The organism is Pseudomonas sp. 4CAES_32.4, assembly GCF_058136335.1.
Window position 1 is genome coordinate 3368516 of sequence record NZ_CM176882.1, and the last position, 230686, is coordinate 3599201.

The 230686-nt window shown below is 59.1% G+C and carries 201 protein-coding genes, 3 tRNA genes, 1 pseudogene and 2 riboswitches (2 of these 207 cut by a window edge); of the genes and pseudogenes, 110 read left to right on the plus strand and 95 right to left on the minus strand.

Annotated features, from left to right (window positions below):
• The 4 genes in view from AC3Y64_RS14965 to AC3Y64_RS14980 are tightly spaced (at most 60 nt apart) and all read left to right on the plus strand, a layout consistent with a single transcriptional unit that may run on beyond the window.
• Nucleotides 1-392, plus strand: the 3' portion of a protein-coding gene (locus AC3Y64_RS14965; RefSeq protein WP_158955032.1) for a sugar phosphate isomerase/epimerase family protein. 391 nt of this gene lie to the left of the window's left edge; only the last 392 of its 783 coding nucleotides appear in the window; the start codon falls outside the window, past its left edge; the stop codon is at nucleotides 390-392.
• Nucleotides 385-1428, plus strand: a complete 1044-nt coding sequence (locus AC3Y64_RS14970) for a sugar kinase (RefSeq protein ID WP_489984268.1) — start codon at nucleotides 385-387, stop codon at nucleotides 1426-1428. The genes AC3Y64_RS14965 and AC3Y64_RS14970 overlap by 8 nt, the downstream gene beginning before the upstream one ends.
• Before the next feature lie 60 nt (nucleotides 1429-1488).
• A complete protein-coding gene (locus AC3Y64_RS14975) occupies nucleotides 1489-2787 on the plus strand; it encodes an MFS transporter (RefSeq protein WP_158955030.1) in 1299 nt (432 codons plus the stop codon).
• A 13-nt stretch (nucleotides 2788-2800) separates the two neighbouring features.
• Complete coding sequence (locus AC3Y64_RS14980) at nucleotides 2801-3778, plus strand: 2-hydroxyacid dehydrogenase (protein ID WP_489984269.1); 978 nt, start codon at nucleotides 2801-2803, stop codon at nucleotides 3776-3778.
• 464 nt (nucleotides 3779-4242) lie between these two features.
• Here AC3Y64_RS14980 and AC3Y64_RS14985 read toward each other — a convergent pair whose 3' ends face one another.
• From AC3Y64_RS14985 to AC3Y64_RS15005, 5 genes are all read right to left on the minus strand, one after another.
• The gene (locus AC3Y64_RS14985; protein WP_489984270.1) at nucleotides 4243-5190 is read right to left on the minus strand and encodes an IS110 family RNA-guided transposase; all 948 of its coding nucleotides are present in this window, start codon (nucleotides 5188-5190) and stop codon (nucleotides 4243-4245) included.
• A gap of 250 nt (nucleotides 5191-5440) precedes the next feature.
• A complete protein-coding gene (locus tag AC3Y64_RS14990; protein ID WP_489984271.1) occupies nucleotides 5441-6628 on the minus strand; it encodes a pyridoxal phosphate-dependent aminotransferase in 1188 nt (395 codons plus the stop codon).
• Nucleotides 6629-6669: 41 nt separating this feature from the next.
• Nucleotides 6670-8295, minus strand: coding sequence for a methyl-accepting chemotaxis protein (locus AC3Y64_RS14995; protein WP_489984272.1), 1626 nt, complete (start codon nucleotides 8293-8295; stop codon nucleotides 6670-6672).
• A gap of 287 nt (nucleotides 8296-8582) precedes the next feature.
• Entirely contained in the window at nucleotides 8583-9722 is a 1140-nt protein-coding gene (locus AC3Y64_RS15000) for a glycerate kinase (RefSeq protein WP_489984273.1), read from the minus strand.
• A gap of 246 nt (nucleotides 9723-9968) precedes the next feature.
• Nucleotides 9969-11090, minus strand: coding sequence for a sugar diacid recognition domain-containing protein (locus tag AC3Y64_RS15005; protein WP_489984274.1), 1122 nt, complete (start codon nucleotides 11088-11090; stop codon nucleotides 9969-9971).
• A gap of 171 nt (nucleotides 11091-11261) precedes the next feature.
• Here AC3Y64_RS15005 and AC3Y64_RS15010 point away from each other — a divergent pair, with 171 nt between their 5' ends.
• From AC3Y64_RS15010 to rarD, 4 genes are all read left to right on the plus strand, one after another.
• Nucleotides 11262-12572, plus strand: a complete 1311-nt coding sequence (locus AC3Y64_RS15010; protein WP_158955018.1) for an MFS transporter — start codon at nucleotides 11262-11264, stop codon at nucleotides 12570-12572.
• A 178-nt stretch (nucleotides 12573-12750) separates the two neighbouring features.
• Nucleotides 12751-13764, plus strand: a complete 1014-nt coding sequence (locus tag AC3Y64_RS15015; protein WP_489984275.1) for an aldo/keto reductase — start codon at nucleotides 12751-12753, stop codon at nucleotides 13762-13764.
• A gap of 107 nt (nucleotides 13765-13871) precedes the next feature.
• On the plus strand, nucleotides 13872-15992 hold the full coding sequence (locus tag AC3Y64_RS15020; protein WP_489984276.1) for an acyltransferase family protein: 2121 nt from the start codon (nucleotides 13872-13874) through the stop codon (nucleotides 15990-15992).
• Between the two features lie 154 nt (nucleotides 15993-16146).
• Entirely contained in the window at nucleotides 16147-17028 is an 882-nt protein-coding gene (gene rarD / locus AC3Y64_RS15025; RefSeq protein WP_489984277.1) for an EamA family transporter RarD, read from the plus strand.
• 131 nt (nucleotides 17029-17159) lie between these two features.
• Here the strand turns inward: rarD and hppD are convergent, their stop codons facing one another.
• The gene (hppD, locus tag AC3Y64_RS15030; protein WP_489984278.1) at nucleotides 17160-18236 is read right to left on the minus strand and encodes a 4-hydroxyphenylpyruvate dioxygenase; all 1077 of its coding nucleotides are present in this window, start codon (nucleotides 18234-18236) and stop codon (nucleotides 17160-17162) included.
• A 245-nt stretch (nucleotides 18237-18481) separates the two neighbouring features.
• Nucleotides 18482-19429, minus strand: a complete 948-nt coding sequence (locus AC3Y64_RS15035) for a DMT family transporter (protein ID WP_489984279.1) — start codon at nucleotides 19427-19429, stop codon at nucleotides 18482-18484.
• Nucleotides 19430-19506: 77 nt separating this feature from the next.
• Here AC3Y64_RS15035 and AC3Y64_RS15040 point away from each other — a divergent pair, with 77 nt between their 5' ends.
• The 3 genes from AC3Y64_RS15040 to AC3Y64_RS15050 all read left to right on the plus strand — a co-directional run bounded on the left by AC3Y64_RS15040 (nucleotide 19507) and on the right by AC3Y64_RS15050 (nucleotide 22629).
• A complete protein-coding gene (locus tag AC3Y64_RS15040; RefSeq protein ID WP_489984280.1) occupies nucleotides 19507-20379 on the plus strand; it encodes a LysR family transcriptional regulator in 873 nt (290 codons plus the stop codon).
• 114 nt (nucleotides 20380-20493) lie between these two features.
• A complete protein-coding gene (locus AC3Y64_RS15045; RefSeq protein ID WP_489984281.1) occupies nucleotides 20494-22029 on the plus strand; it encodes an EAL domain-containing protein in 1536 nt (511 codons plus the stop codon).
• Between the two features lie 234 nt (nucleotides 22030-22263).
• Nucleotides 22264-22629 carry a histone-like nucleoid-structuring protein, MvaT/MvaU family gene (locus AC3Y64_RS15050; protein WP_489984282.1) on the plus strand — a complete coding sequence of 122 codons (366 nt, stop codon included), beginning with the start codon at nucleotides 22264-22266 and terminating at the stop codon, nucleotides 22627-22629.
• A gap of 223 nt (nucleotides 22630-22852) precedes the next feature.
• On the opposite strand, the gene AC3Y64_RS15055 is transcribed toward AC3Y64_RS15050, so the two are convergent.
• Nucleotides 22853-23371 carry a DUF4946 domain-containing protein gene (locus tag AC3Y64_RS15055; protein WP_489987972.1) on the minus strand — a complete coding sequence of 173 codons (519 nt, stop codon included), beginning with the start codon at nucleotides 23369-23371 and terminating at the stop codon, nucleotides 22853-22855.
• 139 nt (nucleotides 23372-23510) lie between these two features.
• Here AC3Y64_RS15055 and gloA point away from each other — a divergent pair, with 139 nt between their 5' ends.
• Nucleotides 23511-24032 carry a lactoylglutathione lyase gene (gloA, locus tag AC3Y64_RS15060; protein ID WP_158958696.1) on the plus strand — a complete coding sequence of 174 codons (522 nt, stop codon included), beginning with the start codon at nucleotides 23511-23513 and terminating at the stop codon, nucleotides 24030-24032.
• A gap of 124 nt (nucleotides 24033-24156) precedes the next feature.
• On the opposite strand, the gene ahpF is transcribed toward gloA, so the two are convergent.
• The 3 genes from ahpF to AC3Y64_RS15075 all read right to left on the minus strand — a co-directional run bounded on the left by ahpF (nucleotide 24157) and on the right by AC3Y64_RS15075 (nucleotide 27483).
• On the minus strand, nucleotides 24157-25719 hold the full coding sequence (gene ahpF, locus AC3Y64_RS15065; protein ID WP_489984283.1) for an alkyl hydroperoxide reductase subunit F: 1563 nt from the start codon (nucleotides 25717-25719) through the stop codon (nucleotides 24157-24159).
• 124 nt (nucleotides 25720-25843) lie between these two features.
• Nucleotides 25844-26407 (minus strand): alkyl hydroperoxide reductase subunit C, encoded by a 564-nt coding sequence (ahpC, locus tag AC3Y64_RS15070; protein ID WP_007912224.1) that lies wholly within the window; start codon nucleotides 26405-26407, stop codon nucleotides 25844-25846.
• 137 nt (nucleotides 26408-26544) lie between these two features.
• On the minus strand, nucleotides 26545-27483 hold the full coding sequence (locus tag AC3Y64_RS15075) for a site-specific integrase (RefSeq protein WP_489984284.1): 939 nt from the start codon (nucleotides 27481-27483) through the stop codon (nucleotides 26545-26547).
• A gap of 177 nt (nucleotides 27484-27660) precedes the next feature.
• Here AC3Y64_RS15075 and AC3Y64_RS15080 point away from each other — a divergent pair, with 177 nt between their 5' ends.
• Entirely contained in the window at nucleotides 27661-28677 is a 1017-nt protein-coding gene (locus tag AC3Y64_RS15080; protein ID WP_489984285.1) for a DNA-binding protein, read from the plus strand.
• Here AC3Y64_RS15080 and gorA read toward each other — a convergent pair.
• The 3 genes from gorA to galU form a co-directional block, all read right to left on the minus strand.
• Complete coding sequence (gorA, locus tag AC3Y64_RS15085) at nucleotides 28674-30032, minus strand: glutathione-disulfide reductase (protein ID WP_489984286.1); 1359 nt, start codon at nucleotides 30030-30032, stop codon at nucleotides 28674-28676. The two genes, AC3Y64_RS15080 and gorA, sit on opposite strands and share 4 nt — an antisense overlap.
• A 106-nt stretch (nucleotides 30033-30138) precedes the next feature.
• A complete protein-coding gene (locus AC3Y64_RS15090) occupies nucleotides 30139-31668 on the minus strand; it encodes an MFS transporter (RefSeq protein ID WP_489984287.1) in 1530 nt (509 codons plus the stop codon).
• 292 nt (nucleotides 31669-31960) lie between these two features.
• Complete coding sequence (gene galU, locus AC3Y64_RS15095) at nucleotides 31961-32800, minus strand: UTP--glucose-1-phosphate uridylyltransferase GalU (RefSeq protein ID WP_053120371.1); 840 nt, start codon at nucleotides 32798-32800, stop codon at nucleotides 31961-31963.
• Nucleotides 32801-33058: 258 nt separating this feature from the next.
• Here galU and AC3Y64_RS15100 point away from each other — a divergent pair, with 258 nt between their 5' ends.
• Nucleotides 33059-33244 carry a hypothetical protein gene (locus AC3Y64_RS15100; protein ID WP_129394027.1) on the plus strand — a complete coding sequence of 62 codons (186 nt, stop codon included), beginning with the start codon at nucleotides 33059-33061 and terminating at the stop codon, nucleotides 33242-33244.
• Nucleotides 33245-33391: 147 nt separating this feature from the next.
• Entirely contained in the window at nucleotides 33392-33673 is a 282-nt protein-coding gene (locus AC3Y64_RS15105; protein WP_489987973.1) for a hypothetical protein, read from the plus strand.
• A gap of 3 nt (nucleotides 33674-33676) precedes the next feature.
• On the opposite strand, the gene AC3Y64_RS15110 is transcribed toward AC3Y64_RS15105, so the two are convergent.
• Both AC3Y64_RS15110 and AC3Y64_RS15115 read right to left on the minus strand, forming a co-directional pair.
• Nucleotides 33677-33907, minus strand: a complete 231-nt coding sequence (locus AC3Y64_RS15110; protein WP_008082673.1) for a hypothetical protein — start codon at nucleotides 33905-33907, stop codon at nucleotides 33677-33679.
• A 71-nt stretch (nucleotides 33908-33978) separates the two neighbouring features.
• On the minus strand, nucleotides 33979-34335 hold the full coding sequence (locus tag AC3Y64_RS15115; protein ID WP_489984288.1) for a hypothetical protein: 357 nt from the start codon (nucleotides 34333-34335) through the stop codon (nucleotides 33979-33981).
• 210 nt (nucleotides 34336-34545) lie between these two features.
• On the opposite strand from AC3Y64_RS15115, the gene AC3Y64_RS15120 reads away from it, so the two are divergent.
• From AC3Y64_RS15120 to ada, 5 genes are all read left to right on the plus strand, one after another.
• Nucleotides 34546-34848, plus strand: a complete 303-nt coding sequence (locus tag AC3Y64_RS15120) for a DUF1883 domain-containing protein (protein ID WP_007912251.1) — start codon at nucleotides 34546-34548, stop codon at nucleotides 34846-34848.
• A 28-nt stretch (nucleotides 34849-34876) separates the two neighbouring features.
• The gene (locus AC3Y64_RS15125; protein WP_489984289.1) at nucleotides 34877-35050 is read left to right on the plus strand and encodes a hypothetical protein; all 174 of its coding nucleotides are present in this window, start codon (nucleotides 34877-34879) and stop codon (nucleotides 35048-35050) included.
• A gap of 85 nt (nucleotides 35051-35135) precedes the next feature.
• Entirely contained in the window at nucleotides 35136-35213 is a 78-nt protein-coding gene (locus AC3Y64_RS15130; protein WP_489987974.1) for a 2OG-Fe(II) oxygenase, read from the plus strand.
• A 5-nt stretch (nucleotides 35214-35218) separates the two neighbouring features.
• Nucleotides 35219-35884 carry a DNA oxidative demethylase AlkB gene (gene alkB / locus AC3Y64_RS15135; RefSeq protein ID WP_489987975.1) on the plus strand — a complete coding sequence of 222 codons (666 nt, stop codon included), beginning with the start codon at nucleotides 35219-35221 and terminating at the stop codon, nucleotides 35882-35884.
• An 87-nt stretch (nucleotides 35885-35971) separates the two neighbouring features.
• Entirely contained in the window at nucleotides 35972-37039 is a 1068-nt protein-coding gene (ada, locus tag AC3Y64_RS15140) for a bifunctional DNA-binding transcriptional regulator/O6-methylguanine-DNA methyltransferase Ada (protein WP_489984290.1), read from the plus strand.
• Nucleotides 37040-37110: 71 nt separating this feature from the next.
• On the opposite strand, the gene acuI is transcribed toward ada, so the two are convergent.
• Nucleotides 37111-38094: an acrylyl-CoA reductase (NADPH) gene (gene acuI, locus AC3Y64_RS15145; RefSeq protein WP_489984291.1), complete on the minus strand. Its 984-nt coding sequence runs from the start codon at nucleotides 38092-38094 to the stop codon at nucleotides 37111-37113.
• 187 nt (nucleotides 38095-38281) lie between these two features.
• Here acuI and AC3Y64_RS15150 point away from each other — a divergent pair, with 187 nt between their 5' ends.
• The 10 genes from AC3Y64_RS15150 (at nucleotide 38282) to AC3Y64_RS15195 (ending at nucleotide 48534) form a co-directional block, all read left to right on the plus strand.
• A complete protein-coding gene (locus AC3Y64_RS15150; RefSeq protein WP_489984292.1) occupies nucleotides 38282-40732 on the plus strand; it encodes an autotransporter in 2451 nt (816 codons plus the stop codon).
• Between the two features lie 108 nt (nucleotides 40733-40840).
• Nucleotides 40841-41905, plus strand: coding sequence for an NAD(P)H-dependent flavin oxidoreductase (locus AC3Y64_RS15155; RefSeq protein WP_489984293.1), 1065 nt, complete (start codon nucleotides 40841-40843; stop codon nucleotides 41903-41905).
• 168 nt (nucleotides 41906-42073) lie between these two features.
• Nucleotides 42074-42841, plus strand: coding sequence for a molybdate ABC transporter substrate-binding protein (gene modA / locus AC3Y64_RS15160; RefSeq protein ID WP_489984294.1), 768 nt, complete (start codon nucleotides 42074-42076; stop codon nucleotides 42839-42841).
• Nucleotide 42842: 1 nt separating this feature from the next.
• Nucleotides 42843-43523: a molybdate ABC transporter permease subunit gene (gene modB / locus AC3Y64_RS15165; protein ID WP_489984295.1), complete on the plus strand. Its 681-nt coding sequence runs from the start codon at nucleotides 42843-42845 to the stop codon at nucleotides 43521-43523.
• Nucleotides 43524-43526: 3 nt separating this feature from the next.
• Nucleotides 43527-44606, plus strand: coding sequence for a molybdenum ABC transporter ATP-binding protein (gene modC / locus AC3Y64_RS15170; RefSeq protein WP_489984296.1), 1080 nt, complete (start codon nucleotides 43527-43529; stop codon nucleotides 44604-44606).
• A gap of 72 nt (nucleotides 44607-44678) precedes the next feature.
• Nucleotides 44679-45716 carry a DNA topoisomerase IB gene (locus AC3Y64_RS15175; protein ID WP_489984297.1) on the plus strand — a complete coding sequence of 346 codons (1038 nt, stop codon included), beginning with the start codon at nucleotides 44679-44681 and terminating at the stop codon, nucleotides 45714-45716.
• Nucleotides 45717-45861: 145 nt separating this feature from the next.
• On the plus strand, nucleotides 45862-47499 hold the full coding sequence (locus tag AC3Y64_RS15180; RefSeq protein WP_489984298.1) for an ABC-F family ATP-binding cassette domain-containing protein: 1638 nt from the start codon (nucleotides 45862-45864) through the stop codon (nucleotides 47497-47499).
• A gap of 71 nt (nucleotides 47500-47570) precedes the next feature.
• Nucleotides 47571-47801 (plus strand): hypothetical protein, encoded by a 231-nt coding sequence (locus AC3Y64_RS15185; RefSeq protein ID WP_489984299.1) that lies wholly within the window; start codon nucleotides 47571-47573, stop codon nucleotides 47799-47801.
• Nucleotides 47802-47919: 118 nt separating this feature from the next.
• On the plus strand, nucleotides 47920-48150 hold the full coding sequence (locus AC3Y64_RS15190; RefSeq protein WP_489984300.1) for a hypothetical protein: 231 nt from the start codon (nucleotides 47920-47922) through the stop codon (nucleotides 48148-48150).
• 99 nt (nucleotides 48151-48249) lie between these two features.
• Nucleotides 48250-48534, plus strand: coding sequence for a hypothetical protein (locus tag AC3Y64_RS15195; RefSeq protein WP_489984301.1), 285 nt, complete (start codon nucleotides 48250-48252; stop codon nucleotides 48532-48534).
• Nucleotides 48535-48655: 121 nt separating this feature from the next.
• On the opposite strand, the gene AC3Y64_RS15200 is transcribed toward AC3Y64_RS15195, so the two are convergent.
• From AC3Y64_RS15200 to AC3Y64_RS15230, 7 genes are all read right to left on the minus strand, one after another.
• Nucleotides 48656-48742: transfer RNA gene (locus tag AC3Y64_RS15200), tRNA-Leu, on the minus strand.
• A gap of 197 nt (nucleotides 48743-48939) precedes the next feature.
• Nucleotides 48940-49013 (minus strand) — tRNA-Cys (locus AC3Y64_RS15205).
• A gap of 47 nt (nucleotides 49014-49060) precedes the next feature.
• Nucleotides 49061-49136 (minus strand) — tRNA-Gly (locus tag AC3Y64_RS15210).
• A gap of 60 nt (nucleotides 49137-49196) precedes the next feature.
• Nucleotides 49197-49757, minus strand: a complete 561-nt coding sequence (gene pgsA, locus AC3Y64_RS15215; RefSeq protein ID WP_150651269.1) for a CDP-diacylglycerol--glycerol-3-phosphate 3-phosphatidyltransferase — start codon at nucleotides 49755-49757, stop codon at nucleotides 49197-49199.
• 32 nt (nucleotides 49758-49789) lie between these two features.
• Nucleotides 49790-51613 carry an excinuclease ABC subunit UvrC gene (gene uvrC, locus AC3Y64_RS15220; protein ID WP_489984302.1) on the minus strand — a complete coding sequence of 608 codons (1824 nt, stop codon included), beginning with the start codon at nucleotides 51611-51613 and terminating at the stop codon, nucleotides 49790-49792.
• A 2-nt stretch (nucleotides 51614-51615) separates the two neighbouring features.
• Nucleotides 51616-52257 (minus strand): response regulator transcription factor GacA, encoded by a 642-nt coding sequence (gene gacA, locus AC3Y64_RS15225; protein WP_024012761.1) that lies wholly within the window; start codon nucleotides 52255-52257, stop codon nucleotides 51616-51618.
• A 127-nt stretch (nucleotides 52258-52384) separates the two neighbouring features.
• Entirely contained in the window at nucleotides 52385-52828 is a 444-nt protein-coding gene (locus AC3Y64_RS15230; protein WP_489984303.1) for a GNAT family N-acetyltransferase, read from the minus strand.
• A 634-nt stretch (nucleotides 52829-53462) separates the two neighbouring features.
• Between AC3Y64_RS15230 and AC3Y64_RS15235 the strand changes: the two genes are divergently transcribed.
• Nucleotides 53463-54539, plus strand: a complete 1077-nt coding sequence (locus AC3Y64_RS15235) for a 3-deoxy-7-phosphoheptulonate synthase (RefSeq protein ID WP_489984304.1) — start codon at nucleotides 53463-53465, stop codon at nucleotides 54537-54539.
• Nucleotides 54540-54596: 57 nt separating this feature from the next.
• Here the strand turns inward: AC3Y64_RS15235 and AC3Y64_RS15240 are convergent, their stop codons facing one another.
• Nucleotides 54597-55676 carry a hypothetical protein gene (locus AC3Y64_RS15240; RefSeq protein WP_489984305.1) on the minus strand — a complete coding sequence of 360 codons (1080 nt, stop codon included), beginning with the start codon at nucleotides 55674-55676 and terminating at the stop codon, nucleotides 54597-54599.
• 335 nt (nucleotides 55677-56011) lie between these two features.
• Here AC3Y64_RS15240 and AC3Y64_RS15245 point away from each other — a divergent pair, with 335 nt between their 5' ends.
• The 10 genes from AC3Y64_RS15245 to AC3Y64_RS15290 all read left to right on the plus strand — a co-directional run bounded on the left by AC3Y64_RS15245 (nucleotide 56012) and on the right by AC3Y64_RS15290 (nucleotide 69065).
• A complete protein-coding gene (locus tag AC3Y64_RS15245; protein WP_489987976.1) occupies nucleotides 56012-56881 on the plus strand; it encodes an esterase/lipase family protein in 870 nt (289 codons plus the stop codon).
• Between the two features lie 97 nt (nucleotides 56882-56978).
• The gene (locus AC3Y64_RS15250) at nucleotides 56979-57260 is read left to right on the plus strand and encodes a peptidylprolyl isomerase (RefSeq protein WP_007912303.1); all 282 of its coding nucleotides are present in this window, start codon (nucleotides 56979-56981) and stop codon (nucleotides 57258-57260) included.
• Nucleotides 57261-57393: 133 nt separating this feature from the next.
• On the plus strand, nucleotides 57394-59262 hold the full coding sequence (locus AC3Y64_RS15255) for an extracellular solute-binding protein (protein WP_489984306.1): 1869 nt from the start codon (nucleotides 57394-57396) through the stop codon (nucleotides 59260-59262).
• The gene (locus tag AC3Y64_RS15260) at nucleotides 59262-60323 is read left to right on the plus strand and encodes a microcin C ABC transporter permease YejB (RefSeq protein WP_016984328.1); all 1062 of its coding nucleotides are present in this window, start codon (nucleotides 59262-59264) and stop codon (nucleotides 60321-60323) included. Before AC3Y64_RS15255 ends, AC3Y64_RS15260 begins: the two co-directional genes overlap by 1 nt.
• A complete protein-coding gene (locus AC3Y64_RS15265; protein WP_489984307.1) occupies nucleotides 60323-61345 on the plus strand; it encodes an ABC transporter permease in 1023 nt (340 codons plus the stop codon). Before AC3Y64_RS15260 ends, AC3Y64_RS15265 begins: the two co-directional genes overlap by 1 nt.
• A 9-nt stretch (nucleotides 61346-61354) precedes the next feature.
• Nucleotides 61355-62929, plus strand: coding sequence for an ABC transporter ATP-binding protein (locus AC3Y64_RS15270; RefSeq protein WP_489984308.1), 1575 nt, complete (start codon nucleotides 61355-61357; stop codon nucleotides 62927-62929).
• 153 nt (nucleotides 62930-63082) lie between these two features.
• The gene (locus tag AC3Y64_RS15275; protein WP_489984309.1) at nucleotides 63083-64489 is read left to right on the plus strand and encodes a sigma-54 interaction domain-containing protein; all 1407 of its coding nucleotides are present in this window, start codon (nucleotides 63083-63085) and stop codon (nucleotides 64487-64489) included.
• A 288-nt stretch (nucleotides 64490-64777) separates the two neighbouring features.
• Entirely contained in the window at nucleotides 64778-66169 is a 1392-nt protein-coding gene (locus tag AC3Y64_RS15280; RefSeq protein ID WP_489984310.1) for a GntP family permease, read from the plus strand.
• Between the two features lie 7 nt (nucleotides 66170-66176).
• Nucleotides 66177-66950 carry a 3-hydroxybutyrate dehydrogenase gene (gene hbdH, locus AC3Y64_RS15285; RefSeq protein ID WP_489984311.1) on the plus strand — a complete coding sequence of 258 codons (774 nt, stop codon included), beginning with the start codon at nucleotides 66177-66179 and terminating at the stop codon, nucleotides 66948-66950.
• 159 nt (nucleotides 66951-67109) lie between these two features.
• Entirely contained in the window at nucleotides 67110-69065 is a 1956-nt protein-coding gene (locus AC3Y64_RS15290) for an acetoacetate--CoA ligase (RefSeq protein WP_489984312.1), read from the plus strand.
• Between the two features lie 38 nt (nucleotides 69066-69103).
• Here AC3Y64_RS15290 and AC3Y64_RS15295 read toward each other — a convergent pair whose 3' ends face one another.
• Both AC3Y64_RS15295 and AC3Y64_RS15300 read right to left on the minus strand, forming a co-directional pair.
• Nucleotides 69104-72865 carry a hypothetical protein gene (locus AC3Y64_RS15295; RefSeq protein ID WP_489984313.1) on the minus strand — a complete coding sequence of 1254 codons (3762 nt, stop codon included), beginning with the start codon at nucleotides 72863-72865 and terminating at the stop codon, nucleotides 69104-69106.
• Between the two features lie 134 nt (nucleotides 72866-72999).
• Nucleotides 73000-74109 (minus strand): PilT/PilU family type 4a pilus ATPase, encoded by a 1110-nt coding sequence (locus tag AC3Y64_RS15300; protein WP_489984314.1) that lies wholly within the window; start codon nucleotides 74107-74109, stop codon nucleotides 73000-73002.
• A 131-nt stretch (nucleotides 74110-74240) separates the two neighbouring features.
• Here AC3Y64_RS15300 and AC3Y64_RS15305 point away from each other — a divergent pair, with 131 nt between their 5' ends.
• Complete coding sequence (locus AC3Y64_RS15305; protein WP_489984315.1) at nucleotides 74241-76778, plus strand: PAS domain-containing hybrid sensor histidine kinase/response regulator; 2538 nt, start codon at nucleotides 74241-74243, stop codon at nucleotides 76776-76778.
• A 52-nt stretch (nucleotides 76779-76830) separates the two neighbouring features.
• Nucleotides 76831-77106, plus strand: a complete 276-nt coding sequence (locus AC3Y64_RS15310; RefSeq protein WP_007912322.1) for a peptidylprolyl isomerase — start codon at nucleotides 76831-76833, stop codon at nucleotides 77104-77106.
• A 121-nt stretch (nucleotides 77107-77227) separates the two neighbouring features.
• On the opposite strand, the gene kdgK is transcribed toward AC3Y64_RS15310, so the two are convergent.
• The 10 genes from kdgK to AC3Y64_RS15360 all read right to left on the minus strand — a co-directional run bounded on the left by kdgK (nucleotide 77228) and on the right by AC3Y64_RS15360 (nucleotide 84821).
• Nucleotides 77228-78163 (minus strand): 2-dehydro-3-deoxygluconokinase, encoded by a 936-nt coding sequence (gene kdgK, locus AC3Y64_RS15315; protein ID WP_489984316.1) that lies wholly within the window; start codon nucleotides 78161-78163, stop codon nucleotides 77228-77230.
• Between the two features lie 227 nt (nucleotides 78164-78390).
• Nucleotides 78391-79605: an amino acid deaminase gene (locus tag AC3Y64_RS15320; RefSeq protein WP_489984317.1), complete on the minus strand. Its 1215-nt coding sequence runs from the start codon at nucleotides 79603-79605 to the stop codon at nucleotides 78391-78393.
• Nucleotides 79606-79644: 39 nt separating this feature from the next.
• Nucleotides 79645-80409, minus strand: coding sequence for an IclR family transcriptional regulator (locus AC3Y64_RS15325; protein WP_489987977.1), 765 nt, complete (start codon nucleotides 80407-80409; stop codon nucleotides 79645-79647).
• A gap of 156 nt (nucleotides 80410-80565) precedes the next feature.
• On the minus strand, nucleotides 80566-80955 hold the full coding sequence (locus AC3Y64_RS15330; protein ID WP_007912330.1) for a RidA family protein: 390 nt from the start codon (nucleotides 80953-80955) through the stop codon (nucleotides 80566-80568).
• Nucleotides 80956-80985: 30 nt separating this feature from the next.
• Nucleotides 80986-81783 carry an amino acid ABC transporter ATP-binding protein gene (locus AC3Y64_RS15335; protein ID WP_489984318.1) on the minus strand — a complete coding sequence of 266 codons (798 nt, stop codon included), beginning with the start codon at nucleotides 81781-81783 and terminating at the stop codon, nucleotides 80986-80988.
• Nucleotides 81780-82442 carry an amino acid ABC transporter permease gene (locus tag AC3Y64_RS15340; protein WP_008078016.1) on the minus strand — a complete coding sequence of 221 codons (663 nt, stop codon included), beginning with the start codon at nucleotides 82440-82442 and terminating at the stop codon, nucleotides 81780-81782. The genes AC3Y64_RS15335 and AC3Y64_RS15340 overlap by 4 nt, the downstream gene beginning before the upstream one ends.
• Before the next feature lie 9 nt (nucleotides 82443-82451).
• Nucleotides 82452-83114, minus strand: a complete 663-nt coding sequence (locus AC3Y64_RS15345; protein ID WP_003225455.1) for an amino acid ABC transporter permease — start codon at nucleotides 83112-83114, stop codon at nucleotides 82452-82454.
• Nucleotides 83115-83166: 52 nt separating this feature from the next.
• Nucleotides 83167-84015: a transporter substrate-binding protein gene (locus AC3Y64_RS15350; protein WP_489984319.1), complete on the minus strand. Its 849-nt coding sequence runs from the start codon at nucleotides 84013-84015 to the stop codon at nucleotides 83167-83169.
• A 286-nt stretch (nucleotides 84016-84301) separates the two neighbouring features.
• Nucleotides 84302-84583: a type II toxin-antitoxin system RelE family toxin gene (locus tag AC3Y64_RS15355; protein ID WP_489984320.1), complete on the minus strand. Its 282-nt coding sequence runs from the start codon at nucleotides 84581-84583 to the stop codon at nucleotides 84302-84304.
• A complete protein-coding gene (locus AC3Y64_RS15360) occupies nucleotides 84573-84821 on the minus strand; it encodes a type II toxin-antitoxin system Phd/YefM family antitoxin (RefSeq protein ID WP_489984321.1) in 249 nt (82 codons plus the stop codon). Before AC3Y64_RS15360 ends, AC3Y64_RS15355 begins: the two co-directional genes overlap by 11 nt.
• 248 nt (nucleotides 84822-85069) lie before the next feature.
• On the opposite strand from AC3Y64_RS15360, the gene AC3Y64_RS15365 reads away from it, so the two are divergent.
• The 6 genes from AC3Y64_RS15365 (at nucleotide 85070) to AC3Y64_RS15390 (ending at nucleotide 94097) form a co-directional block, all read left to right on the plus strand.
• Nucleotides 85070-85501: a thioredoxin family protein gene (locus AC3Y64_RS15365; protein ID WP_489984322.1), complete on the plus strand. Its 432-nt coding sequence runs from the start codon at nucleotides 85070-85072 to the stop codon at nucleotides 85499-85501.
• Nucleotides 85502-85675: 174 nt separating this feature from the next.
• A complete protein-coding gene (wecB, locus tag AC3Y64_RS15370) occupies nucleotides 85676-86830 on the plus strand; it encodes a non-hydrolyzing UDP-N-acetylglucosamine 2-epimerase (protein ID WP_489984323.1) in 1155 nt (384 codons plus the stop codon).
• Nucleotides 86827-89001, plus strand: a complete 2175-nt coding sequence (nfrB, locus tag AC3Y64_RS15375) for a cyclic di-3',5'-guanylate-activated glycosyltransferase NfrB (RefSeq protein ID WP_489984324.1) — start codon at nucleotides 86827-86829, stop codon at nucleotides 88999-89001. The genes wecB and nfrB overlap by 4 nt, the downstream gene beginning before the upstream one ends.
• A complete protein-coding gene (locus tag AC3Y64_RS15380) occupies nucleotides 88998-92159 on the plus strand; it encodes an NfrA family protein (protein WP_489984325.1) in 3162 nt (1053 codons plus the stop codon). The genes nfrB and AC3Y64_RS15380 overlap by 4 nt, the downstream gene beginning before the upstream one ends.
• Nucleotides 92159-93037, plus strand: coding sequence for a DUF4434 family protein (locus AC3Y64_RS15385; RefSeq protein WP_489984326.1), 879 nt, complete (start codon nucleotides 92159-92161; stop codon nucleotides 93035-93037). The genes AC3Y64_RS15380 and AC3Y64_RS15385 overlap by 1 nt, the downstream gene beginning before the upstream one ends.
• Complete coding sequence (locus tag AC3Y64_RS15390) at nucleotides 93021-94097, plus strand: GGDEF domain-containing protein (protein WP_489984327.1); 1077 nt, start codon at nucleotides 93021-93023, stop codon at nucleotides 94095-94097. The genes AC3Y64_RS15385 and AC3Y64_RS15390 overlap by 17 nt, the downstream gene beginning before the upstream one ends.
• 129 nt (nucleotides 94098-94226) lie before the next feature.
• Here AC3Y64_RS15390 and AC3Y64_RS15395 read toward each other — a convergent pair whose 3' ends face one another.
• From AC3Y64_RS15395 to cobW, 5 genes are all read right to left on the minus strand, one after another.
• Nucleotides 94227-95786 carry a TerC family protein gene (locus tag AC3Y64_RS15395; RefSeq protein WP_489984328.1) on the minus strand — a complete coding sequence of 520 codons (1560 nt, stop codon included), beginning with the start codon at nucleotides 95784-95786 and terminating at the stop codon, nucleotides 94227-94229.
• 398 nt (nucleotides 95787-96184) lie between these two features.
• Nucleotides 96185-96787: a VWA domain-containing protein gene (locus AC3Y64_RS15400; RefSeq protein ID WP_489987978.1), complete on the minus strand. Its 603-nt coding sequence runs from the start codon at nucleotides 96785-96787 to the stop codon at nucleotides 96185-96187.
• A 53-nt stretch (nucleotides 96788-96840) separates the two neighbouring features.
• A complete protein-coding gene (locus tag AC3Y64_RS15405) occupies nucleotides 96841-97851 on the minus strand; it encodes a magnesium chelatase ATPase subunit I (protein WP_489987979.1) in 1011 nt (336 codons plus the stop codon).
• Between the two features lie 56 nt (nucleotides 97852-97907).
• Nucleotides 97908-101756, minus strand: coding sequence for a cobaltochelatase subunit CobN (gene cobN / locus AC3Y64_RS15410; protein ID WP_489984329.1), 3849 nt, complete (start codon nucleotides 101754-101756; stop codon nucleotides 97908-97910).
• 3 nt (nucleotides 101757-101759) lie between these two features.
• Nucleotides 101760-102833, minus strand: coding sequence for a cobalamin biosynthesis protein CobW (gene cobW, locus AC3Y64_RS15415; protein WP_122590808.1), 1074 nt, complete (start codon nucleotides 102831-102833; stop codon nucleotides 101760-101762).
• A 99-nt stretch (nucleotides 102834-102932) separates the two neighbouring features.
• Nucleotides 102933-103143: riboswitch (cobalamin riboswitch) on the minus strand.
• A 215-nt stretch (nucleotides 103144-103358) separates the two neighbouring features.
• A riboswitch (cobalamin riboswitch) is annotated at nucleotides 103359-103580 on the plus strand.
• A 123-nt stretch (nucleotides 103581-103703) separates the two neighbouring features.
• On the opposite strand from cobW, the gene AC3Y64_RS15420 reads away from it, so the two are divergent.
• The 4 genes from AC3Y64_RS15420 (at nucleotide 103704) to cobM (ending at nucleotide 105852) form a co-directional block, all read left to right on the plus strand.
• Complete coding sequence (locus AC3Y64_RS15420) at nucleotides 103704-103901, plus strand: CbtB domain-containing protein (protein ID WP_093430890.1); 198 nt, start codon at nucleotides 103704-103706, stop codon at nucleotides 103899-103901.
• A gap of 11 nt (nucleotides 103902-103912) precedes the next feature.
• Entirely contained in the window at nucleotides 103913-104614 is a 702-nt protein-coding gene (locus AC3Y64_RS15425) for a CbtA family protein (RefSeq protein WP_489984330.1), read from the plus strand.
• Nucleotides 104611-105024, plus strand: a complete 414-nt coding sequence (locus AC3Y64_RS15430) for a cobalamin biosynthesis protein (RefSeq protein ID WP_489984331.1) — start codon at nucleotides 104611-104613, stop codon at nucleotides 105022-105024. The genes AC3Y64_RS15425 and AC3Y64_RS15430 overlap by 4 nt, the downstream gene beginning before the upstream one ends.
• Nucleotides 105025-105105: 81 nt before the next feature.
• The gene (gene cobM / locus AC3Y64_RS15435) at nucleotides 105106-105852 is read left to right on the plus strand and encodes a precorrin-4 C(11)-methyltransferase (RefSeq protein WP_489984332.1); all 747 of its coding nucleotides are present in this window, start codon (nucleotides 105106-105108) and stop codon (nucleotides 105850-105852) included.
• A gap of 162 nt (nucleotides 105853-106014) precedes the next feature.
• Here the strand turns inward: cobM and nfuA are convergent, their stop codons facing one another.
• Complete coding sequence (gene nfuA, locus AC3Y64_RS15440; RefSeq protein ID WP_007912592.1) at nucleotides 106015-106599, minus strand: Fe-S biogenesis protein NfuA; 585 nt, start codon at nucleotides 106597-106599, stop codon at nucleotides 106015-106017.
• Between the two features lie 253 nt (nucleotides 106600-106852).
• Nucleotides 106853-107269, minus strand: coding sequence for a hypothetical protein (locus AC3Y64_RS15445; RefSeq protein ID WP_489984333.1), 417 nt, complete (start codon nucleotides 107267-107269; stop codon nucleotides 106853-106855).
• Nucleotides 107270-107437: 168 nt separating this feature from the next.
• On the opposite strand from AC3Y64_RS15445, the gene AC3Y64_RS15450 reads away from it, so the two are divergent.
• Nucleotides 107438-110914, plus strand: coding sequence for a membrane-targeted effector domain-containing toxin (locus AC3Y64_RS15450; RefSeq protein ID WP_489984334.1), 3477 nt, complete (start codon nucleotides 107438-107440; stop codon nucleotides 110912-110914).
• 21 nt (nucleotides 110915-110935) lie between these two features.
• On the opposite strand, the gene AC3Y64_RS15455 is transcribed toward AC3Y64_RS15450, so the two are convergent.
• On the minus strand, nucleotides 110936-113218 hold the full coding sequence (locus AC3Y64_RS15455) for a fatty acid cis/trans isomerase (RefSeq protein WP_489984335.1): 2283 nt from the start codon (nucleotides 113216-113218) through the stop codon (nucleotides 110936-110938).
• Between the two features lie 156 nt (nucleotides 113219-113374).
• On the opposite strand from AC3Y64_RS15455, the gene metH reads away from it, so the two are divergent.
• Both metH and AC3Y64_RS15465 read left to right on the plus strand, forming a co-directional pair.
• Nucleotides 113375-117085 (plus strand): methionine synthase, encoded by a 3711-nt coding sequence (gene metH / locus AC3Y64_RS15460; RefSeq protein WP_489984336.1) that lies wholly within the window; start codon nucleotides 113375-113377, stop codon nucleotides 117083-117085.
• A gap of 270 nt (nucleotides 117086-117355) precedes the next feature.
• Nucleotides 117356-117574, plus strand: a complete 219-nt coding sequence (locus tag AC3Y64_RS15465) for a DUF2970 domain-containing protein (RefSeq protein WP_042559414.1) — start codon at nucleotides 117356-117358, stop codon at nucleotides 117572-117574.
• A gap of 6 nt (nucleotides 117575-117580) precedes the next feature.
• Here AC3Y64_RS15465 and AC3Y64_RS15470 read toward each other — a convergent pair whose 3' ends face one another.
• Complete coding sequence (locus AC3Y64_RS15470; RefSeq protein WP_489984337.1) at nucleotides 117581-118654, minus strand: ABC transporter substrate-binding protein; 1074 nt, start codon at nucleotides 118652-118654, stop codon at nucleotides 117581-117583.
• Between the two features lie 524 nt (nucleotides 118655-119178).
• Between AC3Y64_RS15470 and AC3Y64_RS15475 the strand changes: the two genes are divergently transcribed.
• Both AC3Y64_RS15475 and AC3Y64_RS15480 read left to right on the plus strand, forming a co-directional pair.
• Nucleotides 119179-120837 carry a nitrite/sulfite reductase gene (locus AC3Y64_RS15475; RefSeq protein ID WP_489984338.1) on the plus strand — a complete coding sequence of 553 codons (1659 nt, stop codon included), beginning with the start codon at nucleotides 119179-119181 and terminating at the stop codon, nucleotides 120835-120837.
• Complete coding sequence (locus AC3Y64_RS15480) at nucleotides 120821-121315, plus strand: DUF934 domain-containing protein (RefSeq protein WP_489984339.1); 495 nt, start codon at nucleotides 120821-120823, stop codon at nucleotides 121313-121315. The genes AC3Y64_RS15475 and AC3Y64_RS15480 overlap by 17 nt, the downstream gene beginning before the upstream one ends.
• A 3-nt stretch (nucleotides 121316-121318) precedes the next feature.
• On the opposite strand, the gene AC3Y64_RS15485 is transcribed toward AC3Y64_RS15480, so the two are convergent.
• Nucleotides 121319-125143 carry a leucine-rich repeat domain-containing protein gene (locus AC3Y64_RS15485; RefSeq protein ID WP_489984340.1) on the minus strand — a complete coding sequence of 1275 codons (3825 nt, stop codon included), beginning with the start codon at nucleotides 125141-125143 and terminating at the stop codon, nucleotides 121319-121321.
• Nucleotides 125144-125320: 177 nt separating this feature from the next.
• Nucleotides 125321-126352: a protease SohB gene (gene sohB / locus AC3Y64_RS15490; protein WP_489984341.1), complete on the minus strand. Its 1032-nt coding sequence runs from the start codon at nucleotides 126350-126352 to the stop codon at nucleotides 125321-125323.
• Between the two features lie 204 nt (nucleotides 126353-126556).
• Here sohB and AC3Y64_RS15495 point away from each other — a divergent pair, with 204 nt between their 5' ends.
• Nucleotides 126557-127267: a histidine phosphatase family protein gene (locus AC3Y64_RS15495; RefSeq protein ID WP_489984342.1), complete on the plus strand. Its 711-nt coding sequence runs from the start codon at nucleotides 126557-126559 to the stop codon at nucleotides 127265-127267.
• 64 nt (nucleotides 127268-127331) lie between these two features.
• A complete protein-coding gene (locus tag AC3Y64_RS15500) occupies nucleotides 127332-127649 on the plus strand; it encodes an SCP2 sterol-binding domain-containing protein (RefSeq protein WP_042610331.1) in 318 nt (105 codons plus the stop codon).
• Nucleotides 127650-127731: 82 nt separating this feature from the next.
• On the opposite strand, the gene AC3Y64_RS15505 is transcribed toward AC3Y64_RS15500, so the two are convergent.
• Both AC3Y64_RS15505 and AC3Y64_RS15510 read right to left on the minus strand, forming a co-directional pair.
• Nucleotides 127732-128235 (minus strand): RES family NAD+ phosphorylase, encoded by a 504-nt coding sequence (locus AC3Y64_RS15505; protein ID WP_489984343.1) that lies wholly within the window; start codon nucleotides 128233-128235, stop codon nucleotides 127732-127734.
• Nucleotides 128232-129035, minus strand: a complete 804-nt coding sequence (locus AC3Y64_RS15510) for an antitoxin Xre/MbcA/ParS toxin-binding domain-containing protein (protein WP_489984344.1) — start codon at nucleotides 129033-129035, stop codon at nucleotides 128232-128234. Before AC3Y64_RS15510 ends, AC3Y64_RS15505 begins: the two co-directional genes overlap by 4 nt.
• Before the next feature lie 81 nt (nucleotides 129036-129116).
• Here AC3Y64_RS15510 and AC3Y64_RS15515 point away from each other — a divergent pair, with 81 nt between their 5' ends.
• The 4 genes from AC3Y64_RS15515 to AC3Y64_RS15530 all read left to right on the plus strand — a co-directional run bounded on the left by AC3Y64_RS15515 (nucleotide 129117) and on the right by AC3Y64_RS15530 (nucleotide 134462).
• Nucleotides 129117-130835 (plus strand): hydrogenase maturation protein, encoded by a 1719-nt coding sequence (locus AC3Y64_RS15515; protein ID WP_489984345.1) that lies wholly within the window; start codon nucleotides 129117-129119, stop codon nucleotides 130833-130835.
• 432 nt (nucleotides 130836-131267) lie between these two features.
• Nucleotides 131268-132131 carry a LysR family transcriptional regulator gene (locus AC3Y64_RS15520; protein WP_489984346.1) on the plus strand — a complete coding sequence of 288 codons (864 nt, stop codon included), beginning with the start codon at nucleotides 131268-131270 and terminating at the stop codon, nucleotides 132129-132131.
• A gap of 112 nt (nucleotides 132132-132243) precedes the next feature.
• Nucleotides 132244-133389 carry a sterol desaturase/SRPBCC family protein gene (locus AC3Y64_RS15525; protein WP_489984347.1) on the plus strand — a complete coding sequence of 382 codons (1146 nt, stop codon included), beginning with the start codon at nucleotides 132244-132246 and terminating at the stop codon, nucleotides 133387-133389.
• Between the two features lie 56 nt (nucleotides 133390-133445).
• The gene (locus tag AC3Y64_RS15530; protein WP_489987980.1) at nucleotides 133446-134462 is read left to right on the plus strand and encodes an SMP-30/gluconolactonase/LRE family protein; all 1017 of its coding nucleotides are present in this window, start codon (nucleotides 133446-133448) and stop codon (nucleotides 134460-134462) included.
• A gap of 133 nt (nucleotides 134463-134595) precedes the next feature.
• Here AC3Y64_RS15530 and AC3Y64_RS15535 read toward each other — a convergent pair whose 3' ends face one another.
• Together AC3Y64_RS15535 and AC3Y64_RS15540 are read right to left on the minus strand one after the other, a co-directional pair.
• On the minus strand, nucleotides 134596-134760 hold the full coding sequence (locus AC3Y64_RS15535) for a hypothetical protein (protein WP_489984348.1): 165 nt from the start codon (nucleotides 134758-134760) through the stop codon (nucleotides 134596-134598).
• Nucleotides 134761-134869: 109 nt separating this feature from the next.
• Nucleotides 134870-135112, minus strand: a complete 243-nt coding sequence (locus tag AC3Y64_RS15540; protein WP_158956589.1) for an HP1242/YdcH family protein — start codon at nucleotides 135110-135112, stop codon at nucleotides 134870-134872.
• Between the two features lie 204 nt (nucleotides 135113-135316).
• Here AC3Y64_RS15540 and AC3Y64_RS15545 point away from each other — a divergent pair, with 204 nt between their 5' ends.
• Nucleotides 135317-135838 (plus strand): DUF4142 domain-containing protein, encoded by a 522-nt coding sequence (locus tag AC3Y64_RS15545; RefSeq protein ID WP_489984349.1) that lies wholly within the window; start codon nucleotides 135317-135319, stop codon nucleotides 135836-135838.
• A gap of 59 nt (nucleotides 135839-135897) precedes the next feature.
• On the opposite strand, the gene AC3Y64_RS15550 is transcribed toward AC3Y64_RS15545, so the two are convergent.
• Nucleotides 135898-136167, minus strand: coding sequence for a hypothetical protein (locus AC3Y64_RS15550; RefSeq protein ID WP_489984350.1), 270 nt, complete (start codon nucleotides 136165-136167; stop codon nucleotides 135898-135900).
• Between the two features lie 249 nt (nucleotides 136168-136416).
• Between AC3Y64_RS15550 and AC3Y64_RS15555 the strand changes: the two genes are divergently transcribed.
• The 6 genes from AC3Y64_RS15555 to AC3Y64_RS15580 are packed head-to-tail and all read left to right on the plus strand — an operon-like array spanning nucleotide 136417 to nucleotide 141843.
• A complete protein-coding gene (locus AC3Y64_RS15555) occupies nucleotides 136417-137268 on the plus strand; it encodes an STAS domain-containing protein (RefSeq protein ID WP_489984351.1) in 852 nt (283 codons plus the stop codon).
• Between the two features lie 3 nt (nucleotides 137269-137271).
• Nucleotides 137272-137634: an STAS domain-containing protein gene (locus AC3Y64_RS15560; protein ID WP_034155679.1), complete on the plus strand. Its 363-nt coding sequence runs from the start codon at nucleotides 137272-137274 to the stop codon at nucleotides 137632-137634.
• Nucleotides 137631-138035: an anti-sigma regulatory factor gene (locus AC3Y64_RS15565; protein ID WP_008084828.1), complete on the plus strand. Its 405-nt coding sequence runs from the start codon at nucleotides 137631-137633 to the stop codon at nucleotides 138033-138035. The genes AC3Y64_RS15560 and AC3Y64_RS15565 overlap by 4 nt, the downstream gene beginning before the upstream one ends.
• A complete protein-coding gene (locus AC3Y64_RS15570) occupies nucleotides 138032-139042 on the plus strand; it encodes an ATP-binding protein (protein WP_489987981.1) in 1011 nt (336 codons plus the stop codon). Before AC3Y64_RS15565 ends, AC3Y64_RS15570 begins: the two co-directional genes overlap by 4 nt.
• Nucleotides 139035-139910 carry a sensor histidine kinase gene (locus tag AC3Y64_RS15575; RefSeq protein WP_489984352.1) on the plus strand — a complete coding sequence of 292 codons (876 nt, stop codon included), beginning with the start codon at nucleotides 139035-139037 and terminating at the stop codon, nucleotides 139908-139910. Before AC3Y64_RS15570 ends, AC3Y64_RS15575 begins: the two co-directional genes overlap by 8 nt.
• Nucleotides 139900-141843 carry a response regulator gene (locus AC3Y64_RS15580; RefSeq protein ID WP_489984353.1) on the plus strand — a complete coding sequence of 648 codons (1944 nt, stop codon included), beginning with the start codon at nucleotides 139900-139902 and terminating at the stop codon, nucleotides 141841-141843. The genes AC3Y64_RS15575 and AC3Y64_RS15580 overlap by 11 nt, the downstream gene beginning before the upstream one ends.
• Nucleotides 141844-143411: 1568 nt before the next feature.
• Here the strand turns inward: AC3Y64_RS15580 and AC3Y64_RS15585 are convergent.
• The 3 genes from AC3Y64_RS15585 to AC3Y64_RS15595 form a co-directional block, all read right to left on the minus strand.
• The gene (locus AC3Y64_RS15585) at nucleotides 143412-146045 is read right to left on the minus strand and encodes an excinuclease ABC subunit UvrA (protein ID WP_489984354.1); all 2634 of its coding nucleotides are present in this window, start codon (nucleotides 146043-146045) and stop codon (nucleotides 143412-143414) included.
• Between the two features lie 22 nt (nucleotides 146046-146067).
• Nucleotides 146068-148179 carry a hybrid sensor histidine kinase/response regulator gene (locus tag AC3Y64_RS15590; RefSeq protein ID WP_489984355.1) on the minus strand — a complete coding sequence of 704 codons (2112 nt, stop codon included), beginning with the start codon at nucleotides 148177-148179 and terminating at the stop codon, nucleotides 146068-146070.
• A gap of 133 nt (nucleotides 148180-148312) precedes the next feature.
• A complete protein-coding gene (locus tag AC3Y64_RS15595) occupies nucleotides 148313-149002 on the minus strand; it encodes a GntR family transcriptional regulator (RefSeq protein ID WP_038368903.1) in 690 nt (229 codons plus the stop codon).
• A 140-nt stretch (nucleotides 149003-149142) separates the two neighbouring features.
• Between AC3Y64_RS15595 and AC3Y64_RS15600 the strand changes: the two genes are divergently transcribed.
• The 8 genes and pseudogenes from AC3Y64_RS15600 (at nucleotide 149143) to AC3Y64_RS15635 (ending at nucleotide 156779) form a co-directional block, all read left to right on the plus strand.
• The gene (locus tag AC3Y64_RS15600) at nucleotides 149143-150228 is read left to right on the plus strand and encodes an ABC transporter ATP-binding protein (RefSeq protein WP_489984356.1); all 1086 of its coding nucleotides are present in this window, start codon (nucleotides 149143-149145) and stop codon (nucleotides 150226-150228) included.
• A 1-nt stretch (nucleotide 150229) separates the two neighbouring features.
• Nucleotides 150230-151147 carry an ABC transporter permease gene (locus AC3Y64_RS15605; RefSeq protein WP_489984357.1) on the plus strand — a complete coding sequence of 306 codons (918 nt, stop codon included), beginning with the start codon at nucleotides 150230-150232 and terminating at the stop codon, nucleotides 151145-151147.
• On the plus strand, nucleotides 151144-151932 hold the full coding sequence (locus tag AC3Y64_RS15610; RefSeq protein WP_158957233.1) for an ABC transporter permease: 789 nt from the start codon (nucleotides 151144-151146) through the stop codon (nucleotides 151930-151932). The genes AC3Y64_RS15605 and AC3Y64_RS15610 overlap by 4 nt, the downstream gene beginning before the upstream one ends.
• A 15-nt stretch (nucleotides 151933-151947) precedes the next feature.
• Nucleotides 151948-153000, plus strand: a complete 1053-nt coding sequence (locus tag AC3Y64_RS15615; protein ID WP_489984358.1) for an extracellular solute-binding protein — start codon at nucleotides 151948-151950, stop codon at nucleotides 152998-153000.
• A 103-nt stretch (nucleotides 153001-153103) separates the two neighbouring features.
• Nucleotides 153104-153253, plus strand: a pseudogene (locus AC3Y64_RS15620) (extracellular solute-binding protein); the annotation flags it as partial.
• Between the two features lie 171 nt (nucleotides 153254-153424).
• Entirely contained in the window at nucleotides 153425-154621 is a 1197-nt protein-coding gene (locus AC3Y64_RS15625; protein ID WP_489984359.1) for an amidohydrolase family protein, read from the plus strand.
• On the plus strand, nucleotides 154618-156105 hold the full coding sequence (locus AC3Y64_RS15630) for an amidohydrolase family protein (RefSeq protein WP_489984360.1): 1488 nt from the start codon (nucleotides 154618-154620) through the stop codon (nucleotides 156103-156105). Before AC3Y64_RS15625 ends, AC3Y64_RS15630 begins: the two co-directional genes overlap by 4 nt.
• Before the next feature lie 11 nt (nucleotides 156106-156116).
• Nucleotides 156117-156779 carry a flavin reductase family protein gene (locus AC3Y64_RS15635; RefSeq protein ID WP_064387694.1) on the plus strand — a complete coding sequence of 221 codons (663 nt, stop codon included), beginning with the start codon at nucleotides 156117-156119 and terminating at the stop codon, nucleotides 156777-156779.
• A 194-nt stretch (nucleotides 156780-156973) separates the two neighbouring features.
• On the opposite strand, the gene AC3Y64_RS15640 is transcribed toward AC3Y64_RS15635, so the two are convergent.
• The 8 genes from AC3Y64_RS15640 to AC3Y64_RS15675 form a co-directional block, all read right to left on the minus strand.
• A complete protein-coding gene (locus AC3Y64_RS15640; RefSeq protein WP_064387695.1) occupies nucleotides 156974-157633 on the minus strand; it encodes a DUF799 domain-containing protein in 660 nt (219 codons plus the stop codon).
• On the minus strand, nucleotides 157630-157998 hold the full coding sequence (locus AC3Y64_RS15645) for a DUF4810 domain-containing protein (RefSeq protein WP_064387696.1): 369 nt from the start codon (nucleotides 157996-157998) through the stop codon (nucleotides 157630-157632). Before AC3Y64_RS15645 ends, AC3Y64_RS15640 begins: the two co-directional genes overlap by 4 nt.
• Nucleotides 157999-158026: 28 nt before the next feature.
• Complete coding sequence (locus tag AC3Y64_RS15650; RefSeq protein ID WP_161806640.1) at nucleotides 158027-158713, minus strand: CsgG/HfaB family protein; 687 nt, start codon at nucleotides 158711-158713, stop codon at nucleotides 158027-158029.
• Nucleotides 158714-158986: 273 nt separating this feature from the next.
• On the minus strand, nucleotides 158987-162085 hold the full coding sequence (locus AC3Y64_RS15655) for an error-prone DNA polymerase (RefSeq protein ID WP_489984361.1): 3099 nt from the start codon (nucleotides 162083-162085) through the stop codon (nucleotides 158987-158989).
• A complete protein-coding gene (locus AC3Y64_RS15660) occupies nucleotides 162061-163476 on the minus strand; it encodes a Y-family DNA polymerase (protein ID WP_489984362.1) in 1416 nt (471 codons plus the stop codon). Before AC3Y64_RS15660 ends, AC3Y64_RS15655 begins: the two co-directional genes overlap by 25 nt.
• A gap of 7 nt (nucleotides 163477-163483) precedes the next feature.
• Nucleotides 163484-164101: a translesion DNA synthesis-associated protein ImuA gene (imuA, locus tag AC3Y64_RS15665; RefSeq protein ID WP_489984363.1), complete on the minus strand. Its 618-nt coding sequence runs from the start codon at nucleotides 164099-164101 to the stop codon at nucleotides 163484-163486.
• A complete protein-coding gene (gene lexA / locus AC3Y64_RS15670) occupies nucleotides 164101-164718 on the minus strand; it encodes a transcriptional repressor LexA (protein WP_489984364.1) in 618 nt (205 codons plus the stop codon). The genes imuA and lexA overlap by 1 nt, the downstream gene beginning before the upstream one ends.
• Nucleotides 164719-164892: 174 nt before the next feature.
• A complete protein-coding gene (locus AC3Y64_RS15675; RefSeq protein ID WP_489984365.1) occupies nucleotides 164893-165810 on the minus strand; it encodes a LysR family transcriptional regulator in 918 nt (305 codons plus the stop codon).
• A 103-nt stretch (nucleotides 165811-165913) separates the two neighbouring features.
• Here AC3Y64_RS15675 and AC3Y64_RS15680 point away from each other — a divergent pair, with 103 nt between their 5' ends.
• The 3 genes from AC3Y64_RS15680 to AC3Y64_RS15690 all read left to right on the plus strand — a co-directional run bounded on the left by AC3Y64_RS15680 (nucleotide 165914) and on the right by AC3Y64_RS15690 (nucleotide 168918).
• Nucleotides 165914-167656: an amidohydrolase gene (locus AC3Y64_RS15680; protein ID WP_489984366.1), complete on the plus strand. Its 1743-nt coding sequence runs from the start codon at nucleotides 165914-165916 to the stop codon at nucleotides 167654-167656.
• Nucleotides 167657-167814: 158 nt separating this feature from the next.
• Nucleotides 167815-168552 (plus strand): TorF family putative porin, encoded by a 738-nt coding sequence (locus AC3Y64_RS15685; RefSeq protein WP_489984367.1) that lies wholly within the window; start codon nucleotides 167815-167817, stop codon nucleotides 168550-168552.
• Nucleotides 168553-168699: 147 nt separating this feature from the next.
• Nucleotides 168700-168918 (plus strand): hypothetical protein, encoded by a 219-nt coding sequence (locus AC3Y64_RS15690; RefSeq protein ID WP_489984368.1) that lies wholly within the window; start codon nucleotides 168700-168702, stop codon nucleotides 168916-168918.
• Between the two features lie 53 nt (nucleotides 168919-168971).
• Here the strand turns inward: AC3Y64_RS15690 and AC3Y64_RS15695 are convergent, their stop codons facing one another.
• The gene (locus AC3Y64_RS15695; RefSeq protein ID WP_489984369.1) at nucleotides 168972-169688 is read right to left on the minus strand and encodes a DUF72 domain-containing protein; all 717 of its coding nucleotides are present in this window, start codon (nucleotides 169686-169688) and stop codon (nucleotides 168972-168974) included.
• Nucleotides 169689-169692: 4 nt separating this feature from the next.
• A complete protein-coding gene (locus AC3Y64_RS15700) occupies nucleotides 169693-171483 on the minus strand; it encodes a thiamine pyrophosphate-requiring protein (RefSeq protein WP_489984370.1) in 1791 nt (596 codons plus the stop codon).
• Nucleotides 171484-171723: 240 nt separating this feature from the next.
• On the opposite strand from AC3Y64_RS15700, the gene AC3Y64_RS15705 reads away from it, so the two are divergent.
• On the plus strand, nucleotides 171724-172230 hold the full coding sequence (locus AC3Y64_RS15705; protein ID WP_489984371.1) for a cupin: 507 nt from the start codon (nucleotides 171724-171726) through the stop codon (nucleotides 172228-172230).
• A gap of 3 nt (nucleotides 172231-172233) precedes the next feature.
• Here AC3Y64_RS15705 and AC3Y64_RS15710 read toward each other — a convergent pair whose 3' ends face one another.
• Nucleotides 172234-172506: a DUF2798 domain-containing protein gene (locus tag AC3Y64_RS15710; RefSeq protein WP_489984372.1), complete on the minus strand. Its 273-nt coding sequence runs from the start codon at nucleotides 172504-172506 to the stop codon at nucleotides 172234-172236.
• A gap of 126 nt (nucleotides 172507-172632) precedes the next feature.
• Between AC3Y64_RS15710 and AC3Y64_RS15715 the strand changes: the two genes are divergently transcribed.
• From AC3Y64_RS15715 to AC3Y64_RS15735, 5 genes are all read left to right on the plus strand, one after another.
• Complete coding sequence (locus AC3Y64_RS15715; protein ID WP_489984373.1) at nucleotides 172633-173550, plus strand: LysR family transcriptional regulator; 918 nt, start codon at nucleotides 172633-172635, stop codon at nucleotides 173548-173550.
• Between the two features lie 72 nt (nucleotides 173551-173622).
• Nucleotides 173623-174075, plus strand: coding sequence for a hypothetical protein (locus AC3Y64_RS15720; RefSeq protein WP_158957262.1), 453 nt, complete (start codon nucleotides 173623-173625; stop codon nucleotides 174073-174075).
• Nucleotides 174076-174147: 72 nt separating this feature from the next.
• Nucleotides 174148-174987 (plus strand): glutathione-dependent disulfide-bond oxidoreductase, encoded by an 840-nt coding sequence (yghU, locus tag AC3Y64_RS15725; RefSeq protein WP_489984374.1) that lies wholly within the window; start codon nucleotides 174148-174150, stop codon nucleotides 174985-174987.
• A gap of 303 nt (nucleotides 174988-175290) precedes the next feature.
• On the plus strand, nucleotides 175291-177444 hold the full coding sequence (locus tag AC3Y64_RS15730; RefSeq protein WP_489984375.1) for a TonB-dependent siderophore receptor: 2154 nt from the start codon (nucleotides 175291-175293) through the stop codon (nucleotides 177442-177444).
• Nucleotides 177445-177587: 143 nt separating this feature from the next.
• Complete coding sequence (locus AC3Y64_RS15735; RefSeq protein WP_489984376.1) at nucleotides 177588-178781, plus strand: GAF domain-containing sensor histidine kinase; 1194 nt, start codon at nucleotides 177588-177590, stop codon at nucleotides 178779-178781.
• A 536-nt stretch (nucleotides 178782-179317) separates the two neighbouring features.
• Here AC3Y64_RS15735 and AC3Y64_RS15740 read toward each other — a convergent pair.
• Nucleotides 179318-179659 (minus strand): hypothetical protein, encoded by a 342-nt coding sequence (locus tag AC3Y64_RS15740; protein ID WP_489984377.1) that lies wholly within the window; start codon nucleotides 179657-179659, stop codon nucleotides 179318-179320.
• Between the two features lie 85 nt (nucleotides 179660-179744).
• Complete coding sequence (locus AC3Y64_RS15745; protein WP_489984378.1) at nucleotides 179745-180389, minus strand: ATPase; 645 nt, start codon at nucleotides 180387-180389, stop codon at nucleotides 179745-179747.
• A 169-nt stretch (nucleotides 180390-180558) separates the two neighbouring features.
• Between AC3Y64_RS15745 and AC3Y64_RS15750 the strand changes: the two genes are divergently transcribed.
• From AC3Y64_RS15750 to AC3Y64_RS15760, 3 genes are all read left to right on the plus strand, one after another.
• Nucleotides 180559-180807 (plus strand): hypothetical protein, encoded by a 249-nt coding sequence (locus tag AC3Y64_RS15750; protein ID WP_489984379.1) that lies wholly within the window; start codon nucleotides 180559-180561, stop codon nucleotides 180805-180807.
• Nucleotides 180808-180939: 132 nt separating this feature from the next.
• A complete protein-coding gene (locus tag AC3Y64_RS15755; RefSeq protein ID WP_489984380.1) occupies nucleotides 180940-182097 on the plus strand; it encodes a GGDEF domain-containing protein in 1158 nt (385 codons plus the stop codon).
• 8 nt (nucleotides 182098-182105) lie between these two features.
• Complete coding sequence (locus tag AC3Y64_RS15760) at nucleotides 182106-182600, plus strand: PaaI family thioesterase (RefSeq protein ID WP_489984381.1); 495 nt, start codon at nucleotides 182106-182108, stop codon at nucleotides 182598-182600.
• Between the two features lie 26 nt (nucleotides 182601-182626).
• On the opposite strand, the gene AC3Y64_RS15765 is transcribed toward AC3Y64_RS15760, so the two are convergent.
• From AC3Y64_RS15765 to AC3Y64_RS15775, 3 genes are all read right to left on the minus strand, one after another.
• A complete protein-coding gene (locus AC3Y64_RS15765) occupies nucleotides 182627-183067 on the minus strand; it encodes a hypothetical protein (RefSeq protein ID WP_489984382.1) in 441 nt (146 codons plus the stop codon).
• Nucleotides 183068-183348: 281 nt separating this feature from the next.
• Nucleotides 183349-183807 (minus strand): REP-associated tyrosine transposase, encoded by a 459-nt coding sequence (locus tag AC3Y64_RS15770; protein ID WP_489984383.1) that lies wholly within the window; start codon nucleotides 183805-183807, stop codon nucleotides 183349-183351.
• A gap of 357 nt (nucleotides 183808-184164) precedes the next feature.
• Nucleotides 184165-186360: an OsmC domain/YcaO domain-containing protein gene (locus AC3Y64_RS15775; RefSeq protein ID WP_489984384.1), complete on the minus strand. Its 2196-nt coding sequence runs from the start codon at nucleotides 186358-186360 to the stop codon at nucleotides 184165-184167.
• A gap of 334 nt (nucleotides 186361-186694) precedes the next feature.
• Here AC3Y64_RS15775 and AC3Y64_RS15780 point away from each other — a divergent pair, with 334 nt between their 5' ends.
• Entirely contained in the window at nucleotides 186695-189307 is a 2613-nt protein-coding gene (locus AC3Y64_RS15780) for a bifunctional diguanylate cyclase/phosphodiesterase (RefSeq protein WP_489984385.1), read from the plus strand.
• 6 nt (nucleotides 189308-189313) lie between these two features.
• On the opposite strand, the gene cydB is transcribed toward AC3Y64_RS15780, so the two are convergent.
• The 9 genes from cydB to AC3Y64_RS15825 all read right to left on the minus strand — a co-directional run bounded on the left by cydB (nucleotide 189314) and on the right by AC3Y64_RS15825 (nucleotide 195731).
• Nucleotides 189314-190315: a cytochrome d ubiquinol oxidase subunit II gene (cydB, locus tag AC3Y64_RS15785; protein WP_489984386.1), complete on the minus strand. Its 1002-nt coding sequence runs from the start codon at nucleotides 190313-190315 to the stop codon at nucleotides 189314-189316.
• A gap of 12 nt (nucleotides 190316-190327) precedes the next feature.
• Nucleotides 190328-191704: a cytochrome ubiquinol oxidase subunit I gene (locus AC3Y64_RS15790; protein ID WP_489984387.1), complete on the minus strand. Its 1377-nt coding sequence runs from the start codon at nucleotides 191702-191704 to the stop codon at nucleotides 190328-190330.
• 12 nt (nucleotides 191705-191716) lie between these two features.
• Entirely contained in the window at nucleotides 191717-191929 is a 213-nt protein-coding gene (locus tag AC3Y64_RS15795) for a hypothetical protein (RefSeq protein ID WP_489984388.1), read from the minus strand.
• Nucleotides 191930-192021: 92 nt separating this feature from the next.
• Nucleotides 192022-192498: an HhH-GDP family DNA glycosylase gene (locus tag AC3Y64_RS15800; protein WP_489984389.1), complete on the minus strand. Its 477-nt coding sequence runs from the start codon at nucleotides 192496-192498 to the stop codon at nucleotides 192022-192024.
• 29 nt (nucleotides 192499-192527) lie between these two features.
• On the minus strand, nucleotides 192528-193457 hold the full coding sequence (locus tag AC3Y64_RS15805; RefSeq protein ID WP_489984390.1) for a ZIP family metal transporter: 930 nt from the start codon (nucleotides 193455-193457) through the stop codon (nucleotides 192528-192530).
• Between the two features lie 9 nt (nucleotides 193458-193466).
• Complete coding sequence (locus AC3Y64_RS15810) at nucleotides 193467-193727, minus strand: hypothetical protein (protein ID WP_489987982.1); 261 nt, start codon at nucleotides 193725-193727, stop codon at nucleotides 193467-193469.
• Between the two features lie 131 nt (nucleotides 193728-193858).
• Nucleotides 193859-194668 carry a DUF3618 domain-containing protein gene (locus AC3Y64_RS15815; RefSeq protein ID WP_489984391.1) on the minus strand — a complete coding sequence of 270 codons (810 nt, stop codon included), beginning with the start codon at nucleotides 194666-194668 and terminating at the stop codon, nucleotides 193859-193861.
• On the minus strand, nucleotides 194665-195093 hold the full coding sequence (locus AC3Y64_RS15820; RefSeq protein WP_446829809.1) for a phage holin family protein: 429 nt from the start codon (nucleotides 195091-195093) through the stop codon (nucleotides 194665-194667). Before AC3Y64_RS15820 ends, AC3Y64_RS15815 begins: the two co-directional genes overlap by 4 nt.
• A complete protein-coding gene (locus tag AC3Y64_RS15825; protein ID WP_489984392.1) occupies nucleotides 195093-195731 on the minus strand; it encodes a hypothetical protein in 639 nt (212 codons plus the stop codon). Before AC3Y64_RS15825 ends, AC3Y64_RS15820 begins: the two co-directional genes overlap by 1 nt.
• A 264-nt stretch (nucleotides 195732-195995) precedes the next feature.
• Between AC3Y64_RS15825 and AC3Y64_RS15830 the strand changes: the two genes are divergently transcribed.
• Together AC3Y64_RS15830 and AC3Y64_RS15835 are read left to right on the plus strand one after the other, a co-directional pair.
• The gene (locus AC3Y64_RS15830) at nucleotides 195996-196349 is read left to right on the plus strand and encodes a low affinity iron permease family protein (protein ID WP_158956551.1); all 354 of its coding nucleotides are present in this window, start codon (nucleotides 195996-195998) and stop codon (nucleotides 196347-196349) included.
• 17 nt (nucleotides 196350-196366) lie between these two features.
• Nucleotides 196367-196699, plus strand: coding sequence for a hypothetical protein (locus AC3Y64_RS15835; protein ID WP_489984393.1), 333 nt, complete (start codon nucleotides 196367-196369; stop codon nucleotides 196697-196699).
• Nucleotides 196700-197990: 1291 nt separating this feature from the next.
• Here AC3Y64_RS15835 and ppk2 read toward each other — a convergent pair.
• Nucleotides 197991-198806: a polyphosphate kinase 2 gene (gene ppk2 / locus AC3Y64_RS15840; RefSeq protein ID WP_489984394.1), complete on the minus strand. Its 816-nt coding sequence runs from the start codon at nucleotides 198804-198806 to the stop codon at nucleotides 197991-197993.
• 173 nt (nucleotides 198807-198979) lie between these two features.
• Between ppk2 and AC3Y64_RS15845 the strand changes: the two genes are divergently transcribed.
• Nucleotides 198980-201106 carry a TonB-dependent receptor family protein gene (locus AC3Y64_RS15845; RefSeq protein ID WP_489984395.1) on the plus strand — a complete coding sequence of 709 codons (2127 nt, stop codon included), beginning with the start codon at nucleotides 198980-198982 and terminating at the stop codon, nucleotides 201104-201106.
• Nucleotides 201107-201750: 644 nt separating this feature from the next.
• Entirely contained in the window at nucleotides 201751-202659 is a 909-nt protein-coding gene (gene sseB / locus AC3Y64_RS15850) for an enhanced serine sensitivity protein SseB (protein ID WP_489984396.1), read from the plus strand.
• Between the two features lie 59 nt (nucleotides 202660-202718).
• Here the strand turns inward: sseB and AC3Y64_RS15855 are convergent, their stop codons facing one another.
• Both AC3Y64_RS15855 and AC3Y64_RS15860 read right to left on the minus strand, forming a co-directional pair.
• Entirely contained in the window at nucleotides 202719-203588 is an 870-nt protein-coding gene (locus tag AC3Y64_RS15855) for a hypothetical protein (RefSeq protein ID WP_489984397.1), read from the minus strand.
• On the minus strand, nucleotides 203581-203994 hold the full coding sequence (locus tag AC3Y64_RS15860; protein ID WP_489984398.1) for a hypothetical protein: 414 nt from the start codon (nucleotides 203992-203994) through the stop codon (nucleotides 203581-203583). The genes AC3Y64_RS15855 and AC3Y64_RS15860 overlap by 8 nt, the downstream gene beginning before the upstream one ends.
• Nucleotides 203995-204312: 318 nt before the next feature.
• Between AC3Y64_RS15860 and AC3Y64_RS15865 the strand changes: the two genes are divergently transcribed.
• From AC3Y64_RS15865 to AC3Y64_RS15875, 3 genes are all read left to right on the plus strand, one after another.
• Nucleotides 204313-205368, plus strand: a complete 1056-nt coding sequence (locus AC3Y64_RS15865; protein WP_489984399.1) for an alpha/beta hydrolase family protein — start codon at nucleotides 204313-204315, stop codon at nucleotides 205366-205368.
• 161 nt (nucleotides 205369-205529) lie between these two features.
• On the plus strand, nucleotides 205530-205751 hold the full coding sequence (locus AC3Y64_RS15870) for a hypothetical protein (RefSeq protein ID WP_158956542.1): 222 nt from the start codon (nucleotides 205530-205532) through the stop codon (nucleotides 205749-205751).
• Nucleotides 205752-205789: 38 nt separating this feature from the next.
• A complete protein-coding gene (locus AC3Y64_RS15875) occupies nucleotides 205790-206263 on the plus strand; it encodes a DUF2059 domain-containing protein (RefSeq protein ID WP_489984400.1) in 474 nt (157 codons plus the stop codon).
• Between the two features lie 1011 nt (nucleotides 206264-207274).
• Here the strand turns inward: AC3Y64_RS15875 and AC3Y64_RS15880 are convergent.
• Nucleotides 207275-208492: an MFS transporter gene (locus AC3Y64_RS15880; RefSeq protein WP_489984401.1), complete on the minus strand. Its 1218-nt coding sequence runs from the start codon at nucleotides 208490-208492 to the stop codon at nucleotides 207275-207277.
• A 131-nt stretch (nucleotides 208493-208623) separates the two neighbouring features.
• Between AC3Y64_RS15880 and AC3Y64_RS15885 the strand changes: the two genes are divergently transcribed.
• Complete coding sequence (locus tag AC3Y64_RS15885; protein ID WP_489984402.1) at nucleotides 208624-209259, plus strand: TetR/AcrR family transcriptional regulator; 636 nt, start codon at nucleotides 208624-208626, stop codon at nucleotides 209257-209259.
• A gap of 32 nt (nucleotides 209260-209291) precedes the next feature.
• Here AC3Y64_RS15885 and AC3Y64_RS15890 read toward each other — a convergent pair whose 3' ends face one another.
• A complete protein-coding gene (locus tag AC3Y64_RS15890; protein WP_489984403.1) occupies nucleotides 209292-209657 on the minus strand; it encodes an avidin-fold protein in 366 nt (121 codons plus the stop codon).
• 396 nt (nucleotides 209658-210053) lie between these two features.
• On the opposite strand from AC3Y64_RS15890, the gene AC3Y64_RS15895 reads away from it, so the two are divergent.
• The 5 genes from AC3Y64_RS15895 to AC3Y64_RS15915 all read left to right on the plus strand — a co-directional run bounded on the left by AC3Y64_RS15895 (nucleotide 210054) and on the right by AC3Y64_RS15915 (nucleotide 215489).
• Nucleotides 210054-211115, plus strand: a complete 1062-nt coding sequence (locus tag AC3Y64_RS15895; RefSeq protein WP_489984404.1) for a fimbrial protein — start codon at nucleotides 210054-210056, stop codon at nucleotides 211113-211115.
• 281 nt (nucleotides 211116-211396) lie between these two features.
• On the plus strand, nucleotides 211397-211945 hold the full coding sequence (locus tag AC3Y64_RS15900; protein ID WP_093433268.1) for a fimbrial protein: 549 nt from the start codon (nucleotides 211397-211399) through the stop codon (nucleotides 211943-211945).
• Between the two features lie 92 nt (nucleotides 211946-212037).
• On the plus strand, nucleotides 212038-212778 hold the full coding sequence (locus AC3Y64_RS15905; RefSeq protein ID WP_489984405.1) for a fimbrial biogenesis chaperone: 741 nt from the start codon (nucleotides 212038-212040) through the stop codon (nucleotides 212776-212778).
• 75 nt (nucleotides 212779-212853) lie between these two features.
• On the plus strand, nucleotides 212854-215358 hold the full coding sequence (locus AC3Y64_RS15910; RefSeq protein WP_489984406.1) for a fimbria/pilus outer membrane usher protein: 2505 nt from the start codon (nucleotides 212854-212856) through the stop codon (nucleotides 215356-215358).
• On the plus strand, nucleotides 215349-215489 hold the full coding sequence (locus tag AC3Y64_RS15915; RefSeq protein ID WP_489984407.1) for a hypothetical protein: 141 nt from the start codon (nucleotides 215349-215351) through the stop codon (nucleotides 215487-215489). The genes AC3Y64_RS15910 and AC3Y64_RS15915 overlap by 10 nt, the downstream gene beginning before the upstream one ends.
• A gap of 59 nt (nucleotides 215490-215548) precedes the next feature.
• Here the strand turns inward: AC3Y64_RS15915 and AC3Y64_RS15920 are convergent, their stop codons facing one another.
• The 7 genes from AC3Y64_RS15920 to AC3Y64_RS15950 all read right to left on the minus strand — a co-directional run bounded on the left by AC3Y64_RS15920 (nucleotide 215549) and on the right by AC3Y64_RS15950 (nucleotide 222201).
• Entirely contained in the window at nucleotides 215549-215914 is a 366-nt protein-coding gene (locus AC3Y64_RS15920; RefSeq protein ID WP_283436280.1) for a DUF6124 family protein, read from the minus strand.
• Nucleotides 215915-216100: 186 nt separating this feature from the next.
• Nucleotides 216101-216466: a DUF6124 family protein gene (locus AC3Y64_RS15925; protein WP_489984408.1), complete on the minus strand. Its 366-nt coding sequence runs from the start codon at nucleotides 216464-216466 to the stop codon at nucleotides 216101-216103.
• A 511-nt stretch (nucleotides 216467-216977) separates the two neighbouring features.
• A complete protein-coding gene (locus tag AC3Y64_RS15930; RefSeq protein ID WP_489984409.1) occupies nucleotides 216978-217829 on the minus strand; it encodes a hypothetical protein in 852 nt (283 codons plus the stop codon).
• A 128-nt stretch (nucleotides 217830-217957) separates the two neighbouring features.
• On the minus strand, nucleotides 217958-218821 hold the full coding sequence (locus AC3Y64_RS15935; RefSeq protein ID WP_489984410.1) for a hypothetical protein: 864 nt from the start codon (nucleotides 218819-218821) through the stop codon (nucleotides 217958-217960).
• A gap of 75 nt (nucleotides 218822-218896) precedes the next feature.
• Nucleotides 218897-219586: a Pycsar phage resistance system uridylate cyclase PycC gene (gene pycC, locus AC3Y64_RS15940; protein ID WP_489984411.1), complete on the minus strand. Its 690-nt coding sequence runs from the start codon at nucleotides 219584-219586 to the stop codon at nucleotides 218897-218899.
• 9 nt (nucleotides 219587-219595) lie between these two features.
• A complete protein-coding gene (locus tag AC3Y64_RS15945) occupies nucleotides 219596-220507 on the minus strand; it encodes a TIR domain-containing protein (protein WP_489984412.1) in 912 nt (303 codons plus the stop codon).
• A gap of 605 nt (nucleotides 220508-221112) precedes the next feature.
• A complete protein-coding gene (locus tag AC3Y64_RS15950; protein WP_489984413.1) occupies nucleotides 221113-222201 on the minus strand; it encodes an SDR family oxidoreductase in 1089 nt (362 codons plus the stop codon).
• 105 nt (nucleotides 222202-222306) lie between these two features.
• Between AC3Y64_RS15950 and AC3Y64_RS15955 the strand changes: the two genes are divergently transcribed.
• Nucleotides 222307-223230, plus strand: a complete 924-nt coding sequence (locus AC3Y64_RS15955) for a LysR family transcriptional regulator (RefSeq protein WP_141128574.1) — start codon at nucleotides 222307-222309, stop codon at nucleotides 223228-223230.
• A 166-nt stretch (nucleotides 223231-223396) separates the two neighbouring features.
• Here the strand turns inward: AC3Y64_RS15955 and AC3Y64_RS15960 are convergent, their stop codons facing one another.
• A complete protein-coding gene (locus tag AC3Y64_RS15960) occupies nucleotides 223397-224200 on the minus strand; it encodes a 2OG-Fe(II) oxygenase (RefSeq protein ID WP_489984414.1) in 804 nt (267 codons plus the stop codon).
• A gap of 265 nt (nucleotides 224201-224465) precedes the next feature.
• Here AC3Y64_RS15960 and AC3Y64_RS15965 point away from each other — a divergent pair, with 265 nt between their 5' ends.
• The 3 genes from AC3Y64_RS15965 (at nucleotide 224466) to AC3Y64_RS15975 (ending at nucleotide 226602) form a co-directional block, all read left to right on the plus strand.
• On the plus strand, nucleotides 224466-225437 hold the full coding sequence (locus AC3Y64_RS15965; protein ID WP_489984415.1) for an AraC family transcriptional regulator: 972 nt from the start codon (nucleotides 224466-224468) through the stop codon (nucleotides 225435-225437).
• Nucleotides 225438-225475: 38 nt separating this feature from the next.
• Entirely contained in the window at nucleotides 225476-225664 is a 189-nt protein-coding gene (locus AC3Y64_RS15970; RefSeq protein ID WP_489984416.1) for a hypothetical protein, read from the plus strand.
• A gap of 575 nt (nucleotides 225665-226239) precedes the next feature.
• On the plus strand, nucleotides 226240-226602 hold the full coding sequence (locus AC3Y64_RS15975; RefSeq protein WP_489984417.1) for a hypothetical protein: 363 nt from the start codon (nucleotides 226240-226242) through the stop codon (nucleotides 226600-226602).
• 305 nt (nucleotides 226603-226907) lie between these two features.
• On the opposite strand, the gene AC3Y64_RS15980 is transcribed toward AC3Y64_RS15975, so the two are convergent.
• Nucleotides 226908-228827 (minus strand): tyrosine-protein phosphatase, encoded by a 1920-nt coding sequence (locus tag AC3Y64_RS15980; protein ID WP_489984418.1) that lies wholly within the window; start codon nucleotides 228825-228827, stop codon nucleotides 226908-226910.
• Between the two features lie 1150 nt (nucleotides 228828-229977).
• Here AC3Y64_RS15980 and AC3Y64_RS15985 point away from each other — a divergent pair.
• On the plus strand, nucleotides 229978-230686 hold the beginning of the coding sequence (locus AC3Y64_RS15985; protein ID WP_489984419.1) for an EAL domain-containing protein. Its footprint extends 869 nt past the window's final position; 709 of the gene's 1578 nt are visible here — the first part of the coding sequence; the start codon lies at nucleotides 229978-229980; its stop codon lies beyond the right edge, outside the window.

Consider the following 230686-nt stretch of genomic DNA (forward strand, 5'->3'; position numbering starts at 1 on the left):
ACCAGACCTTGCACGGCGGACGCATCGAACCCTTCCAGCGCTTCTTTGCCGCCGTCGAACAGCACAATCTGCCGATCAAAATGACCTTCGACATCGGCAACTGGCAGTGGCAGGACCAGTCCGCCGCCAGCGCCGCGCGCCTGCTCGGCCGGCACGTCGGCTATGTGCATTGCAAAGCTGTGGCCCGGCGCGCCGACGGCAAATTGGTCGCGGTGCCGCCGGCCGTTAGCGACCTGCACCTGTGGGAACAACTCCTGCGGCACATGGCCCAAGGCGTTATGCGCGCCGCTGAATACCCGTTGCAGGGCGATGATCTGGTGCAGTTGACCACCGAGCATGTCGCCGCCCTCGCCCGCCTCGGCCAATCCCGTCTGGAGCCTGCCCATGTCTGAGATCGATATTCTTTCGTTCGGCGAAACCATGGCGATGCTGGTCGCGGAGCAGACCGGTGATCTGGCCGCCGTAGAGCAGTTTCACAAACGTATCGCCGGCGCCGACAGCAACGTCGCAATCGGGCTGTCGCGGTTGGGTTTCAACGTCGCGTGGCTGAGCCGCGTTGGCGATGATTCGCTCGGGCGCTTCGTGGTGCAGACACTGGCCAAGGAAGGGCTGGATTGCCGCCATGTCGCCGTCGATAAAGATCATCCGACCGGGTTCCAGTTCAAGTCGCGCAGCGACGATGGCAGCGATCCGCAAGTCGAGTATTTCCGGCGCGGCTCGGCGGCCAGTCATCTGTCTGCGCAGTCGATCAACGCCAACCTGCTGAGCGCGCGACACTTACACGCCACCGGTATTCCGCCCGCGTTGTCGGCCTCAGCACGGGAGATGTCTTTCGAACTGATGACGCGCATGCGGGACGCCGGTCGCAGCGTCTCGTTCGACCCTAACCTGCGCCCGAGCCTATGGGCCAGTGAGCGCGAGATGATCCGCGAGATCAATCGCCTCGCCGCCCTCGCCCACTGGGTTTTGCCGGGATTAAGCGAAGGCCGCTTGCTCACCGGGTTTGAAGACCCGGCGGACATTGCAGCGTTTTATCTCGATCAAGGCGCTGAGGCGGTGGCGATCAAACTCGGGCCGGAGGGCGCCTACTACCGGACTCATCAGGCTCAGGGTTTCGTCGCCGGGGTGCCGGTGGCCAAAGTGGTCGACACGGTCGGTGCCGGCGATGGCTTCGCCGTCGGGATGATCAGCGCGTTGCTCGAACACCAGAGTTTTGCCGAGGCGGTGCAGCGGGCGAACTGGATTGGCAGTCGTGCGGTGCAGAGTCGCGGGGATATGGAAGGCCTACCCACCCGCCTGAAATTATCGGTTGAATTTGAAACCGCCTTCGCTGGCAAGCCAGCTCCCACAGGGTTTGGTGGTGCGCACACAACCTTTGACACACCCACGACACCTGTGGGAGCGGGCTTGCCAGCGATGAGGCCCTGACAAGCGCTAGAAAAATTTGAACCTGCTGCGACAAAAACAACAAGCTCAGGAGCAACACCCATGAAAACCGCAACCCTCGCCACCCGCCGCTGGTGGTACATCATGCCGATTGTGTTCATCACTTACAGCCTGGCGTATCTCGATCGTGCCAACTACGGCTTCGCCGCCGCCTCGGGCATGGCCGCCGACCTGATGATCACCCCGGGCCTGTCTTCGCTGCTCGGCGCATTGTTCTTTCTCGGTTACTTTTTCTTCCAGGTGCCGGGGGCGATTTACGCGCAAAAACACAGCGTGAAAAAACTGATTTTCGTCAGCCTGATTCTCTGGGGCGGGCTCGCCACGTTGACCGGTGTGGTCTCCAACGCTTACTGGCTGATCGTCATTCGCTTCATGCTCGGCGTCGTCGAAGCGGCGGTCATGCCGGCAATGCTGGTCTATCTCTGCCATTGGTTCACCCGTGCCGAACGCTCGCGCGCCAACACCTTTCTGATCCTCGGCAACCCGGTGACCATGCTGTGGATGTCGGTGGTCTCGGGGTATCTGGTGCAGCATTTCAGCTGGCGCTGGATGTTCATCATCGAAGGCCTGCCGGCGGTGCTGTGGGCGTTTATCTGGTGGCGTCTGGCCGATGACCGTCCGGCTCAGGCCAAGTGGCTCAATGAGCAGGAAAAGCAGGATCTGGAAAGCGCCCTCGCCGCCGAACAGGTCGGCATCAAAGCGGTGAAGAACTACGCCGAAGCGTTCCGGTCACCGAAGGTGATCATTCTCGCACTGCAGTTTTTCTGCTGGAGCATTGGTGTTTACGGCTTCGTGCTGTGGCTGCCGTCGATCCTCAAGGCCGGCGCACAAATGGACATGATCGAGGCTGGTTGGCTGTCGGCGCTGCCGTATCTGGCGGCGGTGATCGGCATGCTCGCAGTGTCGTGGGGCTCGGACAAGCTGCAGAAGCGCAAACGCTTTGTCTGGCCGCCGCTGCTGATCGCCTCGATTGCCTTCTATGGTTCGTACGCGCTGGGCGCTGAACATTTCTGGTGGTCGTACACGCTGTTGGTGATTGCCGGCGCCTGCATGTACGCACCTTACGGGCCGTTTTTCGCGATTGTTCCGGAGATTCTGCCGGCCAACGTGGCCGGCGGCGCGATGGCGCTGATCAACAGCATGGGCGCGCTCGGTTCGTTTGGCGGCTCGTATCTGGTCGGCTACCTGAACAGTTCCACCGGTTCGCCTGGTGCTTCGTACCTGTTGATGAGCGGCGCGTTGCTGCTGTCGGTGGTGCTTACCATTTTCCTCAAGCCCGGCGCCAGTGATCGCGTCGTCGCCAAAGCCGTCGCTACGCGTGCCGTGCCGGCGCATTCCTGAAGAGACTTTTGCCATGAAAAAACACGTCGTGTTGTACAAGAAACTGTCGCCAGCGCTGATGGCGCGCCTACAGGAACAGTATGAGGTCACGCTGATCGAAAGCCTCGACGCCGACGGCCTGATGCAACTGCGTGATGCCCTGCCCCGCGCCCACGGGTTGCTCGGTGCCAGCCTGAAACTGGATGCCGCGCTGCTCGATCTGGCGCCGCAGCTTGAAGCCATTGCCAGCGTCTCGGTCGGCGTCGACAACTACGACATCGATTACGTGACCCGGCGCAATATACTCCTGACCAACACGCCGGATGTGCTCACCGAAACCACCGCTGACACCGGTTTCGCCCTGATCCTCGCCGCCGCCCGGCGTGTGGTCGAATTGGCGAACATGGTGCGTAGCGGTCAATGGAGCCGCAACATCGGCCCGGCGCATTTCGGCACCGATGTGCATGGCAAGACGCTGGGGATCATCGGCATGGGGCGCATCGGCGAGGCGTTGGCGCAGCGTGGCCATTTCGGTTTTGGCATGCCGGTGCTCTATCACAGTCAGTCGCGCAAACCGGCGGTCGAGGCGCGGTTCGATGCGCAATATCGCAGCCTTGAGGATCTGCTTCAGCAGGCCGATTTCATTTGCCTGACCTTGCCGCTGACCGCGCAGACTGAAAGTTTGATTGGCGCTGAGCAATTTGCGCTGATGCGGGCGGAGAGCATCTTTATCAATATCTCGCGAGGCAAGGTTGTCGATGAGGCGGCGATGATTGATGCGCTGCGTCATCAACGGATTCGTGCGGCCGGGCTGGATGTGTTTGAGCGTGAGCCGTTGAGTCATGATTCGCCGTTGTTGCAGTTGAACAACGTCGTGGCGACGCCGCACATGGGCTCCGCGACGCATGAGACGCGCGAAGCAATGGCGCGCTGTGCGGTGGAAAACTTGTTGGCTGCGTTAAAGGGAGAGAAGCCGGCGAATGTGGTGAATCCATCGGCTTGGCAGGGCTGAGATCTTCAGTGCCTGTTCTGGCCCAATCGCTAGCAGGGCTAGCTCCCACAGTGGTTTGCGGGTGGACACAAATCTTATGCCCACCTCAAATCGCTGTTGGCTAGCAAGGCTGAGATCTTCAGCGCCTGTTCTGGCCCCATCGCTAGCAGGGCTAGCTCCCACAGTGGTTTGCGGGTGGACACAAATCTTATGCCCACCTCAAATCACTGTTGACTAGCAGGACTGAGATCTTCAGTGCCTGTTCTGGCCCCATCGCTAGCAGGGCTAGCTCCCACAGTTTTTTTGGGGTGGACACCTATCTGAAGTCCGCCTCAAATTACTGTTGGATAGCAGGGCTGAGATCTTCAGCGCCTGTTCTGGCCCCATCGCTAGCAGGGCTAGCTCCCACATTGATTTGAGGTGAACATAAGATTTGTGTCCACCCGGAAACCCCTGTGGGAGATTCTATGGTTGAGGGGAAGCCCTCAACCGGCCTTCGGTTGATATTCGCTTTGCGCCTTCAGCAGCGCGAAGACCACCCGAGCAAGCTTTCGAGCCAGTATCACCAAAGCCTGCGTCGTACTGAATCCACGGGCTCTCTGCTCTTCGTAGAAGCCTTTCCAAGCTGACGTACGACAGGCCGACATTGCTGCGTTATGCAGCAGTCGCCGAGCTTCCGGATCTCCGCGTTTGGTCAGGCTTCGGCGACCATCCTTTTGCCCAGACTGCGATACCCGCAAATCCATCCCCAGAAAGGCGATGAACGCATCTGCGTTTCTGAAGTCACCCCGCTGAAACGCCGCGATTAAGCGGGCTCCCGTCAAGAAACCGATACCTTCAACTTTTGTGCAACGCTTCAGTTGGGTGAGCAAACCGGCCTCTTCCAACTGGTCTTTGATCATCTTTTCCACCAGCGTTTCAAGCCTCTGCATTGAGGCTACTTGCTTAGCAAAAGCGCTTTTGAGCAACGGTTCATTCGCCCAGCTTTGCACCAGACCAACTCGAGCCTGGACCAACGCCGCACGGCGGCGGAACAAGCTCAAGAGGCGACGGTATAACGGCGATGGCGGAATCCATGGCTGAAGTTCTTCGTACTCATTTTTTAGATAACGAGCGAGCAGTTTGGCGTCCAACGCATCGGTTTTGGCCCGGACGTTCGCCCCTTTGCGGTAATGACTTAGCTCGAAGCCACCGACCATGTAAATCGTGCACCCGGCTTCATGGGCCAGATCGGCGAACGCCAAGTGATAGATATTGGTTGACTCAATGGCGAGATCAACCGGTGCAGGCAGGGCTTTGAGCCACTTCTTGATGGCTGCTTTGTCATTGGAAATAGTCTCGAGCAGATCCAGTTCGGCCTGATAGATGACCAACTCTTTCTTGGCGACATCCACGCCCACGATTGGCTTGGAAACAGAAACCGACATTGCCATTGAACACCCCCCCGAGATATGGTTTTGAGTACTTGAAGGGATCACCCAGGGGCGCAGGCTTGTTCCTATCGTCGGTCGGGCCAGATGCATTCTTTATCGGCGCTTGGGTGAAAGGAGGAGGGGCGAAATCTCCCACGGTTCTGTACTGGGTCAACAGTCAGAAGCTAGCCTTGTCCCTTCTCCTCCCTTCAAGTACCAGCATACAAGCTAGCCCTGCTAGCGATGAGGCCGGTACAGGCAACGCCAAACATCAGGCACTGCGCGCCTGTAAAAGCTGCGCCGCACAGAGAGCAATCCGCGAACAGGCATCCGCCAGTTTCACCCGATCCACCACCAGACCTATACGAATGTGCCCCGCCGCACTCGGCCCGAACGCCTCTCCCGCCAACACTGAAACCCCATATCCCTCCAGCAGCCGCTCGGCAAATGCCTGGGCGCCGAGCCCGGTCTGGCGCACATCGACCATCACGAACATGCCACCATCGGGACGGATCGGGTAGAGCCCCGGACACCCTTGCAAACGCTCGCACACCAGATCCCGACGCAGGCGATATTCCTCGCGCATCTGCGTCACTTCTGGCAGGTCCGACTTCAGCGCAACCTCCGCCGCTTTCTGCACAAAGTCCGGCAAACCAAAGAGCATGCTCAAGGACAGATTGACCAAATGCTCGGCCAAGGATTTCGGCCCGATCATCCAGCCGATGCGCCATCCGGTCATGGCGTGGGATTTCGACAGGCTGTTGATCGTCGCCGTGCGTTCAGCCATGCCCGGCAAACTCGCCGGGCTGACGTGTTGACCTTCATACAGCAGTTCGCTGTAGACCTCGTCGCTGATCAGCCACAAATCATGCCGCACGCACAGCGCCGCCAGTTCCTGCCAGATCAACAGCGACAGGCTGGCGCCAGAAGGGTTGTTCGGACTGTTGAGCAACAGGGCGCGGGTCTTCGGCGTGATGCGCGCCGCGACGTCCGCCGGGTCGACGCGAAAACCGTTCTCCGGCCGCACCGGCACCGGCACCACCGTCGCGCCGCAGGCACCGAACACGCCTTCATAGGTGACGTACATCGGCTCGGCGACGATCACCTCATCGCCCGGATCGAGCAGGCACTGCGCGACCGAATATACGGCGCATTGCGCGCCGGGCATGACGATCACATGGTCGGCATCGACCACCTGACCGCTGTGGCGCCGATGGCGCTCGGCAATCAATTTGCGCAGCGCCACGCGACCACGGACTTCGGAGTAATGCGTGTCGCCCGCCAACAGACTGTCGATGGCACCGTGAATGATCGGCAGCGGCGTATCGAAATCCGGATCGCCCACACTCAACAACAGAACATCAACCCCCTCGGCGCGCAGCTCCAGCGCTCGATCGTGAATCTGCCAGGCAGCGGCTCCTTCCCCGGCGATTCGTTGGGTCAAGGCTGAATAGCGCATGTACGTCTCCTGATGGCGCGGTCTCCAGCCTTCACCCTATCTCAAATCACAAAACGCGCCACCATCGCATTCAAATCTACTGCCAGTCGTGACAGTTCGTGGGTCGCGGCGCTGGTCTGGTTGGCCCCGGCGGCCGATTGCGTGGCCAGATCGCGGATGTTGACCAGGTTGCGGTCGACTTCCCGCGAGACTTGCGCCTGCTCTTCCGAAGCACTGGCGATGACCAGGTTGCGCTCGTTGATCTGGTGGATCGACTGGGTGATTTGCTCCAGCGCAACGCCAGCCGCACGGGCCATTTCCAGGGTGGACTGGGTGCGCTGGTTGCTCTGCTGCATCGACGAAACCGCTTCGCCGGTGCCGTTCTGAATGCCGGCGACCATTTTTTCGATTTCCTGGGTCGATTGCGCGGTGCGATGGGCCAAGGCACGCACCTCGTCTGCCACCACGGCGAAACCACGACCGGCTTCACCGGCGCGCGCGGCTTCAATCGCGGCGTTGAGTGCGAGCAGATTGGTTTGCTCGGCGATGGCGCGGATCACGTCGAGAACCTTGCCGATGTCGCGTCCCTGTGTAGCCAGGCCTTCGATCATTTGCGCGGTGTTCTGCACGTCATGGGTCATGGTCTGGATCGCGTCGACGGTTTTCACCACTTGATCGCGACCTTCGCGCGCGGCGTGGGTCGATTGGTTCGACGCTTCGGAGGTCGACACCGCATTGCGGGCGACTTCTTCGACGGCAGCGGTCATCTCGTTGACGGCGGTGGCGGCTTGCTCGATCTCGTTGTTCTGCTGCTGCAAGCCACGGGACGCTTCTTCGGTCACGGCGCTGAGTTCTTCGGCAGCCGCGCCCAGTTGCGTGGCGGACCCGGCGATCTGCTCGATGGTTTTGCGCAGGTTGGTCTGCATCGCGGCCAAGGCTTCCAGCAGGCGCGCCGGCTCGTCGTTACCATCGATTTCGATGACCTTGGTCAGGTTGCCCTCGGCAATGGTGCGCGCAGCGGCGACTGCGCGGTTCAATGGCGTGACGATGCTGCGGGTCAACAACCAGGCCAGCAGCACGGTGGCCAGCGCGGCAATAATGGCGACGAGGACGATGCCGAAGATCGCACTGTCGTACTTTTCACCGGCCTGCATCGAGGCGGCTTTTGCCCCGGCGGCGTTGATCGCAATCAGCTTGTTGAGCTGCTCGCCCATTTGGTCGGTGCCATCCTTGATCCGCGTGTTGATCAGGCTGCGCAGCTCATCGATTTTGTCCTGACGTGACAGCTCCATCATCTGGTTCTGTGCTTGCAGGTAGTTGTCCAGCGTGCTGGCGAACGTCTGATACAACGCACGTTCTTCCGCGCCCGCCGGCAGTGCGGCGTAACTGGCCTGGGCACTGCGAACCTTGTCGACCAGCGCGGCAATGCGGGTCTGGGCTTCCTGCAAACCTGAAGGTTCACGGTTGACCAACACGCGGAACGACAGGATGCGCAGACGCAGGACGTTTTCCGTCACCACAGCGAGATGTGTGACGCTGGGCAGTTGCGTCGACTCCATGTCGATCGAAGCCTGGCGGATGATCGACATGCGGTTGACGGCGAATACGCCGAGGACGACTACCAGCAAGGCGATGAAGGCAAAACCGAGGAAAGCACGGGGCGCGATATTCAGGTTACGCAAGGACATAGTTGGACTCTCGGAAGATAAAAACTACGAGCGTCCATGCCGTTATCACTGGCCCGCTAAGGGCTTCGGTCCGGCGTCACTGTTTTGGGGGTGTGGTGTGCGCGCCTGTTAGCTGTATCGGCCAGGCTTTAGGAAGATTGCGGGTCAAGCGCAACTATTTTTCAGGGTGTTACAAGGATGAAACACTATGATTCCAATCTTCATGTAGGAGCCCGAAGGCTGCGATCTTTGGATCTTGCTATAAAAAACAAAAGATCGCAGCCTTCGGCAATTCCTACAGAGGCGGGTCAGTTTTTGCTGGCGAGTTGCCAAACCCGGGCGATGTCCGTGGCGCGTTCACGCAGCAAGCGCGGTGCTTCGGCGCAGGCTTGCTCCAGGGTCATCGGGCCGCTGGTCACCGCGAAAGCCGCGTCGATGCCGTGGTTGTAGAGTTCCTGATAACCCTCGCCCAAGGTGCCCGCTATCACGATCACTGGCACGTTGTGCTGCTTGGCGATGCGCGCCACACCGAACGGGGTTTTGCCGCGCAAGGTCTGGGCATCGAAGCGGCCCTCGCCGGTGATCACCAGATCCGCGCCTTTAACGGCTTCAGCAAGGCCGACCAGTTCGGCGACCACTTCTACCCCAGCCTTGAATTGCGCGCCGAGAAATGCCTTGGCGGCAAACCCCAAACCACCCGCTGCACCGCAGCCCGGCTCATCGCGCACATCTTTGTCCAGCGCCTCGGCGCACAGGTCGGCAAAGTGCCCCAGCGCCTGATCGAGTTGCTGCACCTGCGCCGGCGAGGCGCCTTTTTGCGGGCCGAAAATTGCTGAGGCGCCGTGGGGGCCGCACAACGGATTGTTCACATCGGCGGCGATATCGAAACGCACCTGCGCCAGACGCGGATCCAGTTCGCTGACATCCAGCCGCGCCAGTTGCGCCAACGCCAAACCGCCCGGTACCAGCGTCTGATTTTGCGCATCGAGCAATTTCACACCAAGGGCCTGCATCGCGCCGGCGCCGCCATCGTTGGTCGCACTGCCGCCAATCGCCAGAATCACCCGTTGCGCGCCGGCATCCAGCGCCGCACGAATCAGTTCGCCGGTGCCAAACGTGCTGGTGATACAGGCATCGCGCTGCCCCGTTGGCACCAATTGCAAGCCGCTGGCTTCAGCCATTTCGATGATCGCAGTGTGGTTGTGCGGCAACCAGCCCCACGCGGCGTCTACCGGCGCGCCAAGCGGGCCGCGCACGCGGGTGCGGCGCAGTTCACCTTCGCAGGCGGCGAGAATCGACTCGACCGTGCCTTCACCGCCGTCAGCCATTGGGCATTTGACCAGCGTGGCTTGCGGCCAGACTTGCGCCAGACCCAAAGCAATGGCCTCGGCAACGCCTTGGGCACTCAGGCTGTCCTTGAACGAATCGGGGGCGATGACGATCTTCATGCGAGTTCTCCAGTTCCAATGCTCCTCATGCTGCCAGTCGGCTTGCGCATTGACGCCGGTCCGCTGCACAAGCGGCGTGGGCGTTTATTGTTCATTTTCACAAAAGACAGAGGAATGGGTGGCGGCAGTGATGCCGCCATCGCTGGCAAGCCAGCTCCCACAGTTTCTGAGGTGTTCACAAGTTCTGTGTTTAGCATAAACCCCTGTGGGAGCTGGCTTGCCAGCGATGGCGCTCTCAAGAACACCTCAGGCTGATGGCTCAGTCTGCGGCAGCAACTGCACCCCCAGATACAGCGCCAACATCCCATCCAGCCGCAACGGATCAACCCCGCTCAGCTCGGCAATCCGCTCCATCCGATAGCGCAGACTGTTGCGATGGATGCCCAACGCGTCCGCACACGCCTGACTCTGCCCGTCGTGTTCGCACCAACTGCGCAACGTCGCCAGCAACTGACCGTTGCCGTCCTTGGCGATCACCTTGCGCAGCGGCTTGAGCAATTCATCCAGCGCATCATCATTGCGATGGCGCCACAGCATTACCGGCAAGCGATAGCGGTTGAGCGTCAGCAAGCGTGAATGCGGCAAGACTTCGCGGCCATACGCGAGCAAATCGCCGACCCGCCGATAACAGCGACGCAATCCCGCCAAGCCATCCGCCTGGCCACCCACGGCAATGCGCAAAATGTTCCAGCCCAGACCGTCGAGTTTTTCCAGCAGCCGATCATGCTCGACGTTGTGACTCGCCGGCCGACACCACAGCAGTGACGACTTGGCCGAACTCACGCACCAACTGTCTGGATAGCGCGAGGTCAGCCAGGCACTCAGTGCGTCGACGGTTTGTCCCGGTCCATGCTCCAGGCCCAGCTCGAACAGGTACGGCACCCGCGTCAGTTGCGGCTTGAGCCCTAGTTGCTGCGCTTCATCAATCAGTCGTGGCGAATCTCCGGCCTCGCTCAACAGCAATGCCAGCAGATCGTCGCAGCGCTGGCGGCGCCATTGCTGCTCGGCCTGCTGATTGCGTTGGCCGACGAGCATTTCGGCGGTCATGCGCACCAGTTCAGCGTAAGTGCGCAGCTGTTCCGGCTCGCCGGTGATGCCGAGTACACCGATCAGGCGTTGATCGAGCAGCAGCGGCAGGTTGATCCCCGGTTGCACGCCTTTCAAATGCACGGCGGTCTGCGCATCGATTTCCACCACGCGACCGTTGGCCAGCACCAGTTGCGCACCTTCGTGACGGGTGTTGATGCGCTCCGGTTCGCCGCTGCCGAGGATCAGACCCTGGCTGTCCATGACGTTGACGTTGTAGGGCAAAATGGCCATGGCCCGGTCGACGATGTCCTGGGCGAGGTCGTGATCGAGTTCAAACATAACGGCGGCAATCCTTATTTTCTGGCGCTGGCAGTTGTTCACGCGCACAGGGTCTGGCGGCAAACCCTGTGCTCAGGCACAAAGACAATCCTGCCAAGGTTGGCCGAGACTCTCAGGGCGATCAACGTTACCCTTTGCATCGCAAAAAATCATAATAAAGAGAGAGCCGCTATGTCGCACAGCGCCGCAGCTACCCAGACCATCGACGACGATAAAAATGCCGTTTATAAACGCGTCACCCTGCGTTTAATTCCCTTCATCTTCATCTGCTACTTGTTCAACTACCTCGACCGGGTCAACGTTGGATTCGCCAAACTGCAGATGCTCGACGCGTTGAAATTCAGCGAAACCGTATACGGCCTCGGTGCCGGCATCTTCTTCATCGGTTACGTGCTGTGTGGCGTACCGAGCAACCTGGCGTTGACCAAGTTCGGTCCGCGGCGCTGGATTGCGCTGATGATGATCACTTGGGGCACGCTGTCGACCTGCCTGTTGTTCGTCACCACCCCAACCGAGTTCTACACCCTGCGCCTGTTTACCGGTGCGGCCGAAGCCGGGTTCTTCCCGGGCGTCGTGCTGTATCTCTCGCAGTGGTTCCCGACCTTCCGCCGTGGCCGGATCATGGCGTTGTTCATGTCGGCAATCCCGGTTTCGGGCCTGCTGGGCAGCCCGTTTTCCGGCTGGATCCTCAACCACTTCGCCGCAGGGCAAGGTGGTTTGGCGGGTTGGCAGTGGATGTTCCTGCTGCAGGGTATTCCGACCGTCATCCTCGGCGCCCTCGCCTACTTCCTGCTGAGCGACAGCTTCGCCAATGCCAAATGGCTGACGCCCCACGAGCGCGCGGTGCTTGAAGCGGATCAGGCCGAAGACCTGGCGAACAAGCCGAAAACCACGTCCGATTCGTTGATTGCCGTGTTCAAGAACCCGGCAATCTGGGCGTTCGGCCTGATCTACTTCTGCATCCAGAGTGGCGTGTACGCGATCAACTTCTGGCTGCCGTCGATCATCAAGAACCTTGGCTTCAGCGATAACCTGGTGATCGGCTGGCTCAGTGCGATTCCGTATCTGCTGGCGGCGGTGTTCATGCTGGTCGTCGGTCGCTCGGCGGATCTGCGCAAAGAACGCCGCTGGCACTTGGTGGTGCCGATGCTGATGGGCGCGATCGGCCTGGTCATCGCGGTGAATTTCGCGGCCAATCCGGCGATCGCGATTCTCGGTCTGACCATTGCGACCATGGGCGCGCTGACCGGCCTGCCGATGTTCTGGCCGGTTCCGACCGCCATGTTGAGTGCCGGCGCTGCAGCCGGTGGTCTGGCGTTGATCAACTCGATGGGGCAGATGGCCGGTTTCCTCAGCCCGTACCTGGTCGGTTGGGTCAAGGACAGCACCGGTTCGACCGATGCGGCGCTGTATCTGCTAGCGGGTGTGATTGTCGCTGGTAGTCTGCTGGCGCTGCGGATGACGCGGACGTTGCGGGCTTAATAACAAGAGCAGGATCAAAAGATCGCAGCCTTTGGCAGCTCCTATCTTGGAATATGTTCCTTGTAGGAGCTGCCGCAGGCTGCGATCTTTTTGCGTTTAAATGCCGCAACAATTCACTTTGCGCCCTGTTACGCATCTGTTATTTGTTGAGGTTTTCCACCGACAAAAGGATTTCGGCATGAGCTATCGCACACTGGGGCATTCGGGTTTGCAGGTGTCCACCCTCACCCTCGGCACGATGATGTTTGGCGAGCAGACCAGCGCTGAGGATTCGTTGCGCATCATCGACAAGGCCTGGGATCAGGGCATCAATTTCATCGACACCGCCGATGTCTACACCCAGGGACGCTCCGAAGAGATCGTCGGCGAAGCGATTGCCCGCCATCGACATGAGTGGGTGCTGGCCACCAAGGTCGGTTTCGGCCCGGTGGACGGCGTACCGAACCGCAGCGGCTTGAGCCGCAAGCATATTTTCAATGGTCTGGAAGCCAGCCTCACTCGGCTCGGCACCGACTACCTCGACATTTATTACCTGCACCGCGAAGACCACAACACGCCGCTGGAAGTGACGGTGTCGGCGATTGGCGATCTGATTCGCCAAGGCAAGATTCGCTATTGGGGCCTGTCGAACTATCGCGGCTGGCGGATTGCCGAGGTGATTCGTATCGCCGATCAACTTGGCGTTGATCGACCGGTGATCAGCCAGCCGCTGTACAACATCGTCAACCGTCAGGCGGAAGCCGAGCAGATTACGGCGGCGCAGACCTACGGCCTCGGCGTGGTGCCTTACAGCCCACTGGCGCGCGGCGTACTCAGCGGCAAGTACGCGCCGGACGTCACACCGGACGCCAACAGCCGCGCCGGCCGTCAGGACAAACGCATCCTGGAAACCGAATGGCGCGTGGAGTCATTGCGCATTGCCCAGCAGATTCATCAGTACACCGAACAACGCGGCGTGGGCATGGTTGAATTTGCGATTGCCTGGGTGTTGAACAACAGCGCGGTGACGTCGGCGATTGTCGGGCCGCGCACAGAAGAACAGTGGGATGCGTACACCAAGGCGCAAACGGTGAAGATCACGGTGGAGGATGAGGCATTCATCGACTCGCTGGTCACGCCGGGGCACTCGTCGACGCCGGGGTTCAACGATGTCAGTCACTTTGTGTCAGGTCGCACGCCGCGTCAGGTTTAAGATTTTCCCTCTGTATCAACAGCCGATACAATCGGCTGTTTTTCATGGAATTGATCGCGATCAAATGGAATCTGATTGATCGCACTGACACGGCCCGGGATACATCAATGTTCAACCGCCCCATCGAATCTGCGCGAAAACCACTGCGCGCGTTGCTGTTTAAACTGTTCAGCACTAAAAACAGCCCGGGCATACAGGCGGTGCCAGGGACGACTGCAACGTCCGGTATCGGCAAACCCTCACTTGAATACCGCGCCGATATCGACGGCCTTCGTGCCATCGCGGTGCTGCTGGTGTTGGTTTTTCACGGCGGACTGTCGCTGTTCCCGGCCGGCTTCATCGGGGTCGACATCTTTTTCGTCATCTCCGGATACCTGACCACCTCGATCATCCTCAAGTCGCTGGATAACGGTACGTTCAGTTTCTCCGGCTTTTACACTCGGCGGATCTGGCGCTTGCAACCGGCGGTCATTGCCTTGCTCATCGTCACCCTGGCGATGACCACGCTGCTGTACTTGCCAAGTGACTACATCGATTTTCTCAAAAGCGAAAAGTACACCTCGCTGCTCATCTCCAATCAATACTTCGCCAAAGCGACAACAGGTTACGCCACGCCGGATGCGGCCAACTTGCCGCTGCTGCACACCTGGTCGCTGGCCATCGAGTGGCAGTGGTATCTGCTCTTGCCTCTGGGGCTCTGGCTGCTCCACCGCTATGTCGCGAAAAAAATCTTCAAGGCGACCGTCCTCGCTCTGACCTTGGCTGCGATGGCCGTGGCGCTATATTTGTCGTACGCGCATCCCGAGCAAAACTACTACTTCTTCACCGCACGTATTTTTGAGTTGATGATCGGCTCCTGCGCCGTGATCTTCAGCACCGAGACATTCCGGCTCAATCGCCTGAGCGCATCGCTGATCGGCGCACTGTCACTGGCGACGATCGCCTACTGCGCGACCCGCAACGACATCCTCTCAGGCTTTCCGAGCTATCACGCTTTTGCGGTGTGCCTTGCGACCGCGGCCCTGCTGTTTCGCGGGATCGGCGATGTCAGCGTCACGGCGAAAGTGCTGGCGTTCAAACCTCTGGTGTTTATAGGCACGCTCTCGTATTCCATTTACTTGTGGCACTGGCCGATCCTCGCGGTGATGAACGACTTGGGCATCGCGTTGACCCCGCCCGTGACGATCTTCTACTTCGTCGCCAGCTTCGTAATCGGTTACCTGTCCTTTGTCCTGATCGAAAACAGATTCCGAAAAACCCGGGCCAGCTTTGCCAAAACCCTGGTAGTGCTGATGATCGTGCCCGCAATCGCCCTGTCGATCCTGCACGCGGCTGGCCAGAAACACGAGGGCTGGCCGGGCCGCTTCGGCTCTGAGACCCGTCAACTGTTCGACCGCTTGAACGCGTCGGTTCCAACCGCCAGAGAAAAGTGCCTGGGCGTCAGCGACGGCGCCGATCCAGACTGCCTGTTCGGCGCCGTAAAAGCCGCGCCACAGGTGTTTCTGATGGGGGACTCCTATTCGAATCAGTACTGGGGGTTCGTCGACACGCTGGCGAAGGATGCCGACCTTTCAGTGCTCGCGCAGGCGTACCCGGCATGCCTGGCGCTGCCCGACCTCTATTTATACAACTGGTATAAATATAAAAACGCGCTGTATAAAAAGTGCCACGATGCCGCTCAGCGCTACTACGAGATCATCAGGAATAACGCCTTCCAGTACGTGATTATCGGACACTTCTGGGAGGGTTATATGTCCGATGCGATCGTCACCGGACTGGATGACCCGCGCAGCATCGAACTGTCGCGCCAACGCATGGCCGTGGCGATTCGCCAAGCGTTGGACACCATCGTGACCAACGGCGCAACGCCCGTTCTTCTGAAAAGCACCCTGCCCATGCCACCGGGCATTAATGAATGCCTGTTGAAACAGATCAAATTGCGCGGGCTGTTCGGCAGCGCAGAGCAAAGTCGTGGCTGCGCCTTGGCGCCATTGTCTGGCACACAAGACCCGGAACTGGAAAAGCTCTTCAGTGAACTGCAGGCTGAATACCCAAGCCTGATCATAGTCGATCCGAAGAGCGTGCAATGCGAGGGCCAATCCTGCATGACCACCGTCGATGGATTGCCGGTTTACCGCGACATTGGCCATATCACCGATCACGCGTCGTACCGGTTCGGCGAGATGTACATTCAGCGCTTTGGCAACCCACTGATCAAACCTCACTGACTACACTCCTTCGGGCGCTACCGGAATCTCGATCCACGGCAGCGCCTTCATTCGTGAGGACGGGATGTTGTAAATATTGAGCATCCGGCCAATATTCAGCACAAAAACCACGTATCCTTCGCGCCCCGTTTGATCACCCACCCGCGAGGACAGTTTGTCTAAAGGTATCGCTTTATCGGTTTCGGCCTCGGTGCTGTTTGCCGTCATGTATTACTACACCTCGCTGCTCACCCCACTGAGCGGCGTGGAAATTTTCGGCTGGCGCATGCTGTTGACGGTGCCGTGCATGACCGTGTTCATGTTGGTCTCTGGCGAGTGGCGACGAGTGCTGGAGCTGGTTCAGCTGATGGCCGCGAAGCCGAAATTGATCGCCGGCCTGGTCGTTTCTTCCGCCCTGCTCGGTGTGCAGCTGTGGCTGTTCATGTGGGCACCGCTCAATGGATATAGCCTCGATGTGTCGCTCGGCTACTTCCTGCTGCCGCTGGCCATGGTGCTGACCGGACGGATCGCCTACGGCGAAAGCCTGTCGTACCTGCAAAAAATCGCAGTGTTCTTCGCTACGTTGGGTGTGTTGAATGAGCTGTATCAGGTTGGCGGATTTTCCTGGGCGACACTGGTGGTCGTGGTTGGCTATCCGCTGTACTTCGTCCTGCGCAAATACCTGAAGACCGATCACCTCGGCGGGCTTTGGGTTGATATGACGCTGATGCTGCCGGTGGCGTATTGGTTCGTGCGTGGGGGTGAGCAAGGTTTTGGCGTGTTCGATCAATACCCGGGGTTGATGTGGCTGATCCCGTTACTGGGTTTGATCAGTGCCTCGGCGCTGGTGGTGTATATCATTGCCAGCCGTTTACTGCCGTTCAGCCTGTTTGGTTTGTTGAGTTACGTTGAACCGGTGTTACTGCTGGGCGTGGCGCTGCTGCTCGGCGAGAGCATCAAGTCTGGCGAATGGCTGACGTATATTCCGATCTGGATGGCGGTGGTGGTGCTGATCTTCGAAGGTTTTAAACATCTGATGCGACAGCGTCGCCCTTAAAAGCAAAAGATCGCAGCCTTCGGCAGCTCCTACAGGGAAAATGCATTCCACATGTAGGAGCTGCCGAAGGCTGCGATCTTTTGATCTTGAATGAAGCCCGACCGGCTTGAACGGGCCGGGCTTTTTACTGGTTACTCAGTGGCAAGCACGCCACGACGTACCTGGTCACGCTCGATCGATTCGAACAAGGCCTTGAAGTTGCCCTCGCCGAAACCATCGTCACCCTTGCGCTGGATGAACTCGAAGAACACCGGGCCCATCAGGGTTTCCGAGAAGATCTGCAGCAGCAGACGCTTGTCACCCTGCTCCGACGCGCCATCGAGCAGAATGCCGCGCGATTGCAGTTGATCGACCGGCTCGCCATGGTTCGGCAGGCGCCCTTCGAGCATTTCGTAATAGGTATCCGGCGGCGCGGTCATGAAGCGCATGCCGATCTTCTTCAACTGATCCCAGGTCTTGATCAGGTCGTCGGTGAGGAACGCTACGTGCTGGATGCCTTCACCGTTGAACTGCATCAGGAACTCTTCGATCTGCCCGGCACCCTTTGACGACTCTTCGTTGAGCGGGATGCGGATCATGCCGTCCGGCGCGGTCATCGCTTTCGAGGTCAGGCCGGTGTATTCGCCCTTGATGTCGAAGTAGCGGATTTCACGGAAGTTGAACAGCTTCTCGTAGAAGTTCGCCCAGTAGGCCATGCGACCGCGATAGACGTTGTGCGTCAGGTGGTCGATGATCTTCAGGCCCGCACCGACCGGGTTGCGATCAACGCCTTCGAGAAACACGAAGTCGATGTCATAGATCGAGCTGCCTTCACCGAAACGGTCGATCAGGTACAGCGGCGCGCCGCCAATACCTTTGATCGCTGGCAGGTTCAGTTCCATCGGACCGGTTTCGATGTGGATCGGCTGAGCGCCAAGTTCCAGTGCGCGGTTGTAGGCTTTTTGCGAATCCTTGACGCGGAACGCCATGCCGCAAACCGACGGGCCGTGTTCGGCCGCGAAGTACGAAGCGACGCTGTTGGGTTCGTTGTTGAGGATCAGATTGATCGCGCCCTGACGGTACAGGTGCACGTTCTTGGAACGGTGGGTGGCGACTTTGGTGAAGCCCATGATCTCGAAGATCGGCTCCAGGGTGCCCGGCACTGGCGAGGCGAGCTCGATGAATTCAAAGCCCATCAGGCCCATTGGGTTTTCGTATAAATCTGTCATGGTGACGCCTCATCATTTCTTATCAATTAACCTGGGTTATTTGTCAGTCATGTGAGGTCGGTGGGTGGCGCGCAGGAGATGCCGCGCACACTGCGGGCAAGGAAGTCACCGTAGATCAGTTGAAACCCGAATATCTTCATTGTCGACCCAAGGCTTTTGCGGGCGAGGCTTCTGCTGCCAGAAGACGATTATTATTGTATGCGTAAACCGATTCTACACAGCGTAAATAGGCTTGTCTGCCCTCTCTATAAAATCCGCTTTTTTCTGACCGGTGCAAGGGGTTTGTTGCACAGGTAAATGCCCGCAAGGATCAGCGCACCGCCCAGGCACATGGCCGGGGTTAGCTGCTCGCCGAGCAGCAACGCACCGAGAATCACGGCGGTCAGCGGGTTGAGCGCGATAAACACCCCGGAACGCGTCGCACCGATCTTGCGGATACCGTCGTAGTAGCCGATGTAGGCCAAGGCCGAGCCAAGGACCCCGAGGTAGGTCAGGCTCAGCCATTGCCGAGCGTCAAGTTTCAGCAGTGCCGGCCAGTTCAACTCACCCCGCACGAGTGCCAGCGCGCAGAGCATCAAGGTGCCGAGCAGAATCGAATAGGTCACGGTTTGCAGCGGACCCAGTGTCTGGTTGAGGCTGCGGGAAAACAATGAATAAACACCCCAGCCCAGCACACAACCGAAAATCAACAGATCACCGATCCAGGCATCCGCTGTCGTGGCGAGCAATTGTGGATTGCGACTGACAATCACCAGACCGGCTCCAGCGATGCAGATCGCGATACCCATCACTTTCAACCGGCTCAAACGCTCCTTGAACAGCATCCATGACGCCAACCCGATGACTGCCGGATTCAACGCGACAATCAACGAGGCTCGCGACGCGTTGATGTAATTCAACCCATAAAAGAAGCACAGGTTGTAAAAGAAAATTCCGAAAAACCCCAGAAGCGTCAGTTGCAGCCATTGCCGTGGCGTCGGTCGCGCCAATGGAATCCGCGCCACACATAGAAAGCCAAGCAATGCAGCGCTGGCCAGCAGAAAGCGCAGGCTGGCGGCGAACAGTGGACTCAAGCCACCGGCCAGGTAGCGCCCGGCGACAAACGTCCCGCCCCAGATCATGGTGACAGCTGCCAGCGTCAGGTAAACCGTCAGGCCCGAGGTGGTTGTAGAGGATTGCTCGAATTGCCGCATGATGCTCCCGACGAAGAGGCTTGAGGATGACGTATCATTCACTTCATTCAACCTCATCGTAAAATGAGCAAACACTCATGACCCTGACCCAATTGGAAATTTTCTCGCGGGTAGCCGAGCTACGCGGTTTCACCCTCGCGGCCCACCGTCTGGGCATCTCCCAATCCGCCGTCTCTCACGCGATGAAGTCTCTCGAACAAGAACTCGGCGTTGAGCTGCTGCGCCGGCACCAGTCGCAAGTCGAACTCAGCGACATTGGTGAACAGTTGCTCCTGCGGGCGCGGGCGATGCTCGGCCTCGCCAACACCTTGCGTCAGGAAGCGACCGATGCTCGCGGAATGAAAAGCGGCACGTTGCGCATCGGCTCGTTCGGTCCGACGTCATCGATCAAGTTGTTGCCGGCGATTCTTGAGCCCTTTCGCCGGGCGCATCCGGGCATCGAAGTGCACATCGATGAAGGCCCGGACCGGCAAGTCTTGCAATGGCTGGAAGAGCGACGCATTGACGTCGGTTTCGTGGTGTTGCCCGAGGAGCGTTTCGACACGTTTGCCTTGAGTGAAGACCAAATGGTCGCCCTGCTCCCCCTCGGCCATCACTTGGCGGCGAGTCCGGCGGTAACCCTGAGGGATCTGTGCAGCGATCCGTTTGTGCTGACCGAGGCCGGTTCATCGGAATTGGTGTCGCGGTTGTTCATCGCTGCGCGCCTGCAACCGAACATCCGTTTCCGCTGCTCGCAACTGCTCAGCACCCTCGCCACGGTGGCGCGTGGCGAGGCGATCACGATTGTGGCTGAAGGCTCATTGCCCGATGAGGCGAATCCGCAATACATCAAAAAGCCGCTATCGCCCGCCGTGCAGCGTCAGGTCGGGCTCGCCGTTCTTGATCAGCGCCAGGCCTCCCCGGCGACACGCGCCTTTATCGAACTGGCCACGCGAATCCAGCGGCCGTGAGCGGCGCAAGCGGCATCTGCCAACTATCCTCGCTCTGACACAAACCTATTTCAACGGCACGCCGCTGCCCGGCCTGCGTTCAAAAGCCTCACCCCATCGCGACAGGATGCGCCCATGCCGTTGACCGTCAGACCCCGCCGCAAGCGCAGCACCCGCATCGCCGTCACCCTGTTGAGTGGTCTGCTGCCAGTATTGCTGGGCAGCGTGATCCTTTACATGCAAGCCGAACGCACCCTTGAGCAGAGCGCACGGCACACTGCCGATGAGGCCTTGCGCCAGTTCGAATTAATGCTCGACAACACTGCGCAAGCGGCGCGGGAATTGTTGCCGCTGGCCGGTACAACCTGCGAAGAGGTCAAACTGGCACTGCGCGAACAAGTGACGCGCCGGCCCTTCGTGCGCTCGACCAATCTGGTGTGGGACAACAACCTCTATTGCAGCTCGCTGTTCGGCGACTTCAAAGAAGCCGTCAACGAGGGGGATTATCACGAAGGCAAGTTGTGGCTTATGAACGGCAACCCGGTGACGCCCAATACCGCGCTGCTGGTGTATCGCCTCAGTGACGGTCGCGGCGGCGCGCTGACCACGCTAGATGGCTACCACTTGAGTAACATTTTGCGCTTGATCGGCCGAGAGACCCTGCTGCTACTGCAAGTGGGCGACAACTGGCTATCGGCCGACGGTAAAGTTCACCAAGGCGCCCTGCCGCCGCTGCCCGTCGCGCAAACCACGCTGGTTTCCCCTGATCATGCATTCAGCGTTTCAGCCGGTTTCCCTCAAGGGGAAACCTGGCGCTACATGGCTGACGAGTACCCACCGTTGTTCAGTCTGCTGATATTTTTTGGCGCGGTCTCGGGCGCCATCGGCCATGTCCTGCAGAAACGCTCGACCTCGCCCAGCCATGAAATGCTGCGTGCGCTCGACGCTGGAGAATTCATTCCCTATTTCCAGCCGGTGGTGCATGGCGACAGCAAGAAATGGTCGGGCGCCGAAGTATTGATGCGCTGGAACCATCCCAAGGAAGGATTGGTACGCCCGGATCTGTTTATTCCGTTTGCCGAACATTCGGGGCTGATCGTGCCAATGACTCGCGCACTGATGCAGCAGACGGCCGCCCTCTTGGGCCCACAATCAGCGTTGTTGGTGCAGCCGTTTCGTATCAGCATCAATATTACGGCGAGCCATTGCAGGGATCTGGAACTGGTCAAAGACTGCCGCGAATTTCTCGCGGCCTTCACCCCCGAGAGCATCAGCCTCGTCCTGGAACTGACCGAACGGGAACTGATCGAGCCCACCGATATTACCCGTCAGCTGTTCGAACAGTTGCATGCCCTGGGCGTGAGGATCGCGATCGACGACTTCGGTACCGGTCACTCGAGCCTGGCGTACTTGCGCAAATTCAACGTCGACTTTCTCAAGATCGACCAGAGTTTCGTCTCCATGATCGGCATCGACGCCCTGTCGCGACATATTCTGGACACGATCATCGAACTCTCGGCGAAGCTCGATCTGGGTATTGTTGCCGAAGGTGTCGAAACACAGGAACAGGCCGATTACCTGACCGCTCATCATGTTAACTTCCTGCAAGGCTATCTGTTCGGCAAGCCCATGCCGGCTGCCGAATTTCTCCGCGCATTAAGTCATGATTAACTAATCAGGTTTATGCCGGCCATGCCGACGAATCGCACCAAATTGATTCAAAAGACCACTGTTGTTACATGAAGACAACATCAGGATTTACTCTTGGCGCATTAACTACTACAATTTTTTCAACCTGAGCAAAACTGGCAGGTGAGCCATTTATCACCGAGTCGCTTCAAGGCTCTTGGCTTATAGCTTTGTTTGCGGTTGGTATCAGCCAAACACACTATTGGAGTAAAGATATTGTCCAGACTCGCTGAATTTCGTGCAGCTGAAAAGGCCCTTCAGGAACAGCTCAAGCAGCTGGAATCGCTGAAGAACGATGCCGGGCTCAAGAAAGAAATCGAATTCGAAGAAAAGCTCCAGGGGCTGATGAAAACCTATGGCAAAGGCCTGAAAGACATCGTTGCCATTCTCGATCCGAACCCGGCCAAGTCGGCCCTGCAAGTGTCTGCGGCTCCAAAGACCCGTCGCGCTCGCGTGGTCAAGGTTTACCAGAACCCTCACACCGGCGAACTGATTGAAACCAAAGGCGGCAACCACCGCGGGCTGAAAGCCTGGAAGGAACAATACGGTGCTGGCACTGTTGATTCCTGGTTGCGCGGTTAACTTTTTAACGGCCACAAAAAAGCCCTGCACTCGCAGGGCTTTTTTGTTGACAATATCTAACAAATGAAATGAATTTCATCGAACAAGTTGCGACAACCGTGTAACGTCCTTGAAGCAGATAGCTAAACATTTTGCTGCCCAATGTTGCAGCAGAAGCCCAATGTTAAACTTTGTGCTTAATCCCTTCGAGTATCTAATCTCGACCGCGTTTAGATCCGACGAATTAAAGTTTCAGGCTGTTTCTCACCTCGACTATTTCGTCTGCGCTCGCCTTATAAATCTCCGCCTGACCGGCGTACGAAAGAACATAAGCCTTATCCGCTTCGACCGCCGCGACCAGCGTTTGTGATAACACGTGCCGACCGTTTTCGGTGATCGTGCAAGTCGATTCCAGCGCAGGCAAAGAGCCGAGCGTCGCCGGGTGGACTTTGTTGCAGACACTTTGGTAGCCGCCCTGGAAGAAATCCTTCTGGATCGATTTACGCATTTCCAGCAGCACGCCTTGCAAGTTGACCTGATGCCCTGCCTCGACCTGAGTCATGGTCAACTCCATGACCATCACCTGATTGCCATCGGCATCATTCTTGACCGCCCGTTGACGGGACACCTGCGGTGACGCGTCCGGGAGCGCCTCGACCTCCCAGCCTGCCGGCCAGGTGATGCTCGGCTCACCCGCAACCACCGGGGCTACGATCAGAGACAAGCCAAAAAAAACAAACAGGGATTTAAACAGTCGGATCATGACCGGGCGCACTCGAAGATTGAACGACAAAGTCTGAGCCCCGCTCGCGCACAGGGCAAGCCTGCCCTTTCATTTGGCGATGCCGGCAGGCATGCGTATCATTGCGCCCATTCACTCGCCCATAGCTATTGGAGGGCCCATGAGCCTGCAAGAACTGAACACTTTCCCCGGCGTCACTGCCACGCCAGACAGCGCAACCCGCAACTTCGTCTTCAACCACACCATGCTGCGTGTAAAAGACATCACCAAGTCTTTGGATTTCTACACCCGCGTGCTGGGTTTTTCTCTGGTTGAAAAGCGCGACTTCGCGGAAGCCGAGTTCAGCCTGTACTTCCTCGCCCTGGTCGACAAATCCCAGATCCCGGCGGATGCGGCTGCGCGGACCGAGTGGATGAAGTCGATCCCAGGCATCCTGGAGTTGACGCACAACCACGGCACCGAAAACGATGCTGACTTTGCCTACCACAACGGCAACACCGATCCGCGTGGTTTTGGCCACATCTGCATCTCGGTGCCGGACATCGTTGCCGCATGCGCGCGTTTTGAAGAGCTGGGCTGCGACTTTCAGAAGCGCCTGACCGATGGCCGCATGAAAAGTCTGGCGTTCATCAAGGATCCGGACGGTTACTGGGTCGAGATCATCCAGCCAGCGCCGCTGTAAAAAGATCGCAGGCTTCGCCAGCTCCTACACAATCTCTGTAGGAGCTGCCGCAGGCTGCGATCTTTTGTGTCAGGCATAAAAAACCCGTGATTGCTCACGGGTTTTTTCATTTCTGCCAAGACGTTTAAGCCGGAGCGGACGTGCGAATCAAGTGATCAAACGCGCTCAGAGAAGCTTTAGCGCCCTCGCCCACCGCAATCACGATCTGCTTGTACGGCACAGTGGTCACGTCACCGGCAGCGAAGATGCCCGGAATCGACGTTTCACCACGGTTATCGACAATGATCTCGCCACGTGGCGACAGCTCGATGGTGCCCTTCAGCCAGTCAGTGTTCGGCAACAAACCAATCTGCACAAAGATCCCTTCCAGCTCGACAGTGCGCAGCTCATCAGTGTTGCGATCCTTGTAGCGCAGGCCGTTGACCTTCTCGCCGTTACCGGTGACTTCAGTGGTTTGCGCACTGGTGATCACGGTGACGTTCGGCAAGCTGTGCAATTTGCGCTGCAATACAGCGTCGGCGCGCAGTTGTACGTCGAACTCCAGCAGCGTGACGTGGGACACAATACCGGCCAGGTCGATAGCCGCTTCAACGCCGGAGTTACCGCCGCCGATCACCGCCACGCGCTTGCCTTTGAACAGCGGGCCATCGCAGTGCGGGCAGTACGCCACGCCTTTGTTGCGATATTCCTGCTCGCCCGGCACGTTCATTTCACGCCAGCGCGCACCGGTCGCCAGGATCACGCTCTTGGCTTTGAGGGTTGCACCGCTGGCGAAGTGGACTTCGTGCAGCTCGCCGTTTTTGCCAGGAATCAGCTTGTCGGCGCGCTGCAGGTTCATGATATCGACGTCGTACTGTTTGACGTGTTCTTCCAGCGCTGTGGCCAGTTTCGGCCCTTCGGTTTCCTGTACGGAAATGAAGTTCTCGATGGCCATGGTGTCCAGCACCTGGCCGCCGAAACGTTCAGCGGCAACACCGGTGCGGATGCCTTTACGGGCGGCATAGATCGCCGCCGAAGCACCGGCGGGGCCACCGCCGACAACCAATACGTCAAAGGCTTCTTTCGCGCTGATTTTCTCGGCCTGACGCTCAATGGCGCCGGTGTCGAGTCTGGCGAGAATCTCTTCCAGACCCATGCGGCCCTGACCGAAGTTTTCACCGTTGAGGTAGATACTCGGCACCGCCATGATCTTGCGATCGTTGACTTCATCCTGGAACAACGCGCCGTCGATGGCGACATGGCGAATGTTCGGGTTGAGCACGGCCATCAGGTTCAGCGCCTGGACCACGTCCGGGCAGTTCTGGCAGGACAGCGAAAAGTAAGTCTCGAAGCTGAACTCACCTTTGAGCGAGCGAATCTGCTCGATCACTTCAACACTGGCTTTCGATGGGTGACCGCCGACTTGCAGCAAGGCCAGTACCAGCGAGGTGAACTCGTGGCCCATCGGGATCCCGGCGAAACGCAGACTGATGTCAGCGCCTGGGCGGTTGATCGAGAACGATGGTTTGCGGGCATCGTCACCGCTGTCGATCAGGGTAATTTGGCTCGAAAGACTGGCAACGTCTTTCAGCAGTTCCAGCATTTCACGGGATTTCGCACCGTCGTCGAGGGAAGCAACGATCTCGATCGGCTGGGTGACCCGTTCCAGGTACGATTTCAACTGGGCTTTAAGATTGGCGTCCAACATACGGGCGATTTCCTTTATTTGAGGCGAAAAAAAGCCCGAGCGAATCTCGCCCGGGCATTTTTATTGGGCGGTGCAGCGTACTTAAGTAGGTGCGGCGTACCGCCCTGAGTTGCGTGTCACAGACTTAGATCTTGCCGACCAGGTCCAGGGACGGTGCCAGAGTGGCCTCGCCTTCTTTCCACTTGGCTGGGCAAACTTCGCCTGGGTGAGCAGCAACGTACTGAGCAGCCTTGATTTTGCGCAGCAGCTCGGAAGCGTCACGGCCAACGCCGCCATCGTTCAGTTCAACGATTTTGATCTGGCCTTCAGGGTTGATCACGAAGGTGCCACGGTCAGCCAGGCCAACTTCTTCGATCAGCACGTCGAAGTTGCGGGAGATGGCGTGGGTCGGGTCGCCGATCATGGTGTATTCGATTTTGCCGATGGCTGGCGAAGTGTTGTGCCAGGCAGCGTGGGCAAAGTGGGTGTCGGTGGAAACGCTGTAGATCTCTACGCCCAATTTCTGGAAGGCAGCGTAGTTGTCAGCCAGGTCTTCCAGCTCGGTTGGGCAAACGAAGGTGAAGTCGGCTGGGTAGAAGAACACGACCGACCACTTGCCTTTCAGGTCAGCGTCCGAGACTTGAACGAAGTCGCCGTTTTTGAACGCGGTAGCTTTGAACGGTTTTACTTGGCTGTTGATGATAGGCATTGATGACTCTCCGTCAGGGGTTGTGAATTCGATGGGTGAATCCTACCCACTCACTTGACGGATGGCTCATTGGCAAACCTCATACTCCTGATTTGTTTTCGCTATTAGTCGACTGTATTAATAGAAGAAAACGATCTCTACGACGAAGCCGGGTTATCCATAATCCGAGCCATCCCCTGGAATGGGCTGGCTTCAACATAGCGCATGGCGGACTTCATGTCCTTCCAGCCGACGTAGCTCATCAGCGATTTCAGATCCCAGCCACTTTGATGCGCCCACGTGGCAAAGCCGCGACGCAGGGAGTGGCTGGTGTAGTTTTCGGCGGCAATCCCGGCGCGCTGCAAGGCCTGACGCAATAACGGGATGATGCTGTTGGCGTGCAAACCGTCTTCATTCAGATTGCCCCAGCGGTCGATGCTGCGGAAAACCGGACCACGTACCAGTGCCGCTTCGGTGATCCAGTCGATATAGGCCTGCACCGGGCAAAGCTTGAGTAATGCCGGAGCTTGATAGGTCTGCCCGAGATTCTCCCGATCGCCCTTACTGCGCGGCAGATACAAGGTGATGCCTTTGCCGGCCTGCGCCTGCACGTGCTCGATTTGCAAGCGACACAGCTCATCGCTGCGGAAGCCGCGCCAGAATCCCAACAGGATCAGTGCTCGGTCGCGAAAAGCCTTGAGCATCAACGGACGATCCTGCTGCTCTCGCGCGGCTTGCGCTTCTTGCCCCAGCCAATCGATGACGCGCTGCAGATCCTGCAACTGCAACGGCTCAGCTTGTTTCTCCTGCGCCGGGTGCAATGCGCGGATCCCTTTGAACACTTTGCGCACCACCGGCGACTTGGTTGGATCGGCAAAGCCCTGACTGTTGTGCCACTGCGCCAGAGCCGACAGGCGCAGCTTCAACGTATTGATCGACAGCTCGCCGGCGTGAGCCACCAGATACCGCGCGACGCTGTCAGCCGTGGCCGGCAAGAACCCGCCCCACTTCACTTCGAAATGTTCAATGGCCGCGCGATAGCTACGGCGGGTGTTGTCACGGGTGGCGGCTTGCAGATAGCGATCCAGATCGCTCATGGGCTGTTTTCTCGCTGGCGTACTGATTCAAGGGTACAGATATGCATTTTGCCGCCTGACACTGGGTAATACCAGTATATCCCGCGTCTTAAATTTCTAAGATTTACCTTTATTTTTAGAATGGTACACTGCGTATCTTAGTGGCATGTACCACAGTACGAAACCGTAGGAGTTCACATGGCCCGTGGCGGCATTACCAAAGCACTGGTGCAAATCGCGCGCACCGCGATTCTGGCTCGCGGCGAACACCCAAGCATCGATGCAGTACGCATCGAAATGGGCAACACTGGCTCGAAAACCACGATCCATCGTTATTTGAAAGAGCTGGACGACGGCGCCCAGCCCATTGAAGCCTCGGCCGAGCCTATCGATGATGAGTTGACCGCCCTCGTCTCTCGCCTCGCCCAGCGCCTGAAAGAACAGGCGCAAGAGCCCATCGAACAGGCTCGCGAGCAGTTCGAAGAACAGCGTGAGGCTCTGGAATCAGAGTTGAAGCAAGTTCGTCAGGCACTGGAAAAAATCGAGCACGAACACAGCATTCAAGGTGCCGCACTGGAGCGCGAATCCGAGGCACTGAACAACACCCGCTCGATGCTGCAGACCGAACAAACCCGTAACGCCGGGCTGAACCAGGCATTGGCCGACTTCGAGTTGCGCCTGCAGGACAAGGACGAGCAGATCCGCTCACTGGAAGAAAAGCATCTGCACGCGCGCGATGCGCTGGAGCACTACCGCAACGCCACTCGAGAACAGCGCGAGCAGGAACAGAGTCGCCACGAAACTCAGATGCAACAGGTTCAGGCCGAACTGCGTCAGGCGCAGCAAAGTGCATTGGTGCGTCAGGACGAGATCACTCAATTGCACCGTGACAACGAGCGCCTCCTGACCGAAAACCGTGGCACTCAGCGCGAGCTGAGCCTGACGCAGGATCAGCTCAAGCAAAGCAATCAGCGTCAGGATCAATTGCTGGAGCAAGCGACCCGCGTCGACAGCGAGCGCACCCTCCTCCAGGAACGTCTGCGCGTGGCCACGCTGGAAAGCCAGACACTCAAACAGAGCGTCGAGGAGCAAACGCTGCTCAACCAGTCACTGGAAAAGGAATTGAGCAAGACTCAAGCGAGTCTGGAAGAAAGCCAGCGCCTGGCGACCACCGTTGCGGCGGCGCCAGACACAGGCAAACCGAAGGACGTTTAAGCGCCGACCGGTGTACGCATGGTGACAAACTCTTCGGCGGCCGTCGGGTGCACCCCGATCGTGTCGTCGAAGTCGCGCTTAGTCGCACCAGCCTTCAGCGCGATTGCCAGACCCTGGACGATTTCGCCGGCATCCGGGCCAACCATGTGGCAGCCGAGGACTTTGTCGGTCTTTCCGTCGACCACCAGCTTCATCAGGGTTTTCTCCTGACATTCAGTCAGCGTCAGCTTCATCGGGCGGAAGCGGCTTTCGAAGACCACTACATCGTGGCCAGCCTCGCGCGCTTCCTCTTCGGTCAAACCGACCGTGCCGATGTTCGGCAGGCTGAACACCGCCGTCGGGATCATTTTGTAATCCACCGGACGGTACTGCTCAGGCTTGAACAGACGTCGCGCCACCGCCATGCCTTCCGCCAACGCCACAGGCGTCAGCTGTACACGACCAATGACATCGCCCAGCGCCAGAATCGATGGCTCGCTGGTCTGGTATTGCTCGTCGACTTTGATAAAGCCTTTGTCGGTGAGCTGCACATCGGTGTTCTCCAGCCCCAGATTGTCGAGCATCGGACGCCGGCCGGTCGCATAGAAAATGCAATCCGCTTCCAGCTCACGACCGTCCTTCAGGGTGGCCTTCAGGCTGTCGTCAGCCTGCTTGTCGATACGCGCGATGTCGGCATTGAATTGCAGATCCAGACCACGCTTGGTCAACTCTTCCTGCAAATGCTTGCGTACCGAACCATCGAAACCGCGCAGGAACAGATCACCGCGATACAGCAGCGTGGTGTTGGCACCGAGACCGTGGAAGATCCCGGCGAACTCGACCGCGATGTAACCGCCGCCAACCACCAGCACACGCTTTGGCAGTTCTTTAAGGAAAAACGCTTCGTTGGAACCGATCGCATGCTCGCGCCCCGGAATCTCCGGAATCTGCGGCCAGCCACCGGTGGCGATCAGAATGTTTTTCGCGGTGTAGCGCTCGCCATTCACTTCAACTTCATGCGGGCCAACGATCTTCGCGTGCGCCTCATGCAAGGTCACGCCGCTGTTGACCAGCAGGTTGCGATAAATGCCGTTGAGGCGGTTGATCTCGCGATCCTTGTTGGCGATCAGCGTCGCCCAATCGAAATTCGCCTCACCCAGACTCCAGCCGAAACCGGATGCCTGCTCAAAGTCTTCGGCGAAATGCGCGCCGTACACCAACAGCTTCTTCGGCACGCAGCCAACGTTGACGCAGGTTCCACCCAGATAACGGCTTTCCGCCACCGCCACTTTCGCGCCAAACCCCGCTGCAAAACGCGCAGCGCGCACACCGCCGGAACCGGCACCAATCACATAAAGGTCAAAATCGTAGGCCATGTCTATCTCCTCGGCAGGGGATCAGCATACCTGCAGATGCTCATTGAGCAAGCCTCTGCCGTTATGCCGATGACCAATGCCGAGGGTTTGAGCAGCAAGCTCTTGATCAGTGACATTCTGCGGACTGAGCCTTTGGTAACCGCAGGGTACACCAGGCCATCAAAACCGCTATGAACGCCAAACCGAAAGCGACCCACGATACCAATGCAATTCCGCCTTCAAATGCACTTCCCGCCTGCTGCATTAACTGTTGCGCTTGATCCCCCGCCAACCCCGTCGCCACATGATGGGCGCCAGCCAGCGTTTCACTTGCCAGCATCGTCTGGGCATCGCTCAAAAACGCTGGGAGCTGCAAGTCTGCGCGATAGTGAGCCGTAACCAGGCCGCCAAGCAGGGTCGTCCCTAAAACGACGCCTACCTCATAAGCTGTTTCACTGATAGCGGAAGCTGCACCGGCCTTAGCTGGGGGCGCCGCCGACAAAATCACGTCATTGGAAACCGTAGCGATCGCGCCCACTCCGATATTCAGCAACGCGAACGCCGCAACCAATACCGCAAGACTACTGCCCACGCTGGCCACGAGTAAAAACGCAACAGCGGCGAAGGCCACCAGAATCGGTATCAGCACATGCACAGGCATACGCTGAGCGACCGGGACGACCGCCATTCCAACCACAATCGCCATGATTTGACCCGGCACCAACGCAAGGCTTGCACTCAAAGGCGACATCTGCAGGACAATCTGCAAAAACTGAGTGGTGAAGAAAACAAAACCGACGAGGAACGCAAGACTCATCAAATTGATCAGAACAGACCCGCTAAAAGTCCCGTTGCGGAACAGAGTCATATCCATCAACGGCACAGGAAGACGTAACTGGCGGCGGACAAACATCCAGCCTGCCAATACACCGACCAGAAAGGCCCCCAGTACGACCCCGTCAACACCTTCACTGGCGGCATGCTTGATGCCGTAAACGATGCCACCCAAGGCGGCCATCGACTGAAGAATGCTGATCGGATCCAACGGCCCAGATGCATCACGCTCCGACTCAGGAAGCAATAGCGGACCCAACACCAACAGCGGAATCAGAACGGGTACCGCCAAAAGAAAAATCGCGCCCCAATCAAAGAACTGCAGCAACACTCCGCCCACCAAAGGCCCCAGAGCCGAACCGACGGTCAATGTCGTGGCCCAGATCGCGACAGCCAGCCTGCGCTCCTCTCGATCCTCAAACACCGAACGTATCAATGCCAATGTGGAAGGCATCAGCATCGCCCCGAAAATCCCCATGCAGGCACGCCCGATAATCAACTGCAAGGCCGTCTCGGAATAAGCGGTCAGCACCGATACCACAGCAAATCCGAGCGAGCCGATAAGCAGCAACTTGCGGTGCCCGACCCGATCTCCCAGACTTCCCATGGACACCAGCAGTCCGGCGAGCACCAACGAGTAGGCGTCGATCATCCACAGCTGTTGACTGGCACTCGGGCGCAAAGCTTCGGCGATTTTGGGTAATGCGAAACCCAGTACGGTGTTATCAACGGTCACCAGTAATACTGGCAACATCAACACGCCCAAACCAAGCCAACGCTTGGACTTCGCTTTGCTAACGGTGACCTCATGAACAAGCGGCACTGGCAAATTCCTTATGTTGAAATCTTGATTCCGCAGAACTGAACGAGCAGTCGCAAAAGATCTACCTGCGCTCATCCATGGCGAGGATCCTGGAGTTCAACAGCGAACAGCCGCACTGACAATTATTCATTTGTTTCTTATTACTACCTGGAGTTGTCCTCCAAATTTCGACGCCTTACGCTTGGAAGCGCATCTTTTTCCGGCGCAAAAAAACGCCCCGAACCAGTCGGGGCGTTTTTGATCTTCACACGAATGACACGGTGCAAAGTCTCTACAAACCAATCAAGCGCTCTTAGTAAGCCTTGCCAGTCTTGTAGAAGTTCTCGAAGCAGAAGTTGGTTGCTTCGATGTAGCCTTCAGCACCACCGCAGTCGAAACGCTTGCCTTTGAACTTGTAGGCCATGACGCAGCCGTTCTGGGCTTGTTTCATCAGGGCGTCGGTGATCTGGATTTCGCCGCCCTTGCCTGGCTCGGTCTGTTCGATCAGGTCGAAGATGTCCGGAGTCAGGATGTAACGACCGATGATCGCCAGGTTCGATGGCGCGTCTTCCGGCTTTGGCTTCTCAACCATGCTGTGAACGCGGTAGATGTCGTCACGGATCATCTCGCCAGCGATCACGCCGTATTTGCTGGTTTCCTGCGGATCAACTTCCTGGATGGCAATGATCGAGCAGCGGAACTGCTTGTACAGCTTGACCATCTGGGTCAGAACGCCGTCGCCGTCAAGGTTGACGCACAGGTCGTCCGCCAGTACCACGGCGAACGGTTCGTCACCGATCAGCGGGCGACCGGTCAGGATCGCGTGACCCAAGCCTTTCATTTCGGTCTGACGGGTGTAGGAGAACGAGCACTCGTCGAGCAGTTTGCGGATACCGACCAGGTATTTCTCTTTGTCGGTGCCTTTGATCTGGTTTTCCAGCTCGTAGCTGATGTCGAAGTGGTCTTCCAGAGCGCGCTTGCCACGACCGGTAACGATGGAGATTTCCGTCAGGCCAGCGTCCAGAGCTTCTTCAACGCCGTACTGGATCAGTGGCTTGTTTACCACCGGCAGCATTTCTTTGGGCATGGCTTTAGTCGCTGGCAGGAAGCGAGTACCGTAACCGGCTGCTGGGAACAAGCATTTCTTGATCATATAAGTCCTTGAAAGGGCTGTGTGTACGAGTTTCGGCGCAGTCTAATCAGGCGGCGTGCACCTTACAATGCCCCGCACTGGCTAACCGATGCCATCATAGAGAAATATTCTCGCCGATAGTTCCATCCGCCTTTTTGCGTGGCTCGATCAGCGTAGCTCAAAGACGTCGACAAACTGCACCACCATACGCTCATCGCCCCCCAATGCGAGCAATTGCCGGTATCATGGCAACTTTGAACCAGCGAACGAGACAGATAGATGGCTGCGGTAAAAATCGTCAACGGGTATGTGATCGACAAGAAGGACGGCAAGTGGACGCTGACCACTACCAACGGCGAGCACATCGCCGGTCCATTCGACAGCGAGCAAATGGCGACGGATGTGGCATCGGTATTCACAGACACGCCCGCATCGTCGAAGCGTCGCGGCAAAGATCAGGACTGATCTATTGCAACACGCCCCAGCCCTGCCATTGCGCAGGGCTTTTTTGTACTTGCGTGCAAACAAGTGGCCAATCGCTATAACCTTTTCATCGCGCCGCTGTCAGAGCGTCTAGCCCCTAACCAGCAGAAGACGACACACACCATGAACATGAACAAATTGCTGCCCCTGATTGCGGTAATGACGCTGAGCGGCTGTGCGACCTCAGAAACCACCTACCTGAATAACGGCGAACAAGGCCTGAGCATCGACTGCTCCGGCGAAGCCAATTCCTGGGCCACCTGCTACGAAAAAGCCGATGCATCCTGTGCCGGCACTGGCTATCGCATCGTCGGTACGGACGGCACGCCCCAGCCCAAGGAAAGCGATAAAACCCTGGGCGTCGACGTTGGCAACTACAAGAACCGCAGCGTCGTGGTGGTCTGCAAATAGGCCTTACATGTGGATCTCGGCGAACTTGATGCCCAGACCGCGTACCACTTCGATCAGATCGTCCAAGCGGTTGAACGACTCGACTTCGTCGTTATCGTCCACCAGAAAATAACTGCGTCCGGCGCTCTTCTTGAAAAACACGATCCATTCGCCCGGATTGGCCGGATTCTGAATCACATGGGTGGCCGAGATCAGGCCCTCTACGTGGCGTTCCCTTACTTGCTCTCGCTTCATCGCGACTCCAGAAATGAAAATGCCGTCACAGCATGACTGTGACGGCATCGGTGCTGACAGCGAACAGTCTATCAGCCGGAAATACACGCCGTGGCGGCCTTCTGCACATCCTTGGGGCGGACCGGGACATTGGACATGCGCTCGTGCAGCTTGATGCTGCTGCCGCCGGAACGGTCTTCAATATCAAACACCGCCGCAGGACCGGAGGACAGTTTGCCTGGAACGATCACGCGAACCCCGTCCTTCTGTGGCTGTACCTGCAACGCGCCACGGCTGTCGGCAAGCTGATCGGTCAGGCACTGAGCATACTCATGGGGCTTCTTGCCGGAGATTACATTCATGGTCGGCAACGTTTCGTTGATTTCCGAAACATTTGCGCAGCCACCCATCACCAGAACCAACGGCAGACACACCACACCCCACTTCATACAAAACCTCCGTTAAAGACCGTCCGACAGCACAAATGCTGTTTTTCTCCGGGGCCTTCTGCATTTAACCCGCATCCAATCGCGAATATCTGTTCAAAATTGTCAAACCAATGCCCGACGGCGAGATAATAACCCGTGCGGGCTGATAAACTGCGCCAATCGACAAGCTATCGTTTTGATTTTGTAGAAAAAGCCCTTCTGGAGGCGCCCATGAAATTTATTCACCAGCGCGAGCACCTCAACGAAGACGACATCGTCGTCATCCAATGCTCGCAAATGTGCAACATCCGTTTGATGAACGACGCCAACTTCCGCAGCTTCAAGAATGGCGGTCGCCACACCTATCACGGTGGCGCGTTCGATACCTTCCCGGCCCGCATTACCGCGCCGAGCACCGGTTTCTGGAACATCACCATCGACACCGTCAACCGCCGCGCGATCAGCGTGACGCGCAAGCCGACACTGACGCACTCGATCAAGATCATCCGCCGGTCCAGCACCAAACTCAGCTGAGACTCTTGGCACATTCAGACAGGAAAGCATGACCGTGGCCCAAACGACCAAATACGTCATCAAGTACAAGCTCAATGGTGAACGCCGCTTCGAGTTCGCTCAACTGGTGAACGGCAGCGAAGAAGAAGCCAAGGCTGAGTTGGACAAGCTGCACGACCAGACCGATGTCATCAGTGATATCGCCGTCAGCAAAGCCCTGTAAGGCATCGCTGAAGTTTGACCCCAAAACCTGCGATCACTTGAGCGCCCTGTATCCGCAGGCCGAACCGTTTCGTTCGCAGGTCATCATGGCCCGTCACGATGTCAGTCGCCTGCGCAGTGGAAATCGGCATACCCTAGGCATCATCTTCCACGATGCGTCATGACTGCCATGCAACCAAACCCTTTTGACCTGTTCGCCGAACACGAACCCCAACAACAGCCCCGTCGCGAGCAGATTGGTGAGCAATCGTGGCTGCTGCGCGGTTTTGCGCTGGGTGTGATCGATCAACTGCTGCCAGCGCTGGACACAATCCTTGCCGAAGCGCCCTTGCGCCACATGGTCACTCCGGGCGGCTTCAGCATGTCGGTGGGCACCAGCAGTTGCGGTGAACTCGGCTGGATCACTGATCGCAGCGGCTACCGTTATTCCAGCGTCGATCCGCTCAGTGGATTACCGTGGCCGCGAATGCCTTCAGTGTTTGCCGAACTCGCACATGCGGCGGCCGAGGCCGCTGGGTTTGCTGCATTCGACGCCGATTCCTGCCTGATCAACCGCTATATTCCCGGCGCCAAGATGTCATTGCATCAGGATAAAGACGAAAACGCCTACAGCGCGCCGATCGTTTCGCTGTCACTGGGCTTGCCGGCGATGTTTCTGTTCGGCGGCTTCAAGCGTGGCGACAAACAACAGAAGATACCGTTACTGCACGGCGATATGGTGGTCTGGGGCGGCGTTGATCGCTTGCGTTTTCACGGTGTGCTGCCGATCAAGCAAGGTCGGCATCTGCACTTGGGCGAGCAACGAATCAATCTGACGTTCCGCGTTGCCGGGTAACCCGCAAAAAGTTTGACCGCAAGGCACGGAGTGTTGCGATCATCGACGCTGGTTAACCTGAATCAAACAGGTCAACGGATCACCCTCATGAAAACGCTTTCGCCCCCTCTCACTGCCGAAAACGATCCACGCTGGGCGGCTGTCGTTGCACGCGATCCGCGAGCGGATGGTCAGTTCGTTTATGCGGTTAAAACCACTGGCATTTACTGTCGGCCAAGCAGTCTGGCGCGTTTGCCAAAACCGCAGAACGTCGAATTTTTCGACACTGCCGAGCAGGCCGAAGCGGCTGGCTATCGGGCGAGCAAGCGGGCCAGCAAGGATCAGAGCGACGTTGCGGCACAGCATGCCGCCACCGTAGCGACCGCGTGCCAGCAGATTGCATCCGCCGAAACGTTGCCAACGCTCAATGCGCTGGCCGAAACCGCGGGGCTCAGCCCGTTCCATTTTCATCGGGTCTTCAAAGCAGCGACGGGATTGACGCCCAAGGGTTACGCAGCCGCACACCGTTCGCGCAAAGTGCGTGAACGTCTCGCCGATGGCGGCTCCGTGACAGATGCGTTGTACGACGCAGGTTTCAATTCCAACAGCCGGTTTTACGAAGCGGCGGATCAGCTGCTGGGCATGAAGCCCGGCGACTACCGGTCTGCCGGGCAGAACAAAGACATTCGTTTCGCCGTCGGCCAATGCTCGCTGGGCGCGATCCTGGTTGCCCAAAGCGAACGTGGCGTTTGCGCGATTTTGTTGGGTGACGACCCACATCAACTGGTGTGTGATCTGCAGGACCAGTTTCGCAAGGCGAATCTGATTGGCGCCGACAGCGGCTTCGAACAACTGATCGCCGAAGTCGTGGGTTTTGTCGAAGCGCCGGCCATCGGCTTGGATCTGCCGCTGGATGTCAGAGGCACGGCGTTTCAGGAGCGCGTGTGGCAGGCGTTGCGCGAAATCCCGGCAGGCAGCACCGCCAGTTACGCCGAGATTGCCCAGCGCATTGGCGCACCGACTTCAATGCGCGCAGTGGCGCAAGCCTGTGGAGCTAACCGCCTGGCAGTGGCCATCCCTTGCCACCGCGTGGTCCGCAGTGACGGCAATCTCTCGGGCTATCGCTGGGGTGTCGAGCGCAAACGTCAATTGCTTGAGCGCGAAACCCAGCCTTGATATCGCGACTGACTCGGGACCGGTATAGGCCTCGAATTCAGTGGCGTATCGATTGGCGTGCGCCCGTTGCTTCAGCGATTGACATCAACCACAACCCTGCCACGCAGCTTTCCGGCGAGTAGTTCTGGCGCGGCATCGATAGCTTCGCTCAGCGCGATTTCGTGGCTGATCAAGTCCAGCAACGAAAAATCCAGATCCTGGGCCAAACGCTCCCAGGCCTCCAAACGGCGAGCCTTGGGCTGGGTCACACTGTTAATGCCCGCCAGAGTTACACCGCGCAAAATGAACGGCGCCACCGAAGCCGGGAAATCCATGCCTTGCGCCAGACCGCACGCGGCGACAGTGCCTTCGGCGCGGGTGCTGGCGCAGGCATTGGCCAACGTGTGACTTCCGACCGAGTCGATAACACCTGCCCAACGTTCCTTGGCCAACGGTTTACCGGGCTCGGACAAGGTTGCGCGATCAATGATTTCGCTGGCACCCAACTGCTTCAGATACTCGTGCTCAGCCACCCGCCCCGTTGACGCCACCACCCGATAGCCAAGCTTGCTGAGCAGTGCGATGGCAAAACTGCCGACGCCGCCATTGGCGCCGGTCACCAGTATTTCCCCTTGCTGCGGCGTCACGCCGTTACGTTCCAACGCCAGGATGCACAGCATTGCCGTGTAACCCGCGGTACCGACGGCCATGGCTTGGGCTGCGGTAAAAGCCTTGGGCAAAGGGATCAGCCAGTCGCCATTGAGTCGCGCTTTCTGCGCCAGACCGCCCCAATGGTTTTCGCCAACGCCCCACCCATTGAGCACCACCTGATCGCCCACTTTATAGTCAGGGTGCGCGCTGGTTTCGACCGTCCCGGCCAGATCGATGCCTGGCACCATCGGAAACTTGCGCACCACCGGGCTGCTGCCGGTGATGGCCAAGCCGTCCTTGAAATTCAAGGTGCTGTAGGCAACGCGCACCGTCACGTCACCTTCGGGCAACTGATCGTCGTTGAGTGGCTGCTCGCTGGCGCGGTAACCGCTGTCGTCTTTGTTGATCACAATGGCGTTGAACATGATGGTCTCCAGTGACAGGTTTCAGAATCTCGTGCCCTGAAATACCACATCGCAACACATTGCCACACTCGACTTTCCGCCAAACCGTGAATCGGCCGGGTATTTCCATGGCGGGCGACTATGCTTTTTCGACGGCCGTGCTTTCGCGATTATTTCCTCAGAAATTGGCCTGTCGATGGAGCTGACGATGTCTTACCCGCGTGCGTTTTTGCTGATGTTGATGCTGTGCCTGATGACCGTCGGAAATGCCCGGGCGGCGACTCCGGCGAAGGCTGCCGATGCCGCGCCAAGCGAGCCGACGTGGCCTCAGGTGATCACCAGCGGCAAAGCCAAATTGACGGTGTATCAACCGCAACTCGACAGTTGGGACGGCTATACCCTCAATGCTCGCGCGGCCGTCGAAGCGACTGGCGCCGATGGCAAAGCGACCTACGGGATTGTGCAATTCAGTGCGCACACGCTGGTCGACAAAGCCACACGCTGGGTGGCCCTCGACCAATACAAAATCATCAAGGCTGACTTCCCGGCAGATGCCAGTCAGTCCGCAACCTGGCTGGCGGCGCTGCAGAAAGACGCCGAGAGCCGCAAGAAAACCATTTCTCTGGATCAGCTGGAAGCGGCGGTAGGTGTGCTCTCGGCGGAGCAAAAGGCCGAGAGCGCGCCACTGGAAAACACACCGCCAACGATCATCAGCTCGGATGTTCCGGCGCTACTGGTGTACATCGATGGCGATGCGGCTTACCGCCCCGTCGAAGGCACGGAGTTGCAACGAGTCATTAACACACGCCCGTTGCTGCTCAAGGACGGGCAAGGCAAGCATTACCTGCACGTCTTCGATGGCTGGATGAGCGCCGAGCAGTTGAACGGTGACTACACCCTAGTGGCGTCTCCGCCGGCCGATCTGGAGAAAGCCAAACAGGCGGCGATCAAGAGTCGCCAGGTGGATCTGCTGACCGGTCAGAGCGACCCGAAAGACAAAATTCCCAGCCTGGCCAAGCCACCACAGCCGAAGATTTTCGTCGCCACGACACCCACGGAATTGCTGGTCACCGACGGCGCGCCGCAATGGCTGCCCATTCAGGGCACGAGCCTGTTGTATGTGAGCAACACCACCGGACATATCTTCAAGGAAATCGGTGACCAGAACAGTTACGTGCTGATTTCCGGACGCTGGTTTCGCGCCAGCGACATGCACGGTCCATGGACCTTCACCCCGGCAGACAAGCTGCCGGCCGACTTTACCAATATCCCCGACGATAGCCCGAAAGAAAACGTCAAAGCTTCTGTCGCCGGCACACCGCAAGCCAAAGAAGCCGCCATCGCTGCGACGATTCCACAGACCTCGGCGATCAAGAAAAGCGCAGTGACAATGACGGCACCGCAGTTCGACGGCGAACCGCAACTCAAAGCCATCAACAGCACGCCACTGCAATACGTGGTCAACAGCGCCACACCAATCATTCGTGTCGACAACAACAGTTGGTGGGCGGTGGAAAACGGCATCTGGTTCACGTCCACCACGGTCAATGGCCCATGGGCCGTGGCCAGCTCGGTGCCCGCGGTGATCTACTCGATCCCGCCCAGCTCACCGATGCATTACCTGACCTACGTGAAAGTCTACGAGTCCAGCGGTGACACGGTGGTCGTTGGCTACACGCCGGGATACCAAGGCTCGAATCTGGACCCTGCTACCGGCGTGGTGGTGTATGGCACCGGTTATCCGTACACGCCGTGGGTCGGCAGCGTCTGGTACGGGCCGCCGGTGACTTATGGTTTCGGCGTCGCAATTCGCTATACACCGTGGACCGGTTGGACCTTCGGTTTCGGCTTCGGCTGGAGCTGGGGCGGCAGCACGGTCGCCATGGGTTGGGGCTGGGGCGCGTATCCGTGGTGGGGCAATTACGGCTGGGGGTATGCGTGGGGCCCTCACCTGTATCCGGCGCCACTGGCCTGGGGCGGCGCAGCTTATGGCTATCACGGCGGTGCCGTCGCCTGGGGCCCCGGCGGCTGGGCGGGCACCACCGGCAACCTCTACCACCAATGGGGAGATCGGGCCACGGTCAGCCGATACGGTGCGGGTTACAACGCCTGGACCGGCAATCGCTGGGCCGGTCAGGTCGGCTCTTCCTATAACTCACGCACTGGGGTGGCGGCCGCCGGTCAACGCGGCGCCGTGCATAACGTCTATACCGGCAATTACGCCGCCGGGCACAGCGGTGAAATCGTCGGGCCGAATGGCGGCGCGATCGCCGGAGGTCGGGTAACCGCCGGCAACGTGCGCAACGGCAGCCAGGTCACGGCTAATCGCGGCGCCATCTACAACCCCAACACGGGCAACACCACGCAGTTTGGCGGCATCCATGGGCGCAATGGCGGCGCTGCTCATTATGGCGACAACGTGTACGCCGGCCATGACGGCAACGTCTATAAAAAGACTGACAGCGGTTGGCAATCGATGGTCGGTGGCGGCGCCACGCGAACAGCGCCGATCAACAACAATGCGCAGTTGCAGAACCTCAACCGCGATTCCGCCGCGCGCAATTTCGGTAATCAGCGCACCAACAATTTTCACAGTTCCTCGCAATTCATGAACCACTCGTTTGGCGGTGGCGGAGGTGGCGGCTTCCATCGGCGCTGAAAAACTGCACAAGATGTTCTGAATTTCAGACTGGCTCTGGATCCGGTTTAACTGTTAAAAAACGGGTCAGTCTTACCTGCCCGTTTCGTCGTTCGGAGAACCGTTTTCATGAGCCAATGGCCAGACACCCGCATTCTCGACCTGCTTGGCATCGAGCTGCCAATCATCCAGGGCCCAATGGCCGGTGCCACGAACTCGTCGATGGTGATTGCGGTGTGCAATGCCGGCGGCCTAGGGTCGATGCCGGCGGCGATGCTCAGCGTCGAGCAATTGCGCGAAGAGCTGAGGACGATTCGTCAGCACACCAACAAGCCGTTCAATGTGAATTTCTTCTGCCATCAACCGCCCGCCGCCGATGAGCAACGCGCCCTAGACTGGAAGAACTTGCTGGAGCCGTATTACCGCGAACTGGGTGCCGACTTCGATGCACCGACACCGGTCTCCAATCGCGCGCCATTTGATGCTGCGGCATGCGAGGTGGTGGAAGAGTTTCGGCCCGAGGTGGTGAGCTTCCATTTTGGCTTGCCGGAGAAAACCCTGCTTGATCGGGTCAAGGCAACCGGGGCAAAAATCCTCTCTTCTGCCACTACGGTCGATGAGGCCGTGTGGCTGGAGCAGAACGGCTGCGATGCGATCATCGCCATGGGCTATGAAGCTGGCGGCCATCGCGGGATGTTTCTTAGTGATGATCTGAGCAGTCAGGTCGGCACGTTCGCATTGGTGCCACAAGTGGTCGATGCGGTGAACGTCCCAGTGATCGCGGCTGGCGCGATTGGCGATGCTCGTGGTGTTGCGGCGGCGTTCATGTTGGGGGCCTCGGCGGTTCAAGTCGGCACCGCGTATCTGTTCACGCCAGAAGCAAAGGTCAGCGCCTCGCACCACAAGGCGCTGCGCACGGCGAAAGAAAGTGAGACGGCTATCACCAATATTTTTACCGGGAGACCGGCGCGGGGGATTCTCAATCGCGTGATGCGCGAACTGGGGCCGATGTCAGCGCAAGCGCCGGCATTTCCACTGGCCGGCGGTGCCTTGATGCCGCTGCGAGCGAAAGATGACGCGCAGTTCGCCAACCTCTGGGCCGGGCAGGCATTCACGTTGGGCAAGGAGGTGAGCAGCGGCGATTTGACCCGGATATTGGCAGAAGGCGCTTTGGAAAAACTCGCTCGCCGATAACGTGAACCATGCGAACCAAAGGTTGCGCTCACGCCAGTTTCAACCAGCACTTCCCGTTTAGCGGCATTTCGCTATATATTTCGCTATATAGCGATTCCACCCTCGCACCGGCGCAGTCCACCTCCAACAATAACTGCCCTCTGCACACCCCAACAACGGAGCTGTTACATGACCATTCGTGCCTCACGTTTTGCCCCCACCTGCCTGGCTTCTTTGCTCGCCATCTTCGCCGCTGGCGCTGTTCAGGCCGATGAGGTGCAGGTGGCTGTTGCAGCTAACTTCACCGCTCCAATCCAGGCCATCGCCGCCGATTTCGAAAAAGACACCGGGCACAAACTGGTCGCTGCCTATGGCGCCACCGGCCAGTTCTACACCCAGATCAAAAACGGCGCGCCGTTCGAAGTGTTCCTCTCGGCCGACGACACCACACCGGAAAAACTCGAAAAAGAAGGCGATACCGTAAAAGGCTCGCGCTTCACTTACGCCATCGGCACCCTGGCGCTGTGGTCGGCCAAAGAAGGTTATGTCGACGCCAAAGGCGAAGTGTTGAAGAAAAACGAGTACCAGCACTTGTCCATCGCCAACCCGAAAGCAGCGCCGTACGGTCTGGCTGCCACGCAAGTGCTGGAAAAACTCAAACTGACCGAAGCGACCAAAGCCAAGATCGTTGAAGGCCAGAACATCACCCAAGCGTATCAGTTCGTTTCCACCGGCAACGCCGAGCTGGGTTTCGTCGCCCTGTCGCAGATCTACAAGGACGGCAAAGTCAGCAGCGGTTCGGCGTGGATCGTCCCGGCCAACATGCACGACCCGATCAAACAGGACGCTGTGATCCTGAACAAAGGCAAGGACAATGCCGCAGCCAAGGCGCTGGTTGAATACCTCAAAGGCCCGAAAGCCGCTGCGGTGATCAAGTCCTACGGTTATCAGCTCTAAAATGTCGCTGACGAGTGCCGATTTCGCGGCGATCTGGCTGACCCTGAAACTGGCGTCCCTGACCACCGCGATCCTGCTGGTGATCGGCACTCCGATTGCCCTGTGGTTGTCGCGCAGCCGTTCATGGCTCCGCGGTCCCATCGGGGCGATCGTCGCCCTGCCCCTTGTATTGCCGCCCACCGTGATCGGTTTCTATCTGCTGTTGATGATGGGGCCGCACGGCTTCCTCGGCCAGTTCACCCAATGGCTGGGGCTGGGCACCCTGACGTTCAGTTTCACCGGCCTGGTGATTGGCTCGGTGATCTATTCCATGCCGTTCGTGGTGCAACCACTGCAAAACGCGTTCTCGGCGATCGGTACGCGCCCACTGGAAGTGGCCGCGACTTTGCGCGCCAATCCATGGGACACGTTTTTCAGCGTGATTCTGCCCTTGGCGCGACCCGGTTTTATCACGGCGGCGATCCTCGGTTTCGCCCATACGGTCGGCGAATTCGGCGTGGTGCTGATGATCGGCGGCAACATTCCCGACAAGACTCGCGTGGTCTCGGTGCAAATCTACGACCACGTCGAAGCCATGGAATACGCGCAGGCCCATTGGCTGGCCGGCGCGATGCTGGTGTTTTCGTTCCTGGTGTTGCTGGCGCTGTACTCCAGCCGCAAGACTCGCGCTGGCTGGAGCTGATTGATGATTGATGCACGCCTGAAACTCGCTTACTCCGGCTTTGACCTGGACGTTGACCTGCATCTGCCCGGTCGCGGTGTTTCTGCCCTGTTCGGACACTCCGGCTCGGGTAAAACCACGTGCCTGCGCTGCATCGCCGGGCTTGAACGTGCCGAGCAGGGGTTTGTTCAGATCAACGACGAAGTCTGGCAGGACAGCGAAAAAGGAATTTTCGTCCCGCCGCACAAACGTGCACTCGGCTATGTGTTTCAGGAAGCCAGCCTGTTCCCGCACTTGTCAGTACTGGCCAATCTGCAATTCGGCCTCAAGCGCATCGCCAAATCCCAGCGTCGGGTCGACATGGCCCAAGCCACCGAACTGCTCGGCATTGGCCATTTGCTGGAACGACATCCGCAACATCTGTCAGGTGGTGAGCGGCAGCGCGTCGGCATCGCCCGAGCGCTGTTGACCAGCCCGAAACTGCTGCTGATGGACGAACCGCTGGCCGCCCTCGACAGCCAGCGCAAAAGCGAAATCCTGCCGTACCTGCAACGCCTGCATGATGAACTGGATATCCCGGTGCTTTACGTCAGTCACGCGCAGGATGAAGTCGCCCGACTGGCCGATCATCTGGTGCTGCTCAGCGACGGCAAAGCCCTGGCCAGTGGTCCGATCGCTGAAACACTCGCGCGGCTTGATTTGCCGTTGGCGATGGACAACGACGCAGGCGTGATCATCGAAGGTCAGGTCAGCGCTTACGATGCCGACTATCAACTGCTGAGCCTGCAACTGCCAGCGACCGAGATGAGCATCCGTGTGACGCACGCGCCGATGGCTGTGGGTCAAACTCTGCGTTGCAAAGTGCATGCGCGCGATATCAGCCTGAGCCTGCACAACAGCGAGTTCAGCAGCATCCTCAATCGCCTGCCGGTCACCGTCGTCAGTGAGCAAGCGGCGGACAACGCCGCCCATGTGCTGATTCGCCTCGACGCTGGTGGCACGCCGCTGCTGGCACGGATCACGCGTTTCTCCCGAGATCAACTCGGCGTGCATCCCGGCCAAAAACTCTGGGCGCAGATCAAAGCGGTGGCGGTACTCGCGTAAATCCTTCGGCACGACGGCAACGGTGCGCGGTCAATCGTTTAACAGACCGCCGCGATCCCCAAGGAAGCCGCCATGCCAGACACCGCGCTGACCGACGCACTGCCATCCGACCTGCACTATGTCGATGACACACAACCCGGTATTACCCGCAAGAAACTGCGTGGCAAGTTCAGCTATTTCGATCCGTCGGGCCAACGGATTGCCGATCCGGACGAGATCAAACGCATCAACGCCCTCGCCGTGCCACCGGCCTACATTGACGTATGGATATGCGCCGACCCGCGCGGCCATCTGCAAGCCACGGGCATCGATGCCCGTGGACGCAAACAATATCGCTATCACCCGCGCTGGCGCGAAGTGCGCGACGCCGACAAATATTCGCGCTTGCGCGAGTTCGGTCTGACTTTGCCGAAGTTGCGCAAACAGCTTGAAACGTTGCTCGCCGCGCCGGGGTTCAGCCGCGACAAAGTCATGGCCACGGTGATCACCTTGCTGGACGCCACGTTGATTCGCGTCGGCAATTCGCAATACGCACGGGATAATCGCTCCTACGGTCTGACCACGCTGCGCAGCCGCCACGTCGAGGTCAACGGCAGCGCAATTCTCTTCCAGTTTCGCGGCAAAAGCGGCATCGAGCACCAGATCACCGTCAAGGATCGGCGTCTCGCGCGCATCATCAAGCGCTGCCTGGAAATTCCCGGCCAGAACCTTTTTCAGTATCTGGATGAACACGGCGAACGCCACACCGTCAGTTCGTCCGACGTCAATGCCTATCTGCAAACCCTGACCGGCGCTGACTTCACGGCCAAGGACTACCGCACTTGGGCCGGTAGCGCTCTGGCGCTCGCGGTTTTGCGCGAACTGACCCACGAGAGCGAGACCGAAGCCAAGCGCCATGTGGTGGAAATGGTCAAAGGGGTTGCCAAGCAGTTGGGCAATACGCCGGCCGTGTGTCGCAAGTGCTATATCCACCCGGCCGTGGTAGAAAAATTCATGCTCGGCGCCCTCGCAGAATTGCCACGACCACGCGTGCGTAAAGGACTGCGTCCCGAAGAAGTAGCATTGGCGATGTTCCTCGAGCGCATGAGTGAGGTGACAGACGTGCCTTGATCCGTGCGGCAACGTCCTCTAGGCTAGCCACCTTTCCCTCCCTCCGGATGACCGCAGAAGTGAACAACCCAGCCTTCTAAAAATGCACTCGCGACACGCCGCTCTCGGCGTTTGTCAGTTTTTACGACATTTTTTGGAGGTGCCGATGACTCACGTCTCGCGTACGCCCGCTCTCGTCTCTCTGAATCAAACGAGTTTTCAGTTCGCCAATGGCGAGACGATTTTCGATGCCCTGAATCTCACGATCGATCAGCAACCGACCGCTATCGTCGGGCGCAACGGGGTTGGCAAAAGTGTCCTCGCACGCCTGATCGCCGGACAATTGCAACCCGCTGCCGGCACTGTTACCCGCTACGCAAGTGTGCATTACGTCGCGCAATCATTTGTCGCTACACCCGGGCAAACAGTTGCCGAGGCAACTGGCACCGCGTCGACGCTAGCGGCACTGGAGCGGTTGAATCTGGGCAGCGCCTCTGCGGACGATTTCGACCTGATCGGCGAGCGCTGGAATCTACCGGAACGCCTGCGCCAGAGTCTCGATGAGGCTGGCCTGGAACACATCACTGCAGCAGATCTGACAGAGAACCTCAGTGGCGGTCAGCAAGCCCGAATCGCCCTGATCGGTGCGCTATTGAGCGCCGCGCAATTGTTGGTGCTGGATGAGCCGACCAATCATCTCGACAAGGCAGGTCGCGCATGGCTGATGAGCAGACTTGAACAATGGCGCGGCGGCTTGATCGTCGTCAGCCATGACCGCCATTTGCTGGAGCAGATGCAGCGCATCGTTGAACTCACGCCGGCGGGTACGAACGTTTTCAGTGGCCGCTATTCACAATTTGTTGAGCAGCGCCAAACCCAGCGCGACGCTGCCCAGGCGCAGCTCGATCAGGCGCGAAGCGAACGCCAACGTGAACGATCACGGCTGCAGCGTGAGCACGACACGATCCAGCGACACGCGGCGGGCAGTCGACGCAACGCGCAAACCGCCAACGTTTCCGGCTTTGAGCGCGCAGCCCTGAAGGCCGCAGCGAGAGACATCATGGGGCAGGTCAAAGCCGGCCATCAAATGCGCAAATCCGCTCTGGATGCACGCGTCCGTGAGGCATACGCCAAGGTCATGCCCGACGATGGCGTGCTGATCAACCTGCCGGGCAGCGTTGTGCCGAGTACCCGTCAGGTCTGCACGTTGAAGGATGCCCAGTTGCCATGGTTGCCCGCCGATGCGCTGGCATCCCGCCTGAGTCTGGATATTTATGGACCGATGCGTATCGCCGTCAGTGGTCCCAACGGTTGCGGCAAATCGACTCTACTGAAAATGCTCGCGACAGAACTGCATCCGGTGAGCGGTGAATGCTTAACCCGCGTGCCGTATGCCTTTCTCGATCAGCAGTTGCGACTGCTCAATGAGCGAACTTCCATTGTCGAGCAGTTACAGGAGCAGCAAACACCGTTGAACGAAGGCACATTGCGTAGCTATCTCGCCCAGTTGCAACTGGATGCGCAGCGTGCGACTCAACCCTGTGCCTCGCTCAGTGGCGGTGAGCGCTTGAAAGCTGCCCTCGCCCTCGCGTTGTGGCGCCAGATTCCTGCGCAGCTGTTGCTGCTCGATGAGCCGACCAATCATTTGGATCTGCCATCGGTGGAGGCTTTCGAACAGGCTTTGCAGACTTTTCCTGGTGCAATTGTCGCGGTTTCCCATGATCAGGCGTTTCTACAGGCACTGAATCCAAGCCATCACTTGCATTGGCAGCCTAACGGTTGGCACCTGCAACCGACGAGCTGAGCTGTCTATTTTTTGCACGATTGCTGAGGGCTTCTATAGTTGATCTGACACGAATCAGCTGCGGTGACGCCATGGAAGACATTTTCGTCGTGAAGCGTTGCAACAAGATCATCATTCACGGTCGACGCGCCGGAGAAACCCAGCATGAACCCGCCGAAGCGATTGGCTGGTTTCGCATCTGCGACACGCGCACGGGCGGTTTCATCGGCGATGGCTACGACCTGGAGCTGGACGCACACGTCGAATGTCAGCGCCTCAACGCAGCCAGTTCCCTATCACCGGCCCGCCAGTTTTCCGGCTGATGCCGCTCTAAACCGGGTCTATACTGAAACCAGCTGATGGAGCAGCGCCCCACGGCAGAATGCTCGCGACTCGCGGGCTTTTTGCTGCAGCTCAGGTTTCATAGAACGGAGGTGTTCCATGTCCGAAAAAGAGTCCATCACCACCCTCCTCACCTTGCTTGACGTCCGACAAGCGCGCCTCGCAGCCGCCTGTAAAGAGATCGCCGACTGGGTCGACCATCAAGGCGGGCATCCGACGGCGCTGCGCATCCGAGATCGTCTGAACGACATCGAAAAAGACGCGCCGCTGATCCGCAATACGCTGTCGTCACTCAAGCCTGTCGATCGGCCACTGCCACGGTTCAGATAAGCACTAGCAGCGACACCTCTGTATACGGGCGTTTGATTTTCAGGAACGCCTGTTTTCGTACGTGGTCAAAAAATGTACACGTCACGAAGGAGGCGACTGATGGTCATTCATTTCAGTATCGACGGACATCTGGCCTGTGGACACAAAGGCCAACATCTCACGGCAAGTCGCGAACTTAATCGCGTCAAATGCCGCAGCTGCCGCAGCACCGATGCGTATAAACAAGCCCGTAAAGATCAACGAAACGCGGCACGCCGCGCGTCCCGCCAAGGCAAAACTGCGCACAGCGCGGTGAGCTGGCGTACCGAGTGGCAGCAACGCCTGACGGCGATGTCTGGCCGCCAACGCTTACCACGGGGCTTCGCCCACCAGGCCTACGTTTGAGCATTCAAGAATAGAAAAAGGGTCGAATAATTCGACCCTTTTCAATGTTTGCAACGTGGTTTATCCGAGGCAAAAAAATAAGGGCTTGCATGAAGAAATTCATGCAAGCCCTTGATATTCATGGTGCCCGAAGCCGGAATCGAACCGGCACGCCCTTACGAGCGGGGGATTTTAAGTCCCATGCGTCTACCAGTTTCGCCATTCGGGCGGTAGCGCGGTGTAGCCTTCCATTTTGCTGCCAAGTCGCGATCCAGACAGGATGCACGCTGCACAGCCGAGCGGGAAATATATACATCACTTCCCGGTGAAGCAAGTTCGCAATCGCCGTTTTTCAAGACTAAATCTTGCAGCGTACTGCAAATAAAAAAGCTCCGTAAATCATGGATCTACGGAGCTTGTTTATAGTGGAGGCCGAGGTCGGAATCGAACCGGCGTAGGTGGATTTGCAATCCACTGCATAACCATTTTGCTACTCGGCCTCAATACGTCTGTTATCAGTAGCACAACAACAAACGCGTTTTTAACTTGGAGCGGGAAACGAGACTCGAACTCGCGACCCCGACCTTGGCAAGGTCGTGCTCTACCAACTGAGCTATTCCCGCTTGGTGATGCGCATTCTATAGAATTAAGAAGCTCCGTCAACCCCTTGATTCAAAAAAGTTTTATTTCTTTTCAACATCGGTCTTCAGATGCGGCCAGGCAGCGCGGAGGTACTGAACCATCGACCACAGCGTCAGGCCTGCAGAGATCATCAGCAGCGCGTAACCGAGCACAACCCAGAAACTGAAGTCCTTTGGATTGGCCAACAGGATCACCAGCGCAAGCATCTGTGCAGCGGTTTTCCATTTGCCCAGATTCGATACGGCAACATGGGCGCGGGCCCCAAGTTCGGCCATCCATTCACGCAACGCCGACACCACGATCTCGCGACCGATGATGACCGCCGCTGGCAATGTGAGCCATAGATTGCCGTGCTCTTGTACCAGCAAGACCAGCGCGACAGCAACCATGAGCTTGTCGGCGACCGGGTCAAGGAACGCACCGAAGGGGGTGCTCTGCTCCAGGCGGCGCGCGAGATAACCATCCAGCCAATCCGTGGCTGCCGCAAAGGCAAACACTGAGGCGGAGGCCATGTAACTCCATTGGTAAGGCAGATAGAACAGCAAAATGAAGATCGGGATGAGCAGGACGCGTAGAACGGTAATCAGATTAGGGATATTCATCGGCACAACTGGCTACGAGGTGAAGGGGCATTCTACTCGCTATGCAGGTTCGCATAAATCGACTCAGCGAGCTTTTTACTGATCCCCGGGGCTTTGGCGATCTCTTCGATGCTTGCACGAGACAGCTCCTGCAATCCACCAAAATGTTTCAACAAATCGCGACGACGGGTTGGCCCGACGCCTGCAACGCCTTCCAGCGTTGACGTTCGCCGGGTTTTGCCGCGCCGCGCGCGGTGGCCGGTAATTGCAAACCGGTGAGCCTCGTCGCGGATCTGCTGAATAAGATGCAGGGCCGGTGAGTCGCCGCGCAAGGTGAACTCGTGCGCGGCATCATTCAGATACAGAGTTTCGAACCCCGCCTTGCGCGTCGCGCCCTTGGCGACACCGAGCAAGATCAGATCCGGCACCGCCAATTCGTTGAGCACGTCACGGGCCATCGACAACTGACCCTTGCCGCCGTCAACCAGAAGAATGTCGGGCAACTTGCCCTCGCCCTCCTTCAACTTGCTGAAGCGTCGGGTCAAGGCCTGATGCATCGCGGCGTAGTCGTCACCCGCCGTGACCCCCTCGATGTTGTAGCGACGGTAATCCGACTTGATCGCGCCTTCCGGCCCGAACACCACGCAGGACGCGACCGTCGCCTCACCGCTGGAGTGACTGATGTCATAGCACTCCAGGCGCTGGGGCGGCTCGTCCAGATTCAAGACTTCAGCCAGGGCGTCGAAACGCGCAGCGGTGTGTTGGCGATTGGCAAGCCGCGCGCTGAGCGCCTGTTCGGCGTTGGTCACCGCCAGTTGTTGCCAGCGCGCCCGTGTGCCGCGCACCCGGTGACTGATCGCCAACTCTCGGCCACGCAACGAATGAATGGCCTCGATCAGCGTCGGAAAGTCTTCGTGGACGACATTGACGATCAATTCGCTGGGCAGATCGCGCTCAGGGCTGCTGATGAAATACTGGCCAAGAAACGCGGCCATGACTTCGGAAACGTCTTCTTCAATGCCCACCTGCGGGAAGAAGTTTTTGCTGCCGAGCACCCGCCCGCCGCGCACGCTGATCAAATGGACGCAGGCGCCACCCGGATTGACGAAAGCGGCAATGACATCGATATCGCCGGTGCCGCCCTCCATGCTCTGCTGATCCTGAACCCGTCGCAGTAAAGCAATCTGGTCACGCAACTCGGCGGCGCGCTCAAACTCAAGGTTGATCGCGGCCTCTTCCATTGCCGTGGACAATTCGTTGGTCAGTGCGTGACTGCGCCCCTCGAGGAACATCACCGAGTGACGCACATCCTCGGCATAGACATCAGGTTCGACCAGACCAACACACGGCGCCTTGCAGCGTTTGATCTGATACTGCAGGCAGGGGCGTGTGCGGTTCTTGTAGTAGCTGTCTTCGCATTGCCGAACGAAGAAGGTTTTCTGCAACAGACTCAGACTCTCGCGAATGGCGCCGGCACTCGGATAGGGTCCGAAGTATTTGCCTTTGGCTTTTTTCGCCCCGCGATGAATGCTCAGACGCGGAAACTGACCATCCGACAGAAACACATAGGGGTAGGATTTATCGTCGCGCAACAGAATGTTGTACGGCGGCCGCCATTCTTTGATCAGCGTTTGCTCAAGCAGCAGTGCTTCGGTTTCGTTGGCGGTAATGGTCGTTTCGACCTGAGCGACGCGCCCCACCAGCGCAGCCGTTTTCGGCGCCAGGCCGGTTTTGCGGAAGTAGCTGGCCAGACGCTTCTTGAGATTTTTGGCTTTGCCAACGTAGAGCAGACGCGCATCGCTGTCGAACATGCGATAAACGCCGGGGCGCCCACTGACCGTTGACAGAAAGGCGCCGGAATCGAAAGTGTCAGTCATGGTCAGGCGCTGGCATCAACCATGCCGTGACGAACCGCCAACAGTGTCAACTCGACGTCGCTGCTGATCGAAAGTTTTTCGAAGATGCGGTAACGGTAGGTGTTCACGGTTTTCGGCGACAGACACAACTTGTCGGAAATGATCTGAACCTTCTGGCAGCCAACAATCATCAACGCGATCTGAATTTCCCGCTCAGACAACGCATCGAATGGCGAATCATTGGTCGGCTGAAAGGATTTGATCGCCAATTGTTGAGCAATCTGCGGACTGATATAGCGCTGGCCGGCGAATACCAGCCGAATCGCCTGAACCATTTCCGGCAAGCCTGCGCCCTTGGTCAAATAGCCTGCGGCACCCGCTTGCAGCAAGCGCGTGGGAAACGGGTCTTCTTCACACACGGTGACGGCAACCACCTTGATATCCGGGTGACTGCGCAGCAGTTTGCGCGTGGCCTCCAAGCCGCCGATGCCGGGCATCTTGACGTCCATCAGCACCACATCGGGCTTGAGCTCACGGGCCTTAATCAGGGACTCTTCACCTGACTCGGCCTGACCGACCACCTGCAGGCCATCAATATCGGCCAGCATCCGTGTAATGCCTGTACGAACGAGATCATGGTCATCGACCACTAGCACCCTAATCAAGCAGACACCTCGCGATATGGTCTTATTGGGATGCCCGACACCTTAGCAAAAAGTGCCAGACAGACCTAGCGGAAAGCCGCATTTAAAAAGTTTCAATTCATCATTGAAGGCATGTGCGCCGTGGGTTTCAGAGCACAGCTGTACTGATATCGAGCTGCATCCTCAGGAAACACTCGTCCTCGCCCTGAACGTGTAGTCCTTTTCTCTCATACAAGTTTCTTGCCGGATTATTTTCGAAGACAGTCAGGCGCAACGCCGGCCGCTTTTCTGCGATTGCCATATCGATAACCTGATCAAGCGCCCAGGAACCCGCACCCTCCCCTTGAAATGCCTCGGCAATCTGTAACTCACGAATATACAGCGCTCGGCTATCCCGGCTAAGACTGAAAAAACCTACGACTGTTTCGCCTTGCAATATCAGCCAGCTTTCACGCCCAGACCAGGCCACATCGAAGGCTTCGTCCTGCCACAACAGGTCATGATGAATGTAATAGCGCAGCATGTTCTGACAGGTCAGGCTGCGAGAAAACGCCAGATCATCCGCTGTCGCAAGACGTTTCAGGAAATTCATGAAGTCACCGAGACCATGGTTCAATCTTGTTTTCGAGCGAAACACCGAGTGTGTCACATCTGTCGTGGCTCTCAAGCAATAGGGTTTCTGTTGAACAGGCGATAGCATTTTCTGATTGCCGACCCTTGCCAGGCTCTTGTAAGCTCGGCGCATTCATCGGAGACAGACCATGTTCAACGCCCTTTCACAGCTACGTACCGCCAGCGCCCTGCGCTCGGTTGCGGCTGCCCGGGTGAATGACGTTTGCGCTCCAGCCAGCTTTTATTTTGGGTATTGGTTTAGCCACTGGCGCGCCTGATACCCACACGGCGCCCATAACAACGGGTCGCCTACCAGAGAATTCTCAACCCCCGGTCGGCCTCCCGACCGGGGGTTTTGTTTTTTCTGCCCCCACACTTTTTCAGCGACACACCAGACACTTTGAGGAATCACCAATGAACTACGCCACTTATTACCGTTACGACAGTTTTACCGCCTGGCGATTTACCAAGCTCCGCTCGGGACAGCCTGCCGCCTCCGATCGGTCACCCACAGGTGGCAAGCACACACACGTAGCCAATCCGGCCAATTGTCGAACACCCCAGTAGGGCCGAACGAGCGGGGAGCACCCGCCGTCAGCCCAGGAAAACCGAATATGAACTCGTCCGTTTCTGCTCTGCCACTGTCCAACCTCGATTGCGCTAACGAAGCGCTGACGTTGCGCCTGCCCAGCTCGTTGCAACTCAAACAGCAACTGCCCCTGACCGCAGCCTTGAGTCAGCAGGTCGCCGCCCATCGTCAGGCGGTTCGCGCCATTCTCAACGCTGAAGACCCTCGCTTGCTGGTGATTGTCGGCCCTTGCTCGATACATGACCCGCAATCCGCACTCGAATACGCCGGCAAACTGGCCCGGCTCGCCGCTGAAGTCAGCGATTCGATGTTGCTGGTCATGCGTGCCTACGTCGAAAAGCCTCGCACCACCATTGGCTGGAAAGGCCTCGCCTACGATCCACGTCTGGATGGCAGTGACGACATGGCTGGCGGCTTGACCTTGTCCCGCGAGCTGATGCTGGAAATGATCCGCCTCGGCCTGCCCGTGGCCACCGAATTGCTGCAACCGATGGCCGCCGGCTACTTCGATGATTTGCTCAGTTGGGTAGCCATCGGCGCACGCACCACCGAGTCACAGATCCATCGCGAAATGGCCAGCGGTCTTAGCATGCCGGTCGGATTCAAAAACGGCACTGACGGTGGCGTGGCGGTGGCGGTCGATGCAATGCGCTCGGCAGCCCACCCGCACCGGCACTTCGGTGTAGATAGCCAGGGTCATCCAGCGATGATCCAAACCGCTGGCAATCCCGATACACACGTGGTGCTGCGTGGCGGACACCAAGGTCCAAACCATGACCGCGCCAGCGTAGACCGCATCAAGTCAGAGCTGAAACGCTTGAAGATCCCTGGCCGGATCATGGTCGATTGCAGCCATGCCAACAGCGGCAAAGACCCATTGCGCCAGCCAGGCGTGTTCAATGAAGTGCTTGAACAACGCCTGCAAGGTGATCGCTCACTGATCGGCATGATGATTGAGTCACATCTGTTTGAGGGCTGCCAGCCGCTGAGCAAATCGCTGCGTTACGGCGTTTCTGTTACCGACGGCTGCCTTGGCTTCAGCGCAACGGAGCAGTTGCTGCGGAAGGCGGCGCAACGCCTTACTGCCACCGTTCAGAACTGACGGCTCCCGAAAAAACCCTCCGGTTTCGTGGAAAACGGAGGGCTGGGGCAACAGCCTTTATGCCTCGATACGTATACGCATTACCGCAGATTCCTGGCTGACATCATCCAGGCGCTCCACCGTATAGCTAATGCCTACAGTCGAGCCCTGATGCTCTCGCCAGAAGGAATGAGGAACAATGAATTTCAGCGGCCGTCCGGCCGTTTCCATGGTGATGTCGCGGTCATCCCGGTGACTGTATAACTCGCCATCGCACCTGAGATAGACCAGCTCGCCATCCTGGGTCTGTGCGTCCCCAATCACAAGAGTAACGCCGGCAGTCGAATCGGCTACCGACAGCACGCCACCTGGAGCCTCAAGCACTTCCGGCGCCGCCAGCTCACCGCGAACCAAAGGCCCAATGAAAACCTTGGTCGAATCCGACGCTTCAACGTCCCCGCTCACACGCTCGACTCGATAACTCACATTCACTTGCGAGCCACGATGGGCTTCAATGGACGCCGACGGAATCCAGAATGACAATGCCTCGGCAACAGCAAAGGCTTCGACCTTCAACGTGTCGTTGAAAGACTCAACCGCCGTATCGCCTTTCCACGACAGGACAACGCGGTCGCCAGCAGACATTCTGGCGTAAGGTTGCAGCGCAACAAGCGTCCCCTCTGGCACCCGCTCCGGATCAAGGGCTCCCCCTACAGCATTGTCAATTTGCGGCGCGAGCAGATTCATTCGCACATCACCGACGGACAGTTGCAGGCGCTCAGACTCGAGCGGATGGGGCAGATTGCCCTTGAGCAGCGTCCAGTAGACTTGCAGCGAGCCGCCATCCAGGGCCGCCACGTGCAGGCCTTTGATAACGAACACGAGTTCCTTGCCCACCTGAGCTTCGCTGACAAACCGGACTATTTCGTGTTGGTAGGCAAAGCCTTCGATGTCCAGACCATCCCAGCTCAATATCAACTGATCGCCACACGCCATGTTGGGGTAGGCAGCGACTCGAACTACCACCTTAGTGAGTGAAGGGTCCAGCACATCATCCTTTAACGAATCGATCGTCACCGCCGGCAATGCGGCTGTGTGTGCGCAGGCACTGATCGGGTGGCTTGCGCGGTAATAAAACTCGATTTCATGAGTGGTCATGCTCGGCCCATTCCTTGGATAAGGCGCCATCGTCATTGACGGCGTCGACAACCGATATTGAAAGGGAATTCTCACGGTTTCGATGTCAGCTCAATACGCCGCGGTCCTGCGGCAAAGGCTACGGATCAAGTAAGAGCGCAAGGCAAAATCACAATTTTCCGAGCGCTGGATGGCCACAAATTCCGACGTGGAGCTCAGAGATCTCCGAAATTTCGTACAGACCCTATTCCAGTTTCGACAGCGATATGAAGCCTATTCGTACTTCTTCAACAGAATGAGTGTTTTAGAGTGAGCGGCGTAATTACTCGATGAACTTCTGCGAAAAAGGTCTGAACATGCAACGGAATGCTACAACGCGCTATCCCATCCTGTTGGTACACGGCCTGTTTGGATTCGAGCGTATCGGTCATGTCGAGCTGTTTGATGACGTCAAAAACGTTCTGAAAGCGGCCGGCAACCGGGTGTTTGTTCCACACCTCTCTGCCACCCACAAGAACGAAATCAGGGGCGAACAATTGCTCACTCAAGTAGAGGCTGTTCTGCGCGGCACGGGTGCCAGCAAAGTCAACCTCATCGGTCACAGCCAGGGCGCATTGGCGGCGCGCTACGCGGCAGCGCTTGCCCCACACAGCGTCGCATCGGTGACCTCGGTCAGCGGGCCGAACCATGGTTCGGAAGTGGCTGACTTCCTGCGCAAGGCCCTGATCCCCGGGCGCCTTCCTGAGAGGGTCGCGCAGAGCGTGGCGACGTCTTTTGCCGACTTGCTGTCATTGCTCAGTGGCAGTCTTTCGCTGCCACAGAATGCAGTCGCGGCGCTCAACGCGCTGACGACTGAAGGGGTCGGCGACTTCAACGACAAGTTTCCGCAGGGGCTGCCCCAGAGCTGGGGAGGCCATGGCCCTGCGCAGGTCAACGATGTTCATTACTACTCCTGGAGCGGCGTTCTGCCAGCCAATGCGCCTCGCTCACTCGACCCGGCTCAGCGTATTTGTGAGGAAATGGCCCAATACTTCACGACCGAAGCACAACAGAATGATGGTTTTGTCGGCCGCTTCAGTTCGCATCTTGGTCACGTGATCTGTTCCGATTACCCGATGGACCATCTGGCAAGCCTGCGACGCAGTCCGGGCGCGACTCAGCTGGCGCATGACCCGATTCAACTTTATGTTGAACATGCCACGCGTCTGCAGGCCGCTGGCCTCTGATGAAGCCCAAGGTTTATCGAATGGAACTTTGCCGAGAATTCGCCCACTGATTCCGGTAGGCTCCACACTTTACTGAAATAGATTGGAGAGTTTCCCCATGGCTAAAGCCACTGCCCGCCACATCCTGGTTTCCAGCGAAGACAAGTGCAACGAACTCAAGGCCCAGATCGAAGGCGGCGCTGATTTCGCCGAAGTCGCCAAGGCCAACTCCACCTGCCCTTCCAGCCGTCAGGGTGGTGATCTGGGCTCGTTCGGTCCTGGCCAGATGGTCAAGGAATTCGACACCGTGGTGTTCAGCGCGCCGATCAATGTCGTGCAAGGCCCGGTGAAAACCCAGTTCGGTTATCACTTGCTGGAAGTTACCAGCCGTCAGGACTGATTCGTCGCCTGATCGCTCCTCAACGGCCCGCCTTTTGGTGGGCCGTTGTGTTTCAGTTACACATACGGCTGGCGGCTGACGCGTCTCTCGCGTACAAATTGCGCTTATCGATTTTCCGGTTCCAAGGCTGACAATGCGACTGGTTTTCCCCACATTGATGCTCACCGCTCTCGCGCTGCTTTCAGCCGCCGGCAGCGTGAACGCGGCACCTCAACATGCGTTGACTGTTTACGGTGAACCCGCCAAGTACCCTGCCGGTTTCAGCCACTTCGACTACACCAATGTGCAGGCCCCGAAGGGCGGGACGATGCGCCGCTCGGCCATCGAAATCGGTCACTTTGACCACGTCCTCCCTTATATAGACAAGGGCATCGGCGTCACCCAGATTGACGGTCTGCTGTACTCGCCTCTGGCCCAGCGCTCACTGGACGAGCCTTATACCGTCTATGGCCTGGTGGCGCAGAAGATGGAGCGCTCCGACGACGGTTTATCCCTGCGCTTCTTTATCAATCCCAAGGCACGCTTCGCCGACGGTAAGGCGATTACCGCCGAAGACGTTCGTTACACCTACGACCTGTTGATGACCCAGGGCAGCCTGCGTTATCGCACCCAGTTTGCCGACGTCAAAGGCGTGGAAGTGGAAGCGCCGCTGACTGTACGCTTCGACTTCAAAAGCAACGAAAACCGCACGCTTCCGCTGGATATCGCGACGCTCCCGGTGTTTCCCGAGCATTGGTGGAAGACCCGCGACTTTGCTGGCGGCGGCGGATATGAACCGCCACTGGGCAGCGGCCCCTATCGGGTCGGCAAAATCGATTCGGGACGCAGCATTACCTTTGAACGCAATGCCGACTGGTGGGGCAAGGATCTGCCGGTCAGTCGCGGCCTCTACAATTTCGACCATTTCAGCATCGAATACTTCGGCGATACCGATGTCGCTCGTCAGGTACTGCGCGGCGGTGCCTACGATTACAACCGCGAGTTTTCCGCCACCGGTTATTCGATTGGCTACGACAGCCCGGCGCTCAAGGATGGCCGCCTGCAAAAGGCTCATCTGGCGACCGAATCGCCGCAGTCGGCGCAAGGTTTTGTCTTCAACCTGCAGAAACCGATGTTCCAGGATCGCCGCGTGCGCCAGGCCCTGGCCATGCTTTGGGATTTTGAATGGAGCAACCGGCAGATGATGCGCAACCTGTACATCCGCCAGCAAAGCTACTTTTCCAACACTGACCTCGCCGCGCGGCAGTTGCCCGACGCGCAGGAACTGAAGATTCTTGAACCGTTGCGCGGGCAGATTCCTGACGAAGTCTTCAGCACAGTCTTCGAGGCACCTGAAACCGATGGCAGCGGAATCATCCGTGACAAACAGCTACGAGCCCTCGAACTGCTCGAACAGGCAGGCTGGAAGCCCGATGGTGATCAATTGGTGAATGCCGCCGGCGAGCCGCTGAGCTTCACCTTTCTGGTCAGTCAGAACGGCATGGATCGGTTGCTGCTCCCGTACAAGCGCACGCTCAAGCAAATCGGCATCGACCTCAACATCCGTCGCATCGATTCCTCGCAATACGTCAATCGCCTGATGAGCCGCGACTACGACATGATCGTCACCGGCTATCCGGTCAGCACCTCTCCGGGGGGCGAGTTGCTGAATTATTTCGGTTCGGCGTCCGCCAACGACCCCGGCGCCAATAACTACATGGTGCTGAAGAACCCGGCGGTGGACACTTTGATCAACGGCCTGATCCGCGCCTCCACCCAATCGGACATGCTGCACTATGCCCACGCACTGGATCGGGTGCTGCAATGGAACTACTACTGGATCCCCAACTATTATCCGCCGGGCACGTCGACCGTGTGGTGGAACCGCTTCGGCATACCGTCGGTGCAGGCGAGCAATGACGAAGCCATCGAGAGCTGGTGGGAAATCAGCAGCACGCCGCTGACCAATCAGCAGATGACTGCCGAGAAAATAAGCCGTGGCAGACCCGGAGGGCCGCACTGATGTGGGGTTACATACTGCGCCGTCTGCTGCTGATCATTCCGACGCTGGTGATCATTCTGCTGGTTAATTTCGTGATCATTCAAGCCGCCCCCGGTGGCCCGGTGGAACAGGCCATCGCTCATCTGCAAGGCATCGGCGGCGCCAGTGTCGGTGGCGGCGCGAGCGAGACCATGAGTGGCACCTCCCGCGCCAGTCGCGGCCTCGATCCGCAACTGATCAAGGACATCGAAAAACAGTACGGCTTCGACAAGCCTGCGCATGAGCGTCTGTGGTTGATGCTCAAGAACTACGCGCAACTGGATTTCGGCAAAAGCTTCTTTCGCGGCGCCACGGTCACCGATCTGATCCTGGAAAAGATGCCAGTGACCATCTCCCTCGGGTTATGGGCAACGCTGATCACCTATCTGGTTTCGATTCCGCTGGGTATCCGCAAAGCGGTGCACCACGGCAGTCATTTCGATATCTGGAGCAGCACGGCGATCATCATCGGTTACGCGATGCCGGCCTTCCTGTTTGCGATGTTCCTGATCGTGGTGTTTGCCGGAGGCACTTCGCTGAACTGGTTTCCAGTGCGCGGCCTGGTCTCGGACAACTTTGAATCGCTGTCGACCCTGGGCAAGATCGCCGATTATTTCTGGCATCTGGTATTGCCGGTGACGGCACTGGTGATTGGTGGTTTCGCAACGTTGACGATCCTCACCAAAAACTCGTTTCTCAATGAAATCACCCGCCAGTACGTGGTCACCGCCCGGGCCAAGGGCTTGAGCGAACGTCGCGTGCTGTATGGGCACGTGTTTCGCAACGCGATGTTGCTGGTGGTGTCAGGTATCCCCCAAGCGTTCATCAGCGTGTTCTTTGCCGGGTCGTTGCTGATCGAAGTGATCTTCTCGCTCGACGGTCTCGGCCGCATGAGTTACGAAGCGGCAGTGTCCCGGGATTACCCGGTGGTGTTCGGCTCGCTGTTCATCTTTACCCTGTTCGGCCTGCTGATAAAACTGATCGGTGACCTCTGCTATACGCTGGTCGATCCGCGCATCGATTTCGCCGCGAGGAACGCCTGATGTTCAAACTCTCGCCATTGGGCCGTCGCCGATTCGAACGCTTCAAGAAAAACCGCCGGGGTTGGTGGTCGCTGTGGCTGTTTATCGGCCTGTTTCTACTGACGTTGGGCGGCGAGTTGATCGCCAATGACAAACCGCTGGTGGTCAGCTATCAGGGCCAGTGGTACTTCCCCGTGCTCAAGCGCCACACCGAACAGGAGTTCGGCGGGCAACTGCCCTTCCAGGCCGATTATCGCAGCGACTATGTGCAGCACCTGATTCGCAAGGACGGCGGCTGGCTGCTGTTCCCACCGATTCCGTTCAGTGACGACACGCCGAACTACGATCTCAACAAACCGGCGCCGAGCCCGCCTACCTCAGTCAATTGGCTGGGTACCGACGATCAGGCGCGAGACGTGTTGGCGCGAGTGATCTTCGGCGCACGGGTGTCGATCCTGTTTGCGCTGATGCTGACATTTGTCAGTGCGCTGATCGGCATCGCCGCTGGCGCATTGCAGGGCTACTACGGCGGCTGGGTCGATCTGCTCGGGCAACGTCTGCTGGAGGTCTGGTCGGGGTTGCCGGTGCTGTACCTGCTGATCATCCTTTCCGGTTTCGTCGAGCCGAATTTCTGGTGGTTGCTGGGGATCATGGCATTGTTTTCATGGCTGGCACTGGTTGACGTTGTGCGCGCCGAGTTTCTGCGTGGGCGCAATCTGGAATACGTCAAAGCCGCGCGGGCATTGGGCCTGACTGATCGCAAAGTGATCGTCCGCCACATCCTGCCCAACGCCATGAACGCCACGTTGAGCTACCTGCCGTTCATTTTGACTGGGGCGATTTCCACTTTGACCGCGCTGGATTTTCTCGGCTTCGGCATGCCCGCCGGCAGTGCCTCGCTGGGTGAACTGATTGGTCAGGGCAAACAGAACCTGCAGGCACCGTGGCTTGGGCTGACGGCATTTTTCACCTTGGCATTGATTCTTTCCTTGTTGGTATTCATCGGCGAAGCGTTGCGTGACGCGTTCGACCCTCGATCTTGAAGCGTGGCCATGACTGATAACCTGATCGAAATTCGCAACCTCAATGTCGCCTTCCACGGCCAGCCCGTGGTGCGCGACCTGTGCCTGGATATTCGCCCCGGTGAATGCCTGGCACTGGTCGGCGAATCGGGCTCGGGCAAATCGGTGACGGCGCATTCGATTCTGCAGTTGTTACCTGAAAGTGAAGCGCAAACCACCGGCAGTATTCGTTACCGTGGCCAGGAACTGGTCGGCGCCGACCCCAAGGTCCTGCGTGAATTGCGCGGCAACCGTATCGCGATGATCTTTCAGGAGCCGATGACCTCGCTCAACCCGCTGCACACCATCGAAAAGCAGATTGGCGAAACTCTGCTTCTGCACCGAGGCCTGGGCGGCAAAGCGGCACAACAACGCATCCTGGAATTGCTCGGGCTGGTGGGCATTCAGAAGCCCAAGGAACGGCTCAAGGCTTATCCGCATCAGCTGTCGGGCGGGCAACGCCAACGGGTGATGATTGCCATGGCACTGGCCTGCGAGCCGGAACTGTTGATCGCCGATGAGCCGACCACCGCGCTCGACGTCACGGTGCAGCGCAAAATCCTGCTGCTGCTCAAATCCCTGCAACAGCGCCTGGGTATGTCTCTGCTGCTGATCAGTCACGACCTCAATCTGGTGCGTAGCATTGCCCAGCGCGTTTGCGTTATGAAGGCCGGGCAGATTGTCGAGCAGGCACCGTGCGAAACGCTGTTTACCGAACCCAAGCACCCTTACAGCTGCGTATTGCTCAACGCCGAACCTGAAGGTGAAGCCCTGCCTCGGGATGAGCGCGAGAACGTGCTGGAGGTCGAGAATCTGCGGGTCGAGTTCGTCGTCGGAGGCGGGCTGTTTCAGCGTAAGCAATACCTGCGCGCCGTCGATGGCATCAGCCTGAGCATTCAGCGCGGCAAGACGCTCGGGATCGTCGGCGAGTCTGGTTCGGGCAAATCGACGTTGGGTCAGGCGATCCTGCGCCTGCTCGACTCCGAGGGCAGCATTCGTTTCCAGGGTGAAGCGCTCGACGGCCTCACTCAGAAACAACTGCGCCCGTGGCGCCGCCAGATGCAGGTGGTGTTTCAGGATCCCTTCGGCAGCCTCAGCCCACGCATGTCGGTGGCGCAGATCATCAGTGAAGGCTTGGAAGTACACTGCGAATCGACCGCCGGCGAATGCGATGAGCAAGTGATCCGCGTACTCAGGGAGGTCGGCCTCGACCCGGAAAGTCGCCATCGCTACCCCCACGAATTCTCTGGCGGCCAGCGGCAACGCATCGCCATCGCCCGGGCGCTGGTGCTGAAACCGGCGCTGATCCTGCTCGACGAGCCGACGTCGGCGCTGGATCGTACGGTGCAGAAACAAGTGGTCGCCCTGCTCCGCGATCTTCAGGAAAAGCATGGCCTGACTTATCTGTTCATCAGTCACGATCTGGCGGTGGTGCGCGCCCTCGCCCACGACATGATCGTGATCAAGGACGGCAAAGTGGTCGAGCGTGGCCCCAGTCACACGGTGTTCGATTCGCCGCAGCATCCGTATACCCAAGAGCTGTTGGCGGCGGCGCATCCTGGATAGACATAAACCGAGTCGCATTCAATCGCTGGCAAGCCAGCTCCCACAAGGAGCGGCGATGTACATAACATGCGTGAACGCCCGAGAACCCTGTGGGAGCTGGCTTGCCAGCGAAGAGGCCCGCATTGACAACTTACATTCCGGATCAGCCGTCAGATGAACACCACCGAAAGCCTCAAGGACTATCAACGGGTTCGCACTCTGGCGATCCGCTCGCTGTTCGAGATCATCGAGCAGTCCAGCGAAGGCACGGTGATCGTCGATCGCGACGCCAATATCGTCTGGATGAATGAGCGTTATGCCCGGCGCTTTGGCCTTGAGTCCGCCGCCGTCGCCATCGGCAAACCCTGTGAAAGCGTAATCCCCGGCAGCCTGTTGCGCGAAGTGGTGCGCACCGGGCGGCCAATCCTGCTCGACATGCAAGACACGCCGAAAGAGCCACTGGTGGTGATGCGTCTGCCGATCCACGACGACGTCGGTACGGTGATCGGCGCCATCGGTTTTGCCCTGTTCGATGAGCTGCGCACGCTATCGCCGATGCTCAAGCGTTACTTGAGCATGCAGGAGGAACTGGCCTCAACCCGTTCCCTGCTGCGCGCACGGCAGACCAAGTACAACTTCGCCCATTTCATCGGCACCAGCGCCGCCAGCCTCGAAGTCAAACGGCGGGCGCGGCGCAGTGCCAGTGCCGAATCACCGGTGTTATTGCTCGGCGAAACCGGCACCGGCAAAGAGCTGCTGGCCCAAGCGATTCACAGTGCCTCGCCACGGGCGCACAAGGCGTTCGTCAGCATCAACAGCGCGGCGATTCCCGAGACGCTGCTGGAAGCGGAGTTCTTCGGCACGGCGCCCGGCGCGTTCACCGGCGCCGACCGCAAGGGTCGCACCGGCAAGTTGCAGATTGCCCAGGGCGGCACCTTGTTCCTCGACGAAATCGGCGACATGCCGTTGCCCCTGCAAAGCAAACTGTTGCGGGTGTTGCAGGAAAAGGAATTCGAACCCGTCGGCTCCAACGAAGTGATCCAGAGCGACGTTCGCGTGATCGCCGCCACCTCGACGGACCTGCAGGCGGCGATCCAGCGTGGCGAGTTCCGCGCCGATTTGTACTATCGCCTCAATGTGCTGCCGATCCAGGTGCCGCCATTGCGTGAACGCCTGGACGACTTGCCGGCACTCAGTGAAGCGATTCTGGAGGAGCTGCGCAGTCAGCACGAATTGCATCGTGATGCGCTGGAACTGCTCGGCCAGCACGCGTGGCCGGGCAACATCCACGAACTGCGCAATGTGCTGGAGCGGGCGGCGCTGCTCAGTGATGACTTGATGTTGACGGAGACTGACATTCGCGCGGCGATAGGCACATTTTTGCCCGTGGAACGCGGCCCGGCACCGACGATTGAACCGTTGGTGCAGGAAACCTTTGCGCAGGCACGGGAGCGTTTTGATCGGCAATTGATTCAGGCAGCCCTCGACCAATGCGGGGGCAAAGTGCCTGAAGCGGCAGTGTCACTGGGCCTGGGGCGGTCGACGCTTTACAAGAAAATGGTCGCCTTAAGCATGGTCTGATCTCAATATTGAGACATCAGTCTCTTCCTTGAGACAAGTCAAAACTTCGCGAGCAAGCTCGCTCCCACAGGCTGTCCGCATTCCAATTGTGGGAGCGAGCTTGCTCGCGAAGAGGCCAGAACAATCAACAAAAAAAATCTCAGAAAAGAGACAAAAACACTCCAAACACTTAAAAAAAATCAAAATAGATCATATATTTCAAATACTTACATATCTGGCACAAAACTCGCTAAAGCCTCTCCCACACCCGTTCCACCCACAAAAATAACAATTCTGGAGAGACACACCATGAGTGTGATCATTGCCTTGGCGGCCCTCGCGCTGCTGATGCTCGCCGCCTACCGTGGCTACAGCGTTATCCTATTCGCGCCGATCGCCGCCCTTGGCGCGGTGCTGCTCACCGACCCATCTGCCGTAGCGCCCGCGTTCACCGGGGTGTTCATGGAGAAAATGGTCGGTTTCATCAAACTGTACTTCCCCGTATTCCTGCTCGGCGCCGTGTTCGGCAAGCTGATCGAGTTGTCGGGGTTCTCCCGCTCGATCGTCGCGGCGGCGATTCGATTGCTCGGCACCAAGCAAGCGATGTTGGTGATCGTGCTGGTGTGCGCCCTGCTCACTTACGGTGGCGTGTCGCTGTTCGTCGTGGTGTTTGCGGTGTATCCGTTTGCCGCTGAAATGTTCCGTCAGAGCAACATCCCCAAGCGCCTGATCCCCGCGACCATCGCTCTCGGCGCGTTCTCGTTCACCATGGACGCCCTGCCCGGCACCCCGCAAATCCAGAACATCATCCCCAGCACGTTCTTCAACACCACCGCGTGGGCCGCGCCGTGGCTGGGTGTGATCGGCACGATTTTCGTCTTCTGCACCGGCATGCTGTTTCTTCAGCGCCAGCGCAACAAGGCGCAACGTGCCGGCGAAGGCTACGGCACCGAACTGCGCAACGAGCCGGAAACCGCTGAAGACCTGAAGCTGCCCAACCCGTGGATTGCCCTGTCTCCACTGTTGGCGGTGGGCATCATGAACCTGCTGTTCACCCAGTGGATTCCGCAGTGGTATGGCAAGACCCACAGCCTCGCGCTGCCGGGCATGGCCGCGCCGGTGACCACTGAAATCGCCAAACTGACGGCGATCTGGGCCGTGCAGGCAGCCTTGCTGATCGGCATCCTGATGGTGCTGGCGTTCGGCTTCAAAGCGATCCGCAGCAAACTCGCCGAAGGCAGCAAAAGCGCAGTCAGCGGCGCGTTGCTGGCGGCGATGAACACGGCATCGGAATACGGTTTCGGTGCGGTGATCGCTTCGCTGCCGGGGTTCCTGGTACTGGCCGACTGGCTCAAGCAGATTCCCAATCCGCTGGTCAACGAAGCCATCACCGTGACCCTGCTTGCCGGCATCACCGGTTCGGCGTCGGGCGGCATGAGCATCGCGCTGGCGGCGATGTCCGAGCAGTTCATTGCTGCCGCCCACGCCGCCAATATTCCACTGGAAGTGCTGCACCGCGTGGCGGCGATGGCCAGCGGCGGCATGGACACCTTGCCGCATAACGGCGCCGTGATCACGTTGCTCGCGGTGACCGGGTTGACCCACCGCGAAGCCTATAAAGACATTTTCTGTATTACGCTGATCAAGACCCTGGCGGTCTTCGTAGTGATCGGCACTTTCTACGCCACTGGCATTGTGTGAGGTATTGATGACGACTCTTTCCGGCAAGACCGCACTGGTAACCGGTTCCACCAGCGGCATCGGCCTGGGCATCGCACTGAGCCTGGCCAAGGCTGGCGCCAACCTGATTCTCAATGGGTTTGGTGATGCCTCGAAGGTCATTGCTGAAGTCGGCCAATTCGGCGGCAAGGTCGGCCATCATCCGGCCGATGTCAGCGACCCGGCGCAGATCGCCGACATGATCGCCTACGCCGAGCGCGAGTTCGGCGGCGTCGACATTCTGGTCAATAACGCGGGCATTCAGCATGTCGCGGCAGTGGAAGAATTCCCGGTGGAGCGCTGGGATTCGATCATTGCGATCAACCTGTCTTCGGTGTTCCACAGCACGCGCCTGAGCCTGCCGGGCATGCGCGCGAAGAACTGGGGGCGGATCATCAACATTGCCTCGGTGCATGGCCAGGTCGGTTCGACCGGCAAAGCTGCGTACGTCGCCGCCAAACACGGGGTCATCGGTTTGACTAAAGTGGTCGGCCTGGAAACCGCGACCAGCAACGTGACGTGCAACGCGATCTGCCCGGGCTGGGTGTTGACGCCGCTGGTGCAGAAACAGATTGATGATCGCGCGGCCAAGGGCATCGATCCGCAGCAGGCGCAACATGATCTGCTGGCCGAGAAGCAGCCGTCGCTGGAATTTGTGACGCCGCAGCATTTGGGCGAGTTGGTGTTGTTCCTGTGCAGCGAGGCTGGCAGCCAGGTGCGTGGGGCGGCATGGAATATTGATGGTGGCTGGCTGGCCCAATAACCTGCGTCGCCGTCTGTAGGAGTGAGCCTGCTCGCGATAGTTTATTGGCAATCGCAGATGTGCCGACTGATAAACGGCTATCGCGAGCAGGCTCACTCCCACAGGGGATAGTCGTAGTGCCAGAGCCTTGTGCATGAACCCGATAACAAGAGGCAAGCAATGTCCGACATCCTTTGGCAACCCGACGCCAACCGTATCGCCCAATCGCGCATGGACACTTTCCGGCGCTCGGTCAATCAGCGTCATGGGCTGAAACTCGACGACTACCCTGCCCTGCACCAATGGAGCATCGAACAGCGTGAGGATTTTTGGCAGGACATCGTCGACTGCTTCGATATTCGTTTTCACACCCAACCCGATGCGGTACTGCGTGAAGGCGCACAAATGCCCAGCGCCGAATGGTTTCCCGGCGCAACGCTGAACTTCGCCGAGCATCTGCTGCGTCGTCGTGACGATGCCGTGGCGGTGATTGCCGTGGGAGAAAACGGTCAACGCGAACAGTTGAGCTGGGCCGAACTGGCCGAGCATGTCGCCGGGCTCCAGGCCAGTCTGCAGGCTGCCGGTGTGGGCCTCGGTGATCGCGTCGCCGCGTGCATGCCCAACACCTGGCAAACGCTGGTGGCGATGCTCGCGACCACCAGCCTCGGTGCGATCTGGTCGTGCTCTTCGCCGGATTTCGGCACCCACGGGGTGATCGATCGTTTTGGCCAGATCGAACCGAAAGTGCTGATCACCTGCGCCGGTTACCGTTACGCCGGCAAAGCGATCGACCAGACCGGCAAGCTCAATGAAATTCTCCAACAACTGCCCACCTTGCAGCAGTTGATCATCGTGCCTTACGCACGTCCGAACACCCGTAGAACGGACTATCGCACCCAAGCCGACGTGAACCTGTGGGATGAGTTCTATGACCCCGGCGGCGAACCGGATTTTGTCGCAGTATCGTTCAATCATCCGCTGTACGTGCTGTATTCCAGCGGCACCACCGGCGTGCCGAAATGCATCGTGCACAGTACCGGCGGCGTGCTGTTGCAGCACGTCAAGGAACATGGCCTGCATTGTGATCTCGGCCCCGGTGACCGACTGTTTTACTACACCACGTGTGGCTGGATGATGTGGAACTGGCTGGTGTCGGCACTCGCGGTGGGCAGCGCCGTGGTGCTGTACGACGGCTCGCCGTTTTACCCGGACAACCAACGCCTGCTGGACTTGATCGACGACGAACGCATCAGCGTGTTCGGCACCAGCCCCAAGTTTCTCGCGACACTGGAAAGCAGCGGCGTCAAACCACGGCAAAGCCATGCTCTGGGCAGTCTGAAAACCTTGCTGTGCACGGGTTCGGCGTTATCGCCGCAAAGCTACGATTTCGTTTATCGCGATGTTAAACCCGACGTTTGTCTGGCCTCGATGTCGGGCGGCACCGATATTGTCTCGTGCTTCGTCAACGGCAATCCGCTGTCGCCGGTACGTCGCGGCGAGATCATGGGCAAGAGTCTGGGCATGGCGGTCGAAGTGTGGAATGACGCGGGTGAGCCGGTGATCGGCGAAAAAGGTGAGTTGGTGTGTACCCGGCATTTTCCGGCGATGCCGATCGGGCTGTGGAATGACGCCGACGGCAGCAAATTGCGGCAGTCGTATTTCAGCCTGTTTCCCGGCGTATGGGCTCAGGGCGACTACGCCGAACAACTGCCCCACGGCGCGATGATGATTCACGGCCGCTCGGACGCCGTGCTCAATCCCGGTGGCGTGCGCATCGGCACCGCGGAGATTTATCGACAGGTCGATAAAGTCCCGCAAGTGCTCGATAGCGTGGCCATCGGGCAACAATGGCAGGACGATGTGCGGGTCGTGCTGTTTGTGCGCCTCGCGGACGGCGTTGAACTGGACGACACCTTGCAACAGCAGATTCGCCAGGTGATCCGCGCCAACACCACACCCCGGCATGTGCCGGCAAAAATCGTCGCGGTGACCGACATTCCGCGCACCATCAGCGGCAAAGTCGTCGAACTGGCGGTGCGCAATGTGGTGCATGGCGAAAAGGTCAAAAACACCGATGCGCTGGCCAATCCCGAGGCGCTGGAACAGTTTCGGGATCGGCCAGAACTGATGGTTTGAACGGGCGGAGGCCTTGCGTCAAGCAACCGCTGGCGCAATCACACCGGTTTGTTCAAGGTGATGAGGACCGGATCGACAATGGCCCTGCCACCACTGGCTGCGATGGCCAGGTTGATCCTCATCATGTTGCGCTCGAACGTGGCCTTGTCTGTGCAGAGCTGGCTTAGCAATGAGGTTGCCACTGCCAGGGAATCGGCATTTTCAAAGGCTTTGGAGGCTGAATAACAGGCCGTTGCCTCCTCTGACACCGGCAGGCAACCCGAGGCAATATTCAGTAAGGCAGCCACATCAACCGTTTGCCCACTTTCGCTGCCGATCTGTGCATCAATGGCGTAGCCGATATCGTCGGTTTGCGCGCTGGCATGGAACAGTTCATGAATCAGGTCATCGGCTACCACGTCATGGTTGAAGCCCAGGCTGACGAAGTGTTTGTTCAGGTTCTTTGTGTAGATTTCAACAAACGCGATATCAGTTCTGTTGCTGGCATCTGCATTTTTCCAGCGGTTGTAACTGTTCACATCAAACGCCGCGAGGGTGCTTTGCTCCTTGATTGCATCAAGCACAATGTTGCTCAGGGAAAAGCCCGCAAAATCGAAGCGGATAAACCGCAGATAGTTCACCAGACGCTCGGTGGCTACCGATGAAGTGTCGCCGAATAATGCCTTCATGATTCGGCTGCAATGCTGCTTGAGTTCAAGCCGATCAAAAGCGGCAATCGCATTGTCGATCTTCGCGCGAGCAAGGGGCAGGCTCGTCTCGATAAACCTTCGCGTGTAACTTTCCGGCAGGGTTTTCGGTGTGTAAGGCAACCGCAAAGGGCCGTCAAACGAGAAACCATTCAACGGTTTGCCCCACAGGTTACCGCGACGATCCAGGGCGAACCATTTATTGTCACGGCGCGCGGCCACGACCATAACAGCGTCGCTCGCGGCACCACGGGGACGCCAACTGCCCAGCCCCCATTGCGTGCGGCCAGCGCTTTCAATCAAATCCCAGGGGCGTCGGCGGCCACCGAGTGTGTGCAATTGTCGGTTCGCCTTGGTGAGTAGCTCATGGGTTTTTCTATTGAAGCGCAGCAGGCCTTTGTGTGCGAGCTTCGCACCCGCTTGCAGGCCACTGGGCACGCCGTCTATCGGGTTAAACAGCGACACGGCCGAAGTGAACACCAGTTTCGTCAACTTCGCTGCTTTTGACGTCGTGGATATAGCCTTGGCAGAAATGCTCAATACTTTCGCACCGGCCCCCGCCACCGTTCCAATCAGGCCAATACCGTCCATCAAACAGCCGTAGGCCCCATCTACCATCTTGTCATGCTCACCGGAGGCGATGTCCTCGATGCACTTCTTGAACGGCACGACCAGGTCGATGAAATAGGTGATCAGTCGCTCGCCTTCCTCGCGGCCGCTCTCAAGAGGCGTTGGTATACGAACAAGTTCCCTGAGTTCCTGGGCATGCAGGAACGGACGATGGCTGACGATGAACTCGGCGACACGGGCAATGTTTGGATCATTGAAGCGCTGATAAAAACCCTGCTTGGGATTTGCAGCTTTCGCGGGGGCAGGCAACTCGCCGAAATAATCGATGACCGCCATGCTGCTGGTGACCGAAGGGTCTTCTGCAACAGCATGGGTATAACGATTGAGATTGAGCGGCAGATTTTGCGGATACGTCAGCGATTGCTGCAGGGTCAAATTGGCCGTGCGGCTCATTCTCGACCGTTGTTCCATTTTCCGTTCGCGAACAATCAACTCACCCAATACGTTGTTCTTTCTGAACTCTCCGCGGGAAGTGAATAGCTCGTAACAGGTAATGGTGTTATTGCAGGACACCCACATCACCAGGCCGAAACGCCCGGTTGCAGCATCTCGGCTTTGCTGTGTTTCTCTTTCCTGGTCAGTGCCGATGGCGGCGCTGGCACGACGGCTTACCTTGTAAATCGCCGATCCACGCACCGTGAAGAAGTGTATCTGCGCACTCAGGAATGCACGCGAATCCTCCTCGGGCATCAGTGCCAACGCGAGTTTCACGGTCGACGACATGGCACCATTGAGGTCCTTCAGATGCACGGCCAACTGACGATCCATCTCTTCGTCACAGGAAGTGAGCTTGAGTAATTTTGGATAACGCTTGTAGAGGCTGATACCCGAAGGGTTGTAGTTGATGGGCGGTCGGGGTATGCCGTTAGTGATCAGATACACGGTACGCCGATCCCACTTGGCAGTGACCAGATCGCCCGATTGATGCAGATCGACCATGGACATGACTTGCTGCCCACCCTCCTCGGAGAGTGCTTTTTCATCCAGTGTGTCGCAGCCCGGCGCAGCGACTCGCAAAGCTGCACGGGCAATGTTGGCGCGGCTGGGTAAAGCGGTCGAAAATGCCCGGGCTATCTGGACGAATTTTTCCGAGTGCTGCTCGAAAGCTTCGATCGCACGTTGAGTACTGGTTACCTCTGCCTGCTCGAGTTCAATCGGCGTGACAATCTGGTTGAGCAGCGACCAGTTGACGATCGGGTCAATCATGGCCAGTTCGCGCAAGTGTTTCTGTGCATCGCTGACCGGCTCCAGGTCGGCGTAGGCCATGACCTGCCCATGGGTCAGAACCCGCGACGCACCTGCCTTTGCCGCCTCCACCAATGCGACCCCACGAGAGAAATTGATCCAGGCAATCGATCCAAGGTTGATTGACTTGGGAATGTCTCTGACCAGTAACTCCGGTGCCATGCGCGCCAGTATCAAATGGGTCGCCACAGGCGCCAGTTCAGGGTCGATATTCAGTGTTCCCCGTAGAACCGCCGTCAATTGCTCACAGACCACTGATGAATGACGATCAACATTGGCCGGACCATACAGCTCAAAGCCGAAGATACTCTTGCGCCGCTGCAATCGCTCGATCGCCGGATGCAGTTCGAGAATAATCGCCGTCACCAGCAATTGCCGGAGCATGTTCTCCGAGACTTCTTGCCCGCTACTGTTGCCGAACCAGCCCAACTCTGCCAGATAACGCTTGGCGAGAGCCAAAGCCTGTGGCGAGCGGACACAGTCGGTGATGCGCTGCGCGGCATTTTCCTGTGATACCGCCAGCCCTGGGGCAAAACCATGCAAAACCGTGAGCAGACGTTTTCCAGGCGTCAGCTTGGCCGTTGCCTGGCGAATAGCCGAAAACTGTTCTGCGGATAACGTGACGGACGCGTGGTCATCTACTTCGAAAAGCTCCCAGTAATTACCAGGTTCGTCTACGTACGGGTCAAATTTTAAAAAATCGATAAGCCCTCGGACTTGCGCCTTGGTCTGAGGAAAGGTTATTTCATGAAACTCAAACCATTGATCCAGTCGTATTTCAAGACTTGGCCAGATATATCCGCCTGCCACTTTGGCGATGTCTGCAATAAGTTTCAGCTCAACACGTGTCGATTGACTGTAGTCAAAGTAACCCGCCGCAACCAAATCTTTCCAACCGATATCGGTTAGCGTATCCAGCGCTCCACTTGGCTTTACACATGTCGATTCGTACTCGCCCCTTACTTGAGTGATCGCACTACGTACCGGACTGGTTTGAAGCAACTGATTCAGCAGGAGTTTGCCGGGGTTATAAACTTCGTACAGCGACGAGCCTTCCTGCAAATCAATCTCGTGATAAAACCAGGAAATGACTTCATCATCTTCATACAGCCCTAGCGCCACCTCTAGCTCAGCCAAGACTCTTTTGCGCTCAATCTTTTCGGCCTGAGCTATTCGTCTCCACTCGGCCAGCGCCATTGTTGAACTTTGAAATCCCTTATTTCTTTTAGCCGCACTCATAATTCACCCCATCAAGTTAAGCGCTGAACAACTCAGCTCGATGACGTTGTACTTACTCCACTAAAAACGATCCACTCGCAAAATGTTTAACGGCATTGCAAACACCCACTTGCAACAGCAATCAACAACCCACTTCAGCCCATCAAACCCCACTCTCCCGACTTTGAGTCAATAGCATTTGGTGCGTCTGCGGCAAGCTTTAAACGCAACTTCAGATTATTGCTTGAGTCGGCATTTTTTAACGCCTCGGATTCGTTGATTGCCCCCTCGCAGACCAATCCGAACAATGCCCCGTCAAAAGTTTGCATGCCCAGTTCCGTAGACTTTTCCATGATTGGCTTGAGTTCATCGAACTCACCGCGCCGCACCAGATCGGCAATGGTCGGCGTGCCCAGCATCACCTCCACCGCCGCCCTTCGTTGCCCGTCCACCGTACGCACTAACCGTTGCGAAACGAATGCTTTCAGGTTGTTACCTAACGCATTGAGCAACTGCGGTCGTCGCTCTTCGGGGAACATATTGATGATTCGATCCAGCGCCTGATTAGCGTTATTGGCATGCAGGGTCGACAACACCAAATGCCCGGTTTCGGCAAACGCCAGTGCGTGCTCCATGGTTTCGCGGTCGCGAATCTCGCCGATCAGCACCACGTCCGGTGCCTGACGCAGGGTATTTTTCAACGCGGCGTGGAAACTGCGCGTGTCGACCCCGACTTCACGCTGATTGATGATCGAATGCCGGTGCCGATGGATATACTCGATCGGATCTTCAATGGTGATGATGTGCCCGCTGCTGTGGCGATTGCGGTGATCGATCAGAGCCGCCAACGATGTCGACTTGCCGGAGTCGGTGGCGCCAACAAACAGGATCAGGCCTTGTTTGAGCATCACCGTTTCGAGCAGTACCGGCGGCAACTTGAGGTCTTCGAAACGAGGAATGTCGAGCTTGACGTTGCGGATCACGATCGAGACGTCATTGCGCTGTTTAAACACGTTTACCCGAAAGCGCCCGATGCCGGTGCGTGAGATGGCCAGGTTCATTTCCAGATCCCGGTCGAACTCCCGTCGTTGCTCGACGTCCATCAGAGCATGCGCAATCGCCGTGACTTCGCCGGGTTTGAACGGCTGTTCACCGAGCGGCGTCAGCACGCCCTGAAAGCGCGCACTGGGTGGCGCGCCCGTCGACAAAAACAGATCCGAGCCATGCTGACTGGCCAAACGTGTTAACAGTGCATCTATTTCCATGGCAAAAAACACCTGCGAAGCATTCAATATTCAGACGTGCCCCGCTGTCGTGACGCAGCGCGGCGTTGAGCGTCTACCCTCCTGAAGGATAGTAGACGCCGCCTTACCGAACGACGCTCAGGACTTACGTGATGAATGCTGTACCCACCAATGATGACGCTCAGGCCTTGATCGCCCGCACCGACTGGAGCAAGGGTCCGCTGGGTGCTTCCGCCAATTGGCCACAAAGCCTGCGCACCGCGGTGGATATCGTCATTCACTCGCCGATGCCGATGCTGTTGTTATGGGGGCCGCAGCTCACGCAAATCTACAACAACGGCTTCGCCATGCTCGCCGGCAGCAAGCATCCGCACGCTTTCGGACAACCGGCACACCAGATATGGCCGGAACTTCGCGACTTTACCGACCCGATTTACAGCGCCGTCCTACAAGGCCAGGTGCGCACCTACAGCGAACGGCGCTTTAGCCTGCAGCGTGAGGGGAAAGAATCCGACTTCTGGCTGGATTTGACCTACAGCCCCATTCGCGACGAAACCGCGCAAGTGGCCGGCATTCTGGTCACCGCCATTGAAACCAACGAGCGCCGGCGCATCGCCCTCGAGCTGCAACAGCGTTCCGAAGAAAGCCTCAAGGCCCAGCGCGAAACCGAAGAACGCCTGCAACTGGCCCTGGCCGCCACCGATGCCGTCGGCACTTGGGATTGGGACATTGGCGAAGATCGCTTTATCGCAGACGCGCATTTCGCTCAGTTGCACGGTGTCGATCCCACCCGGGCCGGGCAGTTGCCGATCAGTGATTACCTGCATGGTGTCCATCCCGAAGACCGGGCGATGGTGGCGCGCAGCATCAAGCACTGCATCACCCACGGCACCGAATACGCCGAGGAATATCGCCTGCTCCAGCCTGATGGTGAATTGCGCTGGGTGTTCGCGCGAGGACGCTGCTACAAGGATCATCACGGCCGGCCCATGCGTTTTCTCGGCGCGGCGCTGGACCTGACCGAGCGCAAACACACCGAGCAGGCCTTGCGCCAAAGTCAGACCGAGTTGCAGCTGATCATCAATGCCATGCCGATTCTGATCAGTTACGTCGACCGCGAGGAACGTTTCCGCCTGAACAACGCGGCGTATCTGGACTGGTACGGGCTCACCCCGCAAGAACTCTATGGCCGCACCATTCGCGACGTGATCGGCGAAGAAGCCTACTTTCTGCGCGCGCCGTACATCGCCGAAGCGCTGGCAGGCCGGCCCTGCTCGTTCAGCCTGTACACCAACCACCGCGACGGCAGCAGTCGTCATGCCCTGATGAATTATTTGCCGCGCCACGGGGCGGACGGTGCGGTGAACGGTTTCTATATCTTTGTGATCGATGAAACCGAACGCAAGAAAACCGAAGAAGCCCTGCGCAATCTCAATGAAACCCTTGAGGAACGCGTCAGCGCCCGCACTGAGCAGCTGGCTCAGGCCAATCAGCGTTTGCAGAATGAAATGTTCGAGCGCGAACGCGCCGAAGATGCGTTGCGGCATGCGCAGAAGATGGAAGCGGTTGGCCAGTTGACCGGCGGCATCGCGCACGACTTCAACAATATGCTCACCGGCATTATCGGCAGCCTGGACTTGATGCAGCGTTATATCGCCGATGGCCGGGCCGACGAAATCGGCCGATTTACCGACGCTGCCGTCTCGTCCGCCAACCGCGCCGCGGCTTTGACCCATCGTCTTTTGGCGTTCTCGCGGCGCCAATCACTGGATCGCAAGAAGCTGGATGTCAACGAGCTGATTCATTCGCTGGAAGATTTGATCCGCCGTACCAAAGGCGATCCGATCGAACTCAAGCTGCAACTGGCCGACAACCTGTGGCCGGTCAGCACCGATGTCAGCCAACTGGAAAACGCGTTGCTCAATCTGGTGATCAATGCCCGGGATGCCATGCCTAACGGCGGCGAACTGCTGATTGAGACGGCAAACGTTTACCTCGATGGCACCGACATCACTACCCTCGAACCGGTCAAGGCTGGCGACTATCTGATGCTGGCCGTCAGTGACAACGGCACCGGCATGACACCTTCGGTGCTGGCCAAGGCGTTCGATCCGTTCTTCACCACCAAACCAATCGGTCAGGGCACGGGCCTGGGGCTTTCGATGATTTATGGTTTCGCCCAACAGTCCGGCGGCCATGTCAGCCTCGACAGCCGGCCGGATCAGGGCACCTGTGTGCGTCTTTACTTGCCGCGTCTGTACCTGCAAACGCCAGAGCAGGCAACCGAGGCTGCGGTCAGCGAACCGTCCACGGCGACGCCCGGGGAAACCGTGGTTATCGTCGAAGACGACCCGGCCGTGCGCATGCTGGTGCTCAATTTGCTCAAGGAGTTGGGTTATCGAGCCTTCGAGGCGGTGGATGCCACGGCAGCCCTTGCGCTGCTGGAGTCTGATTTGCGCGTGGATCTATTGGTCACTGATGTCGGCTTGCCGGGCATGAATGGCCGGCAATTGGCAGAAATTGCCCGCCAGCATCGACCGGGGCTGAAAGTGCTGTTCATGACCGGTTATGCGCAGATCGCCGCCGAACGTCAGGGCTTTCTTGAAGAGGGCATGGACATGATCGCCAAACCGTTCGCCCTGGATTTGCTGTCCAACAAGATCCGCACGATGATCAACCAAACCGCGTGACTTGAGGCATAATCCCGCGCCCCGCCGTCACCCCGTTATCAGGTATCGCACGATGAAAGCCCAAGCCCGCCACATTCTGGTGAAAACTGCCGAAGAAGCCGAACAGCTCAAACAACGCATTGCCAAAGGCGAGGCGTTCGATGTGCTGGCGAAGAAATTTTCCACTTGCCCGTCAGGCAAGCGCGGCGGCGATCTGGGTGAAGTGCGTCCAGGGCAGATGGTCGGCGCGATTGATGCGGTGATTTTCAAAAAACCGCTGCGGACGGTGCATGGGCCGATCAAGAGCAAATTTGGCTATCACCTGGTGCAGGTGTTTTACCGGGATTGATCAGCGCTTACCTGTAGGAGCTGTCGAGTGAAACGAGGCTGCGATCTTTTGATCTTGATCTTATTTTCAAGATCAAGATCAAAAGATCGCAGCCTTCGGCAGCTCCTACAGGGCTCGCATTTCAGGTTCTGGGAATCAGTGCCCCCGGCACTTGAATCACCCGGCTCGCCAAGCGATGCCCCGCTTCGGCAGCTTCAGCCGGACTGCCGCCCGACAATCGACTCGCCAGATACGCCGCACTGAACGAATCCCCCGCCGCCGTGGTGTCCACGACCTTTTCGACCTTCTGCGCCGGCACTTCAAACGTCTCGCCATCGCACAGAATCAGACACGCCTCGGCGCCGCGCTTGAGCACCACCTCCGGCGTACCTATCGTTCCGTAAGCCTCGAGCACTGCGTCGCTGTCGGCATAACCAAACAATGCCTGCTCGTCATCCACCGTCAGCAACGCCACGTCAACATAGGGCAGGACGCTGTTATAGGCCGCCTGCGCGTCCTCGCGCGAGGCCCACAGGCGAGGTCGGTAATTGTTATCGAAAACCGCTCGCGCACCGCGCCGCCGGGCTTCGATCAAGGTCTGAATCAGTCGCTGCCGCCCCTTCGCGCCGAGCACCGCCAGGGTGATACCGCTGAAATACAGCACGTCGTAATCCGCCAATGCCGCCAGAATCGGCTCGGCTGCCGGCGTGGTGAAGCAATCGCGCACAGCGGCTTCGTTGCGCCAATAGAGGAAACGCCGCTCGCCGTTGGCATCGGTCTGGATGCAATACAGGCCGGGCAAACGACCGGGTAAACGCTGGACCAGATCGAGGCCGATGCCTTCGTCCGACCAGATCTGGCACATGGCGTCGCTGAAACTGTCATCGCCCAGTGCGGTGACGTAATCAACCTGCGCCTTGTTGCCCAAGGCACGCGAGAGATAGACCGCGGTGTTGAGGGTGTCGCCGCCGAAACTCTGTTGCAGGCTACCGTCGGCGCGCTGCTGGAGTTCGATCATGCATTCGCCGATCAGGGCGATGCGCGGGGTTTTGTGCCCGTTGGGGCTGAAGGTGTTCATGTGAGCTGTCTCTGATGATTCGCGGGTGTCTGATCTGGCCTCATCGCTGGCAAGCCAGCTCCCACAAGGATTGAGGTCGTTCACAGATTTTGTAATCAACACTGCCCCCTATGGGAGCTGGCTTGCCAGCTCCCACATGGATTGATGTCGTTCACAGATGGTGTAATCAACACTGAACCCTGTGGGAGCTGGCTTGCCAGCGATTGGCCACGACTCGGTCTGAAGCTTTAGAAACAAGTCTCCATGCTCTCGATCACCGACAACTGCTCATCCACCAGCAACCCTACACGCCACTTGTCGAACGTCAGGCACGGGTGCGAAGTGCCAAAGGAAATGATGTCACCCACGCGCAATTCAACCCCCGGCGCCACGGTCATGAACGCGTGCTGGTCCATCACCGCCGTGACCTTGCACGCACCGACATCATCGCCCACCGCCGGCACGACGCCAGCCTTGTAACGCTGCAAAGGGACCGGCAAACCGGCGTCATACGCCACGTCACGTTTGCCCAGCGCGATCACCGCAAATCCCGGCTCCGGCAACGACTGCACGTGCGCCCAGACTTCCAGCGCCGGACGCAAGCCTTCGTGCAAGTCACTGCGGCGATCGAGTACGCAGCATTGCGCTTCCTTATAGATGCCGTGGTCATGGGCCACGTAACTGCCCGGACGCAACACGCTGAGGAAACGCCCGGCCGCGTTCTGCGCTTCGAACGATTCAGCGATCAGGTCGTACCACGCCGAGCCGGAAGCGGTGATGATCGGCTTGGCGATCGCGAACGCGCCGCTGTCCTGCAACTGCACCGCCAAACGCACCAACGACGCGGCGAATTCGCGAATGCCGCTGACTGCGTGGTCGCCGTGAATCACGCCCTCGTAGCCTTCGATACCGGTCAGGGCCAGCGCTGGTTGCGCGTTGATCGCCCTGGCCAGCGCGATGACTTCCTCCTCGCTGCGGCAACCGCAACGGCCACCCACCACGCCGTACTCGATCATCACGTTGAGTTTCACCCCACGCGAGGCGAAGTAGGCGCCGAGATCGGCGACGTTGTCCGGGTGATCGACCATGCAATAGAAATCGAACGACGAATCGGCCAGCAGATCGGCAATCAGCGCCATGTTCGGCGTGCCGACCAACTGGTTGGCCATCAACACGCGGCGCACGCCTTGCGCGTAAGCGGCACGCGTCTGCGTAGCGCTGGCGAGGGTAATACCCCACGCGCCAGCATCGAGCTGACGCTTGAACAGCGCTGGCGTCATGCTGGTTTTACCGTGCGGCGCGAGTTCGGCGCCGCTGTCGCTGACGAACTTCTGCATCCAGCGAATGTTGTGCTCCAGTGATTCACGATGCAGCACCAGCGCCGGCAGGCTGACGTCACGCGCCAGATGCGCACCGATGGCAGCGTTGCCCTTTTCCACAGCGTTTGTATTGGCAGTCGTCATGGTCGAACTCCTCACAGTCGCAGCCGCAGGCAGCCGCGTTTATTCGTTGATACGCCGGGCGAGGCTATTGGCGCTCTCGATCAGAACCCGGCGATAGTCGTTGTAATTGTTCTTCGCATCGGCCCGTGGGGCGACGATGCACAAGGTGCAAATGGCCACGCCGTGGCGGTCTTTGACCGGCGCGGCGAAGCAATGGGTAAAGGTGTCGGCGACACTGTCGAAGGAGAAAAACCCATCGATGCCGGCCTGACGAATTTCTGCAAGAAAACGCTCCAGTGGCAGGCGCTCGCCGTCGGGCAGGATGTAGTCGTCTTCGTCGATCAGGTCGATGATCTGTTGATCGCTCAAGTGTGCAAGCAGCAGACGCCCGGAAGCGGTCCACGGGATCGGCGCGTTTTCGCCGATATCGGAAGAAATACGGAAATGCCGCTCACCCTCCTTCATCAACGCCACCGTGTATTTGCGCCCGTTGAGCAGGCACATCTGCGCGGTTTCACGGGTCTGGCTGACGATCTCCTGCAAGGCGTGATCGGCCTCGCGACTGAGGTCGAAATGCCGCAGATGCGCCTGGCCGAGAAAGTACAACTGGCGACCCAGATAGACATGACCGTCCTTGCCCACCGGCTCCAGGATCCGTCGTTCCAGCAGCGAGGCGACGAGTTCGTAGACCGTGGATTTCGGGCTGCCGATGCCGTTGGCGATGTCGTTCGGGCGCAGCGGCTGGCCGATCTCCTTGAGGAAATCGAGGATATCGAACGCCCGGTCCAGACCACGGGCCCGGCGCTTGATGGTGTCTTCGGTCATTTCAGTGGTTCCCATTCAAAGTCGCCGGGAGTTTACCGCTAATGATCGTTCCCATGCTCCGCGTGGGAATGCAGCCCGGGACGCTCTGCGTCCCTTGGAACGCGGAGCGTCCCGTGAGGCATTCCCACGCAGAGCGTGGGAACGATCAGTGTGTTTTCAGGCCTTCTTCTTGTAGGCGATGCAATCGATCTCGACCTTGCAATCCACCATCATGCTCGCCTGCACACAGGCCCGCGCCGGGGCGTGCTCGGGCTTGAAGTACTCACCAAAGACCTTGTTGAAACTGCTGAAATCACGCGGATCGTCCAGCCACACACCGGCACGCACCACATCTTCCAGGCCATAACCGGCCTCTTCGAGAATCGCGATCAGGTTCTTCATGGTCTGGTGGGTCTGTTCAACGATGCCGCCAACAATGATCTCGCCATCCACCGCCGGCACCTGCCCGGACACATGCAGCCAGCCATCCGCTTCGACAGCGCGGGCGAATGGACGTGGCTGGCCGCCAGCGGCGGTGCTGCCGGTGCCGTAACGAGTAATGCTCATGGGTATTTCTCCTGGTTACAAAACGAAAGATTAGAACCGCGTGCTTTTCAGAAACTCAGCCAGACGCGGCGATTGCGGGCGTTCGAACAGCTCCTTGGGAGGCCCCTGCTCTTCGATCCGCCCCTGATTCATGAAAACGATCTTGTCCGAGACCTCGAAGGCAAAACGCATCTCGTGGGTCACCAGCAGCATGGTCATGCCGTCTTCGGCCAGGCCCTTGATCACGTTGAGCACTTCGCCGACCAGCTCCGGGTCGAGGGCTGAAGTCACTTCATCGAACAGCATCAGGCTCGGGTTCATCGCGATTGCCCGGGCGATCGCCACGCGCTGTTGCTGGCCGCCGGACAACTGGCCGGGAAAGTGATTGCGCCGCTCCAGCAATCCGACGCGCTCCAGCCATTTCTCGGCGAGGACGACGGCTTCGTCTTTGTGCATCTTCTTCACCTTGAGCAGGCCCAGAGTGACGTTCTGCAACGCGGTCAAATGCGGGAACAGATTGAATTGCTGAAACGCCATGCCCGTCATAGCGCGATGGCGAGCAATGACCTTTTCAGCGTGCCGGATGCGCTTGCCGTTGCTTTCGTCATAGCCAATCGATTCGCCGTCGAGCAGGATCTGCCCGCCCTGAAACTCTTCGAGCATGTTCACGCAGCGCAGCAGCGTAGTCTTGCCCGAACCGCTGGAGCCGATCAGCGTCACCACGTTGCCGCGCTGCATGCTCAGGTCAACACCTTTGAGCACTTCGACTGCGCCGTACTGCTTGTGCAAACCACGGATGTCCAGCAGCGGCTGGCCGTTTTGAACGTTGGAAACTTGAGCTTCAGTCATGGCAAGGCCACCCGCTTTTCAATGTGCCGGCCGAGTAACTCGATGCCGTAGTTGATGACGAAGAACAGAAAACCGGCGAACAGGTAGAACTCCAGGGTCATGAAGTTCCGGGCGATGATCTGTTGGGTGCTGAGGAGCAATTCGGCGACGCCGATCACTGAGAGCAAGGTCGAGGCCTTGACGATTTCGGTCGACGAGTTGACCCAGGTCGGCAGGATCTGCCGCAACGCCTGAGGCAACAGCACATAGCCGAGGGATTGGTAGAACGTCAGGCCGATGGCCTGGCTCGCTTCCATCTGCCCGCGTGGCAACGCTTGCAGCGCGCCACGGACAATTTCGGCAACGTGGGATCCGCAGAACAGCGTCAGTCCTAACGCACCGGCCTGAAACGCACTGATCTGCCATCCCAGCGCTGGTGCCATATAGAAGCAGGCCAGCACCAGCACAAACACCGGCGTGCCGCGAATCAGATCGACGTAAAAACGGAACGGTGCGCGCATCCAGAACTTGCCGTACGTCAGCACCAGACCTGCAACGACGCCAAGCATCGTGCCGAGCAGGATCGCCAGCGCCGAGACTTGCACGCTGGTCAGAAAACCTTGCCAAAGCGGTTCACGGGCGACCCACAATTCATGCAACCAACTGGGAGATTCGTACATCGCAGCCTCCTATCGGCGGATTGCCAGACGCTGCTCGAGGTAACGCAGCAGCATGGCAATGAGGTAACAGGCCGCGACATACAACGCCGTGGTCACCAGCCAGGTTTCAATCACCCGGTAGCTCTCGACGTTGATTTTGCGCGCGTAGTAGGTCAGTTCCGGCACTGCGATCGCGGCAGCCAGCGAGGTGTCCTTGAACAGCGAGATGAAGTTGTTCGACAGCGCCGGCAACACGTTGCGCAGCATCACCGGCACGGTGACGTAGGCTTTGACCTGCCATTCGCCGAGACCGATCGCCAGTCCCGCTTCGCGCTGGCCTTTGGGGATGCTCAGCAAGCCGCCACGGAACACTTCGGTCAGGTACGCCCCGGCATACAACGAGAGCGTGATGATGAACGAAGGAATCTTGTCCAACCGAATTCCGAGACTCGGCAAGGCAAAGTAGATCAACAGAATCAACACCAGAATCGGCGTGTTACGCACCACCGTGACGTATACCGAAGCCAGCACCCGCAAGGCACGATGCTTGGAAAGCAAGGCAAACGCCATCAGCAGGCCGATCACGCAGCCGATGGCGATCGACACCAATGCCAGTTCGAGGCCCAGACCGAGCCCCGCCAGCAAGGTGTCGAAATCGCGCCACACGGCGGCAAAGTTCAACTGATAGTTCATGGTCAGCAGTACCTTGAGCGGGGCGATGTGCAATCGCCCCACTCTCACGGGATCATTTGAATTCGACGGGGAAACCAATGGCTGGCGACGGCAGATCAACACCAAACCATTGCTTGAACGACGCCGCGTAAGTCGGGAATTCAACGCCGGTCATGGCCTCGTGCAACGCGGTGTTGACGAAATTCAACCAATCTTGATCGCCGCGCTTCACAGCACACGCATAGGTTTGAGGGCTCCAGGCATAGGTCGGGCTGCGGTAGCGGCCAGGGTTCTGCACCATCAGGTATTTGACCGAAGACTGGTCGGTTGCCGCAGCATCGGCACGGCCGGAGTTCACGGCCTGATACATCAAGTCCACGCTGTCGTACTGATCGACCTTGGCTTTGGGCAGTGCCTGGTGCACCAGTTCTTCGGCGTAGACGTTCTGCAGCACCGCCACGGTGACGCTGTCGCCAGCGGCTTGCAGGTCTTCGATTTCCTTGTACTTGCTGTTGTTCGGCAGCAGCAGGCCGACGCCTTCGCGGTAGTACGGCAGGGTGAATGCGACTTGCTGCGCGCGACTGGCGGTGACGGTGATGAACTGGCAGCTCATGTCGACCTTGTCGGTGAGCAGATTGGGAATCCGCGCATCGGATGACTGCACCACGAACTCGACCTTGCTCGGGTCGTTGAACAGACCTTTGGCGACGATCCGCGCGATGTCGATATCAAAACCCTGCAACTTGCCATCGGCGCCCTGGAAGTGCCACGGCGCATTGGTGCTGCCGGTGCCGACGATCAGTTTCCCACGGGCCAGAACACTGTCGAGCTTGCCGTCGGCTGCCTGGGCCATACCCATGACAGCGGACGAAGCCGCAAGAACAAAAACACACGCTTTAAACAACGAAGGACGGCGATGCATGGCAAGCACTCCAGAATTGTGTTTATTCCGCTATACCGGAACACGGTTTGTTACTACGGAATAGACAGCAGAAAGTGTGCCACAGGATTCGGTCGGAATCTGCAATGGATTGAAATGTTTTTGGAATCAATGGGATGCAGCAAGCAGGGAAGTTATCGCGAGACGCAATCAGGAGTGAACGCGCTACTGTAGGCTACACACCGCGAGTAGGAGGTTCCCATTTGGGGCTTGGGTGATCCGGTTCGGTGCAAACCATAGAGACATGAATTCAGCTTTTAAAAGCAATTCAGCGTTTGGCGGCTTCTTTATAAACGTCGCCCCGTTCTCGTTTACCGACAGCTATCACGGTGACGATCAGGATTTCATCCTTGACCCGATAAACCATTCGATACCCTGCATTCCGGAGCTTTATTTTGTATGCGTTGGAGAGGCCTCTAAGGCGATCGGCAGGTACGTGGGGATTGAGTATCCGTTCGGTGAGTTTCCTTTTAAATTGCTCACGAAGCCCTTCTCCCAACCTCCCCCATTCCTTCCATGCCTTTTCGGAAAACTCCAGCTCATAAGTCATCTAACGAGACCTTGATAGTCGGGTCATTTTCCCGTTCCTTGCTGAGCGCTATCAACTCTAGGTCCTCCAGGCGCGCCATCATCGTCTCGTACTCTTTGGCGGGTACACAGTAAAACGCTGGCTCATTTCGGTTGAGAATCGCGACTGACTGCCCGCCCCCAGCGGCGACGGTTCCCATCGGATTTTTTTTCAATTCGGAAATACTCGCAACGACTTGAGAAAGAATGATATGTGCCATGACGGTGTTCCTTAAGGTGCTTTGAGTGGCACTCAAAATAGCACTCCAAACGGGTCATGACTCCAATGCAAATGAAGATATCACGCGTTCTTTTCCGACGTTTCTGTCTTGCTCGTCGGGTAGCTCTCGTAAATTCGTGGGAAAAAACTCGGGTTTTTTACGCGCACCTGTAATTTCTGACAGTAGACCTTCTTGCCCCTCTCCTTTAACGTCATTGAACCTACAAGGTCATTGAAAAGGAGATTTCAATGAAAGCCATCGCGTCGAATACCGATCTGGCTCCGGTTTATTGCAAAGCCCTGAAAACCTGGCGCCCGGTGATTCTGTATTTCGCCAACGAACATTGCCCTGCCTGCGAATGGGCCGGGCCGATCTTTCGTCAGACGGCCGAGCCGTACCGGCATCGCGCCGACATTTATATGCTCAACACCAGCGAGTCGCCCCGCCATCCGCAAGTGACCGGCACGCCGACGGTGCTGTTCTACAAGAACGGCAGGCTGGTGAAAAAGCTCAAAGGCATCGGCACCGAAGAGACGCTTGCACGGGATCTCGCCGAGCATATCGGCAGGACCAAAGCCCCCTTCGCTCCCCGCAAAGCGTCGCATGATCTGACCTGGCTCCGGCAGACCCTGCGCACCCTTTGTACGATCCCACGCGCACGCCGATGGGACTTTTCCTGAAGTTGCCATCCAAGAAGCCATCAACTGATGGCACTTTCTTCCTAAATCATCGGTAACAAACAAGCCCCAAGCCGGATTGGACAAGCTCCCATCCGGCTGCTTTTCTTTATTTCTCAGTAAGAGAACACGCGAAAGGCGTTTCGCCCCAGCGTTGCGAAGTCCAGGAGGGGGTCAATGTCTTTTAAAGTCATGATGGTTTTCGGTACTCGCCCGGAGGCTATCAAAATGGCCCCGCTGGCCCGGGTCCTGCGTCACTGGCCTGACATCCAACTGAACATCTGCTCCACCGGCCAGCATCGCGAGATGCTCACTCAGGTGCTGGACGCCTTCGAGCTGACGGTGGATGAAGACCTGCATGTGATGACCCAGGGCCAGACCCTCAACGGTTTGTCGCAGCATTTGCTGACACAGCTTGATCAGGCCTACGAACGGGTCAAACCGGATATCGTGCTGGTCCACGGGGACACCACCACCAGCTTCATCGCCGCCCTCGCCGCGTTCAATCGGCAACTGCCCATCGGCCACGTTGAAGCCGGCCTGCGCACCGGCAATTTGCGCGCACCGTGGCCTGAAGAGGCCAATCGACGCCTGACCGGCGTCATCGCCGACCTGCACTTCCCGCCGACTTCCAAATCCGCCGCCAATCTGCTGCGCGAAGGCGTGCCCGAAGACAACATCGAAATCACCGGCAACACGGTGATCGATGCCTTGTTGTGGATGCGTGCCCACCAGCAACAAACCGATTGGCAGCCAGCGGCTGATTCACCTTTGGCAGTGCTTGATGATCAGCGCCGGATGATTCTGGTGACCAGCCATCGTCGGGAAAACCTCGGCGATGGGTTTCAGAATATTTGTCAGGCCTTGGCAGAACTCGCCGAGCGTTACCCGGACGTGCAATTCGTTTACCCGGTACACCTCAATCCGCTGGTGCAGGAGGTGGTGTACGGCATGCTCGCCAACAAACCCAACATCTATCTGGTCGCACCGCAGGACTACCCGAATTTCGTTTGGCTCATGGGCCGGGCGCATTTCATTCTGACCGACTCCGGCGGCGTGCAGGAAGAAGCCCCCGCCATCGGCAAGCCGCTGCTGGTGTTGCGTGACGTTACCGAACGGCCTTCGGTGCTGGAAAGCGGCACCATGCTGCTGGTGGGCACCGACAGGGCTCGCATCGTCAAAGAGGCCAGCCAGTTGCTTGACGATGAGCAAACCTACACGCGCATGAGCCGCGTGCATTTCCCTTACGGCGACGGCCATGCCAGTGAATTGATCGCCACACGCCTGCACGCCTGGTTGAGCGCACGCTCGCCGGCGGGTGACGGAGTATGAGTCTGGGTTGGGTCGATTTCTTTGCGTATGTGTTGTTTGCTCTCAAATATGTGGCGATTGCCCTCGCCCTGTTGATGTTCATCCTCGGTCTGGACGACCTGTTCATCGACCTTGTGTACTGGGGCCGCAGATTGATTCGCCGCTGGCGGATCTACGAGAAATTCGAGCGCGCCGATGAAGAACGCCTGTACACCATCGCGGAAAAGCCACTGGCGATCATGGTGCCCGCCTGGAATGAAGTCGGGGTCGTGGGTGAAATGGCTCGCCTGGCGGCCTCGACCATCGACTACGAGAACTATCAGATCTTCGTCGGCACCTACCCCAACGACGCTGAAACCCAAGCGGATGTCGACGCGGTCTGCCAGCACTATCCCAATGTGCACAAAGTGGTCTGCGCCCGTCCCGGCCCGACCAGCAAGGCTGATTGCCTGAACAACATCATCGACGCCATCCTGCGTTTCGAGAGCGAAGCAAAAATCCAGTTCGCCGGGTTCATCCTTCACGATGCAGAAGACGTGATTTCGCCGATGGAATTGCGCCTGTACAACTATTTGCTGCCGAACAAGGATCTGATCCAGATCCCGGTCTACCCGTACGCCCCGGAATGGAAAGGCTTCACCGCCGGGCACTATGTCGACGAGTTTGCCGAGAACCATGGCAAGGACGTCATCGTCCGCGAAGCCCTGACCGGGCAGGTGCCCAGCGCCGGCGTCGGCACCTGCTTCAGCCGCAAGGCGATCAGTGCCCTGCTTGAAGACGGTGACGGTATCGCCTTCGATGTGCAGAGTCTCACCGAGGACTACGACATCGGCTTCCGCCTCAAGCAGAAAGGCATGAAGTGCATCTTCGCCCGTTACTCGGTCAGCGATCCGAAACTGGCCCTGGAACAGCCGTGGGCGTTCGGCATGAACCGCGAATTTTCCCAGGTCATCTGCGTGCGTGAGCACTTTCCACGGGACTTGCAGCACGCGATCAGGCAGAAATCGCGCTGGATCGTCGGCATCGTGTTTCAGGGCACCAAGAATCTCGGCTGGAGCCGCAAGGGACTGCTCAACTACTTTCTCTGGCGTGACCGTCGCGGGCTCATCGCCTACATGCTGAGTTTTCTGGTCAACCTGCTGTTTGTTGTATTGATCGTCATGTGGCTGGTGACGGTGATTTCTCCGGAGTCGTGGCGTTACCCGTCGATTCTTTCCGACAGTTCCATCCTGCCCGTCCTGCTCTGGCTCAACGGTTTCATGCTGCTCAATCGTTTGTTCCAGCGCGGCTGGTTCGTTACGCGCTATTACGGGTTGGCCGAGGGGCTGCTGTCGGCGCCACGGATGATGTGGAGCAACTACGTCAACTTCTTCGCCAACCTGCGCGCGCTGCGCCAGGTCATGGAAATGGGCGACTCGCGGCGCGTCGCGTGGGACAAGACCACCCACGAATTCCCGGCGCTGACCAAGGCACAACGAGTGCCGCTGGGCCGTCGACTGGTGGAGAAAGGCCTGCTCACCGAAGAACAACTGGAAGCGGCCATCACCAGCCCGGTGCGTCGGCGTCTGGGACGTGAACTGCTGCTGCGGGAATACATCAACAGCACGCAATTGGTGCAGGAATTGGCCGAACAACTGGAGCTGGAGTGGGCGCCGCTCAATCCGTTCAAACTCGACAAACATCTGATCGACGCGGTTCCGCGCCGGGTCGCGTCGCACTACGGCGTGCTGCCCGTTGCCGAAGAAGGTGACACTTTGGTGCTCGCCTCCGAGGGTCCGGTCAGCCAGGTTTCCCTCGGCGCGATCAGTCGCCAATTGAAACGTCCTGTGCGTAGCCGTCTGGCGCCGCAGGGCCTAGTGACATTGGGGATTCGCTACTGGTACGCCAGCCCCCGCCAGAGTGAGGAAATGCACCATATGCTGGAGGTGCTGGAGCGTCATCAGGACAACGAAGATTTACTGGAGCGCGTCAGTCGCCATCAGGTGTTGCTCGGCAATTTGCTGCAGGTACGCGGCATGGTGCCGCCCAGCCTGTTCAATCAGGCAATGATCGATTTCGATGCCGAGAAGATGTCACTCGGCGAACACTTGATCGCCCGCGGCATGATCACTCAGGAAGTGCTCGAACAGGCACTGGCTGATCAGGCCAGCGAACAGCAGGCCGCCTACCGTATCGTTCGGGAGGTCGCATGAAACCTGTTCAGCGTCACACCCTGTTGCTGGGCAGCCTGTTGCTCGGCCTGAGCGCTGCGTCGCCATTGCACGCCGCACCGCTGAGTGATTTCGAGCAGTTTCGCAGCTACCCCTACATGGATCGCAGCTACCGCGAGGCGAAAAAGGGTAACTGGAAAGAAGTCGAACGCTTGATGCGGCACTTGCTGGAGAAGGTGCCGAAAAATGATGAGGCAAGGGCCTTGCTCGTCGAGTCACTGGCCAATCAGCGTCGCTACAAGGATGCGGTTCAGGCATTGCCAAAGGACAACAGTAAAGCAGTGCTCGACTTGCGTCTGACATGGATCGAGCAGGATCCGCCGAGCAGCGCGCAAGTCGAACAATGGATGGCCACCAGCGATCTCAACGACCGCGTACGGCTTTGGCAGGCTTACAGCCTGAGCCTGGCCAAGTTCGGCGGTGCGGCAAAGGCCCACGACTGGCTCGCGCAACTTTCGCCCAAGGGCGATGAAAACATTCTGCGTCTGGCCCGCGCCAACTGGTCGGAACAATTGCGTGACTGGAGCGGCACCATCGACGAACTGGCTCCGCTCGCAGCCCGCAAACAACTGGATGCCGAAGGCTGGCAGCGGCTGGCCAATGCCTACGTGCAACGCCTCGATGAAAAGCCCTTGCAACAGCTGTTGCTGCAGGCACCGGACCCGCAAGCGACGCGCAAGGTGCGTCTGGCCATGGTCGATCGCGCCATCGCCATGGGCCATGACCAACAGGCGCAACGCTGGCTGCAATCCCTGCCCGCCGCCGATCTGGCTGATCCGGCGCAACGCCAGCGCCTGTGGGAACTGGCGCGGCAAACCGACGACGTCCCCACCGTGCAACGCCTGAGCAACGATTTGCAGCGTCCGTGCCTGGAAACCACCGAGTGGCTATCGCGCCATGACCCCGAAGCCGCTCTGACGCAACTGCGCCAGTGCCAACCTTCGGATGATCCGCAAACCTGGCTGGTCCTCGCCCAGCGCCTGCAAGCGACGGATTTGCTACAGAGCACGCGCTTGCCCGAGCCATGGGACAGTCGGCGTCAGGCGCAACTGGTCGATGTCTGGCAGGAACAGGGCGAGAGCAGCAAAGTCATGGTCTGGCTTGCCGGCCAGACGCAGACCCCGGCGGTGGTCAAGCGCAGGGCCGAACTGGCTCAACGCATGGGGCGCCGTACGGAAGAACAGACGCTTTGGGAGTACCACTACCGGCAAACCGGCAATCCAGCTTCACTGAATCAGGCCAGTTTCCTCGCACTGCAAAGCGGTGATCGCGCCCATGCGCAGCAACTGCTGGAAAATGCTTATGACCGTCACGGCGCTCGCCTGCCGCCTGCGGCGCTGCAACGCCTGGCGGGGCTTTATGCGTCATCGACAGACACCACTCCCGCGCAACAACGGCGCATGGCCTCTTTGATCAGTCATATCGACGGCGCTACCCGTGGCCAACTGCTCGCACAACTCGCCGAAACCGGGCAATGCGATGCCGTACAGCAAGCCATCGGTAGCCAGCCGCAAGCGGCGGGCGACTATCGCGCTCTCGGCCGCTGTGCGATGCCTGATCGTCCCGGCGAAGCCGTGGTGTATTACCAGCAGGCAGAAAAACTGGGGGATCGCAGCAGCCGCTTGCCGTTGGCCTATGCGCTGGAGGCGGCGGGCGATTCCGCCGGCGCACTGGCCATCTGGCGCAGCATTCCGGCCGCCGAACTCACCGACAATGCACGCCTGACTGCAAGCCGAAGTGCGTTGAATGCAGGTGACAACCAGACGGCCGAGCGCTTCTGGCAACACAGCAGCACGCGCGGCGCCAATGAATGGTCTCTTGGCGCGGCCATCGCCGACGCTCGCGGCGATCATGCCGAGGCGCTGCAACGGCAACGCCAGGCCTTGCAAATCGCTCCGGACGCCGGGCATTTTTATGCCGCTTCGGTTTCCGCGCAAAAGGTCGGCGACCTCGCGCAAAGTAATGCCTGGCTTGCCGAAGCGGTGCGCCGCGATCCAGCCAATTCGCGTTATCGCGCCGACTACGGCATGCGTCTGTCCGGCGCGCCAACCCGCGAAGAACGCGCGACGGCCATCCCCTATCTGCAACGGGCGACCCGCGATTTTCCCGAGGACTACCACCTCGGCGAAACCCTGGCCTGGCGCTACGACGAAATCGAGGACAGCGCCTCAGCGCGCAAAGAACTGCGGCGAGTCATCGATCTGGAGCAGAACCCTGTCGCCGCTGACGATGAAGACGGCAGCATGGAGGCCCGGCGTTATCGTCAGCGTCGCGCCCATGAGGCGTTGTCCCGTCGCGACAACTTTACTATCGCCAGTACCTGGTCACCGGCAGGCGTATCGACCAACGACTTTCTGCGTGACGACGACAGCGAGGGGTCGAACCGCAGCCCCAACTCGCAGAACGTTCAGGTTGCGATGTGGGATCACGCCTTGGGTGACGAACCAAGCCGCGCCGGCAGCTCGCTGTCGGTGTATGGTCGCGTGTTGCTCGGCGGGCAAAGCCGCTCCAGCTACGCCGAATCCGTCGCGGCAGGCGTGGGCCTGCGTTACAAGCCGTGGGGTACGCAAAACATCAACTTCTATGGCGAGATCTACAAGCAAAGCCAGTTCGACGACAAGGACAACCACGGCCTGAGCCTCGGCCAGTTGATCAACCCCGATAAACTCTCGGACCAACTCGACGACCACCGCCAGGACGGCCACACCACTACTGACTACCTGCTGCGCGCCACCGCGTCGTTCCTCGATCAGGGCAGATACCGCAACGACTGGCGTGTTGACGAAAGCGAATGGGACGAACGCTTCCTCTACCTCGATGCTGCGTGGTGGACCAAGGCTGGCGATCACCAATGGCTGTCCCGATTCCAGCAAGGTCACACCTGGAAGCTGCCGTTCAATGGCGCGCAGACCGTCATGCCGTATGGCTTCCTCGAGTTTGCCAGTCAGGATCCGAGCAACGATTGGCGGCAAGACTTGCGCACTGGTGTCGGCCTTCGATGGCAGTGGTGGTACGACGATGATCGCTACAACGCTTACCGTTCGAAGCTGACGGTGCGCACCGAATATCAGCAATCGCTGGGCGGCAATCTATATGAAGGCGGCAACGGTGTGCTGCTGGGCGTGGAGTGGAATTTCTGATGGCGCGCTGGATGCTGTTTTTCTGCCTGATGCTGGGCGCACTCGTCGCAAGAGCCGATGAGCGTGTGTTCTATCAACCGCTGAATGTCGATGCCAACCTCAGTCAGGCGCAGTGGCAAAACATCTGGCAGGACACCGCCAGAAAAGGCGCGCGAACCCTGATTGTGCAATGGACGGCCTATGGCGACTCCGATTTTGGCGGCAGCAATGGCTGGCTCGCCAACAGCCTCAAGCTCGCACAGCAGCAAGGTTTGCAATTGGTGTTGGGATTAAAGATGGACCCGGCCTACTACCAACGCATCGACGAACTGGACAGCGCCGGCCTCGGCAAATATTGGCAAGCGCAATTGGGTCAGTCGCTGGCTCAGCAGCACACTGTACGCAAGGACTGGAAGGTGACGGTACAAGGCTGGTACTTGCCGCTGGAGCTGGATGACTTCCACTTTCTCGCGGCGGATCGTCGTATAACGCTGCAAAAGCAGCTCAAGGATTTCGCCGCAAAACTCGATGCGCCGCTGCATGTCAGCGCATTCAGTGCCGGCAAACTCGCCCCAACGGTAAACGCACAGTGGCTGGGCGATTTGAGCGCACTGGGCATTCAGGTGTGGTGGCAGGACGGCGCCGGTACAGGTCGCTTGCCGGTGGTCGTGCGGGACGGTTATGCCAGTGCACTGCCCTGCTCTGTCGGCATTGTGCGTGAAGCGTTTCGTCAGGTCAGCCGTGAGGGTCAGCCCTTCCACGCCGAACCCGTCGCCCCGGATGCGACATCGACCGGGTGTCATCCTGGCGCAGTGTTTTCACTGCGCTATCGTCCATGGGGCCGAGTGATTCTCGACAACCAACGCAACCATCAGGGCGGCAATGTACAAAACCATTGAAGAACAGGTACTAAAGAAAACTGCGCCCGCCGCGTTGCGGGCGGAGTTCATCCAGCATGAATTCGAGCGTTTGCACTCGTTCAGCCTGCTGATCTATATCGCCAGCATTGCCATGTGGCTGCTGTTCGACTTGATCGTGAGTTTCCTCGGCGGTCAGGGATTCACCTGGCGCTCGATGGTATTTCTCGCCCTGTTTGCGGTATTGACCGTCGTGCTGGTGTTCACCCGCAAGGCCCGGCACTTCGATGTCATCACCGTGTTGCTAGTGCTGGGGCTGACCGTTGGGGTACGCCTTATCGTCAACGGCTTGCCACCCGCCGTGCACAGTTCCTGGCTGGTCCTCGCGGCGGCCAGCATGCTCTACAGCATTTCGGTACTACCGCTGAGTCGCTGGTCATTCTTTGTCGTACAGGCGCTGATCTGGGTGCTGCTCAACCCCTTCCTCAATACCACCACCAGCCTGATCGAACTGAGGGGCGTGATGACCGCGTGCTACAGCGTGTTTCTCTGTGCACTGACCATCTACACCTTTCTGAAACTGCGCGAGGCCAAGCTCTACAACTACATCATGTCCAAGCTGCTGCTCGATCAAGCCTACAACGACACCCTCACGGAAATCCCCAACCGTCGCTCATTCATGACCCTCGCGGAACAACATCTGCACGCCGTACCTCGCGAACACGACCATTACCTGGCAATGATCGACATCGATAATTTCAAGAAAGTGAATGACACCTATGGCCACGACATCGGCGACGAGGTGTTGAAACGCATTGCCGCCGATATCAAAACCGTCATGCTGCCGTTCGATTACGCGCGACTGGGCGGAGAGGAGTTTGCGATTTATCTGGCCGGCGTCCGGCGCGAAGACGTCGAGGCCCTCGCGACCGAACTGTGCCGATTGGTGCGCGAGCAACCCACTCGCCATCCGGTGACCATCAGCATCGGCGTGACCCGGGTGGAGGATAACGACACCCTGACCCAGGCGCTGATCAAGGCAGATGCGGCGCTGTATGAGTCAAAGCACACGGGCAAGGATCGCTACACCTTTTATCAGTGAAATCTGTATCGGCTGGAGGATTGTCATCCCTGGCAAGCCAGCGCCCAGAGGATTTGTGCGCGTGCCACAAATCGAATGGGAGCCAGCCTGCTGGCAAAGAGGTCGGTGCAGTGAACAGAAACGTCCGTGTTACGCGGCCTCGCGCACCAACAACACTCGCGTCACCCGCCGTTCTTCAACAGCGACAACGGTCATCTGCCAACCTTCATGCGCCAGTCGATCACCCTTCATTGGCAAGCGGTCCAGCAGGCTCATGACCAATCCGGCCATGGTCTGGTAGTCCTCGGTCGGCTCGGCGCCAAAACCCGTGCGCTGGCGAACCCGCGACAGGTTCAATGCACCGCTGACCATAAATCCGCCCTGCTCTTCGACGACGTCCGGGCCTTCGATTTCGCTGGCATCGGGTAGCTCACCGGCAATCGATTCAAGGATGTCGGTCATGGTCAACACACCGACAAAATCACCGAATTCATTGACCACAAAGGCAATATGCGTGGATGCACCGCGCATTTGCTCCAGCGCATTCAGAATCGAGTAGCTGTCGAGCAGATTGACGGTCTTGCGGGCCAAATGCTCCAGATTCGGTTCAGTACCGGCCAGGTATTCCTTGAGCAATTCTTTCTTGTGCACGAAACCCAAAGGCTCATCCACCGCACCGTCACGAATCAACGGCAGGCGCGAGTAGGACGAATGCATCAACTTCGTACGAATCGCCTCCGCGTCATCAGCCAGATCGATGCTGTCGACATCGGCGCGCACGGTCATCAAAGCGCGGATCGGCCGCTCCGCCAGTTGCAGCACGCCACTGATCATCACTCGTTCGCGGCGATCAAACAGCTCGGCAGTCGGTGCTTCGCCATCGTCCAGCAAGTCGGAAATCTCCTCGCCAACCTCTTCCACCGCCAACTTGCGCCCACCGAGCAAGCGCATGACCGCGTGGGCCGTGCGTTCGCGCATTGGGCGCAGGCCCTGCATCGAACGTTTGCGACGGGCGCGGGCAATCTGGTTGAACACCTCGATCAGGATCGAGAAACCAATGGCCGCGTACAGATAACCTTTCGGGATATGGAAGCCCAGACCTTCAGCAGTCAAGGCAAAACCGATCATCATCAGGAAGCCAAGACACAGCATGATCACCGTCGGGTGGGCGTTGACGAAGCGCGTCAGCGGTTTGCTGGCCACGATCATCAAACCGATGGAAATGATCACCGCGATCATCATCACCGCCAGCTCATCCACCATGCCCACGGCGGTAATCACCGCGTCGAGCGAGAACACCGCATCAAGCACCACGATCTGCGCGACGATTGGCCAGAACAACGCATACGCGGTATTCGTCGACCGCTCGCCGACGTGGCCCTCCAGGCGTTCGTGCAACTCCATCGTCGCCTTGAACAGCAGGAACACACCACCGAACAGCATGATCAGGTCACGACCGGAGAAGCTCTTGTCGAATACTTCGAACAACGGCTGGGTAAGCGTCACCAGCCAGGAAATACTCGCCAACAGGCCCAGGCGCATGATCAGTGCCAACGACAGACCAATGATGCGTGCGCGGTCGCGCTGATGCGGCGGCAGTTTGTCCGCGAGAATCGCGATGAACACCAGGTTGTCGATACCCAGCACCAGTTCCAGCACGATCAGAGTCAACAGGCCTAACCAGGCCGTGGGATCCGCTAACCATTCCATAAAACGTCTCGATCTCTCTTCAGTGAATTCAGGCTGCCGGACACGGCAAAGCGCAACGCGAAGGCTCAAGAGCCGCGTTAACAACGATAGTCGGAGGTCGGAAAACCGGATGCTGCGAGTGCGTCAAGACCGCGCCATGGCACGTGGGGGAACTACAACTGGGAGGTTCCAAGAGGGTGTTCATGCAAATCCTGAATGAAAAATGGCCTTGGAGCGTACAGGCTTTGGGAACATTTCCTACAGCGGCAAATCATTTCAAAATCTGTAGCAAGCTGAAAAGCTTCGCGAGCAGGCTCGCTCTCACAGAAGTCTCAGGTGTGAATGTGATGCTTGGTTTGACATCGAACCCTGTGGGAGCGGGCTCGCCCGCGAAGAGGCCCGCTCAGAGACCGCAACCTTTAAAGTTCATCGATATGCCGATATTCCGCTTCGAGCGCCGCCGCCAGTTCCTTGGCCCGCCCCAGTCGAATCGGCCCGCGCTCAATGTCGATCAACAGCCCCGGACAGGCTACTGCCAACACCGCACCGAGATCCTTCAAGCGGCCGTCCGTGACCACCAGCAATCGCTGTTGCTCGGCAGGAAAGCGCTTGCGTCGTACCGTCAACCATTGCTGTGCCTGGGCCAACGCCGCCAGCAACGGTGTACCGCCACCCGCGCCTAACTGATCAAGCCAGACTCCCAGTCCGCTGGACGCTTTCAAACCCTGCACCTGCCATTTCGGCGTGGTGCCACTGGCGGTCAACAAGGCCAGCCGCGCACGCTGTCGATAGGCGTCATCGAACAACTGCGCAAGCAGGCCCTTGGCGTCACTCAAGGCATGATGACGGCGAGTCGAAGCCGACGCATCGACGATCACCAGCCACAGTTCATGGGGCGAACGCGTGCGCAATTGGAACAGCAGATCTTCACGCGCTCGAGGACGCCCATTGAGCAAAGTCCCCGGCCAATTCACCGTACCGCTACGGGCCGCATGGCGCTTGCCCTGACGTCCACCGTCCAGCTGTCCGGCGCGGGGTTTGGCATTCGCCCCCGCTGCGGATCGGGGGCGAATGCTTACGGCTTTTTTGCTAGCGGCCAGCTCGGCACTTCGCGGCGGGCGCCAGTGGCTAACGCGGGCGCAGGCATGTCGCCCCACTGGCCCTGCCCTTCGCTCGGCTGTGTTGCCTGAGCCTCGGCCGGCGACTGTGCAGACTGTTGCGGAGCCGATGACGGTTGCTCACGACGACGATGGCGCAGGGCAAACTCGGCCACGGCGTCGATGTCTTCTTCGCCAATCTCCGCTGCCCCGCGCCATGCCGCGTGGGCACGGGCCGCACGCAGCCAGACCAGATCGGCGCGCAGGCCATCCACCCCGGCAGCAAAGCAACGTTCGGTGATGTGTGCCAGCGCCGTATCGTCCAGCGCAATGTCGGCCAGGGCAGCGCGAGCGTGTTCGCAACGAGCGCGCAAGCCTTGCTGCTCGGTTTCCCATTGGGCACAGAAGCCTTGCGGATCGCTGTCGAAATCCAGTCGTCGACGAATGATCTGTCCGCGTTCAATGGGCGCGGTGTGGCCGCTGAGGGCTACGTTCAAACCGAAGCGGTCGAGCAGCTGCGGGCGCAACTCGCCTTCTTCCGGGTTCATCGTGCCGATCAAAACGAACTTCGCCGAGTGCCGATGGGAAATGCCGTCACGCTCGATCAGGTTGGTGCCACTGGCCGCAACATCGAGCAGCAGATCGACCAAGTGGTCAGGCAGCAAATTGACCTCGTCGACGTAGAGCACGCCGCCATCGGCCTTGGCCAGCACACCGGGAGAAAACTGCGCGCGACCTTCGCTCAGTGCGGCATCGAGGTCCAGCGTGCCGACGAGGCGCTCTTCGGTGGCGCCCAACGGCAAGGTGACGAACTGGCCACTGGCAAGCAGATCGGCCAGGCCTCGGGCCAACGTGGATTTGGCCATGCCGCGCGGGCCTTCGATCAGCACACCGCCGATTTTCGGGTCGATGGCGGTGAGGCACAGGGCGAGTTTCAAATCATCGGCGCCGACCACGGCGGAGAGCGGGAAATGCGGGGTTTCGGTCATCTTCATTACTCGGTCATGGTCGGTGAATTGCATTTTTAACTGTGGCAGCGACTGGGTTAGCTGTCTTCTTCTATGTCCAACAGCAGATTCTCCAGCGCCTCTTTATAAGCCCCCGGCTCCTGCCACATCCCGCGCTGCTGTGCTTCGAGCATGCGCTCGGTCATGTCGCGCAGGGCATGCGGATTGTGCTCCCGAACAAACTCCCGAGTTGCCGGATCGAGCAAATAAGCATCGGCGAGCAAGGCGTATTGATGATCGTCGATCAACTGCGTGGTGGCATCAAACGCAAACAGGTTATCAACCGTCGCCGCCATTTCGAACGCGCCTTTATAGCCGTGGCGTTTGACCCCGTCGATCCATTTCGGATTGGCTGCCCGCGAGCGGATCACACGGTTCAGCTCTTCTTTCAAGGTGCGAATCTTCGGCAGATCCGGCTGGCTGTGATCGCCGTGATAACTGGCCGCTGCTTCGCCGCGCAAGCTTTCGACGGCAGCCAGCATGCCGCCCTGGAACTGGTAATAGTCGTTGGAATCAAGCAAGTCGTGCTCGCGATTGTCCTGATTCTGCAGCACCGCTTGCACCTGGCTCAGGCGCTGGACGAATTGCTCGCGGGCAGCCGTGCCCTCATCCGAACCGCCATAGGCGTAAGCGCCCCAGTTCAGGTAGACCTCGGCGAGATCCTCGCGGGTTTGCCACAGACGCCCGTCGATCGCGCCCTGCACGCCGGCTCCGTAAGCACCGGGTTTGGCGCCGAAGATCCGCCATCCGGCCTGACGCCGCGCGGTGTCTTCATCGAGACCCGATTGCCGCAGCGCCTCGCGTTCGGCGCGCACTTTCGCGGCCAACGGGTTGAGATCATCCGGCTCGTCCAGCGCCGCCACCGCTTGCACGGCGGCATCGAACAGGCGAATCAGATTGGCGAACGCATCGCGGAAGAACCCGGAAACCCGCAGCGTGACATCGACACGCGGGCGATCAAGCAGGCTCAGCGGCAGTATCTCGAAATCATCGACACGCTGACTGCCGGTGGCCCACACCGGGCGTACACCCATCAATGCCATGGCTTGGGCGATGTCGTCGCCGCCGGTGCGCATGGTCGCCGTGCCCCACACCGACAAGCCGAGCTGGCGCAGGTGATCGCCGTGGTCTTGCAGATGGCGTTCAAGAATCAACGTCGCCGACTGGAAACCGATGCGCCACGCGGTGGTGGTCGGCAGGTTGCGCACGTCGACCGAATAGAAGTTGCGCCCGGTCGGCAGAACGTCGAGGCGGCCACGGCTGGGTGCGCCACTCGGGCCGGCGGGAACGAAGCGTCCGCCGAGGGCGTCGAGCAGACCGCGCATTTCGGCGGGGCCGCAGGCGTCCAGGCGTGGGGCGACGACTTCGCGCAGATTGTCGATGATTGCGTTGACCTCAGCCCAACGCGATCCTTGTAGGAGTGAGCCTGCTCGCGATGGCAGTGTGTCAGTTAAATTAATGTTGGCTGACACACCGCTATCGCGAGCAGGCTCACTCCTACAAGGGGGCTGCAGTGACTGGGAGATTAACTCGCTGGCAAACAGTTCGAGGCGCTCACGGCTGTCGCCGGCGGTGCGCCAGAATTCGTCGCTTTGTGATTGCAGCTGTGCCGGGCGTGGGCCGGTCCATGGCTCGGCCAACGCGCAATCAAGCGGATCGAAACCAAGCTCAAACGCTTTGGCCAGTGCACGCAGCAAGCTTGATTGCGCACCTTTGCCATCGCCACGCGGAATCCGCAGCAGCGCCAGCAAGGTATCAATGCGCAGTCGCCCCGTCGGTGACTCGCCAAAAATGTGCAGACCATCGCGAATCTGCGATTCCTTCAGATCACACAAATAGGTGTCCAGACGCGGCAGCCAGATTGCCGCATCGGCGTCGCTGTCCAGTGCAGCGTCGAGTTGCAGCTCACGGTCAATCTGCGTATCGCGCACCAACTGCAGAATGTCGCGCTGCAGCTCGCGGGCGCGACGCGGGTCGAGCAGTTGCGCTTCGTAGTATTCGTCGGCCAACAGCTCCAGATTGCGCAGCGGACCGTAGGTTTCGGCGCGGGTCAGCGGCGGCATCAAGTGATCGATGATCACCGCTTGCGTGCGTCGTTTGGCCTGGGCGCCCTCGCCCGGATCGTTGACGATGAACGGATAGATGTTCGGCAGCGGCCCGAGCAGCGCATCCGGCCAGCAATTTTCCGAAAGGCCGACACCTTTGCCTGGCAGCCATTCAAGGTTGCCGTGCTTGCCGACGTGGATCACGCCGTGCGCGCCGTAGGTGTTGCGCAACCAGAAATAGAACGCCAGATAAGCGTGCGGCGGCACCAGATCCGGGTCGTGATACACCGCGCTTGGATCAACCTGATAACCGCGTGCCGGTTGAATGCCGACGAAGGTCAGGCCGAAGCGAATGCCGGCAATCATCATCCGACCGTCGCGACACATCGGATCGTTCTGTGGCGCTCCCCAACGCTCGACCACGGCGCTGCGATTGGCTTCGGGCAACGCGTTGAACATCGTCAGGTAAGCGTCCATGGCCAGGCTTTGCTGGCACGGGCGCAGGTCTATCGTGTCGAGATCGTTGCTGACGCCGCCGAGCAATTGCTGGATCAACTCGGTGCCGCTGCCCGGCAACTCTGCGGTGATCGGATAGCCCTCGGCCTGCAACGCCCGCAGAATATTCAGCGCTGCTGCCGGCGTGTCGAGGCCGACACCGTTGCCGATGCGACCGTCGCGGGTCGGGTAGTTGGCAAGAATCAACGCGATGCGTTTTTCGCTGTTAGGAACTCGCGCCAGATCAATCCAGCGCCGCGCCAGTTCAGCGACAAAATCCATGCGCTCAGGCTGCGCGCGATAGCAGACCACATCGGACTGACTGCGCTCGCTGCGCCAGGCCAGATCCTTGAAGCTGATAGGCCGGCTGATGATGCGCCCGTCGAGTTCCGGCAAGGCAATGTGCATCGCCAGATCGCGCGGGCCAAGGCCTTGCTCACTGTCGCGCCAGCCGGGTTCGTTGTCTTGGGCGCAGATCGCCTGAATCACCGGAATATTGCGGCGAAATGGCCGCAGATGCGGCGCTTCAGGGCTGGACTGGGCGAAACCGGTGGTATTGAGGATGACCCCCGCCTCGACTTCGTCGAGCCAATCCTCGACCACCGCCAGGCAGCCGGGCTCTTTCAAACTGGCCACGGCGATTGGCAAGGGGTTGAGCCCCGCCGCCTGCAGACGCTGGCAGAAAACATCGATAAACGCGGTGTTCGCCGCTTGCAGATGCGAGCGGTAAAACAACACCGCCGCGACCGGGTTTTCCGGCAGCCATTCGGCTTGCCAGTCATTCAGTGCGGCGCTGGGTTTGTTCGGGTGGTAAATCGCCGTGCGCGGCAAGGCTTGAGGCTCGCCCCACGGGTAATCGCGGTCGAGCCAACGGCTGGCCATGCAACGGAAGAAATCCAGCGCATTGCCCATGCCACCCTGACGCAGGAACTGCCAGAGCCGGTCGCGATCTTCGGCGTTGACGGTGCTCAAATCGCTGAGCTCCGGATCGGGACGATCATCGCCCGGCACCAGAATCACCTGCACGCCCCGCTCGCTCAGTTCGACCAAACGCTCGACGCCGTAACGCCAGTAGGCGATGCCGCCGTGCAGCGAGATCAGAATCACCTTGGCGTGGCGCAGCACTTCATCGACGTATAAATCCACCGACGCGTGATTCTGCACCTGCATCGGATTGGCCAGGCGCAGGCTCGGGTAATCCTCCGGCAACTGCTGCGCCGCTTCGGCGAGCAGCGCCAGGCTGGAGTCGCCGCTGCACAGGATCACCAGCTCGGCGGGGGTTTGGCCAAGGTCGGCAATGTTGTCATCCGAGACGAAACCGCCGGGCTGAGTCCTGAGCAGGTGCATGGTTTAAACGCTGAGCGCGGCGCGCAGTTGCGCTTCGAGTTGGGCGGCATCGAGTTCCTGACCGATCAGCACCAGACGCGTAACGCGCGCTTCATCGGCACCCCACTGACGGTCGAAATGCTTGTCGAAACGCGTGCCGACGCCTTGGATCAGCAGACGCATTGGCTTGTTCGGAATCGCCGCGAAACCTTTGACACGGAGGATGCCGTGCTGAACCACCAGTTGCGTCAGCGCGTCGAGCAGCAGGCTTTCGTCGGCTTGCGGCAGTTCGATGGAGATCGAATCGAAGGCGTCATGATCGTGGTCATCGTGGTCGTCATCGCCTTCACCGTGATGGTGATCATGATGGCTGTGGCGGCTGTCGATGTGTTCTTCGGAACCGGCACCGAGGCCGATCAACACGTCCAGCGGCAGGCGGCCGTTGCTGGCTTCGATGATTTTCACCGCTGGCGGCAGCTCTTCGGCGACTTCAGCGCGTACGCGAGCGAGGTCTTCCGGGCTGGTCTGGTCGGCCTTGTTGAGGATGACGAGGTCGGCGCTCGCCAGTTGGTCGGCGAACAGTTCGTGCAGCGGCGATTCGTGATCGAGGTTCGGGTCGAGTTTGCGCTGGGCGTCGACCTGATCCGGGAACGCGGCAAAGGTGCCAGCGGCCACAGCCGGGCTGTCGACCACAGTAATTACCGCGTCAACGGTGCAGGCGCTGCGGATTTCTGGCCACTGGAAGGCTTGCACCAGCGGTTTCGGCAGGGCCAGGCCCGAGGTTTCGATGAGGATGTGGTCGAGGTCGCCGCGACGCGCGACCAATTCGCGCATCACCGGGAAGAATTCTTCCTGAACGGTGCAGCACAGGCAGCCGTTGGCCAGTTCGTAAACGCGGCCGGTGGCTTCTTCTTCGGTGCAACCGATGGTGCATTGTTTGAGGATCTCACCGTCGATGCCCAACTCGCCAAACTCATTGACGATCACCGCGATGCGACGGCCCTGCGCGTTGTCGAGCATATGGCGCAGCAGCGTGGTTTTGCCCGAGCCGAGGAAGCCGGTGACGATGGTGACGGGGAGTTTGGCCAGTGTTTTCATCGGTATGCCCTTTGGCAAGCGGCGGGCATACGGGACGAGAACCGGCAACGCGCGTGCGCGCCGGAAGCGTTCGCCACCGGATCACCCCGCCCGGTTGTAGTGAGAATCTGTGACGAGGCAGGTCTCCTGGCTGACGGTGTTCAGGCATGCGCCTGGCGTTTGCTGCGCCTTCCCGCTGGCTCATCGATTGAGCTGGCAGTGGCGTGGCAGCGAACAGCACCGTTCACAGTTGCGGGGGCAGCCGCGGCATTGACCGCGTTCCCTTCTTAGCTTCGGCGTGGGCCGAAGAACCTCGAATGCGCAAGGCTACGCATCGGGTGGTGGTGGGTCAATGGGCGTTGAGTTTTGGTATAGGGGGCATATCCGTTGCTGCGGGTGCTGCTACTGGCGGTTTCGCTCTTACAGCGAGTCACTTTTTCCAAACGCCGAAAAAGTGACCCGCCGTAAGGGCGGAACCCTAATCAGCAACACCCGCAGCAACGGATCCACCCCAAAAAATTGACCAAAACCCCACCCCCATGCTCTCCTACACAACTTGTTACGGGTGCCCTTCACAGGGTGAAACGGGAAACCGGTGAATCATGTGCTTTACTCAAGCCCATGTCAGTCCGGTGCTGCCCCCGCAACGGTAAGCGAGCGAAGCGTCAAAACCACTGTGCCAGTACGGCATGGGAAGGTGACGCTTGCAGGTCGGCCTGACGCCAACCCCTCGTGAGCCCGGAGACCGGCCCGCAACACACAGCCCGCATTTGTGCGTCGCTGAACATAACAAACCCGCGGTGGGCGGGCGCTGTTTGAACCCCTGCGTGCTCGACCCGCAGGGGTTTTATGCGCTCTATATCACCCGCTGACACTCCAGAGGGAAGCGCCATGTCGATCATCAGCAGCACCGGCAGCAACACGGACAAAATCGCCAGCACCACCACACTGAGCCAACGCCTGACCGCCGCGATCTTCGCGTCGATTCTGGGCGCCAGCCTGGTCTACTTCGCCGGTTTTTCGCACATCGAAGCGGTGCACAACGCCGCCCACGATACCCGCCACAGCGCCGCGTTCCCGTGCCACTGAGACCTGTCGACATGATCAAGCGTATTGCGCAAACCGCAGGGTTCACCGGTCTGCTGGCCGCCCTGCTCCTCACTCTGCTGCAGAGTTTCTGGGTCTCGCCGCTGATTCTTCAGGCGGAAACTTTCGAGAAAGCCGAACCCGTCGCCGTTCATGAACACGCCGAAGGCGCCATGGCTGGCCACACTCACGATGCCGAAGCCTGGGAGCCGGAAGACGGTTGGCAGCGTGTGGTTTCGACCACCGGCGGCAATCTTGTCGTGGCCGTAGGGTTTGCATTGATGCTCGCCGGCCTCTACACCCTGCGCGCACCGACCAAAACTTCGCAAGGCCTGCTCTGGGGTCTGGCCGGTTACGCGACCTTCGTCCTCGCGCCGACCATGGGCCTGCCGCCTGAACTACCGGGCACCGCTGCTGCTGATCTGGCATCGCGCCAGATGTGGTGGATCGGCACCGCGGCTTCGACCGCTGTCGGCCTGTCGTTGATCGCGTTCAGCCGTCACTGGCTGATGAAGGTCCTCGGTGTTGCCATCCTCGCTGTGCCGCACGTCATCGGCGCACCGCAACCGGAAGTGCATTCGATGCTCGCTCCGGAAGCCCTGGAAGCTCAATTCAAAATCGCTTCGCAGTTGACCAACGTGGCGTTCTGGCTGGCCTTGGGCCTGATCAGCGCCTGGTTGTTCCGCCGCAAAAGCGATGGTCAATACCACGCATGACCCATGACAGCGCAGCGCCGACCTTCGTCGTCGGCCTGGGCTGCCAGCGCGGCTGCCCGGCCAGTACGTTGCGTGCGCTGCTCGATCAGGCGTTACAGGCCCACCGTATCGAACTCCAGACCGTCAAGGCCTTGGCCAGCATCGACCTGAAACGCGACGAGCCCGGACTACAGGAACTGGCCGCACAATTAGCCCTGCCACTGCTGTACTTCAGCAGCGAAGAACTGGCCAATTATCAGCAAAGGCTCAGCCATCATTCACAGATCGCCTTCGAGCGAACCGGCTGCTATGGCGTTGCCGAAAGTGCCGCTCTGGCACTGGCTGAACAACTGATCCAAGCCCCGGCAAAACTGCTGATTTCCCGGCAGAAGTACGCGCAGGCAACGTTGGCATTGGCCGGCGCAGCATAAAATCCCGATAATCCTCGCCATTGATTATGAGCAATCTTCATCTGAAGGGATTGCCGTGCCGCTTTTTCAAAGGATTCAATGATGACCGTCTACTTCATTGGCGCCGGCCCCGGCGACCCGGAATTGATCACTGTCAAAGGCCAGCGGTTGATCCGCAGTTGCCCGGTGATCATCTATGCAGGCTCGCTGGTGCCAGCGGCGGTGCTCGAAGGCCATCAGGCCGACACCGTGGTCAACAGTGCCGAATTGCACCTGGAACAGATCATCGACCTGATCAAAACCGCCCACGCCAAGGGGCAGGATGTGGCACGGGTGCATTCCGGAGATCCGGGTTTATATGGCGCGATTGGCGAGCAAATCCGCTATTTGCGAGAACTGGGAATCCCGTTCGAAATCATTCCTGGCGTGACGGCTACGGCGGCGTGTGCAGCGTTGCTGGGAGCAGAGCTGACCCTGCCGGACATATCGCAAAGCGTGATTCTGACCCGCTACGCCGATAAGACCGCGATGCCAGCGGGTGAAGAACTCGGCAGCCTGGCCCAGCACGGCGCCACCATGGCGATCCATCTGGGGGTCAATCATCTGCAGAAAATCCTCGCTGAACTGGTGCCGCATTACGGCGCAGATTGCCCGATTGCCGTGATTCACCGGGCGACGTGGCCAGATCAGGATTGGGTGGTGGGGACGCTGGCGGATATTGCCGCGAAGGTTGAAGCCAAAGGGTTTCGGCGTACCGCGCTGATTCTGGTTGGGCGGGTCTTGGGCAGTGAGGTGTTCAGCGAATCATCGTTGTATCGCGCGGGGCATGCACACCTTTACAGGCCCTGAAAGCAAAAGATCGCAGCCTTCGGCAGCTCCTACAGGGAAACACATTCCAATGTAGGAGCTGCCGAAGGCTGCGATCTTTTGATCTTGTGGCACCAGACAAACGCACTCATCACGGGAAAATGCATTGCCTGGTTTGTGACGGCTTCGCAGTGAACACCTTACTTAGTAGTAGGCGTTTTCTTTCTGCGTGTGGTCGGTCACATCGCGAACGCCCTTGAGCTCCGGAATGCGCTCAAGCAAGGTGCGCTCGATGCCTTCCTTCAAGGTCACGTCGGCCTGGCCGCAGCCCTGGCAACCGCCACCGAATTGCAGCACCGCGATGCCGTCTTCAACCACATCGATCAGGCTGACCTGACCGCCGTGGCTGGCCAGCCCCGGGTTGATTTCGGTTTGCAGGTAATAGTTGATGCGCTCGTTGACCGGGCTGTCGGCGTTAACCATCGGTACTTTGGCGTTTGGCGCCTTGATGGTCAGCTGGCCGCCCATACGGTCGGTGGCGTAGTCGACAACTGCATCGTCCAGAAACGCTTCGCTGAAGTGATCGATATAAGCGGTGAAGCTTTTCAGCCCCAGCGCCGTGTCTTCAGGTTTTTCTTCGCCCGGCTTGCAGTAGGCAATGCAGGTTTCGGCGTACTGGGTGCCAGGCTGGGTGATGAAGACGCGGATGCCGATGCCCGGGGTGTTCTGCTTGGAGAGCAGATCAGCCAGGTAATCATGGGCGGCGTCGGTAATGGTAATAGCGGTCATGGAAACTCCTCGCAGGCTTGGGCGCAGTTTACGCCAAACAAGCCGCCGGACAAAGTCCTAGTATTTTTGTCGGGAAAGCATTCTCAATTGCGCCCGTCCAAACCCTCACTTTTAATTTTTTGGCGGTATATAGATACCGCAATCCGCTCGCTCGCCTTCGATAACGTCGTGTTCCGAATATTCATCTCCAGGCGACAACATGACGTCCTCCGCTGCCCCGGCGCCTTCGACTGAGGCCCGCCAATCCCTCTATCTACAACAGATGCTGGATCATCAACGTGAACTGAAACACCTGCTCGATCAACAACCCGAGGCAGGCAAGGTGCTGGCTGACGGACTGCTGCGTAGAATCCAGCATTCCTTTCCCGGGCATCCGGAGCCTATTGCGCTGGCGGCGGTGAGCTATCGGGAAGACATCCAGATGGCCAGCGATTCGCAGACACAAATACTGATATCGACCGACCTGCCGCTTCGCCCATTGTCCGCGCTGTTCACGGACAAACCGTGGGGCGGAGCAAACCTTGACGCGCCAAACCGGCATTATCGCTTCTACGCCAAGTCCACCTATAGCGCAGCGGCCAAAGCTGCGTTTGACCGTACCCACACCATCAACGCAACCACTGGCGGCACATCGGCCTTCGAAACCTTTGTCGGCGAGTTGATCCGGCATCCAGACCACTATTTTCAACAGCAACTGGAAGTTTTCTGGCGAGGCCCGGTCAGTTCCGGCGAATCAATGACGCGACGCCTTTGGCTGGCGGATCGACTGGCCAGGATTCTGCTCACCGAAGCGGCCCTGGGCGTGGAGGACGGCACGCTTGAGGCTTCCTGCAAAACCTTGATCGAGCATATCGTCCGTCAGCCCTCAAGCGCGGCCCGCGCAGAGCTGCCTGCCCATCAGCGACCGTCGGCATTCACCTTGAGTATCAAAGGACGGAGCAACAAGCCTGACATTCCATTGATCGGCCTGTTTGTTCTCGCCAGCAAGACACCTGAAGGAGACGTCCTGACCAACAGTGACGCGGGCGCAGTTGCCCTGTGTGCCCCGGACAGCGGGATCAGCGCCTTCGCTTCGTTGCACGCACTCGAACATTCGCTACAAGCCCGTAGTACTCAAGAGGAAACAAGAGAACGCTTGCTGACCTGTATCGCCTGGCAGCATCAGGGGCGTGCTCGCCGATACCTGAAAAACGCCCCGACTTTCAGTTATGTGCCTGTTCAGGACAGTATTTTCGAGAACCGGGTCGACGCCCTGCTGACCTTGCAGAAGCAGGACATTGAATTTGCCTGGCAACAACTGCCCCGACATGATGCGGATGGCAAGCAAGTCTACGAGCTGTTCAATCGCCTCGCCCATATCGGGCCATTTCTGGATCTTCGTGATCGGTTGAACGCGCGCAGCCAACGCTACCTCGAAACGTTGTTGCCGGCGTGGTATCGGGAGGCCAGCCCGGTGGATCAGGAACAATTGAAACAAGTGGCGACTGCGGAACTGACGGCCAACAAACATCTGGCCAGTCTGATGCGCAAAGAAGCCATTGCGCCTTTGGCGACGTTCGCCCGTGAAGCACTGACCCGACAACTGACGATCGATTATCCGAGCAACACGATTGATCCGGATAAAGTGCAGGTGACGATCCTCACCCGCCTCAACCCCGCCAGCGTGGGCGGTGGCATTGGCCCGGATCATGTACCCAACCAACACGATCCATCGACCAGCCCCGCACGCACCGTCACTCTGACGCTGACGGAACTCGCGTTGAGAAACAGTAACCCCTGGGACTTCAGCTTCTACAAGCTGTTTAGCGGGGAACACACGTCAATGTCTGCGTCCATCGTCGATGGCGCGGGCAAAACTGTCCGGCTCGATCACGACTATCTGACATCCCTTGTGCAAACGCTGGACGTCAGCGAAGGCTACGATCGGCTCTTGCAAAAACGTCTGATTGACCAAGGCACACATCTGCGCAAGGCCTGGACGCAAGCGCATCAGGCAAGCCTGGCCACCCAGGTCAAGGCTGCCCGACTGGATCCGGACTGTTTGCTCAAAGACCGCGAGCACCGCGGCTACCAATGGCTCATGGCCGTTGTTGAAGGCGACGCTCCCGACAGTCGCAGAACCGTTGGCGGGCACAGGATTGTGGTGAGTTCATTAATGATTGCCAGTTCTTCGGGCACTCGCAACGGTTACGTGCTCAATGATGCGTGGATAGTCAGCGTTGCCAACCGGCGATCAGTGCCCAACGTCATTCTGTACACGCCATCGGCGCCCAACGGTCAGTCGATCAAGGAATTCGCCGACATTTCGGCGATGCAGCTGTTTCTTCAGCAGCAATGGGACGCTTCAGACGAATGGCGACGCTACGTAATGCAGCGACTGACCTCACCCGGCCAGGCATTCCTGACGGAAAGCCGGCTCGCCCGAACCTTGTTGCTCAGTGAGCTGGTGTTGAATTCTAAAAGCCGGGTGAAGAACCCCTTCAACACGATTCATCTGTCTGTAATCACTACGTCTTTGCATGAATCGCTCTATGAGCAACAGGTCGTGACGTTGCGGCGCAATGCCGATCATGCCTCCACCAGCAACGCGGAGGTTGAGGACCAATCGTTCTGGAACAAACTGTACTTTGGCTTCGACCTGGCACTGGACCTCATCGGTTTCCTGCCCATTACCCAGACCTTCAAATCCGCGCGCAGCATCACCCGCACGTTCCTGCTGCTTAAACAGGTGGGCACCTCAAAAGTTGCGGCTCGAGCACTCTGGTCGATGACGGGTGCCCGCTTACGCCCGACCGTGCTGCGTAAAATCGGCGCTGTCCCGGCTTTTCGCCCTGTGCCCGATCTTTCCCACATTGAAGTGAAGGTAGACCCGCCAAATCTGGAGCGACTCAGGGGCAATCTGTTCCAGAGCAAAACCTCGTCCCAGCAATACGCGCTGATCAACGGCAAGTATTACCTGTCGGATGTGGCTCAGGGGCAGCGCTACATTTACCCGCCCGGCACTGCCAGAAAAACGCTGCGTTACCCGCTGGTGCTGGATGAATCACTGAAACACTGGCAAGCCGAACCGCTGCCGAGGTTACCGGGCGGCATGGATCCGATTGAAAAAGGTCCATTGCAGACGACCTTCAGGGACTATGAGCTGCCGACCTCGGACGTCGATGCCCTGCCCTTGCTCGGTCAGCTCCCGGCGGGCGCGATGAATCTGGGGTATCTGAACCCGACGTTCACCATGAATGCGTCGAGTGTGGGCATGCTGCATATTTTCGGCATTCAAGCGAGGCTGCGCCGCCACGCCAGAAGCTTCCTCAGAACGTTTCTCTCGCCTTCGCGCCCGCTCACCGTGCCCGCACGAGGCCTTTTACCTGAGCAACTTCTGCAACACCTGTTTATCCAGCGCGACGGCCTGGTCTTTGGCGAGAAGCATATTTACTCGATAACCCGGCAGTTCCTGATCAAGAACATGCCTGCGCTGAAGAAAGTCGGCGTCAAAGCCCTCTACCTTGAGCTGTTCAACACCGACCTGCACCAACTCTATCTGGACATGTACAACGCATCGCCGACCCACGTGATGCCGTCGGTCCTGAGAGAGCGCCTGCGGGTCATCGATCAAATGGCTTTCCAGCATGACCCCTTCAGTTACCGGCGACTGGTCGAAGATGCGCATGCACACGGAATCAGGGTCATGGCGCTGGATACCACTGCGAGCTCCCTATATTCCTCGGGCGATCTGGCGCCGCCACGCGTCATGCCGACACTGGCGGATCAACTGGATCGGGTCACGATGTTCAACTTCTTCGCCTACAAGCGAATTTCCGCCGAACAACTGGCGCGAGGGCCCCATCGCTGGGTCGCGCTGGTCGGCCAGGCACATTGCAACACTCTGCAGAGTATTCCCGGGCTGGCGGAGTTGACCAACGCCACTGGCGTGCGTCTGGAGCGGCGCATCGGCAACCAGATGGTGGCGCGAGTCAGTCGTGACCCCGGTGTGGTTATTTATTCCCCTTCGGGCACGAACCAGTTCCTGCACCGGTGTGATTTGCTGGTGTGCCTGCCGAGCGCGGGAAACAGCCATGAACTGATCCAGCGTGTGCACAGCCCGAAGCTGTTTACCACTTCGACCAATGCAACGCAGCACGTCAACGTGCAGTACATGAACGATCAGTACAAAGTGGTCAGTGTTCAGGTTTTCATCGATAGCACGCAGGCCTATGTCAAACACCCACCGTTCGGCACGGTGAGCGAACGACGCTTTCCCGACCTTGATTCCCTGACCGAAGCGCTGATCGACGAGCTGGGGATGATTGAGGTCTGAGACCTCCATCCCCTGGCGCGATCAGAGGTTTTCGTAGCGATTCATGTCCAGCACGCCCTCTTCCACCGGATCGGTTTCGTGCAGGTACTGGCTCAGATCATGGAAGTAGAACCAGAACTGCGGATGACTGCGCCGGATGCCCCAGCGCTCGACGATTTTCTCGAAACGGTTGGCATCCTTGGCGTTTTCCATGGCATCGACAAACTCTGGCACTTGCTCAGCGGGAACGTTGAAGATGAAGTTCGGATAGCTGCTGAGTACGCCCGGGTAAATCGTCAGCGTGTCGAGCCCCGGTTGATAGCGCAGGGATTCACCGAGCAAAAATGCCACGTTGCTGTGGGCCCGGTTGCGCAGCAGGCTATAGACCTCGCGTTTGCCGCTCGCGGTTTCAATGCGCAGCATGGTCGCTTCTGGCAGTTGCTCGACGACCTTCAAACCGGCCGCAGGGCGCGAAGTCAGTCGGCTCAGCGCTTGCTCGGCGTTTTGCAGCGCCGGATCGATGTTCGGACGCGAGCAATAGGCGCCGTCGCAACGGTTGATCGGGTCAGGCCGGGCATTCAGATCGCCGTAACGGGCGAGCAGTTGCTTGGCGAAATCGTATTTCGGGTCTTTCTCGTCGAGTTTCAGCGCCGTCGGTTTGTCGTCGTCGATGGCTTCGTAATCGAGCCACATCTTGAATTGGCCACTGTTCTGATACCAATCGTCGAGGTAGTCCTCGCGGGAGTCGGCCGGCATCAAGCGCAGGAAGTTCTGCTCGGCGCCGTTACGGATCAGGTCAAAGTACAGACGGGTCTGGGCTTGATGGGAAACGTTGCCGAACACATCGAAGTTGACCGCCAATTGGTAATAGGTGCGCTCGAGCAACGGATAGTCGAACAGCCACATGGTCTGCGGCACTTCTCCGATCAGGCCTTTGGTCACCGAGGCGCTGTCGAAGTGGCGGAAGATGCTCAGCAGTGCGTTATCGTTGCCGGCCCACAGCGTCGACCAACTCGGCGCGGGCACATCGGCGTAGCTGTCGCGGCGCAAAGCTTCGTACTCGTTACGCTTGTTGCGGTAGTTGTGCCACAGGCTCAGGACGCTGCCGACATCGTCGTTCTGCCCCGGCATGGCCAACAATGGCGTGGCCTGACCGCGATAATTCGGATCAGTGATATAGAGGTCATGCTCCGGGGCCTGGAACAGTGCCCAGAAGTTGTCGCGGATCACGTCGGTCGCGATCTGCCCACGGCACACCGGGCCACGAATAAAGGTGCGGACGAAGTATTCAGCGTTATCGAGCATGAACTGATACCGCGCCTGGGCCGGAATCGCCTCGAACGTGGCAAACGGATTGGCGCGACTTTGCGGACCGTAGCCCGGCAACGCATTGGCTTGCCAGTTGCCGCTGTAGAACAGGCTTTTGACCCGCGCCATTTTCGCCGCGCTCAGCGGATAGGTGATGTGGGTCTTGTGGACGATCACGCCCTGCACCGGCCACAGACGGTAGTAAACCTGCGTGCCCGGGTCATCGTTGGGGCGTCGAGTGGCGATCAGATCGATCGGTTGACCGGTCGGCGTGCGCGAACGCACCCACTGGAAGTAATGCCCCGGCTCGCCGTCCTTGAAGTAGATGTGCGCCAGAAACCAGTGCTCGTACAACCAACGCCCCACCAGACTTTCGCGGGCGCCCGGCATGTTCAGCAGGTTTTCCCACTGGACGATCTGCAGCGCCTCTTTCGCGCTCGGTGCCAAGCCTTGCTCATCAATCGGTGCACCCGAGGCCAGCCAGCGCTGCAACGTCTGATATTGCTGATCGGTCAGGCCGGTCACCGCCAGCGGCATGCCTTCTTTTGGATGGGCGCCGGCATAGCCCTCGAACTCGGCGGGCATCGCGCACATGTTTTCGCGGTTCAAACCGAGGACGATGTCTTGCGGCAGTTTGGCGTTGGGCGTCAAAGGCGTCTTGTGGCCGAGTTCAAGCATCCGCGCCATCAGCGCAGCCTGGCTGCCCTGGGCATCAAGCACCGAATAGAAGTCTTTCTGCTGCCAGGCACGTTTGCCAAAGGCATCGTAGAACAGCCGAGTGGTCGGCGCCGCCCGGGTGCGCTCGCCGTCGTAGACCGGCATCTTGCTCGCGCCACGGGCCGCGCCCTCGCCGCTGCCCAGATTGAGCTGACAAGCGGAGTCGTAGCACGCATGGCAAGCCACGCACTTTTCAGTGAAGATCGGTTGAATGTCACGGCTGTACGAGATCGTGGGCTCTTGCGCTACGGCGCCCCAGCTTAAAAACAGCAAAACAATGCTGATGACGCGGTGCGACATGCCCTTGATCCCGACTCTGAAGAAAAACGCCGCGATTCTACAGTATGACGCTCGTACCAACATGAGCGATATTCATGCAAATGTGTCACATGCTCCGAAAGCGCACAGGTTTGTTATGATCCCGCCCCTTCGTAATGGTCTTTCCGAGTAGTCCACATGTCCGATCGTAGTGTTCGCCTTCAAGCTCTCAAGCAAGCTCTCAAAGAGCGCATCCTGATACTCGATGGCGGTATGGGCACGATGATCCAGAGCTACAAGCTCGAAGAGCAGGATTATCGCGGCAAACGCTTCGCGGACTGGCCGAGTGACGTCAAGGGCAACAACGACCTGTTGGTCATCACCCGCCCGGACGTCATCGGCGGCATCGAGAAAGCCTATCTGGATGCCGGCGCCGACATCCTTGAAACCAACACCTTCAACGCCACCCGCATTTCCATGGCCGATTACGGCATGGAAGAGCTGGCCTACGAATTAAACGTAGAAGGCGCGCGACTGGCGCGCAAGATCGCCGACGCCAAGACCGCCGAAAACCCGGACAAGCCGCGCTTCGTTGCCGGCGTACTCGGCCCGACCAGCCGTACGTGTTCGCTCTCGCCGGACGTCAACAATCCGGGCTACCGCAACGTCACCTTTGATGAGCTGGTGGAGAACTACACCGAAGCCACCAAAGGTCTGATCGAGGGCGGCGCCGACCTGATCCTGATCGAAACCATCTTCGACACCCTCAATGCCAAAGCGGCGATCTTCGCCGTGCAAGGCGTGTTCGAAGAGCTGCACATCGAACTGCCGATCATGATTTCCGGGACCATCACCGACGCCTCCGGCCGTACCTTGTCGGGGCAGACCACCGAAGCGTTCTGGAACTCCGTGGCCCACGCCAAGCCGATTTCGGTCGGCCTCAACTGCGCCCTCGGCGCCAGCGAGCTGCGTCCGTACCTGGAAGAACTGTCGAACAAGGCCAGCACCCACGTCTCCGCGCACCCGAACGCCGGCCTGCCGAACGAATTCGGCGAGTACGACGAACTGCCGTCGGAAACCGCCAAAGTCATCGAAGAATTCGCCCAGAGCGGTTTCCTCAACATTGTCGGCGGCTGCTGCGGCACCACGCCGGGCCACATCGAAGCCATCGCCAAAGCCGTCGCCGGTTACGCGCCGCGGCAGATTCCGGACATTCCCAAGGCTTGCCGCCTCTCGGGTCTGGAGCCGTTCACCATCGATCGCAGCTCGCTGTTCGTTAACGTCGGCGAGCGTACCAACATCACCGGTTCCGCCAAATTCGCCCGTCTGATCCGTGAAGACAACTACACCGAAGCGCTGGAAGTCGCCCTGCAGCAGGTCGAGGCCGGCGCCCAAGTGATCGACATCAACATGGACGAAGGGATGCTCGATTCGAAGAAGGCCATGGTGACCTTCCTCAATCTGATCGCCGGTGAACCGGACATCTCGCGCGTGCCGATCATGATCGACTCCTCCAAGTGGGAAGTGATCGAGGCCGGCCTCAAGTGCATTCAGGGCAAAGGCATCGTCAACTCGATCAGCATGAAAGAAGGCGTCGAGCAGTTCATCCACCATGCCAAACTGTGCAAGCGCTACGGCGCGGCCGTGGTGGTGATGGCGTTCGACGAAGCCGGCCAGGCCGACACCGAAGCGCGCAAGAAAGAAATCTGCAAACGCTCCTACGACATTCTGGTCAACGAAGTCGGCTTCCCGCCGGAAGACATCATTTTCGACCCGAACATCTTCGCCGTCGCCACCGGTATCGAAGAACACAACAACTACGCTGTGGACTTCATCAACGCCTGTGCCTACATCCGTGACGAGCTGCCGTATGCCTTGAGCTCCGGCGGTGTGTCCAACGTGTCGTTCTCGTTCCGTGGCAACAACCCGGTGCGCGAGGCGATTCACTCGGTGTTCCTGCTGTACGCGATCCGCGCAGGCCTGACCATGGGCATCGTCAACGCCGGTCAGCTGGAGATCTACGACCAGATCCCGCAAGAGCTGCGCGACGCCGTTGAAGACGTGGTGCTCAACCGCACGCCAAACGGTACTGACGCCCTCCTCGCCATTGCCGACAAGTACAAGGGTGACGGCAGCGTCAAGGAAGCCGAGACCGAAGAGTGGCGCAACTGGGACGTCAACAAGCGTCTGGAACATGCGCTGGTCAAAGGCATCACCACCCACATCGTTGAAGACACCGAAGAATCCCGTCAGTCGTTCGCGCGCCCGATCGAAGTGATCGAAGGCCCGCTGATGTCCGGCATGAACATCGTCGGCGACCTGTTCGGCGCCGGCAAAATGTTCCTGCCGCAGGTGGTGAAATCCGCTCGCGTGATGAAGCAGGCGGTTGCGCACTTGATCCCGTTCATCGAACTGGAAAAAGGCGACAAGCCGGAGGCCAAGGGCAAGATCCTCATGGCCACGGTGAAAGGCGACGTGCACGACATCGGCAAGAACATTGTTGGCGTGGTACTCGGTTGCAACGGCTATGACATCGTCGACCTCGGCGTGATGGTGCCGGCAGAGAAGATTCTGCAGGTGGCCAAAGAGCAGAAGTGCGACATCATCGGCCTCTCCGGTCTGATCACGCCGTCGCTGGATGAAATGGTCCACGTTGCCCGCGAAATGCAGCGTCAGGATTTCCACCTGCCGCTGATGATCGGTGGCGCGACCACGTCCAAAGCGCACACCGCGGTGAAGATCGAACCGAAGTACAGCAACGACGCCGTGGTCTACGTGACCGACGCCTCCCGTGCGGTGGGTGTGGCGACGCAGCTGTTGTCGAAAGAATTGAAGGCCGGTTTCGTCGAGAAAACCCGTCTGGAATACGTCGACGTGCGTGAGCGTACGGCCAACCGCAGCGCCCGCAACGAGCGTTTGAGCTACGCAGCGGCCGTCGCCAAGAAGCCGCAGTTTGACTGGGCGACTTATCAGCCCGTCAAACCAACCTTCACCGGCAGCAAAGTGCTGGACAACATCGACCTCAAGGTTCTGGCCGAATACATCGACTGGACGCCGTTCTTCATCTCCTGGGATCTGGCCGGCAAATTCCCGCGCATCCTCGAAGACGAAGTGGTCGGTGAAGCCGCCACTGCGCTGTACAAGGACGCGCAGGAAATGCTCGACAAGCTGATCGACGAGAAACTGATCAGCGCCCGCGCCGTATTCGGTTTCTGGCCGGCCAATCAGGTGCATGACGACGATATCGAACTGTACGGCGATGACGGAAAGCCGTTGGCCAAGCTGCATCACCTGCGCCAGCAAATCATCAAGACCGACGGCAAACCGAACTTCTCGCTGGCCGACTTTGTGGCACCGAAGGACACCGAAGTGACCGACTACGTCGGTGGTTTCATCACCACTGCCGGCATCGGCGCCGAAGAAGTTGCCAAGGCTTATCAGGACGCTGGCGACGACTACAACTCGATCATGGTCAAGGCGCTGGCCGACCGTCTCGCCGAAGCTTGCGCCGAGTGGCTGCACCAGCAAGTGCGTAAAGAGCACTGGGGTTATGCCAAGGAGGAAGTCCTCGACAACGAAGCGCTGATCAAAGAGCAATACAGCGGCATCCGCCCTGCCCCTGGGTATCCGGCGTGCCCGGATCACACCGAAAAAGCCGCGCTGTTCGCGTTGCTCGACCCGGAGGCCGAAGAAATGCGTGCCGGCCGTAGCGGTGTGTTCCTCACCGAGCACTACGCGATGTTCCCGGCGGCAGCGGTCAGCGGCTGGTACTTCGCGCATCCGCAGGCGCAGTACTTCGCCGTGGGCAAGGTCGATAAAGATCAGATCGCCAGCTACACCTCGCGCAAAGGTCAGGAGTTGAGCGTGACCGAGCGCTGGCTGGCGCCGAACCTCGGTTACGACAACTAAGCAGCCTTCGATAGCTCTTACAGGTGTCCGTGTCGTTCACAAAGCTTGTGAGCCAACGCTGAACCTGTGGGAGCTGGCTTGCCAGCGATGGCGTTGGGTCAGCCAGCATCGATGTCGCGTGTGCCGGCCTTATCGCTGGCAAGCCAGCTCCCACAGGGTTTCGGGGATATTCGCTGAATCCCCTCTCCAGCCCCTTTCCCACATATGCTTACGCGGTGTTCTTCAAAGGGTTAGCTATGCTTGTCTGACACACACGCAGACGAGGGATTTATGGACGATCCAGTCGACAACAAACCGCCGAGCTTCTGGCAAATGCTGCACAGCGTGATGGCGGCGGCGTTCGGGGTGCAGAGCGGCAAGAACCGGGCAAGGGACTTCACCCATGGCAAGCCCAGCCATTTCGTGTTGCTAGGGATTTTGTTCACGGCCGTATTTGCATTGACGTTGTTTGCCATCGTCAAACTGGTGCTGCATTTCGCCGGGGTCTGAGGCGATTCAGCGCATCAGGGTTTGCAGGTTGAACGGATAGCGGTAGGACGCCGGGCGCCCTTTGGCCGACAACTTGCGGAAATTCACCCCGTAATTGGGCGAGTCCCCCATTGCCAGCATCTGCCGGGCATGGAATTTGTCGACCAGTTGCAGCAAAGGGATCTGCCGGTCACGGCCACCCTGTTGCGCCAGATCGATGCCCATTGCGTGATCATGGACTTCGACCAGTGCCCAGCCACCAAGGGTAAAGTGCCCACCGATCAAAGCGCTCAAGCGCCCATCGACCATCGCCTGCAAGGCCGCCGGCGACGTGTTGACCGCACTGAACAGCGCATCCTTGCCGGGCGTCTTGCCGGTTTCGGCATACGCGCGCATCGCGCCGAAGGCCATTTCATCATTGGCCGACCACACCAGTGACACATTCGGGTATCGATTGAACAACTGCCTGGCCTGCTCATAGGCACGCTGTTGCGTCCAGCCGCTGTAGACCAATTGGCGCAAGCGCACCTGCGGATGTTCCGCCAAAGCGCGTTGCATGCCCTGCTCGCGCAGTTGCGCCGAAGGGGTGATTTTCAGCCCCGAGAACGCCAGCAGCTCAATCTGCTCGCCTTTCGCTGGCGGTCGATGCTGGCGAATCAACTCCTTCATCATCAGGTAACCACCCTCCTCATCATTGGTCACCAGACTGCCGACAAGGTCCGGGCGATCACCGAGGAGAGTCTGCTGATTGGCGGTTAGCGCGGCATTGACCATGAACAGCTTGACCCCGCTGTCATGGGCCAGACGAAAAATCTGCGGGGCGACGTATTGCTCGTTGACGAACACCAGATAGTCAGGCCGGTCCGGCCCCTGCAGCGCCAGGCGCGCCTGGGCCAAGGTCAGTTCAGGCTGGCGATGGGAATAGAGGATCTGCAAATCGATGCCCAGATCCCGGGCAGCCGCCTGCATGAATTGCGAATAACTGACCCAGAAGGCTTCCTCGGTGGAACCGGGATTGAGGAACAGTACCGACTCTGCTCGCGCAACACTGCTGAACAGCGCGGCGAGTAACAGAAAGGCAATGTGGAGAAACTTGAACATGAAGCATCCGGGCCCGGGGAAAAATGGCCGCGCATTATAGCCATCGAAACACCGGCTATTGGCGTGTATTCCCGTTTTTGTCCGACAATCCGTCGGACGCGGGCCCGGATGGGTCGTTTACTGATGACTGACCCAAAATACCGCCGTTCCTACGACCAGAATGATCAGGAACAAAATGGCCCATGCATCGACACTGCTGTCGCTTTTTCTTGCCTTGGTCGGATTGCTCATTGCATCGCCTCTTATCGGTTTTATCGGTGATTGCAGAAAGACTCGACCACAGTTAAGACGATGATTGTCCGCACGACAAATGTGGGTTAGTTGACAGCCATTCTCGTTAGGCGATTTGGTTCTTTACATATACTCAAACATCACTTTTGCGCATAACTGCAAACGGGTATATTGCCCCGGCTCCCTTAGGGAGCGCGCGGCCGTGCGCGCAGAATTGCAGAGGCACCATCGGACTTCAGCAAGCGAAAACGCAGCGTTTTCCGAGTAGCCCAAAGCCTGAGAACAGGACTTATATGTACGTATACGACGAGTACGATCAGCGGATCATCGAGGACCGCGTCAAGCAGTTCCGTGATCAGACCCGACGCTATCTGGCAGGTGAGCTGAGCGAAGAAGAATTCCGCCCTCTGCGCCTGCAAAATGGCCTATACATCCAGCGCTTCGCGCCGATGTTGCGAGTGGCGGTGCCTTACGGCCAACTGACCTCGCGTCAGCTGCGCATGATGGCCAAGATTGCCCGCGACTACGACAAGGGCTATGCCCACATCAGTACGCGGCAGAACGTGCAGTTCAACTGGCCGGCGGTGGAAGACATCCCGGACATCCTTGCGGAACTGGCCACCGTGCAGATGCACGCGATCCAGACCAGCGGCAACTGCCTGCGCAACGTCACCACCGACCAGTTCGCTGGCGTTGCTGCCGACGAAGTGATCGATCCGCGTCCATGGTGTGAAATTGTCCGCCAGTGGACCACGTTCCACCCGGAATTCGCCTACCTGCCGCGTAAATTCAAGATTGCCGTCAACGGTTCGACCGCTGACCGTGCCGCCATTGAAGTCCATGACATCGGCCTTGAGCCGGTGCACAACGCCGCTGGCGAACTGGGTTTCCGTGTGCTGGTTGGCGGCGGCCTCGGCCGTACGCCGGTGGTGGGCGCGTTCATCAACGAGTTCCTGCCGTGGCAGGACCTGTTGAGCTATCTCGACGCCATCCTGCGGGTGTACAACCGCTACGGCCGTCGCGACAACAAATACAAGGCGCGGATCAAGATCCTCGTCAAGGCACTCACGCCAGAGGTGTTCGCGCAGAAAGTCGACGCGGAAATGGAGCACCTGCGCGGTGGCCAGACCACACTGACCGAGGCCGAACTGCATCGCGTCGCCAAGCACTTCGTCGATCCGGACTACAAGGCGCTGGACAACCAGTCCGCGCAACTGGCCGATCTCGACAAAGAACACCCGGGTTTCGCCCGCTGGCGTACCCGCAACACCCTGGCGCACAAGAAGCCGGGTTATGTCGCCGTAACCCTGTCGCTGAAACCGACCGGTGTTGCCCCGGGCGACATCACCGACAAGCAGCTCGACGCCGTCGCCGATCTGGCCGACCGCTACAGCTTCGGTCAACTGCGCACCTCGCACGAACAGAACATCATTCTTGCCGACGTCGAGCAAAGCCAACTGTTCACCCTCTGGGGCGAACTGCGTGAAGGCGGTTTCGCCACGCCGAACATCGGCCTGCTGACCGACATCATCTGCTGCCCTGGCGGCGATTTCTGCTCGCTGGCCAACGCCAAATCGATCCCGATCGCCGAATCGATCCAGCGCCGCTTCGACGACCTGGATTACCTGTTCGACATCGGTGAGCTGGACCTCAACATCTCCGGTTGCATGAACGCTTGTGGTCACCACCACGTTGGCCACATCGGCATCCTCGGCGTGGACAAGAAAGGCGAAGAGTTCTACCAGGTCTCCCTCGGCGGCAGCGCCAGCCGTGACGCAAGCCTGGGCAAGATCCTCGGCCCATCCTTCGCTCAGGAAGCCATGCCTGACGTGATCTCGAAGCTGATCGACGTGTACGTTGAACAACGCACCGAAGATGAGCGCTTTATCGACACCTACCAGCGTATTGGCATCGACCTCTTCAAGGAACGCGTCTATGCAGCGAATCATTAAGAACAACGAAGTCGTCGACGAAACCTGGCACCTGCTGCCCAAGGATTTCAATATCGACGACATCAGCAACTGCGACGATCTGATCGTTCCACTGCAACTCTGGCGCGAACACAGTCGCATGCTCAAGGCGCGCGACGGTGGCCTGGGTGTCTGGCTGGACGCCGACGAAGAAGCCGAGGAAATCGGTGAAGACGTCGCGGAGTTCCAGGTGATTGCCTTGAACTTCCCGGCCTTCACTGATGGCCGCAACTACTCCAATGCCCGTCTGCTGCGCGACCGTTATGGTTTCAAAGGCGAACTGCGGGCCATTGGCGATGTGCTGCGCGATCAGTTGTTCTACATGCACCGCTGCGGCTTCGACGCCTTTGCCGTGCGTGCGGACAAAGATCCGTATGAAGCCCTCGAAGGTCTCAAGGACTTCTCGGTGACCTATCAGGCCGCCACCGACGAACCGCTGCCGCTGTTCCGTCGCCGCTGACCCCTACGCTTCTCGCGTGCTGGCATCCTCTCCCGCCTGGGAGAGGACTGCTGACTCTCCATGGTTTTGCAGACGCTGTTCCAGCATGCTGAGTACTGCCATCGGGTGATCTGCATCCACCTCCGTAGACTCGACACTCTGGCTCAACCGGCCAAGTACCTCGTCCGACTCATCGGCTGCGCGCAACAGCCGCCAGACCCGCGCCTGAAGTGCCGGGTAGTCAACCAGGTAATCCGGGGTCAGGCTGAGACCCTCCAGGGTTCGCAGAACACCCCTGCCCGACGGCCTTGCCGCCAGACGTTGCCAGATTGCCAAGCGCTCCTGTCGCTTTGACAGATCGATACCTCGCAACCAGGCCACGGCCTCGCCTTGCCCGTTTTCGACGCCGCTCAGCCACAGATTGAAGCCCGTCTCTTGCCGATGAATGATCAGGCGCCTCAAGGTGTCTTCATCCGTCAATGGATTGCCTTGCAACTTGACGCGGCCGGCGACGGTTGCCTGACTGATCACCGCTGGCGGCACCCGGCTGATCTGGTTGTCTCGCAGATCCAGCAAAGTCAGAACAGGCTCATCACTGATGCCGATCGGGCACGCTCGGATGCCAGTACTGCGCAGGTTGACCTCCCGCAGCCGTTTCATGCCCAACAGTATCGGTGGCACACCCAAGGGGTTTTCACTCAAGTCCAGCGATTGCAGATTGACCAATTCATTGAGCGACGAGGTGCCGACGTCAAGGCGCAAAGAAGTGACCCTCAAGTTCAATGTCCTGAGCTGATGCATTTGGGTAATCACCGACGGCAGTACGCCGACCATCGCGCCCGTCGAATCGGGCAGCCGCAGATCAACCTGTTCGAGGTTCAGTACTCTCAGTCGAGGGAATGAGTTGAGGAAACCCGCCAACGTCTCGCTGTGTGCCAGATGGAATCCGCGCATCGATAACTCAATCACATCGTTGAGCCTCACGTTCATCACCGGCAAGCGATGAAAATCCTCGAACTCCAGGTCCAGTCTGTAACCGGCCAGGGTCCCGTTTTCAAAGACATGACTGGTCGCGGCTGGGCGATTTTGCCACAGCGTCAACAGTTCATAGGCCAGTTCTTCCCGGGTCTCCCGCTCATAGCGCACCACCTCGCGAAGTCGCTCGATATTGTGTTGCTGGATTTGCATGGGCGTCAGGCCTTCAGCCTCGGGATCGCCAGCAGCAAGGGAGTCGACGTCAAGTTCATCGGCATCCAGCACAGCGCCTTCGATGTAGTCGCTCACATCCAGACACAGCTGGTCGAACTGTTTTCTCAGCAGATCGATATGCGCCTGAGCATTGGCACCTGCGCGCATTAACCAGTCATCCACCTGGCCGGGATTGAGCGCCGGATACAGATCCCGTAGCTGCAAACGCATCGCCTCGGTGGCTAATGCCTGTCCCTGAGGGGTCGACGGATAGCCTCCACCCCGCAATCCCTGAGACTCAAAGGGCAGACCGCTGTCCATTCGACCGAGTCCTGTCATCAGCGCTTCACGGGGCAGCAGATTTTCGTCGATGCGCAGTTTGAAGTCTTCAACCGAGGTCACCTGCAACGCCGCGCGCTCCGGTGCGCAGAGAAGACTCAGCAACGCGGCGTGCATATCTGTAGGTGACTGGATTGCCGGGGTTGAGTATTCGTGCCCTGTGGTTCTGATCAGGCGCCGCACCTGCGTCGCTTCCAGCGGACCGCAGCGATCAACCACGCGACCATCGAGCGCCGCATCGAGCACTTCAATGCGCAAACCTGCCGGCCAGCCCGGCAACCTGGGCAACGAGTGCAAGATCAGCAGGTCGGAATCGGGGTTGTGCACTGAACGCAGATACAGACCTTCATAGGCGCGATTCAGGCGAACGTGCTGCTGGTACTGACGCCCCTTGCTATCGAGTCGACTGAGCAGACGCTTGAACTCTGCGGCGTTCGGCACTGATGTGAGGTCTACGCCATAGCGATCAAGGATTTGCTCTACCACGCCTTTTGGCAGCTCCGGATACTCCTGCTGAAACAGATTGACCCAGGGATTATCCGAGGCTTGCGAGGCGAGATAGCGACGATTGAACTGCGCTGCGCGCTCCACACCGGCAAGCGCTCCAAGCTCCTGATCGAGACGAAATCGGCTTAGGGTGTCGGCGAGCATTGGCGTGGGCGGACGACCTTCATTCATTGCGCGCAGCATGTCGTCGTCGATGGCGCTGACCCTGGCGATCTGCGCGAGGGTGGCATCGCTGAAGCCTTGTACCTCTGACCCGATGCCACGAAGCAGTTGCACTCGGCTGCCGGACGCCACGGTGATCGATTTGGGCGGTTCGGGCGGCACCACCGAGACCGGCTCAGGCGCCGTCAAATCGTTACTGATGTGTGCCACTGCAGTGACCAGCGGCAATGCATTAAGCAGACCGAAAATCGTCCGCGCCCGTCCGCGCGAGCGCTCGCTCAGCGTTTCACCGTGCATGGTTTGCTCCAACCCGTAACCGGCATCGATCAACCCGGCCAACGCAAGAACACCCTCACCTCCCGGTACGAACAGCGCCAGCGGGGCATATCGGTTGATCCATTGCACCAGTGGTTCAACGAAGTCCCCTAGATTGTCGCGATTGACCTGGGCATCGTCGCGAACCCTCTCGGCGCTGGTTTGCGCCGTACGCTTCATGCTCAACACCATCTGAGCGACGGGATCGGTACTCGCAGCAGCGGACTCGAAATCGATGTACTCGGTGGGATTCCAGTAACCATCGTTGTTGAAAAACCCGGCGGTTTTGCTCAACCAGTGAATCTTCGGGTAACGCACCATGCCGTCCAGTGCCGTCAGCACGCCGGCGTGAAAGGTGCCGTCGGTACGATCGTCTTCGACAAAATGGCTAGCCAGTGCGTGTTTCGTTTCATCTGATCGACCCTGCTCCACGACCCAGCGGCGCATTTGTGCGACATCGCAGAACTCGTGCCAGGGTGAGGCGTTGCCGGGGACGTAGAGCAGGATTTTTGCGGGGTGCTGCCCACGGAAACACCAGATATCCGTCGCGGTATAGCGGTAAATTTCGAGTCGTCCGAAAATGAATGTGCCCGGCACTCTTGTCGGACTCTGAAATTGCTGCAAGGTCAAGGTACTCCAGGCCTGGTTGACGGGTAGCCCGGCGGTTTGCAACACCTGCTCCAGACCTTGCTGGCTCAGGCTGCCTTCATCGCGCTGCAGCCAGGCACTCATGACAAAGGCCGCTTTGACCGACGTTCGCAGCGGACAGGACGCAGAGGCGAGAATCGTGGTGTCCGAGGGCCAAACCTGATCCAGATATACCTGGTACTTCTCCTTGAGTTCCAGCGTCCAGACCCAGCGCTTGAAATCGGCAGGGCGCAATGTCAATTGCGTTGAGGGTCCGAAGGTCTGTGGCATGCACTGCCGATAGATCCCTTCATAGGTCCGATGGTTACCACTGCCCGGCTGGGCGAACTCATCGACACCCTCGACGATCTGCACCGCCGGGCCAGTGTCTGGCGGGGTGTAGAGGCCGAAGGCAGTTTCGGCAAAGCGCCCGTCTCCCACCACTTGGTAGTTTTCGAGCAGTGCTCGCAACAGGGTGTTTGATCGGGCGATTCGACCTTGATGCAAACCGTCGCGCGGTGGATGACCGGCATAATCGTAATCAAGGGTGACCAGCAGCGCAGTGTGCGGATCGATCTCGTCGCCCCATTTGTGCGCAAACAGCTGTGCCGCGAATTGCGCGGGAGATTGAGGAACAGCAGCGGTGACGACGCTTTGCAGTTCAACGGGCAGTGCCGGCGCTATTGGCGCGCTCGATGGGAGGTCATTCATGTGCAGTCCATTGCAGTCATGGGGAATGACCACAGTAGAACTGTTCGGGTCAGGCTTGAGGAGTCAGACCAGTCTCCAAACCCATAGGAAAATTCGCTGTAGCGCGAAGAAAACGTCTGTCAAACACATTGAAACCGGGATTAACCCGGTTTCAATGTGTTTGCCGTAACGAGCGCGTTACCAGAAACGTTGTTGCGTCAGACGGCTCCACCAACTCAACAGCACGCGGTCGACCGAGCCGCTGGCCGCCATGCCAATGCGCTCTTGCAGGCTTTTGCGCTCCGCGTAATGCAGATGATAAACCTCGGACTTCTTGGCCCGTTCGGCCAGGTACTCGTCGCTGGTCTTGAGTTCGTCGACCAGTTGTTTATCAAGTGCTGCGATGCCCAGCCAGACCTCACCGGTCGCGACATCGTCGATCGCCAGTTGCGGGCGGTAGCGAGCAACGAAGTTCTTGAACAGCTGATGGGTAATGTCCAGATCTTCCTGGAATTTCTCGCGGCCCTTCTCGGTGTTTTCGCCAAACACGGTCAGGGTGCGTTTGTATTCCCCGGCCGTCAGCACTTCGAAGTCGATGTCGTGCTTCTTCAGCAAGCGATTGACGTTGGGCAGCTGCGCGACCACGCCGATCGAACCGAGGATGGCGAATGGTGCACTGATGATCTTCTCGCCAATGCACGCCATCATGTAGCCGCCGCTGGCCGCGACCTTGTCGATGCACACCGTCAACGGCACGCCGGCTTCGCGGATGCGTGCCAGTTGCGACGAAGCCAGGCCGTAGCTGTGCACCATGCCACCACCGCTTTCAAGGCGCAGAACCACTTCGTCTTTCGGGGTGGCAAGAGTCAGCAGCGCAGTGATTTCGTGACGCAGGCTCTCGGTGGCCGAGGCTTTGATGTCGCCATCGAAATCCAGCACGAACACCCGCGCTTTGGCATCGGGCTTGTTCTTTTGCTTCTTCACGCTTTTTTCGGATTTGGCCTGCCCCTTGCGCAGGGCCTTGAGCTGATCCTTGTCGAGAAGGGTCTGCTCCAGACGCTCACGCAGGCCTTTGTAGAAATCATTGAGCTTGCTGACCTGCAACTGACCGGCCGACTTGCGTCGCCCCTTGCTGCGCAATGCAGCAAAACTGGCGAGCACCACCAGAATGGCGATCACCAACGTGACAGTCTTGGCCAGGAAGCTGGCATATTCGGTGAAAAACTCCACAGCGACTCCTTAAAACAATGCGCGAATGTGAAACACACGCGGGATGGTTCCAGCATACCCATGCGCCGGCCCGTCGACCAGCCGTGAAACCTCCGGCAACATCCATGTAACGAGCATTTCAAACAAGCGTATGTTTTTTCATTGACAGCTCTCCGCCATCCTCATAACCTCGCCAAACCTTCAACGTACCGGGATGACGCGGACGTGGGCAGCATCTATCTGATTCGACATGGCCAGGCCTCCTTTGGTGCAGACGACTATGACGTCCTGTCGCCGACCGGTGTGCGCCAGGCAGAAATCCTCGGGCAGCATCTCGCTGAACTGGGGATCAACTTCGATCGCTGTCTCGCTGGTGATCTGCGTCGCCAGCAACACACCGCCACCAGCGCGCTGGAGCAATTCAGTGCCAAAGGTTTGCCGGTACCCGTTCTGGAAACCGATTCCGCCTTCAATGAGTTTGATGCCGACGCGGTGATCCGCGCCCTGCTCCCGGCCATGCTGCCGGAGGAACCTGAGGCCCTCGACATCCTGCGCAACGCTGCGCAAAACCGTGGCGAGTTCCAGCGCATCTTCGCCCTGATCATCGAGCGTTGGCTGGCCGGTACCTACGACACCCTGGGGCTGGAAAGCTGGTTGGGCTTCGTCGAGCGGGTTCAGGGTGGGCTGCAGCGCATCCTCGATCTGGCAGAAAATAACCAGAAGATCGCCGTGTTCACCTCTGGCGGCACCATCACTGCGTTGCTCCACCTCATTACGCAAATGCCTGCAAAACAGGCTTTTGAATTGAATTGGCAAATCGTCAACACCTCGCTCAACCAGCTGAAGTTCCGCGGTCGCGAGGTGGCTCTGGCTTCCTTCAACAGTCATGCACACCTGCAACTGATGAAGGCTCCGGAACTCATCACCTTCCGCTGAGTCCGGATAACTGTGACCGTGGCTGTAATCACCCAGCTCCTATTACCCAAGAAAGGATCGAACCATGACCTCCGTAGCTGATGCCGTAAAAGCAATGCAAGCCAAGTTCAACCCAGCCGCTGCTGCCGGTCTGGATCTGGTCTTCGGTTTCAACATCACTGACGAAGACAAACAGTACGCACTGATCGTCAAAGACGGCACTTGCGACATCCAGGAAGGCGAAAACCCGGACGCCAACTGCACGCTGGTGCTGGATAGCGAAACCCTGAAAGGTATCGTCAGCGGCGAAACCGATGGCATGCAAGCATTCATGGGCGGCAAGCTGCGCGTTGAAGGCGACATGATGCTGTCGATGAAGCTGTCTGAGCTGTTCCCGTCGTAAGACGCCGGTCAGCCACTAACAAATCCCGCCTATATGGCGGGATTTGTCGTTTCAGGGCTCAGACAATACAGACACGCATTCATCAGACCAGCATCAGCTCCTTCAACAGTCGGGTATCGAGTCCGAACCGCTCTTGGGAAATCATTTTGAACTGCCCTTCCGCCAGCTCGCAGCTCACCAGCAGATTCCATGAATGCTGGGTCGCCGCCGACGGGATCAGCACAAACGGGTGTTCAGCCAATAACGCATCGGCAAACTGCTGCTGGTTATGAGAGGGTTTGGCCGGGCTCATCCAGTACGGATTTGGCAGTTCCTCCGGCTGGACGATTTTCACCAGTGCCTGATTGGTCACCTCGAAGCACGTCAGCACGTGAGGCTCTTTATCCAGCGCGTCGAAACTTCCATGAGCCGCTACTTCGAGAATCGCCGTGGACGGATCGACAGAGGCATAAACGACGCGCCGACCAGGCCGGTTCCATCGCCCACCTACCCGCTCCGAGCCGAGGCCGCTGTCCCATGTGCGCTTGTACACTTCAGGGTCAATGCGCCAGGCATACCAATGATCATCCCAAGGTAATGGATTCATTGATAAATCCCGTGCTTCATCCGGTACAGGTAGGTATTCACCACTTGATACCCCAGCGGATTCTCGATGAGTTCCACCGGCCTGTAACCGTTGAGCCATTTGGTCGCCTTGTTCAGCCATTCCTCGGCGCGTGCCTGCCCGTGGAACACCTCGCTGGCAAATTCCAGTGCATGGGCGTACTGGAAAGCGACCATGCTTTGCTGCTGACCGAGCCGCGTCGATTTGGGTTCTTTCAGCAAGCGCCTTATGGTTCTGATGGACTTCCCGGTGATGAGCTGGACCAGCTCGCTTTCCCGGTAAAGCTCCGAGGTTGACAGCATGTTGACGACATCCTGCAGATCAAAGCCTTCCTGCGTGTAGCGAATGATGAACATGGGTTCTTCATCCCATGCCCGGCCAGCCAACAGCACCGCTACCGGTTTGCCCTCGACCTTCTTCAGCCCCGTGAACCGGGGCGCTTTTGCCGAGAACATGGCGCTACCCTCCGTTGGGCATCTGGCGCGGTCGTCACGCCAGAAAAAGCGCGGATGATAAATAGCCGTTTCGTGATCGAGGTGAAGCGTTCGCATAGTCCATCCTTTGTCTGGGTCCGAGCGATCAAGCTGCTCAGCGACTTCAATGTCAGACTCGATGCTATACAGCGAACGTCCGACGACCAACCTTAAAATGTCGTCGGAAAAATCCCCTAAAGGGCGCAAAACATTCCTGTTTCTGTAGGACGGAGACGCAAGACAATTCGTCGCCGAAGAAACACTGGCTGACGGAACGTTGACCTCGATCACTGGCGCAGTGGCGTCCACTCTTTAATCTTCCAGCTCCATCGAAAGCCACGGAAGGCTCACCCGGAGCCTGCGGCTGATCCCCTCCAAGGAAGAGCAATCATGCATCCCCTCAAGATCATTCTGCTGTCGTCAGCATTCAACGGCCTGACTCAACGTGCCTGGCTGGATTTGCGCCAGGCCGGGCATTCTCCAAGCGTTGTGCTGTTCACCGATGACACTGCCGTGTGCGAGAAAATTGTGCACAGCGGCGCGGATCTGGTGATCTGCCCTTTCCTCAAAGACCGTGTGCCACAGGCGCTGTGGAGCAATACCGAGCGCCCGGTGGTGATCATTCATCCGGGCATCGTCGGCGATCGTGGTGCGAGCGCGCTGGATTGGGCGATCACCCACGAGCTGTCCATTTGGGGCGTCACGGCGTTGCAAGCGGTGGAAGAAATGGACGCTGGTCCGGTCTGGGCATCCTGCGAATTCAATTTGCCGAAGGGCCTGCGCAAGTCTGAGCTGTATAACGGCCAGGTCAGCGATGCGGCGATTCGTTGCATCCGCGAGGTGGTGGAAAAATTCGTCGAAGGTTTCACGCCGCTGCCGCTGGATTACACCAACCCCACGGTGCGCGGGCGTTTGCAGCCGAACATGAAACAGGTGGATCGCAGCTTCAGCTGGCACGATTGCGCACGGTTTATCAAACGCTGCATTGACGCGGCAGATGGCCAACCCGGCGTGCTGGCGAGCCTCGCCGGCGCTCAATATTACGTCTACGACGCGCACCTGGACTCGCGCAGCGGCAGGCCCGGGGAAATTCTCGCGGTGCATGACGATGCCGTGCTCGTCGCTGCCGGTGATCAGAGCCTGTGGATTGGCGCACTGCGGCGTAAGCCACAACCCGGCGAGGAAACGTTCAAGCAACCGGCGCGACATGTACTCACCGGGCAATTGACGGACGTGCCCGTACTGGACTGGTCGATTGCCACGCAGCCGTTCAGTGAGGAGGCGTATCAACCCGTTCGCTATCGCGAGTCCGGGCATGTCGGCGAGCTGACCTTCGAGTTCTATAACGGCGCCATGAGTACCGAACAATGCCAGCGCCTGGTTGCAGCGTTGCGCTGGGCCAAGGCGCGGGATACGCGGGTGCTGCTGATCAAGGGCGGCCGCGGCAGTTTTTCCAACGGTGTGCATTTGAATGTGATTCAAGCGGCGCAAGATCCCGGCGCTGAAGCCTGGGCCAATATTCAGGCGATCGACGATGTCTGCGCAGAACTGTTGAGCGCACGGCAACTGGTGGTCAGTGGCATAACGGGCAATGCCGGTGCTGGCGGTGTGATGCTGGCGCTGGCGGCTGACATCGTCTTCGCCCGCGCCGACATCGTGCTCAACCCGCATTACAAAAGCATGGGCCTGTATGGCTCCGAATACTGGACTTACAGCCTGCCGCGCGCCGTCGGCCCGGCTATGGCCGAGCAATTGACCCAGGCCTGTCTGCCGGTGAGCGCCGTGCAGGCGTGGCAACTGGGCATGATTCAGGAAATTGGCCCACGCTGCCCGGACGAGTTTTCGCTGTGGCTGTTGCAGCGGGCCAACGCTACGTTGAGCGACCCGACCTACGCCGCCGTGCGTGAGCGCAAGTCGCGGATCGATCAGGTGCTGATCAAGCAATGCCGCGAGGCCGAGCTGCAAGAAATGCAGGAAGACATGCTCTACAACCGCAATCAGTTCGCCGAGAAGTGCCGAAATTTCGTGTACAAGCGCAAGGCCTGCGGCACGCCCGCGCGGTTGGTCGAAGATTGGGCGCGGACAGGTGAGATTGAACTGACCGAATGATCTTCAGCGTCAGCGATGGCCCTATCGCTAGCAGGGCTAGCTCCCACAGGGTTTTGGGGTGTGGCTGAGATTGGTGCCAATCCACAAACACTGTGGGAGCCAGCCCTGCTGGCGATAGCGGTGGGTCAGCCGATGAAGATGCTGGCTGTGCTGGCCCTATCGCTAGCAGGGCTAGCTCCCACAGGGTTTTGGGGTGTGGTTGGGATTAGTGCCATTCCACAAACACTGTGGGAGCCAGCCCTGCTGGCGATGGCGGTGGGTCAGCCGATGAAGATGCTGGCTGTGCTGGCCCTATCGCTAGCAGGGCTAGCTCCCACAGGGTTTTGGGGTGTGGTTGGGATTGAGGGCAGTCCACAAAACCTGTGGGAGCCTGGCTTGCCAGCGATGAACGATGGCGCGGACAATGCGCCCACCTCAAACACCGGCCCGCCCATGGACATCGATCTCGCTCGCACCTTTCTGGAAATCGTCCGCCACGGCAGCCTCGCCGCTGCCGCGCAGAAATTGTTCGTCACGCAAACGGCGATCACCGCGCGCGTGCAGAAACTCGAAAGCCAGCTGGGCAGTACGCTGTTCGTGCGCAACCGCGCCGGGGCGAAGCTGACGCCCAACGGCGAGGCCTTCGTCATTTACGCCAATCAACTGGTGCAAACCTGGGAAGCCGCCCGCCGCGACCTGCCGTTGCCCGAGGGCTATCACAACGTTCTGCACATCGGCGGCGAAGTCAGCCTGTGCAACCCGTTGATGCTCAGTTGGGCCGCCGAATTACGCGAAAAAATCCCCGGCCATGCTTTGCGCATGGAGATCCGCGACGGCGAAAACCTGCTGCGCCAACTCGAGCTCGGCGTGCTCGATGCTGCGCTGGTGTATCAACCGGAATACTGGCCCGGTCTGCAGGTCGAGCAGGTGCTGGAAGAAAAGCTGATTCTGGTGCGTACGCCTGATCGCGCCGAGCCCTACGTCTACATCGACTGGGGCCCGGACTTCCGGCGTCAGCACGACGCCGCCCTGCCGGAAAAGGCCAAAGCCGCGTTGAGTTTCAACCTCGGCCCGCTGGCCCTGCAATACATCCTCGAACACGGCGGCAGCGGCTATTTCCGCACGCGCGTGGTGCGCACGTATCTGGAAAGCGGTGCCCTGGAAGCAGTAACCAAGGCGCCGGAATTTGGCTACCCGACCTATCTGGTGTACTCCCGTGACCGCGACTCGCAGATCCTGCAGCAAGCCTTCGATCTGCTGCGCGAAGTGATCAGGGCCGATGACGATTGGTCACAGCGCTGGAACCCGTTGAGCTGAGTCGTGCGTTTTACACCGGATCATGGCGCAACTGTCCTCAAGGTCCGGCCTGCACAAATGGCCGGATCGGCTAATCTGCCGGGTATAACCACAATCCCGACAGGTGAGCGCAGTGAGGCAGACCACTGAGGTATTCCGCAGCCGTTACCGCGCAGCTATACATCCGCGCTACAACCCATGGCTGCACGGTGCGTTTGTACTGGTGTTCGGTGTGCTGGCCATCGTCGCGTTCGGCAGCACCGTGCAGCAGGTCAGCCCGCTGGAATGGCTGAGCGTGCCGCTGTCCCTGTTGCTCTTCAATTTTGGCGTGTACATGGTCCATCGCCACCTCGGCCATCACAAAAAGTCGTTTGCGAAAATGTTTTATGCCCGGCACGCCGGCGACCATCACAGCTTCTTCACCCCCGGCCACATGACTTACGACAACGCCCGCGACTGGCGGGTGATTCTGTTTCCGGCGTGGCTGATCGTCCTGCATACACTGGTGATCACCCTGCCGCTGTGGTGGTTGATCGCGCAAGTGAACGGCAATGTCGCCGGGCTGTTTGCCGGCTGCATGGTTCTCGGTTATCTGACTTACGAGGTGTTCCACGCCTGCGAACACCTGCCGCCGAGCAATCCGGTGACGCGCCTGCCGTGGATTCGCCAGATGCGTCGTCTGCACGAGCTGCACCACCGCCGCGAGCGCATGCAGGAGCGCAATTTCAATATCGTCCTGCCGTTGATGGACTACCTGTTCGGCACTCTGTACTGGGAGCCGGAACCCGCCCCTTTGAGCTATACGAGAATGCCCATGACCCGCATGCAGCACCAGATCGACATCGCCGGCGAACCGGTTGCCGTGCTCGCCTACGCCGCCAGCGTCAGCCGTTGGCCGGAATGGCATCCGTCATCGCTGAGGATCGACGGCCCGCACGGTCCGCTGCATGCCGGGGCGCATTTCGAAGAGGACATCAACGCCGGCGGCCGCGATGGGCATTTGCGCTGGGAAGTCACGGAATACCTGCCCGGACGGCGCTGGTGCGCGCGGGCTCAGGGCGATCACGGCCTGTCGTTGCTGTTGACCTACGAGTGCTCAGCAGAAGGCCACGGCACACGTTTTGTGCGCACCCTGGATTATCGCTTTGCGGGGCTGGGCATGCGCATCGCCAATCAACTGCTGCTCAAACGGCGCATTGATCGCGAATCCGCCGCATCGCTGCTGGCACTGCGTGACATGGCTGCTCAATACATCGCCTCAGCGAGGGCCAGCGCGTGAAGGTGCGGTTTATCCTGTTGCTGCTGATCCTGCTCGTCGTTGGTTTTCTGCTGCTGATGCCGACCCGTATCGAGCCGGTGGCCTGGTCACCTCAACCCGCGCCCTCACTCGCCGAGGGGCTCTACGCGGAAAACCAGAAACTCAAGGCTGCCGCACAGATCGGCCCGAGCGATATCGAAGGCCCGGAAGCGTTGCTGCTGGAAGAAGAATTTCTGATCACCGGGCTGCATGACGGGCGACTGATCCGCACCAGTCTCGATGGCAAGGAACGCAAAGTGCTGGCAGACACCGGTGGCCGTCCGTTGGGGTTGGCGCGGCATCCGAATGGCTTGCTGGTGATTGCCGACGGAGTCAAAGGCTTGCTGTCCCTCGACGCGCAAAGGCGGTTGATTCCCCTGACCACCGCCGCCAACGGCCTGGATTTCGGTTTTACCGATGACGTGGCGATCGACAAATCCGGGCATTACGCTTATTTCAGCGACGCCTCCAGCCGTTGGGGCTACGGGCATGACGGTGAGGCGATCATCGAACACGGCGGCGATGGCCGGTTGCTGCGCTATGACTTCCAGACCGGCAAAACCGAAGTGCTGCTGGACAAACTGCAGTTCGCCAACGGCGTGACTCTCGGTCCGGACGAGGCCTATGTGCTGGTCAACGAAACGGGGGCCTATCGCATCAGCCGTTATTGGCTGACCGGTCCCAAGGCTGGCACTCATGACCTGTTCATCGACAATTTGCCGGGGCTGCCGGACAACCTCGCGTTCAATGGCAGTAACCGCTTTTGGGTCGCGCTGTATGCGCCGCGCAATGCCTTGCTTGATGGCACGGCCGGGCATCCGTTCGTGCGCAAGATGATCGTCCGAGCGTTGATGGTGGTGCCCGCACCGGTGGACAAGCGTGGGTTTGTGCTGGGGCTGGATCTTGAGGGCAAGGTGATTGCGAATCTGCAGGATGCGAGCAGCGGCAATTATTCGCCGATCACCACGGTGCGCGAGTATGGGCCGTGGTTGTATTTCGGGTCGTTGAAGGCGACACATATGGCGCGGATGCCGTTGGATGCGGCCCTGAAGTGAACCGATGTTTTGCTGTTGAATTGACTGACGCTATCGCTAGCAGGGCTAGCTCCCACAAGGTTCTGTGGGGTATGCAAATGTTGTGTTCACCACCCTCCACTGTGGGAGCTGGGTTGCCAGCGATAGCGGCCTGTCAGTTGCTGGATTTATCGAATTTTTCCGGATCTTCATCTTCAGGCAATTTCTCGTCCGGCTCTTCAGGATTGGCCGTGGTGTGCGCCGGGCTGTTCGGTTCGGGATGGGTCGGAACCGGGTCAAAAGCGCCCTGCTCTTCACTGGGGAATTTGGGATCGTTCATAAGGCACCTCGCTAAGAGTCGGTAGAAGGAGACTCTGAACATTCGAGGTGCCGGTCTTGCCTGTCGTTCCAGTCGATTCACCACCGATGGTCGGTGGCGCGACTGGCGGTCAGGTTCGAGCCTGTAACTGCTCGACAATCTTGTCTTTGACCTGCAAGCGCTTCTCTTTGAGTTTTTTCAGGGTGTCGTCGCTGGGCGCATCCGAGGTCGCCGTCTCGGCCTTGACTACATCGGCGTCTGCCTGGGAATACTTGTTGATCAGTGCATCCAGATGGGGATCCTCGGTGCGTTTTTGCTGGATCTCTTCCTTCGTAAGCTTCAAGTCCTGTAACAAATCATGGGTCACCGGCATGGAACACCTCCGTCAGTTGATCGGCAGTCAGCGCGACCGATTGCGCTGACCCGTTATCAGAATGGCCTCGGTTGGGGCGTTCTGTCGACCTCCAGTCAGACCAGCGGTGTCCGTTCGTCGCCCTGTCGCAAATGCGATAAAACCTTTGATCGCAGCGATGCCTCCATTGGTTAACACCAACAAAAACTGCGTGGAGATACACCAATGGACGGATTCAACCTGCGTCATCTGGTTCTGGCTGTCGCTTTGAGCACCGGCATGGGCAGCGCCTTCGCCGCGACCGACAATGACTTCGTCGATAACGCCGCAGCCGGTGGCATTGCCGAAATCGAAGCCAGTCGACTGGCCTTGGAAAAGAGCCAATCGGCGGACATCAAAGCCTTCGCCAACATGATGATCACTGATCACGGCAAGGCCAACGATGAACTGGCAACCATTGCCAAAGCCCACGACATCGAAGTCCCAGACACGACGACCTTGGTCAAACAGGCCAAAGAAAAAATCCTCGACATGCGCGATGAATCCTTCGACGCCGCTTACGCCAACAATCAGGTGAAAGCGCACGAAGAAACCATTGAGCTGTTCAAGAAACAAGCCAATACCGTGACTGACGACCGAACCAAAGGCGCGCCTGAACTGAAAGCGTTTGCGCAGAAAATGCTGCCGGCGCTGGAAAAACACCTCGCCGCTGCCAAAGAGCTGCAAGCCAAGCACCCTAGCAAGTAATCCTCAAGCGATAAAAAAGGCCGCATCCATTGGATGCGGCCTTGTCGTATCTGTGCAAATCAACCGCCATCGGTATCGATATCAGCATCCGTCTCCTCGCCTGGTTTAGCGCGATCCGGCTGTGGTTCGAAGCCTGGGCTGAACTCGTTGTCGTTGTCGGTATGTTTTTGCTTCTGATCCACTTCCGGATCCGCACTCTGCGCTTGCCCGTCCTCACCTTGCTGCTGCGTCGGCGCCGGTTGCCCCGGTACTTGGGGGTCAATCGCTGGATCATTGCGGTCAATCGGTTCGCCAGACTGATTCTGTTGTTGCTTCGAATGCTCGTTCATGGTCACCTCGTTCGTTAAAGCAAGCGCGACTGAAACCCGTCGGGCCTTGAAGATTCGAAGCCAGTACCACGCCAACGTTCAAAACATCGCCGCACTCAGTCACGACGACTAGAGTTACCGGGGCGTTCCTTGCGCCAGATCAAAAATATCCACGCAAGAACGGACAACTATTTTGAACGGCAAATGTCATTGATTTCGCGCCGATCATTTATCTGGATCGGCCCCCATTCGCTACGGAGCAACAGGCACATGGCAGCACTGCAGAACAGCACACTCGATGCGATGAAAAACCAACAAACCCAACTGCTGGGCGAATGGATCAACGGCCTGCAAAGCAGCGGCGCCACGCGTAATTTGAAAGAACACGATTTGCAGCAGCAGACCAGTGAGTTCCTGCAACTGGTGATCAGCGGCGTCGACAATGGCAACGGCACCAACATCGCCGCGCAGGGTTGGGAAGCCACCCGCCAGTTCCTCGAAAAGCTCTCCCACAGCCGTGCCCTGCTCGGTCAGGACTCGCAACAAACCGCGAGTTTCATCTTTGCCCTCAAAGGCCCGCTGTTCAATCTGTTGCAAGCGCACTACAAAGACCAACCCGCCCTGCTCGCCGAACAGCTCTGGGAAATTTCCGAACTGCTCGACGCCCTCGGCATGCACACCATCCGCACCTTCCAGAAATCCCGTGAAGCGGTGATCAAGCGTCAGCAGGAAGAACTGCTGGAGCTGTCGACCCCGGTGGTCAAGTTGTGGGACGGCGTACTCGCCCTGCCGATGATCGGCACCCTCGACTCGCAACGCACGCAAGTGGTGATGGAGTCGCTGCTGCAACGCATCGTCGACACCGGTTCGGAAATCGCCATCATCGACATCACCGGCGTGCCGACCGTCGACACCCTGGTCGCCCAGCACTTGCTGAAAACCGTCACGGCGATTCGCCTGATGGGCGCTGACTGCATCATCAGCGGCGTGCGTCCGCAAATCGCGCAAACCATCGTGCATCTGGGCCTCGACCTGCAAGGCGTGGTGACCAAGGCCAATCTGGCTGACGCACTGAAACTGGCCCTGACCCGTCTGGGTGTCAGCCTCGTCAAGACGGCTTGAGTCATGGAACGTATCCCGATTCTCCAGATGGGCGACTTTCTGCTGGTGACCATCCAGGTCGACATGCATGACCAGCTCGCCCTGACGCTGCAAGACGACCTGTCCGAACGCATCAGCAAAACCTCGGCACGCGGGGTGTTGATCGACATCTCGGCGCTGGACATGGTCGACTCGTTCATCGGCCGCATGATCGGCACGATTTCCGGCCTGTCGAAAATCATGGACGCCGAGACCGTATTGGTCGGCATGCAGCCGGCGGTCGCGATTACGCTGGTTGAGCTCGGCATGACCTTGCCCGGCGTCAGCACCGCGCTGAACGTCGAGCGGGGGATGAAACTGCTACGGGAACGAGTACTGCAACAATGACCGTGCGCAGTAGCGGTACTCAACCCATTCATATCGAGCAAGACGTGGTGCTGGCGCGCCAGACCGCACGCAAGCTGGCGACAGAGTGCGGCATGCGCCTGATCGACCTGACCAAAATGGTCACCGCCGTCAGCGAGCTGGCACGCAACACCATGGTCTACGGTGGCGGCGGCGACATGGACTGGCAGATTCTCGATGAGGATCACAAGGTCGGTCTGCGCCTGACGTTTCGCGACGAAGGGCCGGGCATTCCCGACCTGAAACTGGCGATGACCGACGGCTGGACCTCCGGCAGCGGCATGGGCCTGGGGCTCACGGGCGCCAAGCGTCTGGTCGAAGAGTTCGAACTGGACACCGAGCCCGGCAAAGGCACGCGCATAACGATTACCCGATGGACATGAATATTGTCGGGTCGCTGACCCAGGTTCTGTTGATCGAAGACAGCAGTCAGATTGGCCATGCCCGGCGCACCGCGCAGCAACTGGCCGAACAGCATGGCTTTGACGAACGCGATGCCGGGCGTGTCGCTCTGGTTGCGACGGAACTGGCCAGTAATGTGCTCAAGCACGCCACGCACGGCGAACTGCATTTGCGGGTGTTGCCTCGGCCTGCAGGCTTCGGTATCGAAATGCTTGCGGTGGACCGTGCGCAGGGCTTTGATCTGCAGGCCTGCATGGCCGACGGGTTTTCCACCGGTGGCACGCAGGGCATCGGCCTCGGCGCGGTTTCGCGGCAGACCGAGGTGTTCGACGTCTATGCCGATGCCCGTGGCGCGGTCCTGTTGGCGCGACTGTACCCGCGCAGCGACCGCGATCCGGATATCCGTTATGGCGTCAGCCAGCACTCGTTGCACAACGATCCGGCGTGCGGCGACGTCTGGCACCTGACGTATGAAGGCGCCAGCATCAGCGCGCTGGTGATCGATGGCCTCGGCCATGGCGAGGAAGCTGAACGCGCCGCTCGTGCGGGGGCGCAAGCCTTTGCCCTGACGCCGTTTGCTGACCCGGTGATGCTGATGGAAGACCTGCACCGCGACATGATCGGCACCCGCGGTGGCGCCGTTGCGTTTACGCAGTTCGACGGCACACGCGACAGCTTGACCTTCGCCGGGGTGGGCAATATTGGCGCCAGCCTGATCGCTGCTGACAAATCCCGCGGTCTGGCCTCGCATCCGGGTATCGTCGGTGTGCAATACCGAAAAGCCCGGCCTTTTGACTATGCTCACGTGAACGGACATCTTTTGATCATGTACAGCGACGGCTTACAGTCCCGTTGGAATCTACAAGACTACCCCGGCCTGGTGCATCGCCACCCCGCCGTGATAGCCAGCGTCCTGCACCGCGACTTCAGTCGCGGGCGTGACGATGCAACAGTATTGGTCGTTGCCCTGGAGGCCGCCCATGGCTGAGTCACCCATTTTGAGCAACGCCGAACAGGCCGTGCTCATCGCGCAATTGCAGAGCGAAACCGTGGCGTTGCGCGAAGAGCTCGATGAAACCAATCAGGGCGTGCTGGCGCTGTATGCCGAACTTGACGAACAAGCCGAAGAATTGCGCCAGGCCTCGGATCTGAAAAGCCGTTTTCTGTCATACATGAGCCACGAATTCCGCACGCCACTGGGCTCGATCCTCAGCATCAACAGCCTGCTCGCCGATGAACTCGACGGCCCGCTCAGCCCTGAACAACACAAGCAGGTGGCGTTCGTCAGCACCGCTGCCCGCGAACTCAGCGACATGGTCGATGACCTACTCGATCTGGCGAAGATCGAGGCCGGGCGTATCACGATTTCCCCGGCCTGGTTCGACATGTTCGACCTGTTCTCCGCGCTGCGCGGGATGTTTCGGCCGATTGTCGATGCCAGTGCGGTGGATCTTATTTTTGAAGAGCCTGTCGGTTTGCCGCGCCTGTACACCGACGACAAGAAACTCGGGCAGATCCTGCGCAACTTCATTTCCAACTCGCTGAAGTTCACCACCCGTGGCGAAGTGCGGGTATCGGCGCGCCTGGAATCCGAAGACAAAGTGCGTTTTGCCGTCAGTGACACCGGAATCGGTATCGCACCGGAGCTGCATGGTGCATTGTTCGAGGACTTTTCCCAGGTCGACTCGCCGTTGCAGAAACGTCTGCGCGGCACCGGGCTGGGCCTGTCACTGTGCAAACGCTTCGCGGCCCTGCTTGGCGGTGAAGTCGGGCTGGAAAGCACGCCGGGGGTCGGTTCAACCTTCTTCGTGATCATTCCACTGGCGATCGCTCTGGAGAACGTCGATGAAACGTGACATCCGCCTGTTGATCGTCGACGACAACGTCGCCACCCGTTACGCCCTGCGCCGACGACTCGAGCGCCACGGTTACGAGGTGCTGGAGGCCGGCACCGGTACTGACGGGCTCGCGCTGATCGAGAGCGAGCCGCTCGATGCGCTGATTCTCGACGTCAACCTGCCGGACATGAGCGGCTTCGACATCGTGCGCATTCTGCGCGCCGATACACGCACCGCCCTGCTGCCGGTGATTCACGTCTCCGCCGCATCGATCCAGACCGGCGACATCATCACCGGCCTCGACGCCGGCGCCGATGCTTACCTGATTCACCCCGTCGACCCGGACGTGTTGCTGGCAACCTTGCGTACGCTACTGCGCGTGCGCGATACCGAAAACGCCCTGCGCGAGAGTGAGGCGCGCTTTCGCGAGATCTTCGTCAACGTATCAGCGCCGATTGCCGTGCTCGACGCCAATCTCAAAGTGCACGAGTGCAACCATGCCTTCGCCCAGCTGATTGTCGATAATCAGGACACCAAGACCCTGCGCGAATGCTTCGCTGACGATCAAAGCGCAATCCTCAACGAATTACGCCTGCGCCTGGTCGATGGCGAGCGCTGGAAAGGCACGCTGAACATGCGTGTGCAGGGCCAGCTTCGCGAGACCGAATGGCAGATTTCGCCGTATCGCACGCCGGAGTTGAGCCTGGTCTTCGTCGAGGATGTCACCGAGCACCGCCACCGCGAACGCTCGCATCTGGCACGGCTGAACGACACCACCACGCAACTGGCCAAGGAAGTCGCCGAGCGCGTGCGTGCCGAATCGCAATTGCTGCAAGTGCAGAAGATGGATGCGCTGGGCAAACTCACCGGCGGCATCGCCCACGACTTCAACAACCTGCTGACCGGGATCATCACCAGTCTGGAACTGATCCAGAAACGCATCGCCGATGATCGCCTGGACAAGGTGCAGTTCTATACCGAAGCGGCCTTGAATTCGGCAATGAGTGCCGCGTCGCTGACCCATCGCTTACTGGCCTTTGCCCGCCAGCAGCCGCTGGACACCCGGCCCGTGGATATCAACGAACAGGTACGCTCGCTGGAAGAGTTGCTGGGGCGCACCATCGGCGAACGGATCACCCTCAAGCTTGAGTTGACCAGCAAACCGGCGATCGCGCTGGTCGACCCGGTGCAGCTGGAAAGCGCGGTGTTGAATCTGGTGATCAACGCCCGTGATGCCCTGCCTTCGGGTGGCAACATCTGGGTCAATACTTATGCCGCGTATTCCCATGGCGATCCGAACCTGGCCGATGGCGCTTATGTGGCGCTGTCGGTGCGCGATGACGGTACGGGGATCGAGCACAACGTGATCGATAAGGTGTTCGATCCGTTCTTCACCACCAAACCACTGGGCCAGGGCACGGGGCTCGGGTTGTCGACAATTTATGGTTTTGCCCGTCAATCGGGCGGCGATGCGCACATCCGCAGCGTGGCCCGGCGCGGCACTGAAGTGACAATCATGTTGCCCGCCACCAGCGACCCGACAGGCGCGGACATTCCCGCACCAGTGGTCGATCCGCAAGGCACGGGCGAGCATGTGTTGATTGTCGAAGACATGCCATCGGTGCGCATGTTCGTCACCGAAGTGCTGGAGGACGCCGGTTATCGCTGCACCCAGGCGGCGGACATCGAAACGGCGCTGGAGCGTTTGCAGAACGATCCCTCGATCAACCTGCTGCTGACCGACGTCGGCCTGCCGCGTATGAGCGGACGGGAATTGGCCGATGTGGCGCGGGGCTGGCGTGATGGCTTGCCGATCCTGTTCATGACCGGTTATGCGGAAACCGCGATCAACCGTCAGGTGTTTTTGGGCAGCGGCATGGACATGCTGGTCAAGCCATTCCAGATCAGTGAGCTGCTCGACAAGGTCCGCCGCACGCTCGACGGCGCCTGATGCACCGCCATCGCTGGCAAGCCAGCTCCCACACAGGGTTTTGGGTGTACCGAAAGATTGATCACACCACACAAAACTGTGGGAGCTAGCCCTGCTAGGGATGAGGCCAGTCGGATCGCCGCAGTTATCGGCTCAAGGCCTTCGCCAGAAACGGCGCGGTTTGGCCTTCTTGCTTGGGTCAGATCAGTTGCTTCATCAGTGGCTGACACTCCGCCATCGCTAGCAGGCCTAGCTCCCACACAGGGTTTTGGGTGTACCGAAAGATTGGTTACACCACACAAAACGGTGGGAGCTAGCCCTGCTAGCGATGAGGCCAGTCGGATCGCCGCAATTATCGGCTCAAGGCCTTCGCCAGAAATGGCGCGGTTTGGCCTTCTTGCTTGGGTCAGATCAGTTGCTTCATCAGTGGCTGACACTCCGCTATCGCTAGCAGGGCTAGCTCCCACAAGGGTTTTGGGTGTACCGAAAGATTGGTCACACCACACAAACTGTGGGAGCTAGCCCTGCTAGCGATGAGGCCAGTCGGATCGCCGCAATTATCGGCTCAAGGCCTTCGCCAGAAATGGCGCGGTTTGGCCTTCTTGCTTGGGTCAGATCAGGTGCTTCATCAGTGGCTGACACTCCGCCATCGCTAGCAGGGCTAGCTCCCACAAGGGTTTTGGGTGTACCGAAAGATTGGTCACACCGTAAAAAACTGTGGGAGCTAGCCCTGCTAGCGATTAGGCCAGTCGGATCGCCGCAATTATCGGCTCAAGGCCTTCGCCAGGAATGGCGCGGTTTGGCCTTCTTGCTTGGGTCAGATCAGTTGCTTCATTAGTGGCTGACACTCCGCTATCGCTAGCAGGGCTAGCTCCCACAAGGGTTTTGGGTGTACCGAAAGATTGGTTACACCACAAAAAACTGTGGGAGCTAGCCCTGCTAGCGATGAGGCCAGTCGGATCGCCGCGATTATCGGCTCAAGGCCTTCGCTAGAAATGGCGCCGTTCGGCTCTTCTTGCTTGGGTCAGATCAGTTGCTTCATCAGTGGCTGACACTCCGCTATCGCTAGCAGGGCTAGCTCCCACAAGGGTTTTGGGTGTACCGAAAGATTGATCACACCACACAAAACTGTGGGAGCTAGCCCTGCTAGCGATGAGGCCAGTCGGATCGTCGCGATTATCGGCTCAAAGCCTTCGCCAGAAATGGCGCGGTTCAGCTCTTCTTGCTTGGGTCAGATCAGGTGCTTCATCAGTGGCTGACACTCCGCCATCGCTAGCAGGGCTAGCTCCCACAAGGGTTTTGGGTGTACCGAAAGATTGGTCACACCGTAAAAAACTGTGGGAGCTAGCCCTGCTAGCGATGAGGCCAGTCGGACCGGCGTAATTATCGGCTCAAGGCCTTCGCCAGAAATGGCGCGGTTTGGCCTTCTTGCTTGGGTCAGATCAGGTGCTTCATCAGTGGCTGACACTCCGCCATCGCTAGCAGGGCTAGCTCCCACACAGGTTTTTGGGTGTACCGAGGGATTGGTCACACCACACAAACTGTGGGAGCTAGCCCTGCTAGCGATGAGGCCAGTCGGATCGGCGCAACTATCGGCTCAAGGCCTTCGCCAGGAATGGCGCGGTTCGGCTCTTCTTGCTCGCGGCGACTTTCTGCGGTGTGCCCGCCACGACAATCTTGCCGCCCTGATCCCCCGCTCCCGGGCCGATGTCGATCACCCAGTCACTCTGCGCGACCACGCGCATTTCGTGTTCGACCACGATCACCGTGTGCCCCGCCGTCACCAGCGTATCGAGTTGTTCCAATAGCCGATCGACATCGCGCGGATGCAGGCCCGTGGTCGGTTCATCCAGCACATACAACGTTGCGCCACGCTGATTGCGCTGCAGCTCGGTCGCCAGTTTGATTCGCTGCGCTTCGCCGCCGGACAGTTCTGTGGCCGGTTGGCCGAGGCGCAGATAGCCCAGGCCAATGTCACGCAAGACCTCCAGCGAACGGCGAATCCCCGGCTGCTCGGCAAACACCGTCACCGCTTCATCGACGGTCAATTGCAGAATCTGGGCGATGCTCAAGCCTTCCCAGCGAATCGCCAGAGTCTGCGGGTTGTAGCGCGCGCCGTGACAGGTCGGGCACGGCGCATACACGCTGGGCATGAACAGCAACTCAACACTGACAAACCCTTCGCCCTCACAGGTGGCGCAGCGGCCCTTGGCGACGTTGAAGGAAAACTGCCCGGCGTCATACCCCGCCTCCCGCGCCTCAGGGGTGGCGGCGAACAGCTTGCGCACGTTGTCGAACAGCCCGGTGTAAGTCGCCAGATTGGAGCGCGGCGTGCGACCAATCGGTTTCTGATCAACCTGCACCAGACGCTTGATCGATTCCAGCCCGGAACTGACCTGCCCGCTGCTGACCTGCGGCGCGTCGTCTTCGAGGCTGAGTTCTTCAGGCTCGCTCTCCACTGTCGCACGGCCCAATTGCGCGCCGACCAGCTCCAGCAGCGCCTGACTGACCAGACTCGATTTACCGGAGCCGGACACACCGGTCACCGAGGTAAAGCAGCCCAACGGGAATTCGGCGCTGAGGTTGTTCAGATTATTGCGGGTGATGCCGTCGAGTTTCAGCCACGCCGTCGGTTTACGCGCCGCACGGGTCGGCCGCTGTGTTTCAGCAAACAGATAGGCGCGAGTCTGTGACGCCTCGATTCCGGCCAACCCCGCCGGCGGGCCGCTGTACAACACCTGGCCGCCCTTCTCGCCCGCCGCCGGCCCCACATCAATCAACCAGTCAGCGCGGCGCATGGTTTCCACGTCATGCTCGACGACAAACAGCGTGTTGCCGTCAGCCTTCAAGCGCTGCAACGCCTCGAACAGCGCCTCGCCGTCGGCCGGATGCAACCCGGCGGACGGCTCGTCGAGTACGTAGATCACGCCAAACAACTGCGAACCCAACTGCGTCGCCAGGCGTAAGCGCTGCAATTCACCGGACGACAGCGTCGGCGTGCTGCGCTCCAGCGCCAGGTAACCGAGGCCAAGGTCGGTCAGCGTACTGACCCGCTCCAGCAGATCCTCGGCAATGCGCTGCGCCGCCAGACGCTTCTCCAGTGACAGGTTCGGCGTATGCCGCACATCCGGTGCACTGGCGTGCCCGCTGGCGCCGTGGGCCACGCGCTGCTGGCGGGCCTCGCGGGTTTGCGCATGGCTCAAGGTCTCGCCGGTTTCGTCGGCATGTTCGAGATAACTCGCCGCCGCCACCGGCCTGAGCACCTCAGCGACTTGCAACAGCGGCATCTGCGACAGCCCACCGATGTCATACCCGGCAAACTTTACCGACAACGCCTCACGCTTCAGGCGCTTGCCGTCACACAACGGGCAAGGGCTGCCGAGCATGAATTGCGACACGCGCTTCTTCATCAGCGCGCTCTGCGAATGGGTGAACGTGTGCAGGATGTAACGCCGCGCCCCGGTGAAGGTGCCTTGATAACTCGGCTCCATCTTGCGCTTGAGGGCGACGCGGGTTTCTTCCGGGGTCAGCCCTGCGTACACCGGCACGGTCGGGGTTTCTTCGGTAAAGAGAATCCAGTCGCGCTGCTTTTTCGGCAGTTTCTTCCACGGGATGTCGACGTCGATGCCCATGGTCACGAGGATGTCGCGCAGGTTCTGCCCCTGCCACGCCAAGGGCCACGACGCCACGGCACGCTGGCGAATGGTCAGGTTCGGGTCCGGCACCATCAGCGCCTCGGTGACTTCGTAAACCCGGCCGAGGCCGTGGCAGTCCGAGCAAGCGCCTTGTGGCGTGTTCGGCGAAAAGTCTTCGGCGTAGAGCATCGGCTGCCCCGGCGGATAACTGCCGGCGCGGGAATAGAGCATGCGGATCAGGCTCGACAACGTGGTGACGCTGCCCACCGACGACCGCGTGCTCGGCGTGCCACGCTGTTGTTGCAGGGCCACGGCCGGCGGCAGGCCTTCGATGGAGTCGACATCCGGCACGCCGACCTGGTCGATCAGCCGCCGCGCATACGGCGCCACCGACTCGAAGTAACGCCGCTGAGCCTCGGCATACAAGGTGGAAAAGGCCAGTGACGACTTGCCCGAACCGGACACCCCGGTGAACACCACCAGCGCGTCGCGAGGAATATCGACGTCGACGTTCTTCAGATTGTGTTCACGGGCACCACGCACCCGCACCATGCCGGCGGGCGCTTTCGAATTTCGCTTGGAAGTCATTGACGGGCCTTGCTTTGAGGGCTCAGGCACTCAGCACCACGCGCAGCATCTGCAACAACGCTTCGGGGCTGTAAGGTTTGCCGAGCAAGTGGGTTTCAGGGCTCAGTTGATGATTGCGCGAGATGATGTCGCGGGTGTGGCCGGAGGTGAACAGCACCGGCACCGGCGGCGTCTGAACCTTGGCCCAGGCGGCCAGATCAGAGCTTTTGATCAGTCCTGGCATGACCACATCGGTAAAGATCAGATCGACTTCGCTGCCCTCAAGGAGCATTTTCATCGCCGCATCGCCATTGCCGGCGGTCAGCACGCGATAGCCTTCTTCACGGAGCAATTCGACGGCCGAGGTGCGCACCGCGTCGTTATCCTCGACCACCAGCAGCGTCTCGTGCCCGCCGCTCTGTTGCCGTTGCAGATTGGGCGACTCGTCAAGAATCGGCCGCAGGCTGCGCGGGAAGTACAACTGCACCCGTGTGCCCTCGCCAACCTGGCTGTCGATCTCGACGTGCCCGCCGCTCTGCTTGACGAAACCGAACACCATGCTCAGGCCCAGCCCGGTGCCCTGGCCATCAGCCTTGGTGGTGAAGAACGGCTCGAACACCTGCTCCAGAATCTGCGCCGGGATACCCGCCCCGCTATCGCTGACGGCGACCCGGACATAATCCCCGGGAACGATGCCTTTGCCACTGCAAAATTCGCGATCCAGTCGTACATTGGCGGCGCTGAGACCGATGGTGCCGTCCCCATTCATGGCATCGCGGGCATTGATTGCCAGATTGAGAATCGCGTTTTCCAGTTGATTGCGGTCGACGTTGATGTGCCACGGCTCCGACGGCAATTGCACGTTGATCTGAATGGTTTCGCCCAGCGCCCGCTGGAGCAATTCACCGACGCCATCGAAGATCTGCTGCGGATCGCACACCGCCGGCGACAGCGGTTGGCGGCGGGCAAATGCGAGCAGTTGCGAGGACAGCTTGGCACCGCGCTCGACCGCCGCCAGTGAGGCGCTGACGCGACGTTGCACATTGGCGTTATCGGGTTCGTGCCGGGCGAGCAGATGCAGATTGCCGGCGATGACTTGCAGCAGATTATTGAAGTCATGAGCGACGCCGCCGGTAAGCCCGCCAATCGATTCGAGCTTCTGCGACTGACGCAATTGCTCTTCCGCCGCCAGACGCGCCTCGACCTCATCGGCGACACGCTGTTCGAGGTTGCGGGTGAATTTGAGCAGGGATTCTTCGGCGTTCTTGCGTTCGTGGATGTCGATCAACACGCCCGGGAAACGCAACGCCTCGCCGTTCTCGTCGAACTCGCAAGCGCCGCTGGCCAACACCCACATATAACTGCCATCGCTACGCTGGACGCGATATTCAGCGTTATAAGGTTCGCCGGTCTGCAGGGAATACGTGACCCGCTCCTGCACCCACGCGAAATCATCGGGATGGATGCGCGACTCGGCGATGCCTTGGTCCAGATTGCTCAGGTCCTGATCCGGCGGATAGGAGAACGTACGGGCGAAGCGTTCATCGGCTGACAGCGTGTTGTTTCTCACATCCCAGACGAACGATCCGAGCAAAGCCCCGGCATTCAACGCCAGCCGTACCCGCTCGTTGTCGGCGCGGTAGGCGTTTTCCGCTTCCTGGCGCAGGCGTTCCGAGATCACGAATTCGGTGGTTTCTACCACCATCGCCATCACCCCGTTCGGCTCGCCTTCGTCATTGGCCACAGGGCTGTAATAGAGGTCGAGCCAGACATCTTCGGGAACGCCATCACGCAGCAGCACCAGCTCTTTATTGCGAAACGACAGGGTGCCGCCGGCCAGACAGGTATCGACGACATGGCGATTGAAATCGGCGACTTCCGGCCAGCCCAGCTCAACCGGCACCCCCAGCAGGTAAGGATGGCGACCACCGGCAAATATCGAATAGGCGTCGTTGTAGATCATGTAGCCGCTACGGCCCCAGAGCATGACCATCGGCAGCGGCGAAGCCAGCATCAATTGCACAGAGGCGCACAGGCTGGCCGGCCAGGTGTCCAGCGGACCAAGTTCAGTCCGGCTCCAGTCGAACGCGCAGATGCGCTCGGCCATTTCGCCTTTCCAGCCGTCACAGCCATGGCTATCGGATAAAAACTGCATCGCCTGACTTAGTGTCCTGTACTGGTTGTCCCGTAAACCTCGCCGCGAGAATGACACGACGCCCGTCTGTTTCGAGCGTCTTCAGGCGCATTGGTTTCATAAAAGGTATAGCCGATTTCATCCTCGCCCTGGGTCAGACGCCGATCAAATGCTTGAGCGGATGGTAGCCAGTTTTCATCTTTGCGGCGACGTCGAGAATGGCTTTTTCGATGCCGTTCAAATGCATGCAGGTCAGCTCGATGGCGGCGCTCTGATTGCCGGCCTCGATGTACTCGAGCAGGCGCAGGTGTTCGTCGTCGCGGCAGGCTTCGTGGCTGTCGTCGTCGAGTGCGGCGGCGTACAGCGAGGCGCGGGAAATCAGCTTCTGGAACCAGTCGAGCAATACCGGATTGTTGAGGCTGCGCGCCAGTTTGATGTGGAACTCGCCGAGCAGATGGATCAAGCGTTCATGATCGCCGGCGGCGTGCGCTTCATCTTCCAGCAGCAGATGTTCGCGCAAGTCCTGCATCGCCGCCGTGTCCTTGCGCCGGCACAGTTCGGTGACGATGCCGATCTCGATCAGCCGGCGGGTTTCGAACAGCGAACGGATCTCTTCGTTGCTCGGCAGTGACACCGATGCACCCTTGTTGGGCTCGGTAGTGACCAGTCCATCGGCCTCCAATTGCTTGAGCGCGGCGCGAACCGACGTGCGGCTGACATTAAATAATTCGGCCAGCGAGGCCTCGCCCAGCTTCATTCCCGGGCGCAACGAACGCTTGCTGATCGCCTCGTAAACCCCTTGGTAGACGCGGTCGACCGTGGTCTCCAATTTCTTTTCGGTCATTCGAACACTCCTTTAGCGTCGGGCAACCAACCCCTGGCGATGCCTGGCCATGGAAAAAGGGGGTTGCACACGCAGATTAATCCGGGTATTTCTAAATTGCATTCAGATATTGCATACAATAAATAGAGGATTGCACCATTATGGGTCAACCAATAGCAATTGAAGTGCGCAACGTCTCCAAACGCTACTCCGACGATCCTGGCCTTGCGCCAGCCCTCGACAACGTCTCGGTGAACATCGCCGACAACGAATTCTTCACCCTGCTCGGCCCCTCGGGCTGCGGCAAAACCACCCTGCTGCGCACCATCGCCGGTTTCGAACACGTCAGTGAAGGCGAAATTCGTCTGGCCGGCGAGCCGGTTAACGATCTGCCGCCGTTCAAGCGCCGGGTCAACACGGTGTTCCAGAGCTACGCGCTGTTTCCGCACATGAGTGTCGCGCAGAATATCGCCTTCGGGCTCGAGATGCAGGGTCTTGATCGCAAGTTGATACCAGATCGGGTCAACGAAATGCTCGCGCTGGTGCAAATGGAGCATCTGGCCGCGCGCAAACCGGCGGAATTGTCCGGCGGCCAGCAACAACGCGTGGCTCTGGCCCGGGCCTTGGCGCCGAAACCCAAGGTCCTGTTGCTGGACGAACCGTTGTCGGCGCTCGATCTGAAGCTGCGCAAGGAAATGCAGGTCGAACTCAAGCGCGTACAGAAAGAAGCCGGCATCACCTTCATTTTCGTCACCCACGATCAGGAAGAAGCGCTGACCCTGTCCGATCGTATCGCCGTAATGTCTGCCGGCAAAATCCTCCAGATCGGTACGCCGACCGATATCTACGAACACCCGAAACACCGTTTTGTCGCGCAGTTTATCGGCGACATCAACTTCCTCCCCGGCCAGCTCAAGCACGGCGAGCACAACGAAAAACTCTTCGTGCCCAACGGCATGCCGATCGAAATCCCCTGTCAGCAACAAAGCTTCGCCGGCAGCAGCGTGCAACTGGCGTTCCGCCCGGAGCGTTCGCAACTGGTCGATGCCAGCGAGCCCCATCACCTGCGCGGCATCATCGAAGCGGTGCTCTACGTCGGCACCGCGACGCTTTATCAGTGCCGGTTGAACAACGACATCAAAGTCATGCTGCGCGAAAACAATGAAGGCCTGAACCAAAGCCGCGCGGTCGGCGAACGCGTTGCCGTACACCTGCCGCCGCACGCCTGCCTGTTGATGGAGGCCTGAGATGAGCGTCAGCAGCACTTCCCCTGCCCTCAACCGCGCGCTGTTGCTCAGCCCGGTGGTGTTGACTCTACTCGCCCTGATTGCCATTCCGTTGGGGATCATGGGTTACATCAGCCTGCTGCCGCGCAACACCTACGGCGGCGTCGACTGGCAAGCGCCATGGCAACTGCAAAGCTACGTGCAGCTGTTTTTCCAGGAAGGTTTCGACGGCGAACTGGAACTGAACTGGGTCTACGCCCAGGCGCTGTTGCGCTCGGTATTGCAGGCCGGCGGCACCACCGCGCTGTGCTTTCTGTTCGGTTTTCCGGTGGCGTTGTGGATGTCGAGCCTGACCCCGCGCCGACGCAATCTGATGGTCTTGCTTATCACCATTCCGTTCTGGACCAACCTGCTGATCCGCAACTACGCGTGGCTGATCATCCTCCGCGAACACGGCTGGGTTGCGCAAAGCCTTAACGCGCTGTTTCCGAGCGCTGGCGGCATCACCCTGCTCTACAACGACTTCGCGGTAAGTGTCGGTCTGGTCTACAGCTTCCTGCCGTTCATGATTCTGCCGATCTACTCGACCCTGGAAAAACTCGACTGGCGTCTGGTCGAAGCCGCTTATGACCTCGGCGCCAATCGCTGGCACGCGTTGCGCCGAATCATCCTGCCGCTGTCGATGCCCGGGGTGATTGCCGGTGCGTTGCTGGTGTTTGTGCCGAGCCTCGGCGCGTTTATCACCCCGGCCATACTGGGTGGTGGCAAGACCTTGATGATCGGCAACCTGATCCAGCAACAGTTCGGCACCGCGCGCAACTGGCCGCTGGGCAGTTCGCTGTCGTTCCTGTTGCTGGCGATTCTGCTGGTGTCGCTGGTGCTCTACGCGCTGTACAGCCGCCATGCGGCGAAGACCATCCATCGGGGGGCGAAAGCATGATTTCCCTGCACCTGAAAAAACTCCCGGCGACGCGCGAAATCAGCCTGCTGATCCTCGCCTATCTGTACCTGCCGATCTTCGTGTTGATCGCCTACAGCTTCAACGCCAATCGCTCGGCGACGGTGTGGACCGAGTTTTCGTTTGCCTGGTACGGACGGATTCTGGCCAACCCGTCGATTCAGACGGCGGCGCTGAATTCGATCATCGTCGCCACCCTCGCCACGGTCTGCGCCACGGCGATTGCCCTGCTCGCAGCGCTGGCGACTTACCGGCCGTTCTACGGGCAGAAAATGGTCGAGGGCGGGATCAACCTGCCGCTGATCCTGCCGGAGATCGTCACCGCCGTGGCGACCTTGCTGCTGTTCATGGCGCTGGGCATCAAGCTCGGTTTGCTCACGGTGATCGTTGCGCACATCGGTTTCTGCATTCCCTTCGCCTACCTGCCGATCCGTGCACGGCTCAACGATCTGGACAAAAGCCTGCTGGAAGCGGCCAACGATCTCTATGCCAATCCATGGCAGGTGTTCCGCCGCGTGACTTTGCCGTTGCTATGGCCGGCAGTGTTGTCCGGTGCGGTGCTGGCGTTCGTGGTCAGCCTCGACGATTTCATCATGACCTTCTTCGTCGCCGGGCCCGGCTCGACGACGTTGCCGGTGTACATCTTCTCGGCGATCAAGGCGGGCGTGACCCCGGAGATCAATGCGATCTCGACGCTGATGTTGGTGATTTCCATCGTCCTTGTGGTGCTGGCCTTCTGGCTGGGCCAACGCGGTAAACAACAATAAATCTGGAGCGCTCTCATGAAAGTCAAAAGCATGCGTTTGGCAGTATCCGGTCTGGCCCTGAGTTGTTTCGCCGCGTTCGGCGCCCACGCCGCCGAGCCGAAAGAACTGTTTTTCTACAACTGGACCGATTACTACCCGGTGGACTTGCTGGCCAAGTTTGAAAAGGAAACCGGCATCAAAGTGACGATGGACGGTTACGACAGCAACGAAACCCTGCTCGCCAAATTGCAGGCCGGCGGCGCGGCGTATGACGTGATCGTGCCGTCGCAATCGATCATGCAGACGCTGATCAAGCAGGGCCTGCTGATGGAAATCGACGCGCCGAGCCTGAGCAATTTCCAGTACGTCAAAGGACCGTTCCGTGATCCGAGCTTCGACCCTGGGCGTAAGTTCTCGGCGCCGTATCTGTGGGGCACCACCGGGTTTTCCTACGATAGCGCACGGGTGCCCGGCGGCAAACTGGATGACTCGTGGAAAGAATTCTTTGAGCCGCGCAAGGAGCTGCAAGGCCAACTCGCCGCCCTCGATACGTCGAGCAGCGTGATCAACGCCGCCAGCCATTATCTGAATGTCGACGAATGCAGCGAAAACCCACAGGACGCCAAACGCATCCTCGAACTGCTGCAAAAACAGAAGCCGTTTTTGAAGATGTACAGCTCCGACAACACCGTGGATCGCATGGCCTCGGGCGAGGTGATCATGATGCAGAACTGGAACGGCTCGACCGCACGGGCGACGTTGCAGAAGAGCACGATCAAGTACGTTTATCCGCGCGAAGGCCTGGCGATGTTCCAGGACAACTTCGCCGTACCGAAAAGCGCACCGCACCCGGGCAACGCGAAGATCTTTATCGACTGGATGATGAAGCCGGAGAACGCCGCTGCGGTTTCCAACGCCATTGCTTACGCCAACGGGATTCAGAGCGATTCGTTGCTTGATCCAAAGTGGAAGGTGATGGATGCGATCAACATGCCCGACGAATACGCCTCGCGTTTGCGCCCTGAAAAGGAATGCAGCAACAAGGCGCGCGAGCTGCAGGATCGGATCTGGTCGAAGCTCAAGGGCTGATCACCTGGCTTGAAACCGAAGCGCGGTCATCGCTAGCAGGGCTAGCTCCCACAGGGGATTTTGGTTGTCCACGAATTTTGAATTCAACACTGGCCCCATGTGGGAGAGCGATTCGTTGCTTGATCCAAAGTGGAAGGTGATGGATGCGATCAACATGCCCGACGAATACGCCTCGCGTTTGCGCCCTGAAAAGGAATGCAGCAACAAGGCGCGCGAGCTGCAGGACCGGATCTGGTCGAAGCTCAAGGGCTGATCACCTGGCTTGAAACCGAGGCGCGGCCATCGCTAGCAGGGCTAGCTCCCACAGGGGATTTTGGTTGTCCACGAATTTTGAATTCAACACTGGCCCCATGTGGGAGCTAGCCCTGCTAGCGATGAGGCCCGCTCGGCCACCACAACTTTCTGAGACCTGAATGAGGTTGATATGACCCAGCCACATTGGCTCCGCAACGTACGCCCCTACGGTGCCCCCGCCGAAGACCTGCTCATCGAAAACGGCCGGTTCGCTCAACGCCGCCCGGCGTCCAACGCACCGCTGGCCGCCAGCGACATCGACGGCCAACAACAACTGCTCACCAGCGCGCTGGTCGAAAGCCACGTCCACCTCGACAAAACCCTTTACGGCCAACCCTGGCGCCCGAACAGCGCCGGGCCGACGCTCAAGGATTACATCAGCAACGAACGCCGCATCCTCCGTGAAGTCACCGCGCCCATCGCCGAACGCGCCGGCGCGCTGCTGGAAAACTGCATCGCCCGTGGCTCGCTGACGATGCGCTGCCACGTCGACATCGACCCGGAATTCGGCTTGCGTCACGTCGAAGCCATGCAGCAATTGCGCGAGCGCTATAAAGACCTCATCGACCTGCAACTGGTGGTGTTTCCGCAGACCGGTTTGATCAGCCGCCCCGGCACCGCCGAACTGATGCGTGAGGCGATGGCGTTGGGCGTGGAAAACGTCGGTGGGCTCGACCCGTGCGGCATCGACAACGATCCGATCGCGCAACTGGATTTCGTCTTCAAACTGGCGGCTGAATTCGGCCGGGGTGTGGATATTCACCTGCACGACAAAGGCGAGTTGGGCCTGTGGCAGATTGCGTTGATCGCTGACTACACCGAACGTTTCGGCCTGCAAAACCGCGTGATGATCAGCCACGCCTACTGCCTCGGCATGTTGCCGTGGAGTCAGGTCAAACCGGTCGCCGAGCGGTTGGCGGCACTGGGGATTTCGCTAATGAGTTCGGCGCCTGCCGACACCGCCGTGCCGCCATTTCTCGCCCTGCGCGAAACCGGCGTCAATGTCTGCCTGGGCTCCGACGGCATCCGCGATGCGTGGTCACCGATGGGCAATGGCGACATGCTGGAACGGGCGATGTTGCTGGCGTTCCGGTTTGATCTGGCCAAGGACGATGAACTGGCCGCAGCGTTCGACGCAGCCACGGTCAACGGTGCGCGGGCGTTGGGCATCGAGGATTACGGCTTTGCCCTCGGGCAGCCTGCGGACTTTTTGTTGATGCCGGTGGAGACCCTTGGCGAAGCCGTCGTTGCGCGGCCATTGCGTCAGGTCTATCGCAGCGGTGAGTTGATCGCCGAAGGTGGCCGCTTGCTGAGCAGCCGTCTGTGAGACGTATCGGTCTGCGCGCCAGTTGCGTGGTCGGTTTCGACGGCACCCAGCATGTGCTGTGGCGCGACGGTGCAGTGGTGTTCGCCGGTTCGCGCATCGAGTTTGTCGGACGCGGTTACGCGGGGCCGGTGGATCAGTGGATCGACTACGGCAATGCGTTGATCGGCCCCGGCTTCATTGATCTGGATGCGCTAGGCGATCTCGATTCCACCGTGCTGACGCTGGACAACGGCGATGAACAAGGCATGGGCCGCATGTGGTCGTCAGAGTACTTGGCGAACGGCGCGCGTGAGACGTACAACGCCGAAGAAGAGCTGTTCAAATACCGCTACGCCTTCAGCCAATTGATCCGCAACGGCATCACCACGGCGATGCCGATCACTTCGATGTACTACCGCGAGTGGGCGGAAACCTACGACGAATTTGCTGCCGTCGCGGCTGTTGCCGGTGAACTCGGCCTGCGCACTTACCTCGGCCCCTGCTATATGAGCGGCATGAGCTACTGGCAGGCTGACGGCAGCCTCGATCATCACTGGGATGAACAGCGGGGGCTGGCTGGATTGGCGGCGGCTGAAAGCTTTTTCAAGGATTTCGACGGCGCGCATGACGGCTTGATTCGCGGCGCGTTGCTGCCTGATCGCATCCAGACTTGCACCCCGGCATTGCTGCAACGCACCTCGGCCTTGAGCCGCGAACTGAACGCGCCGATGCGGTTGCATTGCTGTCAGGCGCTCAGTGAAGTGGCGATGGTCGAGCAATTGCGCGGGACTTCGCCGCTGGGCTGGTTGCAGCAATTGGACTTGCTCACGCCGCGCAGCCTGTTGCCCCACGGCATTTACACCACCGGGGACGATGACTTGCAGCGAGTGATCGACGGCGGCGCGAGTCTGGTGCATTGCCCGCTGGTGTTCGCCCGCGACGGCGAGGCGCTGAATTCATTTGGTCGTTACCGCGCCAAGGGCATCAACTTCGCCCTCGGCACCGACACCTGGCCGGCGGATCTGCTGGAAAACATGCGCCACGGCCTGAACATTGCGCGGTTGATGGAAGGCGGTTCTGCGCTGACCAGCAGCCTCGATCTGTACAACGCCGCCACCCTCGGTGGTGCGCGGGCGCTGGGTCGCGATGACCTCGGTCGCCTGGCCCCCGGCGCCAAGGCCGACATCACCGTGTTCAGCCTGCGCGGCCTGCATCTGGGGCCGCTGTTCGACCCCCTGAAAAACCTGTTACTGGCCGGGCGCGGCGACGACTGCATCGCCAGTTATATCGACGGTCGTTGCGTGATGCACGACGGTCAGGTCAACGGCGTCGACTACCCCGCCCTGCAACGTCAGGCGCAACGCCAATACGAAAAACTCATGCGCAGCCACAGCGACCGGGCCGAGGGCCGACCGGACTGGAAAACCCTGTTCCAGCCCGCCATTCCGTTCGCCGATGACTACAGCGCCGAGGCGCCGTTGAGCGCCATCGATCCACTTTCCTAGAGGTTTTTGCCATGCACAGTTTTGATTTCAGCCAACTCAGCCCACGGGAAAAATACAAGATCCTGATCGGTAGCGTCGTGCCCCGGCCCATCGCATTGGTGACCACCATCGATGGCGAAGGCCGGGTGAATGCCGCCCCGTTCAGTTTCTTCAATGCACTTTCGGCGGACCCACCGATTCTGGCCCTGGGCGTGGAAAACTACGGCGATCAGAGCCCGAAAGACACCACGCGCAATATCCAGCTCAATCAGGAATTCACCGTGAACATCGTCAGCGATGCGTTGGTGGAGGCGATGAACGTCTGCGCCGTGCCGTTCGCACCCGGTTTCGATGAGTTGACCGCTGCGGGGCTGACGGCGATTGCCGGCACCACGGTGAAATGCCCACGCATCGGCGAAGCCCCGGTGGCGCTGGAGTGCCGACGGATGATGGCGCTGAACATCGGCCAGTCGCGGGAGATCATTTTTGGCGAGGTGTTGATGGCGCATGTGCGCGATGAGCTGATCGATCCGAAAACGCTGTATATCGATCAGTTGGGGCTGGATGCGATCGGGCGCATGGGCGGCCATGGCTATGCACGCACCCGTGACTACTTCGACCTGCCGACGCGCTCGTTGCAAGCGTGGACGGAAGCGCCGGGGGGTGGCGAGCGGTTTTGGCCCGCCCCGAAATAAACGCCAACAGCAAAAGATCGCAGCCTTCGGCAGCTCCTACTGATCGTTCCCCCGCTCCGCGTGGGAATGCCGCTATGGACGCTCTGCGTCCACTGTGACGCGGAGCGTCACGGGATGCGTTCCCACGCAGAGCGTGGGAACGATCAATGCATTCCCCTGTAGGAGCTGCCGCAGGCTGCGATCTTTTGCTCGTTTCAGTCCGTGCCGTACTTCGGCGAACGCGGGCCGTATAGCAGCCCCGCCGGATGCCCGGCGGACAGCAGACGATTGCTCGCCACACCGGCAATCGGGTAGCCGGCATCGGTGGAGCTGTTGATGATCTGCTTCACCGCCGCCGTGATCAGCATGCCGATCAGACCGCCACCACCGTTGTTGCCACCCTCTTCGCTCGACGCCCGCGCCGCTCCGGTCCACAGCGTGGTGCCGCTTTTCAGGTCAACCAGTTTCGCCGTCGCAGTCACTGCCGTTTCGCTGCTGATCACCATGTAGCGCGTGCCGTATTCGCTCACGGTGATGTACAGCGCCGCGTCCGCACCGAAGATTTCCTGCAGCTTGTGCGGCGGTGCCTGATGAATGTCATCCGGCGTGGTCAGGCCGTTCTGGCGGAAAGTTTCGTCCACCAGCGCAATCGGCAACACGTAATAACCAGCCTCGGCCAGCGGGAACGTCACTTGCGACAGCAGGCTGTACGACGCCTTCACGTCCGGCGAGGTGTTCAGCGGTGGCAACACCAGAATGGTCTTGGGCCGCGCCTGTTTGTACGCCGAGTAATCCACAGTCTTCGGCGCGACACAGCCACCGAGCAGCGTCAGTGCCAGTGCGCCGGCCAGCAGTTTCAAGGTGCGCGAGATCATTGCACGACTCCGGCCTTGGCGTTTTTAAGCAGAAAATCCATGTACGTGCCGGACTCGGGGAACAGGGTTTTCTCGGTGTTGAACTGCTGCACCATCTGATCGTCCTTGCCCATGCTCAGGTAGAGCAGGCCCAAGTGCGCGTGGTAGCCCGGCGGGACGGCTTTGCCGGTGGAGCGGATCTTTTGCAGGTCGCGTTCCAGTGCTTCGGCCTGGGCCTCTTTCGGCTCCTCGCCTTTGAAATATTCGTAGACCTGGGGCTCGTAGCCTTCCCACTGGTACAGGGTTTGCGGGCTGCTGCAACCGGCCAGCAAGGCGCTGGCGGCCAGCGTCAGCGCCATTAGCGAGCGCGACAAAGTCAGATTCATGGGTGTTGCTCCTTGCAATGGGCGTCGATCAGTTGCCCGGTTTCCAGGCACCGGCGTTCATGCCATCGACCAGACGATTGATCGCCTCGCGCATGGCCAGATCCAGTACTTTGCCGTTGAGGGTGGAGTCGTAGGCAGCGGTGCCGCCGAAACCGATGATTTCGCGGTTGGACAAGGCGTATTCGCCGGCGCCCTGGGTCGAATAGACCACTTCGGAGGTGCTGATGTTGACGATGTTCAGGTTGACCTTGGCGTATGCGACCTGGGTCTTGCCACGGCCGAGAATGCCGAACAATTGGTGATCGCCAGTCTCTTTGCGACCGAACTCGGTGACGTCACCGGTAACCACGTAATCAGCACCTTTGAGGCGCTGGGCCTGGCCTTTGATGGCCGCTTCCTGCTGGATTTCACCCATGTTGTCGCGATCCAGCACGCTGAAGCGGTTGGTCTGCTGCAAGTGAGTGATCAGGATGGTCTTGGCCTGGCCGCCGAGACGATCGACGCCGTCGGAGAAGATCCCGCGCATGTAGCTGGAGCGGTTGTCGAACTTGCCCACGGCCATTGGCACGCGAACGCCGGTCCAGATCTGCGAAGCGCTTTCAACCTTGGCCACCGGCAAGGCGCGGGAGCTTTCCGTGGCGCAACCGGAGAGTGTGGTGGCAAGGGTGCCAAGTACGGCAATCGCCACGCCTGAAACCAGCATCCGAGAGATCATTCTCACTGAGTATTCCTTTTGAAAAACGGGGATGTCCCGGCGCGGCAACGCGCGGCGGGAGCTGCAAAGGGCCGGCATTATGCCAAAGTGCCACCATTGCGAACAGATATTTTTGACGCCAATGAATTGGCTGCCTTGAACATACACAATCCCCTGTAGGAGTGAGCCTGCTCGCGATAGCGGTGCGTCATTTACGTTGATGTTGTCTGACACACCGCTATCGCGAGCAGGCTCACTCCTACAGGGGTTTTGTGTTCGGCTTGGGAGAAAGGATCAGTGGAAATCGCGGCTCTGCACGCGAATGCCGTTGAGGAGCGGGCTGAGGTCGCTCAGGCGTCCAGCGATCAAATGACGCACGTCGCCTTCGCGCTCCCAGCGGCCATCGACCCTGAGCAGTTGGGAGCCGACCAGCACTTGCCGTTGGCGTTCGGCCAGGTCGCGCCAGACCACCACGTTGACGTTGCCGAATTCATCTTCCAGGGTCACGAAGGTCACGCCGCTGGCAGTGCCCGGTCGTTGGCGCCCGGTGACCAGCCCGGCGATGCTCACCGGCCTGCCGTGTTCAACGTCGAGCAATTCCTGCGAACTGCGGCAGCGTCGCGCCTTCAATTCGCCACGCAACAGCGCCAGTGGATGCGGGCCCAGCGTGGTGCCGACGGTGGTGTAATCCGCATGCAAATCCTCACCGACACTCGGTTTGGGCAGCACCACGTCGGCCTCCTCCTGGCTCGGCAGCCCGGCGAACAAGCCAAGCTGTTTCTGCACCCCGGCGACTTCCCAACGTGCCCGATGCCGGTGCCCGGCCAACCCGCGCAACGCTCCGGAGTCTGCCAACAGCGCCTGCGCCCGGCTGTCCAGCGCAGCCCGTTCGCCAAGATCGGCGACATCGGCAAACGCCCCACGCGAACGCGCCGCTTCGATGCGCCGGGCGTCGTCCTCGCGAAAGCCCTTGATCATGCGCAAGCCCATGCGAATCGCCGGTTGCGCCGCCGTAATGGTTTCCAGGCTGCAATCCCAGTCACTGGCACGCACGTCCACCGGGCGAATCTGCAATTGATGCCGGCGCGCATCCTGCAGAATCTGATCGGGGCTGTAGAAACCCATCGGCCAACTGTTGATCAGCGCACAGGCGAACGCCGCCGGTTCGTGGCACTTGAGCCAGCAACTGGCGTAGGTCAGCAAGGCGAAACTGGCGGCGTGGGACTCGGGAAAGCCGTAACTGCCGAAGCCTTTGATCTGCTCGAAAATCTGCGCGGCGAACTCCGGGGTGTAGCCGTTTTTCTTCATGCCGGCAGCGAGGCGTTCCTTGTGCGGTTCGAGGCCGCCGTGGCGCTTCCACGCGGCCATGGAGCGACGCAATTGATCGGCCTCGCCGGGGCTGTAATCGGCGGCGACGATGGCGATCTGCATCACCTGTTCCTGAAACAGCGGTACGCCGAGGGTGCGTTTGAGCACCACTTCCAGCTCCGGCGATGGGTAGGTTTCCTTTTCTTCTTTATTTCGGCGGCGCAGATACGGATGCACCATCCCGCCCTGAATCGGCCCCGGACGGACGATGGCCACCTCAATCACCAGGTCGTAGAACGTCGCCGGTTTCAGGCGCGGCAGCATCGACATCTGTGCCCGCGACTCGATCTGGAACACGCCGACGGTGTCGGCGCGGCTGATCATTTCGTAGGTTGGTTTGTCTTCGGGCGGTATCGTCGCCAGGCTCAAGTCCTGATGGCGATGACGGCGCAGCAGATCGAAGCAGCGACGAATCGCACTGAGCATGCCGAGGGCGAGTATATCCACCTTGAGCAGGCCGACCGCGTCGAGATCATCCTTGTCCCACTGAATGATCGTGCGATCAGCCATGGCCGCGTTCTCGACCGGCACCAGCGTGTTCAGCGGCTCTTCGGAAATCACGAAGCCGCCGGGATGTTGCGACAGGTGCCGGGGGAAGCCGATCAGTTGCCCGGTCAGGCTCAGCACCCGGCGCAGCACCGGGCTTTCGGGATCGAAACCACCTTCGAGCAAACGCTCGAGCGGCGGTGTTTCATCGCTCCAGTGGCCGCAGCAATCGGCCAGTGCGTTGATTTGATCCGGCGGCAGGCCCAAGGCCTTGGCCACATCGCGCACCGCGCCGGCGGCGTGGTGGGTGCTGACCACCGCGGTCAGCGCCGCACGATGACGGCCATAACGGCGAAACACGTATTGCAGGACTTCTTCGCGCCGTTCGTGCTCGAAATCGACGTCGATGTCCGGCGGCTCATTGCGCTCTTTCGACATGAAACGTTCGAACAGCAGCGTGGTGTGGTCGGGGTCGATCTCGGTGATGCCCAAGGCAAAACACACCGCCGAGTTGGCCGCCGAACCGCGCCCCTGACACAGGATGTGCTCGCCGCGAGCGAAGCGCACCACGTCGTGCACGGTGAGAAAATAGCTTTCGTAGCCAAGTTCGGCGATCAGCTTCAGCTCCTTGTTGATCTGCCTCAGCACCTTGAAAGGCGCACCTTTCTTCCAGCGCCAGGCGATGCCTTCCTTGGTCAGTTGCCTTAGCCAGGAACTGGCGCTGTGCCCCTCAGGCACCAGTTCTTTCGGATACTGATAACGCAACTCGCCCAGATCGAAGGTACAGCGTCGGGCCAGACTCACCGATTCGTCGAGCAAGGCCTGCGGATAAAAACCCTGCAACGCTTCAACACTGCGCAAATGCCGTTCACCATTGGGATGCAGACGCAATCCGGCCTCGGCCACCGGCACGTGATGGCGGATCGCGGTCATGGTGTCCTGCAAGGCGCGTCGGCCTCGGGCGTGCATGTGCACGTCGCCGCTGGCCACGGCCGGAATCTGCAACTCGGTGGCCAGACTCAACAACCTCGCCAGGCGCTGCTGATCGTCCTGGCCGCGATGCAACTGCACCGCCAGCCACAGGCGTTCGCCGAAGGTCTGTTTGAGCCAGCGGCCCTCCTCCACCTCATCGAGCGCGTCCGGCACCCACAACACCAGCAACCCCGGTTGCGGCTCGCTGAAGTCTTCGCGCAGCACCTGATATTGGCCCTTTTGCGTGCGTCGCCGCGCACGGGTGATCAAACCGCACAGGGCCTGATAACCGGCAAGGTTCTCTACCAGCAACACCAGTTTCGGGCCGTTGTCGATGCGCACTTCACTGCCGATGATCAGCGGCAGCTCAACCGATTTCGCCGCTTGCCAGGCGCGAACGATCCCGGCCAGCGTGCATTCGTCGGTGATCGCCAGCGCCTGATAGCCGTGCTTTTTCGCACGCTGGAACAGCTCAAGAGCACTGGAGGCACCGCGCTGGAAACTGAAGTTCGACAGGCAGTGCAACTCGGCATAGCCGTTGCTCATGCAAACCAGCCCTGCAGCCACAACGGACCGTCCTCACCCACCGCGCGATACGCCCAGCCCTGCTGCCCGGCGCGGTTCTGGATCAGGTAATAATCGCGGCGCACATCGTCACCGTCCCACCAACCCGATTCGATGCGTTCCGGGCCCATGAGAATCTGCGCCGAACCGTGCGGCACGCTTTGTGGCTCGCCGAGCAACCAGCCCGGACGATGGACACCCGGCAGCGCGGCGCAACGTTGTTTATCGACGCCATGCTGCCACGCGCACTCGGGGCGATGATCGGCCTGAAAGCGCAGCCCCTGCACGGCGTCATCGCCCAGCCGTGCGCGCAGGCGTTCGCGCAATTGCTCCCAGGGCAAAGTCTGCTGCGGACGGTCGTCGAACAGTTCCTGAAACTGCGGGACGAAGCTCGGCAAGTCCTCGGCACGCAGGCGAAAACCGCGCACCGGCGCCTCGACCTGCACTTGCTCCAGGCGCCCACGGGCCAGTTCGAAGAGCATCGCCGGATCACGCTCGGCGCTGAGCAGGCCGACCTTAATGACAGTGTCCGGCAGCCCGGCGTGCTCCAGATGCAGATCGAAACGCTGCACGCCGCTGTCGCGCCCGCAGAGAAACGCCGAGAGATCGCCGGTCAGACGGCGTAACGGGAATAGCAGCGCCTGATGGGATTGCACGTCGAAATTCAGTTCGATGCGTACATCAAAGCGATCCGGCGGCAGGTAAAAATCCAGCGCCAACGGGCGGGCACCGAACAAGGTGTCGAGGTGCTTGAGCATCTGCGCTTCGAAACGTCGGGCCAGTGCCTGACGCGGCAGGCTCTGCACCTGATTGAGATTGCGCAGGCCCATTCGCGACAGCGCCGTCGCCACATTCGGCTCCAGCCCGACGCGGTCGACAGGCAACTGGCCGAGGTGATGCTGCAAGGCCTCGGCGTCCGGCACCACCAAGCCGTCGTAAGCATTGGCCAGCACCCGCGCCGCCACTGGATTCGGCGCGGCGACGATGCGATGACGAAAGCCCAGGTCCGTCAGTTCCTTGCGCAGGCGCGCTTCGAACTGCGCCCAGGAACCGAACAGGCCCAAGCTCGATTCGATCTCGAACACCACGGTGCGCGGATAATGCACGCTGACCTGGGCGCTGAAACCGTAGGCCCACGCGGCGAGAAACTGCTGCCAGTGCTCGACCTCGGCAGCTTCGTAATCAGCGGTGGCAAAACCTTTGCTCATCGCCTGGGCGGCGGTCATCGACTGGCCGGCACGCAAACCGAGTTTGCGCGCCGCCGGATTGACCGCTTGCAGCACTCGGCGCTGGGCCGGGCCGCTGAGCAGCACCAACGGCTGATCAGGATCGGGGCGCTGACGCAGCACCGCGTCCAAGGCCAATTGCGGGAATAGAATGCAGACCCAGCGCATGGCGACCTCAGTGCCCCACGGCAAAGGCAATCGGCGCCGTACGCGCCAATCCGCCACGGCACTTGAGGACGCGCAACTGTGCAGGTTTGGAATCGATGGCAATGCGCAGCGCCGCCGGTGACGGGTTGACCGCCTCGCTCAACGGACGCCAGGCGAATGCCAGGGTCTGGCCGGTTTCTGCCGCCACCTGCAAACGTCGCAACGCGCGGTCATCAGCCTTGTGTGGCCAGCACAGCACCGCGCCGCAACTGCCCGAACGCAAACACTGTTCCGCCGCCCACAAGGCATCGCGCTCGCTGGCTTGGATTACTGACAACTGGCGCAGATCCACCCCGGCGTTTTCCCACGCCTGCGGGTACGGCACGAACGGCGGCGCCACCAGCACGATGCGCTCGCCCGCCGCCGCCAATCGCGCCAGCGTCGGCCAGACCAGTTGCAGTTCGCCGACACCAGGGCCGGCCAGGAGGATTTCGCTCAAGGCTGCTTCCGGCCAGCCACCGCTGGGCAATGCCGCGTCCAGCGCCGCATGCCCGGTCGGTTGTGGGCTGGCAGCCGGTGGCGCAGGCCGGCCCTTCCAGACCTGGCCGCCATTGAACAGCGTATCCAACGCAACGACGGCGCCCATCAGCCTTGCCTCACCAGACCGCAGAACACCCCTTCGATGGCCAGGTCCTGATCGTCGCGCACGACAATCGGCTGATACGCCGGGTTGCGCGGCAACAGGCGCACTTCATCCCCGAGCCGTTCGAAGCGTTTGATGGTGACTTCACCGTCGAGCCGCGCCACGACGATCTGGCCGTTGAGCGCTTCGGGATTGCGCCGCACGCCGACCAGATCGCCGTCGAGAATGCCGTCCTCGATCATCGAATCGCCCTGCACCCGCAGCATGTAATCGGGCGTGCGGGAGAACAGCGCCGGGTCGAGCATCAAGCGGCTATGGATGTCGGCATCGGCGCCAATCGGCGCACCGGCAGCGACACGGCCGAGCACGGGGATGTCGAGCAACTCCGGACGCGGCGGTTGCCCGAGCAGGCGAATGCCCCGGGCCTGATGCGGGTTGACCTCGATAAACCCGGCCTCAGTGAGCGCGAGCACATGCTTGCGCGCCACGCTTCGCGAGGCAAAACCAAAAGCCTCGCTGATTTCAGCGAGGCTTGGGGGCTGACCGTGTTCAGCGATGCGATCGCGGATAAACGTCAGGATGGCGGTACGGCGGGGAGTCAGGTTTGTCATGGAGTACATTTGTACTCTTTCGGCTTTTTTCTGACAAGCGCCGCTAGTCAGGATCCCCGGAAATCCATTGATCGTTCCCACGCTCCGCGTGGGAATGCCTCTAGGGACGCTCTGCGTCCAGTGACGCGGAGCGTCACGGGCTGCATTCCCACGCGGAGCGTGGGAACGATCAGTGCGGGGGTATCAGCTCAGGCCGCGCTCGGCGAGGAATTCGGCGATGTAATCAATGAACGCGACAACCTTGGCCGTGGCCCGTCGATGGCTGGGGTACACCGCCAGGATATGCGGCCCAAACGTATCCGGGTCGATCTCGTAATCCGCCATGACCCGCACCAGTCGCCCGTCGGCGATGTACGGCGCGGCGCTCCACAGCGGCGTGTGCAGCAAACCGCGTCCGGCCAGGGCACTGGCCAGCAACAAATCGTAATTGTCACTGCGCAATAGCGGCGCCGTCGGTTGCGCCAGGCTCAAGCGCTGTCCGTCACGCTCGGCCCACCAGAATTCGCGGCTGAGCAACGGGTGCTGATAGAGCAGCCATTCATGCTGTTCAAGGGTCTGCGGATTGACCGCAATGTCTTTGCGCGCCAGATACTCCGGGCTGCCGCACAAGGCCAGACGATTGCTGCCCACCACCCGCGCAATCAGCCCCGGCAAATCATCGTGGCCCTCGCGCAACGCCAGGTCGTAGCCACTTTCCAGCAGATTAACGAACGCATCACACAGATCCACTTGCAGGCTGATCTGCGGGTATTGCTGCAAAAAGCCGTCGCACACCTGATCGAGAAACGCCCGGCCATACGCCAATGGCGCGGTGATTTTCAGGCTGCCGCGCAAGCCGTGCTGCAACTGTTCGATTTCCTCGCTGGCCTCGTCCAGCCGCTGCAACACCAGCCGCGCGGTTTCCAGGTACACCCGGCCGATTTCGGTGAGCAGAATCCGCCGGGTGCTGCGCTCGAACAGCCGTGCGCCCAGCTCCGATTCCAGGTGATTGACCGCTTTGGTCAGCGCCGACGGGGTCTTGCCCAATTGCTCGGCGGCACGGCTGAAACTGCCGAGCTGCGCGGTGACCACGAACATTTTCAATGCGCCCAACTTGTCCATGCTTTTTCCATTCAGGCAAAAACGTTTTTCGTGAGGGAGGCGTTCTGTCAGCGGTCGCCAGCCACTAATCTCGCCATCAGACGCAATAACAAGGAAATCTTCAATGAAAAGATTCGTCCCGAGTCTGCTGGTAGCTGCTGTAAGTTTTGCCTCGATGGAAGCCATGGCCGCCCCTGATCTGATCCTGCTCAACGGCAAGATTTTCACCGCCGATCGCGCGCAACCCAAAGTGCAGGCGCTGGCCGTGGAGAACGGCAAAGTGCTGAAAGTCGGCAGCGACGCGCAGATCAAAGCGTTGATCGAACCCGGCACCCAAGTGATCGACCTCAAGGGCAAAGCGCTGATGCCCGGCCTGATCGACAGCCATTCCCATGCGATTTTCGGTGGACTGGAAATGGTTTCGGTGAACATGGAGGACGAAGTCGTCAGCCTCGATGAGCTGCAAAAACGCCTGCGCGACTGGCGCGAAGACGGCAAAGCCAAGCACGGCGATGTGCTGAGCATTGCCGGCATGAGTTCGGCTTATTGGGCGCAAGCCGAGGCGTTGGGCAACACCTTCAACAGCGGCGAATGGGCCAACGTGCCGGTGGTGTTTATCGGCAGCGACCACCATACGGCGTGGGCCAACAATGTGATGCTCAAGCGCGCCGGCATCGACGCGGCACTGCTGAAAACCTTGCCGGACGCGGAGAAAGACACCATCGGCAAACTGTCAAATGGCGAGCCCAACGGCTTTGTGGTCGACGCCGGTTGGGACCGGGTCGCCGCGAAAATGCCGGTGCCAAGCCCCGCCGACATGTTGACGGCGGCGAAATCTGCAGTGCGCTACAACAACAGCCTCGGCATCACCGCATGGATGGACCCGGCCGCCAACGCCGCGCCGGGCGAAGCAGTATTTGCTCTCAAGCCGACCGAGAAAACCGTCGGCGTGTTGCCGGCCTATAAGGCCTTGTCGGAAAGCGGCGACATGAGCGTGCACGTCGCCGCGTTGCTGGTGGCCAACCCGAAAAGTTTGCCCGCCGACCTCGACACACTGGACAAGGTGCGCCAGCAATTTCAGGGCATTCCCAATCTGACGCTGCCGGGGATCAAGATCTTCGCCGACGGCGTGATCGAATTTCCGGCGCAGAGCGCGGCGATGATCGACCCCTACAGCAACTCGCACAAACAGGGCGAGCTGCTGATCGATCCGCAGCATTTTGGTGAACTGGTCAGCGCCATCGACCAGCGCGGCTGGCTGGTGCACATCCACGCGATCGGCGACCGCGCGGTACGTGAATCGTTGAACGGCATCGCTCAGGCGCGCAAGGATCGCCAGAGCGGCGTGACCCACTCGATCACCCACCTGCAAATGGTCAACCCGAAAGAGTTCGCCCGCTTCAAACCGCTCAACGTCATTGCCTCGATGCAACTGCTGTGGGCCAGCGCCGACGATTACACCACCGACATGATCAAGCCCTACGTCAGCGCCCTCGCCTTTCGCTATCAGTACCCGGCGCACTCGCTGTTGAAACAGGGCGCGACGATTGCCGGCGCCAGTGACTGGCCGGTGTCATCGCCAAATCCATTCAACGCCATGGCCCAGGCGATTACTCGCGTCGGCCCGTTGGGCGTGCTTAATGCCGACGAACGCCTGGACCGCGACACAATGTTCTATGCCTACACCCTCAACGCGGCGCGCACGATTGGCCTGGAGAAGCAGATCGGTTCGCTGACGCCGGGCAAGCAGGCGGACTTTATCGTCCTCGACCGCGACGTGTTCAGCGTCGACGACAAGGCCCTGCATGACACTCAGGTGCTGCAGACCTGGTTCGGCGGTCGTCAGGTCTACACCGCCACAAAATAACAACACTGTTCCCCCTGTAGGAGCTGCCGCAGGCTGCGATCTTTTGATCTTGTTTTCAGGATCAAGATCGAAAGATCGTCCGATCGCGGCCCGAACCTTCGGCAGCTCCTACAGGTTTCTCATTCTGCCCAAAAATAATCACAACACCGGGACTTCAAATGAAAGCCTTGCCCCTGTTCGCCCTGAGTTTCTTGAGCGTGCTGCCCCTGAGCAGCCAAGCGATCCCTTTGAACGATGACTTTGCGCTGTTGGTGGATCTCAATCTCGCCAGCGACTACCGCACCCGTGGCATCTCGCAAACCCAGAATGACCCTGCCGTGCAGGCCGGTTTGACCCTCGCTCACAGCAGCGGTCTGTACCTCGGCGCCTGGAGTTCCAATGTCGATTTCGGCGGCGGCCTGAAAACCCGTCAGGAAGTCGATTACTACGCCGGTTGGCTGTGGCAGGCGACCGAGGATGTCAGCTTTGATCTGGGCTACATCAAATACGCCTATCCCAAGGAAAGTCAGTTCAACCAGAGCGAGGTCTACGGGATTCTCGGCGTGTATGGGGTGAAACTGGCGGCGTATTACTCCAGCGACGCACCGGGGATCGATAGCAAACAGAACTCGCTGTACACCTACATTGGCTATGAAACTGAATTGCCGTACGACTCGGGCCTGAAGCTGCGTTACGGCAACATGGATTTCAAGGATCCGCATTTGTATTCGGCGTCCGGTAGCGCTGAAGAGTCGTACCGGGAATGGGAAATCAAACTCACCCACAATCTGGCTGGCGTGGTGCTGGGGCTGAGCTATATCGACACGGATCTTTCGCAGAGCCAGTGCCTGAGCAATTGGGGTTTCAAGGATGTGTGCACGGCAACCGTCGTCGCCAGCGTCAGCAAATCCTTCTGACATCCGCGAAATTCCATTGTGGGAGCAACTCGTCACAGGGGTTTGTGGGGAGCCAGGCCGATGGCGATGGCGGTGGTTGCGTCGCAAAAATATCGAACGCCTGCCACCGCGTTGCCTCCAATGTTTACACCCCTGGAGGTCAACACCATGAACCACAACGACGATAAAACCCCGAACGCCCCACCCACCGACACGTCCGGCAAACCGGTGAATGTTGTCGAGCGCGATCTGGAAGACCGCGACGATGACACCAAAGGCGTGGATGAAGTCATCACGCCCTCGTCCACCCGCGTCAAAGAGCAGGATGCCGAAGAGTTGCAGCGTAAGGTCGATGAGATCGAGCGCAAGGTGGCGGATGGCAACTGACCGGATCTTCGAGTGGATTTCCTCTCTCGGACGATCCGCTGCCTGAAAGGCTGCTAACCCGACAACAGCGCCGCCAGTGCCAACGCGTTACCCAGCGCAGCACCACTGGCGGTGTTGTCGAACATGCACCAGGTCGAGGTTCCTTGGGTATCGGCGGCCCGCAATGCGCTGGCGAGCTGCTGCAAGTAAGCGTCCTCGTAGGCACTGTGGTAAATGCGCGGAGAACCGTGCAGCCGCCAATATCGGGTTTCCTGCCGGCCCATGGGTGAAGCGTCACTGCTGATACGCGAAGGGTCAACGGCTGCCTGAGCGACCCGATCAGCCAACAGCAATGATTCAGCGCTCACCCAGGACTCATGGCGAGGTTCCAGCACCACTGCGCCGTCGAAGCGCTGACGCAATGCGCCGAAAAACGCCTCGGCGCAGGCCGGATCAAACGTCAGCGACGGCGGCAACTGCAGCAGCAAACACCCCAATCGATCAGCCAAGCCGTTGCTCTGCGAAAGGAACTCATCGAGCGCCGCCTCGCAATCGACCAAACGGCGTTCATGGCTGATCTGCTTGGGCATCTTCACCGAAAAACGAAATCCGTCCGGCACCGAATCCGCCCAACGCTCATAGGTCGAGCGGCGATGCGGGCGGTAGAACGAACTGTTGATTTCCGCACAGTTGAGCCGAGCGGCGTAACGTTGCAGGTGCGATCCCTCGGCTGGAAATACCGGCCAATACTCACGCCCCAGGCTCCACCCGGCACAACCGACGAAAATCAAATGCTCACCTCTTTTTGCCGGGCAGTACCGAGCCGAGAACCTGCTTGGCGGTTTGCACCAGGATACCCGCCTCGTCCGGATCGCCCTTGAGCAACGTCGTGGCAAATTTCTTCGCCTGCTCAAGTTTGATGTGCGGCGGTAGCGGCGCTACGTTCGGGTCGGTCTTGAACTCGATCAGCACCGGCACTTCGCTCGCCAAGGCCTGTTCCCAAGCGGCGGCGACGTCCTCTTCGCGATCAACGAAAATCCCTTTCAGGCCAATGGAAATCGCAAACAAGTGATACGGCACATCGGGGATACTCTGCGAAGCCTCGAACTTCGGATCGCCCTCCATCACCCGCTGCTCCCACGTCACCTGGTTGAGATCCTCGTTGTTGAACACCGCACAGATCCATTTCGGGCTCTGCCACTGCCGCCAGTATTTGGCGACGGTGATCAGCTCGGCCATGTTGTTCATTTGCATCGCTCCGTCGCCGACCAGCGCAATCACCGCGCGTTCGGGATAGGCGAATTTTGCCGCAATCGCATACGGCACCGCAGCGCCCATGGACGCCAGTCCACCGGACAGCGAGCACTTCATGCCGCGACGGATCTTCAGGTCGCGGGCATACCAGTTGGCACAGGAGCCGGAGTCGCTGGTGATGATTGCCTCATCCGGGACCCGCGGTGACAGCTCATACACCACCCGTTGCGGATTGACCGGATCTGCTTTGGCCATCGCGCGTTTTTCCAGGGTTTTCTCCCAGCTGCCGCGCCAGCCCTCGACCTTCTTGCGCCACTTGCCCGAAGTTTTCTGTTCGAGCAACGGCAGCAACGCCGCAAGGGTTTCGGCCGAGTCACCGACCAGATTGACCTCCATCGGATAGCGCAGGCTGAGCATGTCCGGCTGCAAATCGATCTGCACGCCGCGCGCCTGCCCCTCTTTTGGCAGGAATTCGGAATACGGAAAACCCGAACCAATCATCAGCAAAGTGTCGCATTCGCTCATCAGTTTGTAGCTGGGCTCGGTGCCGAGCAGGCCGATGCTGCCGGTGACCCACGGCAGATCATCTGGCACGACGGCTTTGCCGAGCAGCGCTTTGGCGACGCCGGCACCCAGTTTTTCGGCGATGGCGATGACCTCGTCGGTCGCCTCCAAAGCACCGGCGCCGACCAGAATCGCAACTTTTTCGCCGGCGTTCAGCACATCCGCCGCACGCTGCAGATCGGCTTCGTAGGGCAGCACTTTCGGTTTGCTGTATCCAACACCCGAATGCGCGGTGCCGTGGGCACGGGCCGGCGCCTGATATTCGAGATCCTGCAGATCATTGGGCAGAATCAGCGCGGTCACGCGGCGCTCGCCCACGGCCGTGCGCACCGCCCGATCAAGCAGATGCCGCACCTGCGAAGGCGCCGAAGCCTGTTGCACGAATGCGCCGGCAACGTCCTTGAACATCGACACCAGATCAAGCTCTTGCTGGTAGTGGCTGCCCAACGCGGTGCGCGCCTGCTGGCCGACGATGGCCAGTACTGGCATGTGGTCCATTCGTGCGTCATACAACCCGGTAATCAGATGAGACGCGCCTGGGCCGGAGGTGGCAATGCACACACCCAGCTCGCCGGTGAATTTGGCGTGGGCCGAGGCCATGAACGCGGCCATTTCCTCGTGCCGCGCCTGAACGAATTCGATCTTGCCCTTGGCTCGAGCGAGCGCTCCGAACACGCCGTTGATGCCGTCGCCCGGATAACCGAAGATCCGCGTGACGCCCCATTGGCTGAGCCGCTCAACCAGAAAATCTCCTACTGTCGTTGTCATCTCGATCCTCGTCTTTTCGCTGGTGTAACGGTCTGGACAGCCCGGCTGACGACGAAGTTTCGATTGATTTGCCCCACCCGCAGCGAATCGCCTTCTATCAGATGCTTGATGAGTTTTTCTGAGGCGAATGCCGGCCCTTGTTGTCCACAGTGGCAAGACTGGCATGCGATCCCCTGTGGGAGCGAGCTTGCTCGCGAAGACGTCAGCTCAGTCAAGACAAATCCGGACAAGGAGAACAACATGCCCCTCCCCGTACAAACCTTGCAGCTTGAGCGTAACGATTGGGTGCCGAATAACCCGCAGTTGCCGGTACTGATTTATCCGCAGGCGATTGCCATCGAGGGCAGCGATCCTGCGGCCCTGTTCGAGCAGACCTTCAGCGCCAACGGCTGGCCGCCGCAGTGGCGCTACCACGTCTACGATTTTCATCACTTCCACACCCAGGGCCATGAAGTGCTTGGGGTAGCGTGCGGAAATGCGCGGCTGATGCTCGGCGGGCCCGATGGGCATGTGCTGGACGTCAGCGCTGGCGATGTGTTGCTGCTGCCCGTTGGCACCGGCCATTGCAGCCTCGGTTCCAGTGATGACTTTCTCGTGGTGGGCGCCTACCCGCCAGGCCAGCACGGCGATATTTGCAGTGAAGCACCGACCCCGGCGCAACTGGCGAATATCGCGCAATTGCCGTTACCCGAGCAGGATCCGGTACAAGGCGTGCACGGAGCGTTGCAGCAATATTGGCTTGAGTGATCGTCAACGCGGCGGATGCACCGTCAGCGCCACCAGTTTGATCACGAGCGGCCGAACGACCAGGATGCAGAGGAACGCCACGGGCATCGCCAGTTTGTAGGCGTGCAAGGCATTGCTCAGGTAATTGTTATCAATGCCGGCATTGGCAGCGGTAATGACCAGCGACATCAGGAACGCCATGATCGTCGCCATGTACAGAGCAAACACATACGGCGTAGCGCGAGGCGACAGCCTGCGACGGCGGATATAAACAGCTTCGGCAGCACGTTGATCCATAGGAATTTTCCATCCATTTGACAGGGAGCGGGCACCTTAACAAGGCCGATTAGCGCCCACTAGACGGTCATCGGTTGCTGCTTTATAAAGCACAACTTACGAATCAAACGTGATGGGCGAGCTCGGATGAACCTGTTGGCGGCGATTGCCAGTTTTATCAAAGTGGTCGAATCCGGCTCGATCGTCGGCGCGGCCAAGAGCTTGGGCGTCAGTGCTGCGGCGGTCAGCCAGACGCTCAACCGCCTCGAGACCCACCTCGGCGTGCGCCTGTTGCAACGCACCACGCGCAGTCTGGCGCTGACGGAAAACGGCGCGGTGTATTACGAAAAGGTCCGGCGCATCGCGCAGGACCTGGAGTCGGCGCAAAGCGCGATCAGCAGCGATGAAACCGAGCTGCAAGGCCGTTTGAGCATTGCTTCCACCGCCGCATTCGGTCGACACGTGCTGGCACCGCTGATTGCCGGGTTCGCCGCGCAACATCCGCGCCTGCTCATCGAACTCTCGACCACCGACAACAAAATCAATCACATTCAGGATCGCATCGACCTCAGCCTGCGCATCAAGCCGCAACTGGAAGACGGCATCGTTGCGCGCAAGATTGCCTCCCTGCCCTTCATCCTCTGCGCCGCGCCGGTGTATCTGGAACGCGCCGGTTGCCCGCAATCTCCGGACGATCTGCAACAGCACGCGTGCCTGGCTTTTCGCTACCCGCTGGACGGGCGATTTCTGCGCTGGAGGTTTATCCGCGACGGGCAGCGCTACGACGCCGACATCAATGCCACGGCGATCAGCGATGACATTGATGCGCTGGCACACATGGCTGTGAACGGGATGGGGATCACGCGTCTGGCCGAATTTGTGGCGGCGCCGTTTATCGAGCGAGGCCAATTGGTGCCGCTGTTTGAGCCACACAGCGGGGGAATAGAGCCCATGGAGATTTATGCCTGCGTCCAGGAACGCGCGGCGATGACTCCGAAAGTCAGAGCCTTTGTCGATTATCTGACGGCGTATCTGGCCGGACGCTGGCCATTGGGCGATGCGTAGGTCACGGGGGGTTCGAGGCAATCTGCTTAACTGACCGATTGCAGCGGTAATGTTCAATCTCGGAGGTCAGCCATGAACATTCGAAACCCGGTCACGGCGCTAATGGTTTCGCTCAGCCTGTTCGGCTGCGCGTCCTCGTCGCATCCCGGTGCCAGCGTCACGCTCAACGCCACCCGGCAAAATCCCGGGCAGATCGGCAATGTCACGCTGGCCGACTGGGGCAAGGACACCGGTTTCAGTTTCTTTATCAGCGGCGCGCCGAGTGGGGCCTCGCTACCCTTGCGTCTTTACGCTTTCGTCAATCAAGGCCGCTGTCAGCAGCCTGGGCCGGTGGCTTACGCGATGAACGATAAAGTCACCACAGAGCGCCAGCCTGTGCGCGGCTGGGCGTTTTCCAGAAGTGCGCCGGTGGCCTTGTCGACCTTACTCGCTGGCGAGTATTCGGTGGTGGTGCGCACGGCGGCGACGGATGGCAGCGTGGATATTTTCTGTGGGGATATTCCGCCGGCCAGCAATCCCAAGTAAGCCTGGCATGCGCGGGGATTTTTCCTTACGGTGGCTGTCTATTCTCAGCCTGCCAACGATGAGGTCCGTTTCATGAGCAAAGCGTCCTACGTTCCGCCCAAGGTCTGGAAAAACACCGCCGCGTCCGGCGGTCAGTTTGCCAATATCAACCGCCCGACTGCCGGGCCGACCCATGACAAGGCCTTGCCGGTGGGCAAGCAACCGCTGCAGCTCTACTCGCTGGCCACGCCGAACGGCGTGAAAGTGACGATTCTGCTGGAAGAGCTGCTCGCGCTCGGCCACACCGAAGCCGAATACGATGCGTGGCTGATCCGCATTGGCGAGGGCGATCAGTTCTCCAGCGGGTTTGTCGAGATCAATCCGAACTCGAAAATTCCGGCATTGCTGGATCGCAGCGTCGAACCGCCGATCCGCGTGTTCGAGTCCGGCTCGATTCTGCTGTATCTGGCCGAGAAGTTCGGCGCTTTCCTGCCCAAGGATCCAGCCGGGCGCACCGAAACCCTGAACTGGTTGTTCTGGCAAATGGGCGCAGCGCCTTATCTGGGCGGTGGCTTCGGGCACTTCTATGCGTACGCGCCGGAGAAACTGGAATACCCGATCAACCGCTTCACCATGGAAGCCAAGCGGCAACTGGATGTGCTGGATCGGCGTCTGGCCGAAAGTCGTTACCTGGCCGGCGACCAATACTCCATCGCCGACATCGCGGTGTGGCCGTGGTATGGGCAATTGGTGCGCAACAACGTGTATTCAGCGGCCGAGTTTCTGGCGGCGGACGAATACACCCATCTGCAACGTTGGGCAGAAGAGATCGCCAAGCGCCCGGCGGTCATTCGCGGGCAGCGCGTTAACCGCACCTGGGGCGACGAAGAGAGTCAGGTGCCGGAGCGGCATTCGGCTGACGATTTGAACTGAAACTGCTCTCCAACACGTCCATTTTTCATCAGCAGTGCCACCGGTCGAAGGTCCTATCGACCGGTCGCTGCTGAGCCTTGCCGCTCCCCTCTTTAGCCCTCGATTTTCCCCGCCTTGACGGCAAAACGTCGTGCACTTCGCGCTGATGTTGCTTCGCCGTACTTCGGCGCAAATGTGAAAAATTCGTTAACTAACTGACTCGTATGCCTTTATTCCCTTGATGCGATCTGAGACACTAATGAGAACAATTATTACATACGCTTGCATCAGATTCGTTTTCGTACCATTGGGGGAATCAGTTAGATGTCGTTTCACGCCAATCACCGCCGTTCGCACCTCTCGCCAAACCTGCTGGCACTCGCCATTTGCATGGCCGGCGCCACACCTGTTTTGGCCGAAGATACCGCGCCTGCAACGCTTGAACTGGGCGCCACCGAGATCGGCGCCACGCAAATGAGCAGCACCACCGAAGGCACGGACTCCTACACCACGGGCCCGATGCAGACGGCGACCAAATTGCCACTGACCATGCGCGAAACGCCTCAAGCGGTGACGGTGATTACCCGTCAGCGCATGGACGATCAGAACATGACCAGCATCAATGACGTGGTGAGAGCGACGCCGGGGTTGTTCCTCAGTCAGTCCAGCGGCCCGGGCCGGCAGACTTACAGCGCTCGCGGTTTCGACATCGACAACATCATGTACGACGGCCTGCCAAGCACCTACTCGCCCTTCACCATGGCCGTGCAGCCAAACCTGGCGATGTTCGATCGTGTCGAAGTGGTGCGCGGCGCGACCGGCCTGGTCACCGGCGCCGGCAACCCTTCGGCGGCGATCAACATGGTGCGCAAACGCCCGACCGCCACACCGCAAGTGAGCCTCACCGGCGCGGCGGGCAGTTGGGATGATTACCGTGGCGAGCTCGACGCCTCTGGCCCGCTCAACGACAGCGGCACCTTGCGTGGCCGCATCGTCGGTTCCTATCAGGGCGCTGACAGCTTCCGCGACAAAGAACAGAACGATCACGGCCTGTTCTACGCCATCGGTGAAGCCGATCTGAGCGAAAGCACCACGGCAACCCTCGGTTTCTCCCGTCAAAACGAGCAGACCAACTATTTCTGGGGTGGCTTGCCGATCGGCACCGACGGCCATCACCTCGACCTGCCCCGCTCCACCTACCCGGGCACGGATTGGGAAAACAAGAAGCTGCAGATCGACACCGTGTTCGGTGAAGTCGAGCACCGCTTCGACAACGACTGGAAGCTGCACGTCGCCGGCACGTCCTCAACCCTCAACGGCGAATTCTCCGGCACCTACCTGTCGCGTTACGCCGGCCCGCTGGAAACCACGGCCTATCAGTCGCACAACACCGATAAGCAAACCGCGTTCGACGCCTTTGCCAGCGGCCCGTTTGAAGCCTTCGGCCGCACCCACGAACTGGTTGTCGGCGCGAGCAACCGTGCTTACGATGCGACCTCCAAGGAATACGATCCGTACACCACGGCCTGGCCGATTGGCGCGCCGAAGCCTGACTTCGTGCGTGACGGCAAGACCCGCAGCGTCACCACCCAGGACGCCTTCTACCTGACCACTCGCTTGAGCCTGAGCGATCCACTGACCCTGATCCTCGGCAGCCGTCTCGACTGGTACGACTACGACGACCGCAGCGGCGATGGCGACTACAAGGTCACACGCAACCTGACCCGTTACGCCGGCCTGATCTACAAGCTCGACGATCACCACTCGGTCTACGCCAGCTACACCGACATCTTCACCCCGCAAACCCAGAAAGATCTGTCCGGCAAACTGCTGGAGCCGATCGTCGGTGAAAACTACGAGGTCGGCATCAAGGGCGAATACTTCGATGGCGCGCTAAATGGCAGTGTCGCGGTGTTCCAAATCGACCAGACCAACCGCGCCACCCTCGCGGACAATCAGTTCGGCTGCCCGGTGATGACCTGCTACCAGGGTTCCGGCAAAGTGCGCAGCCAGGGCCTGGACGTCGAACTGCAAGGTGCGCTGACCGAGAACTGGCAAGTCGGCGCCGGCTACACCTACACCCGCGCCCACTACATCAAGGACGAAAACCCGGACAACAACAATCAGCGTTTCGACACCGACACGCCTGAGCATCTGTTCAAGGTTTCGACGATGTACCGCCTGCAGGGTCCGCTGGAGAAATTCCGCGTCGGCGGCAACGTCTACTGGCAAAGCCGCATGTACAACGACATCACCCTGGCCAATGGCGGCAGCTACCGTCTCGAACAGGGCGGTTATGCGGTCACCGACCTGATGGCCGGTTACGAAGTCAACAAACACCTGGATCTGCAGGTCAATGCGAACAACATCTTCGATCGCGTCTACTACTCGTCCATCGGCTCCGACGTGACCTGGGGTTCGACCGACAACTACGGCAATCCGCGCAGTTACATGCTGACGGCCAAATACAAGTTCTGAATGGGTGAGCCGTCATCCGCACAGCGGAACTGACCATCACTGCAGAGGGCGCCCACGGGCGCCCTCTTTTTTTGCCTGAGTGCATTAGTCATGTCCGCTATTTACCGATAGTCTCTGACGACATCAACGCGAAGCACCGGCCCATGACCTCTGCAGATTTTTCATCCGACATCGAAGCCATCCACCGCATTGACGCCGTGCCGGTGATCCTCAGCATGGTCAAACACCTGACCGGTATGCGCTTTGCGGCGGTGGCGCGGGTCACCGACCGAAACTGGGTGGCCTGTGCAGTCGACGACTCCATCAATTTCGGCCTCGAACCCGGCGGCGAACTGGTGCTCGAATCGACCATTTGTCATGAAATTCGCCAGCACCAGCAACCGGTCATTTTCGGCCATGCCAGCACCCACCCGATCTTCTCCCGACACCACACGCCGAAGACTTATGGCCTGGAAAGCTACATCTCGATTCCCATCATCAAGGCCAATGGCGACTTTTTCGGCACGCTGTGCGCAATCGACTCGGTCCCGGCCAACCTCGACGAACCGGCCATCGCCAAGACCCTGACCCTGTTCGCCCAACTGATCGCGATGAGCCTCGACACGCAAAGCCGTCTCGAAGCGGCCACCCTCCAGTTGAACAACGCCAACGAACTCGGCCGGCTACGCGAACAATTCATCGCTGTGCTCGGGCACGACTTGCGCACCCCTTTGAGCGCTGTGCGCATGAGCGCAGATCTGCTGGAAACCAAAACCGATGACAAGCGCTCGCTAAACCTGATTTCGGCGATTCGCAACAGTTCTGTGCGTATGGGCGTGCTGATCGAAAACATCCTCGATTTTGCTCGTGGACGTCTGGGAGGCGGGATTCCGGTGCAGCGCAAACTGGTGGATGACTTGCAGCAGACCCTGCAACTGACCCTCGAAGAAGTGCAGGCCTCACACCCACGCGCCACGTTCAACCATGCCCTCGATGTTCCGGCGGGCATCTACTGCGATGCCTTGCGCATCAGCCAATTGCTCTCCAACTTGCTGGGCAATGCGGTAACCCACGGCTCGGCCGGCACACCGATCACGCTCAAGGCCTATGCAGAAAACGACGAAATCGTGATATCCCTGACCAATCAGGGCTCGCCGATTCCGCCGTCATTGATGCCACTGCTGTTCGAACCGTTCTCCCGAGCCGAAGCCGGGCAGCGTTGCGAAGGCCTGGGGTTGGGGCTCTACATCGCCGCGCAGATCGTCTCTGCGCACAACGGCACCCTGAGCGTGACGTCGAATGCCGAAACGGGAACCTGCTTCGTAGCAAGATTCCCCGCCCGTTTCAAATGGGTATAAGCCGTCTGCCAAAGCACCGTCACCCCCCCCTAATCGCTCACCACCTCAAAAATACCGCCCCCCGCCCCCCGCCCCAACCACTCAAAACAATGAGCGCAAGCTCGAGTACCGCTCTTGATCTTGCCGTACCGGCCCCATCGGAAGGCTGAGTGGAGGGATTGATCCGGGCGTGGGAGCGCAGCGACCGTTCGACGAAGTCGAACACATCGAGAGGAGGTGCAGCGAAGCAAACCGGAGGCGATGCGCCCGGATCGATCCCGGAACGAAGGAACCCCGAGCCCCAGCGAGCGGGCCGAACGCAGGGGCCCAGCCTTTTGCTTACTTTTCGGCGTCTGGAAAAGTGAGTCGCCGTAAGGGCGAAACCGCCACCCGCAACACCCAAAGAAACGGATATACCCCCAAACCCCAAGAACCTGGTCGGCCCAAAGGCCGCCAAGACAAAAAAAAGCCCCACGACCAATCAAGATCGCAGGGCAAAAAATTGGTCGGTTGCGGCCAACCAAAAGAGCTCTTTCAAATACGCACAAAGGGCCAGATCAGATGCAATCCTGAGCCGCCCGCTCAAAACTCGACGGCAAATAATTGCTTGCCAACAAATGCCGCTCATAAAGGAACACCTTGCCCCCCGTGCCCGCCTTATAAGCCTCCAGAATGTTGTCCGCCGAAATCTTGCTCGGCACCACAATCCGATAACTGCGCTGAGTCTGCGAAACCGTCGGAGTCATCGCACTCCCCTGCAACTTCGGCACCACGCATTCAGCGTATTGCGCAGGAGTCTTGCTGGTCTGCAAGGTCAGGGTCGGATTGTTCGGCGCAGAAGCGCAACCGCTCAACAACAAGACAGCGGCGGCCATGGCAGGCACGAAGAAAGGACGCATAGGGGTAATCCTGAAAATAAAGGTTCGGTTCAACTGGCAACGGTTCAGCCTCACGGAGCCGCCGTTGCCATTTATGTTTTAAGAGTCAGCTCGACGCTACCAACGCCTTCAGCGACACATCGAATTGCTTCAGCGCGTTAAGTTGCAGGTCTCGCTGCTTGTCGATTTGCGCGGCAACTGCCGGCGCCGACTGGTTATGCGCCCACACCGACGGCAACTGTTTTTCCACCGCACCTTCGGCCTTGCCGATGTATTGCAGGTCGGCGTCGTAGAACCGCGCAGTAAAACGTGCTTCCACCAGACTGTTGCGCTGTGTCAGCAGACGGTTGAACGTGTCGAGTTTGACCACGACGTCTGGATGCGCCTCAACCAGCGCATCGAGGTTGTCGTAGACGGTCACCGACAAGAACTGCTGTTGCAGTGAACTCACCAACCAGTCGATGGCCAGTTCCGGATCGGAGCTGCCAACAAACGCCTGGCGGATTCGCGAATCCAGCGCATCTTGCGCACCGTTAGTCGCCATGTCGTGGTAGCGCTCCAGGTATTGCAGGTTGTCCAGCGTGTTCTCGCTGAGCAACACGCCGACCGTTTGCGAATGTTGTAACGTGGTGCTGCTCGCGGCGATAGCGGGAAGATGGCAGGACCCGGCGTCGCCAGCGAAGGCCGGTGCAGTGGTCAGTGCTGCGCCCGTCAACAGGGCGACCAAAGCCAGTCGGGTCAGAGTCTTCATCGCGCATATTCCTTGAGCGGCGTATTCGATGGAGGCGATTTTCCGCCGATTGCCGACAAAGCAGAACTTGCGTTTCGTGATGGTCACTATTACTTCTAGCAATAGTTGCGTGTCGTGCAGACTGATACACACTCAATACAACTAGAAAAACAGCAATGAGGATGCTTCCTTGAGAACATTTGACCTGATCCGCGACGCCGTTTTGCCCGACTTTCGTGAGCGTGTGGCCGAATACCTGGTTCAGTACGAAAGCGTTTTGCTGGACAAGAATGCCGGCGACCCGCAACTGATCCAGGACACTGCCAATCAACTGCGCGGTTACTTGCGCGGCTTGAACACCACCCGCGTGTTGGGCATGGCGTATTGGGAAGAACTCGACCGGCGCGTCGTCGACACCTGGCTCACGCCGTCGCCATGACCGCTCGGCGCGGCGGTTCCAGCCTGCCGCACCAGCACCGATGGTCTGCGCGGCAACACGCCCCCTGCGAAAAAACCGCCCGAACGCTTACAATCGCCGGTCTTACCGCCAACCAGACAGGCCCGCCCGGAAATGCCGCTCGACCCGCCAACGATGCTCACCATCACGATCGCCCTCGCGGCCGCCGCCGCGCTGTACCTGGCGGTTGAATGGCGCAGCATCCGTGAACCTTCGCTGCTGTTCTGGAGCGCCGGTTTCGCCACGATCACCGTGGGCTCGACCCTGGCCCTGCTGCGCAGCAGTGGTTTTCTGTTTATCGGCATCTGGTTCGCCAACGGGCTGCTGGTGACGGCGCATTTTCTGTTTTTGCTGGGGGTGGTGCGCTTCACCCAGATCCGGCTGTCACCCGCCTGGTACCTGATTTTCGTGGTCTGGCTGGTCATGCTGTTACTGCCGGACGGGCCCCTCTGGTCGAAAGCCATGCTGGCGGCCAATTCATTACTGGTGGCACTGTCGACGCTCAAGGCCAGCTCGTTGCTGCGACCGCACGGCAAGTCCTTGAGCATCGGCGCCGTGCAATTGCGCTACGTGCTGCTGGGGCACGGGATTTTCTACGTGGCCAAGGCCCTGACCGTGGTGATTCCCGGCACGTTGATCGATCTGGCGGCCTTTCGTGGCGAGATCATTCAGATTTCCCTGGTCGAAGGCGCGATGGCGATCATGTTGATCGCCCTGTCGATGACCGGCACCGAACGCTATCGCCGGGAAAAGCAGATCGCCCGCCTCGCCGAACGCGATCCCCTGACCGCCCTGTACAACCGCCGCGCCCTCGAAAAACGCGCGCCGCGCCTGTTGGCAGACGTCTCGAAGGAACACCCCGGCGCCCTGCTGTTGATCGACATCGACAACTTCAAACTGGTCAACGACCAGTACGGCCACAGCGCCGGCGACCGTTTGCTGATTGCCTTGAGCGAAATGATCCGCTCGGTGCTGCCGCGCAATGCGCTGACCGCCCGACTCGGAGGTGACGAGTTCGTCATTCTGCTGAACAACGCCTCCAGCGAACGCATCGTCGAACTGGGCAACACCTTGCGCGAGCAGTTCCTCACCAGCGCGTCCCAGACCTACCCCACCCCCAACGCCGTGACACTGAGCATCGGCGCCAGTCTGTTCGACAAGGCGCCCGCCAGCCTCACCGCGCTGATCGAGCAAGGTGACGCCGCGCTCTATGAATCCAAACGCGGCGGCCGCAATCGCCTGCGCCTGACCGGGCTCACCACTCCAGGATAATAAAAACCATGTCCAGTCCCGTTACCTCTCTGCAAGACCTCGCCGCCCCCGAAGGCGTTTGCTACGGCTGCGGCGGCCGCAATCCGCAGGGGTTGCATGTCAAAAGTCGCTGGGATGAGGACGGTGTGCATGTGATCGCGGAGCATTTGCCAGAGGCCAAATACTGCGGCTGGCCGGACCTGGTCTACGGCGGCCTGCTCGCCATGCTGGTCGATTGCCACTCCAACTGGACAGCCATGGCCTACCACTACCGCGCCGAGCAGCGCGACCCCGGCACACTGCCGCGCATCGACTGCGTCACCGGCAACCTCGGCCTCAAGTTCCTCAAACCGACGCCCATGGGCGTCACGCTGACCTTGCGGGCAAAAGTCGAAGGCGACGTCGGGCGCAAGACCCGAGTGATTTGCGAGGTGTTTGCCGGTGATGTGTTGACAGCAGTGGGCGACTCGGTGTTTGTACGGGTCGATACCGCGCAACTGGCGGATGCCGCGCACGGTCGCTAAGCGCACGCGGCTGCGCAGTGCGTCGGCTACAAGGCCCGCTTGAGCACGGCGGTCGATACCCTCGGCACGATCATCTTTTCGATCAGCGCGACAACCTCCTTGGCACCATAGCAGCGAAACTTGACGCTGCCGGCATCGGTGTCCAGGCGGATGATCTTGGTGAAGAAGCCGCCTTCATTGCTGACCTTGCGGATCATGCCGATCGGAATCTCGATATCCAGCGTGCCGTCCTGGACCATGCGGTTCAAGGCATTGGCATTAAGGTGAATGGCCGTTCGGGTCAAAACCATCTTCCCGCCAACCCACAAACCGCCATAGGCGTGCTGGAAAGCCTCCATCACATCGGCCAGCACGTTGACGTTGCCCGCGCCGACGTCATCGTAAAACTCGCCGATCTCGTCGTAATCGACTTCAACGTCAGCCACCAGAAAGTTGACCAGTTTGGACTTCACGATCTTTTCCGACATCTGCACTGCTCCTTGATTTGAATCATTGCCCATAACCTTAGGCGCTGGCCGCAGATGCTAGCACTTGGCCGCCAGTTGTAGGCAACGAAGATCAGGTGGGTGCTGCCGGTGGTGGCGCAGACTGAAATACCGTGGTGACTTTTATCGCTAGCAGGGCTAGCTCCCACATTGGATCTGTGGTGTTCACACTTCCGTGAGTTGAGCTGACACACAGTCTGTTAACACCCCAAATCCCCTGTGGGAGCTAGCCCTGCTAGCGATGGAGGCAACTCGGTTACCGCTCAAACCCAAATCGCATCCCACAGCGGATAGTCGCCAAGCTTCTGAACCAGCCCCGCCCGCAACGGATTGGCCACGACATATCGTGCCACCTTCACCAAATCCTCTTCACGCCTCAGCGCCCGGTCATGAAAGCCTTTCTGCCACAAGGTCGCGTTGTGGCCAGTAAACCGGTTCACCGCTTTAGTGCTCCGGGATGTGGTCTTCTGCATCAGCTCACACAATGAGCCTTGCTGTAATTCCACCAGCCAATGGAAGTGATCGGGCATGACAACCCAGGCCAATGAATTCGCCAGACCTTCCTCTTGTGCATTGCGGAACTGAGTCACAACCAGGCGACCCAATCTGAAATTCTCGAACACTGGAGTACGCCGAAACGTGTTGGTGGTCAGCAGGTAAATTCGGTTGGCTTCAGCGAAGCGGCCATGACGCAGGCGATGTGAAGCGGGTAATTCAGGCATTCCTTTGCCCTCTTATTCAATGAATAGGAGAAGACTAGTTCCACTGATTTGAATGAGAGGGACAGACCTTTGGCAGGATGTGTCCGGGAGATTGCCATCGCTAGCAGGGCTAGCTCCCACAGGGGATTTGGGGTGTTCTTACATTGTGTGTCCGAGCAATCGCTCCCGTCTTTATCACCACTAGCCTCAACTCTCACAGAGAAGTTTTGCAGCCCACAGATCCAATGTGGGAGCTAGCCCTGCTAGCGATGGCGGCAACTCGGTTCCCGCTTGAAACCAGATCGCATCCCACAGCGGATAATCGCCAATCGCGCGCAAAAAAGCACCCGAAGGTGCTTTTTTATGCAGTCAGCGCATTCAGCTTGATACGTTCGCCCGCGCCGTGTGCAGCTTTTTATAGCTCTCAATCAATCGCAAATGCCGATCCAGGCCTTCCAGCTTCATGCTGGTCGGGGTCAAGCCGTAGAAGCGTACGCTGCCGTTGACCGAGCCGATCGCGGCGTCCATGCGTTCGTTGCCGAACATGCGGCGGAAGTTGGCTTCGTAGTCTTCCAGTTCCAGATCCTCGTCCAGTTCCATCTCCAGCACCACGTTGACCGCTTGATAGAACAAGCCGCGTTCGACGGTGTTGTCGTTGTATTGCAGGAAGGCTTCGACCAGGTCTTTGGCCTGTTCGTACTTCTGCAAGGCGAGGCAGATCAGCAGGCGCAATTCCAGAATCGTCAGCTTGCCCCACGGCGTGTTGTCGTCGAATTCGATGCCGATCAACGTGGTGATTTCGGTGTAATCGTCCTGTTCGCTGTTTTCCAGACCTTGGGCGAGGTTGCGCAAGCCGACTTTGCTCAGGTTGTGCAGGTTGAGGATGTCGGCGCGGAATTGCAGGGCTTTGTTGGTGTTGTCCCAGATCAGGTCTTCGACCGGGTAGATCTCCGAGTAACCCGGCACCAGGATCCGGCAGGCCTTGGCACCGATGTGCTCGTAGACCGCCATATAGACTTCCTTGCCCATGTCTTCGAGGATGCCGAACAGCGTCGCGGCTTCTTCGGCGTTGGAGTTTTCACCCTGGCCGGAGAAGTCCCACTCGACGAATTCGAAGTCTGGTTTGGCGCTGAAGAAACGCCACGACACCACACCGCTGGAGTCGATGAAGTGCTCGACGAAGTTGTTCGGCTCAGTGACGGCCTGACCGGAGAAAGTCGGCTGCGGCAGGTCGTTCAAACCTTCAAAGCTGCGGCCCTGCAGCAGTTCAGTGAGGCTGCGCTCCAGCGCCACTTCCAGGCTCGGGTGCGCGCCGAACGAGGCGAACACGCCTCCGGTGCGCGGGTTCATCAAGGTCACGCACATCACCGGGAATTCGCCGCCCAGCGAGGCGTCCTTGACCAGCACCGGGAAGCCCTGCTCTTCCAGGCCCTTGATACCGGCGAGGATGCTCGGGTATTTCTCCAGCACTGCCTGCGGCACGTCCGGCAGGGCCATTTCGCCTTCGAGGATTTCGCGTTTCACCGCGCGTTCGAAGATCTCCGACAGGCACTGCACCTGCGCTTCGGCGAGCGTGTTGCCGGCGCTCATGCCGTTGCTGAGGTAGAGGTTTTCGATCAGGTTGGACGGGAAGTACACCACCTCATCGTCCGACTGACGCACAAACGGCAGCGAGCAGATGCCGCGCTGGGTGTTGCCGGAGTTGGTGTCGAACAGGTTCGAACCGCGCAACTCGCCGTCACGGTTGTAGATCTTCAGCGTGTAGTCGTCGAGGATCTCGCTCGGCAATTCGTCTTTCGGCCCCGGTTTGAACCATTGTTCGTCCGGGTAGTGGACGAACTCGGCGTTGGCGATTTCTTCGCCCCAGAACTGGTCGTTGTAGAAGAAGTTGCAGTTCAGACGCTCGATAAATTCGCCCAGCGCCGAGGCCAGTGCGCCCTCTTTGGTCGCGCCCTTGCCGTTGGTGAAGCACATCGGCGAATGCGCGTCGCGGATATGCAACGACCAGACGTTCGGCACGATGTTGCGCCACGAGGCGATTTCGATCTTCATGCCCAGGTCGGCGAGAATCCCCGACATGTTGGCGATGGTCTGCTCCAGCGGCAGGTCCTTGCCGGCAATGTAAGTGCCCGCGTCCGAACCGGAGACTGGCATCAACAGGGCCTGAGCATCGGCGTCGAGGTTGTCGACTTCTTCGATGATGAACTCAGGACCGGTCTGCACGACCTTCTTCACCGTGCAGCGGTCAATGGAACGCAGGATGCCCTGACGATCCTTGTCGGAGATGTCCGCCGGCAACTCGACCTGGATCTTGAAGATCTGGTTGTAGCGGTTTTCCGGGTCGACGATGTTGTTCTGCGACAGGCGAATGTTCTCTGTCGGGATGTTGCGGGTGTCGCAGTACAGCTTCACGAAGTAAGCCGCGCACAAGGCCGACGACGCCAGGAAGTAGTCGAACGGCCCGGGTGCCGAGCCATCGCCCTTGTAGCGAATGGGCTGATCGGCGATCACCGTGAAGTCGTCGAACTTGGCTTCAAGTCGAAGGTTGTCGAGAAAGTTGACCTTGATTTCCATGCGGGATTACCAGAATACGGCTAAACGAATGGCCGCCATTATCCGGTTTTTCAGCGGGAAGTCTCGTGCTTTCGGGATCGGCCGCTGACCGGCGCCCCGCCAGCGGCGCTGCGTTGGCGGCCTATCTGGCGAGCAACTCGCGGACCCGACCTCCCGTGACTCGATATGCACTTCCCCGCCCGATTGCGCCCGGCCAGTGGTCGCCTGATCGCGCCCAGAGAGCGCAAATTACGCGGCGTTCGCTACGCTTTGGGAGCAGTCATGTAGAACCATCGGAACATTGCGCCCGCGCTGTGGTTCTAGATTTAACAGACAGCGGATCAAGGACGAGCACATGGACATTTCCAGCTATGCGGCGCCCCTTCCACCCCGGCAAGGTGCCGTCACCCGGCGTCTGGCGGTGGCCGTCGGCGCGCTGTTCGTCACCGGGGTCATTGCGGCCAGCGTCGCCCTGCTGGGCATTGCCAACCGGCTCGACCGTGAAGAAGTCGAAGAAACCGGGTTTTATTCGGCCCGCGCCCTGGAAAACCGCATCACCGCCTCGAAAAACTACATCAGCAGTTACGCCTACTGGACCACGGCCTACGAGCATCTCGGCGATCCGGTCGACACTAACTGGGCGTACACCGAGCAGAATGTCGGCAAAACCCTGTTCACCAGCGACGGCTATGACGGCGTGTTCGTGCTTGACCGCGAGCGCACCCGCTACGCTGTGGTGCGCGGCCAGTTGCTCGATTCGGACATCGCCGAGTTTCTGCAAATGCCCGCCGCCGCGCTGGTGCATCAGGTTCAGAGTCAGCCCGATCTGAGCAAACCCGTCAGCGTTTATTCACTGTTCGAAGGCTGGCCGGCATTGGTGTCGGCGGCAGCGATCATGCCCAACGATGAACGTCCGTTGGGCGATCCGCAGAAAACCTCTGTGCTGGTTTTCGTCGACAAACTCACCCCGACCAAATTGCGCGCCATCGGCAGCGGCTATGGCCTGCGCAATCTGACCCTTGCCCCCAATGAAAGCATCGATTCAGACCGGCCACGGGTAGCACTGGACAACACCGGTTTCAGCCTCATCGCCGACCAGGAACGCCCCGGCCAACAACTATTGTGGTCATTGTTGCCGACGCTTGGCGCCACGATGCTGGTGCTGATGTTGCTGACTGCTTACTTCTTCCGCCATGCCCTGCGCTCTTCGCAATACGTCGATAAAAGCTTCGCGGTGATGCAGGCCTCCAACCAGGCGCTGGACTCGGTCAACCGTGGCCTGGAAGCCAGCGAAGAACGTTTTCGCGCCGTGGCGGAAGCGGCGTCGGACTGGATCTGGGAAGTCGACCGCGACTTGTCGCTGACGTATCTGTCGGCGCGTTTCAGCGAAGTCACCGGTTACCCGCACACCGCCTGGCTGGGGCAAGACATCGGCCAGTTGCTGTGTTGCGACACCACGCCACTGGAATTGTGGCTGAGCAAACTGACCGAGGAGGCCAACGCCAGCGACTTGCGTTGCACCTACCGCGACCATGCCGGCCAGCAGCGTCACTGTCGCCTGTCGGCGCGGCCGATTTATGACAAAAACACGGTCATCGGCTATCGCGGCACCGCCAGCGACATCACCGACGAGGTCGCCGCCCACGCGCAGATTCAGCACCTGTCAATGCACGACGCCCTGACCGGTCTGCCCAACCGCAACAAACTGGCGCGCTATCTGGAGGATGCCCTACTGCTCAAGGAACACTCGCCGGCGCTGTCGCTGCTGATGATCGACCTCGATAACTTCAAGCCGATCAACGATTCCCTCGGGCACCCGGCCGGCGATGCGGTGTTGCAGGAAGTCGCCGCGCGCCTGCGTGAATGCACCCGCGAACACGACATCGTCGCCCGCCTCGGTGGCGATGAATTCGTAGTGGTACTCAATGGCATGGACAGCCCCAACGAAATCGACAAATTCTGCACGCGGCTGATCGGCAGTCTGCATCAACCGGTGCTCTTCGAGCAGCATCCGCTACACATCGGCGCGAGCATCGGCATCGCCCTCAGCCGCCGCCACGGCTATGTCGCCAGCGATTTGATCCGCTACGCCGACATCGCGCTGTATAAGGCCAAGTCCGAGGGCAAGAACACTTGGTGCTATTTCGAAGCGCACATGAGCGACCAGATCCAGACTCGCCGACAGCTGGAAGATGACCTGCGCCATGCGCTCAAACACAACGAATTCGTTTTGCACTACCAGCCGCGCTACAAGGTCGATGGCCAGCAGATCGTGTCCGTCGAAGCGCTGGTGCGCTGGCAGCACCCGACTCAGGGCTTGCTTGGGCCGGACCTGTTTATTCCACTGGCCGAGCAGACGGATCTGATCGTGCCGCTGGGCCGTTGGGTGTTGCGCGAGGCGTGCGAAACCGCGTTGACCTGGCCGGTGGACATTCTGCTTTCGGTGAACCTGTCGCCGGCGCAATTTGCCGTCAGCGACGTGGTCGAGGATGTGCGCGAAGTGCTGGTGCAAACCCGCTTCCCGGCCAGCCGCCTGGAGCTGGAGATCACCGAAAACGTCATGCTCAACGACACCGACGGTGCGCTGACCACCATGAACGCGCTCAAGGAACTCGGCGTGCGCCTGAACATGGATGACTTCGGCACCGGCTATTCATCCCTCGGCTACCTGCGCGCCTATCCGTTCGACGGCATCAAGATCGACAAGCGCTTCATCGCCTCGATCAGCAGTGGCACCAATGACCGCGCGGTGGTGCAAGCCATCATCGGGCTGGGCAAAGCCATGGGCCTGACCGTCACTGCCGAGGGCGTCGAGACCGAAGAACAACTCGAGATTCTCGGCAAAGACCAATGCAACGAGGTGCAGGGCTATTTCATGAGTCGACCGATCGACAAGGCAGCGTTCGCGCAGTTGTTGCAACGCTCCAGAAGCACCCAGCCTGCGCATAAGAAAGGTCGCGTGACCTGAGCCGGATCACGCCTGGCCGCTGACGCGAACCTTGCCGCTGAACACACGAAAGCCGTAGGTGTTGTAAACCAGCGTCACCGGGATCAGCACGGCGAAACCGATCAGCATGAACATCTGGCTTTTCGGGCTCGACGTCGCCGCCTGCAAGGTGAGGTTTGGCGGCACAATCAACGGATACAGCGCGACCAGCATCAAGGCAAAAGCCAACACGAACACGCCGAGTGCGGCGAACAACGGTACGCAGTGCCAACGCGCGCCAAACCCCAGCGTGAATACGACCAGTAACCCTGCGAGCACTACGCTCGCCGAAAGCCACACCCGTGGATCAGTCAGCCGCTGCGCATATTGCGCTTGTAACGTCGCGGTCCAACCGACCAGTACCACCAGCAACAGCACGGTCATCAGCGCCAGTGCCCGGGCTTGCCACGCCGAGCGCCGGTGTAACTGTTCTACGCAGCGCCAGTACAACCAGCACGCGCCGAGCCACGTGTAACCGAAAACCAGCACCACGCCACAAAACAAAGGAAACGGCGCGAGCCATTCGCTGCCATTGCCGGTGTACTGACCGCCCTCGTGAACAACCCCTTGCACCAGCGTGCCGAGCACCACACCTTGGGTCATTCCGGTGACCAGTGAACCACACAGCAATAATCCATCGACGGCTCGCTTGCAGCGCTCGCTGGGGGCGTGGTCGCGAAATTCCAGGGCTACCGCGCGGACAATCAGCGCCACGAACATCAGAATAAAAGGCCAATACACTGCAGGCAGGAGCACGGCATACGCCAGCGGAAACAACGCCAACAGTCCGCCGCCACCGAGCACCAGCCACGTCTCATTGGCGTCCCAGATCGGCAGGATCGTCACGGCCATGGCGCGTCGATCCTTGGGGTCGCGGGTCAGGCCCATCAGCACACCAACGCCCAGATCGGTGCCGTCGAGCAACACATAGTTCATCACCGAGAACGCCAGGGCGCCGGCACACAATAGGGTAATCCACTCGGTTTCCATGGCTGCGCATCCTCAAGAGTGGCCCGTTTCATCCGCCAGGGTTGGCTGCGGTCCAGCTTCATCCTCGTGCGGCGGCTCGCGCAAAAGACGCAGCAACACCCACAGGCCGATGCCGAAGATCAGCAGATAAAACAGCAGAATCAGCCAGGTCGATCCCAGCACTTGCGCCCGCGACACCGACGACAGGCTGTCCGCCGTGCGCATCAGGCCATAAACCGTAAACGGTTGGCGGCCGACTTCGGTGACGATCCAGCCACTGAGCATCGCCAGAAACCCGGCCGGGGCCAGGCACACGCAACTCCATAACCATGCGCGTGACGTGTGAAGGCGCTGCCGCCAGCGCAGATGCAAACTGACAAGGCCTTGCAGCAACATCAGGATGCCCAGCCCGACCATCACCCGAAAGGCAAAAAACACCGGCGCCACGGGCGGGATATCCGCGCGCGGAAACTCGTCCAGCGCGGCAATCGTGCTACTCAAGTCGTGCCGCAAGTACAGCGAGCCGATACGGGGAATCGCCAACTCCCAATGATTGCGTTGTTCAGTCATGTCCGGCCAGGCAAACAAGCGCAGCGGTTCCCCTGCCCCAAGCGCTGGCCGCGTCCAGGATCCCTCGATGGCAGCGACCTTTTGCGGCTGGTGGTCGAGGCTGTTCTGCCCGTGCAAATCGCCGACCACGATCTGCAACGGCGTCAACACGACGATCACCCACAGCGCCATCGAGAATTGCACCCGCGCCCGGGGATTGTCAGAGTCCTTGAGCAACTGCCAGGCGCTGACGCCGCCGACAAATGTGGCGCTGCCCAGCAACGCGGCCAATGTCATGTGTAACAGTCGATAGGGGAACGATGGATTGAAAATGATTGCCCACCAATCGTCGGCGATGAATCGACCGTCTGCGGCAATCGAATAGCCGGCGGGCGTGTGCATCCAGGAATTGGCGGAAAGAATCCAGAAAGCGCTGAGCAGCGAACCGACCGCCACCGCGCACGTCGCGAAAAAGTGCAGGCGAGGCCCGACTTTTTTCATACCAAAAAGCATGATGCCGAGGAACCCGGCTTCGAGGAAAAATGCCGCCAATATTTCATAAAACATCAGCGGGCCAAGGATATCGCCGGCCTGCACCGAGAGGCGCGACCAGTTCAGTCCGAACTGATATTCAAGTATCAGTCCGGACGCCGTGCCCACCGCCACATTCAGCGCGAACACCTTCAACCAGTATCGATAGACGTCCAGATAAACCTTGCGCCCGGTCTTCAACCACAAGGCTTCCAGCACCATGAGGAAGTTGGCCAAGCCGATCGTAAAAGCCGCCAGCACGATATGGAAACTGATCGTGATCGCGAACTGGGCGCGTGCGGCCAATAGCGCGGAATCAACCGTGTCCATGCAGGCGTTCGTTCATTGAGTTCGCTCGTTATCGCTGGTGAACACGCTGCCCGCATCCCGCACCAACTGCCGCCATTCGGCGCTGGTGATCAGACCTTGCTCCTCCATTTCATCGGCGGCCTTGAGCAGTTCGTCGTACTGCTCCTCCGGATCCAGATGCCTCTGCGGCTGCGTCGCCAGTTCGCGCCATGCCGCCAGTTTTGTTTGCTTTCGCTGATCGAACATAGGGGCTACTCCTTGAGGGCTCCCCCGGTAGAAAGACAGAGCCTCGAGGTGGTTCAGCGCAGTCGACGGATGGAGGTTTATTCGCCGCGACGTTAACGCGGCTCCTGAACGGAACTGCCATGGCGGCGCTCATTCGAACCGTACAGCGCAGCGGCAGCTTCCCGCATGAAAATCTCCACCGTCTTCGGTCCTACCCCTTCAAATTCCGACAAGCGTTTTTCGAATGCCTGACGATCAGCGCTCGCCGCAACGATGTTGCTGACCTTGCCGGCGTATTCAGTGTTCAGCTTCTTGGCCAGTGCCAATAACCGCGTCGCTGTGGTCTCGTCGTAACGCACGTAATGCGCTTGCCCCAGCATTGCGACCAACTGACGGTGAGTGCGATGGGCGATTTTCTGTGGTGTATCGCACTGGTGTTGCTCGACGATCACCTGATACGCCTTGGCGGCAATCGCGCCCTGAATTCTTTTGCCCATCAGGAAACTGGCGAGCAGCCATTTGAACAGCCCGGCTTCGTTTGCACCTTTCAGGTCGATGTGTAAGTCCTGCGCGCTGATGATTGTGCTCACGGTTTCATTCCTTCCAAGAACGCCACGCGCTAACCCAACGCGGTATCAAGAAACATCATCACCCCGAAACCGAGCATCAGCCCCAAGGTCGCGGGTGTCTCATGACCGTTGCGGTGAGTCTCGGGAATCACCTCATGGGACACCACGAAAATCATCGCGCCCGCTGCCAGACCCAGCGCAATGGGATAGCCCAGGGCAAAGCTGCTGGAAATCCCCAAGCCGACGATGGCGCCAATCGGTTCCATCAAACCAGAGCCCACCGCAATCAGCGCTGCGCGCAGTGCCGAGATGCCGGTCACGCGTAACGCCAGAGCGACCGCCAGACCTTCGGGAATATCCTGAATGGCGATCGCCGTGGTCAGCGGCAGTCCCACTTTCATGTCGCCGTTGGCGAAGCTGACGCCAATGGCCATGCCTTCCGGCAGGTTGTGCAGGGTAATCGCGAGGACGAACAGCCAGACCCGATTGATGCGCTGCGCGTCGGGGCCACGGCGTCCGCTTTTCTCGTGTTCGTGAGGCACGAAGCGATCCAGCCCCACCATCAATGCGACGCCCAATCCCAATCCGGCAACGACGACACAGGCGGCGAGCAGCTGATTACCGCACAGCGCTTGAGCGGCTTCGATACCGGGCAGAATCAGCGAAAACGAACTGGCGGCCAGCATCATTCCGGCGGCGAAACCGAGCATGATGTCTTGGGTGCGGGCGGCGATATCGCGCAGCGCAATCGCTAGCACCGCACCGATGGCCGTCGCCGCGAAGCCTGACAAGCCGCCGAGAAAGGCAAAGTGCAGATTTTGTTTGTTGGCACCGACGAAGGCGCCATATCCGCTGATCAACAGGAAAACAGTCACGCCAATCAGCACTGACCAGAAAACCCGTCCACCCCATCCGGAGCCTGTAAACCGGGCGAACCAATAGCGGAAAGAGGCACCGGATGAGGTCAAAGGTTCGGGCATGGCAATCTCCTATTTTGCTGTCTGGTGATAATCGTCGCCGGCCACCGCGCGCAGGTACGCCACATCAGCTTCTCTGCGCAGGTCGCGCCACTCGTCCCAACTCAAGATGCCCAAGCGATCCATCTCGTCCGATTGGCGCAGCAGTTCGTCGTGATAGGCGTCTGGGCAATCCCTGCGCAATTCAAGGTTTTCCAGCGCACGTTGCCATGCCGCAAGGGCGAGTAATTTGTTTTCTTGTGCGAGTGTCAGTTGGTTCTTGAAAGCGTTCATTTCGCTCACCCCCGAACATTTCCCGGTTGAGCAACCGAGGTTGGGTTAGGTTCAAAATGTCTGACGAAAACTGGATGACCTGAAAGAACCAAAAAAGGGAGGCCTGTTGCGGGCCTCCCGGTAGCGCGGCGTCAGGCGGTGCCCAAACCTCGGGAAAGATCTGCGCTCGCCGACGGTGTGACAGGTGAAGCATCAGACCCTGTCTGCTCAGTGGTTTTCGTCACGGTATCGCGCACCGCTTCATAACCCTCTTGCGCCTGCTTTTTCACTTTGTCGACCAGGCCCGCACTGGTGCGCCCCATGTAGCGTTGTTCGGTTTGGGTCGTGGGCAGTGCTGCGCCCAGCAAGGCTCCGAGGGCGATGCCGGCAGCGGCCACCACCAAGGGTTGTTCCCTGAGCAACTGGTTGAATTGCTGCCCTAACACCTGGGAGTTGCGTGTCAGCCGATCACCAGCGTCGTGCATGGCGTGGCTAAGGTTTTCGCCCGCCGCACCGACGTTTTCGCCCAGATGCGCAGCCTTGCCCTTGAGCGACTGGTAGCCGCCCTTGATCGAGTCAGCGGTCTGGTGCATATGCTCGCGCGCGCTGCCCAAACCTTCAGCCAAACCGTCGGCCCACTCGCCGGCCTTGTCCTGATCAGGCCCGGAGCGATAGGTCGGTTGCGGCACCGGTGGCCGATTCTGGCTCATCATCAGCCAGAGCAATCCGACCGAGGTCAGCACGGCGGGCACCGGGTTGTTGCGCACGCTGGTGCCGAGATTGCTGATGAAGGTCGAGCCATTGTTCTGCATCATGCCCCACGCTTGGTCGAACATCTGGCCGGGGGTGAATTTGCTTTCCAGCTTGTCGACGATGTTGCCGATACTGGCGCGTTGCGCGTCGATTTCCCGCTCGATCTGTTCAGGGCTCTTTTGCGACTCGATATCCAGTTCAGTGTTCATGAGACTTTCCTCCGCAGCGCTTCCTGATCCTTGTTCAAGGCATCGAGTGTCCGGTCAGGTTTGAAGTGGGATGGCTCAAACTGTTTTTTGCCCGACTGCAGCATGGCGAAGCCAATGATCATTACCACCACGCCGACGATCAGCGCAGCCAGCCACGGCGCCATGAACAGGCTCAAGCCGTAGACCGCCGACATCAGCAGAATGATGAAGCCTGCCAGGAACACAATCGCACCACCCGCCACCGCAGCGATGCCGGCCTTGAGCGTATTGAGGCTGGTCTGCAACTCGACTTTGGCCAGCGCCAATTCCTTGGTAAACAACGCAGGGACTTCGCGGGATAACTGCCGTAACAGGCCAACCATTGAAGCGTCGTCAGTGGGCGCGAGCGGTCTTGTTCCCGGGAGATCCGGATCGTCTCTGTTCATCACAATGCTCCTTTGGTGCTGGGCGAAACTGCGCCTGATGCACCGGCAAAGTCGGTGGGATGGTCGTGTTCATTGGGCGATGCAGGGGTGATGCCGGTCGCGAGTCCCGGGTTCGGGTCGGTGGACGTTTCGTAAGGCCGATGTACGCCATAGCCTCCGGAGGGCGGCGTCGAGCTGCCGGCGGCTGGGTCGTGACCCGCGCTGACGGTGGCCGCCGCCGAGGTGCCGGCCTTCAGGAAGCGCGACAAACCGAACCCGATGGCGACACTGCCGGCGATAAACAGTGCGGGGTTGTTGCGCGCCAGATCGGCGGCATCATGCAGGAGTTGTTCGGCACTCTTGCCACGCAGATTCCCGGCGAGGCCAGTCATCAACTCCGCCATATCGGTGAGATAGTCGGACATGCCCAGTGTGTCCTTGTCCTCCAGTTCGGAGACAAAGCTCTTCGCGCCTTGCGCCAATGCCTCGATTTGATCGGCGGCGGTATCGCGGTATTGGCCGAACTGCGCATCGGCCTGTTGCCTCGCGCCACCGAGCGCTTCGGTGACGTCCTCCTTTAAATGCTCAAAGTCTTGTCCGGGCTTAACGTCTGCAGGATCGCCTGTTTGCGAGCCCGCCCTGCTGTCTGAAGTATTCATGTGGCCCCTCGCCTTCTGAAAGAAAACGTCTAATGGGACTACACAGCAGAATTGCCCTGAGCCCCTCATAGCAGAGGACGGGGCAGCTTCAGCCAGAGTTCAAAGTGGATGATCAGCGTGCGAACCCGGCAATCGCGCTGAATGGACTTAGGCGGCGCGGAACTGATTCAGCGACTCGAGACGCCCGACGAAAGGTTCGAATGTAATAAAGTATTTCAAGCAAACCGGTTGTCTAGTCCAGACCTACCACGAGAGTTCGCACTGATGAAATTTGCACGTTTCTGCCAAGCGTTATCCAACTGGGCAGGCAGCTCGAAAACCTTTCTTTTGGCCATCGCTTTGATCGGGGTGTGGGGGCTGACGGGGCCTTACTTCCACTACAACGACACTTGGCAACTGATCATCAATACCTCGACAACCATCATTACCTTCCTGATGGTGTTCCTGATCCAGAACACGCAGAACCGCGACAATGACATCTTGCATCTGAAGATCGACGAACTGATTCGCGCGACTCAGGACGCACAGAACGCCATGTTGGGCCTGGATAAAATGGGCTCGAAAGATCTTCGAAAACTGCGCAAGCACTACAGCGCGATGGGTGAAGAGCAGGATTGAATGATCAGAGGTGAGGCATGCATCCAGTGACGCCGGACGGTCGTTACTTCGTTGTCAAAGGGCAACTGTGGCGCTGTTCGAATCCAGCGCTGGAAGAAGATGTGCGTCAGCGTCTTGTCGATGCGCTCATGGCGGCTCGGCGGGAAGTCCGGAAGGCCAAGGCGTCGGGCGATGCGGCGCAGATGCAGCAGACACGGCAGGATGTAGACCGCGCCAAGGTTGCGCTCGGAGAACGGGGCCCTGTCTGGTGGGATGATGGCAGCGCTGACTTCAACCGGCACCGGGTGGCAAATTCTCCCTATGCCGAGTGGTTCAGCGCGCTGCCCGAGGCCCAAACAGGTCGGGGGTAGTGCGTTTGCGATGGCGGTGTATCTGTGCCGAACAAGGTGCCTGACCCACCGCCATCGCTGGCAAGCCAGCTCCCACAGGGATTGGCGCTGTAACTGGATTTTGTGACCGCCACAAAACCCTGTGGGAGCCAGCCCTGCTGGCGATAGCGAACTTTCTGTACCGAAGTAGTTGACTGAAACACCGCTATCGCTTGCAGGGCAAGCTCCCACATTGATCTGCGCTGCACCTGAATCTTGTGGCCGCCACAAAACCCTGTGGGAGCCAGCCCTGCTGGCGATAGCGAACTTTCTGTACCGAAGTAGTTGACTGAAACACCGCTATCGCTTGCAGGGCAAGCTCCCACATTGATCTGCGCTATACCCGAATGTTGTGATCGACACACAACCCTGTGGGAGCTAGCCCTGCTGGCGATAGCGAACTTTCTGTACCGAAGTAGTTGACTGAGACACCGCTATCGCTTGCAGGGCAAGCTCCCACATTGATCTGCGCTGTACCCGAATGTTGTGATCGACACAAAACCCTGTGGGAGCCAGCCCTGCTGGCGATGGCGGTGTGTCTGTGCCGAACAAGGTGCCTGCCCCACCGCCATCGCTTGCAGGGCAAGCTCCCACACTGATTTGCGCCGTACACGAATGTTGTGCCTTCCACAAAACCCTGTGGGAGCTAGCCCTGCTAGCGATGGCGGTGTGTCTGTGCCGAACAAGGTGCCTGACCCACCGCCATCGCTTGCAGGGCAAGCTCCCACATTGATCTGCGCTGTACCCGAATGTTGTGATCGACACACAACCCTGTGGGAGCCAGCCCTGCTGGCGATGGCGCTGTATCTGTGCCGAACAAGGTGCCTGACCCACCGCCATTGCTTGCAGGGCAAGCTCCCACATTGATCTGCGCTGCACCTGAATCTTGTGGCCGCCACAAAACCCTGTGGGAGCCAGCCCTGCTGGCGATGGCGGTGTATCTGTGCCGAAAAAGGTGCCTGACCCAATGCCATCGCTTGCAGGGCAAGCTCCCACATTGATCTGCGCTGTACTCGAATGTTGTGATCGACACACAACCCTGTGGGAGCCAGCCCTGCTGGCGATGGCGACCTTTCTGTACAGAAGTAGTTGACTGAGACACCGCTATCGCTTGCAGGGCAAGCTCCCACATTGATCGCGCCAGGCACAGATTTAATGGGCAACCCAAAACCCTGTGGGAGCTAGCCCTGCTAGCGATGGCGGTGTGTCTGTGGCGAGAATACCGACTGACCCACCACTTTCGCGAGCAAGCTCGCTCCCACAATGTCCCCCGTCAGAACGTCTCGGCCACACGTCGGTACGGATAGTTCGGCTCTTTGTACTTGCCTGGTTTCTGCCGTTTCGGCAATTCAACTTTCTCGCGCTTCACGTCCTCATACGGAATGCGGCTGAGCACATCGCTGATGATGTTCAGCCGGGCGCGGCGCTTATCGTTGGAATCGGCGACCAGCCATGGCGCATGCTCGGTATCGCTGTGCTTGAACATTTCATCGCGCGCTCGTGAATAGTCGTACCAGCGGCTGTAGGACTTGAGGTCCATCGGTGTCAGTTTCCAGGTCTTGCGCCCGTCGTTGATCCGCGCTTCCAGTCGGCGCGTCTGTTCTTCGGGGCTGACCTCCAGCCAATACTTGAGCAGGATTACCCCGGACTGCACGATGGCATGCTCGACCCACGGAATCGATTTGAGAAACTTGTCAGCCTGTTCGTCCGTGCAAAAACCCATCACCCGTTCGACGCCAGCGCGGTTGTACCAACTGCGATCAAAGATCACCACTTCGCCGCCCGCCGGTAAATACGGCAGATAGCGCTGCACATGCATCTGGCTCTTTTCGCGATCCGTCGGTGCGGGCAGTGCGACCACGCGGAAAACACGCGGGCTGACACGTTCGGTCAGCGCCTTGATCGTCCCGCCCTTGCCGGCGCCATCGCGGCCTTCGAAAACGATACAGACCTTCACGCCTTTGGCGATCACCCACTCCTGCAACTTGACCAGTTCGACGTGCAACTTGCGCAATTGCTCGAGGTAATCCTTGTTCTTCAACTTGGGCATTTCAGCGCCCTTGGCGGCTTTTTTCTTGTCTTTGCTCATGAACGAACCCTCGCGGATGGTCGGGAAAGAGAGGCAAATTGCAGACTGCTGAGGTTAGTCCATGACCCGCTGTTTGCCATGGCCCGACAAAAAGCAAAATCGCCATGTGTTTCCTTCGTTCTTTCTTACGTCGCACTGTTCATTGCCCGCCCTTGTTTGCCTGGAGTTTTTCGATGCCGTCGCCCAAATCCCTGCCCACTGCCCTGCTGGGCCTGGCCCTCGCCTGCCCGGCGATGGCCGAGACTCAAGGTCTGGAACTGGGGCAAGTGCTGATTTCGGCGGATGAGCGCAGCGGTTCGGACGCCAGCGTTGAAGAAGCCAAGGCGCGCCTCGATCAGGTGCCCGGCGCCACCAATGTGGTCGACATGCGCCAACCGTTGCAGGGTCGCGTGGCGAGTAATCAGGATGTGCTGGCCTATCAGCCGGGCGTTTACGCGCAGTCGGCGGGCAACGAAGGTGTGAAGATTTCCGTGCGTGGCTCGGGCATCAACCGCGCGCCGGGGGCCCATGCGTCGGGGCTGTACACGATGCTCGATGGCCTGCCGTTGAGCGGTCCCGGCGGCACGCCGTACGAATTGCTCGAACCGCTGTGGGTCGATCACGTGGAAGTGCTGCGCGGCGCGAACGGTTTTGATCGTGGCTCGCTGGCTCTCGGCGGCGCCATCGATTACGTCAGCCACACCGGCTACAACGCGCCGAAACTGCAAGTGCGTTACGCCACCGGCAGCCACGGTTATCAGCAGCGTCAGGTCAGCTCCGGGCAAGTGCTCGGCGACTTCGATTACTACGTGTCGCTCACCGATTCCAACGCCGATGGCTACCAGGATCACACCGCCAGCGAAAGCAAAGGCGTGATCGCCAACTTCGGCTATCGCTTCAATCCGAATCTGGAAACCCGCTTCTACATCCGCTACCGCGATACCGACAACGACCTCGCCGGCCGCGTGACCAAGCATTCCATCGAACACGATCCACGGGCGGCGAATCCGTCGTATGTCGCGCGCGACGACAGCCGCAAACAGCCGGGCAGCACTTTCATCGGCAACAAGACCACTTGGTACATCGACGACGATTCGAGCATCCAGACCGGCCTCGTCTATCACGACTATCCGATGGATTTGCGCGAAGGCCCGAACCGCTTGAAAGTCGCCTACACCGACGTCAGCGGCACCTTCGACTACAAGCGCCGCGACACGCTTTTCGGCATGGAAAGCCACAGCAATGTCGGCCTGCGCGTGACCAAACACCTGCCCAACGACGGCGCCAGCGAATTCGTGCGAGTTCCGTCCGGCAACACCGCCGGTTATGCGCCGGGCACAAAAATGCGCGACTTCACGTATCAGGGTTCGGACACCGTCCTGCACTTCGGCAATGACCTGGAAATCGCCGACGACCTTTGGCTGACCACCGGCCTCGCCGCCATCTATACCCGCCGCGAAAGCGATGTGACTTACCCGCAAAGCGGCGGCAAAACCAGCATGAACGACTGGGATTACGCCCCGCGTATAGGTCTGCGCTACCAGATCAACCCGGACCTGCAAGTGTTCGGCAACCTCAGCCGCTCCGTCGAAGCGCCGCACCCGTGGTCGCTGATCTACAGCTCCAACGTGCGCTTCCCTGCCGGCAATGGCGCCGCGACCGGCACGCAGAAAGATCCGATCAAACTGCAAAACCAGACCGCGACCACACTGGAATTGGGGGGCCGAGGCGACAGCGCCGTCGGCGAATGGAGTCTGGCGTGGTACTACGCGCAGGTTCGGCATGAACTGCTCTCGGTGCTGCCGGACGCCAATGCCGTCACGCCGTATGAGTTGAACGCCAGCCCAACCGTGCACCAAGGTATTGAAGCCAGCCTCAACAGCAAGCTCTGGTCGGCTGCCGATGGCGGTCAGTTGAGCTTGCGTCAGGCGTATACCTTCAGCGATTTCCATTACCGCGATGATGATCGCTTCGGCGACAACCGCCTCCCCGGCCTTCCGATGCATTACTATCAGGGTGAATTGCGCTATGACTGGCCGCAGGGGTTCTTTGCAGCGGTGAACACGCAGTTGGTGTCGAAAGTTGCCGTGGACTATGCCGACAGCTACTACGCCGATCCCTACGCGCTGTTCGGCGCCACGCTTGGTTACAACGCGCCAAAAGGCGACTGGCAAGGCTGGGTGGACATGCGCAATTTGACCAACAAACATTATGCGGCGACGGTCACTCCGGGCTACGACGACAAAGGCCTGGACGCCGCGCGATCGACGCCGGGTGAAGGGATGGGGGTGTATGTCGGGGTTTCGTGGAGTTTGCTCTGACGCCTGCCCCTACTGCGACGACTGACTGGCTGTGCCGAATGTGTTGGCCGAAACACCGCCATCGCTTGCAGGGCAAGCTCCCACATTGATCTGCGCTGTACTCGAATGTTGTGATCGACACAAAACCCTGTGGGGGCCAGCCCTGCTGGCGATAGCGGACTTTCTGTGCCGAAGCAGTTGACTGAAACACCGCCATCGCTTGCAGGGCAAGCTCCCACATTGATCTGCGCTGTACCTGAATCTTGTGGCCGCCACAAAACCCTGTGGGAGCCAACCCTGCTGGCGATAGCGGACTAACAGTGCCAAATACGTCGGCTGACACACCGCCATCGCTGGCAAGCCAGCTCCCACATTGATCTGCGCTGTACTCGAATGTTGTGATCGACACAAAACCCTGTGGGAGCCAGCCCTGCTGGCGATAGCGGACTAACAGTGCCAAACGAATCGACTGACCCACCGCCATCGCTTGCAGGGCAAGCTCCCACATTGATCTGCGCTGTACCTGAATATTGTGGCCGCCACAAAACCCTGTGGGAGCCAGCCCTGCTGGCGATAGCGGATTAACAGTGCCAAATAAGTCGGCTGACCCACCGCCATCGCTGGCAAGCCAGCTCCCACAGGGATTGGCGCTGTAACTGGATTTTGTGGGCGACACTGAAATCTGTGGGAGCGGGCTTGCCCGCAAAGGCATCAGTCGAACCAACGGCGATGTATTTGATCTACGCTTTGCCCTGTTTTTGACCGAGTCACGGATGAATACCATGGAAACCCAAACAGAAAACCCGCTGGAAACCAGCCTCAAACTCGCCGCTGACGAACCCGCCCATCGCCCGGCGTTTTTCAACACTCTGCTCAACTCGAACGTGTACATCCTCGGCACCGCGGGCGAGGCAGAGGGCCACGTCAATCTCGAAGCCGGCAGCAACATCAGCATCGCCCATTGGCAAAAACCGGACGGCACACCGGTCATCCCGTTTTTCTCCTCACTGCAAACACTGCAGCAGTCCATCGACAGCGAGCAGACCTACCTCGAAATACCCGCCAGATCGTTGTTCGAAATCACCCTCGGCGCCCTACTTTTTCTGAATCCGAAATCGCCCTACGGCAAAGAATTCTTCCCGGAAGAAGTGAGCAATCTGCTTGCCAATGCCGTCGGCCAAGCCGCCACGACGCGCACGGTGGAGAAAGAAACCAACGTGCTGCTCGGCCAGCCTGCTGAATATCCATCCCAAATGGTCAACTCACTCACGCAACTACTCGCCAAACATTCCAATGTGAAACGCGCATATCTGGCATTGATGCACGACACCTCGGTCGACGAAAAACCGCATCTGATCGTGGGTATTGAAGCGGACGGCGATATTGATCGAGTCATGCGCGAAGCGGGCAATGTTGCCGGGGATACCGCGCCGGATGGCGGGCCGGTTGATTTGTGCCGGGTGATCGAAGGGGAAACGGGGCTGAGTGATTACTTTCTCAGGGAAGTGACGCCGTTTTATGAAAGGAAGCGGGGCAGTAAACTGCGTTCGTTTTTTGGTTTTGGTAAGGTGTAATCAAGCTCAATTTCAACAGAGCAAGCCCATTCGAAAAGGGCTTGCTCGCCTTGACGCCACTATGGTGCTTCGACTTGGCTGGTTGTGCCGGTCGAACGGCTGCACATCGCAATCAGATCCTTTTTCTGAGTGGGATCCGTCGTACTTTTGATCAGGTTAAGGCACTGCTCCAACACAGCATATCGCTGCAGGCCCTGCGTGAGGTTTTGAGCAGCGACCCCGGTAGAAAACATTTTCCCTAACTGGTGTGAAACGCCTGAGGTGCCATCGCTTTTAAGCCCTGAATCAAAACTGCCGAATACAGACATTGCATCGCGCTTGGTGATACTCAGTATTTGACTAATCTTTTCTTTAGTCTGACCCGCTTCGACTTCCTTCTTTTTTATACCCTCATCGACGTTAGCGACAGTTTCTTTGACTTGAACTGGCGTGAGTTTTTGCTCGGAACTGAGCTTGTTTTCTACGTCAGGAGGCAGCAATACCAACTCAGACAGCTTCATAGAAAGTGGTTTGGCCTCAAGGGGAATTTTATTATCAATCAATGTTTTGTTTTGGATAAGTTGGTTTCTTGCCGACCTCAGTAAATTCACCTGCTGTTCTTTTACGACAAGGTCTTTTGTCAGCTTCGCTACAGCTTGTTGTTGCTCCGGAGTGGTAGCAGTCTGCGCAGCTTGGGGTCCCTCGCCATACGTTGCATATATTTCCTTGATTGGCGTCATGACACCTTCGGTTTCTTTCGACACAGCCAAAGGAACATACGCAGCATCGATATTCTTGAAACCAAGGTTCATGCTGAATCCCGTTGATTCTGTCGTAGGCGCTGAAATATCAATGCCCAGCACTTGCTTGGAGGTATACACCAGAGGTGCTTGCTGCAACGGTGAGCATCCACTCATGAGCAGCGTTGTGATCAGGATGTATTTATTCATTTGGGGCTCCTTGCGCGGGATAGATGCACAGGGTGCTGACGTCCACCCCGGCGGCTTCAAACGTGGTTCTTAAGGTATTGGCAGCTTCGGCACTGGGATTGATGAATACCGCTGCGCATTTACTGGTGGGGATACTAAGGAAGGTTTCTTTGCTGTAGCCGATAGAGAGTCCGGTCGGGCCGCTGATAATTCCGACACCGCGACTTTCCAGATACAGGGTTTTTTGCGCTTGCGTCGAATCGATGGTGTAAATGGGCAGTCCGTAATACTTTTGAACCAAGGAGCCATCGTCATAAATATTGATGACGCTACAGCCCGATAGCGTGGCAACTGCCACTAAAGCAGTTCCAGTCGCAATGAACCACGCGCCTGCGAGGGCGGACTTCATATCCCGGCAATTGAGCATCGAGCGTCCTTGCTTAGTGAGGTGCTGCGAGTGGTTTAACACCCGCTATGTGTTGACCTAAAAACCAATATAGACGGGTTTTCAAACACTGCTGCCAACGCCGAATATTTATTAATGCAATGTTGAACGTCATGCAATGGAGATACTTTTAAGGAGGGCACCCATCAAAAAAGATGGCGCCGTTTTTTTGTCGAAGTTGATTATCAAGTATGAAAAAAATCGACAAGCCCGCAAGTAAAAACGTGTATCGGCCGTAGGCTACTTTGCGTTATAAATCTGCTCCCCGTTTTCGCTACCAGATTCAAGGAAGATTGCCCGTTGAAAACAGCCCTCAGCGCCCTGCTTTTAATCTGCGTGACCACCAGCGCTCTCGCTGACACCCACGCCCTCGGCTTCCAATCCACCACCCTGCCCGACCCACACAACGAGCGTCCGCTGGAGATGGTCGTCTGGTACCCAAGCACCACCACCGCAGCGCCAGAATTGATCGCCGACGACGTGGTCTTCGTCGGCGCCTCCGCCGTGCGGAACGCACCGCCCACCGCAGGCGAGCACCCGTTGGTGGTGCTCTCCCACGGTTATCGCGGTAACTGGGGCAATCAGACCTGGCTGGCCAGTGCGTTGGCGCAGCAGGGGTACATCGTCGCGGCGGTCAACCATCCCGGCACCACCACCCATGACCGCAACCCGACGGCAGCGGCGCAGCTGTGGCAGCGGCCCATCGATTTGCACCGGGCGATTGAGGCGGTCGCGACGCAACCGGAAAAATTCGGCGTGGTATCAAAACGGCAAATCGCCGTGGTCGGTCACTCGCTCGGTGGCTGGACGGCGATGGAAATCGCTGGCGCCCGCTTCGACCCGGACCTGTTTGCCCGGGACTGCAAAGTCCATCCAGAGTTAGCCAGTTGCATCCATTACAAAACGATCAATCCGGCCAGCACACCTGAATTGAAAGAAGGCCTGGCGGGCGACTTGCGCGATATTCGCGTTACCGCTGTGGTGTCGTTGGACTTGGGTTTTTCGCGCGGTTTCTCGGATACAAGCCTCGCGAACCTGCAAGTGCCGACGCTGGTAATAGCGGCTGGCGTACCGTCGGTGGAACTGCCGGCTGAATTGGAATCGGCCGACCTCGCCAAACGCCTGCCCCAAGCTTCAAATCGCTACGTGAAGATCAGCGACGCCAGCCACTTCACCTTCCTGCAAATGTGCAAACCGGGGGCGGTGGCGTTGCTGGAAGAGGATGTGCCGGGCGACGGGATTATCTGTGGCGATGGTGAGAATGCGCGGCCACGGGAAGTGATTCAGCAGCAAGTAACGACGCAGATCAGCGAGTTTCTGCAGCAGTCGTGGCAACAGGAAAGTAAACTTTTGTAAGCCGCTGGCAACGTTCTGTACCTGCGGAAAAACCGGTTTATCAAGCACTTGTGCCAGCGAAACGAGGGGATGGAGGCAGAAATGCCATTGATGTGCCACTACTGAAATAGTATGTTACGCAAAATCCATCCCCTGTCTCACCGCCGCACAAGGAAGACTTCATGTCGCTCAAAGGGAAGATCATCTCCGGTTACCTCGTTATCGGTTTGATCTACGCGCTCTACTCCTGGATGTTCAGCACCTACTACTCCCACGCAAGCCTGGCCTACAACCTCGGTCGCGGCCTGATGTGGCCGGCGGCGATGTTCCCTGCGCTCGGCGCATTTATCGGCGGCGTCGTGCTGGTCATCATCGCCGGCGCCTACGCTCTTAGCCGCCGCTAAGCCTTCTGCACTTCCAGATCATTCAAGGACAAATGCTCATGAGCATGAAAAAAGTAACGCTGGCCGTAGTGATGGCTGTGGCGCTGGCGGGTTGCGGCGGTAGCAAGGACAAGGCCGAGAAACTGGTCGAGTCCAGTGGAATGACCAAGCAATACGGCACCATGATCGAGCTGGTGTCCACCGGTTACGCCTCGCGCTACCCGATGCTGGAACGCGAGCAGATCCGCAACGTCGTGCGCGAAAACATCGATCCCGATGACTTGAAAGACATGGTCGTGGAAATCTACGCCGACCACTTCGACAACGACGAACTCGACCTGATGATTAGCGCCAACCAGCATCCCGAGCAGGCGATGGCAATCATCCTCAACTCGAAACAGGGCCGCGATCTGGCGCAAAAAGTCATGACCATCCAGACCACCATCGCCAAAGACATGCAAGACGCGATGGCCGACCGCGATGAGGCGATCGTCGACACGCTGGATGATTTGAAGGATGAAGCGCGGGGCTAGACCACAATCCTTGTAGGAGTGAGCCTGCTCGCGATAGCGTCCGTCCAGCCGACATCAACGCTGACTGACCCGCCGCCATCGCCAGCAGGGCTAGCTCCCACACTTTTTGCGCAACCCCACAAATCCCAATCCCACCCAAATCCATGTGGGAGCTAGTCCTGCTAGCGATGAGGCCATCCAATCCAACACAATTGCCAACTGACCCGCCGCCATCGCCAGCAGGGCTAGCTCCCACACTTTTTGCGCAACCCCACAAATCCCAATCCAACCCACATCCCTGTGGGAGCTAGCCCTGCTAGCGATGAGGCCATCCAATCCAACACCAATGCCAACTGCCCCGCAGCCATCGCCAGCAGGGCTAGCTCCCACACTTTTTGCGCCACCCCACAAATCCCAATCCAACCCAAATCCCTGTGGGAGCTAGCCCTGCTAGCGATGAGGCCATCCAATCCAACACCAATGCCAACTGCCCACCGCCATCGCCGGCAGGGCTAGCTCCCACACTTTTTGCGCAACCCCACTAATCCCAAGCCAACCCAAATCCCTGTGGGAGCTAGCCCTGCTAGCGATGAGGCCATCCAATCCAACACCAATGCCAACTGCCCGCCGCCATCGCCAGCAATGCTAGCTCCCACACTTTTTGCGCAACCCCACAAATCCCAATCCAACCCACATCCCTGTGGGAGCTAGCCCTGCTAGCGATGAGGCCATCCAATCCAACACCATTGCCAACTGCCCCACCGCCATCGCCAGCAGGGCTAGCTCCCACACTTTTTTGCGCAAACCCGCAAATCCAATCCAACCCAAATCCCTGTGGGAGCTAGCCCTGCTAGCGATGAGGCCATCCAATCCAACACCAATGCCAACTGCCCGCCGCCATCGCGAGCAGGCTCACTCCTACATGGGTGTCACGTCAAACCACCAATCCCAATCCCACCCAAATCCCTGTGGGAGCTGGCTTGCCAGCGATGAGGCCAGCCCATCAAAAACACATCAACCTGACACCCAACCTCAGTGCCCGACCACAGCCCCCGCTCCCGCCCCACGCGGCCCTGCTTTAAACCCGTGCGCCCGAGCATTCCAGGCAATCACAAAACCAACCGCGACCAACACCACCATCGCCCACGGAAACGCGGCAACACCCCATCGATCCAGCAACACTCCGCCGACCACGCCGCTGCCGGCAATCGCGCTGTTCCACGCCACCACATTCAACGACAACGCCACATCCGCGCCATCGCCCGCCGCATCTGCCAGCGCCGTTTGCAACAGCGTCGCCGCGCCACCAAAACTCAATCCCCACACCAACACGCCCAGATAAACCACCTCCGGCACACGCCCCAAGAAGCCGAACACAACGCACACCAGGGCAAACATCACCAAGCTCACCAACACGGTCTTGCGCAACAGCGGTTCAACCAGTTTGGCCGTCAACCAAATCCCCGCCAGCGCCGCGAGACCAAACACCAGCAACACCAGATCCACGCGATCGGCCAACCCCGCCGGCGCCACAAACGGGGCGATGTAGGTGTAGAGAATGTTGTGCGCCAGCATCCAGCTGATCACCACCGCCAACACTGGCCGCACGCCCGGCGTGGTCAACACGCGGCGCAGCGACAGACGCTGATGCGCAGGCTGCGGCGGATAATCCGGCACCTTCACCAACACCCAAACGATCAGCATCAAGGTCAGCGCCGACATCAACCCGAACGTCGTACGCCACCCGACCAAACCGCCCAGCCAAGTGCCCAACGGCACGCCCAATGACAGGGCAATCGGCGTCCCCACCATCGCCAGTGCCAACGCCTTGCCCTGCTGATCCGGCTCGACCATTCGCCGCGCATAACCGGCTAACAAACTCCACGCTAACCCTGCGGCCACACCCGCGAAGAAGCGCGCCACCAGTGTCACGCCATAGTGCGACGACAGCGCAGTGATCGAGTTGAACAGCAGAAATCCAACGATGGTCAGCAGCAACACATTGCGCCGACGCCAGCCGCGTGTGGCGATGGTCATCGGGATCACCGCCAGCACCGAGCCCAGCGCATACGCGGTGACCATCTGCCCGGCCATCGAAGGCGAAATAGCCAAGCCTTCACTGATCAGCGGCAACAGCCCGGCGGGCAGGGTTTCGGTGACGATGCAGATAAAACCGGTCATGGCCAGCGCCAGCAGCGCGCCGATGGGCAGGCGTTTGGGCGCCGCTGAGAGAGTCAATGAAGGTGTCACGGGATACTCCTTGAGAGCAAAATTTCAGACTTAAATACCGATCGATATAAAATACTGGCGGCAGCCGAGGCCCGTTGTCAACGACTTATGTATCGACTAGTATCCAAATCACTTTCCGAGGAGTTTCAGAGATGGCGAGAACCGGTCGCCCCCGCGCCTTCGATCGCGACGATGCCGTCGATCAGGCCATGCAATTGTTCTGGCAGCACGGCTACGACGCGACGTCCCTCGCACAATTGAAGACAGAACTGGGCGGCGGCATTTCCGCGCCGAGCTTCTACGCCGCGTTCGGCTCAAAAGAAGCCCTGTTCGACGAGTGCGTGCAGCGTTACCTGGCGACCTACGCCCAAGTCACCGAATGCCTGTGGGACGAAACCCTGCCGCCGCGCCAAGCCATCGAAACCGCACTGCGCCAATCGGCACGCATGCAATGCGACGACGGCCACCCCAAAGGCTGCATGGTCACCCTCGGCGTCATGAGCGCCCCGAGCCCGGAAAACGCCCACGTCGCCCAAGCCCTCACCCACTCCCGCGCCCGAACCCGCGCCGGGATTGTTGCGTGTGTCGAGCGTGGTGTGAGTGAAGGACTGTTAGCCGACGACACCAACGCAGCCGCCATGGCGACCGTGTTCGACAGCTTCCTGCAGGGGATTTCCATCCTGGCTCGGGATGACACGCCGCTGCAGAGTATTGATGCGGCGATTACGCAGGTGATGCGGACGTGGGATATGGCGGCGGTGGGTGAGACATCGGTGGAATTGCAATGATTGCGGGGCTCGTGTAGCTAAAAAGCATTCGGCTACGCAAACACCTCAACATAACTCGACTCCCCGCCCCCCTCGGCCCCCGACAACCACCCCCACACAAACCGCAACGTCGGTCGCCCCGCCTCATCAACCCCCACCACGCCCCGAGACCAACCTGCGCGAATCTCGCCGTCCGTGGTGATGCACTGATAAAGCAGCTCGATAGTGTCCGGCCCGGTCACCCGCCCGACCTGGTTGCCCAGGCGAATATGCCCACCCGCGTAAGTCCCCCACACCGCCGCGCCTTCGACGAAGTAGTGAAACACTGTGCGCGCATCGGACAGCCCCTGAGCGTTGTTCGCCACGCAGAAGCGGCGGTTGTTCAAACGCTCGGTGACTTGCGAAAAAGCAGATTCCATAAATAACGCATCCTGAGTCGAGACGATCAATTCCAGCCTTCGCGCATCCTAATCCGTTAAGCCTGCACAACAAGGCCCTGCGTACGAACTCCGCCAAGCCAATCGCAACGCCACCCCCAGCCGCCAATCCACGGGGAGGCCCAATAAGCAACCTCCCAATCGTCGCTACCGTGCTGTCGATGATCCTCGGGCTCTCCGTCACTCGCCTGCTGCTCGGCGTTTTGGGTCTGGCCGGGAAATTCTCTGGGAAATTTCCTACAAGTCAGCGGGAAGCCGACTATTCGATGCGCATCCCGCATTCCTGATAATTCAGCCCTTCGTTGGCCGACGCCAACAACGTCCAGATGCAGTCAGCCTGCATTGAATGGCCGTTTTCTTCTCAGGAGGGCACACACCATGAAGATCGGGTTACGAATGCTGGGCGGACTTGGCGCAACGGCGTTGATGCTGATGGCGGCGCCGGCGATGGCGGCTTGCACCTGGGCGACGGGCAACAATACGGTCAAGCAGTTGACGCTCACCGGTGGTGCAGTATTCGCGCCGCGAGACGTACCGATCGGCACCACGCTGAACACCAATGGCACCATGCGACAGCTGAATTTCGGTGACACCTTGCTGTGTTATGGCACGGCCACCTACAACACGACACTGATCGGTCCGGTGGCGGTAAACATTCCGGTGGACGTGCTGGATGTGCCGGCCAATGCCTTGCTGCAGACCAATGTGCCCGGCATTGGCTTGGCCATTTACATGACCGGTTTTGCCGCCGCGTGGGTTGCGCCACCGGGTAATCCCAACCGCTTCATTCCCTTCAACATGAATCGCACCGCCGCCAGCCAGGCAAACATGAACCAGGCGATGATGCGTTACGCGCTGATCAAGACCGGTGACATCGCGCCCGGCACCCATACCATCAATCAACTGGTCGCCACTGGCACTTCGGACATGGGTCCAATGTTCGACCTGACCTTCACAGCGACCGTAACCCTGGCCGGTTGCTCTTTGCCGGCCGCACCGGGCAACCAGATCAACGTACCCATGGGCACTTGGGAAAAACGCGTGTTCAACGGCAAGAACTCCACCACCCAGGCCCAGCCGTTCGCCATTACCCTCAACGCCTGCATCGCCGGCAACAACTACCCGTCGAACACCAACGGCTACTTCAACGGCAACTTCGCCAATATTCAGATCGATGCCGACAAGACCTCAACCATCCTCGACGCGGCCAACGGTGTCTTGAGCCTGTCGAGCGATTCGACCGCTCAAGGCGTGGCGATCCAGGTGTTGCAGGACAACGGCACGCCGATGAATCTGGGTCAGCCCGTGCGCCTGAATCGCATCGTCAACGGCGTGACTTCAGTGCCGCTAAAGGCCCGTTATATCCAGACCGGCGATGGCCCGACGCCGCAACCCGGCACCGCCAATGGCCACGCGAGTTTCACCGTGACTTATCGCTGAACCCCGCTGCAAAAAAACCGTTTCAGTTACCCACGCTCCCCTTTGCCATCGCCGATTTCGCGCGGTGCCAAAGGGGAGCGTTTTTTATGGCGGTGCTGATTTAGTGGAAGCAAGCGCTGGGAATTTTCCTACAAGCAAAGGGATTTTCCCTACATAGCGCCCTGATCCTCATCCCGATAATGAGCCTCAGACGCCACGCTCTGTCCCCGACGGGATGGCGACGTCGATCCGTCTCCGGGCCTTCGGGCTCAAGGACATTTACTCAATATCTGGAAGTGATCATGAAAAATTTTGCGCTCAAAGGTTTGTCCCTGGCCCTGGTTCTGGCAGCTGCTTCGCAAGCCGCAATGGCCGCCGACGGTGAAATCAACTTTGTCGGCAGCGTGACCGACAACACCTGCCCGGTCGTGGTGTCCGACCTCAACGGTTCGGCCGGTGCCGGCGACGTTGGCCTCGGCAGTGTGCCGGCCACCTCCCTGGCCACGGCCGGCGCCGTGGCGGGTGGCGGCGCGTTCACCCTGACCATCGACACCACCGCACCGGGCTGCAACGTCACCGGCAAGAAAGCCGTGGTCAAGTTCCTTTCGCTGAGCGGCAACGCCGGTTCCAGCGGCCAGTGGATCGGCCTGCTGCCGGAAGCCGGCGTGGCCACCAACGTCGCCGTGCAGATCAAGGATGCGTCCGGCAAAGACGTGCAACTGGGCCTGGAATCCTCGCCTTATCTGGACCTGACCCAGCCGCTGCGCTTCACCGCCAACTACGTCGCCACCGGCGCCGCCACTTCCGGTCCGGCCAACGCCAAAGCCGCGTTTACCGTCGACTACCAGTAAGTCCGGTCTGCAGCCGGCGGCGATTGGCGCCGCCGGATGCCCTTCCCTTTGCCACGGTTTTTTGTGGCCGTGCCGACAAGAGGATGAACGCAATGAACCCAGCAATTTCCCCCTTCAAAACTGCATCGGTATTGGCCGTATTGTTGAGCGCGACGCTGCTCAGCAGTTTCAGCCAGGCCGGTGTGATGCTCGGCGGCACGCGTATCGTGTACGACGGCAATAAACGCGATGCCTCGATCACGGTCAGCAACACCACGGCCGAGCCTTACGCGGTGCAAGCCTGGATCAACACCGAGGCCGACGACAACACCACTGCCACCCCATTCGTGGCCACCCCGCCGCTGTTTCGCCTCGATCCGCGCAAAGAGCAAATGGTGCGCATCCAGAAAGTCCCCGGCGATCTGCCGCAGGACCGCGAATCGGTTTTCTACTTCAACGCTCAGGAAATTCCGCTGGCCGGCAAGGCCGACGCCAACACCCTGAAAATCGCCATGCGCACGCGGATCAAAGTCTTCTATCGCCCGCCCGCCCTCAAGGGCAGCGCGATCGAGGCACCGCCGCAACTGCGCTGGAGCCTGCAACAGGAACAAGGCAAACCGGTGCTGGTGGTCAACAACCCGACAGCGTTTCACGTGTCCTTTATCGGCGTAAAAGTCGAGGGCGGTGCGCAAGTCGTTGAAGTCAATGAACCGAAAATGGTCGCGCCGATGAGCAGCCAGCGTTACGCACTGCCGGGTTTCAGCGGCCGCAGCGGCGCGGTGGTGTTCTCCGCGATCAACGACTACGGCGGTTACAGCGAGCCGAAAAAAGTCGAGCTGAGCAGCGCCCCGTAACACCGCCACCCCTTTCCTTGCGAACCCGCCTGCACGCTGCCGACGCCGCGTGGCGGCCGAGTGTTGAGTATTGTCATGCGAATCGAAGCCCTGAACCGTCATCGTCAGTCCGCGCCTTTTGTTCCATTGCATCTGTCGGTCGCCATCCTCACGGCGCTGATGGGCAGCTCGGCGAGCGCGGACGAGCCGGCGAAGTTTGATGCCAGCTTCATGCAGCCGTTCGGCGGCGCCAGCGCCGGGCCCAACCTCGATCTGGACGCCATCGCCAACAGCGGCAGCATCGGCCCCGGCACGTATCCGGTGGTGATCCGGCTGAACCAGAGCTTTTTCGACCGTCGCGACATGACCTTCGCCAAGGACGCAAAAAGCGCTGAAGTGCGCGCTTGTCTGTCCGAAGCGTTTCTCAAGGAGCTGGGGGTCAAGGTCGATGCGTTCCTGACACCGGGCGAAACATTCCCCGCGTGCATCGACCTTGCCGAGCTGATCGAAGGCGCTTCGGTGAGCTTCGACGCCGGGCGTCTGGCCCTCGACATCAGCGTGCCGCAGATCGCCCTGCGCCGCGACGCCGCCGGTTATGTCGCCCCCGAAGAATGGGATCGCGGGATCAACGCGGCAATGCTCAACTATCAGTTTTCGGCGGCCAATACGCAGTCCGACGCCCGTGGCAGCGGCACGCAATACAACCTCTACGCCAACGGCGGGTTCAACCTCGGCGACTGGCGTTTTCGCTCCAGCTCCTCGTTCCGTCAGGACGAAGACGGCCAGCAGGACTGGCAGCGCAGCAACACCTACGCGCAGCGCGACCTGACCGCGATCAAGGGCACCCTGACCCTCGGCGAAAGCTTCACCCCGGGCGACGTGTTCGACAGCATTCCGTTTCGCGGCGCCCAGGTGGCGTCCGACATGGGCATGCTGCCGGACTCGATGCAGGGTTATGCGCCGATCATTCGTGGCATCGCCGAAACCCAGGCCAAGGTCGAAGTGCGGCAGAACGGCTACTCGCTGTACACCACGTACGTCGCGCCCGGTGCGTTCGAAATCGACGACCTCAACGCGGCGTCGGGCAGTGGCGACCTCGAAGTGATCATCACCGAAGCCGACGGCCGCGAACGGCGCTTCACCCAGCCGTACGCCACGCTGGCCAACATGCTGCGGGAAAAAACCTGGCGTTACAGCGCCACCGCCGGTGAGTACAACGCCGTCGACGGCGGCCAGCGTCCGGTCTTCGCCCAGGCGTCGCTGGCGTACGGTTTGCCGTTCGACTTAACGCTGTATGGCGGCCTGTTGGGCGCCGACTTCTATCGCGCCGGCGTCGTCGGCGTGGGCAAAAGCCTCGGCAGTCTCGGCGCCGTGTCGCTGGACGTGACCCAAGCGCAAACCGACGTGCCGAGCGGCTCCGGGGTCGCGGCTGGCAAAGAAAAAGGCCAGAGTTTTGGCGTGCGTTACGGCAAGGCCTTCGAAACCGGCACCTCGGTGCGCTTCGCCGGCTATCGCTATTCCACCGAAGGCTATCGTGACTTTGATGAAGCGGTGAGCCTGCAGGAACCGAACGAATTCAACACGTTCTCCAAGCGCAGCAAAGTCGAAGCCAGCATCAACCAGGCGCTCGACAGCTACGGCTCGTTCTACCTGAACATGAGCAAACAGAACTACTGGGGCAGCTCGCGCGAAGACAAACAGATGCAACTGGGTTTCAACACCCAACACAAGGGCGTGACCTACGGCATCTACGCGAGCAAAACCCTGACCGACAACTTCGGCCAGAACAACCAAGTGGTGTTCACCGTGTCGATGCCCATCGGCCAGACGCGCAGCACCGGCACCTACACCGTCACCCGCAACAACGACGGTAGCCTCGACCAGCGCGCCGGCCTGAGCGGGCGCGACGGCAACCTCAACTACAACGTCAACGCCAACCGCTCCGACAACGGCGGCAACAACGGCTCGGCCCTGATCGGCTACCGCGCACCGTTTGCCCAACTCGGCGCGGGCGTCAGCGTCGGCAGCGGCTACCGCCAAACCTCAGTAAGCGCCGCCGGCTCCGTGCTCGGCCACAGCGACGGCCTCGAATTCGGCCAGACCCTCGGCGAAACCGTGGCCCTGGTCGAAGTCAAAGACACCCCGGACGTCGGCGTCCTCAACGCCCCCGGCACCCTGACCAACGCCAAAGGCTACGCCCTCGTGCCATACGTGACGCCGTACCGCAAAAACCGCGTGGCCCTCGACACCGGCGAACTGGACAACAACATCGACATCGAAGAAGGCGTGACCAACGTCGTGCCCCGTCGCGGCGCCGTCGTCAAAGCCAGCTTCGCCGCCAGCCGCTCGGAAAAAGCCCTGCTCAACGTGCGCCTCAAGGACGGCAAACAACCGCCGTTCGGCACCCCCATCACCAACGAAAAAGGCGCCAGCGCCGGCGTCGTCGGCCAGGCCGGTCAAGTGTTGCTGTCCGTGGGTGAAGGCAAGGTCTACCAAATGAAATGGGGCGAAAAAGCCGATCAAAGCTGCCGCATCGAACTGGACGTGAGCAAAGCACCGCTGGTGGATGGTTATCGCGTGGCGGATGCGGTGTGTCAGTAAGACCGGGGCTTAAGCGCCGCGAACACGAGCGGGCGCTAGAGAGGAAAATGATGAAAGATGAATACGTGCCGGTGTTTCAGAGCACGCTGGATGCGCCGAAGCCGTTGGTGACGTTGGTAGCGGCGCAGTGATTGTGCGGCCAGGGAGCTTGCACCCTGGCCGTTTATTCCGAATCAGCCAGGCACAAACGCTAGACCGGCGCCTTCAACTCGACGTTATCCAACGCCTTGTTCACCGCCAACTCCCCCAACATCACCACCTGCGCAATCCCCAACAGCGTATTGCGATTCGGCCCTTCCAGCATCCCGGCAAAATCACCGAGCATCACCGTCGCCGAGGCCAACGACTCACAGGCATTGACCAGCAAGGTTTCAGTGTCGGATTGCGGGTTGACCATGAACAAAGTGCTGGGGCTATACGGCGTCGCCATGATCTTCTCAGGCGCAAGATAATGATCGAGCGCCCGCTCTGCCGCCGCGTGAAGCTTCTTCGAATCGAATGATTCATACGGCGACGCCGGATCTGTCCCCGGCGGACTATTAGTGGTTTCAAACATCAACTGAAACTCCAGCAAGCACCCATTAAGGCACTTTAAAAGAAATAACCACCGCAAAATGCCCCCTGTAGGAGCTGCCGCAGGCTGCGATCTTTTGATCTGCTCTTCAACAATCAAAATCAAAAGATCGCAGCCTACGGCAGCTCCTACACGGCGTTCGCGGTGCAACCGTGCATCAAGCCGCAACTAGTGCGGCAAGCGGCGTCCATCCAGGACTCGATTCACCATCAGCTCACTCAGCATGATCACCTGATGCAGCATCAGCATGGTTCGGCGTTGTGAGTTGTCGACGACATCGCTCATGTCACGTGCCATGTCACTGGCGGCGGCCAACGACTCGCAGGCTTCGAGGAGTAGAGTTTCTTCGTCCACGGCGGGATCGATGAGGAAGATCTTGCTGGTTTTGCGGGAAGGGATTGAGAGTTTCAGTGAGCCGGGGTTGAGATAGAAGTTGATGGCGCGGTCGGTCGCCTCTTTTATCTTTTGAGGTTCGAGGGTTGGGTCGTACGGGATCGGATCGGTGTCCGGTGGGTTTGGCGTTGGTTTGAACATAGAGGACTCGCTACCTTATAAGAAATAAAGAGCCGTCACTCTCGCTACCAAACGATGGGTGGCGGCCATGCGTGGGTTGGTAGACCGGTCAAGATAGCAAACCCCGGCGCTCACGAATGAGCCCCACGCATGGCCACCATAAAAGCTGAGCCTCAAAATCGAGACTGCATAAGGTGTCGTCATACGGCTATCAAGAAGCGGGCTACCAAACCCGATCACTGTTTTGCAGTGACCGGGCAACGATATAGCCCGCCCCTATAGCGCGTATGCCGGGGGATTCTGTAGTAGGCGTAGGCAACGGCGCAAGGCGTTGTAGCCTTTGTGGCGTAACGGGTTGTGTAATTTAAACGCGCTTGCCGAGTTATGTTTATTCGAGGGAAATGCCTGGTTCCTTCATGGTTTTCTCATGCAAAACACTGCTTGTTCAGTCCAAAGCCGCCATTCTTGAAGGGCGGCTTCCGGCCAGAAGCGGACGGTAAGCATTACGAAATTTGTCTCCCTTTTTGCCTAGCTAATCTAAGAAGGTCCGTGCCCATGATTTTCTACGCAGAGCAGATGGCTTGGTCGCAAGCGCGAAAACAAAAAATTCGTACAGGTGTGGAATCACTGGCAGTTTGAGTTGATGATTATTTTCGTAGTCCATTGCCTCGAAAGAAATGTATCTGAGGGCGTCATACAGCGGAGTGATAAATTGCACAACTTTAAAAACCATATGTGGCGCAATTTTCTCAATTAGATGCATTCTCCAGTATTCGTCGAACAGCGTCATCGGATGTCCGTCGAAATCAAAAGTGGCAGAGTAGCCAACAATCCCCGCTTCATCCATTTGATGCATAATGCGCTCGGAATCTTTACTGATTTTTCCGAAACCAATTTCAACATTCGCAATTTTTTTGCAAATTGAGTACCAGTCTCCCAGCGGCCCTCGATCAGCTGTAGTGTTGTTGAGTTCGCGTAGATTATAATAGCGAGCTTTATTAGCGAATTTTTCTAGAAAGTCGAGAATTTTATCTTCTATGCTGCCAGAAATCGGAGGTGCGACTTTCTTGCGCTCCCATTTATTTCGTACGGAAAGCGCATATAGATAAGTAGCCTTAATATTGTGTCCGTATTTGCTTTTTAGCTCAGCATCAGTTGGAGGTTTGTAGTTATTTTCGAGCATGTGATTGACAATGACCACAAGCTTCAAAATACGTTCGATTCCAATTGTGAGCTGAAAGAACGATGAATAGAAATTACCTATTTTCCTTTCATCAAGATTCGCTTTTAAAAGTAAGTCAATCCCCGTCAACAAAGATGCTCTGGCTAGGTGCCCCTCTTGCTGTAGCAGCGTAAAGGTACGGCTGAATCGAAGGTCGCGCATGGTGTCTATCCTGGGCGGGTGTCGTTCGCTGCTTTAGAATAGCTAGAAGGGAGATGATGACGAGACTTTGCCTATCACCGACGACCGTTGTCGACCATAGCGATGGAATCCCATCAAATGAATCCATACTAGTCTAGGGAAGGTATTCTCACTTGCATCCCGAGGATTGAATTTATCTCCGCCTTGAAGTCGAACCCAAGCCAGTTCTGAACTGGCTCACCATATTGGTCGTGCATCGCTCCATACAAGTGCATTCGCCCATTCTCCAGTATTCCAAACTGCAAGGTGCCACCTACAGTGTCATGCATTCTAGCTCGCATTCTTTCTTCCAGCGCCACTCGTGGCTCCCTACCTTTATAGGTGCCATCTGGACAAGCCAACAACCGATCAATGTCTGCGCGAAGACTATCCGTATCGTCACCAATAACGGCCACTTCTCCGCCAAGTAGGTCGACCTTCTCAGCAATTTGAGAAAATTCCCCACTAGAACTGAATTTCGGATGAATCCAATAGCAATCCAGAGGAAGATCATTAAGCTTATCGTCTGGCGGGATGGCGAATATTACAAACTCACAAAACGGCGCTCTATTATTGCTATAGCCAACACTGGCGTCGCGCGTATAACGTTCGGATAAGTGTCGGATCAAGTCAGCAACAGCGGTGAGGTCTGGAGTAAAGATCCTCCTGTCTTCTACGGTTTGGGGATGTAGATTTGGCAGCATCATCGCCGCTGCTGAATAAGTCATAAGCGCAGGGGTCACCGCGCCTGCATATACAAGGCCTACGTCGTAGCAGATCACCGGACCGCCTACAATAGAGCGTGAAAGAGTTCCCCAAGCACCAACTCGTAATCGCAGGATTTTCATCGCTTGATCCGTGACTCTGCTTGTGGATGTCTGCCCAGCAGAAGTAGTTTGCGCCGTAAGTAAGGAATCCGCTACTGCCCATACTTTCGAGGAGGTATGATCAAACCATACCACTGCATTTGTCATCTGAGATTCTCCTTGGTTATGTTTCTACAGGCTTTATCTTCGAGGGATAACGACCTTATACGGATCAACGATAGTTTACAGCGCCCATTTCCATGTTGAGGTGTACATCCAAATTTTCATATCTTCCCAGTATTCCCGAGCCCACATGCTCTGGCCGTTGCTATACTTCAATTCGTCTGCCAACATTTCATAGACGCTTTCTGTAATGCGGGTTGGTTTGTCTGCAAGGCTTGTGAGTTTTGCTGCATAGTTTGCAGCTCGACCTACCCATACCAAATCGTTGTCACCACGCACTCCAATCCGAGCTGTTCTAAGTTGACTGGTGTCGATACCAACAACGTGCCTCAAAACAAAACTTGTATTGTAAGTTTTATTTAAAGCAGGCCTGATGATATCTATTACTGCACCGTGAATTTTCAAAGCGCATCGGGCAGCAGATGTATTTTTTGAGTTCCCAGTAAAGACCGCCATGACGCGATCTCCGTCATACGCTGTGATTACACCCCCTTCACTTTTTATGATGTCGGATGCGCATTTAAGGAATGCCTTGTAAATTTCCGCGCTGAACTGCCACTTGTATCTGTTCACCATATCGGTGGACCCATCCAAGTCTGCGTAAAGAACAGTCGCTGAACTAAGATCTTTCGCATGATTCGAATTCAAACGTAAATCTTCGGGGTTTGGCACCCCGGTGGTTTCTTGGGCATCCCATGCACTCGTGAACGTTTCCCCGACCCACTTTTTTAGATCATCCGCCAATGCCATTAATTATTCCTAATTGTTTGGTCCAAGCCGAAGAATGTGATCTCGGAGCTGATTACAGGCAGGTCCCATCAGCGCCGCAGTGTCACCACCAGGCGCATACCGATAAATAATCGTCATAATGCCGGAGAGATCACTAGGCAATTTGACATCGAGATCGCGCGGCTCCATCAGAATCGCACGCTCTTTGCCGAGTCGTCCCATGAACAGGCCAAGCTCAAACACAACATTATCCCGGGGGACGGGCCATTGTTGGCCCCGGCATGCGGCGATGTCATCAGCATGCGCTATAGCTACCGCGAAATCGGAATCATCAACGGCATCCAATAGGCTTTGCAACGGATAGTTCGTGGCCCGGAAAACCCCATCCGTCCAGATGGTAGTAATAAAGTCGTCGTGACCGAAAGCGGTCTGAATCGCTCTCGCGACGCCAAGTGATTCAGCAGAGGAGATAATGAAGATCTTGATTCGCTCACGCACTGCGCCGACATGCGCGTTACGTTGATAAAGTCGCTTTGAGAGCTCCCGAGCGATGCAACGATAGACTTCGGGATAACGCTGACCTGCTTCAGAAAAATGCATTTCCGCGACACGAGCGACGACACTCGTTTCCGTGGCGACGACTGTCGCTGATCTGGGTTGAGACGGCTCTATAGCAGCCATCTCGCCCACATGATCACTAGAAAACCGGCGACCAACACGACGCTTATTAACGACAACGTCAAAAGCTCCGGTCAGAATCAGATACAAGTCGTTATCTGAGCCACCTTGCTCAATCAAAACATCACCGACAGCTACTTCAAGAAGCTCCACGTTGTCGGCGAAATACTCCGCAAGCTCACGGTTTCCTGAAACCAGTCGTTGGGAAAGAAGGGCATCAACCGTAAGCCTCCGGCCAGATTCGCCTTGAAATCGCTCTAACATCCTGTCTCCTGTTTCGGGCTGTAGCTTGTGCTACGGACCTTACGTTGTGTTTGCCGTCGGGTAAATTTTTTCGATATGTCGATTAAAAATTTTTCGTTTAGCACAAACGGCGCTCTCAGTGAGTGCGCCTGATTCATCGTAACGCTCAGATATCTTAAATAAGCCGCATCATAATATGACCGGTCATAACTACCAGCCTAAAAGCTATTTTTGCTGTTTATAGCTGATCTTCGGCATTGAAGGCATCAGTTATGGCATCTATTTCATTAGCATAAAGTGAGGTATACCAGAGAATAGTCGAAAGCTACCGATAATGAACGTCAGCTTTTGGCCGATTGCTGTCTGTCATGAGAGGCAGAAAACGATCCATTGCAGGCGTTCGCGGCAGGCAGCTATGACCGTTTACTGCCTATGCGACGGGCATCTTTGGTGCGTTTTCAGCCGGTCGCGAAAGCCAGAAGCCGGTCATAAGCTACCCCTGAATTGATTTGGCACTGTCAGGGGCTTTGCTCATTGTGAGCCTGGGTGGAATCTGGCAAGTGTAACTGAGTGCCAAATCCCAATGGAGGTGTTTGCTTCAGTGGCAACTTACCGAATCAGGTTTCTTAGGGAAGCACTCGCTGTTTCCTCAGACTGTCCAGCGCGTCCAACAGTGATGCTGTTGAGTCAACTCTTTCAGTAAATCCGTAACGGTAGATTTTGTTGGTGTCTGAAATGATGTCTGTCTCAGTGTGGAAGATGAAATCGCCGAAACCCCATCCCACCAGTTTTCCCAAGTCCGGCTGGATCAAGCCGTGACGCTTGGAGATCTTGCTCCACAGTTCGGCCTTGTCCGGCATATGACGCGCCAGCGTCAGGGGCACCACAGATGCCGTTTCCATCCCCAGATGCGTGGCCGCGTCTTGCCACATGCGTTCCCAACGGAAAATGTCACCGTTGGTAATATTGAACGCCTCTCCACCCGCCGACTCGCTGAGTGCAGCCCAGACACTGGCCCGGGCCAGCAAGCCGGCATCGGTGAATTGCTGCAACTGGCCGTAGGCTTTATCGGTGCCGGGGAAACGCAGCGGGATACCCAGCTCCCGAGACAGTTCCGCGAAGACGCCAATGACCAATGCAATGTTCATCGGGTTGCCAAAGATATCCCCGATCACCAAGTCAGGGCGCAAAGCTACATAGTCCCAGCGAGCCTTATCCGAGCGCTGTTTGAGTTGCGCTTCCTGAGCGAGATACAGGTTCGGCGGCATATGCCCAGCGTCACTTTCCCGCGCAGGCGTGCGCACGTTCGCGCCGAGGTGAGAGCCGTAGATTTTGAAACCCTGATAGATGACCACCCGCTCAAGAGCCGAGTCTGCTCGTTCCAGTCCGTCGAGGACGTTGGCCAACATATCGGCATTGCGATTGGCTTCTACCGCCAGGTCCGGATCGGGACTATAGGCCGCGTAAAAAACATGCGTGGTATCCCGGGCAGCCTTCACCGCGATGGCAACGGCATCGGCGTCCGTCAGGTCGGCGATGACCGTCTCGGTGCCGGTGACCGTTCGACGATCAAGCGCTCTGACACGCCAGCCTTCACGCTTGAGTTCCTGCGCGACGGCGTTGCCGATGATGCCGTTTGCGCCGACGACCAGCGCGACCTTTGAATGGGGCCGTGCTGGGATCATGCGGTCTTCCCCGTTTTGAATATCACTCATCAGTTCTCTCCTTGTGCACGTTGTGTGCGGTAGAGAGAGAATGCCTTCGCCAGCATCTGTGATATAGACTGCAATCACGACTGGCTTCTATGACATACATTCACAATGGCACGTTGGGATATCAATCGTCTGGCAGAGATGGAAGTGTTTGCCCGGGTCATGGAGCTCGGCAATTTTTCAGCGACTGCACGGGAATTTCGCATGACGCCTTCGGCTGTCAGCAAGCTGCTATCGCGCCTTGAAGCGCGGCTTCAGGCACGCTTGCTCAATCGAACGACGCGTCGGCTGATGCCGACACTTGAAGGCCATGCGTTCTATGAACAATGCGTCAGAATACTTGCAGATGTCGAAGACGCTGAACGTGGCACCTCAGGACAGGGCGATCCGCGGGGGCGTTTGCGGGTCAGTGCCAGTCTGCCTTTTGCAAAGGACGTCTTATTACCCTTGGTCGACGATTTCCTCGCGCGGTTCACGGGTGTAGCACTCGATATCGTACTGACGGATCAAGTTGTCAATCTGGTCGAGGAGCGCACCGACGTGGCGATTCGTCACGGCCCGCTGGAAAGTTCACGCCTGGTGGCGAGAAAACTGGGTGAGACGCGTATGGTCGTCGTCGCGTCGCCCCACTATCTCGAGCGCCATGGCCTGCCGATCGTGCCAGACGATCTGGCCGGGCATAATCTCCTGGACTTCGGTTACACACGCACACTCAAGGGCTGGCCTTTCATCGTCAAAGGTTCATCACATCTAGTCACGCCGCAAGGCAATCTGACGGCCAGTGATGGAGAGGCCTTGCGCCAGTTGGCGGTGGCAGGAACAGGCTTGGCGCGTCTTGATGAATTCCAGGTGGTTGACGACATTGCCTCAGGAAGACTCCTGCCCGTGCTGCAACCTTTCAATCCGGGAGATATTGACCCCGTACATGCAGTCTTTCTCGGCCAAGGTACTCAGATGCCAGTACGGGTTCGCGTTTTTCTCGATTACCTTGTTGCGAATGTACGACTCAAAGGATTGGAAACGTTGATTTAGGTAGAGGGCTTTTCTCAGAAAATTAGCCATCCGCATGCACATCGAATGACCGCTCTTGGCCGACAGCAGCCTTTTTTGAGTGGCAACGATTGGCCGAAAGCTGAACAACCACCAGCTCCTGACCACCCAGTCCAAAAACGGCTGCTTCCCTGAATAAGCGGCGGCCTCACCCCTTCTTCTTAATCAATTTATTCAAGTAATACCCCAAACTCCACCGATCCTTCGGCCGCGGCTTATAGTGCGTTTTATTCCTCTGCCCCGGCTCCCCGCCCACCCCACTCGCCGTGTAGTAATAAAGCGCAATCGACCGCCGAGTGATGCCGTCAGGCGTAGTCAACGGCTCCGGATGCCCATGGTTACTGTCCTTGTCCGTATTAAAAATCACACACCGGTTATAAACCGGCAGCACCTTCTTCAGGCACTTTTTCATCCCCACATCCCAAAGCTCCAGGTTGCCGCCGTACGCTTCCTGCCAGTCCTCGGTCAGGTAAATAATCACGTTCAACCGTCGCTCTACGTTGAGCTTCTTGTTCAGCCGAAAATCCGAGTGCACGCCGAGGAAGCCGCCGGTTTTGGTTTCGTGTAATCCACCGCCAGCAAAATAAGGGTCAGGAATCAGCCCTTGAATGCCGGTGAGTTTTTCGAGGAATTCGAGCATGGGTGCGGAGTTGAAAGTGTTGAATACGTTCTTCAGGTAGGGGCTGCAGGCGTTGGGGCTGATCTGGCGTTTGAGTTGGCCTTTGTAGCCGCGCTCGTAGATTTGTTCGTTGTTGGTCGGTTCGACCGGGAAGTGTTCGCGGATGCTGGCGATGACGTCGGCTTGCAGGAAGTTGTCGATGACGATGTGCGGGAATGGCGTGGCTTGGGTGTATGCGTGGGTCAGCGATTCGCCGAAAGCGCTGGCGGCGTTTTGGTCGAAGTCGAGTTCCGGGGTCAGGGTGATGGGGAGTGTTTGTGTGTTGGCTTGCATTGCCGCTCCGATGACTTTGGGCTTTCAGGGCTGGGCAAACAGGGGCTGGGGCTTGGCGCGGTGCCTGTGTTTGCTCGCTGAGTACAGTGGCGAGCAGGTTGCCATGTCGGCGATTGGCTGCCGAGTGTCCTTTGCTTAAACGTGGCGCGGCGGTGTTACGGCATGTTTCCGGCTGTCACAAACTCGTCATATTTCCTCTGCTAACCTCGTCGGCGCCCTACCCCTCACCCCTGTCCTAGAGCCCCCAACCGAAGGTGCCGCCAAGGTGTTTCCGTCTCCTGTTCGCCAGCAAATCATTCTGCGCTCCGACAATCTTCGTTCGGACGACTTCGGTGCGCTGTTTTCGAAGTTGTTTGGTAATCGCTATGCCGATAATCCGCCGCTGCCGTCGAACATCATGATTGGTGGGGTTTATGGGCGGCATGAGGGGGTGAGTTTTCGGCGGATGCATTATCGCGGGGATTTCACGGTTGCCTTTCCCGATCCGCAGGATGAGATCACGTTTGTTATTCCTACTGCGGGGAAGATTGTTTTTAACCACGCTACCGAGTCTATCGGTGAATCCCATGTTGGCCTGGCGATTGATAAGGCTGACATTCGTTCGATGCGGTTCTTTGATGATCATGCGCATCACGGGATGTCGATCAGTCGGCATCAGTTGACTGAGCGGTTGGCTGCGCTGTTGGGTAAACCGATTCTGGAGCGGATTGTGTTTGCGCCGAGTGTGAATCTGGATTCGGCGGCGTTTCAGGGGATCAAGGCGTTGATTGATCTGGCTACCGGCACCGAGTTTGATTTGTTGATCAATAGCGGGACGCTGATGCCGTCGCGGTTGCGCGAGATGTTGATTGATGCGGTGTTGGAGGCTTGGCCGCATAACTTTTCCGAGGTGTTGCGCCGGCCGGCGGCGATGGTTGCGCCGCGGCATGTGAAGTTGGCGGTGGAGTTTATTCAGGCGCATCCGGAGCAGTTGGTGAGCGGTGTGGATCTGGCGCGGTTGAGCAATGTGAGTCAGCGGGCGTTGCAGGAAGGGTTTCGGCGGTTTGTCGGGACGTCGATTGTGGCGTATCAGCGGCAGGTGCGGCTGGAGCGGGCTTATGAGGTTTTGGCGCGGCGGAATTCGGGGTCGGTGACGGAGGTGGCGTTAAGGTTTGGGTTTAGTAATGTGGGGCGGTTTTGTCAGTATTTTCAGGGGGCTTTTGGGGTGAGTCCGGCGGAGTTTCGGGCCCGGGGTTGATCGGTTCTTAAGCTGGAATGCTGATTGTGGGAGCGAGCTTGCTCGCGATGGCGGTGGGTCAGTCGACTTTGGTGTTGGCTGACCTGGCGCTTTCGCGAGCAAGCTCGCTCCCACATTTGTTTTGGGGTGTGATTGGGATTGATGGCAGTCCACAAAAACTGTGGGAGCCAGACCTGCTGGCGATGGCGGTGGGTCAGGTGATGATGATGTTGGCTGGGCTGGCCTAATCGCTGGCAAGCCAGCTCCCACAGGGATTTTTGGTGTGGCTGGGATGGTAGGCATTTCGCAAAAACTGTGGGAGCCAGCCCTGCTGGCGATGGCGGTGGGTCAGGTGATGATGTTGGCTGGGCTGGCCTAATCGCTGGCAAGCCAGCTCCCACAGAGATTTTTGGTGTGGCTGGGATGGTAGGCATTTCGCAGAAACTGTGGGAGCCAGCCCTGCTGGCGATGGCGGTGGGTCAGGTGATGAAGATGTTGGCTGGCTGGCTTAATCGCTAGCAGGGCTAGCTCCCACAGGGGTTTGGGGGGTGGTTGGGATTGTTGGTATTTCACAAAAACTGTGGGAGCCAGATCTGCTGGCGATGGCGGTGGGTCAGGTGATGATGATGTTGGCTGGGCTGGGCTGGCCTAATCGCTAGCAGGGCTAGCTCCCACAGGGGTTTGGGGTGTGGTTGGGATTGTTGGTATTTCGCAAAAATGTGGGAGCCAGCCCTGCTGGCGATGGCGGTGGGTCAGGTGATGATGATGTTGGATGGGCTGGCCTTATCGCTAGCAGGGCTAGCTTCCACAGGGGGTTTGGGGTGTGTTTGGGATTGTTGGTATTTCACAAAATGTGGGAGCCAGATCTGCTGGCGATGGCGGTGGGTCAGGTGATGATGATGTTGGCTGGGCTGGCCTTATCGCTGGCAAGCCAGCTCCCACAGGGATTTTTGGTGTGGCTGGGATGGGTGGCATTTCGCAGAAACTGAGGGTGCCAGCCCTGCTGGCGATGGCGGTGGGTCAGGTGATGATGTTGGCTGGGCTGGCCTTATCGCTAGCAGGGCTAGCTCCCACAGGGGTTTGGGGTGTGGTTGGGATTGTTGGTATTTCACAAAAATTGTGGGAGCCAGCCCTGCTGGCGATGGCGGTGGGTCAGGTGATGATGATGTTGGATGGGCTGGCCTAATCGCTAGCAGGGCTAGCTCCCACAGGGGTTTGGGGGGTGGTTGGGATTGATGGCAGTCCGCAAAATTGTGGGAGCCAGCCCTGCTGGCGATGGCGGTGGGTCAGGTAATGAAGATGTTGGATGGGCTGGCCTAATCGCTAGCAGGGCTAGCTCCCACAGGGGTTTGGGGTGTGGTTGGGATTGTTGGTATTTCACAAAAACTGTGGGAGCTGGCTTGCCAGCGATGGCGGTGGGTCAGTCGACTTTGATGTTGGCTGATCTGGCGCTTTCGCGAGCAGGCTCGCTCCTACAGTTTTTTGTGTCTTTTAGAACGCGTAGCTGGCCTTTAGGCCGCCGTTGAAGCCGTGGCTGTCGCCGCCGCCATTCGCGCCGACTTCTGCGCCCAGGCTGAGGGCGCCGAGGTTGGCCATGAGGTTGACGCCGCCGCTGAATTGGTCGCGGTTGTCGAAGGCGGCGCGTTGTTCGATGTCGAGGCCGAGCAGGTGGCTTTGGCTGTCGACCTGGTTGTCGCCGAGTGTGCGTTCGTATCCCACTTGTACGCCGGGCACCAGTTGCCATGCGCCCATCGCCATCGGCGCGAAGGCGACGTTGAGGTTGGCGACGGCGCTGCGGCGGGTGGCGGTGTTGTCGTCGACGTCGAGTGACAGTTCGCTGCCCTTTTCTTTGAAGCCGTTGAGGTCGAGGTGGCTGATGCGCAAACCGAGGCTTGGTTCGAAGGTCATGCCGTTGGCCGGGGCGCGGTAGCCGAGGGCGATGGTGGCGCCGGTGAGGTTGCCGTGGGTGTCGCCCTTGGCGGTGCCGAGGCCGCCGCCGAGGTCGCGTTTGCTGTCGTAGTCGACGTAGCCGGCGCTGGCGTTGGCGTCGAGGAACAGGCCTTGTTCGAGGCTGGTGAAGCCGTAGCGGGCGCCGACGTTGAGGAAGGTGAAGTCGGTGTCGGCTTCGCCCCCCGCGCCGCCGGCGCTGCCTTTGCTGTAGCCGAAACCGCCGCGTGCGCTGAGTTGTTCGCTGAAGCGTTGGGTGATGCCGACCATCAGGCCTTGGCTGTGTTCGTTGCTGCTCTCGGCGTGGGCCGAGCCGTCGGTGCCGAGATAGCCGGCGAGCGCGGTGGTCCAGAGGCGGTATTGGCCGACCTTGAGGTCGCTGCCGCTGGCGAACGGTGCGGCGGCTTGTTCGATCATCGCGTTTTGCCGCAGCAGGTAGCTGGCGGTGTCGGCGTGTACTTGGCCGCCGACTTGTGATTCGACACCGCCGAGGGTGCCGGCGTCGATGGCCGATTGCAGGTAATAGTTGTAGGCACTGTAGGTGCCGGACAGGTTGCTGTTCTGCAATTGGCGGAGCAGTTCGGCACCGGTGGCGGCGTTGCCGATCAGCCCGGCCTGACCCGGCAGGCTGTTGTATTCGACCAGTTTGCCGCGCAGGACGTAGATGGTTTCCTGCGACAGGCCGAGGCCTTGTTTGAGGTAGTTGTCCATGCTGCCGTATTCGGCGGTGACTTCGTCGAGGCCGGCCTGAAGGTAGCTGGCCTGAACGCCGAGCAGTGGCTCATACACGGCGGCCATACTGGCGGGCATCGCTTTCAACGTGGCGGCGACGCGGGCGGCGGTGTAGTCGTTGGTCGCCAGGTAGTTGGCCATGATGGTCGCGTTGTCGACACCGGCGATGCTCTGCAACACCGCGGCGGTCCAGCCGGTGCGGTCCTTGCCGGCAGTGCAGTGGAACAGTTGTGCGCCGTCGGTTGTCGCCAGTTCGTTAAAGAGTTTGTTGAACTGGCCGCGCATGCCGGCGTCGCTGACGAAGGCGCGGTTGGTCTGCTCCATCATGGCGATGGCGTCGGCAGCGCTTTTGAAGGAGACCGAGGTGATGTTCGCGCCGGAGGTGGTGCTGCCGATGATGTCGATGTTCTGGTAGGTCGCGCCGCTGATCAGGGTGTCCGGGGTGGCGGCGATTTCGCTGGGGGTGCGCAGGTCGTAGACGGCTTTGATGCCGAGGCCGTTGAGGATCGCCAGGTCTGACGCGGTCGGGGTCACGGCGTTGGCGCGGTAGAACACCCCGGCACGCATGGTGCCATCGTGGGCGGTGGAATACGCGGTGGTGGTGCCGGCGACATCACGGAAATTGTCCATGCCTTTGAGGCGCGGCGTGTCGAGCAAAACCGGCTCGGCAGCGTTGGCAGCGGCAATGGACAGGCTCAGTACGGACAGCGAACACAGCAGACGTTGGAACACGGTGCAGCCTCATTTCGGTTAGCGTTGGGCTGCCTACTATCTGCACCGAATTTAGACCGAATATGACAAATTCGCGCCGCACGAAAATGCCTGCGCGAATGGGCCGTGCCGTGCGTGAATTGTCCATCGGGCGATGGCGGTGGGTCAGGTAATGGAGATGTTGGCTGGGCTGGCCAAATCGCTAGCAGGGCTAGCTCCCACAGGGGTTTTTGGTGTGTTTGAGATGGGTGGTATTCCACAAAAACTGTGGGAGCCAGCCCTGCTGGCAATGGGGGTGTGTCAGGTAATGGAGATGTTGGCTGGGCTGGCCTTATCGCTAGCAGGGCTAGCTCCCACAGGGATTTTTGGTGTGTTTGAGATGGGTGGTATTCCACAAAACTGTGGGAGCCAGCCCTGCTGGCGATGGCGGTGGGTCAGATAATGGAGATGTTGGCTGGGCTGGCCAAATCGCTGGCAAGCCAGCTCCCACAGGGATTTTTGGTGTGGCTGAGATGGTAGGCATTTCGCAGAAACTGTGGGAGCCAGCCCTGCTGGCGATGGCGGTGGCGGTGGCGGTGGGTCAGGTAATGGAGATGTTGGCTGGGCTGGCCTAATCGCTAGCAGGGCTAGCTCCCACAGGGGTTTTTGGTGTGTTTGGGATGGGTGGTATTCCACAAAAACTGTGGGAGCCAGCCCTGCTGGCGATGGCGGTGGGTCAGGTAATGAAGATGTTGGCTGGGCTGGCCTAATCGCTGGCAAGCCAGCTCCCACAGGGATTTTTGGTGTGGCTGGGATGGTAGGCATTTCGCAGAACCTGTGGGAGCCAGCCCTGCTGGCGATGGCGGTGGGTCAGGCAAATGATCAGCTATCTGACCCGCCGCTATCGCTGGCAAGCCAGCTCCCACAAGGAGCTCGGGATTGCTGGAGATATTGGGTTTTGCCACAAAACCTGTAGGAGTGAGCCTGCTCGCGATGGCGGTGGCTCATTCAGCAATGATGTGACTGATCCACCGCCATCGCGAGCAGGCTCACTCCTACAGGGGATTGTGGGGAGTCAGTGGGATGTTTGATCTACAGCAATATCCGCCCACCCCGGCAGCGATATTCTGAAATGGCTGAAAACAGCCGTGCTGTGCGCACGTCACAGGCCTTGAGGCCAAGGTGGCGACAAATGAACAAAAAACGCATTGTCTGGAAGAGCATTCTTCTGGGCCTTCCGTGTGTCTTGCTTCCGGTCCTTTTGATGGGTTACGTCGCCTGGGTGTTGAATCTGGCGGCGGCGCAGCAACGGCTGGAGACCCTCGCCGCCGTGGCGTCCAGCCGCGCCAACGGCACCTTCACTGAAGCGGCCGGGGCGCTGAAGAGCATTGCCGGTTCGACCCTCGCCCCGTGCACGCCCGAGAGCATCGACGAGATGCGCCTGCTGACCATCAATACCCTGTCGGTGAAGTCCATCGGTTACGTCGAAGAGGAAATCTACGCCTGCGGTTCGTGGGGCGCGGTCGGCCAGCATGCGGCGCCGTGGCAGGAGGATTTCATCACCGCTGACGGCGTGCGCGTGTCCCTCGGTGTGCAGTCGCGCATCGTTGCGGCGAAGCCGATGATGGCCCTGCAATACGCCGCGTTCAATGTGCTGGTCGATCCGCAGCAGTTCCTGCATGTAACCCTCGAAGAGGATCTGCACCTGGCCGTCGGCACCGCTGCCGGGCAATTGGTCAGTGCTTCACGCCCCGGCGCCGAACACTTCCTCGCGCGCGTGCATTCCGGCCCGCACTCGGGGCTCGACGACGGTTACCTCTACACCCTCGTGCACAGCGGCGACTGGGTGGCGATTGCCGCGTTGTCGCGCCATGAACTGATGCAGGGCCTGATCCGCCGGG

Excerpts from the sequence above, each read along its gene's own strand:
- AC3Y64_RS15550 (WP_489984350.1), bottom strand. The coding sequence starts at position 136,167 with ATGAACGAGCATTCGAAGCAACAACAGAATCAGTCTGGCGAACCGATT.
- AC3Y64_RS15935 (WP_489984410.1), bottom strand. The coding sequence starts at position 218,821 with ATGACAAATGCAGTGGTATGGTTTGATCATACCTCCTCGAAAGTATGG.
- AC3Y64_RS15340 (WP_008078016.1), bottom strand. The coding sequence starts at position 82,442 with ATGTACGAATCTCCCAGTTGGTTGCATGAATTGTGGGTCGCCCGTGAA.
- AC3Y64_RS15475 (WP_489984338.1), top strand. The coding sequence starts at position 119,179 with ATGTACGTATACGACGAGTACGATCAGCGGATCATCGAGGACCGCGTC.
- AC3Y64_RS15075 (WP_489984284.1), bottom strand. The coding sequence starts at position 27,483 with ATGAGCGATCTGGATCGCTATCTGCAAGCCGCCACCCGTGACAACACC.
- AC3Y64_RS15455 (WP_489984335.1), bottom strand. The coding sequence starts at position 113,218 with ATGTCGCACCGCGTCATCAGCATTGTTTTGCTGTTTTTAAGCTGGGGC.
- AC3Y64_RS15500 (WP_042610331.1), top strand. The coding sequence starts at position 127,332 with ATGACCTCCGTAGCTGATGCCGTAAAAGCAATGCAAGCCAAGTTCAAC.
- AC3Y64_RS15515 (WP_489984345.1), top strand. The coding sequence starts at position 129,117 with ATGCATCCCCTCAAGATCATTCTGCTGTCGTCAGCATTCAACGGCCTG.
- AC3Y64_RS15575 (WP_489984352.1), top strand. The coding sequence starts at position 139,035 with ATGGCTGAGTCACCCATTTTGAGCAACGCCGAACAGGCCGTGCTCATC.
- AC3Y64_RS15810 (WP_489987982.1), bottom strand. The coding sequence starts at position 193,727 with ATGAACGCTTTCAAGAACCAACTGACACTCGCACAAGAAAACAAATTA.
- AC3Y64_RS15660 (WP_489984362.1), bottom strand. The coding sequence starts at position 163,476 with ATGCGCTGGGTCTGCATTCTATTCCCGCAATTGGCCTTGGACGCGGTG.
- ada (WP_489984290.1), top strand. The coding sequence starts at position 35,972 with ATGAAAACGCTTTCGCCCCCTCTCACTGCCGAAAACGATCCACGCTGG.
- lexA (WP_489984364.1), bottom strand. The coding sequence starts at position 164,718 with ATGTACTCCATGACAAACCTGACTCCCCGCCGTACCGCCATCCTGACG.
- AC3Y64_RS15325 (WP_489987977.1), bottom strand. The coding sequence starts at position 80,409 with ATGACCGAAGACACCATCAAGCGCCGGGCCCGTGGTCTGGACCGGGCG.
- AC3Y64_RS15845 (WP_489984395.1), top strand. The coding sequence starts at position 198,980 with ATGCCGTCGCCCAAATCCCTGCCCACTGCCCTGCTGGGCCTGGCCCTC.
- AC3Y64_RS15000 (WP_489984273.1), bottom strand. The coding sequence starts at position 9,722 with ATGAAGATCGTCATCGCCCCCGATTCGTTCAAGGACAGCCTGAGTGCC.
- AC3Y64_RS15910 (WP_489984406.1), top strand. The coding sequence starts at position 212,854 with ATGCGAATCGAAGCCCTGAACCGTCATCGTCAGTCCGCGCCTTTTGTT.
- AC3Y64_RS15045 (WP_489984281.1), top strand. The coding sequence starts at position 20,494 with ATGCCGTTGACCGTCAGACCCCGCCGCAAGCGCAGCACCCGCATCGCC.
- AC3Y64_RS15110 (WP_008082673.1), bottom strand. The coding sequence starts at position 33,907 with ATGAAGCGAGAGCAAGTAAGGGAACGCCACGTAGAGGGCCTGATCTCG.
- AC3Y64_RS15330 (WP_007912330.1), bottom strand. The coding sequence starts at position 80,955 with ATGAGCATTACTCGTTACGGCACCGGCAGCACCGCCGCTGGCGGCCAG.
- AC3Y64_RS15385 (WP_489984326.1), top strand. The coding sequence starts at position 92,159 with ATGGCGCGCTGGATGCTGTTTTTCTGCCTGATGCTGGGCGCACTCGTC.
- AC3Y64_RS14970 (WP_489984268.1), top strand. The coding sequence starts at position 385 with ATGTCTGAGATCGATATTCTTTCGTTCGGCGAAACCATGGCGATGCTG.
- gorA (WP_489984286.1), bottom strand. The coding sequence starts at position 30,032 with ATGGCCTACGATTTTGACCTTTATGTGATTGGTGCCGGTTCCGGCGGT.
- AC3Y64_RS15530 (WP_489987980.1), top strand. The coding sequence starts at position 133,446 with ATGCCGACCCGTATCGAGCCGGTGGCCTGGTCACCTCAACCCGCGCCC.
- AC3Y64_RS15825 (WP_489984392.1), bottom strand. The coding sequence starts at position 195,731 with ATGAATACTTCAGACAGCAGGGCGGGCTCGCAAACAGGCGATCCTGCA.
- AC3Y64_RS15155 (WP_489984293.1), top strand. The coding sequence starts at position 40,841 with ATGAGCCAATGGCCAGACACCCGCATTCTCGACCTGCTTGGCATCGAG.
- AC3Y64_RS15565 (WP_008084828.1), top strand. The coding sequence starts at position 137,631 with ATGACCGTGCGCAGTAGCGGTACTCAACCCATTCATATCGAGCAAGAC.
- AC3Y64_RS15860 (WP_489984398.1), bottom strand. The coding sequence starts at position 203,994 with ATGCTCAATTGCCGGGATATGAAGTCCGCCCTCGCAGGCGCGTGGTTC.
- acuI (WP_489984291.1), bottom strand. The coding sequence starts at position 38,094 with ATGTTCAACGCCATTGTGATCAACAAAGACGACAGCGGTTACCGCGCC.
- AC3Y64_RS15310 (WP_007912322.1), top strand. The coding sequence starts at position 76,831 with ATGAAAGCCCAAGCCCGCCACATTCTGGTGAAAACTGCCGAAGAAGCC.
- wecB (WP_489984323.1), top strand. The coding sequence starts at position 85,676 with ATGTCTTTTAAAGTCATGATGGTTTTCGGTACTCGCCCGGAGGCTATC.
- modC (WP_489984296.1), top strand. The coding sequence starts at position 43,527 with ATGATTGATGCACGCCTGAAACTCGCTTACTCCGGCTTTGACCTGGAC.
- kdgK (WP_489984316.1), bottom strand. The coding sequence starts at position 78,163 with ATGAACACCTTCAGCCCCAACGGGCACAAAACCCCGCGCATCGCCCTG.
- AC3Y64_RS15255 (WP_489984306.1), top strand. The coding sequence starts at position 57,394 with ATGCGACTGGTTTTCCCCACATTGATGCTCACCGCTCTCGCGCTGCTT.
- AC3Y64_RS15130 (WP_489987974.1), top strand. The coding sequence starts at position 35,136 with ATGGCCCGTCACGATGTCAGTCGCCTGCGCAGTGGAAATCGGCATACC.
- AC3Y64_RS15900 (WP_093433268.1), top strand. The coding sequence starts at position 211,397 with ATGAAAAATTTTGCGCTCAAAGGTTTGTCCCTGGCCCTGGTTCTGGCA.
- AC3Y64_RS15420 (WP_093430890.1), top strand. The coding sequence starts at position 103,704 with ATGTCGATCATCAGCAGCACCGGCAGCAACACGGACAAAATCGCCAGC.
- AC3Y64_RS15480 (WP_489984339.1), top strand. The coding sequence starts at position 120,821 with ATGCAGCGAATCATTAAGAACAACGAAGTCGTCGACGAAACCTGGCAC.
- AC3Y64_RS15820 (WP_446829809.1), bottom strand. The coding sequence starts at position 195,093 with ATGAACAGAGACGATCCGGATCTCCCGGGAACAAGACCGCTCGCGCCC.
- AC3Y64_RS15960 (WP_489984414.1), bottom strand. The coding sequence starts at position 224,200 with ATGCAAGCCAACACACAAACACTCCCCATCACCCTGACCCCGGAACTC.
- AC3Y64_RS15345 (WP_003225455.1), bottom strand. The coding sequence starts at position 83,114 with ATGAACTATCAGTTGAACTTTGCCGCCGTGTGGCGCGATTTCGACACC.
- AC3Y64_RS15885 (WP_489984402.1), top strand. The coding sequence starts at position 208,624 with ATGGCGAGAACCGGTCGCCCCCGCGCCTTCGATCGCGACGATGCCGTC.
- AC3Y64_RS15390 (WP_489984327.1), top strand. The coding sequence starts at position 93,021 with ATGTACAAAACCATTGAAGAACAGGTACTAAAGAAAACTGCGCCCGCC.
- AC3Y64_RS15245 (WP_489987976.1), top strand. The coding sequence starts at position 56,012 with ATGCAACGGAATGCTACAACGCGCTATCCCATCCTGTTGGTACACGGC.
- nfrB (WP_489984324.1), top strand. The coding sequence starts at position 86,827 with ATGAGTCTGGGTTGGGTCGATTTCTTTGCGTATGTGTTGTTTGCTCTC.
- AC3Y64_RS15190 (WP_489984300.1), top strand. The coding sequence starts at position 47,920 with ATGTCCGAAAAAGAGTCCATCACCACCCTCCTCACCTTGCTTGACGTC.
- AC3Y64_RS15260 (WP_016984328.1), top strand. The coding sequence starts at position 59,262 with ATGTGGGGTTACATACTGCGCCGTCTGCTGCTGATCATTCCGACGCTG.
- AC3Y64_RS15795 (WP_489984388.1), bottom strand. The coding sequence starts at position 191,929 with ATGTTCGATCAGCGAAAGCAAACAAAACTGGCGGCATGGCGCGAACTG.
- AC3Y64_RS15355 (WP_489984320.1), bottom strand. The coding sequence starts at position 84,583 with ATGACTTATGAGCTGGAGTTTTCCGAAAAGGCATGGAAGGAATGGGGG.
- alkB (WP_489987975.1), top strand. The coding sequence starts at position 35,219 with ATGCAACCAAACCCTTTTGACCTGTTCGCCGAACACGAACCCCAACAA.
- AC3Y64_RS15645 (WP_064387696.1), bottom strand. The coding sequence starts at position 157,998 with ATGAATCTGACTTTGTCGCGCTCGCTAATGGCGCTGACGCTGGCCGCC.
- hppD (WP_489984278.1), bottom strand. The coding sequence starts at position 18,236 with ATGACAGATTTATACGAAAACCCAATGGGCCTGATGGGCTTTGAATTC.
- gloA (WP_158958696.1), top strand. The coding sequence starts at position 23,511 with ATGAGCCTGCAAGAACTGAACACTTTCCCCGGCGTCACTGCCACGCCA.
- AC3Y64_RS15605 (WP_489984357.1), top strand. The coding sequence starts at position 150,230 with ATGAGCGTCAGCAGCACTTCCCCTGCCCTCAACCGCGCGCTGTTGCTC.
- AC3Y64_RS15890 (WP_489984403.1), bottom strand. The coding sequence starts at position 209,657 with ATGGAATCTGCTTTTTCGCAAGTCACCGAGCGTTTGAACAACCGCCGC.
- AC3Y64_RS15815 (WP_489984391.1), bottom strand. The coding sequence starts at position 194,668 with ATGAACACTGAACTGGATATCGAGTCGCAAAAGAGCCCTGAACAGATC.
- AC3Y64_RS15950 (WP_489984413.1), bottom strand. The coding sequence starts at position 222,201 with ATGAGTGATATTCAAAACGGGGAAGACCGCATGATCCCAGCACGGCCC.
- AC3Y64_RS15175 (WP_489984297.1), top strand. The coding sequence starts at position 44,679 with ATGCCAGACACCGCGCTGACCGACGCACTGCCATCCGACCTGCACTAT.
- AC3Y64_RS15520 (WP_489984346.1), top strand. The coding sequence starts at position 131,268 with ATGGACATCGATCTCGCTCGCACCTTTCTGGAAATCGTCCGCCACGGC.
- AC3Y64_RS15150 (WP_489984292.1), top strand. The coding sequence starts at position 38,282 with ATGTCTTACCCGCGTGCGTTTTTGCTGATGTTGATGCTGTGCCTGATG.
- AC3Y64_RS15680 (WP_489984366.1), top strand. The coding sequence starts at position 165,914 with ATGAAAAGATTCGTCCCGAGTCTGCTGGTAGCTGCTGTAAGTTTTGCC.
- AC3Y64_RS15705 (WP_489984371.1), top strand. The coding sequence starts at position 171,724 with ATGCCCCTCCCCGTACAAACCTTGCAGCTTGAGCGTAACGATTGGGTG.
- AC3Y64_RS14990 (WP_489984271.1), bottom strand. The coding sequence starts at position 6,628 with ATGCGCTATTCAGCCTTGACCCAACGAATCGCCGGGGAAGGAGCCGCT.
- AC3Y64_RS15235 (WP_489984304.1), top strand. The coding sequence starts at position 53,463 with ATGAACTCGTCCGTTTCTGCTCTGCCACTGTCCAACCTCGATTGCGCT.
- AC3Y64_RS15805 (WP_489984390.1), bottom strand. The coding sequence starts at position 193,457 with ATGCCCGAACCTTTGACCTCATCCGGTGCCTCTTTCCGCTATTGGTTC.
- AC3Y64_RS15485 (WP_489984340.1), bottom strand. The coding sequence starts at position 125,143 with ATGAATGACCTCCCATCGAGCGCGCCAATAGCGCCGGCACTGCCCGTT.
- AC3Y64_RS15710 (WP_489984372.1), bottom strand. The coding sequence starts at position 172,506 with ATGGATCAACGTGCTGCCGAAGCTGTTTATATCCGCCGTCGCAGGCTG.
- AC3Y64_RS15875 (WP_489984400.1), top strand. The coding sequence starts at position 205,790 with ATGAGCATGAAAAAAGTAACGCTGGCCGTAGTGATGGCTGTGGCGCTG.
- AC3Y64_RS15040 (WP_489984280.1), top strand. The coding sequence starts at position 19,507 with ATGACCCTGACCCAATTGGAAATTTTCTCGCGGGTAGCCGAGCTACGC.
- AC3Y64_RS15120 (WP_007912251.1), top strand. The coding sequence starts at position 34,546 with ATGAAATTTATTCACCAGCGCGAGCACCTCAACGAAGACGACATCGTC.
- AC3Y64_RS15760 (WP_489984381.1), top strand. The coding sequence starts at position 182,106 with ATGTCCAGTCCCGTTACCTCTCTGCAAGACCTCGCCGCCCCCGAAGGC.
- AC3Y64_RS15080 (WP_489984285.1), top strand. The coding sequence starts at position 27,661 with ATGGCCCGTGGCGGCATTACCAAAGCACTGGTGCAAATCGCGCGCACC.
- AC3Y64_RS15600 (WP_489984356.1), top strand. The coding sequence starts at position 149,143 with ATGGGTCAACCAATAGCAATTGAAGTGCGCAACGTCTCCAAACGCTAC.
- AC3Y64_RS15930 (WP_489984409.1), bottom strand. The coding sequence starts at position 217,829 with ATGCGCGACCTTCGATTCAGCCGTACCTTTACGCTGCTACAGCAAGAG.
- AC3Y64_RS15445 (WP_489984333.1), bottom strand. The coding sequence starts at position 107,269 with ATGCCGGATCAACTCGCCGACAAAGGTTTCGAAGGCCGATGTGCCGCC.
- AC3Y64_RS15590 (WP_489984355.1), bottom strand. The coding sequence starts at position 148,179 with ATGCAGTTTTTATCCGATAGCCATGGCTGTGACGGCTGGAAAGGCGAA.
- AC3Y64_RS15395 (WP_489984328.1), bottom strand. The coding sequence starts at position 95,786 with ATGGAATGGTTAGCGGATCCCACGGCCTGGTTAGGCCTGTTGACTCTG.
- AC3Y64_RS15250 (WP_007912303.1), top strand. The coding sequence starts at position 56,979 with ATGGCTAAAGCCACTGCCCGCCACATCCTGGTTTCCAGCGAAGACAAG.
- AC3Y64_RS15775 (WP_489984384.1), bottom strand. The coding sequence starts at position 186,360 with ATGGAAATCAAGGTCAACTTTCTCGACAACCTTCGACTTGAAGCCAAG.
- metH (WP_489984336.1), top strand. The coding sequence starts at position 113,375 with ATGTCCGATCGTAGTGTTCGCCTTCAAGCTCTCAAGCAAGCTCTCAAA.
- hbdH (WP_489984311.1), top strand. The coding sequence starts at position 66,177 with ATGACGACTCTTTCCGGCAAGACCGCACTGGTAACCGGTTCCACCAGC.
- AC3Y64_RS15535 (WP_489984348.1), bottom strand. The coding sequence starts at position 134,760 with ATGAACGATCCCAAATTCCCCAGTGAAGAGCAGGGCGCTTTTGACCCG.
- AC3Y64_RS14985 (WP_489984270.1), bottom strand. The coding sequence starts at position 5,190 with ATGGCAATGTCGGTTTCTGTTTCCAAGCCAATCGTGGGCGTGGATGTC.
- AC3Y64_RS15895 (WP_489984404.1), top strand. The coding sequence starts at position 210,054 with ATGAAGATCGGGTTACGAATGCTGGGCGGACTTGGCGCAACGGCGTTG.
- AC3Y64_RS15615 (WP_489984358.1), top strand. The coding sequence starts at position 151,948 with ATGAAAGTCAAAAGCATGCGTTTGGCAGTATCCGGTCTGGCCCTGAGT.
- AC3Y64_RS15580 (WP_489984353.1), top strand. The coding sequence starts at position 139,900 with ATGAAACGTGACATCCGCCTGTTGATCGTCGACGACAACGTCGCCACC.
- AC3Y64_RS15280 (WP_489984310.1), top strand. The coding sequence starts at position 64,778 with ATGAGTGTGATCATTGCCTTGGCGGCCCTCGCGCTGCTGATGCTCGCC.
- AC3Y64_RS15700 (WP_489984370.1), bottom strand. The coding sequence starts at position 171,483 with ATGACAACGACAGTAGGAGATTTTCTGGTTGAGCGGCTCAGCCAATGG.
- AC3Y64_RS15035 (WP_489984279.1), bottom strand. The coding sequence starts at position 19,429 with ATGCGGCAATTCGAGCAATCCTCTACAACCACCTCGGGCCTGACGGTT.
- AC3Y64_RS15405 (WP_489987979.1), bottom strand. The coding sequence starts at position 97,851 with ATGACCGAAACCCCGCATTTCCCGCTCTCCGCCGTGGTCGGCGCCGAT.
- AC3Y64_RS15115 (WP_489984288.1), bottom strand. The coding sequence starts at position 34,335 with ATGAAGTGGGGTGTGGTGTGTCTGCCGTTGGTTCTGGTGATGGGTGGC.
- AC3Y64_RS15290 (WP_489984312.1), top strand. The coding sequence starts at position 67,110 with ATGTCCGACATCCTTTGGCAACCCGACGCCAACCGTATCGCCCAATCG.
- AC3Y64_RS15300 (WP_489984314.1), bottom strand. The coding sequence starts at position 74,109 with ATGGAAATAGATGCACTGTTAACACGTTTGGCCAGTCAGCATGGCTCG.
- AC3Y64_RS15540 (WP_158956589.1), bottom strand. The coding sequence starts at position 135,112 with ATGCCGGTGACCCATGATTTGTTACAGGACTTGAAGCTTACGAAGGAA.
- AC3Y64_RS15505 (WP_489984343.1), bottom strand. The coding sequence starts at position 128,235 with ATGAATCCATTACCTTGGGATGATCATTGGTATGCCTGGCGCATTGAC.
- ahpF (WP_489984283.1), bottom strand. The coding sequence starts at position 25,719 with ATGTTGGACGCCAATCTTAAAGCCCAGTTGAAATCGTACCTGGAACGG.
- pycC (WP_489984411.1), bottom strand. The coding sequence starts at position 219,586 with ATGGCATTGGCGGATGATCTAAAAAAGTGGGTCGGGGAAACGTTCACG.
- AC3Y64_RS15240 (WP_489984305.1), bottom strand. The coding sequence starts at position 55,676 with ATGACCACTCATGAAATCGAGTTTTATTACCGCGCAAGCCACCCGATC.
- AC3Y64_RS15780 (WP_489984385.1), top strand. The coding sequence starts at position 186,695 with ATGGACATTTCCAGCTATGCGGCGCCCCTTCCACCCCGGCAAGGTGCC.
- AC3Y64_RS15790 (WP_489984387.1), bottom strand. The coding sequence starts at position 191,704 with ATGGACACGGTTGATTCCGCGCTATTGGCCGCACGCGCCCAGTTCGCG.
- AC3Y64_RS15730 (WP_489984375.1), top strand. The coding sequence starts at position 175,291 with ATGTCGTTTCACGCCAATCACCGCCGTTCGCACCTCTCGCCAAACCTG.
- AC3Y64_RS15595 (WP_038368903.1), bottom strand. The coding sequence starts at position 149,002 with ATGACCGAAAAGAAATTGGAGACCACGGTCGACCGCGTCTACCAAGGG.
- AC3Y64_RS15735 (WP_489984376.1), top strand. The coding sequence starts at position 177,588 with ATGACCTCTGCAGATTTTTCATCCGACATCGAAGCCATCCACCGCATT.
- AC3Y64_RS15105 (WP_489987973.1), top strand. The coding sequence starts at position 33,392 with ATGAACAAATTGCTGCCCCTGATTGCGGTAATGACGCTGAGCGGCTGT.
- AC3Y64_RS15230 (WP_489984303.1), bottom strand. The coding sequence starts at position 52,828 with ATGAATTTCCTGAAACGTCTTGCGACAGCGGATGATCTGGCGTTTTCT.
- ahpC (WP_007912224.1), bottom strand. The coding sequence starts at position 26,407 with ATGCCTATCATCAACAGCCAAGTAAAACCGTTCAAAGCTACCGCGTTC.
- AC3Y64_RS15870 (WP_158956542.1), top strand. The coding sequence starts at position 205,530 with ATGTCGCTCAAAGGGAAGATCATCTCCGGTTACCTCGTTATCGGTTTG.
- AC3Y64_RS15635 (WP_064387694.1), top strand. The coding sequence starts at position 156,117 with ATGCACAGTTTTGATTTCAGCCAACTCAGCCCACGGGAAAAATACAAG.
- imuA (WP_489984363.1), bottom strand. The coding sequence starts at position 164,101 with ATGGGCGCCGTCGTTGCGTTGGATACGCTGTTCAATGGCGGCCAGGTC.
- AC3Y64_RS15560 (WP_034155679.1), top strand. The coding sequence starts at position 137,272 with ATGGAACGTATCCCGATTCTCCAGATGGGCGACTTTCTGCTGGTGACC.
- AC3Y64_RS15295 (WP_489984313.1), bottom strand. The coding sequence starts at position 72,865 with ATGAGTGCGGCTAAAAGAAATAAGGGATTTCAAAGTTCAACAATGGCG.
- AC3Y64_RS15425 (WP_489984330.1), top strand. The coding sequence starts at position 103,913 with ATGATCAAGCGTATTGCGCAAACCGCAGGGTTCACCGGTCTGCTGGCC.
- ppk2 (WP_489984394.1), bottom strand. The coding sequence starts at position 198,806 with ATGAGCAAAGACAAGAAAAAAGCCGCCAAGGGCGCTGAAATGCCCAAG.
- AC3Y64_RS15610 (WP_158957233.1), top strand. The coding sequence starts at position 151,144 with ATGATTTCCCTGCACCTGAAAAAACTCCCGGCGACGCGCGAAATCAGC.
- AC3Y64_RS15005 (WP_489984274.1), bottom strand. The coding sequence starts at position 11,090 with ATGTTTGAACTCGATCACGACCTCGCCCAGGACATCGTCGACCGGGCC.
- AC3Y64_RS15360 (WP_489984321.1), bottom strand. The coding sequence starts at position 84,821 with ATGGCACATATCATTCTTTCTCAAGTCGTTGCGAGTATTTCCGAATTG.
- AC3Y64_RS15125 (WP_489984289.1), top strand. The coding sequence starts at position 34,877 with ATGACCGTGGCCCAAACGACCAAATACGTCATCAAGTACAAGCTCAAT.
- AC3Y64_RS15720 (WP_158957262.1), top strand. The coding sequence starts at position 173,623 with ATGAACATTCGAAACCCGGTCACGGCGCTAATGGTTTCGCTCAGCCTG.
- AC3Y64_RS15640 (WP_064387695.1), bottom strand. The coding sequence starts at position 157,633 with ATGATCTCGCGCACCTTGAAACTGCTGGCCGGCGCACTGGCACTGACG.
- AC3Y64_RS15585 (WP_489984354.1), bottom strand. The coding sequence starts at position 146,045 with ATGACTTCCAAGCGAAATTCGAAAGCGCCCGCCGGCATGGTGCGGGTG.
- AC3Y64_RS15675 (WP_489984365.1), bottom strand. The coding sequence starts at position 165,810 with ATGGACAAGTTGGGCGCATTGAAAATGTTCGTGGTCACCGCGCAGCTC.
- yghU (WP_489984374.1), top strand. The coding sequence starts at position 174,148 with ATGAGCAAAGCGTCCTACGTTCCGCCCAAGGTCTGGAAAAACACCGCC.
- AC3Y64_RS15555 (WP_489984351.1), top strand. The coding sequence starts at position 136,417 with ATGGCAGCACTGCAGAACAGCACACTCGATGCGATGAAAAACCAACAA.
- AC3Y64_RS15365 (WP_489984322.1), top strand. The coding sequence starts at position 85,070 with ATGAAAGCCATCGCGTCGAATACCGATCTGGCTCCGGTTTATTGCAAA.
- AC3Y64_RS15100 (WP_129394027.1), top strand. The coding sequence starts at position 33,059 with ATGGCTGCGGTAAAAATCGTCAACGGGTATGTGATCGACAAGAAGGAC.
- modA (WP_489984294.1), top strand. The coding sequence starts at position 42,074 with ATGACCATTCGTGCCTCACGTTTTGCCCCCACCTGCCTGGCTTCTTTG.
- AC3Y64_RS15745 (WP_489984378.1), bottom strand. The coding sequence starts at position 180,389 with ATGAAGACTCTGACCCGACTGGCTTTGGTCGCCCTGTTGACGGGCGCA.
- modB (WP_489984295.1), top strand. The coding sequence starts at position 42,843 with ATGTCGCTGACGAGTGCCGATTTCGCGGCGATCTGGCTGACCCTGAAA.
- AC3Y64_RS15470 (WP_489984337.1), bottom strand. The coding sequence starts at position 118,654 with ATGTTCAAGTTTCTCCACATTGCCTTTCTGTTACTCGCCGCGCTGTTC.
- AC3Y64_RS15055 (WP_489987972.1), bottom strand. The coding sequence starts at position 23,371 with ATGATCCGACTGTTTAAATCCCTGTTTGTTTTTTTTGGCTTGTCTCTG.
- AC3Y64_RS14975 (WP_158955030.1), top strand. The coding sequence starts at position 1,489 with ATGAAAACCGCAACCCTCGCCACCCGCCGCTGGTGGTACATCATGCCG.
- AC3Y64_RS15350 (WP_489984319.1), bottom strand. The coding sequence starts at position 84,015 with ATGCATCGCCGTCCTTCGTTGTTTAAAGCGTGTGTTTTTGTTCTTGCG.
- AC3Y64_RS15715 (WP_489984373.1), top strand. The coding sequence starts at position 172,633 with ATGAACCTGTTGGCGGCGATTGCCAGTTTTATCAAAGTGGTCGAATCC.
- AC3Y64_RS15945 (WP_489984412.1), bottom strand. The coding sequence starts at position 220,507 with ATGTTAGAGCGATTTCAAGGCGAATCTGGCCGGAGGCTTACGGTTGAT.
- cobN (WP_489984329.1), bottom strand. The coding sequence starts at position 101,756 with ATGCACCTGCTCAGGACTCAGCCCGGCGGTTTCGTCTCGGATGACAAC.
- AC3Y64_RS15545 (WP_489984349.1), top strand. The coding sequence starts at position 135,317 with ATGGACGGATTCAACCTGCGTCATCTGGTTCTGGCTGTCGCTTTGAGC.
- galU (WP_053120371.1), bottom strand. The coding sequence starts at position 32,800 with ATGATCAAGAAATGCTTGTTCCCAGCAGCCGGTTACGGTACTCGCTTC.
- AC3Y64_RS15195 (WP_489984301.1), top strand. The coding sequence starts at position 48,250 with ATGGTCATTCATTTCAGTATCGACGGACATCTGGCCTGTGGACACAAA.
- AC3Y64_RS15335 (WP_489984318.1), bottom strand. The coding sequence starts at position 81,783 with ATGACTGAAGCTCAAGTTTCCAACGTTCAAAACGGCCAGCCGCTGCTG.
- AC3Y64_RS15270 (WP_489984308.1), top strand. The coding sequence starts at position 61,355 with ATGACTGATAACCTGATCGAAATTCGCAACCTCAATGTCGCCTTCCAC.
- AC3Y64_RS15765 (WP_489984382.1), bottom strand. The coding sequence starts at position 183,067 with ATGTCGGAAAAGATCGTGAAGTCCAAACTGGTCAACTTTCTGGTGGCT.
- AC3Y64_RS15320 (WP_489984317.1), bottom strand. The coding sequence starts at position 79,605 with ATGACGACTGCCAATACAAACGCTGTGGAAAAGGGCAACGCTGCCATC.
- uvrC (WP_489984302.1), bottom strand. The coding sequence starts at position 51,613 with ATGACTGACACTTTCGATTCCGGCGCCTTTCTGTCAACGGTCAGTGGG.
- cobW (WP_122590808.1), bottom strand. The coding sequence starts at position 102,833 with ATGAAAACACTGGCCAAACTCCCCGTCACCATCGTCACCGGCTTCCTC.
- AC3Y64_RS15920 (WP_283436280.1), bottom strand. The coding sequence starts at position 215,914 with ATGTTTGAAACCACTAATAGTCCGCCGGGGACAGATCCGGCGTCGCCG.
- AC3Y64_RS15855 (WP_489984397.1), bottom strand. The coding sequence starts at position 203,588 with ATGAATAAATACATCCTGATCACAACGCTGCTCATGAGTGGATGCTCA.
- AC3Y64_RS15570 (WP_489987981.1), top strand. The coding sequence starts at position 138,032 with ATGAATATTGTCGGGTCGCTGACCCAGGTTCTGTTGATCGAAGACAGC.
- AC3Y64_RS15465 (WP_042559414.1), top strand. The coding sequence starts at position 117,356 with ATGGACGATCCAGTCGACAACAAACCGCCGAGCTTCTGGCAAATGCTG.
- AC3Y64_RS15020 (WP_489984276.1), top strand. The coding sequence starts at position 13,872 with ATGTTCAACCGCCCCATCGAATCTGCGCGAAAACCACTGCGCGCGTTG.
- AC3Y64_RS15010 (WP_158955018.1), top strand. The coding sequence starts at position 11,262 with ATGTCGCACAGCGCCGCAGCTACCCAGACCATCGACGACGATAAAAAT.
- AC3Y64_RS15685 (WP_489984367.1), top strand. The coding sequence starts at position 167,815 with ATGAAAGCCTTGCCCCTGTTCGCCCTGAGTTTCTTGAGCGTGCTGCCC.
- AC3Y64_RS15380 (WP_489984325.1), top strand. The coding sequence starts at position 88,998 with ATGAAACCTGTTCAGCGTCACACCCTGTTGCTGGGCAGCCTGTTGCTC.
- AC3Y64_RS15180 (WP_489984298.1), top strand. The coding sequence starts at position 45,862 with ATGACTCACGTCTCGCGTACGCCCGCTCTCGTCTCTCTGAATCAAACG.
- AC3Y64_RS15265 (WP_489984307.1), top strand. The coding sequence starts at position 60,323 with ATGTTCAAACTCTCGCCATTGGGCCGTCGCCGATTCGAACGCTTCAAG.
- pgsA (WP_150651269.1), bottom strand. The coding sequence starts at position 49,757 with ATGAATATCCCTAATCTGATTACCGTTCTACGCGTCCTGCTCATCCCG.
- AC3Y64_RS15015 (WP_489984275.1), top strand. The coding sequence starts at position 12,751 with ATGAGCTATCGCACACTGGGGCATTCGGGTTTGCAGGTGTCCACCCTC.
- AC3Y64_RS15430 (WP_489984331.1), top strand. The coding sequence starts at position 104,611 with ATGACCCATGACAGCGCAGCGCCGACCTTCGTCGTCGGCCTGGGCTGC.
- AC3Y64_RS15955 (WP_141128574.1), top strand. The coding sequence starts at position 222,307 with ATGGCACGTTGGGATATCAATCGTCTGGCAGAGATGGAAGTGTTTGCC.
- cydB (WP_489984386.1), bottom strand. The coding sequence starts at position 190,315 with ATGGAAACCGAGTGGATTACCCTATTGTGTGCCGGCGCCCTGGCGTTC.
- AC3Y64_RS15905 (WP_489984405.1), top strand. The coding sequence starts at position 212,038 with ATGAACCCAGCAATTTCCCCCTTCAAAACTGCATCGGTATTGGCCGTA.
- AC3Y64_RS15830 (WP_158956551.1), top strand. The coding sequence starts at position 195,996 with ATGAAATTTGCACGTTTCTGCCAAGCGTTATCCAACTGGGCAGGCAGC.
- AC3Y64_RS15650 (WP_161806640.1), bottom strand. The coding sequence starts at position 158,713 with ATGATCTCTCGGATGCTGGTTTCAGGCGTGGCGATTGCCGTACTTGGC.
- AC3Y64_RS15185 (WP_489984299.1), top strand. The coding sequence starts at position 47,571 with ATGGAAGACATTTTCGTCGTGAAGCGTTGCAACAAGATCATCATTCAC.
- AC3Y64_RS15625 (WP_489984359.1), top strand. The coding sequence starts at position 153,425 with ATGACCCAGCCACATTGGCTCCGCAACGTACGCCCCTACGGTGCCCCC.
- AC3Y64_RS14995 (WP_489984272.1), bottom strand. The coding sequence starts at position 8,295 with ATGTCCTTGCGTAACCTGAATATCGCGCCCCGTGCTTTCCTCGGTTTT.
- AC3Y64_RS15305 (WP_489984315.1), top strand. The coding sequence starts at position 74,241 with ATGAATGCTGTACCCACCAATGATGACGCTCAGGCCTTGATCGCCCGC.
- cobM (WP_489984332.1), top strand. The coding sequence starts at position 105,106 with ATGACCGTCTACTTCATTGGCGCCGGCCCCGGCGACCCGGAATTGATC.
- AC3Y64_RS15835 (WP_489984393.1), top strand. The coding sequence starts at position 196,367 with ATGCATCCAGTGACGCCGGACGGTCGTTACTTCGTTGTCAAAGGGCAA.
- AC3Y64_RS15275 (WP_489984309.1), top strand. The coding sequence starts at position 63,083 with ATGAACACCACCGAAAGCCTCAAGGACTATCAACGGGTTCGCACTCTG.
- AC3Y64_RS15740 (WP_489984377.1), bottom strand. The coding sequence starts at position 179,659 with ATGCGTCCTTTCTTCGTGCCTGCCATGGCCGCCGCTGTCTTGTTGTTG.
- AC3Y64_RS15690 (WP_489984368.1), top strand. The coding sequence starts at position 168,700 with ATGAACCACAACGACGATAAAACCCCGAACGCCCCACCCACCGACACG.
- nfuA (WP_007912592.1), bottom strand. The coding sequence starts at position 106,599 with ATGACCGCTATTACCATTACCGACGCCGCCCATGATTACCTGGCTGAT.
- AC3Y64_RS15770 (WP_489984383.1), bottom strand. The coding sequence starts at position 183,807 with ATGCCTGAATTACCCGCTTCACATCGCCTGCGTCATGGCCGCTTCGCT.
- AC3Y64_RS15755 (WP_489984380.1), top strand. The coding sequence starts at position 180,940 with ATGCCGCTCGACCCGCCAACGATGCTCACCATCACGATCGCCCTCGCG.
- AC3Y64_RS14980 (WP_489984269.1), top strand. The coding sequence starts at position 2,801 with ATGAAAAAACACGTCGTGTTGTACAAGAAACTGTCGCCAGCGCTGATG.
- AC3Y64_RS15925 (WP_489984408.1), bottom strand. The coding sequence starts at position 216,466 with ATGTTCAAACCAACGCCAAACCCACCGGACACCGATCCGATCCCGTAC.